This is a genomic window from Streptomyces sp. NEAU-174, from assembly GCF_052665095.1.
Map to the genome: position 1 here is coordinate 113,514 of NZ_JBQTCE010000007.1, position 226,410 is coordinate 339,923.

A 226,410-nucleotide genomic window follows, 5' to 3' on the forward strand; every position below is an offset into this window, starting at 1 on the left:
ATCCGGTGTGGGAGTCGGCCCTGGGCTCGGATGGCTCGATCATGGCTCGCCCCCGGCCCGCGCACCACGCGTTCCGCCGCTCACCAAGGTGCCAGGCAACAAAACGAGGGGGGAGCATAAGGGAAGGAATGGGACTCTTCGGTCGTCCGGTACCGTCCTGATCAGGCCTCCATGGCCCATGGCCGCCCCCGCATGGGCGCGATCACGGTGTGGCGTGGAGCACCAACAGCAGCAACCGGCACGGCGCCCAGGCTTCGGAGAGCGTGCAGGAATGGCGTGCGGGCACGAAGACCATCTCCCCGGCGCGCAGCCGCAGTTCGACTCCCCCGCCCTCGGGGTCCGCCGGGCCCGGGCCCTCGACGCGGCAGCGCGCTCCGCCGCTCAGCGGGAAGAGCAGGGCGTCGGCGCCGACGCGCCCGAGGGGGAGCGCCGTCCCGGCCGGCAGCAGCCGTTCGTACGCCTCGACGGGGTAGCCCATGACATGGCCCAGTTCGGCGGCCAGTCGGCGGGCGGGCGCACCGAGCGGAGCGGGCCGCCACTCCGTGTCCGCCACTTCCCCGCCGTACGTCCCGTCAAGGCTCGGCAGTACGGTGTGGGCGCGCTCGGGCCAGACCACCGCGGGGCCCCTGTCCTGGTACGTCGACAGGCACAGCGCCAGGTCACGGAGGAAGAGTTCCCAGTCGGTATCGGACACCCTTGCCCTTCGCTCTCGAATGGGCCGCCGGAGGTGTCGTCCTCGGAACCCCCCGCGCAGGCGGCTGCCCATCCTCGCCCGCCGACGCCCCGGGGTGCCAGTCCCGTACCGGCGGTCCCGTACCGGCGTGACAAACACATTCGGCCAGGACGGGTGGGGTCGCGGTGACGGACACTTTCCGCCAGAACGCATGAGGCCGCGACGGCGCACCACCGTCGCGGCTCCACCTCCCCGCCCACTGCCGGACGGGCGCCGATTACCGGGCGGCCTCGCCGACCCCGGTGTCCGGTGCGCTCTCGTCGTGGTCCAGCAGACCGGCGCGGGCGGCGAGGACTCCGGCCTGGAACCGGCTCACCGCACCGAGGGTGTCCATGATGTCGGCGACATGCTTGCGCGTGGTGCGCAGCGACATCCCCAGTCTGCGGCCGATCGCCTCGTCCTTGTAGCCCGCCGCGAGCAGGCGCAGGATCGTTCCGTCCAGCTCTTTCGCCACGGATTCCAGACCGTCGACGGCGGCGTCGGAGAAGGGCCGGGCATGGGCCCAGGCGTTCTCGAAGACCGAGCAGAGATAGCTCACGACGGACGGCTCGCGCACGATCACCGCCCCCAGGCTTCCGTCCCGGTCGGGGATGAACGCCAGGTCCCGGTCGAAGACGATCAGGCGGCCGAAGGGATCGTGGACGGTGCGGTATTCGGCGCCCAGGCCGGACATGACGGCCACGTACGCCTGGCTCGGCGCGTTGAACCTGGCCGTGTGGTTGTAGAGGGTGCGCATCCGCACCCCCCGGGCGAGCAACGCCGTGTCCCGGCTGATCGCCTCCTCCAGCACCTCCGGCGCCCGCCCGCCGCCGGGCTGGCTGCTCAGCACCTCCTCCTGGCACTCGTTGGAGGCGCGGTTCAAGGCGGCGCGGACCTCGTCCAGATGGCCGATCACCTCGATGCTCCCGGCGGTGTGCCGACGGCTGCCCTCGAGGAAGTGGGCCCGCAGTCGGCCGAACTCGACACGGATCTGGTCGAGTTGGCGCCGCCGCTCCTGGAGGGACTCCTGGATCGGGGCGGTGAGCGCGGCTGCGGCCAGGTCGGGGTCGACGGGTACCAGGAGCGCCGGGTCCTTCGAATGGGAGCGCAGCAGACCCAGTTCCTTCAGCCGGTCGACCGCCGCGTCAAGCTCTTCCCCGGGGATTTCCAGCTCGGATAATGTGCACAGGAATTTTCTGGTCACCTGCTGGAACCGCAGTATGCAGGAATACACCGCGACTTCGGTGTCGCTCACATAGGAGGAGCCGCAAGCGGCCCGCTGGAGGGGCAGCTTCACAGGCTCTCCCCTCGTCCGTCTCGTCCGTCGAGGGCTCTTTTCGAGAAGCCATCGGACGGGAATCCGACATCGGACAGCCGGTGTCTCTGCAACATTTCGCTTTCTTTTCTCTTCTCCCACTGGGTCCGGTCAGAAGCGCTCTGGTGTGACAGACGTCCATCGCCGCGGGCGGGTTCACTCGCGCCCCGCCCCGGTGTGCGAGGCCGTCCCCAGGAGTGCGGCCACGGCCGCCGTATGTCCGTCGAAGGCCAGCGTGACCGGTGCGTCGAGGACCTGCCATCCGGCCGTCTCGGGCATCGGCGCGGCCTCGGGCAGGGTCGCGGCGTCGCGCACCGGCAGCAGGGCGAAGACCTCGAGGGTGTCGCGGGTGGAGTGCACGTCGAAGAGGCGGACCCGCCCCGGATCGGCCGCCAGGCCGGTCTCCTCCCGCAGCTCCCGCACGGCGCCCTCCCGCCAGGTCTCCCCGACCTCCACATAGCCGCCGGGCAGCGCCAGCCGCCCCAGGGCGGGCTCGATGGCCCGGCGCACCACGACCACCCCGAGCCGGCCTGACAACGTTGCCACGGGCTGTAGGACCACCGCCGCGGGCAGTGGGTTGCGCCATTGGGTCTCACCGCAGCCGGAGCAGTCCCGCGGCCACCCGGCCTCCTCGGCGAAGGCGGTACCGCAGTAGGAACAGTGTGTGACGCGGCGTCCACGCGTGTACCCCATGAGCCTCCCACTCCGCTTCCTCGGCATGCGGCAGCAGGCAACATACAACAACCGGGCCGCCGCACCAGGGGGAATGCCCGTGACCGGCCCGGCTCCGCCCGGGCCCCGGCGGGCCCCGGGGACCGACGGCCCGGGGAAAGCTCCGGTCATCGCGCGGTCATTTCCCCAACCGCCGCCGCCGTTTTCACAGTTCCCGGCGAATTCCGTCCGATCCCTACAGTTGTCCGCGTGCTGAATCGACTTCTCCCCGCTTCGGGGCCGGGACGCGTGCTGGCCTTGGCGACCCTCTTCCTCACCATGGGACAGGGCGCCTTCATGACGTGTTCAGCGCTCTATTTCACCACGGTGGTCGGAATTTCCGTGCCCCAATTGGGACTCGGGCTGACCATTGCCGGAGCGGTGGGGCTGTTCGCCGGAGTTCCGCTGGGGCATATGGCCGACCGCCACGGCGGGCGCGAGACGGCGGCGCTGCTGATCGCCCTCAACGGGCTGGCGGCCGCCGGATATCTCGCCGTCGGTTCCTTCGCCCAATTCACCGTGTCGGCATGTCTGTTCGTGGTGCTGGAGCGCGGCGGCCGGGCGGCCCTCCAGACGGCCGTGGCGGGCACCCTGGGCGGGGCGGACCTGGTGGAGACCCGGGCCTATCTGCGCGCGATCACCAATGTGGGCGTGGCGGTGGGCGCCGGATTCGCGGGCATCGCGCTGCAATTGGACTCGCCCGCCGCGTTCCGTACCGTCCTGGTACTGGACGCCCTCTCCTTCCTGGTGGCCGCGGCCGTGCTGACCGCCCTGCCGAAGGTGGCGCCGGTGGCCGCCGCACCGGGCGGCGCCGGGCAGCCCCGGCTCGCCGTTCTGCGCGACCGGCCCTTCGCCCTGGTCACCGCTTTGAGCGCGGTGCTGTCCCTGCACGCGGTGCTGCTGGAGATCGTGGTGCCGCTGTGGATCGCCGGTCATACGGACGCGCCCCGCTGGATGGTGACGGCCCTGTTCCTGCTCAACACGGCGAACGTGGTGGCGTTCCAGGTGCGGATCGCCAAGCGGGTGTCCGAACTTCCGCTCGCCGTACGGGCCGTCCGGCAGGCCGGTTTCGTCCTGTGCGCCGCGTGTGTGCTGTTCGCGGCCTCGTCGGCGGACGGCGTGGCCACGGCCGTGGCCTTCCTGCTGCTGGCCGGCGCGGTGCATGTGTACGGGGAGATGGTGCTGTCGGCCGGTGCCTGGGTCATCGGGTTCGACCTCGCGCCATCGGACAAGCAGGGGCAGTACCAGGGGTTCTTCTTCTCCGGCTACGCGGCCTCCGCCATGATCGCGCCCACCTTTCTCACCGCCACCGTCCTCCAGGGCGGTGCCTTCGGCTGGCTGCTGCTCGGCGGCCTGTTCATCCTCGCCGGCCTGGCCATGAAGCCGGTCGTCGGCTGGGCCGAGCGCACCCGCGCCCCGCGGCTCGCCCACAGCGGCTGACCCCCCAAGGAGCACTGCGATGGAACATCGATCCGCCCTCTCCCCCGCCCGGCCCCCGGTGCGCGGCGCCGGGGACGGGCCCGCCCACGGCACCTTCCTGGCCGACCCGGCCGATCCGCACCTCGCACCGCGCGAGCGGCTGCTCGGGAATGGCGTCCCGCTGGCCGATGTCACCGGCCGCCCCCGGCCCGATCTGACGGCCGGGCCGCGTGACGCCCTCCACGCGGAGGTGTCCGAGCAGCTGTGGAGCCGTGGCCTGGCCGCGATCCAGCTCGACGAGCCCCTGACCGACGACCGGTTCACCGCGCTCGGCGCGTTCCTGGGCACGGCCATGCCCGAACGGGACCCGGCCGTCGCGCCGTACGTGGAGCGGGAGGTGATCCTCAACCTGCGCAGCGAGCACGCCCGCACCGACGACGTGTCCTTGCAGCCCTTCGCCGTCAACCACCTCTCGCTGCACACCGAGAGCAGTGGCGCCCCCGTCGACACCCAGCCGCGCTACATCGTGCTGATGTGCCTCGCCCCCGGGGACGCGGCGCAGGGCGCCAGGACGGTGCTCGTGCCGATGCGGGAGGTGGCGCGCCGGCTGTCCCCGGAGACGCTGGCCGTGCTCTCACGCACCCGGTACCGCGACCGCCCCGGCGTTCCCACGATCGCCCGGCGGGTCGGGGACCGCTGGGTGTTCTCCTTCCGCGACTTCCTCGCCGATGCGCTCCGGTGGTCGTACGAGGGGCCGGAGGAGGACGCCACCGCCGTGGGCGACGCGCTCCGCGAGCTGCTGGCGGCCATGTACGCGCCCGAGTACGCGCGGGGGCTCCAGTGGCGGCGCGGGCTGCTCGTCGTCATCGACAACACCTACTTCTTCCACGGGAGAACCAGCGGTTCGGCCACGCCCGAGGCGCGGCAGCGGCACCTCAAGCGCCTGCGCGTCGTGTAGGGCGCGTTTCGAAAGTCCCGCCCATGCCATCCGTTCACGCTCGCCCCCAGGGGCGGCCCACTCGGGGAAACGCATGAAACTCTTCGAATCCGTACCGTCTCCGCGTCCGTGTCACGCCCCGCCGGACGCGCGCGAGACCGCGGCGCGCCCACCGCGTCCCGGTGGCATCCGCGATGTCTTCACACCCGGTGTCGACCACCGTGTCCTGGAGGTCTACGCCCGGGCCCGCGACCCCCACGACCCGCTGGAGCTGCGGGACCTGTGGCTGGGACGGATCGAGCACGAGCTCGGTGGCAACGCCCTGCGCCCGGCGCTCGCCGAGACCTGGCGTGCCAGCAGGCCGCGCCGGTCCGTCGAGGCCGAGGAGGTGCTCTCCTCCCGCGCCACCGTCCGCTTCGTCAAGGAGCTGTTCAACTGGTTCTTCCGTGACGACCTCTACGGCGAGCTGCGGGACAGCGCCCGCTACATCCTCTCCAGCGGGTCGATCGACGAGGAGCGGTGGGGGCTGCCGCAGAGCCTGAAGGAGTGCGTCCGCTACGCCCTCGACCGGGACTGGTACGGCTACTCCGACTCACGCGGCCGGGTCCCGGCGCGCGAGGCGATCGCCGCGTACGAGAACGCCCGCGTCGAGGGGGCGCGCTACGGCACCGAGAACGTGGCCATCACCATGGGCGGCACCTTCGCCATCAGCACGCTCGCCGACTTCGTGCTGCACGGCGGCGCGCGGCCCACCGCACCGGCGCTGTGCGCGATCCCCAACTACCCGCCGCTGGTGGAGACGATAGCCCGCAGACACGATGTGCGGCTGGTGCCCCTGGCCTCCGAGGGCGGCCAGACCTCCCTCGAGCCGCTCATCGCCGCGCTCACCCCGGACACCCCGCTGGTGATGCTCCAGACGGTGGGCAATCCGACCGGCGCCGCCGTGGCCGAGGCCGATCTCGTCCGGCTGATCCGCGCCGCCTCGCCGTCCACGGTGATCGTGCTGGACGAGTGCCACGAGTGGCTCGGGGACTACGAGAAGCGGTCGGCGGACCGGGCGGCGCCCCAGGTGGTGCGGGTGTCCAGCCTCTCCAAGACCTGGTCGGCGCCGGGGCTGAAGGCCGGGTGGTTCCTGGCCGATCCGACGTTCATCGACGAGTACTACGAGTACGCGTCGTCCTCCTTCGGCGGCCCGCCCTCGTTCTTCTACACGGTCATCGAGGTGCTCGCCCGTCTGGAGCGGTGGCTCATCACGGGCGTCGAAACACCGGGTCCGGCCGAGGCCAAGGAGTTCGAGTCCTCGTACGACATCGACCTGGAACGGCTGCGGAACGCCTACCGCGGCTATCGCGTCGAGCGGCTGCGCCGGGCCGAGGATCTTACCGTCCTGCGGGACGCCGCCACCGTACGGCTGACGGAGATCCCCGGCCGGGTGCTTCCGCCGCGCTTCTCCATCAACACCGCGGTGGAGCTGCCCGGTTGGGACGACTCCTACCGGTGCTTCCGCGACGTCCTGCGGGAGACCGGCGTCTCGGTCTTCCCCGGGATCCTCACCTTCTGTCTCTCCGGCGGCGTCGTGCGCGTCACCACGTCCCGGCCGTGGGACGAGCTCGCCCCCGCCCTCGACCGGCTGCGCAGCCACGCCGCCCCCGGACACGGAGGCTGACCCATGGACGGATGGCTGACCGCGGGCGGCCGCAAGCTGGTCCTCGGCATGGTGCACCTGTCACCGCTGCCCGGCACCCCCTTCCACGAGGAGGGTTCCCTCGCCCGGATCCTCGACACCGCCGTGCGGTCCGCGCGGGCGCTGTACGAGGGCGGGGCGGACGGCTGCCTGATCCAGACCGTGGACCGGGTGTACACCGTCGACGAGGAGTCCGACCCGGCGCGCACGGTGGCGATGGGCCTGATCACGCGTGCGGTGGCCGAGGCGACCGGCGAACGGTTCCACATCGGTGTGCAGCTGATGCGCAACGCCCTCAAGGCGTCCCTGGCGGTGGCGAAGGTGGCGGGCGGCGACCACATCCGCGCGGGCGCCCTGGTGGGGCAGACCCTCACCGCGCACGGCATGGTGCGGGCCGATCCGCTGGCGGTGATGGACTACCGCCGCCGCATCGGCGCCGACGACGTCAGAATCATCGCCGAGATCGACTCGATGCACTTCCGGTGGCCCGACGGGCAGAAGTCCACGGCGGAGGTGGCGCGCGCGGCGAAGGCCGTCGGTGCCGACGCGGTGTCGCTGTGCCACCCGGACGAGGACACCGCGCTGGGGATGATCGCCTCGGTGCGCGAGGCCGTCCCCGGCCTGCCCGTGATCCTGGCCGGACACACCCGCCACGAGAACGCCGCACGGCTGATGGCCGCGGCGGACGGGGCGTTCGTGGGCACCTGCCTGGAGCGCGACGGCTGGGGCGGCGAGATCGACCGCGACCGGGTGGCGGAGTACGTGGACATCGTACGGAGGCTCGAGCGGTGACCGGCCGAAGCGATCCGAACCCGCGGGCCGGAGCCGGAATCCAGGCGCCACCGCCGCCCCTGGACCCCGCGGTGATGCTGCGTCAGACCGATGCCCTCGCCGGGGACCTCCGCGAGCGCACCGGGCCCTTCGACGAGCGGGTGCGTACCCTGCTGCCCGCGCGGTGGGCGGCGGTGGACACCGTCAGCATCGTGGGCGACGGCGACTCCTACCACGCCGCCTGCGCCGTGCGAATGGCCTTCACGACGCTGGCCGGGGTGGACTGCCGCCCGGTGAACGCGCTGCGGTTCGTGGAGTACGACCACCCTGGCAGCCGCCCCGCCGACCACCCCGGGCTCGGTGGTGGCCGCCCGCCGCGCAATGAACTCACGCTCGCGGTCTCCGCGTCGGGCCGTACCCCGCTCGTCGTGCGGTCGGCCGAAGGGGCCAGGGAGGGCGGGGCGCATGCCCTCGCGGTCACCGGAACGCCGGACAGCCCGGTGGCGCGGGCGGCCGATGACACCCTGCTGGTCGACCTGCCGGACACCGAGCGGTCGCCGGGTGTGCGCACCTACCAGGCCAGTGTGCTGGGCCTGCTGCTGATCGCCATACGTCTCGGCGTGTTGCGCGGCCGCCTCACCGGGCAGGAGGCGGACGCGCTGCGCGGCGAACTGACCGCGCTGGCCGGACCGGTCGAGGCGACCGCCGGGGCGGCCCGGTCCCGGTGCCCCGGGATCGCCGAGCGCATCGCCGACGCGGCCGTGCTGAGCGTGCTCGGCAGCGGCCCCTCCCACGGCACCGCGCTCTTCGCGGCCGCCAAGGTGATCGAGACCTCCGGCGTCTTCGCCACCGGGCAGGACCTGGAGGAGTGGTGCCATGTCGAGCGGTTCGCCCGGCCGCCCGGGGCGCCCGTGATCGTGGCGGCCGCGCCGGGGCGCACGTACGGGCACGCCGCCGAAGTGGCCGCGCGGGCGGCGGCGCTCGGACGGCGTGTCATCACCGTGGCGCCCGAGGACGACCCCGGCGTCACCCGGCTCGGCTGGGCCGCGCTGCCGGTGACCGGGCGCGTGCGCGAGGAGTTCTCGCCCCTGCTCTACCACGTGTTCGCCGCCCCTCTTGCCTGCCATCTGGCCCAACACCTGGGACGGGCGCCGTTCCTGGCCGACCTGCCCCGTCCGACCCCGACCACCCCCCGACACCGCGGAGAGACACCGTGACCCGGACCACGACGGAAGACCTGTCCACCGACCTGTCCACCCAGCAGATCATCTCCCTGCTGACGGAGGAGTTGCACGACCTCGACCCCGCCGAGCGCAAGGCGAAATCGCTCGAACTGCTCTCGGTCTTCGGCCGCGCCAAGGCCGACGCGCTGTCCGCCGAGGAGCGCCCCGAGGCGCCCGAGACCCCGCCCGGCCCGCTGCTGATCTGCGACTGGGCCGAGGATCTGGGCCTGGACGGCTCGACACAGCAACTCGGCATCACGGTCGAGCCCGGCCCGACGAAGGTGATGAAGACGGCCGCCGCCACCGGACACTCCCTGGTGTCCAGCGGACATGTGGGGGCCGACATCCTCCATGTCCCGGCGGGCAGCGGTTTCGCGCCCCACACCCACCCCGGGGACCATCTGCTGTTCGTGCTCGCGGGCACCGGGACGATCGCGGTGGCCGGTGAGATCGTACGGACCCGGCCCGGTCAGGTGTACATGGTCCAGGGGGCCGTCACCCACGCGGTGGGCGCGGTCACCGACCACATGATCCTCTCCGTGGGCGCGCCACACCGCCGCCTGGACAGCCCGGACCGGCAGGAGCTGACGGCGTACGCGGCGCTGCTGGGCGAGCTGGGGGAGATCACCTGCCGGCTGTGCGACATCCGGGCCACCAGCGGCGAGGAGCTCGCGGCGAAGGGCTGCACCCACTCCCCCCACCGGTTCGGGTGAGCGATGGGCTCGCCATCCCCCACCGGCGCGGTCTCCGCGCCACGCACCGACGCCGAACTGGCCCACACCTACCGTGGCATCCCCTCCGAGGACCGGCTGACCCCGCACCCCACCCTGGTGTCCTGGCTCGCGCACCACGCCGGGACCCGGGGCGGGGCCCCCTTCCTGACCACCGTGGCGGACGACGGTGAACTCACCACCCTCAGCTACGGCGAGGCCGACCGGCTGAGCCGGCGGCTGGCCCGATGGCTGCGCGCCGAGCTCCAGGTGGCGCCGGGACAGACCGTGGCGCCCGGACAGACCGTGGCCCTCGCCCCGGTCAACGACCCGGCCTCGATCGTGGCCGTCCTCGGGGTGCTGCGGGCGGGCTGCCCCCTGCTGCTGCTCGGCCCGCAGGACCCGGCCGACCGCCGACGGCAGCAGACCGAGGCCGTAGGGGCGCGGCTGGTGCTCCGGCCGCCGTCGGTGTCCGCCGAGGCGCTGCCGGAGGCGGTCGTCCTCCCCGATCCGCGGACCCTGGCGGAGCCGGAGGGCGACGCCGCGGAGCCGGAGCTCCACCCGGATCAGGACGCCCTGTTCTTCGCCACCTCGGGATCGACCGCGGCGTCCAAACTGGTGGCCCAGTCCCACTACAACGCGGCCGTGAACGCGGAGGCGCTCCGCCGCCACCACGGGCTGCGCCCCGGTGACCGGCTGCTGGGCTGCCTGCCCGTCCACCATGTCAACGGTCTGCACTTCACCGTCCTCGGCGTCCTGGCGGCCGGTGCCCATGTGCTGCTCGCGGACGGCTTCGACCCGCTGCGCCACCCCCGGCTGCTCCAGCGGTTCCGGCCGCGGATCGCCAGCGTGGTGCCCAGTGTGCTGGAGGCGCTGCTGGAGACGTGGCGGGCGCCCGAACTCCCTGCCGACTTCGGGTACTTCGTCTCGGCCGCCGCACCGCTGACCACCCGCACCGCACGGGCCGTACGGGACCGCTTCGGCGCCCGGGTGCTCCAGGGCTACGGGCTGACCGAGACGGTGAACTTCTCCACCACGCTCCCCGCCGAGCTGTCCGAGGACACCTACCGGCGGCTGATGCTCGACACCGACATCCCCACCATCGGCACGGCCCTGTTCGGCAACGAGGTGGCGGTGCTGACCCCGGAGGGCGAGCGGGCGGCCCCCGGGCAGGTGGGCGAGATCTGTGTGCGCGGCCACAATGTGATGTCCCGCTACGAGGCCAACGCGGCCGCGACCGACGAGGCGTTCGCGGGCGGCTGGTTCCACACCCAGGACCTGGGGATGGAGGTGGCCGACCCGGACCGCCCGGAGTCGTTCGTCGTCGTCACCGGACGCCGTAAGAACATCGCCAAGGTCGGGGGCGAGACCGTCTCCCTGGACGAGATGGACCGGGTGCTGCGCGCCGTGCCCCGGGTGCGGGACGCCGCGTGTGCCGCGCTTCCGCACCGCTTCCTGGGCGAGGAGATCGTGGCGGCGGTCGTGCCGGTGCCCGGCGCCGACGGCCCGCCCGATGTGCTGCCCGCGCTGGCCGCGGCGTTCCGGCCCGCGGTGCTGCCGCGCCGGATCGAGTTGTTCGACGCCATCCCGAGGACCCGCACCGGCAAGGTCCTCCGCCGGGAACTCGCCGACGGGCTGGCCGCCACGGCGCGGGACGGCGCCACCGGCCACCCGCGCCCGGCCCCCGCAACCTCCCCGCCCAGCCCCAGGAGTGCCCCATGAACACCGACTCCGGGATGACCTCCCGCGTCACGGACCTGCTGTGTGCGGTCCTCCAGATCGAGCCGCCGCCACCGGGGACCGATCTGATCGAGACCGGTCTGCTCGATTCCATCGGCTTCATGAATCTGTTCGTGGCGATGGAGAAGGAGTTCGGCATCGGTGTGACCGCCGCCGACCTGTCCCCGGACAGCTTCCGCACCGCCGAACGCATCGCCGCCTTCGTGGCCGCCAAGCAGGGCCCGGCCATCGCCAGGCAGGACCCCGCCATCGCCGAGCAGGGCCCCGCCGTCGCCGAGACGGTGCTGACCGACCCGCGCACCGGACACGAGCGACGGCGGATCGCGCTGAGTGGTGAGCCGGAGGTGGCGGCCGCGGTGGCCGAGTCCCGCGCCGCCGCGGCCTCCTGGGCCTCGCTAGCGCCCCGCGACCGGGCGCGGCGACTGCTCCGCTTCGCCGATCTGATCGAGGAGCGGTCCGCCGAGTACGCCGAGGCCGAGCGGGCGGGCACCGGCAAGCCCGCGGCCGAGGCGGCGGGCGAGGTGGAGAACTGCGCCGATCTGCTGCGCTTTTACGCGGGCGCGGTGCGCGCCGACATCTCGCCCGCGGGCGGACACTATCTGCCCGGCCGGGAGAGCTGGGTGCGATGGGAGCCGCTGGGCGTCATCGGGGTGATCGTCCCCTGGAACTACCCGCTGATGATGGCCGCGTGGCGCATCGGGCCCGCGCTGGCCACCGGCAACACGGTGGTCCTCAAGCCCGCGCTGACCACCCCGGACACCGCGCTGCTCCTGGCGCGGGACGCGGCGACGACCCTGGGCCCCGGTGTCCTGCTGACCGTGCCGGGCGACCGCGACACCGGCCGGCTGCTGGTGGAGAGCGACATCGACGCGGTGGCGTTCACCGGCAGCGAGGCGGGCGGCCGCGACATCGTCGCCCGGGCCGGTCTGCGCCGCGTCAGCCTGGAGCTCGGCGGCAACTGCCCGGCGCTGGTGCTGCCGGACGCCCCGCCGGATACCTATGAGGCGCTCGTACGGACCGCCACCTACAACGCCGGGCAGAGCTGCGCCGCCCCCGCCCGGGTCATCACCCTCCGGGAGAACTACCTGGAGACCGTCGAGGGGCTGGCCAAGGCGATGGCCGACCGCCGCGCGGGGGTCCATTTCGGTCCGCTCAACAACGCGGACCAGGCGGCCCGTTACGACCGGATCGTCGGCCGGAGCGCGGCGGGCATCGAGCACATCGCCCCGCTCGCCCCGCCCCCGGGCGAGGAGGGCGGCCACTGGCGGCCCGGCCGTGTCCTCGCCGATCTGCCGCCGGACGATCCCGCGGTGCTGGAGGAGGTGTTCGCGCCGGTGCTCACCGTGCAGGCGGCGGACGGCCACGCCGAGGCCCTGGCCCTGGCCAACTCGGTGCCGCAGGCCCTCGCCGCGAGCGTCTGGGGCAGCCGTACGGACGAGGTCCTGGAGCTGGCCGGAGGGATCAACGCCGGGGAGGTGTGGGTCAACTGCCATCTGGAGCAGACCGCGGAACTCCCCCACGGCGGACGCGGCAGTTCGGGACACGGCACGGACATGAGCGTGCTGGCGCTCACCGAGTACCAGCGCCCCAAGACCGTGACCGTACGCGTGGGCAGGAGCTGAGCGATGGCGGAGACCCGGCTCCTGGCCGAGGAGACGACGACGGCCGGGTGGCGGTGGGAGGTGAGCCGCGACCCCGTTGAGGCGCACACGCTGCTGTGCGCGTGCGACGCCCACCAGGCGGCCGCCTCCGGCACCCCCGCGCCCCGGCGCCGCCCGGAGACCACCGAGGCCCGGGTGCGATCCGGCTCGGTGCGGCTGCTGCGCCACGGCACGCGCGCCGCCGGGATGTTCACCCTCACCTGGGACCGGCCGTTCACCGTGGCCGATGGGGTGTATCCGCACGCGGACCGGCCGATCCACCTCTCCCGGCTGGCGGTGGCGCCCGAATGGCTCGCGGACGGGTCGCTGGTGGGGCTTCGGTGCGTACGCCACGCCATCGAGGAGGCGGCGCGTGCCGGTGCGGACGTACTGCGCTCGGAGGCCAATCCGGATCTGCGCCAGACCCGGTTACTGCTGGACATCCTGGGGTTCCGGCAGTACGGGCCCACGCTCGGCGAGGAGGGCGGCAGCCGCCGCGTCCACCTTCAGAAGACGCTCCGCACGACGGCTTCCGGCCCGGACCGGGAGGGCTGATGGGCGCGACGATCCGGCGGGAGAGGGTCGGCACCACCGCGGGCCACCGCGGCCAGGGGCCGACCGATGTGGACGCCTACACCCTGGACACCGGCGAGGGCCTGGCCGTGGTGGTGTGGACCTACGGGGCGCAGCTCGTGGAGGTCCTGGTCCCCGACCGGGACGGCCGCACCGGCAATGTGGTGGTGCGCCTCCCGGACCTCGACGGCTACCAGGACCGGGCGGCCAATCCGTATGTCGGCTCCACCGTGGGCCGTTACTGCCGGTGTGTGGCGGGCGGCCGGTTCCGGCTCGACGGGGTGGAACACCACCTCGACCGCAACGACGGCGACCACCACATCCACGGCGGGGCCCTCGGCTTCGACCGGTATGTGTGGCGGGCCGAGGCGGAGCGCGCGGACGGTGCGCTGTCGCTGCGGCTGCGCCTGGACAGCCCGGACGGCGACCAGGGCTACCCGGGCGCGCTGTCCGCCGAGGTCCGCTACCAGGTCTCCCGCGAGGGGACGCTGACCTTCGAATACCGGGCCACCACCACCGCCAGCACCATCGTGGGCCTCACCAACCACGCCTACTGGAACCTGGCCGGCGCCGGACGGATCGACGGCCATCTGCTCGCGCTCAACGCCACCCGCGCGGTGGTCTTCGACGACGAGCTGATCCCCCTCCCGGGGCCGCCGGCGGACCTCACCGGAGGCCCGCTGGACCACCGCGAGCCCAGGCCGATCGGCGACCGGCGGCTGGACAACTGCTTCGTCCTGGACGGCCCGGACTGGGCGGCGCGGCTGTACGACCCCGCCTCGGGGCGCGCCATGCGCGTGGTCACCGACCAGCCCGCGGTGGGGGTGTACTCGGCCGACGGCTTCGCGGGGCGGCGGCGCTCCGGCATCTGTCTGGAGGCCGGCCCGCTGCCGGACGCGCCCAACCGCGCCGACTACCCCCCGGTGCGGCTCGACCCCGGCGAGACCTACCGCCATCGCACCGTTCATCACTTCTCGGCCCACTGAGCCGACGCCCGCCCATCGGGCCCGATCCACAGGAGGTATCGCGTACATGGACCCACTCATGGCTTCCGTGGCGGAGGCCGTGCGGCGCCGCGCGGAGGCGCCGCCACCGGCCACCGCCCTGGACCCGGACGCCGAGCTGTCGTCCCTCGGGGTGAGCTCGCTCGGGGTGGCGGGACTCATCGTGGACCTGGAGGAGACCTTCACCTTCCGGTTCCCCGACGACGCGGTCAGCCCCGAGGTGTTCCGCACCATCCGCACCCTCACCGACACGGTCCGCACGCTGTGCGCACCGCAGGCCGGCTGACCATGCGGATCCACGGAGACGCCGTCCGGGTGGGCGTCCACTCGGGCCAGCAGTACCCGGCCTTCGCCGAGGCGCTGGAGCTGTGGCAGACGGCCGAGGAGCTCGGATACGACTGGGTGTCGCTCTTCGACCACTTCCGTCCGCCCATGGGCGGCCCGGCGGGCCCCTGCTTCGAGGGCATGTCGCTGCTCGCGGCGCTCGCCGCGCGCACCAGCCGGATCCGCTGCGCCGTGCTCGTCTCGGCGGTCACCTGGCGGCACCCGGCGCTGGCCGCCGCCACCGCGGCCACCATCGACCATGTCTCGGACGGGCGCCTTGAGTTCGGGATGGGCGCGGCCGGTGCGGATCTGGCCTACGACCAGTACGGCATCGACTTCCCCGGTGCCGGGACCCGGCTGGACATGCTGGACGAGGCATGCCAGGTGCTCCGGGCGCTGTGGACCGGCGGACCGGCCACCTTCGCGGGGAAACACTTCCGGCTGGCGGACGCCCATCTGGCGCCGCGCCCCCTCCAGCGGCGGCTGCCCCTGGTCATCGGTGGCGAGGGCGAGCGGCGGATGCTGCGGATCGTCGCGGAACACGCCGACATCTGGAACACCCTCGCCGGAACCCCGGACACCTACCGCCGCAAGGTCCGGAAGCTGGCCGAACACGCCGCCGCCGTGGGCCGCGACCCCGGGACCGTCCGCCAGTCGGTGACGTTCCGGGCGATCCTCGCCGAGGACGAGCGGCAGGCGCTGGAGCGCAAGGAGCGGCTGCTGGAGCGGGTGGGCCCCGATTCGCCGGTGTGGCCGGAGTATCTGGTCTTCGGCACGCCCGAGCAGTGCGTGCAGCGGCTGCGGCCCTATCTGGAGCTGGGCGTCCGCGACTTCCTGCTCGGCGCCCGCCCACCGGTCGACTGGCAGACCCTCGAACTCTTCGCCCGGCATGTCGCCCCGGCGCTGCGCGCCCACCCGGCCGGCTGAGCGACCGGCTCCCCATCCACCTTCCTTCACACCGCGGCCCACGGAGGCTCACCATGGCGAACTACTACTACAGCGACGGCTTCGCGGCCTTCTTCGACAGCCGGTACACGGGATGGGTGCACGCCTTCTCGCCCCGGCTCGCCGACCACCTGGACCGGCAGGGGCTGCCGGAGCGCTCGGTGATCGACCTGTGTTGCGGCACGGGCGTCACGGCGTCGGTCTTCCTCGCGGCGGGCTGGCGGGCCACCGGCGTGGACGGGTCGAGCGCCATGCTGGACATCGCGCGCAAGAAGCTCGCACCCGCCGTGGAGAACGACACACTCACGCTGGTCGAGGCCGACGCCCGGAGCTTCCGCGCCCCGCGCCGGGCCGCCGCCTGCGTGAGCCTGGACGGGGCGCTCAACCACCTGGGCTCGGTGGCGGAGCTGACCCAGTGCTTCACCTCGGTGTATGACGCGTTGCTCCCCGGCGGCGAGTTCGTCTTCGACCTCTACGCCGGATCCCACTTCCGCCACTGGAACAACGTCACCCTGACCGACGACGACGAGGCGGTCATCGTCAAGCGGGGCGTCTGGGACGACGGCACCCGGACCGGGATGCTGCGCGTCTCCGGTGTCTTCGGCACCGGGATGTCCGCCCAGCGGGTGGACCAGACGCTGCGCAGCTGGGAGTACGACGACGCCGAGGTGGCCGGGGCGCTGGAGGCGGCCGGCCTCGTCCCGGCCGAGCACGACTTCGAGCAGCGTTACGTCAAATGCGACTCGGGCTCGTGCTCCCTGACCCCCGTCCCCTGCCGCACCATCTACCGCGCCCGCAAGCCCCTCGAGCAGAAGTGATCGACCGCCGGCCCCCCCTCACCACCCAAGGAGCAGTGATGACGACAACACCGCACTTCACCCCCACTCCTACCGCCACTCGTACCGCCACTTGGAGCACCGACTCCCTGTTCAGTGCGTCCGTGGCCGTCTCCGCGCTGTCGGCCGCCGTGGAACTCGGGCTGCTCGACGACCTCAAGGACCGCGGCGAGATCCGGTTCGACGGCCGTCAGGAGGGCGCGGACCGGATCGACCCCGCCGTGCTCCGCGGCATCCTGCTGCCCCTGGAGTGGGCCGGGATCGTCGTGCTGGACGACCGGTCCGCCCGCCCGGGGCCGGGCTTCGACGCGGCCTACCTCGACCGCGGCTACTTCTACTGGCTGGCCGGTGGCAACGGCGAGCTGACGAGCCGGGCGCCGCAGGTCGCGCTGGAGCGCAACCGGCACGGCGAGTTCTACCACCGGGACATGCGGGCCGTCGCGGTGAGTTCCCGGATGATCGGCGATGTCGAGGTCGAGCTGCGCTTCGACAAGATCCTCGCCGACCAGCCGCCCCGCGCCGTGTGCGACCTGGGCTGCGGCTCCGGCCAGCGGCTCATCCGCATCGCGGGCAACCACTCCGGTGTGCGGGGCGTGGGAGTGGACATCGCGCCCGCGGCCGTGGAGCTGACCGGGGCCTCCGTGGCCGAGGCCGGTCTCGCGGACCGGATCTCGGTGCACCACGGCGATGTGCACGCGCTGCCCCAGCTGCCCGAGTTCGCCGGGATCGACGTGGTCACCTGCGTGTTCATGGGGCATGACTTCTGGCCGTACGACAAGTGTGTGACGGTGCTGCGCAGGATCCGCGAGGTCTTCCCCGATGTGGAGCGGTTCCTGCTGTGCGATGTGGTGCGCAGCGAGGTGGCGCCCGGGCCGCACACGCCCATCTTCACCCTGGGCTTCGAGTTCGCCCACGCGCTCATGGGCGTGACGCTGCCGACGCGTTCGGACTGGATGGCCGCGTTCGACGCCTCGGGCTGGGAGTGCGAGGCGGTCCAGGAGTTCAACCGGCCGCCCGGCGGTCTGCTCTTCGAGCTGCGCCCCAGCCGCTGACGCCTGCGGCGGGCCACGCGGCGGCTCACTCCGTAGAGCTGCGACGAAAGCGCCGCTCGCCTCCCGGAAGGGGGCGAGCGGCGCTTTCGTCCGTCGGGACGGGTCAGCCGATGTCAACGCCAGGCGCGGCCGGACACCCCGCTCAGATTCCAGCCGTCCGGCCGGTCGAGGTGGCGCAGCGCGGGCGGCATCTCGGCGCCGGTCGCGCGGACCATCAGACCGGGGAGGTACATATCGCGGGTGAACAGGCCCGTGGGCTCGTCGAGTTCGGCCCCGAGCGCGCGCAGCGCCGCCACCCGTACCGCGGACAGATCGCGGGTCCACATCAGCACCTCGGCGCCCGGCAGCCACGCAAGGGCGGCCTCCACCAGGTCCGCGAACACCTCGTCGGAGGTGGCCTCGCAGTCCACGATGGTCGTCGGGGTCTCGCCGTCGTCGGTGTCGACGCCCGAGCGGTGCCCGATGAGATAGCCCTCGACGGGTCCGTCACCGGCCACCAGATGGAAGTAGCGGGCCAGTGGGTTTGCGGCGCGCCAGCGGAAGTACGCGGCGTCCCGCACCGGACGCGGGCCTTCGCCGCCCGGCAGCCGGGCCACCAGCCCCGCCATCGCCTCCGCGGCCACGGCGGGCGCCGGACGCAGCGTCAGGCCGGACCTGGTCCCCCGGGTGGCGGGCAGCTCGTGCCACGGCCGGTCGGCCACCAGTGGCTTCTCCCGTTCGACCACCGCTTGCGCCCAGGGTCCGATCGGGCGCCAGCCGTTCATCAGCATGGCGGGGCCGGCCCCCTGGTCGCCGAAGTCCAGCAGCCAGGGCACCCCGTCGGCGCGCAGCCGCGCCACCACCTCGTCGGTGAGCATCCGGAACAGCGGACTGCCCTGGTGGCGGGGGGCGACCACGGTGTCGGTCAGACAGGGCAGCATGAACCGCTCCCCCGCCACCTCCCAGCACGCGCCGAAGACCCCCACCATGCCGACCAGTTCGTCCCCCTCGCGGGCGAGGGTGACGTAGCGGTCGTCGAGGTGGGGGTTGGTGGCGTACTTCCAGTCCATGTAGGCCAGATTGGCGCGGCGTCCGCCGCGCCACAGCGAGTCCTGGAAGTCCGCGATCTCCAGCCGGTCCCGGGCCGTGCAGCCCGTGAAGGAGAACTCGGTCACGCGCCGCCACCACCGCCGGGGACGGCCTCGTCGGCGGTGAAGCGCTGCTGGAGGGCGCGCAGGTCGGTCTTGCCGTTGGCGTTGACGGGCAGCGACTCCAGCGCGAGCCAGCGCGTGGGCAGCATGTACCCGGGCACCTTGCTCCCGAGGCGGGCCTTCACCTGTGCCGTGGTCAGCGAGACACCGGCGGTCAGGGCGTAGGCCGCGCAGATCAGCGGGGATCCGGTGCGGCTCGGCGCCGCCACCACGGCCGCGGCGGCGATCTCCGGCAGTGAGTGCAGCTCGGTCATCACCTCGTCCAGCTCCACGCGGTAGCCGTTGACCTTGACCTGGCGGTCGGCGCGGCCGTGGAAGCGCAGCAGCCCGTCCGCGTCCCGGCTGCCGAGGTCGCCGGTGCGGTACGCGCGCCGCCCAGAGCCGGGGGGAAGTTCGATGAACGAGGCCGCGGTGCGCTCGGGGTCGCGCCAGTAGCCCGGGCTGACCCCCGCGCCGCCGATCACCATCTCGCCCACCTCGCCGGGGGCGACCGGGCGCAGCTGGTCGTCGACGGGCTCCAGCCACTCGCCGGGGATGGCCCGGCCGACCGGAAGCGCCTCGTCGGGCAGCTCGGTCAGGGTGTAGTACGAACTGGCGATGGTGGTTTCGGTGGTGCCGTAGAAGCCGGTGAAGGTGACATGGGGCAGCCGCCGCATCCAGTACTCCACATCCGTGGGCGGGAACACCTCACCGCCCCACAACACCCGGCGCAAATGCGGGAAGTCGTCCTTCTCCACCACCTCGTGGCGTGCCATCGCGCTGAGCACGGACGGCACCGAGAGCCACTGGGTGAGCCGTGCGTCGCGGATGAACTGGGCCAGCGTGGTGGGCAGCAGACTCGCCTCCGGCGGCACCAGATGCAGCTCGGCGCCGCAGATCAGCGGCCCGTACACATCCCACAGCGAACCGTCGAAGTGCAGTTGGAGATGGCAGGAGATCCGGTCGTCCGACCTGAGCCCGAAGTGTTCGTTGGCCCAGGTCACGAAGTGGATGATGGCGGCGTGGGTGAGCGGTACGCCCTTGGGCTCACCCGCCGAGCCGGAGGTGAACAGCACATACGCCACCCCCGATGCGCCACCGGCCGGCTCCGGCACGGTCGTGGGCGCCGAGGCGACATCGGCCGCGGTGACGGTGGGAAGGGGGCCGGTGGCGTCCCCCTCGGGCAGGCACAGGCCCACCACCGCGCCGGGCGCCGTCGCGTCCGACACCTCGGTGGCCAGTGGGGTCCGCCGCCGGTCGGCGAGGATCCGGCACGGCCCGGTCTGGTTCACGATGGACACCAGCCGGTCCGCCGGCGACGCCGTGTCCAGTGGCACACAGACGCCACCGGCCTTGAGCACACCGAGCAGATACACCACCGCGTCCGGGCCCTTGGGCGCCAGTACGCACACTCGGTCGTCCGGGCGCAGCCCGCCGGTGCGCAGCGCGTGGGCCAGCTGACTGGACCGCTCGTCCAGCTCTCGATAGGTCAGCCGGGTCGGGCCGAACACGACCGCGTCCGCTTCCGGTGTTCGCGTGGCCTGTGCGCTCACAAGCCCTTCTAGACGGGTCATCCGTTCTCTCTTCCTGTGTCGGAGCCGGGTCGGAGCAGGGTCGGAGCAGGGTCGGAGCCGGGTCAGGGCCGGGTCAGAGCCTGTCGATGCGCACCCGGACCGCGGTGCCGTCGCCGATGACGCCCTCGTGACCGGCGTCCGCGAGGGGGCCGTACGTCAGGCGCTCGGCCAGGGTCTCGGCCTTCAGCAGCGCGTCATGGGCCCGGATCCGTGCCGCCACCGCGTCGGGCAGCTCGACGCTCAGCGCGATGCGGTCCGACACCTCGAGGCCGGCCGCGCGGCGCGCCTGCTGCACCACGCGCACCAGGTCGCGTGCCGCGCCCTCGGCCGCCAGTTCCTCGGTCACCTCGACATCGAGCACGATCAGCCCCGCTCCGCCGGGCAGCGCGGCGACGGCGCCCGGTCCGTCGGCGGCGAGCCGCAGCTCGTACTCACCGGCGAGCAGCTCCCGCCCCGCCGCCACGACGTTGCCGTCCTCGTCCGTGGTCCAGTCGTCGGTGGCGGCGGCGCGGATGACCTCCTGCACCGCCCCGCCGAGGCGGGGGCCGCACTTGCGGGGGTCGACGGTCAGCCGCATCCGGCCGTGGGCGGAGACATCGGTGGTGAGCCGGACGTCCTTGACGTTGAGCTGATCGCGGAGCAGCCCGGTGTAGGGCTCCAGCGCGGGGGCGTCGGGGTCGGCGATCACCAGCCGCGCCAGGGGCAGCCGCAGCCGCAGCCGGTGGCTCTTGCGCTGGCCGAGCGCGGTCGAGGCGACCTCGCGCACCCGGTCCATCACCCGCACCAGCTCCGGGTCGGACGGCAGCTCCTCCGCCGAGGGCCAGGTGGTCAGGTGCACCGACCGGCCACCGGTCAGCCCGCGCCAGATCCGCTCGGTGATGAGCGGCAGCAGCGGTGCCATCAGCCGGCACAGCGCTTCGAGCGCGGTGTGCAGGGTGTCCACGGCCGCGCGGTCTCCGGCGGTGAACCGGTCGCGGGAGCAGCGGATGTACCAGTTGGTCAGCACATCGAGGTGGTCCCGCAGCGCGGAGCAGGCGCGCGAGAGGTCGTAGTCGTCCATCGCGCGGGTGGCCGACTCGACCAGGTCACGGGTCTTGGCCAGCAGATAGCGGTCCAGCGGATGGCCGGCGTCCGTGCGGATCCGGCCCTCGGTGTCGCCCGCGTACAGGGTCAGGAAGTGCCAGGCGTTCCACAGCGGCAGCAGCACCTGGCGCAGGGCCTCCCTGCTGCCGGCCTCGGTGACCTCGAGGTCCCGGGCGCGCAGCAGAGGTGAGCTCATGAGGAACCAGCGCATGGCGTCGGAGCCGTCGCGGGCGAAGACGTCGTTGACATCGAGGTAGTTGTTGCGCGCCTTGGACATGGCCTGGCCGTCGTGGCCGAGCACCACACCGAGGACGGTGCAGTTGGCGAAGGCCGGGCGGTCGAACAGCGCGGTCGACATGACGTGCATGTTGTAGAACCAGCCGCGGGTCTGGGCGTAGTACTCGACCACGAAGTCGCCCGGGGAGTGGCGCTCGAACCACTCGGCGTTCTCGAAGGGGTAGTGCACCTGCGCGAACGGCATGGAGCCGGTCTCGAACCAGCAGTCCAGCACCTCGGGCACCCGCCGCATCACCGACCGGCCCGACGGGTCGTCGGGGTTGGGGCGGGTCAGCTCGTCGATGTACGGACGGTGCAGATCGCCCGGCCGTACGCCGAAGTCGCGCTCGATCTCGTCCAGCGAGCCGTACACATCGACCCGGGGGTGGGCCGGGTCGTCCGACACCCACACCGGGATGGGGGCGCCCCAGTAGCGGTTGCGGGAGATGTTCCAGTCCTTGGCGCCGCGCACCCAGTTGCCGAACTGGCCGTCGCGCACATGCTCGGGGGTCCAGCTGATCCGCTCGTTGAGTTCGAGCATCCGGGTGCGCAGCCGGGTGACGGCGACGAACCAGGTGGCGATGGCGTGTTGCAGCAGCTGTGTGCCGCAGCGCCAGCAGTGCGGCCGGGAGCGGGTGTGCGGCCGGCTGCTCAGCAGCGCGCCGCCCGTCTCCAGCAGGCGGAGCACGGTCTCGGTGGACTCCAGCACCGGGGCTCCGGCGCACGGTGGCACCTCGTCGGTGTAGCGGCCGGCGGAGTCGACCGGGTAGGTCCGGCCGATGCCCTCCTCGGTGGCGAGGGCGTGGTCCCGCTCGTCGAAACACGGGGTGACGGCCACCGCGCCGGTGCCCTCGCCGGTGTCCACGAAGCGCTCCGCCACCACGACATGGCTGTCGTCGTCGGCGGTGGTGGAGGCGGTGGCGGGGGCAGTGGCGGTCGCGGTGGCGGAGAAGTCGAACAGCGGTGTGTAGCGGCGGCCCGCCAGCTCGGCGCCACTGTGCCGGGCGACCACAGGGCCGCCACCCACCAGATCGGCGTGGGCGTCGAGCCGCTCGGCCGCCACCACCAGGCGCCGCCCGCCGCGCTCCACCACGGCGTACTCGGCCTCGGGGTGCACGGCCACCGCCGTGGCGCCCGGCAGCGCCCAGGGCTGCTCGGACTCCACCAGCAGCAGCTCGCCGCCGTCCAGCGGCACGCCCACGACCACGGTGGTGCCCGGCACCTCGCGGTGGGTGTCGCTGCCGTCGATACGGCCGCTGCTCTCGGCGTTGGCCAGCGGGGTCTCGCAGTGCGCGCAATACCAGGAAACCGAATGTCCCTGATAGATGAGCCCCTTGTCCCACATGGTCTTGAACGCCCACATGACGCTCTCCATGTAGTCCAGGTCATGGGTTTTGACGGATTCGTCGAAATCGACCCAGCGGGCCTGCCGATTGACGTAGTCGCGCCATTCGCCGGTATAGCGCATCACCGTCGTGCGGCACACCTCGTTGAACCGCTCGACGCCCATGCGCTCGATATCGGACTTGGCGGTGACGCCGAGTTGCTTTTCGGCGTCGAGTTCCGCGGGCAGCCCGTGCGAGGTCCAGCCGAAGCGCCGTTCGACCCTGCGGCCGCGCATGGTCTGATAGCGCGGCACCACGTCCTTCGCGTAACCGGCCAGCAGATGGCCGTAGTGCGGCAGGCCATTGGCGAACGGCGGCCCGTCGTAGAACACGAATTCTTCGGCGTCCTCGGCTTTCCGCGCCGCCACGGTCTCCTGGAAGATGTGGTTCTTCTCCCAGTAGTCCAGGACGTCGAGTTCGACCTCGGGAAAATGCGGTCTCGCGGGCACGCCATCGGCCCCGGCCATCGGATATGCCATCGCTCAGTAAACCTCGCAGGGTCGGCCCGCAGTGCAGTGAGGGCCGACTCTAACGAGGGGACGGGAAATGCCCGGTAATCGCGGAAACATCGGCATGCGCGCCGATGGCGCCCCGCGATTACCCGGCGATTTCCCTTCAGTGTGGCCGGGCCGGCTGGAACGGCAAGGTGCATGACGTGACAGCGGGTGACGCGTTACCCCATTGGGGGGACGTTGGGCCGCGGTCCGCCCGACAAAGGGGCACCATGCATGCGAAGCCGGTCATTCCCGGCCGCTCATCCCCAGCAAGGAGTTCCCATGCGTATGCGGACCGCCGCCCTGACCGCCCTGTCCACGCTCGCTCTCACCGCCGCGTCCCTCGCCGTCGGCGCGACCGGTGCCGTCGCGGAGGACGGCCCCGATGTCACCGTCGACAACACCAGCAGCACGACCACGACCTTCCCCGGCGTATGCGCCAGCAACCAGTTCTCCTTCGTCACCGTCCCGGTCAATCTGGTGGGCCAGTCGGACTCCAGCTCGTGCTGACCCCCCGCTCCACGAGCCCGTGAGGAGCGGTACCCCCGGCCGAGGCGGCCGGGGGTTTCCCATGCCGTAGGCTGGCCGGTGCAGCTGGTTCGCCCCGTCCGCCAGGCGGGACGCGTCGCAAGAGGGAACCCGGTGGGAATCCGGGACTGCCCCGCAGCGGTGAGCGGGAACGACCGCCGTCATACGCACTGGGTCCGGTGAGAGGACCTGGGAAGCGACGGCCAGTAGGTGTCCTCCTGAGGAGGGCGCGCCCGTGAGTCCGAAGACCTGCCATCTGCCCGCGTACGGACCACCCGTGCGCGGACATCCCGGTGACCTCGAGGGCGGGTCGGCGAACATGCACCAGGCGGACGACCGCGCGCCTGCCGCGCGACGTCGTGGCGTCCGGTCCGTCACCCTTCGCGCCCTCCTCCCGTCGCCGGGACCTCAGGGATCCATCTCGCGAAGGAGATCTCCGTGACCACCAAGTCCGCGGCCGCGGCGGCACGGGCCACCGTGTACGGCTACCCCCGCCAGGGCCCGAACCGGGAACTGAAGAAGGCGATCGAGGGCTACTGGAAGGGCCGCGTCACCGCCGACGCGCTGAGGGCCACCGCCGCCGAACTGCGCCGCGCCAACTGGCGCCGGCTGGCCGGGGCGGGCATCGACGAGGTCCCCACCGGCGACTTCTCGTACTACGACCATGTGCTGGACACCACCGTCATGGTCGGCGCCATCCCCGACCGCCACCGGGACGCGGTCGCCGCCGACCCGCTCGACGGGTACTTCGCGATGGCGCGGGGCACACAGGACGTGGCGCCGCTGGAGATGACCAAGTGGTTCGACACCAACTACCACTACCTGGTCCCCGAGCTGGGCCCGGACACGGTCTTCACCGCCGACTCCGCCAAGCAGGTCGCCGAGCTCAAGGAGGCCCTCGCCCTCGGACCGGCCGCGCGGCCGGTCCTCGTCGGCCCCGTCACCTACCTCCTGCTCGCCAAGCCCGCGCCCGGCGCGCCCGCGGACTTCGAGCCGCTCACCCTCCTGGACCGGCTGCTTCCGGTGTACGCCGAGGTCCTGGCCGATCTGCGAGCGGCCGGTGCCGAGTGGGCGCAGCTCGACGAGCCCGCTCTGGTCCAGGACCGCACCGCCGCGGAGCTGAACGCGGCCGCCCGCGCCTACCGCGACCTCGGCGCCCTCGCCGACCGCCCGAAGCTGCTGGTCGCCTCGTACTTCGACCGCCTCGGCGAGGCGCTGCCGGTGCTGGCCAAGGCCCCGGTCGAGGGGCTGGCGCTGGACTTCACGGAGGCCGCCGCGGCGAATCTGGACGCGCTGGCCGCCGTCGGCGGGGTGCCCCGCAAGCGGCTGGTCGCCGGTGTCGTCAACGGCCGCAACATCTGGGTCAACGACCTGGAGAAGTCCCTGGCCACGCTCGGCACTCTGCTGGGCCTGGCGGACCGGGTCGACGTGGCCGCCTCCTGCTCGCTGCTGCACGTCCCCCTCGACACGACGGCCGAGCGGGACATCGAACCGCAGATCCTGCGCTGGCTGGCCTTCGCCCGGCAGAAGACCGCGGAGATCGTCACCCTCGCCAGGGGCCTGGCCCGCGGCACCGGCGCGATCGCCGCCGAGCTGGCCGCGAACCGGGCCGATATCGCCTCCCGCGCGGGCTCCCCCATCACCCGCGACCCGGCCGTCCGCGCCCGCGCCGCCGCGGTCACCGAGGCCGACGCCCGCCGCTCCCAGCCGTACGCCGAGCGCACCGCGGCCCAGCGCGCCCACCTCCGGCTGCCGCTGCTGCCGACCACCACCATCGGCTCCTTCCCGCAGACCGGCGAACTGCGCACCGCCCGCGCCGACCTGCGCGCGGGCCGGATCGACACGGCCGGGTACGAGGAGCGCATCAGGGCCGAGATCCGGGAGGTGATCTCCTTCCAGGAGAAGACCGGCCTGGATGTGCTGGTGCACGGCGAGGCCGAGCGCAACGACATGGTCCAGTACTTCGCCGAACAGCTCACCGGCTACCTCGCCACCCAGCACGGCTGGGTCCAGTCCTACGGCACCCGTTACGTCCGCCCGCCGATCCTGGCCGGTGACATCGCGCGCCCCGAGCCGATGACGGTGCGCTGGACGGCGTACGCGCAGTCCCTCACCGACCGCCCGGTCAAGGGCATGCTCACCGGGCCGGTCACCATGCTCGCCTGGTCCTTCGTCCGCGACGACCAGCCCCGCGGCGAGACCGCCCGCCAGGTGGCGCTCGCCCTGCGCGACGAGGTGAACGACCTGGAGGCGGCCGGGACCTCGGTCATCCAGGTGGACGAGCCCGCGCTGCGCGAGACCCTGCCGCTGCGCACCGCGGACCGGCCCGCCTATCTGGCCTGGGCGACCGAGGCCTTCCGGCTCACCACCGGCGGCGTACGCCCCGGCACCCAGATCCACACCCATATGTGCTACGCCGAGTTCGGCGACATCGTCCAGGCGATCGACGACCTCGACGCCGATGTCATCAGCCTGGAGGCCGCCCGCTCCCATATGCAGGTGGCCCGCGAGCTCGCCGCCCACGGCTATCCGCGCGAGGCCGGGCCCGGGGTGTACGACATCCACTCGCCGCGGGTGCCCGGCGCGGAGGAGGCGGCCGAACTGCTGCGGACGGGACTCAAGGCCATCCCGGCCGAGCGGCTGTGGGTCAACCCCGACTGCGGGCTGAAGACCCGCGGCTGGCCGGAGACCCGCGCCTCACTGGAGAACCTGGTCACCGCGGCCCGTACGGTCCGAGGTGAGCTGCCCGCGTCCTGACCCGGACGCCCGGCCGGGGCCGGTGACGCGGAGCAGGTCCAGCTTGCCCGCGTCGCCGGTTCCGGTCGCCGCCGTGTAGGTGACCATGCGCAGATCCGCGCCGGGGACGATGAGCACATCGCAGTCGAGCAGGATGTCGCCGATCTCCGGATGCCGGATCGTCTTGCGGTCCGAGGTGTGCTGGGCGGCGGTCGCCCGGGTGGCCCAGTGACGGTCGAAGACCTCGGACTCCGCCCGGAGTTCCCGCACCAGACGGGCGAGCCGGGCGTCGGCGGGGTAGCGGGAGACGGCGTCCTTCAGGTCGGCCACGATCGAGGTTTCGAAGGTGTCGGTTCCGCGCTCGGGGCGGACGCGGAGCACGGGGTCGCGGGCGGCACCGGTGCCGAACAGGGCGCGGGCGAGGTTGCGTTCGGCGGCCGGGAGCACGGTGGGGTCGCCGTGCAGGGCGCTCCACATGGCGTTCCACCACACCAGGGTCCAGTCGGCGGTGAACACCCCGATCGGGACGTCGCCCAGGCGCGCCGCGAGCCGCTGGATGCCCGGGGGCACGTGGGAGCTGACCGTCCCGTCCCGCGGCGGCAGCAGCCCGGCGCTCCGGTACAGCTGGTCGCGTTCGGCGCGGGACAGCTGGAGCGCGCGGGCGAGGGCGCCCACGACCTGGTCCGAGGGGTGCTTCGCGCGTCCCTGCTCCAGCCGCAGGATGTAGTCGACGGAGAGCCCGGCCAGCTCGGCGAGCTCCTCGCGGCGCAGCCCCGGGGCGCGGCGGCTCGCCTTCGGGGTGAAGCCGGCGTCGGCAGGGGCGAGGCGGTCGCGCCAGGCGCGCAGCAGCGCGGCGAAGTCGGAGCGGGAGGTAGCCATGGGTGCATTCTCGCCGCGCGGCGCCGGATCAGCCTGGGTACTGCCGGTCCTAGTGACGGGGACGGCACTGGCCGGCGTGGGCGCGGGCGGCGAACGTGGAGCCGCCGCGCCCGGCCGGGCGCCATCGGCCGACCAGTGAAGGAGCCTTTTATGCCTGCTGCGCAGCACACCCTCGTGATGACGGGCGCGAGCCGCGGGATCGGGCGCGTCGCCGCGGAGCACATCGTGCGGCGGTCGCCCGGCGCGCACCTCCTCGTCGTGGCCCGCGCGTCCTCCGGCGCCCGGCTCGCCGAGGAGCTCGCCACGGGCGGGCACACGGTCTCGTACGTCCCGGCGGACCTCGGCTCGCTCCAGAGCGTCCGCTCCGCCGCCACCGAGATCCGCGACCGGCTGGAGCGCGGTGATCTGCCACCGCTGCGCGGCTTCGTGGGCAACGCGGGGACGCAGTACACCAACGCGCTGACCGAGTCCCCCGACGGATACGAGGCCACCTTCGCCGTCAACGTACTGGCCAACCACCTCTTCGTCCGGGTGCTCCAGGACCACTTCGCCGCGCCCGCCCGAATCGTGATCACCGTCAGCGACACCCACTTCGGGGACTTCAGGCACAACATGGGCATGGTGCCCGGCCCCGTCTGGAACTCCCCCGATGTCCTGGCCCGTCCGGGCGCCTTCGCCAAGCCGTCCGGCACGGCGGGCGGGCGCACCGCGTACTCGACGAGCAAGCTGGCCGCCATCCACCTCGTGCACGAGTACGCGCGGAGGCTTCCGGCCGGGATCGACGCCATCGCGTACAACCCCGGTTTCGTCCCCGGCACCGGTCTCGCCCGCAACGCCGGTCCGCTCTCCCGCTTCGCCATGCGGCGCGTGCTGCCGGTGATGGCCCTCACGCCGTTCGCCACCGGCCGCGGCGCTGCGGGCCGCCACCTCGCCGATGTCGTGCTGGGCACGACCGCGGCGCCGACCGGCTCCTACGTCGACCGCGCCCGGGTGGCGCGGTCGTCGGAGGAGTCCTACGACCCGGGGCGCGAGCGCGAACTGTGGGACGCCGTCGAGCGGTTCACCGTGGCATACGCGGCCTGAGCGGAGTGGCGGACCACCACATCGAGCACGGCTACGACCGTGGCCAGGAGGGCCGGGCCTCAGGCGTTCAGGTACGGGTAGTCGAGGTACCCCTTGTCGGTGCCGCCGTAGTAGGTCGTCTCGTCCGGTGTGTTGTACGGCCCGCCCGCGCGCAGCCGGGCCGGAAGGTCCGGGTTGGCGAGGAAGAGCGCCCCGAAGGAGAGCATGTCGGCCGTACCGTCCTCGATGAGCGCCAGCTCCTCCGCGCCGGTGAACCCGTCCGTCGCGGGGTTGAGGATGAGCGTTCCGGAGAACTCCTTGCGGAGGATGCCGGTCAGATCGCGGGAGTCCTCGACGATGTGCAGATACGCGGGGCCGGTCTCGTTCAGGCGGCGGATCAGCTGGACGTATGTGGCCTCGAGGTCGGGCTCCTCGATGCCGTTGTAACGGGTCCCGGGCGAGATCCGTATCCCGGTGCGCCGCGCCCCGATGGCCGCCGACACGGCCGCGACCACCTCGGCCGCGAACCGGATCCGGCCCTCGGTCGAACCACCCCACTCATCGGTGCGCAGATTGGAGCTGGGGGCAAGGAACTGGTGGATCAGGTAGCCGTAGGCGGCGTGCAGTTCGACCCCGTCGAACCCCGCCTCGACGGCGTTGCGTGCCGCCTGGGCGAAGTCCGCGATCGTCTCCCGCACCTCCTGGGAGGTCAGCTCGCGTGGGGTGGTGAAGTCCTTCATCCCGTCGACGGTGAACAGTCGGCCGGGTGCGGCGACGGCCGAGGGGGCGACCTGGACCAGCCCGTCCGGCAGCAGGCCGGGGTCGCCGACCCTGCCGACGTGCGAGATCTGGGCGAAGACCGTCCCGCCCGCGGCGTGCACCGCGTCGGTGACGCGGCGCCAGGCGGCGATCTGCTCGGCGCTGTGCAGCCCCGGGGTGTGGGGAAAGCCCTGGCCGACCACGGACGGCTGCGAACCCTCCGTGATGATCAGCCCGGCCGTGGCCCGCTGTGCGTAGTACGTGGCCATGGAGTCGGTGGCCGTATTGCCGGGCCCGAAGGCACGGGCACGGCCCATGGCGGGCATGACCAGGCGATTGCGGAGCCGCAGCCCGGCGAGGTCAATCGGATCGAAGGGTGTGGACACAACGACTCCCGGGGTCGGTGGGGCATGACGGTCGATGGGCACAACAGTCGGCAATGAGATCATTGGGCGGCCAATGATCTCGCGGCGAAGCCACCATAACCCATTCATTGGGTGGCCAATGATTGGTCGGCCACGATAGCCTTGCCACCATGACCACAGAGCCCCCGGACATTGACACGACGGAGGTCGAGCCCACCGGCGCCACGGAGGCCGGATACGGCGGCCACGTCAGTCAGACCCTGGCGCGGGTGTCCCGCCTGCACCGCCTCGCCGGGGGCAGGCTGCTGCGCCCGACCGGCCTCTGCTCCGGCCAGGAATTCCTGATGATGACCCTGTGGGACGCGGGGCCGGTCCGGCAGTCGGAGCTGGCGAGGGCGCTCGACCTGGACCCGTCGACGGTGACCCTGATGCTGCGGCGGCTGGAGCAGGGCGGGCATGTCACCCGGGCCCGCGATCCGCGGGACCGGCGCGTCATGCTGGTCCGGGCCTCGGAGCGGAGCTACGCCCTGCGGCCCAAGGTCGCGGAGACCTGGGCGCGGCTGGAGGAGCACATCCTGGACGGGCTCGACGACGGGGAGCGCGAGGCCTTCGCCAGGATCCTCATGAAGGTCGAGAAGAACCTCGCCGCGGAAGAAGCGGACGAAGCGGGAGAAGCGGAGGAGGCCGAAGAGCGCCCCTAGCTCAGGCGTGGCGTGTCCACGAGCCCAGCACCATCAGCGTCTTGGTTCCGGTGACCAGGCCGACGCGGCGCAGACCGTCGATGACCTGTTGCAGATGCTCGATGTCCCGCACCCGGACGTGCACGAGCGCGTCGGGGTCACCGGCGATGGTGAAGACGGCCTGCACCTCGGGAACCGTGTAGCAGGTGCGGACGATCTCCCCGACCGGTGTCGTACCGGTGTAGGACAGCTCCACGAACGCCTCGATGCCCCAGCCGAGCTTGGTGTGGTCGATCTGCACCGTGAAGCCCTTGATCACCCCGGTGTCCTTGAGCCGGTCCACCCGGCGCTTGACCGCGGCCACCGACAATCCCACCTCGGGTGCCATCTCGGAGAAGGTGCGCCGCCCGTCCTCGCGCAGCATGCGCAGCAACTGCCGGTCCACATCGTCGAACTCGGGCATCGGCCCTCCACTCCGCGCCACGCGCATCCGCACGACCCGCGCGACCCGTACAACGCGCGCAAACTCTTTTAGTCGGCATCGCGAATTTCCCCGGCAGTTTGCGTCTTCACCCGGATCGGCCGCAAGTTACTTGTGCTCCTCCGGTAGGTGTTGCTGTCCTTGAGCCGCACCCCAGACACGCCGAGGAGGCTCACGTGAGCACCGACCCCGCCGCGGTTTCGCCCGATGACCCCTACACGGCCCGCGGCGGCCGTGTGCTGATCTCCGGCATCCAGGCCCTGGTCCGGCTCACCCTCGAACAGCGCCGGCTGGACGAGGCGCGTGGCCTGGACACCCGCGCGTTCGTCTCCGGCTATCCGGGCTCACCGCTGGGCGGGGTCGATCTGGAGCTGGCCCGGGCACGCCGCTTCCTCGACCCCGCCGGTGTGGTGTTCCGGCCCGGGCTCAACGAGGAGCTGGCCGCCACCGCCGTGGCCGGGACGCAGCTGCTGGGGCAGGTGCCCGGACGCCGCCACGAGGCGGTGACCGGGTTCTGGTACGGCAAGAACCCCGGTCTCGACCGCGCGGCCGACGCGATGCGGCACGGGACGGTGGCCGGTACGGCGGCGCTGGGCGGCGCGGTGGCCTGGATCGGTGACGACCCCGGCAGCAAGTCCTCGACCGTGCCCAGCTCCTGCGAGCCGATGTGCCAGAGCCTGGCCATGCCCCTCCTCGCGCCCGGCTCCGTGCCCGAGATCCTCGAACTCGGACTGCACGCCGTGGCCCTGTCCCGCGCCACCGGCCTCTGGACCGGGCTGAAGATCGTCGCGGATATCGCGGACGCCTCGGCGATCGTCGACCTGGACGCGCTCCGGCCCGACATCCCCGCCCCGCCCGCCGCCCCGCGTGGCGCGCCGCCCACTCTGGTCGGCCCCGCGTCCGTGGACGCCGAGCACGACATGCTCACCCGCCGGCTGGACCTGGCGCGCGCCTACGCCCGCGAGGCGGGGCTGAACCGGATCACCTTCAGCGCCGCGCACGCCACCTTGGGCGTGGTGGCCTCCGGCACCTCGTACGCCGTGGTGCGGCGCGCCCTGGCCGACCTCGGCATCGGCGAGGCGGACATGGAGGCGCTCGGTATCCGGCTGATCCGGCTGGCGATGCCGTTCCCCCTCTGCGACGAGGACCTGGTGGCCATGACCGGCGATCTGGACCAGGTCCTGGTCGTCGAGGACAAGGTGCCCTTCCTCGAAGGGCACCTCAAGGCCGCCCTGTACGGCAGCGCCGACGCACCCGTGGTGGTCGGCCGCCGCGGCGAGAACGGCCGGCCGCTGCTCACCGCCCGCGGCACCCTCGGCGCCGAGGACGTGGCCAAGGCCCTGGCCCAGCGCATCGGCCAGGACCGGCTGCCGCGGACCGCGACCGCCCGGCTGGCCTCGCTGGCACCGCCGCCCGCGCCCCGGATCGCGCTGCCCACCGTCTCGGCGCGCACGCCCTACTTCTGCTCCGGCTGCCCGCACAACACCTCCACCCGCACCGCCGATGACACCCTCGTCGGCGCGGGCATCGGCTGCCACGCCATGATCGCCCTCGATGGCGCGGGCCGCGGCCACCAGATCGGGCTGACCCAGATGGGCGGCGAAGGCGCGCAGTGGATCGGCCTGGCCCCGTTCACCGACGACCGGCACTTCGTGCAGAACCTCGGTGACGGCACCTTCCACCACTCCGGCTCGCTCGCCATCCGCGCGGCGGTCGCCGCGGGCGTGACCATGACGTACAAGCTCCTTTACAACGACGCCGTCGCGATGACGGGCGGTCAGCGGCCGGAGGGGCGGCTGGACGTCCCGGCGCTGACCCGCTGGCTCGCCCTGGAGGGCGTACGGAGGATCGTGGTGACCACCGCGGCACCGGCCGACTACCGCGGCGTACGCCTCGACCCGATCGCCACGGTGCGCCACCGCGACGATCTGCCCGAGGCCGAGCAGGAGCTGGCCGCCACCGACGGCGTGACCGTGCTCATCCATGACGACCGCTGCGCCGCGGAGGAGCGCCGGCTGCGCAAGCGCGGTCAGCTGCCCACCCCCGCCGAGAAGGTGGTCATCAACGAGCGGGTCTGCGAGGGCTGCGGTGACTGCGGGGACGTGTCCACGTGTCTGTCGGTGCAGCCCGTGGACACCACCTTCGGCCGCAAGACCCGGATCCACCAGGCGTCCTGCAACTCCGACTTCAGCTGTCTGAAAGGCGACTGCCCCTCCTTCCTCCTCGTCGAGCCGAAGACGACGAAGGCGAAGGCGAAGGCGGAGGCGGCCAAGGAGGCGAAGGACAAGCAGGCCCATGCCATCCCCCAGCCGCCCGTGGCCCTGACCGCGCCCACCCCGGCGGTGGACGGGGAGAACACGCTGCTGCGGATGCCCGGCATCGGCGGCACCGGTGTCGTGACCGTCTCACAGATGCTCCAGCGGGCCGCCCATCTGGACGGCCGCTACGCGGCGGGACTGGAGCAGACGGGGCTGGCCCAGAAGGGCGGACCCGTCGTCAGCGACGTACGGATCTCCGCCACTCCGGTCACCGGTGCCGTGCGCGCCTCCCGCGCGACCGCCGACGTGCTCCTGGGCTTCGATCTGCTCGGTGCGGCCGCCGACGCCAATCTCCGCATCGCCCGCCCCGGCCACACCATCGCCGTCGTCAACTCCGCCATCGTCCCCACCGCGGCCATGGTGACCAACCGGGTCGTCGTACCCGGCTCCCCGGACGACGCCCTGGAGCGGATCGAGTCGGCCACCCGCCCCGGGGACAACCTCTACCTCGATGCGCAGAGCATGGCCGAGGCCCTGTTCGGCGATCACATGCCGACCAATATGCTCCTCGTCGGAGCCGCCTTCCAGCACGGCTGCCTCCCGCTGACGGAAGACGCCATCGAGGGCGCGATCCGTCTGGGCACGGCCGTGGAGAAGAACCTCGCGGCCTTCCGCTGGGGGCGCGCCGCCGCCCTCGACCCCGAGGCCGTACGGCGCGCCCTGGCCGCACCGGAACGGCCGGTCCTGGAGGTCACACCCGAGGCGCGCGCCGTCGCGGCCACCGCCGCCGGGCCCGGAACGCTCCAGGACACCGTCGCCCTGCGCGCCGCCGATCTGATCGCCTATCAGGACCGGGCCTACGCCGAGCGGTACGCCACCGAGGTGGAGCAGGTGGCCGCGACGGCCCGGCGGCGGGCCGGTGACGGGGCGGGCGAGCGCATCGCCGTCGCCTACGCCGAGGGGCTGCACAAGCTCATGGCCTACAAGGACGAGTACGAGGTGGCCCGGCTCCATCTGGACACCGTGGAACGGGCCAGGATCGCGGACGAGTTCGGTGCCGATGCCGACGTGTCCGTTCTGCTGCACCCTCCGGCGCTGCGCGCGCTGGGCATGAAGCGCAAGATCCGGCTCCGCCGCACGGCCCCCGCCCTCTTCTCGCTCCTCCGCGCCCTGCGGCGGCTGCGCGGCACCCGGCTGGACCTCTTCGGCTACGCCGAGGTCCGCCGCCAGGAGCGAGCGCTGATCGAGGAGTACCCCGCCCTGGTCCGCGACGCCCTGGCCCGTCTGACGCCCGGCAACGCCGCCGCCGTGGAGGATCTGGTGCGGCTCGTCGAGGCCGTCCGCGGCTACGAGGACATCAAGCTGGCCCGGGTCGAGGAGTTCCGCGCCACGGCCCGCGCGGCCCTGGACGATCTGACCGCCACCGCCGACGCCGCCGCGGCCGTCTCCGTCTGACCCCGGCCCCGCCCTCAGAGCCTGTGTCATATCCCCGGTCGGATCAGCGTGCGGCGTCTGGTGCGTGCGATCGCAAGGCGCCGGAGCGTCCTCGTGGCGGAGCCACGTGGGCGTTTCGGCAACGCGGCGAGCGTGCGTGCCAGGCGTCGCACGCCCGGCCGGGGATATGACACAGGCTCTCAGCACCTCTCCTCGCCCGTCCGCACCTCAGGAGCGCCCCTGATGCCCGTCGACCGTCTGCTTCCCACCCGTGAGGCCGAGGACCTGCTCGACCTCGTCCGCGAGATCGCCGACAAGGAGCTCGCCCCCAGAGTCGACGGGCACGAACGCGACGAGACCTACCCCGAGGGCCTGTTCCGCCTGCTGGGCGACGCCGGGCTGCTGGGCCTGCCCTACCCGGAGGAGTACGGCGGGGGCGGCCAGCCCTACGAGGTCTACCTCCAGGTCCTGGAGGAGCTGGCGGCGCGCTGGGCCGCCGTCGCCATCGCCACCAGCGTCCACACCCTCGCCGCCTTCCCCCTGCTCACATTCGGCACCACCGGGCAGCGCGAACGCTGGGCGGAGGACATCCTCGGCGGCCGGCTCATCGGCGGGTACAGCCTGTCCGAGCCCCAGGCCGGGTCCGACGCGGCGGCCCTGACCTGCCGCGCCGAGAAGGCCCCCGACGGCTACCGGATCAACGGCACCAAGGCGTGGATCACCCACGGCGGCAAGGCGGACTTCTACGCCCTGTTCGCCCGCACCGCCCCCGGCAGCGACGGCATCTCCTGCTTCTTCGCGCCCGGCCACACCGACGGCCTCACCTTCGGCCGGGCCGAGGAGAAGATGGGCCTGCACGCCATCCCCACCACCTCCGCCTTCTGGGACGACGCCCTCCTCGCCACCGACCGGCTCATCGGCGGCGAGGGCCAGGGGCTCCACATCGCCTTCCAGGCGCTGGACTCCGGCCGGCTGGGCGTCGCCGCCTGCGCCACCGGGCTCGCCCAGGCCGCCCTGGACGCCGCGGTCGGCTACGCCCATGAACGCACCGCCTTCGGCCGCAGGATCATCGACCATCAGGGGCTCGGCTTCCTGCTGGCCGACATGGCCGCCGCGGTCGACTCCGCGCGCGCCACCTATCTGGACGCGGCCCGCCGCCGCGACCAGGGGCGCCCGTACACCCGGCAGGCCAGCGTCGCCAAGCTGACGGCGACCGACGCCGCCATGAAGGTGACCACGGACGCCGTCCAGGTCTTCGGCGGCTACGGCTACACCCGCGACTTCCCCGTGGAGCGCTATATGCGCGAAGCCAAGATCATGCAGATCTTCGAGGGCACCAACCAGATCCAGCGGCTCATCATCAGCCGCCAACTCGCCCCCTGACCGGCCCCGCGACGGAATGTCGCACCCGGGGCACGCCGGGACACCGGTCATGATGACCACCATGAGATCGGTACGTGGAACGCGCGGGGCGCGAGCGCATCAGCCTGGACCGGGCCGTACGGCGGCGGTGATGGCGGTGCTGACCGCCCTGACCGTGGCCGGTTGCGGCGGTTCTGACACCACCGACGGGGCGCCCTCGCACCGTGGGAACCCGTCGGAGTCCCGTTCCGCACCGCCCTCGGGCGGCCCCTCCGGCGATCCCGGCGCCCCGTCGAAACCGTCGGAGCCGTCGCAGCCGGCGGCGGACGGGCGTGACGTCGGCGCCTGCGCGGACGGCAACTGCGAGATCGCGGTGTCCGAGCGGGTGACGGTCCGTTTCAAGGGCCCGGCCGGTCCGGCGACGCTGACCGTGGACGAGCTCGGCCCGAACAAGGTCACGTACACGGTGCAGTCGGGCGGCAACCGCTCCCGGGGCGGGGCGAGCGGCCCCGGCCAGGGGTGCCTCACCGTGCTGCGCGACCACGGCAGCAGCAATGTGTGCGGAAGGGTGAGCACCATGCGGCCGGCCGCTCAGCCCGGCTCGGTGGTGATCCTGATGGCGGCCGGGGAGGACGGTACGGCGACCCTGCGGATCGTGTCCAGGTGACCGGCCCCGGTGGTCAGCTCTCCACCGGCGGGCTTCCGGGGGAACGGGAGTGGCGGATGCCCGCCTCGTAGGTCTCCTTGAGGTGGTGGAGGGTGTCGTCGAAGTGGCGCGCCGCGTAGGTGGCGTAGAGGATGTCGATCAGCAGCAGCTGGCCCCACTTCGAGGTGACGGACTCCCCGTACAGCCCCTCCCCCGCGACGTTGGAGGTGAACAGCGGCACATCGCTGAGCTCCGCCAGCGGGCTGTCCTGGACGGAGGTGATGCCGATGGAGGTGGCCCCGGTCTGCCGGGCGAGCCGCATGGCGTCCACGATGGCGGTGGACTTGCCGGAGTCGCTGATGCCGATGAGCACATCCCGTGGCGTCAGGATGGTGGCCAGCATGACCTGCACGCTCTGGTCGCGGTAGAGCAGACACTTCTTCCCCGCGCGGGTGAACCGCATGACCCCCTCCTCCGCGGCGATGCTGGAGGAGCCCATGCAGCAGAACACCACCGCGTCCGCCTCGTGCAGCAGATCGACGGCCCGGCTGATGGCGTCGCCGCTGACCTGCTTGGCGGTCTGGGCCAGCGTCTGGCGGCTGCTGCGCTCGATCTTGCCCACGATGGCGGGGGGCTCGTCGCCGCGGAGGATGCCCTCGTAGACGAACTCCTCGTCCCGGCCGGCGGCGGCCGACCGGGTGGCGAAGGTGGCCTCGGCGAGGCTGACGCGGAGCGAGTGATAGCTGTCCATGCCCAGCTCGCGGACGAACCGGGACACCGTCGACTCGGCCACGCCGCACGCCGAGGCCAGCTGCGAAATGGTCATCGACTGCGCCTGCCGGGGGTGGGCCAGCAGATACTCGCCGATCTGGCGCAGGGCGCCCGGTAGGTAGGGCAGCTTGCTGGTGATGAGGTGCAGCACATTGCCGGCCTCATCCGCCGGGACAGCCATGACTCGCTCCGTGGTCTCAGGAAGGGGGGTTAAGTACCCGTAGCAGATTCTCCACGGCCGCGCGGGTTGCGCGCTCCACACTCTCCCCGGTGTACCCCCCGATATGGGGTGTGGAGATCACTCGCGGGTGGTGGAGCAGCTCCTGGGGCTCCGGCGGCTCCTGGTCGTACACATCGGTGGCGTACCCGATGAGCCGGCCGTCCTCGAGCGCGTCGAGGACCGCGCCGTCGTCCACCAGGCTCGCGCGGGCGGTGTTGACCAGATGGGCGCCGGGCCGCATGGCCGCGATGGCGGCCTTGTCGATCAGTGGCCGCCGCGCGGGCGGGCAGTGCAGGGTCACCGCGTCCGCGCCGGCCAGCAGTTCCTCCAGCGTGGTGTACGAGAAGTCCCCGGCGGGGGTGAACTCCGGGTCGGGGAACGCGTCGAAGGCGCGTACGGACATGCCGAGCCCGAGGCCGAGCCGGACCACCCTGCGGCCGATCTGCCCGCACCCCACGACCCCGAGGGTGCGCCCCGCCACCTCCCGGCCCTCGATCCGCCGCCACCGGCCGGCCTTGAGCGCCGTGTCCTGCGGCGGGATGTGGCGCAGCCCGGCGAGCATGAGGGCGATGGCGAGTTCGGCGACGCCCTGGGCGTTGGCCCCGGCCGCGGTCTCGACGGCCACCCCCCGCTCGGCGGCGGCGGTCAGGTCCACGGAGTCGACTCCGACGCCGTTGCGGCTGATGACCTTGAGGCCGGGGGCCGCGGCCAGCACCTCGCGGGTGATCGGCTCGACCCCGGCGAGATAGCCCACGCACGAGGGCAGGAACCGCAGCTGCTCCTCGCGGGTGGGCTGACGGCCGGGGGTGGGGAACAGCAGGTCGTAGCCCGCCGTCTCCAGGGCGGCCAGCGCGGGGTGGCCGCCCTGGGAGAGCGAGCGTGGCGTCACGGCGATCCGGTTCGTCACCGCGCCCACTTCGGGTTGTCCACGACCGCCGGGGCGCCGTCCCGCTCCACCACGATCTTGCGGAAGCCCTTGGACTCGATGGTGCCGTAGTCGTGTCCGGCGTGGCCGGGGAAGGCGAAGAAGGTGATCAGCGGCTCGTCGGGCGAGGTGTTGATGGAGCGGTGGGCGTACCGGCCGGGGACGTAGACGCCCTGGCCGGGGGTGAACTCCTGCCACTGCACATCGCCCTCGGGGTTCTCCATCATCATCAGGCCCCGGCCGCGCAGGCAGTAGTAGATCTCGGCGGTGTCGAGCACGGAGTGGAAGTGGCCCTTGGTCATGAAGTACTCGTCACCGACCTTGCCCGGGTAGGTGATGCTGGTGCCGTAGGCCACCTCCCCGGAGCTCTGGGGGACGCCCATGTCGAAGAACTCGTAGACCAGGACGTCCTCTTCGGCCAGGCGCTCCGCGGCCTCCTGGTCGGCGTACATCCCGGCCATGGCGGACATGCGGCGCTGGAGCGGCTTCCTGGTCCGGGAGAGCCCGGTGACGAGGCTGAAGTCGGTGACGACGGCGGGGCGGGGGGCGGTGGTGCTCATGCGTGCTCCTTGGTGACGTCGCGGGCGATGCGGGACAGCCGCTCGAAGACGGGGCCGTGGGTGGGGATGTCGAGGTGGAAGACCTCGGCGATGACACGGGTCCAGCCGTGGATGAAGTACAGCCAGCCGTCGACCACGCGCAGCCCGGAGGCGTCCCGCTGGGCCCGCGCCTGGTCCAGGAAGACCAGGTCGCCGCGGTAGTTGAAATCCCAGGCGATGGCGTCGGCGGGGAACCGGGCGGCGTCGGTGAGCGGGGATCCGGGCCGGTCCTTGCCGAGTCCGGTGGCGTTGACCACGACGGAGCCGGGGGAGAGTGTCCGCAGCTGTGCGTCGTTGTCGCCCGGCTCGGGGGCGAGCCGGTAGTCGATGGGGATGGTGAAGCCGAGGCGTTCGTGGACGGTGCGCATCTCGCGCAGCCGGGCCTCGCGGCGGCCCGTCACCACGATGCGGGAGGGGACGTCGCCACCGGCCGCCGCGCGGTTGTGGAGGTACAGGGTGAGGGCGAGCGAGGAGCCGCCCGCGCCGAGCAGCAGCAGCTCGCCCCCGGTGCGGGACCAGTAGCCGTCGGGCACGATGGCCTCCAGGGCCAGGCCGCTGGTGACGGGATCCATGGCGTGGCCCCACAGCTGGTCGCCGCGCTTGGAGACGCTGCTGACCTCGTCCAGCAGCTCGGTTTCGTGGCCGACGCCGTCGAACAGGTCGTGGGCGGCCTTGTAGAGGTTGAGCTTGTGGGTGGTGACCAGCGCGCCCAGCGAGTGGGGGTCGTGCTTGATGAAGTCGACCACCTCCCGGTAGTGCTCGGGGGTGTCGTCCAGCGGGAGGTCGATGCCCTCGATGACGGCGTCGAGGTTCAGCTCGCGCGCCCACGCCGGGAAGACCTTCATGATGGAGGACTTGGTGGTGGTGACGCCGATGAAGTACATCGTGGGGCGGGCGGCGGCGTGATACGTCCGCGGCATGTCAGTTCTCCTTCGAGAAGCCGTGCGGGGTCAAGGGCCGGGTCGGCGGGGCCGGGTCAGTGCTCCTCCCAGTCCCGGGCGCAGCCCACCGCCTTCTGCCAGCCCGCGTAGAGCCGGTCGGCCCGTGCCCGGTCCATGGCGCAGTCGAAGCGGCGCTCGAGCCGGAAGGTGCCGGACAGCTCGTCCCGGTCCTTCCAGAACCCGGTGGCGAGCCCGGCGAGGAAGGCCGCGCCACGGGCCGAGGACTCGATGACGGTGGGGCGCAGCACGGGGACGTCGAGGATGTCGGCCTGGAACTGCATGAGGAAGTTGTTGGCGGTGGCCCCGCCGTCGACCTTGATCTCCCGTGTGGTGAGGCCCGAGTCGGCCTCCATGCAGGTGATGACGTCGCGGATCTGGTAGGCGATGGACTCCAGCGTGGCCCGGATGATGTGCTTGCGGCTGGCGCCGCGGGTCAGTCCGAGGATGGCGCCCCGCGCGTACTGGTCCCAGTACGGGGCGGCGAGCCCCACGAAGGCCGGTACGACATAGACGCCGCCTGTGTCGGGGACGTTGAGGGCGGCGTGCTCGGTGTCCTCGGCGTCGTAGACGATCTGGAGCTCGTCGCGCAGCCACTGGATGGAGGCGGCGGCCACGAAGATCAGCCCTTCCAGGGCGTACTCGACACCGCCGTCCACGCCCCAGGCGATGGTGGTGAGCATGCCGCTGCCGCTGAAGACGGGGCTGTCGCCGGTGTTGAGGACCAGCGAGGCCCCGGTGCCGTACGTGGCCTTCACCGAGCCCGGGTCGAAGCACGCCTGGCCGAACAGCGCGCCCTGCTGGTCGCCGACGGCCGAGGCGACCGGGATCCGGGCGCCGAGCAGCACCGACTCCTCGGTGTGGCCGTAGACCTCGCTGGTGGGGCGCACGTCGGGGAGGATCGCGCGGGGGATGTCGAGCTCGTCGAGCAGCCGCTGGTCCCAGTCCAGCCGGGTGATGTCGAACAGCATGGTGCGCGAGGCGTTGGTGTAGTCGGTGACGTGTGCGGCGCCGCCGGTGAGGTTCCAGATCAGCCAGGAGTCGACGGTGCCGAAGGCGAGTTCGCCGCGCTCGGCGCGCTGCCGGGCGCCGGGCACGTTGTCGAGGATCCACTTCACCTTGGTGGCGGAGAAGTAGGCGTCGATGATCAGCCCGGTGGTCCGCTTGACGTGCTCCTCCAGGCCGCGGGCCTTGAGCTCCTCGCACAGCGCCGCGGTGCGGCGGTCCTGCCACACGATGGCGTGGTGCACGGGCTCTCCGGTGGCGCGGTCCCAGATCACCACGGTCTCGCGCTGGTTGGTGACACCGATGGCGGCGATGTCCTCGGAGCCGCACTCGGCCTGGGCCAGCACCTGCTTGGCGACGGTGACCTGGGTGTTCCAGATGTCCAGCGGGTTGTGCTCGACCCAGCCGGGCTGCGGATAGATCTGCGGGAACTCCTGGCTGACGCACGCGGCGATGTCGCCCGCCTTGTCGAAGAGGATGGCCCGGATGCTGGTGGTACCGGCGTCGAAGGCCATGACATAGCGGTGGGTCATGGGATCACCTGTCTTCCGCCGGGACCGCGGGGCCCGATGTGGTGGCGTGGGGGTCGCCGTCAAACGCGACCATGGCCTTCATCCCGGCCCCGGAGGCCGCGTAACCGAAGGCATCGTGGATCTTCTCCAGTGGGAACACCTCACTGACCAGTGGTGACAGATCGACGCGGCGCTCGCCGACCAGCCGCAGACAACGGCCGTAGTCGCCGTTGGTGGAGCCGGTCGTCCCGGTCAGGGTGAGGCCCTTGTAGTGCACGGCGTTGGTGTCGAGCGGGATGGTCCGCGCGGCGCCGAGGCCCGCGAAGTAGTTGAGCCGGCCGTGCGGGGCGAGCAGTTCGGCCGCCTGTGCCTGCACCTGGGGGTCGGACACGGCCGTGATGACCACGTCCGCGCCCCGGCCGCCGGTGTGCTCGCGCACCACCTCGGCCAGGTCCTGTTCGCGGACCCCGACACACACATCGGCGCCCAGCCGGGCGGCGAGGTCCAGACGGGGGCGGCCGCGGTTGGAGATGATCACCTTGCGGGCCCCGGCGAGCTTGCCGAGCAGCACATGGAACGCGCCGATGGGGCCCGCGCCGGTGATGACCACGACGTCCTCGTGGCCCACCCGCAGCCCGCGCTGCCCGCTGTAGCAGCAGGAGAACGGCTCCACCAGGGCCGCCTCGGCGTACGAGACACCGTCGGGGATCTCGAAGACGTTGCCGCGCTGGAGGGCGAAACCGGGCACCCGCAGCAGCTCCTGGAAGCCGCCGTCGATGCTGATGCCGAACGCCTCGTAGTCGGGGCACATGTTGTTGTAGCCGTGGCGGCACATGTCGCAGCGGCCACAGCCCACGTTCGGCGTGACGGTGACCCGCATGCCCGGGTGGAACGCGGACACCCGCGGCCCGACCGCCACCACGTCCCCCGCCACCTCGTGGCCCAGCACCCGGCGCTGCCCATCCGGGATCTTGAAGTGGCCGTGCTTGAAGATGCGCAGGTCGGTGCCGCAGATGGAGGCGGCCCGGACCCGCACCAGCAGGTCGTCGCCGACGACGGTGGGCTCGGCCACGTCCTCGACCGCCAGCTCCCCGGGCCGGCGCAGCACGGCGGCCCTCATGACGCACCTCCGACGACACCGGGCCGGATGAGCTCGGCCTGGGCCTGGTCGGCGACCGCGAAGACGACCTTGTTGTACCAGGTGCGGCGCTCCAGCATGTCGGCGAACATCGCCGGTGCCTCCTCCAGGCTCGGGGTGTGGCTGATGAGTGGCGCCACCTTCAGATCGCGGCCCAGGTGGTGGACCACCATGTCCCATTCGCTGCGCCCGGCCGGGGTGATCCTGGAGTTCCAGGTGCCGTAGACGCGCAGCTCACGGCGGAGGATCGAGGAGACCAGGGCGCGCGGCAGGGTGAGGTCACCGGAGATGTCGCCCAGGAGCATGACCTGGCCGAGCGGGGCCGCCGCGGTGATGGCCTGGACGAGGGTGGCGGGCAGACCGCTCGCCTCCACCGCGCAGTCCACGCCCCGGCCGCCGGCCAGCTCCCGGACCGTGTCCACCGTGTCACCGGCGGACGCGTCGATGACCGGGAAGCCGAGACCGGCCATGACGGCACGCTTGCGCTCGTCCACATCGGCCACGTACACCTCGCTGGCGCCCAGGATGCGCAGCCACTGGGCGGCCAGCGCCCCGATGGGCCCGGCCCCGATCACCAGCGCGGTGGCGTGGGCGGGCAGCTGGAACTTCAGCATGGCGTGCAGGGCGACCGCGGCGGGCTCCACCATGGCGGCGTGCACCAGCGGCACATCCCGCGCCACCGGCACCAGATTGGCCTCGGGCACATGGAGGAACTCGGCCATGGCGCCGTCGCGCCGCGACCCGTAGTAGTCGTAGCCGGAGCCGACGGCGTACTCGCCGATCTGGGTCATCGGATCCGCCGGGTCGGGCAGGAGGGGGAAGACCGCGGCGCGGTCCCCGGGGCGGAAGCGGCTTCCCTCCGGCGCCTCCTCGACCACGGCGGAGAACTCATGGCCCAGGACGAGCGGATAGTGGTACGCCTTCCCGCGGCCGAACCTCAGCACGTCCGAGCCGCAGACGCCCACACCGCCGACGCGGACGAGGACGGAGCGGTCGCCCACGGGCGCGGGGGCGGGGATGTCGGTGAGGGTGAGGACGCCCTCGGATTGCAGTACTGCTGCCTTCATCGCTCGGTCCGCCTCAGACTTCCATGCCATAGCGGTGTGCCTTGTGCGTCGGGTAGAGCGCGATCTGCGGGATGGTGACGTCGGGCGTGCGCGTGGCCACGTAGAGGGAGACCTCTGCGACGTTGTCGACGTCGATGCAGCTGGCGTGGATGCCCTCGGCGAGCTCCTTGTCGTCCAGCCAGCCGTCGAGGTAGGCGGGGATGTCGCCGTCGTACAGGCCCTTGTCGATGATCTCGGTCATCGGGGTCTTGACGTGGGACGGGTTGATCACCGTCACACCGATGTTCTTCTCCTTGCCCTCAAGGAGAATGTTCTTGCTGAATCCCATCATCCCGTGCTTGGAGGCGCGGTAGGGGCTGTGGCCGGGGCCGGATGCCAATCGGGCCGAGGACGATCCCATATTGATGACGCGCCCGCCGGTGGACTGCCGCTCCATGATGCGGAACGCCTCGCGGCAGCACAGGAAGACCGCGGTCAGATTGGGGCCGATGGTCTTGTTCCACTCCTCCAGCGTCACCTCGGTCACCGGGGGTGAGAGCGAGTCGCGGCCCGCGCTGTTGACGAGGAGGTCGACCTGGCCCCACTCCTCCATGGCGGTCCGGAAGAAGCCCTGGACCTGCTCCTCCTCGGTGACATCGGCCTCGATGCCCACGCAGACGCCGCCCTGGGACTGGATGGAGCCGACGACCTGCTGGAGCCGCTTGCCGTCGATGTCGACCAGGAGGACCTTGGCCCGGTTGGCCGCGAAGATCCGGCCGACGGCCTCGCCGATGCCGGAGGCGCCACCGGTGATGATGGCGACCTTGCCCTCCAGCGCGATGCCGGGGGCGGGTTCGTAGGTGGTGGTCATGCTGTCCCTTTGGGGTGGTGGGTGGGTGTTCGGAGGTGGTTCTTCGGGGGTCTTCAGGAGGTGGTCTTCGGGTGTTTCAGGAGGTGGCTCTCAGGAGGTGGCTGCCGCGGCGGCGATCTCGACCGCGCCGCGGGCGTTGCGCCCGATGGCCTCGTACTCCCCCTCGGCCAGCAGCGCGGCACTGGCGATCCAGGTGCCACCGCAAGCCGCCACATGCGGCCGGCTGAGATAGTCGGGGAGGTTGTCCGGCGTGAGGCCGCCGGTGGGCAGGAACGCCATCCCGTCGTACGGAGCCGCCATGGCGTCCAGCAGCCGCAGTCCGCCCGACGCCTCGGCCGGGAAGTACTTCACCAGTGGCAGCCCCCTGGCCACGGCCGCCTCGACACCGGTGGGGCTGTTGATGCCGGGGACGACGGGGATCTTCCGCTCCAGGCAGTGGTCCACGACGTCCGGGTTGAAGCCGGGCGCCACCACGAACTGCGCTCCCGCGTCGATGGCGTGGTCCACGGTCGTGCGGTCCAGGACCGTACCCGCGCCGACCAGCAGCTCGGGGTGGCGGGCCCGCAGGGTGGCGATCCCGTCCCGGGCGGCCGGGGTGCGGAAGGTGATCTCGGCGACCGGCAGCCCCGCCCCGAGCAGCGTCTCGCCGAGCGGGTCGGCGTGGCGCACGTGGGGCAGGGTGACGACCGGGACGATCCGGACGCGGCGCAGTGCGCCGAGGAGTTCGGTGGGGTTCATCGGTCCTCTTTCGCGGTGGGGTCGCCCGGGGTATCGCTCGGGGTGAGGACGTGGGCGTCGCCCACCCGCGGCACGGTCCAGGACAGTGGCGTGGCGCGGCGGCGCAGTGCGTCGCGGGCGTCCTCCGGGTCGACGGTGTTGAAGTCGAACAGCCCGAAGTGGTGGCAGAGCAGATGCGGGATCCCGGCCGCCTCGCACAGCTCGGCCGCCTCCCGGACGGTGAAGTTGCCGGGGACGCCGTTCTCGGTGCGGTGGCGGTCGCGCCCGTTCACGGGCAGCAGCGCCACGTCGGCGCGGAGCGACCGCAGCAGCTCGGACTGCCCGTCGTACGGGACGCAGTCGCCGGAGTGGTAGACGCGGACCCCGCCGACGGTGAGCACATAGCCGAGGAAGCGGTGGTCTCCGTTCTCGTCCTGTTCGAGGTGTTCATGGGCGGCGGGGACCGGTTCGACGGTGATCCCGCCGTCCAGTGCCACCCGCTCACCCGCGGTGGTCCCGGTCAGCCGGGTGGCGGGTACGCCACGCTCCAGGGCCCGCGCCCGCTCGGCGCGCGGGACGACGAAGCGCGGGTCGTTGTGCGGGAGCAGGGCCCGGATGGTGCCCGGGTCCATATGGTCGGTGTGACCGTGGGTGCACAGCACCGCGTCCACCCCACGGATGGCCTCCGGTGCCACCGGGGCGGGGTGCATCCGGCGGTGTGGGAAGAGCGTGCCGCGGTACTTCTCGGCGAGGGTGTCCGAGAGGTACGGGTCGATCAGGATCAGCCGGCCGCGGTGGCGCAGGGCGAATCCGGCCTGGCCGAGCCACCACAGCGTCACATCGTCCGGTCCTGCCTCCGGCGGGGCGGCGAAGGTGCCGGTGAGAGGGGTGCCGGAGACGGGGCGCACGGCGGGCCGTGTGATGTTCATGCGTGCTCCCGGTGGGTGGGGGTGGGGTCGCCGTGTGCGGTCATGGGGTGCCCGCCGGGGATCTGCCGTCGAGCTCCGCGGGGTCCAGCGCTCCGGTCATCAGGGCGACGGCGTCGGGCATCGAGATGTCGGAGGTGTTCACCAGGGCGACGCGCCGGCCCAGCCGCTGGACGTGGACGCGGTCGGCGACGTCGAAGACATGGGGCATGTCGTGGCTGATCAGAATGACCGGCACACCCCGGTCGCGGATCTCGCGGATGAGGTCGAGCACCCGCTGCGACTCCCGCACCCCGAGCGCCGCCGTCGGCTCGTCCATGATGATCACCCGGCTGCCGAAGCAGGCGGCGCGTGCCACGGCGACGCCCTGGCGCTGCCCGCCGGAGAGCGTCTCCACCGGCTGGGAGAAGTTCTGGATGGTCAGCAGGCCGAGGGAGGTGAGGAGTTCGCGGGTCTCCTCGCGCATTCCCTTCTTGTCCAGCAGTCGGAAGACCCTGCCGAGCGGGCCGGACCTGCGGCGCTCACGGCCGAGGAAGAGGTTGGCGGGAATGTCCCGGGAGGGCGCGACGGCCAGGTTCTGGTAGACGGTCTCCAGTCCGTGGTCCCGCGCGTCCAGGGGGTTGCGGAACCGCACCGGCTCCCCGAAGAGGCGGATCTCCCCGGCGTCGGGGACCTCCGCCCCGGAGAGGCACTTGATGAGCGTCGACTTGCCCGCGCCGTTGTCGCCGATGACGGCGAGGACCTCACCGGCGCGCAGCTCCACATCGGCCCCGCCGAGGGCGGTGACATGTCCGTAGCGCTTGACCAGGCCGCGCGCCTGGAGGGCGAGTACGTCGGTGGTCGTGTTCCGTCGATCGTTCCGGTGATTGTTCCGGTGATCGTTCCGGGGATTCATGCCGTCACCTTCCGGATCCACTGGTCGGCGGCGACGGCCACGATCACCAGGACACCCACGGTGAAGACCTGCCACAGGGCGTCCACTCCGGACAGGGCGAGTCCGCTGCTGAACACGCCCACGATGAGGGAGCCCAGCAGGGTGCCGAGGACATGGCCACGGCCGCCGAAGAGGCTGGTGCCGCCGATGACGACGGCGGTGATGGACTGGAGGTTGAGGTTCTCACCGGCCTGCGGGCTGACCGAGCCGATCCGCCCGATGAGGAACCACGCGGCGAGACCGCAGATCAGCCCCGCCACCACATACACGCTGAGCAGTACCCGCCCGGTGCGGATCCCGCTGAGGCGGGCCCCCTCGCGGTTGTCGCCCACCGCGTGCAGATGGGCGCCCCACGCGGTGCCCCGCAGCAGATAGGCCACGGCGGCGAAGCAGCCGATCATCAGCAGCGAGCTGTAGGTGACATCGGTGCCCAGGACATCGATGGAGCGGCCCGGCCAGCTCAGCAGGGGCGGCACATCCTGGGCCCGGATGGTCTCGCTCCGCGAGTAGAGGAGGGTGAGGGCGGAGAAGACGCTGAGGGTGCCGAGCGTGGCGATGAACGGCGGTATGCGGAACCGGGTGACCAGCACACCGTTGAGCCCGCCGCAGACACCGCCGATGACGACACCGAGCAGCAGGGCCAGGGGCACCGGCAGACCGTGGTCCACCGCCAGCTTGCCCATCACCACGGAGGCGAGCACGGTGATGGCCCCGACCGACAGATCGATGCCCGCGGTCAGCACGATCAGCGTCTGGGCGATGCCGACCATCCCGATGATCTGCACCTGCTGGACGATCAGCGAGATATTGAGCGGATCGCTGAACCGGGACCCCACCCACACGCTGAAGAACAGCGAGGCGAGGAGCAGCACGATGAGCGGGCCGAGCAGCGGCTTGGTGTGCAGGGCCGACTGTCCGCGGGCGAGCGCTCCGCGCGCCTGCGGCCGGGTGGTGGGAGGGTCTGCGGCGGGTGGGGGGACGGTGTCGTGCACCACGGTCAACTCCTGGAAACGGTGAGGGATATATGGGTGTGCCGGACGTCCGCCGGGGCCTGCCCCGAGCGGTGGCGGGGCTAGCCCCAGCAGTGGCGCAGGCCCCAGTCCGACTTCTGCGAATCCAGACCGGATACGGGGGTGTCCGTGATGAGGGAGACTCCGGTGTTGGTGAAGCCCTGTGCGGATGAGCCGGAGTCCTTGCCGCCGTCCTTGGCGTGCGCGGCCACGGCGGCCAGGCCCTCGGCCGCCATCTTCACGGGGAACTGCATCGAGGTGGCGCCGATGACACCGCCGGCCACGTTCTTGACGCCGGGACAGCCGCCGTCGACGGAGACGATGGTGATGTCCTTCTGCTTACCGGCCGCCTTGACGGCCTGATAGGCACCCGCGGCGGTGGGCTCGTTGATGGTGTAGACGAGGTTGATGGAGCCGTTCTTCTGGAGCAGCTTCTCCATGGCGTCGCGTCCGCCCTCCTCATTGGCGCCGGTCACCTCGTGGCCGACGATCCGGGAGTCGCGCTCGTCGCCGATCCGGTTCGGGTTCCGGACATCGATGCCGAAGCCCTCCAGAAAGCCCTGGTCCCGCAGGACGTCGACCTTGACCTGCTCGGAGCTGAGGTCCAGCAGGGCGACCTTCGGCCGCTTGCCGTGCATCCGCGCCTTGGCCCACTTGCCGATCATGCGGCCGGCCAGCCGGTTGTCGGTGGCGAACGTGGCGTCCACCGCGGATGCCGGTTCCGTCGGCGAGTCCAGGGCGACGACCATGACACCGGCCTTCCGCGCCCGCTCGATGGCGGGGATGATCGCGCCGGAGTCGGCCGGGGTGATCAGAATGCCCTTGGCGCCCGCGGCCACCAGGTTCTCGATGGCCTTGACCTGCGAGTCGTTGTCGGCCTGGCCCTTGCCGGCGAAGGTCCGCAGGTCCACGCCGAGCTGGCGGGCCTTCTTCTGGGCGCCCTCGCGCATCTTCACATAGAAGGGGTTGTCGTTGGTCTTGGTGACGAGGCCGACGATGGTCTTGTCGTCACCGTGGCCGCTGATGCCGCTCCCGCATGAGGTGAGCAGCAAGGTGAGACCGATTCCCGCGGACAAGGCCGCGAGCGCTCTGTGGCGCGGCATGACGCGATCTGCCATGAGTTTGCCTTTTCTCGACGTGCGGGGGGTGGCTTGGGGGAAGTGCGCCGCCCGCCGGGTGCCGGTTCGCGGCAGCGGGGACTGTCGGTGCCGACGCGTTCATCGGTCGGCTCGGCCCTGATCGGGCTGGAGATGGCCGGTGGGACGTGCTCAGCGGCTCGATCCACAACGTCGCAGAGGTTTCGAGCACTGTCAATGCATCTCGAAGAAATTTCCACGACATACGCCCGACATGAACCGCGCCCCGAAAATCGACGTAGAAATTTCTTCTAATGATCTTGACTATCGCAGAAACCACTACGAGGCTGGGAGGTGGCCCCCTTCTCGACGGAGTCGGCCACAACCCCCTTCCGGACCGCACGGCGCCCGGAAAGGAGTACGGAAATGACAGTGCACCCAGCGGGGGCGATCGCCACCGCATCCCCCTCACCACCCGACGGCCCGCCGCCGCGCCGGCGGACGGGTCCGCCCGATGTCCCCACCACCCCGCGCGGGCTGGCCCTGCGGCTGGCCACCGACCCGGCCGCCGTGGGCCGGGCCCGCCGTACCGCGGCGGGCGCGCTGCGCTGCTGGGGGGTGCCCGACACCGCCGCCGACGACATCGTCCTCATGGTGGACGAGCTGGTGACCAACGCGATCGAGCACACCGACGGGCCCGTGTGGCTGCGGCTGTGGCTGCGTCGCGGACGCTGTGTGATCTGCCAGGTCGGGGACGGCTGCCATGAGACGCCCCAGCCGCGCCCCAGCGACCCCGACGCCGAGAACGGCCGCGGGCTGCTCCTCGTCGCCGCGCTCGCCGATGCCCTCGGCACCCGCGTCACCACCACCGGAAAGATCACCTGGTTCCGGTGCCGGGTACGGGACGGCCGGCTCCCGGCACCCCGCACCACCCCCGACGTCGATTACTGACCAGTAGTCACTCTGTCCGCTGAGTGATATCTTTGCTCTCGTGGCACAAGATGGTGGTCTGGCTCTCGTCCGTAAGTCCGTTGAGGTCCTCGACCTGCTCGCGGCGAGAGGCGAGGCGACGGCCGCGCAGCTCGCGGAGGAGCTGGGTGAGCCCCGCAGCTCGGTATACCGACTGCTGTCCAGCCTCCAAGGCCTGGACATGGTGGAAGGCGGCAGCCGGCGCGGTACCTTCCGCCTGGGATTCCATCTGCTCAGCCTCGGCACCGCCGTGGTGGAGCGTTTCGACGAGCGGCGCTTCGCGCAGCCGGTGATGGAGCGCCTCCACGACGAGACCGGCGAGACGGTGTACCTGTGCGTCCAGCGCGGCCGCGAGGCGGTGTGCATCGAGCGGCTGGACGGCCGGCGGGTCCAGTCCCTCGCCCTGAAACTCGGCGGTGCGCTGCCGCTGCACGCCGGGGCGGCCTCCCGCGCCCTGCTGGCCTTCCAGGACCGCTCGGCCTGGTCGGACTACCTTGAGCAGGGGCCCTTGGAGCGGTTCACCCCGTCCACTCCGGTCACGGCGGACTCGCTGGTCCCGGTGCTGGAGCAGACCTCCGACAGTGGGATCTCGGTCAGCGACCAGGACGTGACAGTCGGTGTGGCCGCGCTCGGCGTCCCGATCCTGGACTACCGGGGGCAGGTGCGTGCCGCCCTGTCCATCAGCGGGGTCCGGGAGGCGATCCTCGGCACCGACCCGGCCGGTCTGCGCGAGCGTTTGGTCGAGGCCGGCCAGGAGATTTCGCGGGCGCTGGGCTGGAAGGCCGTCACCGGCGCCGTCGCCGACTTCGGCTGACGGAAGGGACCGACGGCCCAGGACACGGCGCCCGCCCCGGAGGAATCCCGGGGCGGGCATCTCGCGCCCACCGGCTCTGGACGAGCAGCGCGTCGGTTCTAGGCGAGGAGTGCTTCGCGGGCTTCTGCCTCGACTCCGGGGGCGTCCAGCCGGTAGTGCCCGTACAGATGGGTGGGCGGGCCGATGAGGCTGTACTGGTCCCGGATCCCGTGGCGGTGCAGCCGGACCGGTACGCCGTGTTCGCTGATCAGCTCGGCCACGGCGCCACCGAGGCCGCCGAGCACATTGTGCTCCTCCACCGTCATCAGCAGCCGGGAACCTCGCGCGGCCTTGAGCACCGCCTCCTCGTCCAGCGGTTTGACGGTGTGCATATCCAGCACCCCGACGCTGTACCCGTCCGCGGAGAGCGCCGCCGCGGCCCCCAGAGCGGGGTGGACCATCGAGCCGGTGGCGATGAGCGTGAGATCACTCCCGGTGCCGTGCTCGACCGCCTTCCCGATCTCCAAAGTGGTGCCGGCCGGGTAGACGTCCGGGTCCCGGCCGCGGCCGATGCGGAAGTAGACCGGGCCCGGATGGTCCACCGTGGCGCGCAGCGCCGCGGCCAGGGCCGCGGTGTCGGCCGGTGCCACCACGGTGAGTCCGGCGATGCTGCGGGTGATGGCCAGGTCCTCGGTGGCGTGGTGGGAGGTTCCGTAGAAGCCCAGGGTGATCCCGGCGTGGTGGCCGATCAGCCGGACCGGCAGGCGGGTGTAGGCGACGTCGGTGCGGATCTGCTCGCAGGCCAGCAGCGCCATGAAGGACGCGAAGGTGGCGACGTAGGGCCGCAGGCCGGTGGTGGCCAGGCCCGCCGCGGTGGACACCATGTGCTGCTCGGAGATCCCGAACTGGAGGTACTTGTCCGGGTGGCGGTCCTGGAAGCGCACCAGTCCGTTGGAGTACTTCAGGTCGGCGGTGCCCACGACCACCGGATGGCCCTCGTCTGCCAGGTCGGCCAGGGTGTCGCCGAGGGCCTTCAGGCCCGGGGCCTGTTCCAGCAGGCTCAGCAGATGCCAGGATTCGGGCTGGAGACCGGGTGCGACGCTCATCGTGTCCCCCGCAGCTCCGCCAGGGCGTTGGCCTCGTCCCGCTCGGCCAGCCAGCCCAGATGCCATCCGAACTCGGACTCCATATAGGAAATCCCCTTTCCCTTGACGGTGTTGGCGACGACCACGGCCGGACGGTCGCGGCCGGTGTCCTGCGCCAGCGAGCGCAGCAGAGGCAGCAGGGACGCGACGTCGTGCCCGTCGACCTCGTGCGTCTGCCATCCGAACGCCCGCCACTTCTCCAGCAGTGGCTCGATCCCGGTCACGCCGTCGATGCGGCCGTCGAGCGAGTGGTCGTTGCGGTCGACGATGGCCACCAGCCGCCCCAGACGGTGGTGTGCGGCGCCCAGGGCCGCCTCCCAGACCTGTCCCTCGTGCAGCTCTCCGTCGCCGAGCAGGACGAACGTGGTGTACGGGCGCCCCTGGAGACGGCCGCCCATCGCCATCCCGGTCCCGGCCGACAGGGCGTGGCCCAGCGACCCGGAACTGAAGTCGATCCCCGGAATGCGGGTCATGTCCGGGTGGTCACCGAAGGCGTTCCCCAGCCGGGTGTACTCGTCCAGCTCGGCCGCGTCGAAGAAGTCCCAGTCGGCCAGCAGCGGGTACAGCGTGGCCGCCGCATGCCCCTTGCCGAACAGGAACCGGTCACGGTCGGGCCAGTCCGGCTCCCCGCGCCGCAGCCGCATCACCCCGTAGTAGAGCGTGGCCAGGATCTCCGCGCAGGAGAAGCCGGACGCGTAATGGCCGGTCTTCGCGATCGAGATCAGCCGCACCGTCTCCAGACGGGCGAACAGCGCCCGTTCCTCGATGTGCTTGATGAGTTCGCTGTCCGCCGGCGCTACCGGCGTCTGTGCAGTCATTCGGTGTCTCTCCCAGTCGGTGAGCCCCGTTGGCGAGCCCAGTCGGCGAGTCCGCTGGCGGGCCCGATCGGCGGCACGGCCAAGTCCGGTCCGCACCACCATCGCCATCGGAAGTTACCATCCACTGGACAGTGCGTCCACGTCATGAGAATGTCTCCGTGGCCGCCGTCACACCACCACCGAGGTGGGCTTTCGTCGAAGCCAAGGAGATGCGATGCCCCTCCCCGACCAGTCCACGCCCGTGACCGAGGGAGTGTCGCGGGCCCCGGACACCCGCCAACGTCAGGTCCGTGTCACCGCGCCCCGGCAGGTCGCCCTCGTCGAGCGAGACCTCACCGGCCCCCCACCGGGTGAGGTCCGGGTCCGGGTCCGCGAAGTCGGCGTGTGCGGCAGCGATCTGAAGATGTGGTCCGGCGAGCACGCCGTGCTCAAGCCCCCACTGGCCCTCGGGCACGAGGCGTGGGGGATCGTCGAAGAACACGCCGCGGACCCCTATGCCACCGGGTCCGCACCGCTCACCCCCGGCACCCCCGTGGTCATCGTTCCCCCGAACGGCTGCGGCACCTGCCACAACTGCGCGCGGGGGCGCGAGCAGCTGTGTGCGCGGATGCGGTTCGTCGGCGGCCAGATCGACGGGGCCATGGCCCGGTTCCTGACCATCCCGCCGCACCACCTCCTGCCGATCGACCCCCGGGTGCCCGAGGAACTGCGGGTCCTGATCGAACCGCTGGCAGTGGCCGTGCACGCGGTCGGCCGGGCCCGCGTCGGCGCCGACGACCAGGCCCTGGTGATCGGTGCGGGTCCGATCGGCGTCTTCTGCGCGCTCGTGCTCGCCGCCCAGGGCATCGGCCGGGTGGTGGTGACCGACCGGGACCCGCTGCGGCTCGGCCTCGCCCGCCGGCTCGGGGTGCCGCACGTCGTGCGCACGACGGCCGCCCAACCGCTCCTCGCGGCCGGGGACCACATCCGTTCCGAAGGCGCGGATGTGGTGTTCGACTGCGTCGGCGCCCAGGCCACCACCACGCAGGCGCTGACGGCGACCTGCCGTGGCGGCCGCACCGTCCTGGTGGGCATCAGCCCCGCCGAGCTGACCGTCGGCGGAGTGGCACTCCAGCGCGGGGAACGCGAGCTCATCGGCGTCCAGATGTACCAGCGCGAGGACTTCCACCACGCGATGGACCTGCTGGCCGAAGGGCTCGTCCCGGCCGTCGACGGTCTCAAGCGCTCCCGGCCGCTCAGCCAGGCCGGGGAACTCCTCGACGAGCTCGCCCGGCGGCCGAGCCCCGTCCTCAAGGAGACCCTGCTCCCGGACTGAGAGACACCGGGTCGCGGGACCTCCGCTCGTCCCCTCCTCCCCCCGCCCCGAAGGACCCAGCCATGAATCCTCCCTCCGCCGTCACACCACCCTCCCCTCCCACCGCCGACACACCCAACATCCGCACCGTGGCCTGGGCGACCATGATCGGAACGGCCATCGAGTGGTACGACTTCTTCACCTACGGCATCGCCGCCGCCCTGGTCTTCAACACACTCTTCTTCCCCGCCGGCACCTCTCCGGTGGTGGGAACGCTCCTCGCGTTCAGCACCTATGCCGTGGGGTTCGCCGCCCGGCCCGTCGGCGGCGTGGTCTTCGCGCACTACGGGGACAAGATCGGCCGTAAGTCCATGCTGGTGCTCTCGCTGCTGCTCATGGGCGGCAGCACCTTCTGTATCGGGCTGCTTCCCGGCTTCCCCGCCTTGGGTGTCGCAGCCCCCCTGCTCCTGGTGGCCCTGCGGATCGTCCAGGGCTTCGGGGTGGGCGGCGAATGGGGCGCTGCGGCCCTGATGGCTGTCGAGCACGCACCGCCCAACCGGCGTGGCTTCTACGGCAGTTGGCCGCAGATGGGAGTTCCCGCCGGAATGCTCGTCGCCAACCTGGCCTTCTTCGCCCTGTCGGGCACCACGAGCGACCACGACTTCCAGGTGTGGGGCTGGCGCGTTCCCTTCCTCGCCTCCTCGGTACTCATCGCGGTCGGGCTCGTCATCCGGCTCCGGGTGAGCGAATCCCCGGTGTTCCGCGCGATGGAGCAGGCGGGCCGGATCGAACGACGGCCGGTGATCGCCGTGCTCCGCACCCAGCCTGCCAACGTCCTGCGCGCCGCGGGCATCAGGTTCGCCGAGAACAGCACCTTCTACATCCACACCACCTTCGTGCTCACCTACGGCACGACGGTGCTCAGCCTGGAACGCGACGACCTGCTCATCGGGGTGATCATTACGGCCGCCCTGGGCCTGATCAGCCTGCCCCTGTGGGGACGGCTGTCCGACCGGGTCGGACGCCGGCCCGTGGTGCTCTTCGGTTCGGCCCTGCTCGCCGCCCTGTCCTGGCCCTTCTTCTGGGCGCTCGACAGCGGATCGCTCCCGGTCATCTATCTCGTCACGATCCTGTGCATCAACGTCGGCAACCACGCGGTGTACGCACCGCAGTCCGCCTACTTCGCCGAGCTGTTCGAGCCCGAGGTCCGCTACAGCGGTGCCTCGATCGGCTCGCAGGCGGCCAGTGTCCTCGCCGGCGGCCTGTCCCCGCTGATCGCCACCGCCCTGCTGGAGGCGGGCGACGGCTACCACCTCATCGCCCTCTATATGACGGCGATGGCGCTGATCACCGTGTGCACGGCGCTGATCAGCCCCGACCCGTACCGCCAGTCCCTCAAGCGGTCCTCCACACCGGGTGGTCGCGATGCCCGGCCCACCGAACCCACCACGGAGATGTCCCATGGCTGACCCCACCGTTCTCATCACCGGCGCCGCACAGGGAATCGGGGCCGCCACGGCCCGGGTCCTCGCCGAGCGGGGCTGGCGCGTCGTCGTCGCCGACCTCAAGGGCGACGCCGCCCAGGACCAGGTCGCGGCCCTCGACGCGGCGTCCCCCGTGACAGGGGGGCACCTGGCAGTCGCCGTCGACGTCACCGACGAAGCCAGCGTCGCCGCGATGTACGACGACATCGCGACGCGTGCCGGTGGGCTCGACGCACTGGTCAACGGCGCGGGCGTCATCTTCCGGCAGGCGGCCCAGGACTTCGACAGCCGGCAGTGGGCCCATCAGCTCGCGGTCCACCTCACCGGCGCGATGCACTGCGCGCGCGGTGCCTACCCCCTGCTGGTCCGCAGCGGCCGGGCCAGTGTGGTCAACATCGGTTCCGTCGGGTCGACCTTCGGGCTCCCCGGCCGGCTCGGCTACGCCACCGCCAAGAGCGGAGTGCTGGGCCTCACCCGGACCCTGGCGGCCGAGTGGGGCGCGGTCGGCATCCGGGTCAACGCCGTGGCGCCGGGTTACGTGGCCACCGAAATGGTGCGCAGTGGCCTGGAGTCGGGGGCGCTCGACCGGGAGGCGCTGGTGCGGCGCACACCGATGCGCCGGTTGGCCGAGCCCGCCGAGATCGCCACCTCCATCGCCTTCCTGCTCTCCTCCGACGCCTCCTTCGTGCACGGTGCCACCCTCCGGGTCGACGGGGGCATCACGATCGACGGCACTTTCTGACCACCGACCCCCGAGGACATCCCATGAACAGCCACCCCTCCGGCCGGCTCGGGGACATGAGCGGGCGCACCGCCGTGGTCAGCGGAGCGAGCAGCGGCATCGGGCTCGCGATCCTGCGGCGCTTCCTCGAAGCGGGCGCGACCGTTCACGGTCTGGCCCGGCGTGGCCATCTGATCGAGGAACAGGCCCTGGACGCCGCGCCCGGGGCGGACCGCTTGCACCACCACAGTGTCGACGTCGGTGACCCCCAGGCGGTACGGGACTGGGCGCGGCGGGTGTCCGGTCCGGTGGACACCCTGGTGTGTGCCGCCGGAACCAACATTCCCGAGCGGCGCCTCGCCCAACTGACGCCTCCGGTCTGGGACTCCATGCTCGCCACCAATCTGAGCGGGACGTTCTACCTGCTGCACGCCCTGCTCCCCCGGCTCCGCGAGGCCCGCGGCGACGTGGTCGTCCTGTCGAGCGTGGCCGGGGCGTGGCCCGATCACACAGGTCCGGCCTATCAGGCCGCCAAGGCCGGGCTCCTGGGCCTCGCACGGGGAGCGGGCATGGACGAGTACGGCAACGGCATACGGGTGTGCACCATCCTGCCGGGCATAGTGAACACCCCGATCCTCGACGACCGGCCCGAGCCCCCGCCTCAGGAGCTGCGCGATCTGTTCGTTCAGCCACAGGACATCGCCGAAGCGTGTCTGGCGGCCATCACCCTCCCCAAGCGGGCCTGTGTCGCCGAAATGACCGTCGTGGCCTCGGCGTTGCAGTCCATGGGCAACACCCAGGCGGCCACTCCGGCACTGCCCCGGGCGGCTCCCGGGGAACCACGCTCCGCGGGGCGGCCCGGTCTGCCCTGAAACCGGAGCGCCCATACGGAACGCGGCTGACCTCGCCCGTCGAGGTCAGCCGCGTTCCGTATGGGCCGAGGCCCGCCCCGGCGGTCAGGGGTGGATGACCGCCTTGATGCAGCCGCGGTCGTCCCGGACGGCGTCGAGGGCGGCGCCGTACGAGTCCAGCCCGAACCGATGGGTGATCATGCCGTCGGTGCGCACCCGGCCCGTGCGCAGGACCCGCAGCGCGCGATCGAAGCTGAACGCCTGGGTGAAGGATCCGCGGATGGTCAGCTCCCGGCTGAAGATCTCGTGCGGGGAGAGCTCGACGCGCTCCCGCTCCCCGGCCATGCCGTAGAGGAAGACGGTTCCGCCGTCGCGGGTCAGCGGCAGACACTGCTCGATCACGGTGAGGGCGCCGGTCGCGTCGACGACGGTGTCGAAGCCGTCGGGCGCCAGGGCGCGCAGCGCCCCGACGGAGGCCGAGGAGTCGTCGCGGTCCATGACCACCGTCTCGTCGGCGCCGAACTCCCGGGCCAGCTTCAGCTTGGCCTCGGTCGGCGCCGCGACGGTCACCCGCCCCGCGCCGCTGCCCGCCAGCAGCTGCGCGAGCAGCAGGCCGGTGGTCCCGGCGCCGAAGAGGAGGACATCGCTGCCGGGCTGCGGGGCGAGTACGTCCATGCCGTGCACGGCGCACGCGACGGGCTCGGCGAAGGCCACCACGTCCAGGGGGATGTCATCGGCGGGGTGGCAGTGGGACGCGGGCACCACGATCATCTCGGCGAAGCCGCCCGGCCGGGTGACACCGTGGTCCCGCAGCCGGGTGCAGAAGGCCGGTCTGGCGCGGCGGCAGTTGGCGCACGAACCGCAGGAGACACGGTTGTTGAGGGCGACGCGCTGTCCGACGGCGAGCGCCGTCACCTCCTCCCCCAGCGACTCCACCTCGCCCACCACCTCGTGGCCGGGGGTGAGCGGATAGCGGGGGGAGAACTCGCCGCGGTGGAGATGGGCATCCGTGCCGCAGACTCCCGCCGAGCGCACCCGCAGACGTACCTCACCCGGGCCCGGCTCCGGATCCGGCAGGTCGGTGTAGCGGAACGCGTAGGGTCGGTCGTAGACGATGGCTTTCACGCCGTCTCCTTCGTTCGGGGCGCTTCGGCGCGGTTTCGTTCGGGCTGTCTCACTTGTGCTCGCGGGCCGGTCAGCCGACGCTCACCAGCACCTTCATCTGGTCCGGGCCACCGGCGGCCCGGAACGCCTCATCCGCTCGGTCCAGCGGGAAGGTGGCGGTGACGAACTCGTCGGCCGGTACGGCACCGGTCCCGAGAAGCGTCATCGCGGCGCGCATGTCCTCCCCGACGTACATCAGGGAGCCCCGCACGGCGATCTCGCGGTCCTGGACCAGGTCCAGCGGGACGTCCAACGGGCCCTGGGGCACCCCGACGACCATGACCGTGCCGCCCTTCTCGACGGAGCGCACGGCCTGGGTGACGGAGGCGGACACCGCCACGCAGTCGAACACCGCGTCCGCGCCGCCGCCGAGCCGCTCCCTGACCAGCTCCGGCAGGCCGGGGGTACCGGGCGCGAGCGCCACGTCCGCCCCGAGCCGCACCGCCCGGTCCCGCTTCGCCGCCACCGGATCGGTGACGATGACGGTCCGCGCGCCCGCCGCCCGCGCGGCCAGGGCGGTGAGCAGTCCGATCGGCCCGGCGCCGAGGACCAGCACACCGGCGCCGGTGAGGTCCCCGGCCTGGCGCACCGCGTGCACGGGGGTGGCCAGCGGCTCGACGAGCACGGCCTGCACATCGGTGAGCCCGTCGGGCACCCGGTGCAGCCGGTCGGCGCGGACGGTGAAGCCGTCCGCCATCGCCCCGGCCGTCTGGCAGCCGATGACCCGCAGTTCCCCGCAGATGTTGTAGCGGCCGGAGCGGCAGTGGCGGCAGGTCCCGCACACCAGATTGGGTTCGAGCAGCACCCGGTCCCCCTCGGCCACAGAGGAGACGCCGGGTCCGGTTTCGGCGACCACGCCGACGGCCTCGTGCCCCGGGTGGTACGGCCGGGAGATGAAGGGGTGTTCGCCGCGCAGGGCGTGGACGTCCGAGCCGCAGATGCCGGTCAGCAGGGTGCGCACCCGCGCCTCGCCGGCCGTGGGCCGTACCCGTGCCACCTCCTCCACGACGATGTCGCCGTCCGCGGTCACGGTCACCCGCCGGTCCATCGTGTCCCCTTCCACCGCCCTGTCCGGTGTCCTCGATGTGCCGCTCATCGGAGTGCGAAACCCCCGTCCATCAGCAGTTCCGTGCCCACGCAGTAGGCGGCCTCGTCGCCGAGCAGCCAGCCGATGGCGGCGGCGATCTCCTCCGGTTCCGCGAACCGTCCGGCGACCGTGCCCTCCTTCCAGCGCGGGTGCATATGGCGCTTGAGGTCGTTGAGCGGCGTGGCGACATAGCCGGGGGCGACGCTGTTGACCCGCACCCCGCGCGGGCCCCACTCGACGGCCAGGGAACGGGTCAGCGCGCTCACGGCGGCCTTTGAGGCGTTGTACGCGGACTGCTTCTGCGGGTGGTTGACGACATGTGTGCCGGACATCGAGGAGACCGTGACGATCCGGCCGCCCGCCCCGTCGAGCATCCGCCGGGCGGCCGCGGCGCAGCTGAGGAACGTGCCCTTCAGATTGACGCCGAGCACCCGGTCGAACTCGGCGGCGCTCATCCGCTCCGCGGGCACGTCGTCCTCGACCACACCGGCGGCGGCGACCAGGCCGTCGATCCGGCCGCCCTCGGTGACGACCGTGTCGATCGCGGCCGCCACGCTGTCCTCGTCGGTGACATCGCAGCGGATGGACCGTCCCACGGGGGACGCGGTGAGATCGAGGGCGTACACCTCGGCGCCCAGACCGGCCAGATGCGCGCAGGTGGCCCGTCCGATGCCCCCGGCGGCTCCGGTGACCGCCATCCGGGCACCCTGATACCAGGACATGATGTCTCCTTGGGTGGACTCCGCAGCGATAAGACGGCCTGTACGTACAGGATGTCAAGAGGACGGGCTGATGTCTTTGCCGCGAGGCGCTACGCTTGCGCCGTGGAACCCGGACGGATTGACCGCGATGCCGCACTGCCCTTCTACGCCCAGCTCAAGGAGCTGCTGCTGCCACAGCTCGGCAGCGTCTGGAAGGTGGGTGAGCGGCTGCCCGGCGAGGTGACCCTGTGCGAGCGGTACGGCGTCTCCCGGACCGTCGTGCGCCAGGCCCTCGACGAGCTCGAGGGCGAGGGCCGCATCGTGCGGCGCAAGGGGCAGGGCACCTTCGTGGCCGCCCGCAAGGTCGACGAGTCGCTCTTCCAGTCGATGACGGGCCTGTACGAGGATGTGGCCGCCCGCGGTGGAGCGCTGGTCAGCGCGGTGCGCCGGCTGGAGTTCGCCCCCGCGACGGCGGACGCCGCCCGTGAACTGGAGGTCGAGGAGGGCGCACCGCTGATCCATCTGGAGCGGCTGCGCTACGTCAACGACGAGCCATGGGCGCTGACCAGCACCTGGCTGCCGCACCGGGTGGCACCCGGACTGCTGGACGAGGATCTGACCCACCAGTCGCTCTACGCCCTGCTGGAGGGCAAGTACGGCGTCGGCCTCGACCACGGCAGGCGTGAGGTGGAGGCGGTGCCCGCCGCCCCTTCGGTGGCCGAGGCGCTCGGCGTGGACGCCCACGCCCCGGTGCTGCTGCTGCGCAGCACCGCCTGGGACCAGGAGGGCAGGCCGGTGGAGTACTTCACGGCCTACCACCGCGCGGACCGCAGCCGTTTCCAGGTGCATGTCCGCAGGCGGCGCCGGGCCGGAGCGCCACCGTCGATGCTGGTGAACGACAGCGCCGGCTGACACACGCCGCCACCTGGGCGGCGGACCCGATGTGACATCGGGTCCGCCGCCCTTTTCGCGGCCCCGCGGACCTGTCGCGCCACCGCTCATCGCTCTTGACATCCTGTACGTACAGGATGACAGTGACCTGCGCAACGTTCCAGGCCAGGCCCGGACACCAGGAACCCGGACACCAGGAAGCTGGGGAGAAACATCCGTGATCATCGCCCATGACCTCGGCACCACCGGGAACAAGGCATCCCTGCACACCGACGACGGCCGGCTGGTGACGGCGGTGACCGTGCGCTACGACACCGACTTCCGGGCCGGCGGCATCGCGGAGCAGGACCCCGAGTCCTGGTGGCGGGCCGTCTGCCGGGCCGGCCGCGAACTGCTCGCCCGGAGCGGGACGCCCCCGGAGCGGATCGGCGCCATCGGATTCAGCGGCCAGATGATGGGGGCGGTGCTGCTCGACCGGGCGCACCGGCCGGTGCGGCCCGCGATGATCTGGGCCGACCACCGCAGCACCGAGCAGGCCGGGACACTGGCCGCCCAACTCGGCGAGGAGCGCGCCTACCGGCTGCTGGGACACCGGATCCACGCCACGTACTCGCTGGCCAAGGTGATGTGGGTGCGCGACCACGAACCGCGCGCCTTCCGCCGGGTGGCCCATATGTGCCTGGCCAAGGACTACATCGTGCAGCGCCTGACCGGCACGCTCGTCACCGATCCCTCCGACGCCTCCAGCACCAACGCCTTCGACCAGCGGGCGGGCACCTGGTCGCGGGCCGTGCTCGACGCGGCGGCCATCGACCCCGGCCTGCTGCCCGACGTCGCGGAGTCCACCTCGGTCGTCGGCCGGGTCCGTGCGGGGGCCGCGGAGGAGGCCGGGGTGCCCGCCGGGGTCCCCGTGGTCATCGGCGGCGGGGACGGCCCCCTCGCGGCGCTCGGCGCCGGGGTGCTGACCCCCGAGGACGGCGCCTACACCTACCTCGGCTCCTCCTCGTGGATCTCGATGTCGGCCCGGCGGCCGCTGTACGACCCGGCCCGGCGCACCATGACGTTCAACCACGTCCTGCCCGGACACTACGTCCCGACGGCCACGATGCAGGCGGGCGGCGCCTCGCTGGAGTGGATCGCGCAGGTGCTGCGCCCGGACGGCGGGCCGGAGCGCATCGCCCGCACCCTGGCGCGGATCGACGACGCCGACACCACGGGGCTCTACTTCCTGCCCCATCTGCTCGGCGAGCGCTCACCCTACTGGAACGCCGACGCCCGGGGCGCCTTCGTCGGGCTCTCCCGGCACCACGGCCCGGCGCATCTGGCGAAGGCCGTCCTGGAGGGGGTCGCCTTCAACCTGGCGACCTGCGTCGGCGCCTTCCGCGAGGCCGGGCATCGGATCGACCGCGTCGACGCCATCGGCGGTGGCGCGGCGAGCGACCTCTGGCTGCGTGTGCTCGCCGACGTCTGGGGCGCCCGGATACGCCGCCGCAGCATCGTCGAGGAGGCCAACAGCCTCGGTGCGGCCGTCACCGCCGCCGTGGGCAGCGGCCTGGTCGACGGCTTCGAGGTGGCCCGTGAACTCTCGTATGTCCAGGCCGAGTTCACTCCGTCCGCCGATCGGCACCGCGACTACACCGCGCGCCACCGGGAGTTCCTGGACGCCTATCGCAGCCTGGAGCCCTGGTTCGCAAATTCTCATCCACTAGACAACTAGTCCGCACCGTGAGAATGTGCCGTGGCCACCTTCGTGACCGCCTCGCGGTGCCACGACGAACAGGAGCCTCATGCGCCCACCGGTGACGACCGTCCACGCCACCCCCGTCGCGAGCGGGTTCACCTTTCTCGAGGGCCCCCGATGGCGCGACGGCGAACTGTTCGCGTCCGACTTCTACAGCGGGCGCGTCCTCGCCTTCCGTCCGGGCCGCTCACCGGAGACCGGCCATGAGGTGCGCACGGTGTGCGAGGTGCCCGGCCGGCCGTCCGGGCTCGGATTCGCGCCCGATGGATCGCTGCTGGTCGTCTCGATGCTGGAGCGCGCCCTGCTGCGGTGGGACGGCCGGGCGCTCACCACCGTGGCGCGCTTCGGCCACCTCATCGAGGGCGTGGCCAACGACATGCTGGTCACCGAGTCCGGCTGGGCCCTCATCGGCAACTTCGGCAATACGGACGCCGAGCCCGGCTCCCTGCGCGAGACCGCCCTGGTGCGGGTCTCCCCCGACGGCCGGGCAGATCTCCAGGGCCATGGGCTCGTCTTCCCCAACGGCATGGTCCTCACCGCCGACCGGCGGCGGCTGCTGGTGGCGGAGACCTTCGCCGGACGCGTCTCCTCGTGGCAGGTGGCCTGGAGCGGCGACGGTGCGCCCACGCTCGGGGAGCGGCGGGTGTGGAAGCAGTTCGGCGGCCCGCCCGGCCACCTCGACATCGAGCGCGCCACCCGCGAGCTTCCCGTACTGCCCGACGGTCTGGCCATCGACGCCCACGACCGGGTCTGGGTCGCCTCCTCGATCGGACACGGCGCGCGGCTGCTCGCGCCGGACGGCACCCTCCTCGCCCGCGTCGAAACCGGCGGCCTCAGCCCCTACGCGGTCGCCGTCGGCGGTGCCGACCAGTCCGTTCTCCACCTCTGCTGCTCACCGCCGCTCGGCACCGTCGACCCCGCCGCCACCACCGAGTCGGTGCTGTACACGGCGGACATCTCGGCACTCCGCCGACCCGCGCCCCGCGCCTCCCGCGCCCCGCGAAACTCCCCACGAAGCGCCCCAGGCAACTCCCCAGGAAAGGAGACACCATGACGACCACCACCACGCCGACCACCACGGTCCGTGCGCTGCGGTTCGCCGCGAAGGAGAAGGTCACCGTCGTCGACGCACCGCTCCCCGAGCCCGGACCGGGCGAGCTGGTCCTCGACATGAAGGCGGCGGGCCTGTGCGGAAGCGATCTGCACTACTTCCACATGACACACGAGGAGATGCGGCACGCCACTCAGCCCCGCTCGCCCGAGATGACGCCCGGCCATGAGATCGCCGGTGTGGTCAAGGCGGTCGGCCCCGGTGTGAGCCACCCGCGGGTGGGCGACCGGGTCGCGGTGCAGCACTACTCCGGCTGCGGCCAGTGCGAAAGCTGTCGGCGCGGCTGGGACGTGCACTGCGAGCGCGGCGCGCGGGTGTACTCGCTCAACCGGCCCGGTGGCTGCCAGGACGAACTGGTCGTCACGGCCAAGGACTGCGTGGTGCTGCCGGACGAGGTGAGCTTCTCCGTCGGCGCGTTCCTCGCCTGCGGTGCCACCACCGCCTACCAGGCGCTGCTCCGCTCGGAGGTGAAGCCGGGCGAGACCGTGGTCGTCATCGGCGTGGGCCCGGTCGGTCTCGCCGTGCTCGCCTGGGCGAAGGCGTTCGGGCTGCGCGCCATCGGCACCGACCCGAGCCCCGAGCGCCGTGCCTTCGCCGAGCGCCTCGGCTACTCCGACGTCCACGATTCCGCGGGCTTCGACATCGAGGCCGTGGTACCCGGTGGCGCGAACGCCGTCATCGACACCTCCGGGAACGTCCACGGCCGCCGTACCGCCGTCGAGGCGGTGAAGACCTGGGGCACGGTGGTGTTCGTCGGGCTCGGCCCCGACTTCGCCATCGACCCGGTACCCGACCTGATCATGCGTCAGGTGACCCTGCGCGGGATGTTCGTCTTCAGCGTGCCGCTGATGATGGAGGCCGTGGCGGAGGCCGCCCGGCTCGGTGTGGACCTCGCTCCGATCATCACCAGCGTCTCCTCGATCGAGGAGGGCCCCGACGCCTTCGCGGACTTCGCCGCGGGCAGCGTCGGCAAGTCGGTCATCGGATGGGAGTGAGCATGGCGAGCGCGACCTCGGTCCGGCCCGTCGACGGCGGCGCGTGGACACTGGAGAACGACGCGGTCACGGTGGTGGTGAACCCGGCCCGGGGCACCGACATCCTCTCGCTGGTCTGGAGGGCCACCGGCGAGGAGATCCTGTGGCGCAGTCCGCACTGGATGGACCGGGTGCCGGCCGCCGACACGGCGGACGCGAGCGATGTGTCGTTCTTCGACAACTACGCGGGCGGCATACAGGAGTTGTTCCCGAACGCGGGGCCACCGACCACCGTGCGCGGCGCTCCGCTGCCGTTCCACGGTGAGGCGGCCCGCCGCTCATGGGCGGCCGAGGCCGTGGACACGGCGGACGGGACCGCGCTGCGCTGCGTCACCCGGCTCGCCCGCTACCCGTTCCGCATGACCAAGACCTTCTGGCTCGACGGCTCCGTACTGCGTTTCCGGAGCGAGGTGGAGAACCTCTCCACGCGGGCCCTGCCCTCGAACTGGGGCCTGCATCCCGCCTTCAACACCGCGACCGTGGCCCGCGCGGCCACCGTGTACGGCCCGTTCGAGGAGCTCACCGCGCATCCGGAGGAGTTCGGCGCCCGGCAGTGGATGACACCGGGTGAGAAGCGCCGGGTGCCCGCCGTGGCCCCGGGCGTGGGAGCCCTGGAACTCGCGCCGGGTGAGGGCCCGACGGCCGACCTCGGCTACGCCACCGTCACGGGCGGCTGGTTCGGGCTGCGCTCACCGGGGTGCGGGCTGGTGGCGACGATGAGCTGGCAGTCCGAGCTGTTCCCGGAGATCTGGGTGTGGCAGGAGTGCCACGCGCCCGGCGACTACCCCTGGTGGGGCACCGAGCACATCGTGGCGGTCGAACCGCACACCACCTCTCCGTTCATGCCGCTCGGCGAACGGCTGGAGCGCCCCGGCGTGCCCATCCTCGCCGGAGGATCCACGCTGAGCGCCGAGTTCACGCTCGGCGTCCACGCGATCGCCGACGACGAGGTGCCGGTCGATGTCGACGAACGGGGGGTACCGGTGCTGATCACCGTCCCGGACGAGGGAGAGGGCGTGGCATGAGCCGATTCACCGATCGCGTCGCGATCGTCACCGGGGCGGGGGCGGGCATCGGCCGGGCCGCGGCCGAGCGCATCGCGGGCGAGGGCGGCTCCGTGGCCGTCTTCGACATCTCGGCCGAGCGCGCCGAGGAGGCGGCGCGCTCGATCGCCGACGCCGGTGGCGCCGCCACCCCCTTCGCGGTGGACGTCTCCGACCCCGACCAGGTACGGAAGGCCGTGGACGAGGTGGTGGCCACGCTCGGCGTTCCGTTCTCGCTGGTGAACAGCGCGGGCATCCTGCGCATCTCGCCCGCCCTGGAGATGAGCGCGGACGACTTCGACACGGTGCTCGGCGTCAATCTGCGCGGGGTGTTCCTCATGGCCACCGCGGTCGCGCGGCACATGGTGGCGGCGAGGCGGCCGGGCCGTATCGTCAACGTCTCGTCGATCCACTCGGTGATCTCGCTGCGCGAGGCTGCCGCCTACGCCGCCTCCAAGGGCGGGATCGAGGCGCTCACCTTCACCCTCGCGGGAGAGTGGGCCGAGCACGGCATCACGGTCAACGCGGTGCGCCCGGGGGCCACGTGGTCCGCGCTGACCACGCCCCTCTACACGGACGACGTCGTGGCCTCGCTGAACCGGCGCATCCCGCTCGGCGCGGTGGCCCGCGCCGAGCAGGTGGCCGCGGCGATCGCCTATCTGGCCTCCGAGGACGCCTCGTACTCGACCGGGGCGACGCTCTCGGTCGACGGCGGCTACACCATCAACGGCGACATGCCGGACGCGGTCTACGAACGCGGTTGACCCCTCGCACGGGGCACATGGGCAGGGGCCGGAATCTCACGATTCCGGCCCCTGCCGTATGCGTGCGGTCCCGGCTCAGAACACGGAGTGCGGGTCGAGGAAGTCGTCCACGTTCTCGCAGTTGATGCCCGCGGCCTTGGTGTACCGCTGCTTCGCGATGTCCTTGGGCGCCACCTCGCCGGTGCCGATCCGCAGCGCGAGGTCGAAGGCGAGATCGGCGGCCAGCTTCGGCGAGTTCAGTCCGGTGGAGATGTACCGGCCGTCGCACCCGCCCGCCCTGATCTCCTGGAGCGCCTGCTTCTGCCCGTCCGCCGCCGCGGCGACCAGGGTCTTCTTGTTGCCCTTGTCGCGCAGGGTGCTGAGGGCTCCGAGCGTCATCGAGTCGTTGAGGCCCACGATCAGGTCCACGTTCCGGTGTGCGGCGAGGATCGACTCGGTGGCCGGTACCGCGGCGTCCTGGGAGTAGTTCGCGGGAGTCCTGGCCACGATGTGGTACTTGACGCCACCGGAGCGCAGGCCGTCAAGGAATCCCCGCTGGCGGTCGGGGCCGACGATCTCGTCGTCCGGGCCGCCGTTGAGGACGGCCAGGCTGATCGTCTTGCCGCGGTGGAACCGCTTGGCCGCGAGCCGGCCCGAGAGTTTGCCGATCGCGTAGTTGTCGGAGGAGACGGAGGTGACCCCGACCCCCTCGATACCGGTGTCGACGAAGACCAGCGGTACCTCTCCCGCCACGTCCTTCAGCTGTACCTTCTGTGTCTTCGGGCTCATCGCGTCGACCACGAGGACGTCGATGCCCTGCGCCACCAGGGTCTGGGCCTGGTTCAGCTGGGTGACGGCGTCCCCGTCGGCGTTCTGCACCTCCAGGTGGAAACCCCGCTTCCTGGCCTTCTTCCTGGCCGCGTCGACCATCGCCGCGAAGTAGGGCGCGTCCAGCTGGCGCTGGGAGAATCCGATCGTGACATCGGTGGGCTTCTTGGCCTCCCTGGGGCCGCCCGCGGACGCCTTCCCACCGATGGTCGTACAGCCGGCCAGGACCAGCGCCGCCGCGGACAGCGCGGCGAGCGGGCCCCGTCGCATGGTTGTCATGCAGATCTCCGTGTCGTGTCTGGTCATGTGCCGGGCTCAGGAGTGTGCGGTCCGCTGCCGGCGGCGCCGGGTGAACTGCACGGTGGTGAGCACCATCGCGAAGATGATCAGGGCCCCGCGGAAGGCGTCCTGGAGGAATGTGGAGACGTTCAGCAGCACCAGCAGGTTGGAGATCACACCGAAGATGAGCGTGCCCAGGAACGCGCCGAGCACCCGGCCGCGGCCGCCCACGAGGCTGGCTCCGCCGATGACCACCGCAGCGATCGAGTCGATCTCGTAGTTGTCCCCTCCGGTCGGAGTGGCCGCGCCGATACGGGCGGCGAGCAGGAAGCCCGCGAAGCCGACCAGCACACCGGCGATCACATACACCGTGATCATGGTGGCCCTCACCGGCACACCCGCGGCGTGGGCGGCCTCCTTGCTGCTGCCGAGCGCGTACACCCGGCGCCCGAACACGGTGCGGCGGGTCAGGAAGGCCATGGCCATCGCGAGCGCGATCCACACGATGCCGAGCACGGGGACGCCGCCGATCGCCGTCGTCGCGATGGTGCGGAAGTCCGCGGCGTGCGGGCTGATCGGCTGGCCCTCGGTGTAGGCGTAGACGAGCCCGCGGCCCAGCGCGAGCATGCCGAGGGTCACGATGAAGGCTTCGAGCCCGCGGTAGGCGATGAGATAGCCGTTGAAGACACCGATGGCGCCGCCCAGCACGATCGCCACCGCCACGGCGAGCAAGGTGTTCCCACCGCCGAAGAGACCGGCGGAGAGCACACCGGCGAGCCCGGCGACCGCGCCGACGGAGATGTCGATGCCACCGGTGAGCACGATGAGGAACTGTGCGAGGGTCACGATGCCGATCACCGAGACCTGGAGCAGCAGATTGGACACGTTGTACGAGGAGAAGAAGGCGTCGGAGGTGAGGCCCGCGAAGATCAGCAGCGCGATGAGGATGTAGAGCGGGTACTGCTCCTTCGCCCACTGCCCGGCCCGGCGCAGCGTCAGACCGTGGGCGGGCGCCGTCCCCTCGTCGTCCGCGGCTGGTGCGGCGGCCGTCCTGGTCGCGGTGTCGTGGCTCACTGGACTTCTCCTCCGAGGGCGGTACGGGTCAGGTCGTCGGTGGTGCTGGTCTTCGAGACGAACTCGCCGGCGATGACGCCGTCGCGCAGCACGAGCACCCGGTTGCACAGGGCCAGGGCCTCTTCGGCCTCGCTGGTGACGACCACGACCGCCTTGCGCCGCTCGATGAGGCCCCGCACGATCTGATAGATGTTCAGCCGGGCACCGACGTCGATGCCCTTGGTCGGTTCGTCCAGCACCACGACGTCGGGCTCGCTCTCGAGCGCCTTGGCGATGCACACCTTCTGCTGGTTGCCGCCGGAGAGCGAGCTGGTCAGCTGGTCGGCACCGCCCTTGATCCCGAAGTCGGAGACCAGCCGCGCCACCCGGCGGCGCTCCCGGCGGGTGTGCATCACCCCGCGGGTGGAGAACGCGCCCAGTGTGCTCAGCGTGAGGTTGGTGGCGTTGTCGAAGTCCTTGACGAACCCCTCGCGCCTGCGGTCCTCGCTGAGGTAGGCGATCCCCTGGCGCAGGGCGGCCCGCGGTGAGCGCGGGTTCACCTCGTGGCCGCGCACCCGCACGGTGCCGGTGTCCCGGTGCTGGTGGCCCGAGATCGACCGGGCGAGGGAGCTGCGCCCGCTGCCGACGAGTCCGTAGACGCCGACGATCTCGCCCTCCCGCACCGAGAAGGAGATGCCGGACGCCGAACCCGAGGACACATCGCGCACCTCCAGCAGGGTGGGGGCGTCCGCCTCGGCCACCGGCTCCGGCGGCTCGAGGGCCATGACGGCCTCGCCGATCATGAGCGTCATGATCTCGTCGGGTGTGGTGTCCGCGGTGTCGACCACATCGACGAGCGAGCCGTTGCGCATGACCGCGATGCGGTCGGCGAGCGCGAACACCTCCGGCATGCGGTGCGAGACGAAGACGACCGTGGCACCGGCCTCGCGCTCCTTGCGTACGAGCGCCTCGACGTCCTTGAAGTGCTCCTCGGTGGTGGAGGCGGTGGTCTCGTCCAGCAGCAGCACCCGGTGCTCGTTCACCTGGGAGCGGCTGAGCGCCACCATCTGGCGCGGGCCGGGGCCGAGCCGGCCGGCCGGCATGCCGAGGTCCACCTCGCGCATCCCGACCACGCCGAGGGCGGCGCGCGTGCGGTCCGCGCGGTCGCGCCCCCCGACGAGCTGCCACGGCCTGCGGCGGCCCGCCGCGCTGAGGCCGGTCAGCCAGACGTTCTCCTGGACGCTGAAGGTGTCGACGATGACCGGCTCCTGGTGCATGAGGAGCACTCCGGCGTCCAGGGCCGCGGAGGGTGTGGTGATCTCGCCGTCGTATCCGGCCACGATCACCCGCCCACTGGTGGGGCGCTCCTGACCGGCGAGCAGCTTGGTCAGCGTCGACTTGCCGGCGCCGTTCGCACCGCAGATGGCGAGCACCTCGCCCGGGTAGCCGCTCAGGGTGACATCGGAGACGGCGACGACACCCGGGTAGACCTTGCCGACCCCGTCCAGAGTGAAGGTGGCCGTCCTCGGCGGTGGTGACCCGGATACCGAGGACGCGGCCGCGCCCATCCTGCTCACGTCGAATGCTCCCTTGCGCTAGGCACGTCACTCCTCGTCGAGAAGGCCGATCACTGCCGCCCATGGCTCCACAGGCCCCGGGCTGCGACCTTTTTTCTCATGAGATGAACGCCGTGTCTACTGCATGGGACAAACGAATGCGACAATCTACCCCGCCGTACGACCCCCGACGACGGCGGGCGAGGGGAAGTGCGGCAGTACGTGATCGGTGAGTTCGGCCAGGACGTCCTCGACGGGGCGGTCGTTCGGCCGCAGGTTGAACGCGACATGCGCGACGCCGAGGGCGGACATCTTCTCCAGGTGCTCCACCAGCCCCTCCCGGCCGGTGCGCAGGCCGAGCCGGATGGTGGTGGCGGGGGCCGCGGGGTCGGGCAGCAGGTCGAGCATCATGGGGGTGAGATAGGGCTTGGGGCGGTCGGCGGTCAGCCGCCGCCACTGCTCCGTCTTCAGCCGGAGCGCCCCCAGGTCACGGGGGTAGTTGAGGCTCGCGTCCACGTGTTCCGCGATCCACTCCGGGCTCTGCTGGGCGTTGCCCGCGACCGCGATCGGGATGGTCCCGTCGATGGGCTTGGGCAGGACGTCGAGTCGCCGGTCGGGGGCGAGGCCGAGCTGGGGCAGCTCCAGCCCCTGGCCGGTGAGCGGGGTGGCCCAGGCGGTGCGCAGCACCTCGACGCCGGTGCGGAAGGTCTCGGCGCGGGTGGTGAACTCGACGCCGAAGAGCGGGTATTCGACGGGACGGTCACCACTGGCCAGGCCGAGGACGAAGCGCCCGCCGGACAGGGCGTCCACGGTGGCGGCCGCCTTGGCGACCAGAAGCGGCCGGCGCAGCGGCAGGACGACGGCCGCGGTGCCGAGCACCGCGCGTTCGGTGACCGCCGCGAGATGTCCCAGGTGGGTGAAGGTCTCGAACACCGACCCCGCGTCGCCGAAGTGCACCGGGTCGTACAGCGGGACGTCACGGACCCACAGGGCGGCGAATCCGGACCGGTCGGCGACGCGGGCCAGGTGGGCGTGTGCGTCGAGGGACGGCACGCCGAAGGGACGGCCCGCCTTCCGGTCGGCGGCCAGCCGGGACTGCCCCCAGTCGTTGTCCAGGGGGAGTTCCAGGCCGAGGGTGAGGCGGCCACCGGGGTGGGTCAGACGGTTCAGGGCAGTGGCAGTGGACATGATGCGAGGACGGCTTCCGGGAGAGGGGAAACGGGGCGGGAACGGGCCGCGCCGCCCCGGCCGGCTGATGAGCACGGCCGCGGCGGCGCGGTCGAGTGGGACGGTCCAGTGGCGCGGTGGCCGGGTCAGTTGAGGGTGTCGGGGTCCGGCCCGGTGCGCTGACCGCGGTCGAGAGCGCCGATCGCCTCGATGTCCTCGGGGGTGAGGGTGAAGTCGAAGACGTCGATGTTCTCCCGGATGCGGGCGGGGGTCACGGACTTGGGGATCACGACGTTCCCCAGCTGGAGGTGCCAGCGCAGGACCACCTGGGCGGGCGTCTTGCCGTGCCGCCGCGCTATCGCGGTGAGCGCGGGGTCCTGGAGAAGGGCGCCCTGGGCCAGCGGGCTCCACGCCTCGGTGGCGATGTTGTGCTGGGCGTGGAAGGCCCGCAGCTCCCCCTGCTGGAGGTAGGGGTGCAGCTCGACCTGGTTGATGACCGGGACCACACCGCTGTGGTCCAGCAGCCGTGCCAGATGGGCGGGCTGGAAGTTGGACACGCCGATGGCGCGGGTGCGGCCGTCGGCCAGCAGCTTCTCCAGGGCGCGCCAGGTGTCCAGGTAGAGGTCACGGGCCGGGGTGGGCCAGTGGATCAGGTAGAGGTCCACATAGTCGGTGCCCAGCTTGGCCAGGCTGGTGTCGAAGGCCGCGAGGGTGGAGTCGTACCCCTGGTCCGCGTTCCACAGCTTGGTGGTGAGGAACAGCTCCTCGCGGGGGACACCGGACTCGGCCAGGGCACGGCCGACACCGGCCTCGTTGCCGTAGATGGCCGCGGTGTCGATGGAGCGGTAACCGGCCTCGATGGCGGAGCGCACCGCGCCGGTGGTCTGTGCGTCCTCCACCTGGAAGACGCCGAAGCCCAGCTGCGGGATCTCGAGGCCGGTGTGGAGGGTGACGTTGGGTACGGAGGTCATGGTGTCCTTCGTCGGGTCGTGGGTGTTGCGGGGTTCTGGGGTCTCTGTGGCCCGGGAGCTCAGCCGAGCGTCGCGACCGCCGTGGTGGCGATCTCGTGGTCCTGCTCGGGAGCGCCGCCGCCCACGCCGAGCGCGCCGATCAGCCGGCCGTCGCGGTGGACCGGGACGCCACCGGCGATGAACAGCAGCGGGCGGTCGAGGGCGGTGGGCAGGGTGTGGAAGGCGCCTCCGGGCTGGACCGCGTCGACCAGGCCCGCGGTGGGGGCGTCCAGCTGGAGCGCGGTGAACGCCTTGCGGGTGCTGGTCTCCCCGGCGATCAGTACGGCCCGGTCGTCGCGCCGGAAGGCCAGCAGATGGCCACCGGCGTCGAGGACGCTGATGGCGGCCGCCACCCCGGCCGCCTCGGCGGCGGCGCGGGCGGCCTGGACCAGGGCCTCGGCGTCCGTGGTGGTCAGCGGGGCGACGGCGGTCTCGGGGGTGCTCATGGCGGGTCGGTCTCCTTGATGCCTTGATGGTGGTGGTGCTGTTCGGTGTTCGGTGTTCGGTACGAAGTGGCTCAGTGCCGGCCGGTGAACGCGTGGGCCGGTTCGGTGGTGGCGCCGTCGGGGCCGCGGCGGGTGTCACGGCGCTCCAGGGCGGCCGAGAGGACGGCGAGGACCAGGGCGGATCCGGCGAGGATGGCGCCGACCCAGTTGGGCGCGGTGTAGCCGAGTCCGGCCGAGATCACCAAGCCGCCGAGCCAGGCCGAGAGCGCGTTGCCCAGGTTGAAGGCGCCGATGTTGACGGCGGAGGCGAGGGTGGGGGCACCCGCCGAGTGGTCCAGCACCCGCTTCTGAAGCGGGGGCACGGTGGCGAAGCCCAGGGCGCCGACGAGGGCGATGGAGACGGCGGCCGCGATCTTGTTGTGGGCGGTGAAGGTGAACGCGGCCAGGACCAGCGCGAGGGCGCCCAGCGATACGTACAGCATCGGCATCAGGGCCCGGTCGGCGAACCGGCCGCCGAGGAGGTTGCCGCCGACCATGCCGAGCCCGAAGAGGACCAGCAGCCAGGTGACGGAGGAGTCCGCGAAGCCCGCGACCTCGGTCATCATCGGCGCGATGTAGGTGATGGCGGCGAAGACACCGCCGAAGCCGAGCACGGTCATCGCCATGGCCAGCAGCACCTGTGCGTTGCGGAAGGCCGCCAGCTCATGGATCAGGTGCACACCCTCCGGCTTGGGGATGTCGGGAACGAGCTTGGCGATGCCCGCCAGGCCGATCACGCCGAGCGCCGCGACGAGGAAGAAGGTGGTCCGCCACCCCAGTGACTGGCCGATCGAGGTGCCGAGCGGCACGCCGACGACATTGGCGATGGTCAGGCCGGTGAACATCATCGAGATGGCTCCGGCCTTCTTCTCGGGCGCGACCAGATCGGCCGCGACGACCGATCCGATGCCGAAGAACGCGCCGTGCGCGAAGGAGGCGACGATCCGCCCCGCGGCCATCACGCCGAAGGCGGGGGCGATCGCGGAGAGCAGATTGCCCACCACGAACAGCCCCATCAGCAGCATCAGCATGCGCTTGCGGGAGATCTTCGTACCGAGCGCGGTCATCAGCGGCGCGCCGACCATGACGCCGAGCGCGTAGCCGGTCACCAGGAATCCGGCGGTGGGGATGGACACATCGAAGTCCCCGGCGACCTCGGGCAGCAGCCCCATGATCACGAACTCGGTGGTTCCGATCCCAAAGGCCCCGATGGCGAGGGCCAGCAGTGCGATGGGCATGAAAGTTCACTCCAAGAGATTGCTACCGCCCTTTACGAGCATCCACAATACTTGCAGGCGCAGTAATTGCAAGCGCGCTATATTGCCCGTGCTGTGTATCACGCCATCGGCACCGCCGCGGACCCCGACCGGGCTCCGCCCACCCCGCTTCAGCCCGCCCCACCCCGCATCAGGAGGCATCCATGACCACACCGCCCGCGACCACACCCCCCATGACCGCACCGGATCTCGTCGCCACTCCCCTCGCCCAGAGCTGGTGCGCCCTGTCACTGCTGCACAGCAGGATCGAGACGCATCTCGAGGGGGCTCTCCACACCCGCCATGAGCTCAGCGCCCGCGAGTACGCGGTGCTTGACGTCCTGAGCCGGCAGCACGACGGGGACAACGGCCATCTCCAGATGAAGCAGGTGGCCGACGCGGTCGCCCTCAGCCAGAGCGCCACCACCCGGCTGGTCGCCCGGCTCGAGGACCGCGAACTGCTCTCCCGCTACCTGTGCCCCACCGACCGGCGCGGGATCTACACCAATGTCACCGAGGCCGGGCTGCTCCTGCTCGGCCAGGCCCGGCCGACGTACGAGGGCGCCCTGCGCGAGGCGCTCGACCTGGCGGCGCGGGACCCGCGGCTCACCACCCTGGTCACGGCCGTGGCCTCGTTGGAGGCGTCTCCCCTCGACGCCTCGTCACTCCGCATTCCGGGGTGTGAGCTCCCCGGCTGAGCTCACACCCCGGAGGCGAGGCCACCGGCCGGCGGCGCCGCACCCGGCTCCCGCTCGTCCGACAGCACGGTCTCGCGGAACGAGGCGACGACCGGCCGCAGATCGACGTGGTGCCAGACGGCCCAGAGCTGGACGGACGCCTCGTGCCAGGGCAGGGCGCGCACGGCCACGGCCTCCGTGGCACCGCGCACCATGCTCTTCTGCACCAGCGCCAGCCCGAGGCCGGAGGCGACCAGGCCGAGTGCCGTCAGGGGATCCGCGGCGTCGAGCCGGATGTCGGGGGTGAAGCCCGAGGACACGCACGAGGCGACGAACGTGTCCCGCCACGCCGGGTCGCCCGGCTCCTCGACCGCGATCCACGGCTGCCCGTCCAGATCCTTCGCCGAAACCGTCTCGCCCGCGGCCAGCGGATGACCCGCCGGAAGGACCAGCAGCAACGGGTCCTCCAGCAGCGGCGCGGCCCGCAGCACGGGGTCGTCGCGGTCCGGCGGCTCCCGCACCAGGGCGATGTCCAGGCTGCGCTGGCGCAACCCCTCGAACTGCTCGGCCGCGGCCATGCTGTACAGCGCGACATGGATGCCGGGGCTCTCCTCCTGGAGCCGGCGCAGCGCACCCGGGAGCACACCGGTGTGCATGGCGTCGGCCACGTACCCGATGCACAGGCCGCCCTCCTCGCCCCTGCCCAGCCGGCGGCCGAGGTTCTCCAGCCGGTCGGCATGGCGCAGCAGCGCCCGGGCCTCGCTGAGGAAGATCGCGCCATCGCGGGTGAGCCGGATGCGCTGCTGGCTGCGCTCGAACAGGGTCAGGCCGAGGTTCTTCTCCAGCTGAGCGATCTGCCGGCTGAGCGGGGACTGGGAGATGTGGAGCTGCTCGGCGGCGCGGCCGACGTGTTCGGTCTCGGCCACGGTGATGAAGTAGCGCAGTTGTCGCAGGTCGAGCATGTAAGACCTCTGAGGACTCAAGTGTATCCAAGAGAGTCTTGGACAGTCTGAAGTCCCGATCCTAACGTCGAAGGCGAACGAACGGCGGACCGGCCGAAGGCCATGGGTCCGTCCCTTCCCCCTCTCTCCGCGAGGACACTTCATGACCATCACGTCTCTGCTCCCGGGCCGCCTCGGACTGGGCACGGCCCCGCTGGGCAGCATGTTCCGCGACGTCTCCGACGAGGAGGCCGCCGCGACCGTCGACGCCGCCTGGGACCACGGCATCCGCTACTACGACACCGCCCCCTTCTACGGCGCGGGCCTGGCGGAGATACGGCTCGGCGACGCGCTCGCCGGGCGCCCTCGCGACAGCTACGTGCTCAGCACCAAGGTGGGCCGTGTCATCCTCGACGAGATCGAGGACCCCGCCGCCCGTGAACTCGGCGAGAAGGGCGGCCTGTTCGAGCACGGCCGCCCCAACAAGCTCGTGCACGACTGGACGGCCGACGCCACCAAGCGGTCCATCGAGGACAGCCTGCGGCGGCTGCGCACCGACCGGCTCGACATCGTCTGGGTCCATGACGTGGCCCAGGACTTCCACGGCGACGAGTGGCTCGCCGTCTACGAGAGTGCCCGCACCGGCGCCTTCCGCGTCCTCCAGCAGTTGCGCGACGAGGGCGTGATCAAGGCGTGGGGGCTCGGCGTCAACCGCGTCGAACCCATCGAGCTCACCCTCGACCTGGACGAGCCGAAGCCGGACGCCTTCCTGCTGGCCGGGCGCTACACGCTGCTGGACCACGACCGTGCCCTTCAGCGCCTGCTCCCCACGGCGGCCGACCAGGGCGTCAGCCTCGTCGTCGGCGGCCCCTACAGCTCCGGCGTGCTCGCGGGCGGCACCCACTTCGAATACCAGGACGCGCCCGCGCACATCATCGAGAGGGTGGCGCGCATCAAGGAGCTAGCCGAGCGGCACGGCGTCAGCGTCAAGGCCGCCGCCCTCCAGTTCTCCCTGGCCCACCCGGCGGCCGCCGCCGTGATCCCGGGCGCCACCCGGCCCAGCCGTATCGCCGAGGATGTCGCGGCTCTCGACGAGGCCGTCCCCGCGGCGTTCTGGACCGAGCTCCGCGAGGCCGGGCTGGTCTCCCCGCTCGCGCCCCTGCCCACCGCCTGACGATCCCCTTCCCCTCCCCCACCCGACAGGAGCATCTCCATGGCCTCCACCACCGCCACCCTCGACCTGTCCGTACCACCGGAGCGGGTGTGGCAGCTCATCGGCGGATTCGACGCGCTGCCCGACTGGCTGCCGTACATCTCCGAGAGCGTCGCCGCCGAGGGCGGCCGCGTACGCCGGCTGCGCAACGAGGAGGGCGGCGTGATCGTCGAGCGGCTCGTGGCCTTCGACGACGCGGCGCGCTCGTACAGCTACGCCATCCTGGAGGCGCCGTTCCCGGTGACCGACTACCTCTCCACGCTGCGCGTGCGCGAGGTCCCCGGCCGGTCCGACGCGTCGCGCGTCGAGTGGTCCGGGACGTTCACCCCCACCGGCGTCAGCGACGACGAAGCCGTCGCGCTCTTCCACGGCATCTACGCCGACGGGCTCGCCGCCCTGCGCAACGCCCTGGCGGACCGAGCCGCCTGACGGGCCGCCACGCAGGGCAGGCGGTGACGACTCCGACTCAAGCCCCCCCCTACGACAAATGAGCGGGTTTCCGACGCGCCGGGAACCCGCTCATCCCATTTCCCGTACGCCACGTCCTTGACGGCCTGAAACCAATTCGGATGGGCGGCCGGGCCCGTCGGAATGGGTTTCTGAACGGCAGCCGAGCGGCCACAGGTATTACTGCGGCGCGCCTTTCTCCACCATCGGGCAGGAGTTCGACGTCCGCCCATATCGCGAGCATGGCCGACCTGGCCCCGTTGCGCCCGTCGCCGGGATGGCCGCCGAGTTCGCCGATGCACGGACGACGCCGCTCCGCTCTTCCCCTTCGGCCCCTGGTGAAGCACCTGTCCCAGCCGGATCTCGGGCTCCTCCCAGCGAAAATCCAGCAAGTCGAAATTCCGTCAGCCATCAGGTCCACCCTTTTAGGACTTTACCCATACATTACCTTGCGAAAGAAACGAGAAACCGTTTCTTCAAACCTACGATCGCAAGCTATGACCGACGCTCCACGCGATAACTCCGCCACCCGTGCGCGCTGGCAGACCTGTCTCAAGCTGGCCCGCGAACTCCTCCTCATCGGACCGGACAAAACCGACCTCAAACTCGGCTATCTCCACACCCTCATCGACACGGGCAGCCTCGGCGTCACCCGCCACCCCCGCAAGAAGATCCTCATCATCGGCGCCGGTATCACCGGCCTGGTGGCCGGCCGGCTGCTCAAGGACGCGGGCCACGACGTCACCATCCTGGAGGCCAACACCGGCCGTGTCGGCGGGCGCATCAAGACCTTCCGCACCACCAAGCACCACCAGCCGTTCGCCGACGCCGCCCAGTACGCCGAGGCCGGCGCCATGCGGCTGCCCGACTTCCACCCGCTCGTCCTCGCCCTCGTCGACAAACTCGGGCTCGGCCGCCGCCTGTTCTACAACGTGGACGTCGACCCCATCACCGGCAGCGGCCCCGATGTCCCCGTCCCCCCGGTGACGTACACCTCCTTCACCGGCCGCACCTGGACCTACGGCGATGACAGCCCCGACTTCCGCGCGCCCGACAAGCGCGGCAACACCTGGATCCGCACCAACCGCGTCCAGGTGCGGCGCGCCGACTACAGCGCCGTCCCGGAGAAGATCAACGAGGGTTTCCACCTCACCGACGACGAGGTCCGCGCCCCCGCCGTGCAAATGGTCGACGATGCGCTGGAGAGCGTGCGGGACTACTACTCCGACGTCGTGGGCGGGAAGCGGGTCAACAAGCCGCTCGAGGAGTGGATCGAGGGCTGGGCCCGGGTCATCCATGACTTCGACGGCTATTCGATGGGCGGCTTCCTGCGCGACTACGCCGGGCTCAGCGACGAGGCCATCGAGGCGGTCGGAACGCTGGAGAACATGTCCTCGCGGCTCCATCTCTCGTTCTTCCACAGCTTCCTGAGCCACACCGACATCAGCCCCGGTGTGCGCTACTGGGAGATACCCGGCGGCAGCTGGCGACTCCCGGACGCCCTCCACCGGGACCTGCGCGACGAGGTGCGGTTCGGCCACCGCATGATCCGCCTGGAGTACTTCGACCCCAGCCGCGACTCCGCCCCCGAGGGCACCGGCGCCGTCGGACCTGGCGGATGGGGCGTGGCCGTGCGGACCGTGGCCGAGGACAACCCGGCGGGCCCCACCCGGCTGTGGACCGCCGACCTGGCCATCGTCACCATCCCGTTCTCCACCCTGCGCTTCGTGGAGATCGTCCCCTCGATGTCGTACAAGAAGCGCCGCGCCATCATCGAGACCCACTACGACTCGGCCACCAAGGTGCTGCTGGAGTTCAGCCACCGGTGGTGGGAGTTCACCGAGGACGACTGGCGCGAGGAGCTCGACAGCATCACACCGGGCCTCTACGAGTACTACCAGCGCGGTGGCGGGACCGGCGCCGACCCCGTGCCCGCGCTCGCCGAGGCGGGCCGCGACCTGCTCGGCGCGGCGGTCAAGGACAGCGGGGTCACCGAGGAGTTACGCCAGGTCAACAGCGTCATGCCGCTGCGCGGCCCGGCCGTACGACCCGCCACCCACTGCTTCGGTGGCGGCTCCGCCACCGACAACCCCAACCGGTTCGTCTACTACCCCTCGCACCCGGTCGAGGGCAGCACCGGCGGTGTGGTGCTCGCCTCGTACTCCTGGTCCGACGACGCCGCGCGCTGGGACTCCATGCGCGAGGCGGAGCGCTATGTCTACGCCCTGCGCAATCTCCAGGCCCTGCACGGGCGCCGTATCGAGGTGTTCTTCACCGGCCTGGGCGCCACCAAGAGCTGGGCCCGCGACCCGTACGCCTTCGGCGAGGCCGCCACGTACACCCCGCACCAGATGACCAGCTTCCATCTGGACGCCTCCCGCCCCGAGGGCCCGGTGCACTTCGCCGGGGAGCACACCTCGCTCAAACACGCCTGGATCGAGGGCGCCCTGGAGAGCGCGGTCCGCGCCGCCACCGCCGTCCACCAGGCGCCGCCCCTCACCACCCCGGGCCCGGACCAGGAGGGCGGTTCATGATCGCGATCACCCCCGAGTGCACGGTCGCCCGCTATCTGGCCCGCCGCCTGGCCGAGCTGGGCATCACCCATCTGTTCGGGGTGCCCGGCAACCACCTCGGCCCGTTCCTCACCGCCCTGCGGGCCGAGGGCGATGTCGAGTGGGTCGGCACCCCCACCGAGGGCGGCGCGGGCCAGGCCGCCGACTCCTACGCCCGTCTCCACGGCATCGGCGCGGCCGCGGTCACCTACAGCGTCGGCGCGTTCAACCTGCTCAACGCCTGCGGCGGGGCGTATGTGGAGCATGTCCCGCTCATCGCCGTCAACGCCTGCCCGCCGTACGAGCAGTGGCAGAACTACCGCGCCCTCGGCCTGCTCACCTCCCATATGAGCCCGCGCCGGGAGAGCAATCTGGACGCCTACCGGCAGGTCACCGTGGAGGCGCAGGTCATCTCCAACCCCGGCCTCGCCCCGGGCCAGATCGACGCCGCGCTCACCGCCTGTCTGTCCGAGCGCAGGCCGGTCTATCTGGAGGTGATGGAGGACCTGTGGGACGAGCCGTGTGCCGTGGCCGAGGAGCCGCTGCTGCGCCGCGAGCGGCCGTTCAGCGCGCGCAACCAGACCATGCTGGCGGGCGCCGTCGCCGCGATCCTCGCACTGGTCGAGGAGCACCCCGGCCCGGACGGCAGGCCCCGCCCGATCGTGTGGGCGGGCGAGGAGGTGGAGCGGTTCCGCCTCGACCGGCAGCTCGGCGATCTGATACAGGCCACCGGCGTGCCGTTCTGCACCACCGTGGGCGCCAAGGCCGTCCTCGACGAGCGGCTGCCGCAGTTCCACGGCGTCTACAACGGCAAGGCCAGCCATCCGGAGGTGCACTCCATCTTCAAGGACTGGGCCACCTGCCGGATCGGCCTCGGCACCTGGTCCACCTCGAAGAACCTCGGCGGTGAACTGTCCGTCGGCACGGACTGGGTGGTGGCCGCCCGGGGCGGTGTCAGCGTCGGCACCCAGTACTTCCCCGACGTCCAGCTCGCCCGGCTGCTACCCGCCCTCCAGGACGCGCTGGTGGCGCGCTTCGGCTCCGGTGGCCTGACCGCCGACTACTTCGCCGAGGCCCACGCCCACCACGGCGCGGCCGAGGACCGTCCCGCCTCCCTCGATGAGCACCGCGCCACCACGCTCCGCGCCGGCGGCTCGTCGTCCGGGTCCGGCGAACGGCTCACGTACGACGGGGTGTTCGACCGGATCAACCACTTCCTGGCCAAGGAGACCCGGGAGAGCTGGACGGTGGTCTCCGACGCCGCGTTCTCCCTCATCGGCTCGATGGACCTGACCCTGCCGGCGGGCGGCTTCCTGTCGCAGGTCAGCTGGCTGTCCATCGGCTGGTCCGTGGGCGCGGCCACCGGCGCGGCGCTCGCCCCCGAGCGCGGCCACGCCCGCCCGATGGTGTTCGTCGGCGACGGTGCCTTCCAGGAGACCTGCCAGGAGATCTCCACCCACACCAGGCTGGGGCTGCGGTCGGTGGTGTTCGTGATGGACAACGGACACTTCTACGGCATCGAGCAGATGCTGGTGCACCCGTCCTACTACGCGGACCGGGACGCCCACGGCGCCGATGACACCGATGGCGCGGACTTCTACAACGTCCTCCATCCGTGGCACTACGAGCGGCTGGCGGATGTCTTCTCCGGCAAGAAGACCCCGGCGCACGGGGTCGGCGTGGCGCACACCTCCGAGCTGGACGAGCTGCTGGCCCGCCTCACCGATCCGACCGACCCGGTCAACTCCGGACCACTGCTGGTCCGGGTCCGCCTGCACCGGCACGACTACCCGCGGGCGATGGCGTACAAAGTCAAAGGGGAGTAGGAGCATGTCGGAAATCATCAACGTGCTGATCGCGTTCGACGCGTACTCGATCGCCAAGCGCTATCCCGACGCGTCGAAGGACTACAACGAGCCGACGTATGTCGACCAGAGCCTGATCTACATGACGACGCGCCAGGACCGCGTCGTCGGCACCTCGGGGGCCGAGCTGAACTTCCGCGCCAACCCCAGGGACATCATCAGGTGGCGCGAGACCACACTGTCGCTCAATAGCGAGTACTGCGCCCTGCTGTACCGGTACGTGAGCGACGACCCCCTCATCAGCACACCGCAGGTCGTGATCGGCGACGGCACCTATCCGATCCCGAAGGACGGGGCCACCGACCGGCCGGACTTCGAGACACAGGACTACGAGGATCACTTCTGGGAGGCGGACGTCAAGAAGATCGGCGAGGTCACGTACCACTTCTCCTTCCAGCTCCTGGACAGCGACCAGCAACTGGTCGGGTACTTCCAGTGGGACCCGTTCATCACCATCGAGAAGCGTTCCTGACGGCCCTCCCCGCGGCCGGGCAGCGGCACATCCCGTAGGCGGCGCGGACCCCCGCACCGCCTACGGGGCGTATGTCACCAGTTGGCGGGCTCGGCGAGGCGGTAGGAGTTGGCGATGCGCGCCTGGTCGTGGAAGACGGAGAGCTCCGACGGGCCCGCGGGCGGGTTCTCGCGCCAGCCGGTGCAGTAGATCCCGGACGACCAGCGGACCGTCTTCGACGTCTTGGGCAGCACGGTGACCCCGGTCCTGCTGTACTTCTTCACACCGTTGACCCAGATCTCGATGGCGCCGTCGGTCGCGTGGAACTTGAGGCGGGTGACGATCCGGATCCACTTGCCGCGCAGATCGGTCACCTTGGCGACGTTGGCGCTGAAGCCGCCGGATCCGCCGATGCGCAGTTCGTCGTTCTGGATGAACATCAGCTCCCAGGGGCCCTCGGGATCCTCGGGCGACCACTGCTGGAAGGTGACGTTCTGGTTGTGGAACTGCCAGTTGGGGGCGATGTAGACGGCCTGGCCGTAGTAGCGGTCCTGGCCGACGGCCTGGGTGGACGCCTGCACGGTCTCGGAGTGGTAGCCACCGCCCTCGTTGATGTACGTCTGCTTGGCCTCGATGGCGTTGCCGCCCTTGTAGGCGGGGCTGGTGACATTGCGGATGACGCCTTGCTTCTGGGGCTTCTGCGGGTAGTTGGCCCACCCTTGGACGGTGCCCTCGTCCTGGAAGTAGACCCCGGCGGGCAGCGCCCGGACACCCGCGTCCCGCACAGGGTCGGCCCCCGCGGTGCCACCGCTGAGGGCGAGGCCGCCGACCAGTGCGCCGGTGACGCAGAGCAGTTGGATCCGTTTGCCGACCCGTTTCGCTAACATCCGATCAATCCTCTCGGGGAGATGTGATGCAGGTCTGAACTTTTCCCAGAAGCTAGCGCTCCAGGGGTGACGTGTCCACACCGAAGAGAGAGATAGATCCGATGACTCCTCTGCCCTAGCGCGCGTGGAAGATCTCCGCGGCGTGTGCCGCCGCGGGGGCGCTCAGCAGGGTGTGGAGCCGGTCGAAGAGTTCGCCCGCGGCCACGCCGTTCCACTCCGGTGGCAGCAGCTCCAGGGGGAGCCCCGGGTCGCGGTAGGGCATGCGGCGCCACTGGGTCAGCATCGGTACGTACGTCCGGAACGCCTCCAGCGGCTGCGGTTCGCGGTGCGTCACCGCGTCCAGCACGGGGCCGTACCGGTGCAGGAAGTCCGCGTACATGGCGGTGAGTTCATCGAGGTCCCACCAGGAGCGGACCTTCTGCCGCGGGTCCCCGAAGGCCACGTGGTCGCCGGTGAAGATGTCGACGTACGAGGACAGCTCCCGGCGTTCCAGGGTCCGTCGCGCCTCGTCCGCCAGGTGTCCTGGGGCGATCCAGACGCCTGACGCGGCGGTGCCGAAGCCCAGCCGGGTCAGGGCCGTCCGCAGGGCGTGCCGCTTCTCGCGCTCGGACTCGGGGACGGAGAACACCACGAGCACCCAGCCGTCCTCGCGGGACGCCCTGGCCCGCCGGAAGATGCGTACGTCGCCCTCGGCGAGCGTGTGCAGGGTGGAGTCGGCGAGCGAGTACCCGGCGACGCCCTCACGGCGCTCGCCGCGCAGCACCTCGCGGCGTTTCATCCGGGAGACCGAGGACCGCACGGCCCGGCTCTCCACGCCGAGGTCCGCCATGAGGCCGATCAGCGAGGCGACCGAGAGCCAGTTGTGCTCGCCCCGGGCGTAGAGGCCGTAGAGCGTGAGGATGAGCGGGGCGTGGCGGGACTCCCGTTCGCCCGCCACGGTGGTGGCCGGTGTCGTCTGCGCGGTCATTCCCGGCACCCTAACGTCTGGCGCGGCGATGGTGATCACCCGCTCCCGCCCGGGCGCGGCCCCCTCTTACGGACGCGCTTACGGGCGCGGCACCACCAGTCGTTCCTCCGGTATCACGGCCACACCCAGGATCTCGATCATGGCTTCGGGCTGCCACAGCGCCGTGCAGCCGATGCCCGCCATGGCCGGGTAGACCGGCCCGGCGAGCTCGCGCCAGACCTTGCCGATCTCCTTGCCGTGCGCCTGGTAGTCGGGGATGTCGGTGAGGTAGATCGTCACGCTCACCAGGTCCTCGGGCCGCCCGCCGGCCTCGCGCAGCGTGGTGAGCAGATTGCCGAACGCCTGCCGGAACTGCTCGACGATGCCGCCCGGAACGATCCGCATATGGGCGTCGAGGGCGGTTTGTCCTCCCAGGTGGAGGGTGTTTCCGGCGAGTGTTCCGTGTGAGTAGCCGCTGGGCTTCGGCAGATCGGGTGGGTTCACGGGGACGGGGGTCATGGCGCCTCCGGCTCGGTTGTGTTCCGTCCTGTCCCACGGCCGGGCAGGTGTATTGACTTTAGATGACGACCGTGAGAAACACGAGACATCGGATCCTGGTCCCCGACTGAACGGAGCCGACCCCATGGAGCCCGATCTGAGCAAGTACCGCCTCGAGGGCGACAATTCGATGTACCGGCTGCCGAGCGGCATCGTCGCCCCCGTGGTGACACGTGGCGGCCTCGAGAGCGCGAACACCGCCGACTCGGGCGGTGCCGTCCGGGTCTCGGGGGTGAGCATCCAGCACACCCCGGCCACCCGCCTGTGGTTCGGCAAGGTCAGCAACGAACCGGGCTATCGCTCGGTGACCCATCACCACGGCGAGGCCGAGACCGGTGGCTATGTCCTGTCCGGCCGGGCCCGCATCTACTTCGGCGAGGAGCTCCGGGACTACGTGGACATGGAGGAGGGCGACTGGGTCTTCGTACCGCCGTATCTGCCGCACGTGGAGTGCAACCTCTCCCGCACCAAGCCGCTGACCTGGATGACCACCCGGACACCGGAGAACATCGTGGTCAACCTGCCCGATGTCGCCGACACCGAGCTGCGCGACTGGCTGGACCGCCGATGACCCGCACGCCCGCCACCTCGGCGATCTTCACCGCCGCCGTCACCCTGAAGCCCACCCAGCCCGAACACTTCGACCTCGCCTTCACCGCCATCACCCAGCCCTGCCCCTGGCCCAAGGCGTACGGCGGCGATCTGGTGGCCCAGGCCGCGGCGGCGGCCATGCGGTCGGTGACCGACGGCAAGTCGCCGCACTCGATGCACAGCTACTTCCTGCGCCCCGCCGACATCGGCGCCGAGGTGCGCTACGAGGTGGAGGTGGTGCGCGACGGCCGCGGCTACAGCACCCGGCAGGTGCGCGGCTACCAGAACGGCAAGCCGCTCTACGTCTGCCTGGCCGGATTCGCCGCGGGCGAGGCCGGTGCGGACTTCCACACCGAGTTCGCCGAGGACGTGCCCGACCCGGAGGGCCTGCCCAGTTCGGCGGAGTACCTCGCCGAGCGTGCCGGCGGCTCGATGACCGAGGAGTCCAAGGCGTACTGGTCCGGCGGCCGCGGCTTCGACATGCGGCACGTCCCCGGCCCGGTCTATCTCACCGTCGAGGGAGAACGCCTTCCGCACCAGGCGGTCTGGCTCAGGCCCTTCGACCCGCTGCGCCCGGTCGACGGGCTGACCGACGCCCAGCGGGACCTGGCCGCCCTGGCGTATGTGTGCGACTACACGATCCTCGAACCCGTGCTGCGGGTGCTCGACCTGCCCTGGGCCAGACCCGGGCTGGTCACCGCGAGCCTCGACCACGCGATGTGGTTCCACCGCCCGGGGCCGGTGGACGGCTGGCTGCTCTACGTCCAGGAGGCCGTCGCCGCCGACGCGGGTCGGGGCCTGGGCACGGGGCGCTTCTTCACGCGCGATCACCGCCACCTGGCCACCGTGGTCCAGGAGGGCCTGATCCGTCCCACCTGACCCGCTGCCCTTCCCGGCGGGCTCCCGGAAGGACACTTCCGTGACTCTTCCCCTCTCCCCCTCGGCACACCTCGACACCTTCACCCGCGACCAGCTGCCCCCCGCACATCTGTGGCCGACTCTCGAGTTCACCACGCCGGAACTGCGCTACCCGGACCGGCTCAACGCGGCCACCGAGCTCATCGACACCCCCACCGCGCTGTTCGGCCCCGACCGCCCCGCCCTGCGCACCCCGACCGGCGAGGTGTGGACGTACGGCGAACTGCGCGTCCGCGCCCATCAGGTGGCCCAGGTGCTCACCGAGGACCTGGGTCTGGTGCCGGGGCAGCGGGTCCTGCTGCGCTCGCCCAACAACCCCTGGACCGTGGCCGCCTGGCTCGGCATCCTCAAGGCGGGTGGTGTGGTGGTGACCACGATGGCCGCCCTGCGCACCCGGGAGCTCGTCCCCGTGGCCGAGCGCACCCTGCCGTCGATCGCCCTGGTGGACCATCGGTTCGCCGATGACGTCCGTACGGTCCGGGACACCGCGCTGCCCGGTCTCAGGGTGGTGGAGTACGGCGGCAGCGGCCCGGCGGACCTGGTGGCCAGGGCCGCGGCCAAGTCCGGTGAGTTCACCGGCGTGGACACCGCCGCCGACGATGTGGCGCTGCTCGGCCCCACCTCCGGATCCACCGGCGCGCCCAAGATCACCATGCATTTCCACCGGGACATCCTGTCCATCGACAACACCTTCGGCCGCCACACCCTGGGCCTTGCCCCCGACGACCTGGTGGCCTGCACCGCGCCCCTGGCCTTCACCTTCGGCCTCGGCATGCTGGTCGTCTTCCCGCTGCGCGCCGGAGCCTGCGCCCTGCTGACCGAGTCCGCCACTCCCCCGCACCTCGCGGAGCTGGTGGCGCGGCACGGCGTGACCGCCCTGGCCACCGCGCCCACCGCCTACCGGGCGATCCTGCGCGAGGGGGCCGAGCGGCGGCTGGCCGGGCTGCGCATCGGCGTGTCCGCGGGCGAGCACATACCCCGCGCCACCTGGCAGGAGCTGCGGACACGCATAGGTCTGAGGATCGTCGACGGCATCGGCGCCACCGAGCTGCTGCACATCTTCATCTCCGCGGCCGGAGACGACATCCGGCCCGGCGCCACGGGCAAGGCGGTCCCCGGCTACCGCGCCACCATACTCGGCCCCGACGGCGCGGAACTCGGCCCCGGGGAGCCGGGCAGACTCGGTGTCATCGGCCCGGTCGGCTGCCGCTATCTGGGCGGCGAACGCCAGCGGGACTACGTGCTGGAGGGCTGGAACATCACCGGTGACATCTTCCACCGGGACGAGGACGGCTACTTCCACTACCACGCCCGCAGCGACAGCATGATCGTCTCCTCCGGGTACAACATCGGCGGCCCCGAGGTGGAGGCCGCCATCGACACCCACCCGGACGTCGTGGAATCCGCCGTGGTGGCCCGCCCCGACGCCGAGCGCGGCTCGATCGTGTGCGCCTTCGTGGTGCTGCGGGACGGTGTGCCCGGCGGCGCGGCCAAGGCGAAGGAGATCCAGGACCACGTCAAGCAGGTTCTGGCGCCCTACAAGTACCCGCGCGAGGTGCGGTTCCGGGACGCCCTGCCGCGCAACACCAGCGGCAAGCTACAGCGCTTCAAGCTGCTGCGCACGGTCGTCGAGGACGAGCCGGCCGCCGAGGCCGTCGCCGAGAACTGAGAGGAACACCCTTGAAAATCGCCATTGTCGGCGGCGGTCCCGGCGGGCTGTACTTCGCGGCCCTGATGAAACAGCTCGACCCCGCCCACGACATCACCGTCTGGGAACGCAACGCACCCGACGACACCTTCGGCTTCGGCGTCGTCTTCTCCGACGAGACCCTCGGTGGCATCGAGAACGCCGACACCACCATCGCCCGGGGCATGGCCCGGCGCTTCGCCCGCTGGACCGACATCGACATCCACTACCGGGGCGAGAGCCACACCGTCGGCGGCCAGGGCTTCGCCGCCATGGGCCGCAAGGAACTGCTCCACCTGCTCCAGGAACGCTGCCATGAACTCGGCGTCACCCTGCGCTTCTCCACCCCCGCCCCGGACACCGGGCAACTGCGCGCGTCGTACGACCTGGTGGTGGCGGCCGACGGAGTCAACTCCCAGGTACGGACCGCCCACGCGGAGGTCTTCCGCCCCTCCCTGGACCGTCGGCACAGCACGTACATGTGGCTCGGCACGGACCGGGTCTTCGAGGCGTTCCAGTTCTTCGTCAAGCAGACGGAATGGGGCGTCATGCAAGTGCACGGCTACCCCTACTCCACCACCGGCTCCACCTTCATCGTCGAAATGCACCAGGACGTCTGGCGGCGGGCCGGCTTCGACACCACCGAAGGAGCCGACCTCCCACCCGGCGCCTCCGACGAGCACGCCGTCGCCCGCGTCCGCGAGCTCTTCGCCGATGAACTCGACGGCCACCAGGTGTTCGCCAACAACTCCAAATGGCTGAACTTCACGACCGTACGCAACGAACGCTGGCACCACCGCAACCTCGTGCTCATCGGAGACGCCGCCCACACCGCCCACTTCTCCATCGGCTCGGGCACCAAACTGGCCATGGAGGACGCGCTCGCCCTCGCCGCCTGTCTGCACGAACACCCCGACACCGAGGGCGCGTTGACCGCCTACGAGACCGAGCGGCGCCCGGTCGTGGAGTCCACCCAGCGGGCCGCGCAGGCCTCACTGGAGTGGTTCGAGAACATCGGCATGTACGTCCACCAGGAACCCACCCAGTTCTGCTTCAACCTGCTGACCCGCTCCCGCCGCATCACCTACGACAACCTGCGCACCCGGGACCCGGAGTTCGCCGACCGCGTGGATGCCGCCTTCGCCACCGCACAAGGGCTGGGCAATACCGCACCGGCGATGTTCCAGCCGTACCGGCTGGGCGAGCTGGAGCTGAGGAACCGGGTGATCGTGTCCCCGATGGACATGTACTCCGCCATCGACGGCGTGCCCGGCGACTTCCACCTCGTCCACCTCGGCTCCAAGGCCATGGGCGGCGCCGGACTGGTGATGACCGAGATGGTGTGCGTCTCGCCCGAGGGCCGCATCACCCCCGGCTGCACCGGCCTGTGGAACGACGAGCAGCGCGATTCCTGGCGGCGGATCGTCTCCTTCGTCCATGAGCGGAGCACCGCCCGTATCGGCCTCCAGCTCGGCCACTCGGGCCGCAAGGGCTCGACCCGGCTGATGTGGGAGGGCATGGACGACCCGCTGCCGGAGGGCAACTGGGAGGTCGTCGGCCCGTCCCCGCTACCGTACGGCCCCGGCTCCGCCGTGCCGCGCGAGCTCACCCGCGCCGATATGGACCGGATCGCCGAGGACTTCGTGGCCGCCGCCCGCCGGGGCGCCGACGCCGGGTTCGATCTGCTCGAACTGCACTGCGCGCACGGCTACTTGCTGTCCTCCTTCCTCTCCCCGATCGCCAACCGCCGCACCGACGCGTACGGCGGCCCGCTGGAGCACCGGCTGCGTTTCCCGCTGGAGGTCTTCGACGCCGTACGGGAGGGATGGCCCGCGGAACGACCGATGATCGTGCGCATCTCCGCCACCGACTGGGTGCCGGACGGCAACACCGAGCACGACGCGGTGGAGATCGCCCGCGCGTTCATCGCCCATGGCGCGGACGCCATCGACGTCTCCTCCGGCCAGGTCACCAAGGACGAACGGCCCGCCTTCGGCCGCTCCTACCAGACCCCGTTCGCCGACCGGATCCGCCACGAGGTGGCCGCCGCCACCGGGGCCGCGGTCATCGCGGTGGGCGCGATCGCCTCCTACGACGACGTCAACTCGCTGCTCCTGGCGGGCCGCGCCGATCTGTGCGCCGTGGGCCGCACCCATCTGTACGACCCGCACTGGACCCTGCACGCCGCGGCCGAACAGGAGTACCGGGGCCCGGGCGCCACATGGCCCGTGCAGTTCGGCGCGGGCAGCCGCAAGCCCCCGGCCGCGCGCACCGACGCCATACGACCCCGGCTGTCACTGCTCCGGCCCGACACCGCCGACCAGGCCGTTCATCTGCGCTGGACGCCGCCGCGTGCTCCGGCTCCCGTCCCCTGAAGGTGTGGGAACCGGGTGTCAGCCCGTCGCCGCCGCCCGGTAGGGGCGGAAGAAGGCGCGCAGCTCCTCCGCGTAGAGCTCGGGCTCCTCGAACGGCGCGAAGTGTCCGCCGCGCGGGGGCTCTGTCACGCACACGAGGTTCGTGGTGCGCTCCAGCCACGCCCGCGGCGGGCGGACGACGTCGCCGCGGAAGAGCGAGAAGCCGGACGGCACCTCGACCCGGCGGGCGTGCTGCGCGGGCGGGATGGCGGCGTTGGCGCGGTACATGCGCATCGAGGAGCCGATCGTGCCCGTGAGCCAGTAGAGCGTGACGTTGGTGAGGATCTCGTCCTTGGTGTAGCTCCGCTCGATATCACCGTCGCAGTCGCTCCACGCCCGCAGCTTCTCGACGATCCACGCGGCGAGCCCGGCCGGTGAGTCGGTGAGCCCGAAGGCGGCGGTCTGGGGCTTCGTACTGTGCATGGCGGCGTAGGCGCCCTCGGCCGCGCTCCAGGCCGCGACGCTCTCGAACCAGGCGCGCTCCTCGGGCGTGAGGTCCGCCGGGTCGCCGGTGTAGCGCGGCAGGCCCCCGTCCGTGCGGTGCACGGCCACCACCCGGTCGGGGTGGTCGAGCGCGAGGTAGCGGCTCACATGGCTGCCGATGTCCCCGCCCGCCGCGCCGAACCGCTGATAGCCGAGGACGTCCATCAGCTCGGCCCACAGCCCGGCGACGGCGATGGAGTCGAGCGGCGGGCCGGTGGGCCGGTCGGAGTACCCGAAGCCCGGCACGTCGGGCACGACCACGTCGAACGCGTCGGCGGGGTCGGCGCCGTGCGCACCGGGGTCGGTGAGGTGCGGGATGACCTTCGTATAGCGCCAGAACGAGTCCGGCCAGCCGTGGCTGAGCACCAGCGGCAGGGCGGGCCCGGCCGGGGCGGCGGCCTTGACGTGTGCGAAGTGGATGCCGAGGCCGCCGAGCCGGACCCGGAACCGGGGCAGCCGGGCGAGCGCCGCCTCCTGCGCCGCCCAGTCGAACCCGTCCGCCCAGTAGGCGACGAGCTCACGGAGGTAGTCGAGGTCGGTCCCGAGCGCCCACCCGGCGTCCTCGGGCGCGTCCGGCCAGCGCGTCGCGCGCAGCCGCGCGCGGAGGTCCTCGAGGGCGGCGGGGTCGGCCCGCGGGGTGAACGGCTCGGGTGTTTCCGGCATGCCACTCACCCTACAAGCCGCCCATGTCAGCCGTCGGGGATGCCGACGGTGCCGAGGGCGGGCACGGGGGATGTGCCCCGTCGCCGATACTCCGGTCGTGGGGCACGATTCAGGTCGATCGGCGGCGGCGATACGCCTGCGTCTTCGCGCGGTTGCCGCACAGTTGTCGGGGGCGTCGCCCACGAGCAGGTCGTGCTCCCGCAGCCAGCGCTCCAGATCGCCGGGCGTGGCGAGTGCGTCGTGCCCCGTGAGGCGCCGCCCGTGCGCGACGAATCCCCGGCGGTCCTCGGTGTTGGCGAAGTGATGGAGCAGGGCGATGCCCGCCGGGAGGCCCTCGACATCCTCGGCCCTAGTCGGCGGCAGTATGACCGATGTCTCCGTAGACGCGCCGGTAGGCATCCTTCACCCGGATCCGATCGCCGTCGAACTCGAACATGTCACAGCCGTGCACCTCGTGGACCCGGCCATCGGCATCCGTACCGGTGTAGGACCACTGGGAGGCGCCCCGGTCCCCGGCGATGAACGCCACTCCGCCGGGCCGCGACTCGAGCCCCGCAACACATGGCGGGCTCATGGCTCGTCGCATACGAAACTCGGCCCGCACACGGATGGGGGCGTCCGCGGGAGGCCGTGCGTCCGGCGCAGGAAGCGGATGACCGGGTGACCCGGCTCGTGGGTGACCTCGGCCCGGACGCCGTAGACCCGCTTGATCAAGGACGGGGTCAGCACCTCTCCGGGCGTGCCTTCGGCCACGACACCTCCCTCGCGGAGGACGAGCAGCCGGTCGCAGTACATCGCGGCGAGGTTGAGGTCGTGGAGGGCGATCACGGTGGCGATCGGCAGGCCGACGACGAGGTCGAGCAGATCGAGCTGGTGCTGGATGTCGAGGTGGTTGGTCGGCTCGTCGAGCAGGAGCTCGCGCGGTTCCTGGGCGAGGGCCCGGGCGATCTGGGTGCGCTGGCGTTCGCCACCGGAGAGGGTGTGCCACGACTGACCGGCCCGGCCGGTCAGTCCGCTGCGCTCCAGGGCCGCGTCGACGGCCCGGGTGTCCGCCGCGTCGGCCGACGCCCAGGCGCGCCGGTGCGGGATACGGCCGAGGGCCACCACCTCGCGGACGGTCAGCTCGGTCTGGGTGTGGGCGTGCTGTTCCACGGTGGCGATACGGCGGGCCGTGGCGCGGCGGCCGACCTGTGGCAGGGCACGGCCGTCCAAGGGTGACCACTCCGGCGGAGGGGGCGAGGATCCCGGCGAGCAGCCGCAACAGGGTGGACTTCCCCGAGCCGTTGGGGCCGAGCAGGCCCACCGTCTCGCCGGGCCGCAGGGTGAGGGTGATGCCGTCCACGATCAGCCGGCCGTCGGTGCGGCGGCTGACGCGGTCCGCGCGGAGCCCGGACGCCGCTGCCCCGGTGGCGGGGGATCCCGGGCCGGGGGTTTCCGCGGTGGAGTCGGTCATGTCTTCCTCCGGCCGCGGTAGAGCACGGCGACGAAGGCCGGTACGCCGATGAGGGACGTCACCACGCCCACCGGGACCTCCTGGGGGTCGATGACGGTACGGGCGGCGGTGTCCACCCACACCAGGAAGATGGCCCCGGCCAGCGCGGTCACCGGCAGCAGACGGGCGTGGCCGGAGCCGGTGAGGGCGCGGGTGGCGTGCGGGAGGACCAGGCCGACGAAGCCGATGGCCCCGGCGGAGCTGACCAGGGTCGCGGTGAGCAGCGCGGTCGCGCACAGCAGGACGAGACGGGTGCGGGCCACCCGGACCCCGAGCGCCGCCGCGGCCTCCTCCCCGAAGGCGAACGCGTCCAGGGTGCGTGCGTGGCCGAGGCAGACCACGAGCACGGCGGCCAGGACGGCGGTGCACAGCAGCACATCGCCCCATCCGGCGCCGGTGAGCGAGCCGAGGAGCCAGAACAGCACGGCCCGGGTGGTGTCGGCGTCCGCCGAGGTGAGGACGATGAACGAGGTCAGCGCGGAGAACAGCTGCATGGCGGCCACTCCGGACAGCACCACGCGGTCGGTGCTGCCGCCGAGGCTGTGGCTGAGCACCAGGACCAGGCCGAACGACACCAGCGCACCGGTGAACGCGCCCGCCGACAGGGACACGGCCCCGCCGCCCACGCCGAGCACGACCACGGTGACGGCGCCCGTGGAGGCGCCAGAGGACACCCCGAGCACGAAGGGATCGGCCAGCGGATTGCGCAGCAGGGACTGCATCACGGCCCCGCAGAGGGCCAGACCCGCCCCGCACCCCGCGGCCAGCAACGTGCGCGGCATGCGCAGGTTCCACACGATGCCGTCCCGGAGCGGCGGCAAGGTGCTCTCCCCCAGGCCGAGATGGGCGGTGACCGCCGCCCATACGTCGGCCGTGGAGATGTCGGCCGGGCCGATCGTCACGGCGAAGGCGACCGACGCGAGCAGCGCGGCCAGCCCTCCGGCGAGCAGCGGCAGGATGCGCGTGCTCAGGTGGCCGGCGCTCACTTGGCGAGCCCGAGGTCGCGCAGCCCGGCGGCGACCTGTTCCACCCCTTCGACCGTACGGATGGACGGGTTCATGGCCTGCCCGCTCAGCAGGATGTACCGCTTCCTCTTCACCGCGGTGAGGTTGCGGGTGGCGGCGTTGGTCTCGAGGAAACGCATCTTGGCCTCGGCGGTCTCCGCGGTCTGCTGCCTGCGCGTGAGATCGCCGAGGACGATGACGTCCGGGTCGCGGTCGGCCACGGTCTCCCAGTTGATCTGCGGCCACTCGTCGTGGGTGTCGGAGAAGGCGTTCTCCGCCCCGACGGCCCGGGTGATGGCACCCGGCGCGCCACAGCAGCCGGCGAGGTAGGGCGACTGGGAGTTGGCGAACCAGTACATGAGGGAGACACCGGAGGCGTCCAGTCCCGCCGTGGCCTGGTGAGCGCGCTCCTTCAGCCGCGCGACGAGCCTCTCTCCGCGCTCCTCGACACCGAACGCGTGGGCCAGATCGCGTATCTCGCCGTAGACGACACCGAGGGTGAGTGGCTTGCCGCGGGAGCCGTCGCCACCGCTGTCGGTGTCCCTGCCCGCCGCGCAGTCGGACGGCGAGACATACGTGGGCACGCCCAGCTTCTCGAACTGCTCGCGGGTGGCCACACCGCCCCTGCCGAGGGTGGAGACGAACGAGGCGGTGACGATGTCGGGTTCGGCGTCCAGGGACTTCTCGAAGGACGGCGCGTTGTCCGCCAGGCGCTCCACCGTGGCGTTGGCCTTCTCCAGGCCCTTCATCACCGGGTCGGTCCAGGTGGCGGTGGCCGCCATGCGGTCGGCGAGCCCGAGCGAGAGCAGGATCTCCGTACTGCCCTGGTTGAGCGACAGGGCCCGCTTCGGGGCGGATTTCAACGTGACCTTGTGGCCGCAGTTGTCGATCGTGCGCGGATAGCCCGAACCGGCGGGCCTCCCGGCGTCCGCGCCGTCATGGCCGGAGCCACCGCACGCGGTGAGCAGCAGGGCGGGGGCGAGCAGGGACGCCGCGGTACGGCGGGCGGAGCGGAGCACGGGCAGCCTCGGTGGTCGGGGCTCGTACGCGGAGCCTGGCCTTTGGGTCGTCCTCCGCGCACCGGGCGCGGAGGTGCCAGCAGGTCTTCGGACTCGGGCTCGTCCGGACGGGGCCCCTTCCCGGTGCTCGTTCGCGACGGCCCCGCGGCCGTCACGGACTCCTCCCAGTGGTGTCGCCTGCCCCGCCCGTCCCCCTCACCGCTGCGCGTCAGCTCCGGATTCACACCGGATTCCCTGGCCTCGGATATGGCACGACTGGCTCCGACGAGCCTACCAAGAGCGCCGAACGCCCACGCCCCACGGTCAGTTCGGCTGCCGACGTGCCCGCTTCACCTCGCGGTCCACGGCCCAGGCGTCCCCGACCGGCCCGAGGTGGCCGAGCTTGTCGGGGTTGACCACCGTGCGAATGGTCTGGATCTGCCCGTCGAGCACATCGAGGACCAGGGTGTGGAGCACCTTGCCGTCCCGGTCGCGGAGGATCGCGCCGGGCTGGCCGTTGACCTCGCGCGGCTCCAACGACACATCGATCCGCAGCAGCCAGGGGAAGACACCGCCCAGCAGCCGCGCCACGTTCTCCGCGCCCATGACGGCCCTGGCCAGCTGCGGGGCCTTGCCGCCGCCGTCCCCGACCAGCCGCACATCGGCGGCCAGCAGCTTCCGCAGCCCGCCCACATCACCGTCCTTCAGCGCGTCGAAGAACCGCGTGGCCAGCTCCTGCCGCTCCCGCCCGTCCGCCGCGAACCGCGGCCGTCCGTCCCGCATATGGCGCCGCGCCCGTACCAGCAGCTGCCGGCACGCCGCCTCCGACCGCTCCACCGCCGTGGCGATCTCGTCGAACCCGAAGGCGAACACCTCCCGCAGCACGAACACCGCCCGCTCCAGCGGGCTGAGCCGCTCCAGGAGCAGCAGCGCCGCCATCGACACCGAGTCGGCCAGCTCCACCGCCCGGGCCGGATCCTGATACGGATCGCTGAGCAGCGGCTCGGGGAACCACGGGCCCACGTACTCCTCCCGTCGCACCCGCGCGGAGCGCAGCACATCGATCGAGACGCGTGTCACCGTGGCCGACAGATACGCTTTTGTCGACGTGGGCCGGGTGGCCGAGCCGTCGAAGCGCAGCCACGTTTCCTGCACCGCGTCCTCGGCCTCGCTCACACTGCCCAGGATCCGGTAGGCGATCGAGAACAGCAGCGGCCGCAGCTCCTCGAACTCCTCGACCTCGCTCACGCCGACTCCTCCGTTGCCGATACCGGTCAGTGGAACTGCCCGACCTGGTAATCGCCCGCCGGCTGCTGGGTGATGGCGTTCAGCCGGTTCGCCATGTTCATGAACGAGACCAGGATCACCAGGGCGGTGAGCTGCTCCTCGTCGTAGTGCTTGGCGGCGTTCGCCCATATCTCGTCGCTGACGCCACCGGCCGCGTCCGCGATCCGGGTCCCCGCTTCCGCCAGCTCCAGCGCGGCGCGCTCGGCGTCGGTGAAGACCGTGGCCTCCCGCCATGCCGCCACCAGGTGCAGCCGCACCGCGGTCTCACCGGCCGCGGCCGCCTCCTTGGTGTGCATGTCGAGGCAGACGGCGCAGCCGTTGATCTGGCTCACGCGCAGCGCCACCAGCTCCTGCGTGGCGGGCGGCAGCGGCGAGTCCTTGACCGCCTTGCCCGCCGCCATGATGGGCTTGAGGACCTTGCCCGCGGTCGGGCTGGCGGAGTAGTTCAGTCGCGCGTCCATGGTGTGCTCCTCCGTGGTTGTCAGTGGCTACACCCCTGAGACGAGATGGCCCCGCCCCCTGTGACATGGACGCATGTGACCTGCGTCTCCCCACCACCGGGCCCGCTGAGCCAAACAGTTGTACGCTACGGCTCGGTCCGATCAACGGAATGACCGATCAACGGAATACAACGGGGAGACAGAGTCATCGTGAGCGAGCGAACCGGCAGAATACGTTCCCCTCGCACCTACTCCGCCGTCTCGGGGCTGCTCACCGGGACGATCGCGCTGTACATCGCGCTTGTCGCCTTCGGCAACATCACCGACTTCGACACCAATCAGCAATTCGTCCGCCATGTCCTGGCGATGGACACCACGTTCAAGGACGACGACCTGATGTGGCGGGCCATCAAGTCCACCGCGCTCCAGGACACCGCCTACGTGGCCATCATCGTCTGGGAGAGCGTCGCCGCCCTCGTCCTCATCGCCGCGACGGCCATGTGGGGCGCGGGACTGCGCGGAGGCAGCGTCCACCGCGCCCGTCAGGCCAGCACCGTGGGGCTGTTGATGCTCATGCTGCTGTTCGGCGCCGGGTTCATCGCCATCGGCGGTGAGTGGTTCGCCATGTGGCAGTCCAAGACGTGGAACGGCCTGGAAGCTGCCACGCGCGTCTTCCTGATCTCCGGGATCGTACTGCTGCTCATTCACCTGCTCGCGGCCGAGCGGACCGAGCCCGGCGCCACGGACTGATCGGGACTCCACGGACTGATCGGGACTCCACCGGCTCGAAGGCGGCAGCGGACTCGCCGTTGCGGCGCGTCCTCGGCCGGTGGCGAGGTCCGGGTGTCGTCCTCGCCGCCGTCGGCCTCGTCCTGTCCACGCTGTCCACCGGATCGGCCAGTGCGCGGGCCGATCTGCGCGCCACCGACAAGGTCGCGTCGAGCCCGCGGAGCGCCAACGCACCGGCACCACCTTCTACTACCTCGGTGAGGGCGTGCGCGACGATGTGATCGCGACCATCAAGCCGCTCCCCCAGGGGCTGCGGATCGTGGCGGGCAACGCCAAGGCCACCGGGGTCGGCGACCCCACGTCCATCGCCCGCTGGTCGTGCCTGCACCACGGGGAGGTCAACCCCTCCAAGGACTTCGTGAACTGCCCGTCCGACTCGATGCTGGAGTCCTACCTCGACTTCCCCCAGTGCTGGAACGGGAAGGACCTGGACTCCCCCGACCACAAGAGCCACATGGCGTACCCGGTCGGTGGCCAGTGCCCGGCCCATGCGCGAACACCTCGACCAGGCGGCGAAGATCGCCCACTCCGAGCGCTCGGCCGGCGCCGATCCGGCCACCAAGAAGCTGGCCGCGAGCGTGGAGCGGACAGCGCACACCCGGCGCGCCCGCTTCCCCCGCCCCTTCGGCGGTCAGGCGGGTGGCAGAGCGGCGGCGGCCGATCCGGCGAGGTCGGTGGCCAGATCGCAGGGACGGCCCTTGCGGCCCGCCCCCTTGAGGACGAGGGCCACCCGCTCGGTGCCCTTCACCCGGTCCAGCCCGGTGTAGTCACGGTGGACCACCTCGACGCGGCAGCTCCCCGGGCCCTCGTACTCCGGCATGACAATGGCCTGGTGATCGCTGAGCCTGGTCGACCGAGCGTTCTTGTCGCTCGGCAGGTCGCCCTGGTCGAAGCGCAAGTCCACCTCGTACTCGCTGGTGGTGGACTTCCACTGGCAGTCCCAGCGGCCGAATCCGACGTCCGGCTCCTGGGCGTCGATACCGGGCACCTTCTCCAGCGTCTTGGCGTCCAGAAGCGTGCACGCGTCCTGGTGTGCCAGCGAATTGGACGGAAGGTCCGGGGAACGCCGGGGAATCTCACCGCGGTTGAGCACGTTGACCGCGAATCGCGTGGCGACATCGGCGGTGTCGCACAGCGGCTGTTTGACCTCCGCAGGCTGTCTCGCGACCGCGGTGACCCGAAGGCTGTTGCCGCGAGCGCCGTTCACCGCCAGGGCCCGCACGCACTCGTCGCCCTCGGCGGCGCGCTCCACGACGGTGACCCTGCCCTTGGTCTTCCTGGTCACGGCCTCGGGTAGCGAATCGGCGTCGAGTTCTACCCTGACGTCCACGACCTCCTCGTCGCGCTCCTTCAGGTTGACGTCGCAGCGGTTGAAGTTGCCCTGATCACGCTTCAGTTCGGCCACTTCGTACCGATCGAACACGGTGGTCTTCAGCAAGGCGCAGGGATCTGCCGTGCGGGGGTCGCCCATGAAGCCCGCGGCGGTCGCCGTTCCGCCCGGTGCCGGGGCGGCCTTGTCCCCGTCATCGCCCCCCAGGCTCATCACGGTGAAGGGAACGGCGATGGCCAGTGCCGTGACGGCGGCGGCGCCGGCCAGGAGCAAGGGGCGGCGCCGGACCAGCGTCGCCGTGCGGAGCGGCAGCCCTCCCGTCGCCGTCGGGGCCTCGCCGCGCGTCAGGACGTCCGTGTAGGGCGTGGTCGCCGGGGCCATCGGGAGGGTCGGGAACCGGTCCGGGGGGCCCGCGATGTCCGTGAGGGCGGTGAGCGCCTGGGCGGCCGTGGGCCGGGCCCCGGGGTCGCGCTGGAGCATCGCGGTGAGGATGGATCCGAGCGGTCCGACCTGGGGGCTGAGGGCCTCCATCCGGACCGCCCGCCCGGCGCCGCGCATCGGCGGGGTCCCCGTCACCAGCCAGTACAGGGTGGCGCCGAGCGAGAACACGTCGGACGCACGCTCGGGCGCTCCCCGGAACGCCTCGGGGGCGGCGAAGAACGGGGTGAGGCTGACCGGCCCGTTGGGCGTGATCGTCTCACTGCCGTCCACCCGGTACGCGGCGCCGAAGTCGGTCAGCTTGGCGACCCTGTCGGGGGTGATCACGATATTGCCGGGCTTGACGTCGCAGTGCACGATGCCCTTGTCGTGCAGGGCCGCCAGCGCGGCCGCGATCTGCGCCCCGATGTGCGCAGCGAGCTCGGGGGCCAGCTTCACCGGGACGTCCAGGCTGCCGCCGGTCACATGCTCCATCACCAGCCAGAACGTGGCGTTCCTGCCCTTGCCCGCGCGGACGGCGTCGTAGAGGGTGACCACGTTCGGATGGCTGAACTTCGCCAGAGCGCGGGCTTCGGCCAGCAACTCGTCGAAGTCGGCCTGGCTGTTGTCCTCGAGCAGGGCCCGCTTGAGGACGACGGACCGGCCCAGCTCCGTGTCGACGGCGAACCAGACCGCGCCTCTGCCTCCCTCGACGGGCCCCTTGGTGAGCCGGTACTTGCCGACCTTCTCCCCCCGCCGCACGACGACACTCCCCCCTACGAGACCGGAACCGCCGCTGTCCGCCGCTAGCGCACGTGGATCGAACTTACTGCGTACGCGGAAAGACACGCACCGTCTGCGGCGCGCGTGAGCGCGGTGTGGGGCTCGGCGCACGCCGGAGGCGCGTGGGACCTGGCCGGTTGAGAGGGGAATTCACCCACCACTCCAGAAATCTTCACCTTTGTGGAGGTTGCGGTGTTGCGGAAGCACATGCGACGGGGGCAGGCGCCACGGTCACATGCCTCAGGAGTGGGTGACCTTGAGGCCGGATATGTGGACCTCACCGTAGTTGTCGTCGTCGCAGGGGTCGGAGTTGCCGCAGTTGGCCTGCGTGTACGCCCCCGCCTTGAAGTAGTTGGTGTCGCCGTCCGAGGAGATCGTGGTCTCACGCCGCCCGTTGTAATAGGCGGTGATCTTCCCGTTCCGCGCCACGAACTTGGCCTCGAACTCGGTGCCCAGCTCATAGTCGTCGGTGACGAGGTGGTGGTGGGCGTCGTCGCCGTCGGTGATGTAGAGCTTGCTGCCTTCGAGGCGGAAGACCGTGACGTCGTCGTCCCCGCCGTGGACCTGGGCGCCGACCAGGTGCGGCTTCTCCTTGGGGAGCGCGGTGAACGCCTCCTTGACCACGAGGGTGTGGGTGCCCTCGGTGGTCGACCAGCTGGCCTCCTCCTCTCCGTCGTCCGTCATCTCCCGCAGCTCGGCGCGCGGGTAGTTGGAGCCGCCCGTCGTCACGCCGTTGACGGCGGACCGGAACCGGACCGCGTCGCAGTCCCCGGTGACCTGGAACCAGGGCTTGGCGGAGAAGGTGGCGAGATCGGGCTGGGTGATGTCGGTCGGGTCCTCGTCCTCGCCGGTGGGCAGGGTCAGCTTCCAGTTAGTCAGGTCGAGGACGTCGGCGGGGTACTCGCACTGGGCGGCCGGGGTGTGGTGGCGGGCGGGAGTGCCGGCCTGCGCCGGGAGCGCGAGGGCGGCCGTCGTGGCGGCCACGGTGATGCCGGCGAGGACGACGATACGCATGCACCTCATGGGGTGTTCCTTCCTGTTCGCTTGGCGACAGGAATCATTCGCCACCGCTTCCGGGACGGGTCCCGGAAACGGGCGGTCGCCGCGGAGCGGCTCGGGCTACGCCTCCGGCGCGGAATCGGGCCAGAGGGCGTCGTCCTCGATGAGGTCCAGATCGGGCGGTACCAGCGTCGTGGACTCCACCAGCCCCTTGAGCAGGTTGTGCAGCAGCCCGTTGTCGGCCGGGCGGCCCTGCGACTTGTCGTGCAGCACCGGGTATCTGAAGCCGGTGCCGTGCAGTCGGCGGCGTACGGCCTCGACCCGGTACTCGATCTTTCGCTCGTTCCAGCCCGCGTCCGGGCGGAGGTAGCCGAGCTGCTTGGCCGCCGTGGCGTACGTCAGGGGGCGCGGATCCTCCTCGTACAGCAGATACCGCTGGCCGAGGACGACGAGCAGCAGCCGTTCGTCGTCGTCGAGCGGCCAGATCTCCGGCCGGAGCGTCTCGGCGCGCCGCCGCGACACCGGCCCCTGGTCGTCGTGGCCCGCCACATAGAGCTCGACCAGGTGCTCACGGTAGCCGGAGCCCTTGACGAACAGCGGGGTGTACCCGGTGTCGAGCGGGATCGGCTCGGTGCTGAGGTGCATCATCGTGCCGCGCGGCAGCCGGACGAGCTGCCGCCCGGTGTTCCGCAGCCACCACTGCCCCTGGCGGTACGTCAGCTCGCCGTGGCGCCGGCTCACCCGGAGGTCGTCCACGCCGACGCCCAGATCCACATCCGGCTTCTCGCCCCGCCCGAAGCGGACCGTCAGCCCCGGCCGGGGCGGAGCGCTGAGGTCGCCGGTCACCGTGCGGGCGTGCAGCATGCCGGGCGTGCTGGGCGCGACTCCGCGCGCGAGGCTGGCGGAGAGGGGCATCGGCGGTCTCCTCGGTTCGGACGAATTCTCGGCACGCGCGCGGACACGCACACCCACCAGGGTCCGCGCCCTCCTCCGGGACCCGTCCCGGGGCGGGCCCGTCGACAGGAGGATGCCCCGTCACGCGGGGGCTCACCGGCCTACGACGGCACGCTCGCCCCCAGTCGTCGCGCCATGGCCTTCGCGCCGCCCAGGACCAGCTCGACGTAGTGTTCCTTCTCCGTGTCGCCCCAGCGCGGGGTGGGCACCGAGATGCTCATGGCCGCCACGCAGTTGCCGAGACGGTCGTACACGGGGGCGGCGACGCAGGCCGCGTGGTCGTTGGACTCGCAGTATTCCTCGGTCCAGCCTCGCTCGCGGGCCGTCTCGATTTCGGACAGCAGCCGCTCGCGGGTGGAGATGCTGCGGGAGGTCATCTGCTTCAGCGAGGTGTCGTCGGGGAACAGCTCATCGAGCTCCCGGGCCGAGAGGGCGCTCAGCAGGGCCTTTCCGCCCGCGGTGCAGGAGGCGGGCAGGCGGCTTCCCACCTGGGACACCAGCCGGACCGAGTACTTGCTGTCGATCCGCACGATGAACACCGCGAATCCGCCGTCGCGCACGACGACCTGGACCGTTTCGCCGCATGCCCGCGCCACCTCGCCGGCGCACTCCCGGCCCACGGTGGCGAGGTCGAGCCCGCGCTCGTAGCCGGCGCCCAGACGCAGGGCGCTGAGCCCTATCGCGACGCGTCCGGTCTCCTTGGAGATCGTCACATAGCCGCGGTCGGCCAGTGTGTTGACGAGTTCGTGCGTGGTGGCACGGGGCAGGCCGAGGTGTTGGGTGATCTCCGGAACCCGTAGCCCCTCGTCCTGGTCGATGAGCAGTTCCAGGATGTCCAGCCCCCGGCGAAGGGCCGGAGCGGTGAGACGCGCCACGATGGCCTCCCAGCACACGTTTCAGCGGAACACGTTTCCGCGGACGGTGTCCAAAATATCAGACGCCTATGTGGCGGCGTCCGCGTGGGGGTGAGCCGACTCGGGCAGCGGTTCGGTGTTGCGGCTGCTGAGACCGTCGAGGGAGATGCGCAGGAGGCGGCGCCACTGGCCGGGCCGACTGTCGTCGGCGGCCTGGACGGCCTGACTCAGGGAGGTGCTGAGCAGCACGAGGTCGGCGGTGGTGACGCCGTCGCGCAGAAGTCCGGCGTCCACACAGCGGATGCGCAGTTCGTCGATGAAGGCGTCGCGGTGCCGGGCGCACTCGCGCGCGGGGGCGCCGGTGGCGGTGTAGGTCTCGACGAGGGCGCGGTTGTGCGCCTGGTTGGCGAGGGCCTGCTCGAAGAAGCCGGTCAGGGCCTCCCAGGGGTCCTCGGTCGCGGCCGCGGCCTCATGGGCGGCGGTGAGCCAGGAGGTGAATTCCCGCTCCATGACGGTGGCGAGCAGGTCGTCCTTGGTCGGGAAGTGGCGGTAGAGCGTGCCCATGCCGACGCCGCTGCGCCGGGCGATCTCGCGGACGTCGACGGCGCAGCCCTGCTCGGCGAAGACCACACCGGCCGCCTCGATGATCGCGGCGCGGTTGCGCTCGGCGTCCGCGCGGCGAGCGCGCCTGGCGGGGGGCTGCGGGGGCGTGGACTGGTCGGCGCTGGTCACGGCATTCAGCGTACAGGCGGCTTTACGGAGCACTCGCTCCGGATACTGCGGAGCACGTGCTCCGGTTGTGTTACCTTCAACAGGAGCACCCGCTCCGGTTCGGCGGTGCGGGCTGGGACGCAAGCGCCCGCGGACCACGGGTCCGTCAGACGAGGAGACCTCTTTCATGGCAACGCTCGGCTTCATCGGCAGCGGCAACATCGGTACGAAACTGGCCCGGCTCGCGATCGCGGCGGGCATCGACGTCGTCCTGTCCAATTCCCGCGGGCCCGAGACCCTGGCCGACACGGTCGCCGAGCTCGGGGAGCGGGCCCGGGCCGCGACGCCCGAGGAGGCGGCCCGGGCGGGCGACTGGGTGGTGGTGAGCATCCCGCTGATCGCCTACCGCAAGCTCCCGGCCGCCGCGCTGGCGGGCAAGGTCGTGCTCGACACGATCAACTACTACCCGTTCCGCGACGGGGAGTTCGAGGAGCTCGACTCGGGCAAGATCACCACGAGCGAGCTCGTTCAACGGCACCTGGTCGGCGCGAAGCTCGTGAAGGCGTTCAACAACATCAACGACGGCCACATCCCGGCGCTCGCCCGCCCCACGGGGGCCGCCGACCGCAGCGCCCTGCCGATCGCCGGTGACGACCCGGAGGCGAGGGCGAGTGCCGCGGCTCTGATCGACCGGCTGGGCTTCGACACCGTCGACGCGGGCCCCCTGGCCGAGAGCTGGCGCTTCGAGCCGGACACCGCCGCCTATGTGACGCCCTACTTCACCGACATCGACGCGCTGAACGCCGCCAAGGCCAAGATGGTCGAGGAGATCAGGTCCGGCGGCGGGTTCCGGACCCGGCTCCCCGCGGACCCGGGCGCCCCACTGTCCGCGGACCGGCTGCGCGCCCTGCTGGCCGAGACGCCCCGCGTCCGCACCGCGGACCGCGTGCTGCGCTGACGCCCCCGCGCAGATAGGGCCCCCGCGCGCCTAGGGGCCGGGGCCACATACGCCCTGGCCCCGGCCCGTGGTGGTCAGTTGACGTCGAGGGCGATCCGGCCCAGCTCACCGAGGTCGGCCACCACTCGATCGCCCGCGCTGATCGCGGTCGGGGCGCACAGGGTGCCGCTCAGGACGATGTCCCCGGCTTCCAGTCGCCTGCCACCGCGCAGCAGATGCCGGGCGAGCCATGCCACCGCCTCGGCGGGGTCGCCCATGACGGCGGCCGCGCTCCCCGGCACCGTACGGGAGCCGATCGTCAGCGTGGCGGCGATCTTCGACAGCTCCACGGACGCGGGCGCGACCGAGGACCCCACCATCGCGCGAGCGGCGTTGGTGTTGTCGGCCACGAGCATGGGGAGCGTGCGCGCACCGCCACGCCACCGGCTGTCGACGATCTCGAAGGCCGGGGCCACGGCGGCGGTGGCGGCGCGGACGTCCCGCGCGGTCACCCGCGGACCGGGCAGCGCCTCGCCGAGGGTGAACGCGACCTCCACTTCCGCCAGCGGGGCGAACAGCCCGGCCGTGGCGAGGGGCTCGCCGTCCTCGAGCAGCCTGCTCGCGAGCAGATAACCGGCGGCGGGCTCATCGGCGCCGAAGGTCTCCCGCGCGGGCTGTGCCGTGAGGCCGACCTTGTAGCCGATCGCGCGCTCACCGGCCGCGACCGCCAGGTCATGGGTGGCGCTCTGGACGGCATAGGCCATCTCGAGGCCATCGAGCCGATCGGCCACGGCCGAGTCCACCGCGGCCGAGTCGGCCGCGGTGGCTCCGTCGCCCGCGCGCCACAGCCGTCGGCCCAGTTCCGCCACCAGTTCCCTGTTCATCGATCTCCCCTGCCACCAGGTCCGTTCATGAGCCGATCCGCGGTCACAGCTTAGGACCGGGAACGATCACCGCACGGCCGGTGGCCCCCTGCGCCAGCGCCGCGTACGCTTCGTTGACCGCCGACAGCTCGTACCGTTCACCGAGCAGCTTGTCGAGCGGCAGTCGGCCGGTCTTGAAGAGCTCGACCAGCTTGGGGATGTCGACCGGTGTGTTGGCCGAGCCGTACAGGCTGCCGATCAGCCGCTTCTCCTGCTGCACCAGGGGGTTGACGGGCACGGCCGCGGTGGCGCCCACCTTGCCGAGGCCGACGGCGACGGCGGTCCCGCCGGTGCCCACGACCTCGACCGCCTGGGCCAGGGTCTGGGGCGCGCCGACCGCGTCCAGCGACCAGGCCATCGGACGTGGCGAGATCCTGCTGAGCTCTTCGACGAGGCTGTGCGTACGGACGTTGACCGCATGGGTGGCGCCCAGCTCGAGTGCCTTCTCCAGCTTGGCGTCCACCGTGTCGACGGCGACGATCGGATCGGCGCCGACGAGGCGCAGCCCCATCACCGCGCTCAGCCCGACGCCACCGGCGCCGATGACCACGACGCCCTCCCCGGTGGCGTCCTTCATGACGTTCAGCGCCGCGCCGGCCCCGGTCACCACGGCACATCCGGTGATCGCCGCGATCTCCGGCGGAACGTCCGGATCGATCGCGAGGACGGACCGCTCGGAGACGACGCACTGCTCGGCGAAGCAGGAGACCCCCATGAGGTGGTGCAGCTTCTCGCCGTTCAGATTCAGCCGTGACGTCCCGTCGAGCAGACCGCCGGAGGCCGCCTGCACCCGGCCGAGCGAGCACAGGGCGGGGCGGCCGGTGGTGCAGAACTCGCAGTCGCCGCACCGCGGGCGCCACAACGTGATGACGGTGTCGCCGGGGCGGACCCGGGTCACCCCCTCCCCCACCCGCTCCACGACGCCCGTCCCCTCGTGCCCGAGCACCGCGGGCAGGCGGACGTCGAGGTCGCCGTTCATGTAGTGCAGATCGCTGTGGCACACCCCGGCGGCGAGCACACGGAGGGTGACCTCGCCCGGTCCGGGGGCGTCGAGTTCGACGTCCTCGACGGTCAACGGCACACCGGGCCGGTGCAGTACTGCTGCCTTCATGGAGCCACGCCTCACTCTGTCCGCCGCGTACGAAACTTCAGACGTTGTCTTACTGGTTGAGTATGTGAGCCCGTCTCGGCGGCCGTCAAGCGCGTTGACGGAGGCGTCGGCGCATGCGACTGTGTCTTGAGAATGAGATTACGTCTCATATTTAAGACATCTTGAGGGAGCACGTCTGATGACCGATCCGACAAACGCGCAGGTGCTGGCGCGGAAACTCGATGCCGCCGCGGGCGCGTTCGAGCGGTGGAGCCGCCTCCGGCCGGCCGGCCGCGCCCCGTTTCTCGAGGCCATCGCGTCCGCGCTCGAGGAGGCCGCGCCGAAGCTCGTGGCCATCGCGGACGAGGAGACGTCCCTCGGGGAGACCCGGCTGCGCAACGAGATGGTCCGTACGGTGTTCCAGCTGCGGCTCTTCGCCGAGACGGTGACGCGGGGCGAATACCTCGGGGCGACGATCGACCGCGCCGACCCCGCGTGGCCGATGGGCCCGCGGCCCGATCTGCGCCGGGTGCTCGAACCGCTCGGCCCGGTCCTCGTCTTCTCCGCGAGCAACTTCCCGTTCGCGTTCAGCGTGGCGGGCGGGGACACCGCCTCGGCGCTCGCGGCGGGCTGCCCGGTCGTGGTCAAGGCCCACTCCGGCCACCCCAGGCTCTCGGCCGCCACGGCGGAGGTGGTGCACCAGGCGCTACGGTCCGCCGGCGCGCCCGAGGGGCTCTTCGACGTGGTCTTCGGTACGGAGGCGGGCCGGGCCGCGATCGTGGATCCGCGGGTGAAGGCGGGCGCGTTCACCGGATCGACCGAGGCGGGCCGTGCGCTCTTCGACCTCGCGAGCGGCCGTCCGGAGCCCATCCCGTTCTTCGGTGAACTCGGCAGCGTCAACCCGGTGTTCGTGACGGAGGCCGCCGCCGAGCGGCGGGGCGCCGCGATCGTCTCGGAGTTCGTCGGGTCGTTCACCCTCGGCGCCGGGCAGTTCTGCACCAAGCCCGGCATCCTGCTGGTCCCGGCCTCGGCCAAGCTGGTGGACGAGTTGCCCGGCGCGGTCCCGGACACGCCGCTGACGTTGCTCAACGAGCGCATCCGGACCTCCTACGCGAGTACGCTGCGGACGTTGCGCGACACGGCCGGGGTGCGCGTCCTGGTGAGTGGCGACCACGACGGCGCCGATCCGTCGCCGACGGTGCTGTGCACGACCTCGGCCGAACTGCTCCGCGACCCGGAGGCGCTGATCCGGGAGGTGTTCGGGCCGACCGCGCTGGTGGTCGAGTACACGGACGAGAGCGAGCTGCTCGAGGTGGCCAAGGCCTTCGACGGCCAGCTCACCGCGTCCATCCAGGGCGAGGACGACGACACCGTCGCCGCGGAGCTGATCAGGCTGCTGGCCGCCAAGGCCGGGCGTGTGCTGTGGAACCAGTGGCCCACGGGTGTGTCGGTCACCTACGCCCAGCAGCACGGCGGCCCCTACCCGGCCACCACGGCACCGGCCACGACCTCGGTGGGGACCGAGGCCATCCACCGGTTCCTGCGGCCGGTCGCGTATCAGGGCGTGCCGCAGCACCTGCTGCCGCCCGCACTGCGCGACACGAACCCGCTGAGCATTCCCCAGCGGGTCTCCTGACACCGGCGCGGAGGGCCCGCCTCGCCCGGCGGGCCCTCTCCCGTTCCCGGGACTCTCACGGCGTACGGCCGCTCACGGCATCCGCACGTGATGCCGCGCGATGGCGTCGCTCGCCTTCAGCCCCAGCAGTTGCAGACTGCGCGAGTACTCCTCGCGCAGGATCGTGACGGCGCGCTCCACACCCCGCTCACCACCGGCCATCAGGCCGTACAGATACGCACGGCCGATCATGACCGCGTCCGCCCCGAGCGCCCGCGCCGCGAGGATGTCCTGGCCATGGGTGACGCCGCTGTCGAGGATCACCGTGGCGTCGGGGCCGAGCTCCTCGCGTATTTCGGGCAGCACCGTGAGGGTGGCCGGGGTGCGGTCGAGCTGCCGTCCGCCGTGGTTGGACACGACCACTCCGTCCGCGCCCGTCTCGACGGCGCGGCGCGCGTCGCGCGGGCTGAGGACCCCCTTGACCAGCAGCCGGTGCGGCCAGTTGGCGCGCAGCCACGCCAGATGGTCGTAGTTCAGCCTCGGTTCGAAGACCACGTCGGCCACCTTTACGGCGTCGATCACATCCGTCTCGCCGGTCATGCTGCGCAGCGACGCGAACGCGATCGGGGCCGTGGTCAGCTTGTTGAGCACCCAGGACGGGTAGCGGGCCATGCCGAACAGCGTGCGCAGGGTGAGCGACGGCGGGATGGTGAGGCCGTTGCGCATGTCCTTGGGGTGGCGGCCCGCCACGGGTGTGTCCACGGTGAGGACCACGGTGGTGAATCCGGCCGCGAGCGCGCGGTCGAGGAGTTCCGCGTTGAGGCGCTCGTCGCGGGTCAGATAGAGCTGGAACCAGTGCTCGCCGCCGGGAGCCGCCGCGGCGACGTCCTCGACGGTCGAGGTGCCCACGGTGGACAGCGTGTACGGCAGGCCGTGGCGGGCGGCCACGCGCGCGACCGCGGCCTCGCCCTCGTGGTGCATCATCCGGGTGTAGCCGGTCGGCGCGAAGATCAGCGGCATCGCGATCTCCCGGTCGAACACCTTCGTGGACAGGTCCGGATGGTCGACCGGCGACAGATACTCCGGCACGAGCTCGACCGCCGCGAAGGCCGCCCTGTTCCGCCGCGCGGTCAGCTCCGCGTCGGCCGCGCCGTCCACGTAGTCGAACACCGCGCGCGGTGTCGTACGCACCGCCACCTTACGGAGATCGCGGATGCTCAGCGCGGCCCCGAGCCGCCGCTCGACCGGGTTGAGGGTCGGCCGGCGCACGTGCAGAACCTCGCGGAGCTCGGACCACCGGGGTCGCTGCCGCGCCACGCGAGGCCGCTTCGGGGCGGCGGACGGCACTGGGGGCTGGGAGACGGTCACGGTCTTGCCTCTCGATGTACGGGTGTCAATGGCCGTTCGACCAGTGACGAGATATTGGACACTGTCCGAGAAATCGGAGTCTGACGCTCGACTTCGGCGTGCGTCAAGCCTTGACGCAGCACTCCCCCATGGGCACCATCTGGTTTGCATATAAGACAGCGTCTTAGATTTCAGACGGCGCAAGCCGAAAAGGAAAGGTGCCATGCAATTCGGTCTGGCAGGTAAAACCGCTCTCATCTGCGCATCCACGTCCGGCCTCGGCCGGGCGACCGCCCGGGCCCTGGCGGAGGAAGGGGTCAATGTCGTGGTCACCGGCCGGTCGGCCGAGCGCGCCAAGGAGGTGGCGGGCGAGCTCCCGGGCGCCGTCGGCGTGGGCTGTGACCTGGTCGCGGACGGCGGCGCCGAGCGGCTCCTCGCGGCCGCCCGCGAGGCCGTCGGCGACCTCGACATCCTCGTACTGAACGGGCCGGGCCCCGCGCCCGGACCGGCCCGCGCCACCGACACCGCCGGGGTCGCACAGGCCGTCGCCACGCTGGTCACCCCCCAGGAGATCCTGGTGCGGGGCACCCTGCCGGCCATGGTCGAGAAGGGCTGGGGCCGCATCCTGAGCATCAGCTCGACGAGTGTGCAGGCGCCGCTGCCGAACCTCTCGCTGTCCAACCTCGGGCGGGCGGCGCTCGCCGGATACCTCAAGACCCTCGCCGCCGAGGTGGCCGCACAGGGCGTGACGGTCAACTCCCTGCTGCCCGGACGCATCGCCACCCCGCGCGCCCGGCAGATCGACGAGGCCGCCGCCCAGCGCACCGGCCGGCCGCTGGACGAGATCGAGGCCGCGTCCAAGGCCACGATCCCGGCCGGGCGCTACGGCGAACCCGATGAGTTCGGCGCCGCCGCCGCGTTTCTGTGCAGCACCCAGGCCGCGTACATCACGGGCACCGCCCTCCGGTGTGACGGCGGCCTGGTGCCAACTCTCTGACCCCATCAGAGGGTTCACCCGACTCCCCAAGACGAGAGCAGCGCACCCGCATGAGCCATATCCCCGTCACCGACGCGGCGCCCGACGCCAGAGCCGAAGGACATCACCAGGCATCCCAGGCGGCCATCCGCAGAACGGCGCTGGCCGGAATGATCGGCACCACGATCGAGTGGTACGACTTCTACATCTACGGCCTCGCCGCGGCGCTGGTCTTCGGCACGGAGTTCTTCCCCGACTTCTCCCCGACGGCCGGCACCCTGGCCGCGTTCGGCACCTTCGCGGTCGGCTTCGTCGCCCGACCGCTCGGCGGAGTCATCTTCGGTCACTTCGGGGACCGCGTGGGGCGCAAGAACGCCCTCATGCTCACGCTGTTCCTGATGGGCGCGGCGACCGTCGTCGTCGGCCTGCTGCCGGGCTACCAGACCATCGGCCTCTGGGCGCCCGTCCTGCTGGTCACGCTGCGCTTCCTCCAGGGCTTCGCCGTCGGCGGCGAGTGGGGCGGCGCGGTGACGATGGTCGTGGAGTCCTCGCCACGCGACCGGCGGGGGTTCTACGGGAGTCTGCCGCAGATGGGGGTGCCGCTGGGTCTTGTGCTGTCGTCGACCGTGTTCGCGGCGGTCTCCACGCTGCCCGACGACGACCTCCTCGCCTGGGGCTGGCGCATCCCGTTCCTGCTCAGCGTCGTGCTGATCGCGGTCGGTCTCTTCCTCCGCTCGCGCATCACCGAGACCCAGACGTTCGCCCAGGTTAAGGCGTCGGGGCAGGCGCGCAAGATGCCGGCCACGGAGGCGTTCCGCCACCACTGGAAGGCGATCGCCCTCACGGTCGGCATGTATATCTCGGCCGGTGTCCCCTTCTACATCGTCTCGGTCTTCGTGCTGTCCTACGGCTCCTCCCAGCTCGAGCTGTCGCGGGGTGTGCTGCTGACCGGGATGCTCATCGCGGCGGTGGCCGAGGGGCTGGCGGTGCCCTGTTTCGGCGCGCTGTCGGACCGCTGGGGCCGGCGCCCCGTGTTCGTAGGCGCCGCTGGATTCGCGGCCGTGCTCGCCTTCCCGTTCTTCTGGCTGCTGGCCACCGGGCAGACCGGGCTCACCTGGCTGGCCATGCTGCTCGCGCTCGCCGTGGCACACGCGGGGATGTACGCGCCCACGGCGGCGATGTACGCGGAGCTGTTCCCCGCGGACGTCCGCTACACGGGTACCTCGATCGGCTACCAACTCGGCGGTGTGGTGGCGGGGTTCGTGCCGCTCGTGGCGGGCGCCCTGGTCAGCGCGGCCGACGGCGCCTCCTGGCCGATCGCCGCCATCTGGGCGGGCGCGGCACTCGTCGGGCTGGTGTGCGCGCTCGTCGTCCACGAGTCCCGGGGATGTGATCTGACGCCCGATCACGCCCCCACTCGCACCGAATCCTTCCCGACCCGTTGATCCATGGCCGCCGCCCGGCCCTCGGGCGGCGGCCGTCCCGACCGGAGGTGAAGCTCCATGACCGCGAAGACCGCGAAGACCGCGAAGACCGCGAACAAGGTCCACGTCCTGAGCTGCGGAGCGATGAGCTGCGATCTGACGTGGCTGCTGCTCAAGGCGGGCCGTACGATGCGCACGCGCACCGAGCACCAGCGGCCCCCGGAGTGGTACTCCTGCACCACCCACTGCGTCCTGGTGGAGACCCCCGAGGGGACGCTGCTGTGGGACACCAGCTGCCCCCGCGACTGGGAGACCCGCTGGGCCCCGACCGGCCTCCAGGAGTACTTCCCCTACGACCAGGTGAGCGACGAGGAGTACCTCGACGCGCGGCTCGGCCAGCTCGGTGTCCAGCCGCGGGACATCGACTATCTGGTCCTGTCCCATCTGCACTTCGACCACGCCGGGAACATCGGCATGTTCACCGGCACCGGCGCGCGGCTGGTGTGCCACGAGAGGGAGAAGGAGTTCGCCTTCGGCTTCGAGGGCGCCTTCAACGGTGCCCACCTCAAGACGGACTACGCGGCGGCCGACTTCGACACCGTCAGCGGCGACACCGAGATCCTGCCCGGTGTCACCCTCATCGAGGCCCCCGGGCACACCCCCGGCACCATGTCGATGAAGGTGGACCTGCCGGAGACCGGGACGATGCTGTTCACCTCGGACGCCGTCTACATGGGTGACTCCTACGGCCCGCCGGCCACCCCCGCCGCCATCGTCAACGACCTGACCGCCTGGTACGCCTCGGTGGAGAAGATCCGCGGCATCGCCGAGCGGTCGGACGCCACCGTCGTCTTCGGCCACGACGCCGAGCAGCTGCGCTCGATGCGGCTCGCCCCCGATGGCTTCTACGCTTGATCGTCCGGACCCGGGCGGCGCTCCGAGCCCGGCTCGCCGCGCCGCCGGGACCTACCCCGATCCCCAGGAGGGACGCGTATGAGCAGCACCGTTCCGGCCCGCCCCGAGTCCGTTTTCACCTACGGCGCCCCGGCGCTGAAGTTCGGGCCGGGAGCATCCGACGAGATCGGCTTCGACCTCTCCCAGCACGGGGCCCGCCGGGTCCTCGTGATCACCGACGCCGGGGTGGCCGCCACCGGCGCGCCACACCGCATCGCCGAACGGATGACCGCGTTCGGCGTCGAGGCCCATGTCTTCGACGGCGCGCATGTGGAACCCACCGACGTCAGCCTGCGGGAGGCGGTCGACCACGCGCGGGCGTCGGGCCCTTGGGACGCCTTCGTCGCGGTGGGCGGCGGCTCCAGCATCGACACCGCCAAGGCCGTCAACCTGCTCAGCACCAACCCCGGCACGCTGATGGACTACATCAACGCGCCCGTGGGCCGGGCGCTGGCGCCCGAGAACCCGCTCAAACCGCTGGTCGCGGTCCCCACCACCACCGGAACCGGCTCGGAGTCCACCACCATCTGCGTGCTCGACGTGCTGGAGCTGAGGGTGAAGACCGGCATCAGCCACGCCCGGCTGCGGCCCACGCTCGCGGTCATCGACCCGGACCTGACCTTCACCCTGCCCGCCGGGGTGACCGCCGCCAGCGGCATGGACATCCTGTGCCACGCGCTGGAGAGCTACACGGCCCGGCCATACGACACCTACCCGCGCAAACACCCCGAGCAGCGGGTGCCGTACTGCGGCGCCAATCCCATCTCCGACGCGTGGTCGGAACGGGCGCTGCACCTGCTCGCGCGGTCCTTCCGTACCGCGGTCCGCGACGGGGACGATCCCGAGGCGCGCTCGGACATGGCCCTGGCGGCCACCTTCGCCGGCCTCGGGTTCGGCAACGCGGGCGTACACATCCCGCACGCCAACGCCTACCCGATCGCCGGGCGGGTGAAGGACTTCCACCCCGCCGGCTACCCCGCGGACGAGCCGATGGTGCCGCACGGGATGGCCGTCTCGCTCACCGCGCCGGAGGCGTTCCGCTTCACCTTCAGCGCTCAGCCCGAACGCCATCTGCGGGCGGCGGAGCTCCTCGCCCCGGGGATGGCACGCCCCGCCGACGCGGCCGAGTATCTGCCCACCGCGATCCAGCGGTTGATGCGCGACATCGGGATGCCCGACGGCATCGGCGGTGTCGGCTACGACAAGGGCGACATCCCCGCACTGGTGGACGGCGCCATGAAGCAGCAGCGGCTGCTGGCCACCGCCCCGCGCGAGGTCACCGAGGACGACCTCGCCGGGATCTTCGACCGCTCGCTGTCGCTCTGGTGAGGAGGACCGATGGCCATCTATGAACTCGCCTGCGAGACCGGGCACCGCTTCGAGGTGATCCAGTCGTTCACGGCCCCGCTGCCGAGCTGCCCGGAGTGCGGGACCGCGACCCGCAAGATTCCCAGCAGCTTCGCCCTCGGCGGCACCGCCGCCGTGCCACCGCCGCCGGAGCGGATGCCACAGACCTGGAAGGGGACCTACCGGGGCGACCGCGACTACGTCACCGCCATGCGGCGCACCGCCGAGTCCCGGCAGAAGCTGGAGGAGAGGTACCCCGAACTCGCGGGCGACCGGCGGCCGGTCGTCGCCCACGAGGGCAGATACGAGGCGGCTCCGCTGCGCGCCGGGGACGCGCTGCCCGCGCCGTCCGAGGGAGCGGGACACGGCCACGCACACGGACACGGGCACGGCCACGCGCACGGACACGGCCACGCGCACGGGCACTCACACCAACAGGGCGGCTCTCACACATAAGGGCTACGGGGCGGCCGGTTGCCAGCCCAGCGCCGGGGCGAGCCTGGTGGCGATGTCGGTGAGGATCTGGACGTAGTCCTCGTGGTCGAAGGTGAAGGGCAGCGCGAACGCCACCTCCTCGACCTCCCGGAACGCGGCGTGCGAGGTGAGGCGTTCGGCGATGTCCCCGGAGGTGCCGACGAGATCGGGCGCGAACATCATGCGCGCCGGCCCCTGGGGCGTGGCGGTACGCGGCAGCCGCTGCTGGGCGTACCGCTCGTACTTCGCGCGCTGCTCGGGTGAGGCGGTGTCGGTGGGGATGACGACGAGCCCCTGGGAGACGCGGGCGCGGTCGCCGTCGGGGTGGTGGGCGCGGAAGGTCCGGATGTGCGAGAGCTGGATCTCGGCGAAGTCCTCGGACTCCTCCGCCTTCACCACACTGCTGGTGAGCAGGTTCATTCCGTGCTCACCGGCCCACTGGGCCGACCGCAGGCTGCCCCCGCCGTACCACATGCGGCGGCCGAGCCCCGGGGCGTGCGGCTGGACGCGGTCGGAGAACACCTCGAAGCCCTCGACACCGCTGAAGTCGGTGACCGGTTCGCCGCGTACGCAGTCCAGCAGCCGTCGCACCCGCTCGTGGCTGAAGTCCTCGGCGTCGGCGGTGTCGGGGTGGAGCGCGCCCTTGACCTGGTCGTAGTGGTGCGGCGGACCGGCACTGACCCCCGGGTTGAGACGGCCCCCGGACAGGATGTCGACCGTCGCCAGGTCCTCGGCCAGCCGCAGCGGATTCTCCCACCCCATGGGGATGACGGCCGTGCCCAGTTCGATGCGGCTGGTGCGCTGCGAGACCGCCGCCAGAACGGCCACCGGAGAGGAGATGCCGTATTGCAGATGGCGGTGGCGCACCCAGGCGCTGTCGAAACCCAGCCGCTCACCCAGTTCGATGATCTCGAGTGTCGACTCATGGCCCCGGCGGGGGTCGGCCGCGTCGAACAGCCCGATGGTCAAGAAGCCCAGCTTGCGCAGGGGTTTCGAGGTCAGCGGCACAGGATTCCTCCAGCGTCCGCGGCGTACTCCGCCGCACACCATTGCCGTTCCATTGTCGCGGAGCGATTCACCTGGACGGGGCGGCCTGGGCGGCCGGGATGGCTTGGGCGGACGGCGCGGTGGCGGCGCGGTGGGCGAGTTCCTGGCGTACGAGGGGGATCAGCCGGCGGCCGTAGTCGATGGCGTCGTCGAGCGGGTCGTAGCCACGGATGAGGAGGGTGGTGGCGCCGATGTCCACATAGTCCAGCAGCGCCCGGGCGACCGTCTCGGGGGTGCCGACGAGGGCGGTGGTGTTGCCGCCCGCGCCGGTCGCGGTGGCGGTGGGGGTCCACAGCGCCCGGTCGTGGCGGTCGGCCTTGGCGGCGGCCGCGAGGAGCCGCTGGGACCCGGCGTTCTGGGGTGCGTGCTCACCGTTCCGCTGATGGAAGAACGGGCGTCCGCCCCCGGCCCTGATGGTGTCCAGGACGCGGTGGGCCCGTTCCCAGGCCAGCTCCTCGGTGGCCGCCAGGATCGGGCGGAAGGACACGCTGATCCCGGGCGCCTCGGCACGTCCGGCGGCCGTCGCGGCGGCCCGTACGGAGGCGATCTGCTCGGCGGTCTCCGCGAGCGGTTCGCCCCACAGCGCGAAGGTGTCGGCGTGCTTGCCGCCCACCCGGTAGGCGGCCTCGGACGACCCGCCGAAGTACAGCGGGATACCGGTGGCCCGGTACGGCAGGACCTGGGAGGAGTAGTCCTCGAACCGGTAGTGGCGGCCCTCGTGGCTGAACGGCTCGTCGGAGGACCAGGCGCGCCGCAGGATGCCCAGATACTCGTCGGTTCGCTCGTAACGCTCCTCCTTGTCCAGGAAGTCGCCGTCCTTGCGCTGCTCCGCGCCGTTGCCACCGGTGATGGTGTGCACGGCCACGCGCCCGCCGGTGAACTGGTCGAGGGTGGCGAAGCTCCGTGCGGCGAGGGTGGGGGCGACGAAACCGGGGCGGTGGGCGATGAGCAGACCGATCCGCTCGGTGCGCGCCGCCACATGCGCGGCCACCTGGGTCCCGTCGGGCCGACGGGAGCTGTAGCCGATGAGGATCCGGTCGAAGCCCGCGTCCTCGTGGGCGCGGGCGAAGCGGGTGGTGTATTCCGGGTCGATCGCCGGACCGGTGGCGGGCCGGGTCTCGGAGACCTCCTGGGTCTCGATCATGCCGATGAACTCGACCGACGACGCGGGTGTTGGGGCGGAAGCGGGCATGGGTCAATTGCCTTTCGGGGCAGGCGAGTTGTACGCGAAAGGAACGGAACGCAACGTCCCGGGGGAGAGAGGAATTCCGGGCCGGTCCGGCGGCAGGAGGTGGTCAGCTACAGGTGCCGGGCCTCCGGGGGCGGTGCGACCGCCCGGTCAGCGACAGAGGGCGCTGGAGGTGCGCAGAAAGTCCACGTAGCGGCAGAGCACGCCCGGGTGCGTCGAATGCATACCCCAATGGTCGTGACCACAGGACCCGCTGTCAATGGACACCTTTTGGTGTCTCATCCGTACGACGAGTCAGCCGCCGGAGGGCTGGAGGTCCCCATGGACCTCGCGGGCCACTCGGGTCCCGCTTTCGATGGCGCCGTCGATGAACCCGGCCCAGATGTTCGCGTAGTCGCTGCTGGCGAAGTGCAGGACTCCGGTGTTCTCCTGCTGGGCGCGGTGATAGCGGGTGAGTTGATGGGGCTGCTGGATCAGCCAGGTCTCCTGGGAGTAGGGGTCGGCCATCCAGTCGTGGCCGCCGACCTCGAGCACCTCGAGATCATCGCGCCACACCTTCAGTGCCGCGTCGATGGCCCGCGGGTCGTTGACGTCGATCCGGGTCGCGTCCGGGCCGAAGGCGACCAGCACGGCGTCGTCCTCCCCGATGAACTCGGTGCGTACGACGGCGAGGGGGTGGGCCTGGGAGGAGTAGGCGAAGAAGGGCTTGATGGGGCCGCGGACCCGGATCCACGCCTTGGCGCCACGGGAGGCGGTCTTCTCCAGGCTGGGGCGGAGCTTGCCGTCCGGCAGCGCGGGGGTGATGTCGAGCTGGTGCAGGACGTTCTGCGGCACGGTGATCACCACACGCCGGGCGGTGACGGTGTGTCCGTCGCCGTAGGTGATCTCGGCGCCATGGGCGTCGTGGGTGAGGGAACGGACCGGTGCGGACAGGCGGATGTCGGCTTCCGCGTCGGCGGCGATGGCCGCCGTCAGGCTCCGGGTGCCGCCGGTGAGCCGGAAGATCGCGGATGCCTCGTGCATGAGGTGCCAGGACCCGGCGGTGGCGGCGGTCCAGCGCAGGGCGCTGGTATAGGCGCACTGGTCGAGCGGGGCGTTGAAGTGCCCGACCCACGCGGCCTCGTTGGCGTTCCGCTCGTCGACGGAAAGCTCGAGGTCGTCGAGCATCTCCTGGAGGTTGAACTGGTCGACGTCGGCCAGCCGGGGGACGGTCAGCGGCGCGTTCGGGCGGGGGATCCACTTCATGGTGTCTTCCAGCAGCCGGGTCATGCCCGGGTCGATGAGCCGCATGAAGTCGTCCAGGGTCCCGCGGCGCACCTGGTCCCCGGCAAGCCAGTAGGTCTCCTCCGAGCGGGGGCCGCGAGTGATCTCCAGGCCATAGCGGGTGATCTCCGCCCAGACGTGCGGCTGGACCCAGTGCACCCAGGTGCCGCCCATCTCCAGGTCCCGCCCCAGCCGGTGATCGGTCCAGGTCCGGCCGCCGATCCGGTCGCGGGCCTCGAGAACGACGACCTTCGCTCCCCTCCGGCCGAGTTCGCGAGCGGTGATCAGGCCGGCGACTCCGGCTCCGATGACGACGACGTCCGCCTGCCCGGGCACGTGGGTCCTCCATTCGTAGAGCTCCGACTCCGAGGCGCGTCCACAAAGTGAACGTGACGTTCATATCAGCGCGTACGGTTAGTGGGCCGCATCCGCCACCCCGCTGTCAAGGCCCCGTAGAGAGCTCGCTCGGCCGTGGCTCCCGGCTCCTCGCCGTGACGGCGTTCACTGCCTGAACAGGCCGACGGTACGGTGGAGGGAAAGGTCGCGCGCGGAGCGACTCCGCACGGCGATCGGCACGACGAAAGGGCCCCATGAGCGACGCGTCCGGACCGGCGGACATGACCAACAAGTCCCTGACCAAGGGCGTCCGGCTGCTCCGCGAGCTGGCGGCCCAGCCCCGGTCCGGAGCCACCGTCACCACCCTCGCCAAGGCGGCGGGGATCTCCCGGCCCACCGCCTTCCGCCTGCTGTACAGCCTCGAACAGAGCGGGCTCGTCGACCGCGTCGACAACAACTACATCCTGGGCTGGGAGCTGGCCCGGCTCGGCCGCTACGCGGACCCACACGCGGGCCTCGCCGCCCGCGCCCAGCCCCTGTTGCAGGAGCTGGCGGACCGGTTCAACGAGTCGGTGACCCTGTCGGTGCCGGACCTCAGGGGCGGGGTCGAGCTGATCGCCGAGGCCGCGGGCTCGCACGTGGTCGGCATCGTGCGGCGGAACATGGTCGGCGAGCACTACCCCCTGCACGCCAGCTCCACCGGCAAGGTCCTGCTCGCCGACATGCCCGTGGAGCAGGTGCTCGCGCTCCTGCCGGAGCGGCTGGAGCCCTACGCCTCGCGCACCATCACCGATCGCGCGACCCTGCTCAAGGATCTGGAGCAGGTCCGCGAGCAGGGCTACGGCGTCATCGACAACGAACTCGAGGAAGAGCTGCTGTCCCTGGCGCGCCCGATCCGCGACTCGTCCGGGACCCTGGTGGCGATCCTGGCCCTCGACGGGCCCCGGTACCGGTTCGGCCGGGACCGGATCCCCGAGGCCCTCCAGGAGATGCGGTCCATCGTCGACCGCCTGACCGAGGCGTTCTGGCAGGACTCGCCGTCCGCCTGAGCGCTCCGCCGGCGGTATCGCGATGCGTCGTCGGCCGACTGCGGCGCCGTCGTGGCCGGTCGCGCCCGCGCGGCGGAGCGGCATATCGACACAGCCCCGCGCCCCTTCGGGGCGCCGCCCGAACCGTACCTGTTGACACCGGCCCCCGCGAGACTTCAGCATGCTCAATATGAACGCCGCGTTCGGATACTGAACGCCAGAGCAACTCCACTCTCCTCATCTCAGGTGCTCTGCGGACCTCTCACCGCAGGAAGGCCCCGCCTCTCGCCCTGGAGCGCAGCATGAGCAGTCAGCCGCTGAAGTTCTTCGCCTTCGACGTCGCCGCTCCCGCCCATCTGACCGCGGGTTCCTGGCGCGACCCGGAGGACGAGGGCCGGCGCTACACCGACGTGGACTACTGGACCGCTACGGCTCGGATGCTGGAGGACGCCTGCTTCGACGGCATCTTCTTCGCCGACACCGTCGGATATCACGATGTTTACGGCGGGTCCCCCGACGCCGCGATGCGCGACGCCGCCCAGTTCCCGATCAACGACCCGGCCCTGATCGTCCCGGCGATGGCCGCGGTCACCCGCCACCTGGGCTTCGGCGTCACCGCGTCCCTGACGTACGAACAGCCGTACGCACTGGCCCGCAAGTTCAGCACGCTGGACCATCTGACGGCCGGCCGGGTCGGCTGGAACATCGTCACCTCCTACAGCGAATCGGCCGCGCGCAACCTCGGGCTCGGTACGCAGATCCCGCACGACAAGCGCTATGACATGGCGGACGAGTACCTGGAGGTCTGCTACAAGCTGTGGGAGAGCTCCTGGCAGGACGACGCGGTCATCCGCGACGCGGAGGCCGGTGCCTATCTCGATCCGCGGCGCATCCACCCCATCGGCCACAAGGGCACCTACTTCGAGGTCCCCGGCGTCCATCTGTGCCAGCCGTCACCGCAGCGGACACCCATGCTCTTCCAGGCCGGTGCCTCCTCGCGCGGCCTGCTCTTCGCCGCGCGGAACGCCGAGGCGGTCTTCGTGAACACGATGACGCCCGGGCTCACCCGGCACGGCGTCGACCGGATCCGGGCCGCGGTCGCGCGGGCCGGCCGCGATCCCAGGAGCGTGAAGGTCCTCGCGCTGATCACCGTGATCGTCGCGCCCACCGACGCACAGGCGCGGGAGAAGTACGAGCGCCACCTCGCGCACGTGAGCTACGAGGGCGCGCTGGCCCGGTTCGCGGGCTGGACCGGGATCGACCTGAGCACGCTCGACCCGGACATGCCGCTCCAGTACGCGGACGTGGACGGCTCGCGCTCCCTCGTGGAGATGTTCTCGAAGGCCGACCCCACCCGGACCTGGACCGCCCGGCAGATCGCGGAGTTCATCGGCATCGGCGGCACCGGCGCGGTCATCGTCGGCTCCCCGCGGACGGTCGCGGCCGAACTGCGCACCTGGCGGGACGAGGCGGACCTCGACGGATTCAACCTCAGCTACGCGACCAAGCCCGGCGGCTGGGAGGACTTCATCGAGCTGGCGCTCCCGGAGCTGCGGCGGCAGGGCCTGGCCCGCGACGCCTACGACGAGCGGGCCACCACCCTCCGCGAGAGCTTCTACGGCGCGGGCCGGCGCCGCACCCTGCCCGACCACCCGGCCTCCGGGCTCCGCGCCGCGCGGCACGAGGGCGCCCAACTGCCGGGCGCCGTAGGCGCATTGGCCTGACCCTTGGACGCATCGGCCCGGGCTCTCGGCGCATCGGCCCGGTCCGTCGGCGTACGGCAGCCGTTCTCATCCGTTCCACCGCATCGAAGGGAGCATCACCATGACCACCGCTACGCCCGCCACCCCCGGCCTCCGGATCGACCAGCTGGACTTCCGGCACGTCATGTCCCACCTGCCCACCGGTGTGGTGGCGGTGACCGGCGTGGACCCCACCTCGGCGCGGCCCGCCGGCCTGATCGTCGGCTCCTTCGCATCGCTTTCCCTCGAGCCTCCGCTGGTCGCCTTCAGCATCGCCCGCACCTCCGGCAGCTGGCCCAAGGTCCGCCGCGGCGGCCGGTTCAGCGCCAGCGTCCTCGCCGAGGGGCAGGACGCGGTGTGCCGGTCGCTGTCCCGTAAGAGCGGCGACAAGTTCGCCGATGTGCCCTGGCACCCCTCCCCCGACGGTGCCCCGCGCGTCAACGGCGCCGTCGCCTGGATCGACTGCGAACCGGAGCAGGAGCTCGACGGCGGCGACCACCTGATCGTCATCGCCCGCGTCCTGCGCATGTCCACCGGCCCCGGCGAGCCCCTGGTCTTCCACAAGGGCAGGCTCGGCGGCTACCGGGACACGGTCGTCGCCTGAGGCGCCTGGGGTGCGGCGCGTACGATCGAGCACTCTCGGTAATGTCGCGACAGGAGGCTTGAACGGGCATGGCGGAGCAGCGAGTTGTCATCGTGACGGGTGGGGGCACGGGCATCGGGGCGGCCAGCGCCCGTCTCTTGCGCGAGGCGGGCCACCACGTGGTCATATCCGGGCGGCGGCCCGAACCACTGCGGCGCATCGCGGAGGAGACCGGGGCGCTGGCCCATCCGTCCGACGTCGGCGACCCCGAGGCCGCCACCGGTCTCGTCCAGGCGGCGCTGGACTCCTACGGCCGGCTCGACGGGCTCGTGCTCAACGCGGGCATCGGGCGCAGCGGGGCCGTGGGGGACCTGTCGCTCCAGGACTGGGACGAGGTGATGCGCACCAACGTCACCGGCCCCATGCTGCTCCTGCGCGCGGCCATCCCCCAACTGCTCCGGACGCGCGGCGCGGTGGTCGCGGTCGCCTCGGTGGCCGCCCTGCGCAATGGCACCGGCAACGCCGCCTACGCGACGTCCAAGGCGGCGCTGCTGCAACTCTGCCGCTCCCTGGCCGTGGACTACGGGCGCCAGGGGCTGCGGGCCAACATCGTGTGCCCGAGCTGGGTGCACACCGAGATGGCAGACCGCCGCATGGCGCGTTTCGCCACGGAAGCGGGGCTGGCGGGCGGCGGCGTGGAGGCCGCCTACGAGGAGGCGACCCGGCTCCTGCCCATGGGCCGCCCGGGCGACCCGCGCGAGGTCGCGGAAGCGATCAGCTGGTTGCTCTCCCCCGCCGCGTCCTATGTCAACGGCGCGACGCTCACCGTCGACGGTGGCACGACGGCCCTGGACCCCGGCACCCTCGCCTTCGACTTCCGCGTCCAGCCACGCGGTGAAGCAGAGCGGTGACGGTCCGGCCGCCGGCCGACCGGGGGTGACGAGCCGGGCGGAGCGCTCGCCGTGCCGATCACCTGCGCGCCGCGGGTCTTGAGGCGGACACGCGCGCCCGGTGGCCTCCTGCCCGTCGACCGGGTCCTGAGGACCCCAGGCTACGCCACGACGAAAAAAATCGACGTGGTGTAGATTTTTGAGCGGAGAGGCCGAAACCTATGCGCGGCGCGGCTGCCGCGGCCAAGGGATGTGAACGGATATGAAGACCTTTCTGATCACCGGTGTGAGCAGTGGGCTCGGCCGGGCGTTCGCCGAGGGAGCGCTCGACGCGGGGCACACGGTGGTCGGCACCGTGCGCCGGGAAGCCGACCGGGGGCCGTTCGAGGCCCTGGCGCCGGGACGGGCCCACGCCCGTCGGCTGGATGTCACCGACGACGCGGCCGTGCGGGCCGTGGTCGACGAGGCGGAGGCGACCGTCGGTCCTCTCGATGTGGCCATCGCCAACGCCGGGTACGGCCTGGAGGGGATCTTCGAGGAGACACCGCTGTCGGCGGTCCGGGCGCAGTTCGAGACCAATGTGTTCGGGGCCGCGGCGACGCTTCAGGCCGTCCTCCCCCATATGCGCAAGCGCCGCGCGGGCCATCTGATGGCCGTGACCTCCATGGGCGGCCTGATGGCCGTGCCCGGGATGTCGGCCTACTGCGGCAGCAAGTTCGCACTGGAGGGCATGCTGGAGAGCATCCGTAAGGAGGTCACCGCGTTCGGCATCCATGTCACGGCCGTCGAACCCGGCTCGTTCCGTACGGACTGGGCCGGCCGGTCGATGACCCGCGCGGAACGCACCATCGCCGACTACGACGCGCTGTTCACGCCGATCCGCGACGCCCGGATAGCGGCCAGCGGCAACCAGCTCGGCGACCCGCGGAAGGCCGCCGAGGCGCTGCTGCACATCCTCGACGTCCCCGAGCCCCCCGCCCACCTGCTGCTGGGCTCTGACGCGCTGCGCCTGGTCGCGACGGCCCGGCAGGCGGTGGACGACGACATCCGCGGCTGGGAGCAGCTGTCGCGGACGACGGACTTCCCCGACGGGGCGCAGATCGCCGGCGCGTGAACCCACTGCCGGACACGTCCTGAGTCCTTGTCCGGCGGAAGTACAGTGCTCGCAGGAGCCGATCAGGGGAGATCACCGTGGGAAGGCGCAGTGCCGCCCCGAGAAAGGGAGACCTGCGCGAGCAGGCCCTCCTGGACGCCGCCGAGGCGCTGCTCGAGCACACCGGCCTCGAGGAGCTCACGGTCGAGGCGATCGCCAAAGGCGCCGGGATCTCACGCGGTTCCCTCTACTTCTACTTCGGCAACAAGCACGAGGTCCTCGCCGCCCTCGTCGAGCGCACCCTGCGCACCATCCGCGCCGAGGCCGACAGCACCGCGCAGGACGCGACGTCCCCACCCGGCGAAGTGATGGAACGGGCCGTCAAGGGCGTGGAGCGGGTCTGGCGGGAGCACGGCACCGTCATGCGGGCGGCCGTGGACTACTCCGCGCTGCACCCGGTGATCGGAACCGCCTGGAACGACACGGTCGAGGCCTTCGCCCGCACCATGACCCAGGTGCTGACACGGGCGGGGATCCCCGACGAGAGCGGCCCCGAGGGAGCCGCCGCGCTGGCCAACGCGCTGTGCTGGCTGACGGAACGGACCTTCTACCGCGCCGCCTGCTCCCCCGGGAAGGACTATCCCGCCGCGACCGCGACCACCGTCGCCATCTGGCGTCGAGTCATGGGCAGTTGACGCGACCGTGCACCCGGAGTGGCCGACGTCACCCCGCGCCCGGGCCGCCGTGACCAGCGGCGGCGCCAGAAGAACCGAACACGAACCAGAATTCGTGAATCCATTGGTTTGAGCTCCGTGGCCCTGGCTAGAAGAGTGAGTGACCAAGGTGCTTCGGAAGGCAGGCACACCTGGCGGGAGGCGCGCACCGCGCGCTGTGAGCCCCAGATGTGCCGTGTCGGGCCTCCCGCTCTGCTGGACAGCGAACCGAGCAGGGAGAGAAGAGGACCTTGATGAGCGCCACCAGTGCGGGCGCCCGCCGCCGCCACGACGACACTCCTGACACCGCGGCCGACTTCGAGCGGCTGGCCGCGATGCCCAAGGGCCCGGAGCGGGAGGCCCTGGCCGAGAAGCTGGTCGAGGCATGGCTGCCGATGGCCCACCGCCTCGCCCGCCGCTACCGCAACCGCGGGGAGAATCTGGAGGACCTGGAACAGGTCGCCGCCCTGGGCCTGGTCAAGGCCGTCGACCGTTACGACCCCCAGCGTGGAGGCGCCTTCCAGCCCTACGCCATCCCCACGATCGTCGGGGAACTCAAGCGGTACTTCCGCGACTGCGCCTGGGAACTCCACGTCCCCCGGCGGGTGCAGGAGCTGCGCAACCGGGTCCGCGCCACCATTCAGGACCTCGCCGCGACCGAGGGCACCGACGGCTCCCCCACCGTGGCCCAGGTCGCCCGGGCCGCCGAGATGAGCGAAGAGGACGTCCTCACCGGGATGGAGGCCATCGACAGCTTCCGGTCCCTGTCCCTGGACGCCGAACTCGCCGGCGCGGACGACGGCTACTCCCTGGCCGACACCCTCGGCCGGCCCGAGACCCGCTACGACACCGTCATCGCCCGGGAGTCGGTCAAGCCGTGCCTGAACCGACTCCCCGAGCGGGAACAGCACATCCTGTATCTGCGGTTCTTCCATGACATGACCCAGGCCGGCATCGCCGAGGAGCTGGGCATCTCCCAGATGCACGTCTCCCGCCTCATCTCCCGCAGCTGCGCCCGGATCCGCAACCAGGTCGAGGCCGAGCCCCCGTCCGACCGGATCCCGGTCCACGCGTAGCAACCCCCGCCCCCGTCCGGAGAAGAAGGAGCCTGCCATGCTCATGGCCCACCCCGCCGTGCTGACCGACCTCATCCAGCAGTACGAGACCCTCCACACCCTGCACGCCGAGAACGGCAGCCCCGAGGCGCGGCAGCGGCTCGCCGACGTCTCGTACACGCTGTGCGTGGTCACCGGCACCCGGGACATCGACGCCGCCCTGATCGCCGCCCGCCACCAGCTCCCCGGCGCCCTCCCCGAGGACGACTCCCTCGTCCCCAGCGCCTGAGGCGGGAGACCCGCGCGCCCTGGACACCGTCGGCCATCGGTGTCCGGGGCCCGCGGCACGCCCATCGACCGTCACGGAGCGGCCGTCCGTAGCGCTCCTCGGTGGAGCGGTCTCAGTCCGCCAGGGCCCTGCGGTAGACCGCGGGATCGACGTTGCCGCCCGACGCCACGAGCGCCACGACCTTGCCCCGGGCGTCCACCTTCCCGGACAGCAGGGCCGCCAGGGCCGCGGCGCCGCCCGGCTCGATCACGATCTTGAGGAGGCGGTGGGCCGTGGCCATGGCGGCCAGGGCCTCCTCGTCGGTGGCGGTCAGGCCGGTGACGTCGTGGTGGCGGAGGACGGCCAGCGGGCGGGCACCGGCCGCCGGGCCGGAGATGGCGTCCATGAGGCCGCCCGGCGGATGGGGGTTGGCGCATACTCGGCCGGTGGCGAGGGACCGGGCCATCTTGTCGAAGCCCGCCGGTTCGACGATGTGTTTCGCGAGGCCGGGAAGCGCGTCGTCGAGCGCGGTGAACACACCGGCGGCCAGCCCGCCGCCACTACAGTTCACCAGGACCGTGTCCGGGGCCAGGCCCAGCTCGCGCGCCTGCTCGGCGATCTCCAGGCCGACGGTGCCCTGCCCGGCCATGACGCGGGGGTCGTCGAAGGGCGGGATCAGGGTCATCCCGCGCTCCTCGATGATCTTCCGGGCGACCTCTTCCCGGTCCTCGGTCCGCGCGTCGTACAGGACCGTCTCGGCGCCCCACCAGCGGCAGTTGTCGACCTTGATACGGGGGGCGGTGCTCGGCATGACGATGACCGCGGGGCACCCGGCGAGCCGCGCCGCGGCGGCCACGCCCTGCCCGTGGTTGCCCGCGGAGTAGGCCACGATCCCGGCGCGGCGCGCGTCCTCGTCCAGGGCGAGCAGCGCGTTGAGCGCCCCGCGCACCTTGAACGAGCCGGTCAGCTGGAGACATTCGGCCTTGACCAGGACGCGGGCGCCCGCGAGGTCGTCCAGCATCGGGGAGTTGAGCAGCGGCGTGCGGACCACATGGCCGGTCAGGCGCCGTGCGGCCTCGTCGATGGCGTCGATGCCGAAGCCGGGCACGGCGGCGTCCACGGCGGCGTGGTTATGTGATTCGGACACAAGCGCGAATGTAGCCCATGGACGATTCCCCGTCTTCGAAATCCAGCGGGGCTCGGCGGTCCCGGAACGTCATGCCACGCCGCGCGGGGCGCGGCCGAAGTCGGTGGTCAGCCAGTGCTCGATGGACTCGTCGGGGAATGTGTGCGGCCGGTAGGTGCCCGCCACCCGGGAGATGTCGCTGATCCGGTCGAGGCGGAAGGTGCGCCAGTCGTCCCGGTCGACGTCGAATGCCACGAGGTACCAGTGTCCGGCGCGCAGGAAGTGGCGGTACGGCTCGACCAGCCGGGTGGAGGCGCGGCCGTGCTGGTCGGTGTAGTGGAAGCGGACCCTGCCGTCCTCCGCGACCGCGTCGGCGATCACCCCGACGGTCGCCGCCGAGACCACGGCGCCGGGCTGCTGGAGCACCTCGGTGGCCAGGTCGGTGGCGGCCGCACGGCGGCGCAGCGGGCGGGGCAGCACTTGGTCCAGCTTGAGCAGCGCGCTCGACGCGACCGCCTCCTCGGGGAGGAAGGCGCGGATCAGATGCAGCCCGGCCACCAGCGCGGTGATCTCGTCGGCGGTGAACAGCAGGGGCGGAATCCTGGTCCCGGGGCTCAGCCGATAGGTGCTGCCCGGTCCGGGGCGGGCCTCGACGGTGTATCCGAGACGGCGCAGCCGCTGGGCGTCGCGTCGCACGGTGCGGACGCTCGTGCCGAGCCGTTCGGCCAGCTCGGCGGCCGTCCACTCGCCCCCCGACTGCAACAGCGTCAGCATGGTCAAGGTCCTGATCGTCGGATCGAGCTCCATTCCCTCAGCCTTCCAGGAGAGGAGGACAGCTTCAGGCCGCCTTTCTTCCTAGGGTGCGGTCGAGTCATCGAGGAGAGGAAGCAACCATGCGGATCGCCGTCACCACCCCGACCGGAAACGTCGGCCGCCACGTCGTCGCCACACTGGTCCGTGCCGGGGTCCGGCCGCGTGTCCTGCTGCGCGACCCCGGGCGGCTGGCGCCCGAGGTCCGGGACGAGGTGGACGCGGTGCCGGTCGACCAGTACGACGCCGACGCGGTGGCGGCCGCCACCCGCGATGTGGACGCGCTGTTCTGGGTGAGCCCGACCAGCGGCCAGGGCGATCCCCTCGCCGAATACGCCCGCGCCACCGACAGCGTGGTGCGTGCCGTCACCGAGAACCGGATCGGCCGCGTGGTGTTCCAGAGCAGCGTCGGCGCCGAGAAGCGCCACGGCGCCGGTGACATCGACGGCCTGGCAGAGACCGAGATCGCTCTGGACGGTACGGGCGTCGACGTCACCCATCTGCGCTGCGGCTACTTCTTCACCAATCTCGAATTCGAGCTCGCGGCCCTGCGCTCCGGCACCCTCCAGGTGATCCTGCCGCTCGACCTGCCCATGGCGTGGGTGGCGCCGCGCGACATCGCCGAGGTCGCCGCCACCCGTCTGCTGTCCCCCGACTGGTCCGGCCGGTGCGTACAGGCCGTGCACGGGCCCGCCCACCTCACATGGCGGCAGGTCGGCGACATCCTCACCGCCGCCTCCGGCCGGCCGATCGCCGTCGAGCGCATCACCGACGACGCCATGCGGGCGCGACTGCGCCAGGCGGGGATGGTCGAGAGCCTGGTCGAGGCCGTGCTCGGGATGTCGACGGGCCTCCGCGAGGACTTCGTGCCCGAACAGCCCCGCACCCTCCGGACCACCACCCCGACCACCCTCGCCGCCTGGGCCTACGACCAGCTACGACACCGGATCGCCGACGACGTCTCGTAAGCGGGCCGCGTGTCGCCCCGGTGGTCACCCGGCCACCCGCTTTCTGTGAGTTTCTGTGAATCACCGGCGGGTCGGCCGCCGCGACCTGCCGGTTTCCCCCGTACCCGGCTTCCGGTTCTCACGCGACACCCAGACTCGTGCAGAGCTGTCCCAGAACAGCGGATCACTGTGATGCCACGCGCCACGACGACGTCGGGCGACCGCGACCAGGTCCACAGGGACAGAAGGAAGAGCGCTTCATGCCCAACAGCAGCATCGGCAGCGCCAACACCGACACGAGCACCAGCACCGGACCGCTCAGCGGGGAACGGCACACGAGGTGGAACAGACGGCTCATCGGCCAGGTGGCCATCCTGATTCTGGTGAACACCATGGTGGACACCGTCGTCACCGCACCGCTCCTCGTCCTTCCCGAGATGCTCGACCAATTCCGCACCGACCAGTCGGCGTGGATCGACGCCAGCTCGCTGCTGGCGGGGGCGATGTGGGCGCCACTGCTCGGGAAGAGCGCCGATATCCACGGCAAGCGCGGGGTGCTGGTGGGGACGTTGGTCACCGCTTTGGCGGGTGCCCTGGTGTGTCTCGTCGCTCCCAGTCTCTGGGTGTTCATCTTCGGCCGCCTGCTCCAGGGAGCGGCCGTGGGAGCCGTGTTCCTCACGGTCGCCCTCATCCGTGACATGTGCGCACCGGACATGGCGATGGTCGTCACGGGCGTGGTGACCTCCGGCTCCGCGCTCCTCAGCATCGTCATGCCCGCCCTCTTCGAGTTGACGGCCGCGGAGTTCGGCTGGCGGAGCGTGTTCGTGGCGTCGGCGGTCTTCGCGGCCATCGCGGCGTTCCTGGTGCACCGCCTCGTTCCCCCGTCCACGGTCAGGACACCGGGCAAGGTCGACATCGCCGGGGCCGTCCTCCTCGGTGGCGGGCTGGCGGCGGTGCTCAGCTATGTGAGCCTCGGGTCGGAGTTCGGCTGGTTCACCGTGGGGCCGCTCGCCCTGCTCATCGGTGGCGCCGCGGCACTGGCCCGGTGGTTCCTGGTGGCGAGCCGGATTCCCGAGCCCGTGATCGACATCAGAAACCTCGGCAGGCCACTGGTGCTCACGCTGCTCGTGGTCGTCTTCGGAACCGGCGCGTACCAGAGCATGCTCACGCTCTTCGGCCTGATCGCCAAGGTCTCGGCGGATCAGGGCCTCGGGTACGGTCTCGCCGCCCCGGGGGCGCTGGGCATGCTGTACGGCATACCGGCGATCGGCATCGTGCTCGGCGGCACCCTGGCGGGCGTGCTCAGCACCCGCGTCGGACCGGCCGTGGCGCTCGCGGGCGGAGTGGCGATCGGAACGGTGGGAACCGTCGGGATGTTCCTCGGGGACTCCGTGCTCCCTCTCGCGGTCGTCTGCTCCTTCCTGCTGAGCCTCACCGCGGGAACGCTCGTGACATCCGGCTTCAACATGGCGGCGACGCTCGCACCCCCGGAACGGCAGGGCGTGGTGTCCAGCATGGTCATGGTGATGGTGGCGACCGGGGCGGTGATCCTGAAGTTCGTGGGTTCGGCCGTACTCAAGTCCACCAACACGGTCGTGGCCGGAGAGACGCTGAACTCGGCGCTGGGCGTGCACGGTTACATCGCCATGGCCACCGGCGCGTTCATCGCCGCCGCCTTGGCCGTCGTCGTCCTCCTGCGCACGCAGCGGCGCCGCGCGCACACGTCGGTTCTGGAGTCATGATGATCGAAGTACGCGGACTGACCAAGCGCTACGGCAAGGTGGTGGCCGTCGACGACCTCACGTTCGCCGTCCGCCCGGGGGAAGTGACCGGCTTCCTCGGTCCCAACGGCGCGGGCAAGTCGACCACGCTCCGGATGATCCTGGGCCTGGACGCCGCCAGTTCGGGGACCGCCACCGTCGGCGGGCGCCCGTACTCCGCGCAACCGGCGCCGTTGCGAGCCGTCGGCGCGCTGCTGGACGCGGGCGCGGTGCTGCCCGGCCGGACGGCCCGCCACCATCTGCTGGCCCTCGCGGCCTGCAACGGCATCCCCCGCGGCCGAGTGGCGGAGGTCCTGGCGGAGGTGGGCCTTGAGAGCGTGGCGCGCCGCCGGGCCGGGACGTACTCGCTCGGCATGCGGCAGCGGCTCGGCATCGCGGCGGCGCTGCTGGGCGATCCCCCGGTACTCGTCTTCGACGAGCCGCTCAACGGACTCGACCCGGAGGGGATCGTCTGGATCCGCGGGCTGATGCGGCGGATGGCCGCCGAGGGGCGCGCGGTGCTGATGTCCAGCCACCTGATGAGCGAGATGGAGCTCACCGCCGACCACCTCATCGTCATCGGCCGCGGACGGCTGATCGCGGACACCCCCATGGCGGCGTTCATCGACGCGCACTCCGGCCGTGAGGTCCTGGTGCGCGGTCCGCGGGTGGAATCGCTGCGCCGGATGCTGTCACCGACGGCGGAGGTGCGCACGGACGGCGCGGACGGCCTGGTGGTGACCGGGATGGACGCGGCCGGGATCGGCGCACTGGCCGCGGCCGGTCAAGTGGAGCTGCATGAGCTGACGCCCCGGCAGCCGTCGCTGGAGCGGGCCTTCATGGACCTGACCCGCGATGCCCTGGAGTACCACACTGAGAAGGAGACGGACTCATGAGCGGGAGCACCGCGGACACCCGGGCGACGTTCCGCCACTCCCTGCACGCCGAGTGGATCAAGATCCGCACCATGCGGTCCACCGGCTACGTCATCCTCGGCACCCTGGCGTTCTGTACGGGTCTCGCCTCGCTCAACGGCCGTTCCGCCGGAGGCGACTACGCGACCATGACGGCCGCCGACCGGGCCGCCTTCGACCCGCTCGCCACCAGTCTGCGCGGCTACCTGCTGGCGCAGATCGCCCTCGGCCTGCTGGGCGGGCTGGTGATCACCTCCGAGTACGGCGCCCGCACGATCGTCGGCACGCTGACCGCCGTACCGCACCGGATCCGGGTGCTGGCCGCCAAAGCCGCGGTGCTGGTCGCGGTGGCGCTGCCGGTCGGGCTGGTGGTGTCCCTCTGCGGCTTTCTCGTGGGGCAGGCGGCGCTGGCGGGTGCGGACGCCCCGCACCTCGTCCTCTCCGATCCGCAGGCGCTGCGCGGCGTTCTGGGCGGCGGGCTCTATCTGACGCTCGCCGCGCTGTTCGGCCTTGCCATCGGCGCGGTGATCCGCAGCACGACGGCGACGGTGACGACCCTGTTCGGCGCGATGCTGATCGTGCAGGCGTTCGCACCCGCGTTGCCCGGGGCGTTCGGCGACCGGGTGGCGAAGTACTGGCCGCCGATCGCGGGCGGACAGATCATCACCGGCCACCGCGATCCGGCGCTGCTGGCCCCCTGGTCCGGGCTCGCCGTCATGGCAGGGTGTGTCGGGGCCCTGCTGACCGTGGCGTTCATCGTCTTCCGCCGACGCGACGCGTAACGGGCCGGGAGGCTGGAGTGCGGACGATCGGGCGAGGGCGGGACGGATGACGGCATCGGAACGGCTGCTGGTGGTGGAGGACGAGCCGACGCTGCGCGAGTTGCTCTCCGCGAGTCTGCGGCTTGCGGGCTTCGCGGTGGTCGCGGTCGCGACCGGCGAACAGGCGCTGGCCGCGGTGCGGGAGCGGCGTCCCGGCCTGATCGTGCTGGATGTGATGCTGCCCGACATCGACGGCTTCGAGGTCGTCCACCGGCTGCGCGGGCAGCATCCGCTCGCCGCGGCGGGCCATCCCCCGGTGCTGTTCCTCACCGCCCGCGACGCGCCCGAGGACCGGATCAGCGGACTCAGGGCGGGCGGTGACGACTACGTCACCAAGCCGTTCAACCTGGAGGAGCTGGTCCTGCGCATCCGGGCCATTCTGCGCCGCGTCAGCGGGCGGCAGTCCGACGGCCGGCTGGTCGCCGGCGATCTGGAGCTGGACCCCGACAGCCATCAGGTGACCCGGGGCGGGCGGCCGGTGCGGCTGTCCCCGACCGAGTTCAGCCTGCTGCGCGTGTTGATGGAGAACGCCGGGCAGGTGCTGTCGAAGTCCCAGCTCCTGGAGCTGGTCTGGCAGTACGACTTCGGGGGCGACGACAGCATCGTCGCCTCCTACATCAGCTATCTGCGGCGCAAGGTGGATCCGGGCGAGCCGAAGCTGATCCATACGGTGCGCGGCACCGGGTATGTGCTGCGGAGGCCGCCGCGGTGAGCGCCCGTCCCCTGCGCGGGCCGCGTGGCAGGCTCTCGCTGCGCGGGCTAGGTGGCAGGCTCTCGCCGCGCGGGCTGCGCGGCCGGCTCTCGCTGCGCGGTCGGCTGCTGGCCATCGCCCTGATGCTGCTCGTGGCCGCCCTGCTCGGCAGCAACGCCCTGGCCGTCGTCCTGCTCAAGCGCGACCTGGTGCATCAGCTGGACAACCGGCTCCGCACCGCCGCCACAGCCGCCGCGCGCCTCACCGACCCGTCCGACCCGGCGGGCGATCGGACATCCCGGGTGCGCGACACCGTGGAGCAGCAGCTGACCGGCGACGTCTATCTGGCCTCCCTCGGCCCGAACGGCCGCGTCCGGCAGGTCATCCGGCCCGCGGCACACAGTGCCCCCGCCCTGCCCCCGCTCGGCGCGACGGCGGTCGGCGAGCGCGGCCGTCGGCCCTTCGGGGCCCCGGCCGCCGACGGCGGCGAGACATGGCGGGTGATCGCCGTACCGCTCAACGCGCCGGGAGAACGGCGGAAGCAGGCCGAGGGCACCCACAGCGTGGTCGTCGCGGCCTCCCTCGCCCAGGTCAACGCGACGATCAGACAGCTCGGCACCCGGATGCTGCTCATCGACTCCCTGGTGCTGGCGCTGCTCGCCGGGGCCGGGTGGTTCGCCGTACGCGCCGGGCTGCGCCCGCTGCGCCGGGTCGAGGCCACCGCGGCGGCCATCGCCGACGGCGACCTGTCCAGCCGCGTCCCGGAGCTGGCCGCCGCCCGCACCGAACTCGGCCGGCTGGCCGGGGCGCTCAACGGCATGCTGGACCGGGTCGAGGAGAGCGACGCCGCGCGGGCGGCCGCCGCCGAGCGGATGCGCCGCTTCATCGCGGACGCCAGCCACGAACTGCGCACCCCGCTCTTCGGCATCAAGGGGTTCACCGAGCTGTACCGGATGGGCGGCATGCCCGAGCGCGCCGATGTCGACGCCGCGATGGGCCGTATCGAACGGGAGGCGGCGCGGCTGGTCCGGCTGGTCGAGGACCTGCTGCTGCTCGCCCGCCTCGACGAGTACGCCGCCGCCGCGGACCTCCCGCTGCATCCCACCCCCATGGATCTGCGCACCCTGGCCGCCGACGCCCTGCACGACCTGCGCGCGCTCGATCCACGGCGCCCGGTCACCCTCACCGGCCCCGGCGGCGGGCCGCCGGGTGGCGCGCCGGTGCTCGGCGACGAGGCGCGACTGCGCCAGGTGACCTCCAACCTCGTCGGCAACGCCGTGGCGCACACCCCGCCCGGCACTCCGGTCCGGATCGGCGTCGGCACGCGGGACGGTCTGGCGGTGCTGGAACTGCACGACGAGGGGCCGGGGATGTCCGAGGAGCAGGCCGCCCGCGCCTTCGACCGCTTCTACCGCGCGGATGACGCCCGCGGCCGCACCGACAGCGGAGGCGCGGGGCTCGGCCTCGCGATCGTCCACTCCCTGGTGACGGCGCACCACGGCCGGGTCGAAGTGCGTACGGCACCGGCCGAGGGCGCCACCTTCCGCATCCTGCTCCCCCTGGACGAGTGATCCAACGCCCCCAGCTCAGTGCACCTTCGTCAGCCCGCCGTCGATCGTGGCGAGCAGGGTCTCGTCGCACGCGGCCGGGGTGTCCGCGGCCCAGCACACATAGCCGTCGGGGCGGATGAGCAGGGCGGCGGCGCCCAGGTCGTCCGCGCAGGTGGCCCGGACGAGGTCGACGCGTGGCGGGAGCCGGAGGCCGTCCGGGACGGCTCCGGCCAGATCGAGCAGAACGGCGTGGCCCGAGCCGAACAGCGCCGACAACCGGGTGGCACCGTCCTCGGTGACCAGGTCGGCGTCCGGCACCCGCTGTCCGGTGAGGGGATGGTCGCCGGGCAGTTCGTAGCGCAGTGAGAGCCCGGATATCAGTCCCGCGAGGTGGCGGTTGGCGTCGGGCAGCCGCAGCAGGTCGATGAAGATGTCACGCAGGGCGGCCACGTCCTCGCTCGGGTTCGTGTCCGCCAGGACCCGCTGGGCCGACGTGTGGTGCAGGACCTGAGCTCCGACCGGGTGCCGTTCGGCGTGATAGCTGTCCAGGAGGCCGCTCGGCGCCCGGTCCTGGATGACCGCGGCCAGTTTCCAGCCGAGGTTGAACGCGTCCTGCATACCGAGGTTGAGCCCCTGGCCGCCCAGCGGCGGATGGATATGGGCGGCGTCGCCCGCGAACAGCACGCGGCCCACGCGGTACCGCTCCAGCTGTCGCGTGGCATCGCTGAAGCGCGAGGAGTTCTCCACGGCCCCCAGGGTGGTCTCCTCGCCGTACACCTCCCGCAGCGCGGTGGCGATCTCCTCATGGGTGACCGGGGCGTCGCGGACGGTGTCCACCTGGTCCGCGCGCCCGAAGGTGAAGCGGTAGAGGTCACCCTCGACCGGGATCAGCATGGCCCAGTAGTCGCCCACACGACGGGTCATGGTGCTGATGTGCCCCATCCGCTTCGGCACCAGCGAGGACACCGCGGTCAGCCGGACGTCGGTCAGCACCGCCTGATGGGTCCCGGCCCGCCCGGGAAACGGCAGCTCCAGCAGTTTCCGCACCGTGCTGTGGCCGCCGTCGCACGCCACCAGATAGCGCGCCCGCACCTCAAGACCGCCCGCCGTCACGGCCACGCCGTCCTCGTCCGGCTCGACCTTCGTGACGGCGGCGCCCCGCAGAACCCGGGCGCCCGCGGCGGTCACCCGCTCCTCGAGCACCTCCTCGATCTTCCACTGAGGGATGCCGATCACGCTGTTGTGCCCGGTCCGCCAGGGGGTGCAGTCCAAGGGCACGGGCAGCAGCGCGAAGTTCCCGCCCACCGGGGCACGCTGGATGGCCCGCCGCAGCATCGGCTCCAACAGCCCGCGCGACTCCAGCAGTTCGGCCGTACGGGGCTGGATCGCGCCGCCCTTCACCTGCTCGACGCGCTGGTCCAGCTTCTCCAGCACCAGGGTCTCGACCCCGGCCAGCGCCAGCTCGTACGCCAGCATCAGCCCGGTCGGCCCGGCGCCCGCGATGACGACGTCGGTCGTGCTCACCGTCGTCGTCTCAGTCTTCTCCGTGGACACGGTCACTCCTCCTCGATTTCTCGCCTCGGGCTATATGTATACCAGGTGCAGAAATCCCCTGAGGGCAATTGCTCTGCTACGGTGGTCGGCGTGGACGGCAAGCCAGGGCTACGGGAGCGGAAGAAGCAGCGGACCCACGCGGCGATCTCCGAGGCGGCGATCACGCTCTTCCTCGAACACGGCTTCAACCAGGTCTCGGTGGCCCAGGTGGCCGAGGCGGCCGAGGTGTCCAAGCGCACGCTCTTCGCCTACTTCCCGGCGAAGGAAGATCTCGTGGTGCACCGCCTCGCCGACCACGAGGCCGAAAGCGCCCGCGTCGTACGGGCCCGCCCGCCCCGCACCGCCCCGCTGACCGCACTGCGCGAGCACTTCCTCAAGGGCCTGCGCGAACGGGACCCGATCACCGGGCTCAACGACCATCCCCAGATCCTCAAACTCACCCGGATGATCCTCGACACACCCTCACTGGTGGCCCGGATGGAGCGGTTCAAGGCCGGTGCCGAGCGCGAGCTCGCGCGGGCGCTGCGGGAGACGGCGGACACCCCGGAGCTCACCGCGCGGCTGGCCGCCGTCCAAATCGTCGCCGTCCAGTGGTCACTGGCACAGGACAACACCCAACGCGTGACGTACGGGGAGCCGGCCGACGAGCGCTACGCGGGTGCGGTGGCCGACGCGGAGCACGCGTTCGCGCTGCTGGAGAACGGACTGCGGCAGCTGTCCCCGCGGAAGTGACTCCAGGCGCCCCGCACGGGCGCCTCCGGGGCGTCAGGTGCCGGGACGTGCCCGCCCAACGCGAGAGGGCCCCCGGAAACAGCTCCGCGGGCCCTCATGCGTCTCGGCGTGGTCAGTTCGAGGCGGCCGCCATCGCCCGGCTCTCCTCGGCCTTCGCGGGCTTGGGGTTCAGCAACCGCTCGGCGAGCTCGCCGAAGAGGAGGCCGAAGCCACCCCACAGGATCAGCTGCATGGCGAGGGCGGACAGCCGGAACCGCCACAGGACGGTGGCCGGGAAGTCCGCCGGGACCTCGTTGACGACGGGCAGGAAGGCGAACGCCAGCCCGATGACGACGGCGAAGGCGGCCACCGCGGCGACGGTGGCGTACCAGGTGCCCAGCCTCGGGGCGAGCCGCTTGCCGAGGATGGTGGCCGCGATCGCGAGGAGCACGCTGAGCACCATCATCAGGAAGTACAGCGTCGTCCGCTTGCCGATGGTGTCGCCGTTGCCGACGGCGGGCGGGTTGGCCGGGTACTTCAGGAACGGCACGACGTAGACCGCGAGCAGCGCGCAGCCGGACAGCAGCAGCGCGGTGGCCCGCGGGCCGAAGCGGCCGACGCGGCCGAGGGCGACGCAGTAGGCGAGGGCGGCGATACCGCCGAACGCGACCCCGTAGATCAGCACACCGGTGGCCAGACCGGCGGTGGACTGAAGACTGCGGGAGACGATCTCGACCTCGTGCTCATGCGCGGACGCGTGGGCCTCCTCGAAGCCGATCGCGCGGTCGACGTTCGGCTCGCCGAGGAAATAGGCGGCGATCAGGGCGAGCACACCGGCACCAAGACCGGCGAGCATGCCCCGCACCAACAGGTTTCTCACTGTTGCGGAGTTCATGGGGGTGCGGCGTCCCTCGCCTCCTCAGTGGCAGGGGAAGCCGAGCAGATGGCGGGCGTCATGCACCCACTCATGGACACCCGAGCCGGAGAGGACCGCGGTCGCGCCCTGCTCGGCGCCGACGAAGTACAGCAGGACCAGCATCAGGATGCCGAAGAAGACGGCCCACGGAGCTATCGCCTTCAGCGGCAACGTGGCGGGCAGTTCGGGGGTGGTGGCTGTCGGCTGCGCGACATGCTGCGCCATGGCAGTGGCCTCCTACGGGAGTTCGCGTCCCATCTCGGTGGTGCACAAGACGATGGCTGCGGGTCTGACTCACGGACGTCCCCTTCGGATACGTCCCGTTCACAGTGGCGCGACCGTGCCGGATTCCCACCGGCTTCCGTCAGACCATCGTCGATATCGCACCGACGGTACCGCGTGTGGGATGCCTGGCCAAGACCGGCCACCTGGTGAGACGCCGCCAGAACCCGCACGACCTCACTCGTCGCGGCCGTCATGGGGGCTGTTGGGCGGCAGGAAGTGACCGCGCAGACGGGTCAGCAGTTCGGAGGTCTCCAGCGCGCGCTCGCCCAACTGGGAGGCCACGGCCAGGGCCAGGGCGTCCACGACGGCCAGTGAGCCGAGGGTCTCGCGGGTGGCCCCGGAGGCGGAGAGGGTGGCCAGGAGGGTGACGGCCACCCGGTCGCCGAGCGCCGGGCCGAGGGCGTCCGTGATCAGGACGACCGGGGCGCCCACCTCCTCGGCGTGGTCGATGATGACCTCGATCTCCTTGAAGAGCCGGGCCGGGGCGAAGATCACCACGACGTCGTCCGCCGAGAGCGGCACCAGCGCGTCCGGCAGCCTGAAGCCCATGTCCGCCGTGTGACGGGCCTTGAGCCCCAGCCGGTTGAGCCTCAGCGCGAGGTACTCGGCGACGATGCCGGACGGGCCGGCGCCGAAGGTCATGACCTCCTCGGCGGGCAGCAGCCGCTCCACGGCCGCGGCGAAGGCGTCGGCGCGCAGACCGCGCCGGGTCTCGTGGATGACCTCGGCGGCGTCCTCGAAGACCCGGTCCAGCAGCTCCTCGGTGGATCCGGCCATGTGCTCGACGCGGCTGCGCAGCCGTGCGGAGGGCCGCATCAAGGTGGCGAGGGACCGGGCCACGGCGTGTTTGAGGCCGGTGAAGCCGCTGTAGCCGAGGGCCTTGGCGGTCCGGACCACCGTGGCGTCGCTGGTGCCGGTGAGCGCGCCGAGTTCACTCGCGGAGGAGAAGCCCACCTCCTGCGGATGCTCTCTGAGGAACGCCGCGACCTTCTGCTCGGCGGGCGCGAGCCGCGGCCAGGCGGCCGCCACCCGCTGCTGGAGCGGCGCGCCCTCCGGGATCTCCGCCATGTCCATGGGTTGCCCTCTCTCGACGTGCGTCCGTAGCGCTTGACGTGCGTCCGTAGCGCATCCTACGTTCCTCGCGTCGCATTCACGACAAGTTCGTAGCAGACACTACGGAGCCTTCCATGACCCCTTCCGCTGCCCCGACGCCCGGCCACCGGCCCCGGCCGGGGGCGGTCGACCGACCCCGGTGGCCGGGCGGCGCCCGCTGCGCCGTGCTGCTGAGCTTCGACGTGGACGGCCCGGCGCTGCTGGCCAACCTCGGCCACGCCCCCGACATCTGGCGCTCCCCGCGGCTGTTCTCGCTCGGCGCGTACGGCCCGCACCGGGGCACCCCCCGGATCCTGGACCTGCTGGAAGACTTCCGGATCCCCGCCACCTTCTTCGTCCCCGGCTGGACCGCCGAGAGCTGGCCCGACCTGCTGCGGACCATCGCGGACCGCGGCCATGAGCTGGGCCACCACGGCTATCTGCACGAGCTGTACTACTCCAGGACCATCGCCGAGCAGCGCGCGCTGATCGAGCGCAGCCAGGAGATCTTCCAGCGGGTGGCCGGCACCACGGCCGTGGGATTCCGCACGCCCTCCGGTGACTTCAGCGCCGACAGCCCCCAGCTGCTGTGCGATCTCGGCTTCTCCTACTCCAGCTCCATGCGCGGCGACGACCGCCCGTACCGCTGGCGGATCGACGGGCGCGACACCGACCTCATCGAGATCCCCGCGCAGTGGGAGCTGGACGACTTCCCCCAGTTCGCCTACAACGACGTCCCGGCGGAGCCGCGCGGCCAGGACCGGATCGCCGGCACCGAGCTCACCCTCGACAACTGGCGGCGGGAGTTCGACGGCTACTACCGCTACGGGCTCTGCTACGTCGTGATGATGCACCCGGAAGTCATGGGCAAGCCGAGCCGGGTGCTGCTGCTGCGCCGGCTCATCGAGCACATCCGCTCCCATGACGATGTGTGGTTCGCCACCGGGAGCCAGATCGCCCAGTGGTGGCGGACGCACCACTGAGACGCCAGGGACGAGACGGATGGAGAGCGCGGTGAAGAGCCCGGTGGAGAGCTCGGTGGAGAACGAGCAGGCGCGGCCCCGGCTGGAGGAGAACCCGCCCTGGCCGGACGGCGCCCGGTGCGCGGTCGTGGTGACGGTGAACCTCGACGCGGAGCTGTTCTGGCTGCGGCTGGACGAGTCCTGCCATGAGCGGCCCAAGACCCTGTCCATGGGCGAGTACGGTCCGAAGCGCGGCGCGCCCCGGATGCTCGACGCCCTCGACGCGGCCGGTGTCCGCGCCAGCTGGATGATCCCGGCGACGGTGGCCGAGCGCTACCCGGCGACGGTGCGGGACGTGGCCGCCCGCGGCCATGAGATCGGCTCCCGCGGCGACGGCCTGGAGGACTACGCGACCCTCGACGCCGAGGGGCAGCGGCGCGCCATCGAGCGTTCCGCGCGGGTGCTGGAGGACATCTCCGGGCGGCGGCCCACCGGCTTCCGGCCGCCCTCCGCGGAGATCGGCGACGACACCGCCGGGGTGCTGGGCGAACTGGGGTTCACCTGGACCTCCCTGGCCCGGGGCGACGACCGGCCGACCCTGCTGCACCCGGCCACCGGCCCCGGCGCCACCCCGCTGGTGGACGTTCCGGCCCACTGGGAGCTCAATGACTTCCCCCGCTTCATGTTCAACTACGGACCGGCCTACCCCGCCGGTCAGGTGCGGATCGCCGGATACCGGCAGACCCTGGACGACTGGTGCGCGGAGTTCGACGCGTACCACGGCTACGGGCTGTGCTGTGTGATCACCCTGGAGCCGTCCTGCATCGGCAAGCCGGGCCGGATCGGGGTGCTGGAGGAGTTCCTGGCGTATATGCGGCGGCGCCGGGACGTATGGTTCGCCACCGGCGCCGAGGTGGCGCGGTGGTGGCGCTCCCTGGACCGCCCGAACGACCCCGGCTCCTCGGAGGAGGTACGTCACCGCACCGACCCGCAACGCGCCGTGGCCGGCTGAGCGCGCCACACCACCGGCACGCCGCCGACCGCGCGTCGCCTGTCGCCGATGCCCCGGACATCCGGCCTACAGTCGTGGTATGCGCATCGTCTCCCTGCTGCCCGCCGCGACCGATATCGTCGCCGAACTCGGGCTCGCCGGGCAGCTGGCCGGCCGGACCCACGAATGCGACTGGCCGCCGGAAGCGGTGGCGGGCCTCCCCGTGGTGACCGCCACCGGCCTCGACCAGGACGCCCTCACCAGCCGGGAGATCTCCGACGCGGTCGGCGGCGCGACACACTCCGGGTCGTCGCTCTACACCCTCGACACCGAGGCGCTGGCGGCCCTGCGCCCCGATGTGGTGCTCACCCAGGACCTGTGCGAGGTGTGCGCCGTGTCGTACCGGAAGGTGAGCCGGGCCGTCCGGCTGCTGGACGCCCGCACCCGCGTCCTCAGCCTGGAGCCGCACACGCTCGACGACGTACTGGACTGTCTGGTGACGGTGGGTGAGCTGCTCGGCGTGCGCGAGCGCGCCGAGCGGCGCCGGGGCGACCTGCGCGACCGCCTCGAGGGCATCCGCCAGGCGGTGGCGGGCCGGGCCCGGCCCCGGGTCGTGGCGATCGAATGGCTCGACCCGCTGTGGCCCGCCGGACACTGGGTCCCCGACCAGATCGCCACCGCCGGAGGCGAACCGCTGCTCGCCGCCTCCGGGGCGCACACCACCCCGATGACCTGGGAGGCGGTGCGCGCCGCCCGGCCGGAGGTGGTCCTGGTCCTGCCGTGCGGCTTCCCGCCCGAGCGCACCCTGCGGGAGACACACCTGCTCACCCGCCTGCCGGGCTGGGCGGACCTGCCCGCCGTACGGGCCGGGAGGGTCTGGGTGCTGGACGGCCCGGCCTACTTCAACCGCCCCGGCCCGCGCGTGGTGCGCGGAGCCGAGGTGCTGGCCCACGTCCTGCACGGCGTACGAGCCGGGGACGAAGTGACACCGACCGAGGCACTCCCGCTCCCGGCCCGACCGTCATGACCGCCCGCGCCGACCGCCGAGACCTCCGCGGCCCGCCCGGCCGACAGGGCGCCGGGCGCCTCTGAGCTCGGAGCGCCCCGCTCGGGTGTCAGGCGTCCTGGCGCAGGAACAGTTCCACGACCGGTACCGCCACATCGGGGCGGACGACCGGCAGGGTCAGGGTCAGGGTGCCGGGTGGCTGGCCGCCGAGGCCGGTGTTCTGCGCCGTGATCGACGGGTCGATCTCGCGGTACTTGATCTCGGACGCGTCGTGCAGGAACTGCGCGTACTCGACCTTGCCCGCCAGGTCCGGGAGGTGGACATGGCCGAAGGGCCAGGTGAAGAGGTGCAGATAGAGGCGGTTGCCGCGCTGGGTGTAGCGGGTGTCGGCCGGGGCGCGGTAGCGGGAGGGGCCGGCGTCGTGGATGGAGCGCTGGTGGCGGGACATCCACGCCCCGATCCCCTCCAGCGTGGCGAGGGCGGTGGCGTCGAAGTCACCGCGTCCGGTCGGACCGACGTTCAGCAGCATGTTGCCGTTCTTCGAGACGCCGTCGACGAGCATCCGGACCAGCAGGTCGACCGGTTTCACATTGAGGTTGTCGCGGTCGTAGCCCCAGCTGCCGTTGAGGGTCTGGCACGCCTCCCACACCACCGGCCGCCCGTCGACCTCCATGGGCCTGTCGGGCTGGTACTGCTCGGGTGTGACGAGGTCGCCGGGGATGGCGAGCCGGTCGTTGACGATGATCTCGGGCTGGAGCCTGCGGGTGAGCGCGAGGAGTTCCTCCGAGCCCCACTCCTCCTTTCCCTTGCCGTTCCACACGTCGTGGTGGTCGTCGTCCTTGTACGAGAAGTCGTAGAAGAGGTAGTCGATGGTGCCGTAGCCGGTCAGCAGCTCCTCGACCTGACCGTGCAGATAGGCACGGTAACGGGCCATGTCGCGGCCCTCGTTGAGCCGCTTGATCTCCTCCGGCGGGTCGTCACGGCGCGGGTGGAGGCCGTCGATGACGAAGTCCGGGTGGTGCCAGTCGATGAGCGAGTGGTAGAAGCCCACGCGCAGTCCCTCGGCGCGCACGGCCTCGACGAACTCGGCGACGAGGTCCTTGCCGATCGGGGTGTTCATCGAGGTGTAGTCGGTGAGCTTGGAGTCCCACAGGCAGAAGCCGTCGTGGTGCTTGGTCGTGAGCACCATGTACTTCATTCCGGCGCGCTTGGCGGACCGCGCCCACTCACGGGGGTCGAAGAGGTCAGGTTCGAAGTGGCGGAAGTAGCGGTCGTAGTCCTCGTCCGTGATGCGTTCGCGGTTCTTCACCCACTCGTGGCGGGCGGGCAGGGCGTACAGGCCCCAGTGGATGAACATGCCGAAGCGGTCTTCGGTGAACCAGGCGGGGATGGCCATCGAGGGGGGTTCCTTTCCCGGAGAAGAGGAAGCGGGCGGGGGGTCAGCGGCCGCCCAGGCCGCTGGTGACGATGCCGCGCACGAGGTGTTTCTGGAGGAGGACGAGGATGATCACGGTCGGCAGCATCGAGATCACCGAGCACCATCACGCTGAGGAAGGTGCGCACGGTCCCGGCGCCGTCGACCCGGGCCGCGTACCTGACCGTCACTGTCGTGATCCGACCCCCGATGTGTCTCGCGCGACGATGCGCACATCGACGCCTCGTTCGCGCAGCCCGCGCACCTCCCCGGCCGGTACCGCGTCATCCACCACGACCAGGTCGAAGTCGGTGAGCGGAGCCAGCGCGTACAGGCCCTGGTTGGCGAACTTCGTATGGTCGACGAGGAGTACGCGGCGTGCCGCGGCGGCCATCATCGCCTGCTTGACCTGCACCGTCTCGGGTGACATGTGGTAGCAGCGGCCCGCGGTGACGGCGGTGGTGGACATGAACAGCACATCGGCGCGGAAGGCGGACACGCTCTGCGCGGTGTGCGGCCCCATGAACGCGTCGTACGCCGGGAAGTAGGTGCCGCCGAGCGCCACCAGCGCCGCCCCGGGCTCCTTGGCCAGAGCGGTGATGGCGGGCAGCGAGTTGGTGATCACCGTGATCGGTGTGTGGTGGGGCAGGTGCTGGGTCAGGCCCAGACAGGTGGTGGAGTCGTCGATCACCACGATCTGTCCGGGGGCCAGCTCCTCGGCGGCCGCCCGCGCCAGCCGCTGTTTGGTCTGCGTCATCGTCGCCATGCGCTCGCCGACACTGCCGTGGAACTGCGTGGACGGCAGACAGCTCGCACCGCCGCGCACCTTGCGCAGCCAGCCCTGCGCCTGGAGGGCGTCCAGGTCGCGGTGGATGGTCATCACACTGACGGCGAACTCGGCCGCCAGGTCCGAGGTGCGGACGAAGCCCTTGGTGGTGACCAGTTCACGCAGCCGGCGCCGCCGCTCCTCCTGCCCATCCGTACGGGTCATGGCCTGCGGCTCCTTGTCCCCCTCGCACCACCCGGGCGGACCGGCGTGAGACAACCTGATGTGAAACTCACGCGAAGGTAACACGCGGGCGGTACGTCGCCTCCCCCTGTGCAGGGGCGGTGGCCCAGGACATCGCACGGTGCCGTGGGCCGGTCGCGGGATAATCCCGCGCCCCGATTGACCTGGCTTCCCGGCGGCGATTCTCTGGGTTCGTCGGTGCGGAATCCCGCCGACGGCGTCGGTTCCTCGGAGCGGTGGCGATGCACTGGTACGCCGCTGCCCTGCCGTGGCGAAGGGGCAGGTGTTTCGGTCATGACGGTTCTCACCGTCGACGTCGGCACGTCGGTCATCAAGTCCGTCGTGTTCGACGCCGAGGGAAGGGAAGTGGCGGTCTCCCGCACCGGTACGGAGGTGCTGCGGCCCCACCCCGGGTGGGCAGAGCAGGACATGGACGCCGTGTGGCGCGGGGTCGTCTCCACCGTGCGCGGCGCCCTGGACCGGCTGGGGCCCGGCCATGACGCGGTGCGGCTGATCGCGTTCACGGCCCAGGGGGACGGCTGCTGGCTGGTCGACGGCGACGGCCGCCCCACCGGTCCTGCGGTCCTGTGGTCCGACGGGCGCGCCGGTGATCTGCTCGCGCGCTGGCAGGCCGAGGGCGTCCTGGCGGAGGCGTACCGCCGCAACGGCTCCCTGACCTGCGCGGGCATGCCCAACGCGGTGCTCACCTGGCTCGCCGAGCACGACCCGGCGCGTCTGGAGCGCTCGCACACCGCGCTGACCGCGGCGGGCTGGCTGTTCCTGAGGCTCACCGGCGTCACGGCGATCGACGCCTCCGACGCGTCGGCCCCCTTCCTCGACCACGCCACGGGCGCGTACGACCCCGCGATCGTGGACCTGTTCGGCCTGGGGTGGGCCCGTCGGCTGCTGCCGCGCGTCCTCGGACACGACGAGTGCGTGGCCGAGCTCACCCAGCACGCGGCAGCCGAACTGGGCCTCCCCACCGGCCTTCCCGTCGTGATGGCGCCCTACGACATCGCCGCCACCGCCCGCGGCGCCGGGGCCGTCGACCCCGGGCAGGCGTGCGCCATCCTCGGCACCACCCTGTGCACCGAGGTGGTGCGCCGGAGCGTGGACACCTCGGGCGAGCCGTGCGGCATCACCATCGCCTTCGGCCGCCACGACCGCCTGCTGCGCGCCCTTCCCACCCTCTCGGGCACCGAGGTGCTGGACTGGGCGTGCCGGACGCTGGCCGTCGAGAGCCCCGCCGCCCTGGGTGACCTCGCCGCCGCGTCCGCGCCCGGCGCCGCCGGGCTGGGCTTCCTCCCCTATCTCTCCCCCGCCGGGGAGCGCGCGCCGTTCCTCGACGGGCGGGCCCGCGGCACCTTCTGGGGGCTGTCGCTGGACCACACCCGCGCCGACCTGGCCCGTGCGGTCTTCGAGGGGCTGTCCCTCGTCGTACGGGACTGCCTGCGCGCCTCCGGAACCGAGGTGCGCGAGCTGCGGCTGTGCGGCGGAGGCGCGGGCAGCGACCGCTGGTGTCAGCTCATCGCCGACGCCACCGGCGTTCCGACGGCGCGCGGCACCGACACCGAGCTGGGCGCGAAGGGCGCCTTCCTCACCGGCCTGGCGCTCACCGGCGCCGAGCGGAGCATGGAGGAAGCCGCCGCCAAGTACGTTCATATGGGCGCCAGTTGGGCGCCGGACCCGGACCGGGCCGCGCTCTACGACGAGTTGGCCGCGGCACACCTGGCCTGGCGGGACGCGGCCCGGTCCCTGGGCTGGTCGCCGTCCCAGGGGCCGGACTCGTCGCCATCCCGGGAGCCGGGCCCCCACGGCCCCCACGACCCCCATCCGGAAACCTCGTATGTCTGACGCTCTCTCCCCCGACGCCGTCCATCTCGGCCTGGACCTCGGTACGCAGAGCGTGCGCGCGGTCGCCGTGGACGGCACCGGGAAGCCGCTCGCCGCGGCCTCCCGCCCCCTGACCGGCCGCCGTGACGGCGTACGGCACGAACAGGACCCCGAGCAGTGGTGGTCCGCCGCCGGTGCCGCCTGCCGCGAGGCCCTGAGCGGTATCGACGGCGGGCGGGTGCGGGGTGTGGCGGTGGACGCCACCTCCGGGACCGTCCTCCTCGCCGACCCGTCCGGAACGCCCCTCACCCCGGCCCTGATGTACGACGACGGGCGCGCCGCGGGCCACGCCGACCGCGTCAACACCGTCGGCGCGGCGGTCTGGGAGAGGCTCGGCTACCGCACCATGCAGCCGTCCTGGGCGCTGCCCAAACTCCTGTGGCTGCTCCAGCACACCGATGTCCCGCCGGGGGCCCGGCTGCTGCACCAGGCCGACCTGATCACCTGGCGGCTGGCCGGCCAACAGCTCCCCGCCGACGCCAGCCACGCCCTGAAGACCGGCTACGACCTGCTCGCCGACCGCTGGCCCGCTAAGGAGCTGGCCGCCCTGGGCGTCCCCGACGGCCTGCTGCCGGAGGTCGTACGGCCCGGCACGGTGATCGGCACGGTCTGCGCGCGGGCCGCCGCCGTCACCGGGATCCCCGTCGGCACCCCCATGGTCGCGGGGATGACCGACGGCTGCGCGGCCCAGATCGGGGCGGGCGCGCTCGGCCCTGGCGCCTGGAACTCGGTGCTGGGCACCACCCTCGTCCTCAAGGGCGCCAGCCCCCGTCCGGTGCGCGACCCCGCCGGGGTGGTCTACTGCCACCGCGGGCCCGGCGGCGGCTGGCTGCCCGGCGGCGCCTCCAGCAGTGGCGCGGGCGTGCTGACCCGCCGCTTCCCCGGCGGCGACCTCGACGCCCTCACCGAAGCGGCCGCCGCCACCGGCTCCACCGCGGTCGTCTACCCGCTCGTCGGCGAACGCGGCGAACGCTTCCCGTTCCGCGCGCCCGACGCGCACCCCTTCGTCCTGGGCGAACCCTCCGGCGCGGCCGAGGAGTTCCATGCCTGTCTGCTCGGCGTGGCCTGTGTGGAGCGGCTCTGCCTCGACCACCTGGATCACATCGGGGCTCCCGTGGCCGGCCCGCTGAGCCTGACCGGCGGCGGCGCCCGCAACCGCTACTGGTCGCGGCTGCGCGCCGACCTCCTCGGCCGGGGCGTGACCCTCCCCGAGCAGGCCGAGAGCGCGGTCGGCATGGCGGTGCTCGCCGCCACCGCCTCGGGCGTCACGCTGGAGCGTGCCGCCGCCGCCATGGTGCGCGGCGGAGTCGAGCTGCGCCCCGATCCCGCCCGCACCGCACGGCTGCTCCCCGTCTACCTCGGCTTCGTGGACGAACTGGTCCGCCGGGGCTGGCTGGAGCCGGAGGTGGCCGCCCACGCCCACAGAAAGGCCGACCAGTGACCGACTTCGTCCTCGTACGGCACGGGGAGACCGTGTGGCACGCGGAGAACCGCTACGCCGGCCGCACCGATGTGCCGCTGACCGAACACGGGCACCAGCAGGCCGCCGAGCTCGGCGCCTGGGCCGCGGGGCAGCGGCTGGACGCGGTGCTCAGCTCACCGCTGTCCCGCGCCCGGCTCACCGCCGAGCCCGCCGCGGCCGCGCTCGGCCTCACCCCGCGCGTCGACGAGCGGCTGTACGAGGTGGACTTCGGGCGCGGCGAGGGGCTGACCCGGGCGGAGATGCGGGAGCGGTTCCCGGCAGAGCTGGCCGCGTTCCTGGCCGATCCGGTCGCCCATCACCTGCCCGGCGGCGAGGACCCGGCGGCGGCCGCCGACCGTGCGATCGGCTGTCTGACGGACGTCGCCCGGGAGGCGCCCGAGGGACGCGTCCTGGTCGTCGCCCACTCCACCCTCGTCCGTCTCGTCCTGTGCCGGCTGCTCGGCATTCCGCTCGCCCGCTACCGCCAGGTGTTCCCCCGGCTGGAGAACGGCGCCCTGACCGAACTGCGCCTGCGGGACGGCCGGGCTTCGCTGCTGCGGCTCAACGCCCCGGCCCTGACCACCGACTGACCCCCTTCCCCCGGCGTGCACCGTGCCCACCGCCGTCCTCGCCGCCGGCGACCACTCGTGCTGCCCCGACTGCTCACCGCTCGCCCTGAACGGCATCCCTCACCTGGGTAAACTGTTGCTGCCCCGATACGCCCCGATCAGCAGCAGGAGGCCGGATGCCGCCGCAGGACACCTCCGCGACCGGGGCACCGGGGGAAGGGCGGGGGCGGGATGTGCCACCCGCCCGTCAGGCGCTCTCGGACAGTGTCTACGAGAACATCAAGGCCATGGTCATGGACCATGAGATCACCCCCGGGGCGCGCGTCAGCATCGAGGCCCTGTCCCGCACCCTCGGCGTCTCCCCGACCCCCATCCGGGAGGCGCTGGCCAGGCTGGAGGCGGACGGCCTGGTGGTGAAGCGGCCGCTGTCGGGGTACCGCACCACCGAGCTGCTGACCCGGCAGGGGCTCGAGGAGCTCTTCGAGATGCGGCAGCTGCTGGAGCCGAGGGCGGCCGCGCTGGCCGCGGTCAACGCCACTGAGGAGCAGCTCGACGCCATCGAGCGGATCGCGGAGGAGATGCACACCGACCCGGGGACGGCCGCCGGGCGCTACGCGGCCTACCGTGGCTTCGCCGCCCTCGACCAGCGCCTCCACGACGCGATCGCCCAGGCGTCCGGGCGGCCGCTGCTCGCGGACGCGGTGGAGCGGCTCCACTCCCATCTGCACATCTTCCGGCTGAGCAGCCAGCTCGGCGCGGATGACCCGACCCTCGCGGAGCACCAGCGCGTGGTGCACGCGATATTGCGCCGCAACGCCGACCGGGCGGCCGAGGCGATGGCGGAGCACCTCACCCGCAGCCTCCGGCGCCAGCTCAGCCGGGACGAGGAGTCCTGACCCGCGCCACGGGGGCCGGGGCCCGCGTGCGTCACGCCTCCACCGCCCGCGGGCGCACCGCCGACGTGGCGCGGTCGTGGATGATGCGGATGATCCGGCCGCTCATCCGCTCGTAGTCGCGGTCGTTGTCCACCTCGCCGCGGATCCGGTGGTCGGCCATCACCACCACCCGGTCCGCGAGCGTGATCATCTCCGCGAGGTCGCTGCTGATCAGCAGAATGGGCAGCCCATCGCGGGCCAGCTCCCAGATGAGTTCGTGGAAGGCGTGCTTGGTGCGCACATCGACACCCACCGTCGGCTCGTCCACGATGAGCAGCCGCGTCTCGGCCGCCAGCCACTTCGCCAGGCTCACCTTCTGCTGGTTGCCACCGGACAGCTCACCGGCGTGGCGGTCGAGCCCGGCGAAGCGGATGCCCAGACGTTCGACGAGGTCGTGCGCCACGTCCCGCTCCTCGCGCGCGGAGACGAAACCGAGCGCCTTCGCCAGCCGCTTCCACACCGTCACCGTGATGTTCCGGGCGATGGGCTGGTCCAGGAAGACCCCTTCCTCCTTGCGGTTCTCGGTGAGATAGCCGATGCCGAAGCGGTGCAGCGCCTGCCGGGGAGAGGCGATGCGCACCGGCTCGCCGTGCACCCGGATCTCGCCGCCGGTGACGCGGTCGAGGCCGAGCACCGCCTTGACCAGTTCGCTGCGCCCCGCGCCGACCAGCCCGTACAGCCCGACGATCTCGCCGGGCCGGACGTCCAGGCCGATGTCCCGGTGCCCGGCGGCGGTGGACACTCCGTCGAGCGAGAGCACCGGCGCCGCGGAGGTGTCCACCTCCCGGGGGCGCATCTCGGTCGCCGCGTGGGCGCGGCCCACCATGAGACCGACCACATCGTCCTGCGTGTGCCCGGCGAGTGGTGACGACTCGAGCACGGAGGCGCCGTCGCGCAGCACGGTGACGGTGTCGCAGATGGCGAACACCTCCTCCAGCTTGTGGCTGACGAAGACGACACACGTCCCCCGGGCCTTCAGCCTCCGCACGACCTCGAACAGGCGCTCCGCCTCGCGCGGGGAGAGGGAGGCGGTCGGCTCGTCGAGGAGCAGCACCCGGCTCTCGGTGTACAGGGCCTTGGCGATCTCCACCAACTGCTGCTGCGCCACGGACAGTTCACGGACCGGCCGGTCCGGGTCGAGGTCCAGGCCCAGCTCGCCGAGGCACCGCAGAGCGGGGTCGGTCATGGCCGCGCGGTCGATGAGACCGCGGTGTGCGGGAGGGCTCTGCAACGTGATGTTCTCGGCCACCGAGAAGCCCGGGATCAGATTGCGCTCCTGGTGCACCACGCCGATGCCGGTGCGGGTGGCCTCCAGTGGCGAGCGCGGACGCACCTCGCGTCCGCACCAGACGAGACGGCCGCCGTCGGGAGGGTGCACCCCGGTCAGGACCTTGATGAGGGTGGACTTTCCCGCGCCGTTCTCGCCGAGCAGCGCGTGGACGGACCCGGCGGTGAGCCGCAGTCCGACGCCGTCCAGGGCCCGTACACCGGGAAACACCTTGACGATGGCCTGGCATTCGAGAAGGACGTCGCTCATCCGGTACCTCCCGTGTGCGGCGACACGGCGGCGGGCCGCGCGTCGCCTCGTGGTGGTGCGGGCGGTGCGCTCCCGCGCGAGCCGCCCCTCCTGGCCACGTGGCTCTGGTGGATACGGCCGCCCACCACCGTGCCGAGCACGACCACGCCGATGAGGAAGTTCACCCAGCTCGGATCGAGCGAGAACTGCGCCCGTGCGGCGTCGATGAGCCGCATCACGAAGGCCGCGAGCACCGTGCCGAGCACCGCGACCGAGCCTCCGGTGAGCGCGACACCGCCGATGATGGGGGCCGCGAAGCTGGGCAGCAGCCAGTCGCCGCCGACACTGCGGTTGACTCCGGGCAGCGACGCCGTGGCGGTCAGGGCGGCCACGCCGATCAGGAGCCCCGACAGGGTGTGGGCGAGCACGATCTGCCGGTCGGTGGAGATGCCCGACAGCCTGGCCGCCAGCGGATTGCCACCCGCCGCCAGCAGCCGCCGCCCGGCCGTGGCGCGGTACAGGAAGGCGGCGAGCAGGGCCGCGGCGGCCAGCGCGGTGACGAACACCAGCGGCACGTTGAGCGGGGCCGCGCGGCCGAAGTCCCGCAGGGCGGCGGAGTATCCGTCGACGGTGCGGGTGCCGGTCAGCCCGTACTGCGCGCCCTGGAGGATCGTCATCGTCCCGAGGGTGACGATAAAGCCGTTGATCTTCGTCACCACGATGAACAGGCCCGTCACCAGGCCGATGGCCGTGGCCACCAGCACACCGGCCGCCACCGCGACCCCGGCGGGCATGCCCTGGTCCGCCATGAGGACGCCCATCAGACAGGCGGTGAAGCCACCGAGCGCGCCGACCGCGAGATTGAGCTGTCCGACGCACAGCGCCACCATCTGGGCCAGCCCGATGAGCACGGGAGTGGCCAGGTACCGCAGGAAGGTGCGTACCGAAGGGCCCTCGAAGAACGAGCCGGAGGAGGCCACGCCCAGGGCGAGGTAGCCGATGAGCACCACGCACAGCAGGGTCATCGTCGTGGAGCGGGAGAAGCGGCGCAGGGCCGCGGCACCCCGATCGCGGATCGTGTTCATGTGGAACGCACCACCTTGCGATGGGACACCACGGTGCGCACCCGGTCGGCCGAGAGGGCCAGGAGCAGAACGCAACCGAGGTAGATGTTCAGGCTCTCCAGACCCACCCCGAGCAGATCGAGGCCCTTGCGGATGACACCGACCAGGGACGTGCCCAGCAGCGCTCCCACGACGGACACGACGCCACCGGTGAGCAGGGTGCCACCGAGCACCGAGCCGAGGAACGACGGCAGCATGAAGTCGTCCCCGATCGAGGCGCGGAACGTGCCGGTGCCGACGGCGGCCATGAATCCGGCGAGCGCGGCGAGCAGCCCCGAGAGCGTGTGCGCCAGGATCACGCGGCGGCCGGTGGGAATGCCGGACAGCTCCGCCGCCGCGGGGTTGGCGCCGGTGAGCAGCAGCTCCCGGCCGATGCGGGTGGCGCCGTACAGGAAACCGAGGCCGAGCAGGGCCAGGACGGTGAACTGCGCCAGCTGCGGTATCACCGGGGATCCGCACACGGGCCCGACGCAGATGTCGGCGAGCGAGTACGAGCGCAGTTCGGCGAGCCCCGACGGCTTGGTGGTGAACGCGGCGTTCTCGGTCAGGGCCGAGTAGAGCAGGGAGACGAGTCCCAGCAGCGCGAAGTCCATCGCGAGGGTCACGACGAAGGAGCTCACCCCGGTACGGGTGATGATCCAGCCGGTCAGCGCGCCGATGGCGGCTCCGGCGCACAGACACAGCAGCAGGCCGAGCGGCAGTGGCAGGCCCAGCCGGTCGTAGCCGAGCCCCGCGAACAGCGCTCCGAAGGCGGCCATCCGTCCGACGGCCAGGTTCATATGTCCCACCGACAGGACGACCATCTGGGCGAGCGCCACCACGGTCAGCGTCGAGACGTCCCGGACCAGCGGGAACAGCACGAGCCGGGCGTCGAGGAAGGTCGGCCGCACCACCCCGAACAGGGCGCTGAGACCGACGACGAGCACCAGCAGGCCGAGCCGCTGGTTGACCCGGAACGGCAGCCGGTGCGCGGGGCGCGGCGGTGTGGCCCGGGCGGAGCGGGTGTCACTGCCCGGCGGGATGACGGGCGTCGTCATGCCACCCTCCGGTCGTCGATGGCGTCCACGTCCCAGTCGATGCCGATGCCCGGCACGTCGGGCGCCACGGCCATCCCGTCGCGCATCGTCAGCTCACCGCGGGTCACGGCCCGCAGCTGCGGGATGTGCTCGACGTAGCTGCCGTTGGGCACCGCGGCCACGAGGCTGACATGCAGTTCCATCAGGAAGTGCGGGCACACCACGACGTTGTGGCTCTCCGCGGTGTGGGCGACCTTGAGCCAGGGTGTGATCCCGCCGACCCGGGCGGCGTCGACCTGCACGACGGAGGCGGCGCCCGTCTCGAGGTAGGCGCGGAACTGCGGGGGCGCGTAGAGGGATTCGCCGACGGCGACGGGAATCCGGGTCGCGCGCGCCAGCCGGGCATGGCCGCTGATGTCGTCCGCCGGGAGCGGCTCCTCGAGCCAGTACGGGTCGTAGGGCTCCAGCGCGGCAGCCAAACGGAGGGCGGAGGACATCGTCTGCGACTGGTTGGCGTCCGTCATGATGTGCAGCGAGGGGCCGACGGCCTCGCGTACCGCGCGCAGCCGCTCGGCGTCCTCCGCGGGATGCGGCTTGCCCACCTTGATCTTGATACCGGCCCACCCGGCCTTCCTCGCCCGCAGCGCCCCCTTCACCAGGTCGTCGGTGGTCAGATGGAGCCAGCCGCCCTCGGTGTCGTAGACCGGAACCTCCTGGCGGTGGCCGCCGGCCAGCCGCCACAGCGGCTCGCCCGCGCGCTTGCAGCGCACGTCCCACAGCGCGGTGTCGACGGCGGCGAGCGCGAGCGAGGTGATGGCTCCGGTGGTGGTCGCGCGGGTCAGGGCGAACAGCCGCTGCCACAGCGCCTCGACGTTGCGCGCGTCCTGCCCGATGAGGGCGGGCAGCAGATGGTCCCGCAGCAGGGCCAGTACGGAGGTGCCGCCGGTGCCGATGGTGTAGGCGTAGCCGGTGCCCGCGCTGCCGTCGGCCGTGGTGAGGTCGACGAGTACCGTCTCCTGCTTGACGAAGGACTGCACCGCGTCGGTGCGGTCGGTCTCCACGGCGATGTCGGCCAGCTTGGCCGTGGCGGTCGTGATGATGCTCATCCGGTGATGTCCGCTTTCTGTGCTGCGGCGACTCTCTGTGGTGCTGCGCCGGCGGGGATCAGCCGCAGGCCAGGACGTCGTCGGCGAACCGCTTCTTCAGCTGGGCGGTCTTCGCCTTCCGCGCACGGTCGTAGGTCGTGAGGTTGTCCTTGGTGACGACGAACGAGCCCGAGTCGATGGACTGGCCGGGGCTGCGCATGGCGCACTGCTTGGTCTGGAGCAGTGCGAGGGCCCACGCCCCGACCTCGGCCTGCCCCACCGGGTTCTGCACGACGGTGGCGGTGACCGTGCCCTGCCTGATCGAGCTCAGGATCTTGGCGTCGTCGTCGATGGCCACGACCTTCGCCCGTGAACCGGAGCTCTTGACGGCGTCGGCGGCGGCGACAGCCGGGTTGTAGGCGGTGGAGACGATGCCCTGGATCTGCTTGCCCTTGGCCGTCAGCAGGTCGGACACCGCCTTCTGCGCGGTCTGGAGGTCCTTGTCGATGTCGGTGACGGTCTGGAGCATCTGCACCTTGCCGCCCGACTCCCTGACGGCCCTGGCCACGCCCCTGATCCGCAGCTGGGTGTTGGCGTCCACGTTGTTGCCCGTCAGATGGACGAGCCTGCCCTTGCCACCCATGGCGTCGATGGCGGCCCTGGCCGCCTTGTAGGCTGCGAGTTCGACGTCGGTGGAGAGACAGAAGTCGGCCTCGTTCTTCTTGGCCGCCGGGCAGGAGCCGAGCGAGGCCACGGCGAGGCCCTGCGCCTTCAGGTCGGCGAACGTGGTGTTGATGTCGGTCGGCGAGACCCCGAAGACACCGAACGCGTTGTAGCCGCGCGCGGCGAGCGTGGACAGCAGGTTGTTCTGCTTCTGCTGGTCCCACTCCGCGGTCTCGTCGAACCTCACCTCCCCGAGCCGGTAGGTCTTCTCGGCCTTGGCGCCGGCGGTCTTCCAGGGCTGGAAGTAGGGGTGGGCGCCGCCCGGGACGAGCGCGACCTTGGTGGCCGACCCGTCCGCGAGCACGGCCGAGCCGCCGCCCGCCCGCGCGGACGCGGGGGCCTGCCCGCCCGCCGGCTCGCCCGAGTTCTTGAGTGTGCAGGCCGCCGAGCCCGTGGCCAGCAACGCCACGGCGACGACTCCCGGCAGAAGAGATCCGGTCCGGAGACGCACCTCCTCACCCCCACGAATCAAATAGGAAATTGATGCCGCGATGGTGTGCCAGCCGAGCCGCCCCGTCAAGAGTCTCGACAAAACCCCCTGCAAGACGCCTGCGAGACGCCCGACAAACGCGAGATCCGGCGCCCCCGTGGGTCAGGCGCCGGATCTCGCTCCTCAGATTCCTATAGGAAATGGATGCGTTTCCCGGGTCCGAGCAGGAGTCCGCCGATCATCTGGTCACCGTCCACTTCTGGTTGGCGGCGCCGGCGCAGGTCCATATCTGGAGCCGCGTGCCGTTCGCCGAACTCCCGCCCGTGGCATCCAGACACTTATTGGCCTGCGGATTCACAATGTCACGCGCCGCCGGAACCGCCCACTGCTGCGCCGCACTCCCATTGCAATCCCACAACTGCACCAGAGTCCCGTCGGCCGTACCACCCGACGCCACATCCAGACACTTCCCCAACGCACGAATCGTGCCATCGGAACCAACCGACCACTGCTGCGCCGCAGTTCCATTGCAGTCATAGAGCTGCACCGCCGTGCCATTGGCGTTGTTGGCACCCGCCACGTCCACACACTTGCCACCGACACCGGTGATGGCACCGCCGCTCGGCTGTCCGCTGTCGGTGCTGACCCGGACGTAGTCGACCAGGAGCTGCTGGGGGAAGGAGGTGCTGCCGTCGGGGTCCCCGGGCCAGTAGCCGCCGACCGCGAGGTTGAGGATCACGAAGAAGGGCTTGTTGAACACCCACTGCCGGCCGCCGAGGTCGGCGGGGGTGCGCCGCTGGTACACGGTGCCGTCGACGGACCAGCTGATCGCGTTCGGGCTCCAGTCGACGGCGAAGGTGTGGTACGCGTCGGCGAACGCCTGGCCACCGGGCAGGGAGTATCCGGCGCCGATGCCACCGGAGCCCGAGTACCCGGGGCCGTGGAGGGTGCCGTGGACCGTGGAGGGCTCGAAGCCCACGTTCTCCATGATGTCGATCTCACCGGAGTTGGGCCAGCCGACCTGTCCGATGTCATTGCCCAGCATCCAGAACGCGGGCCACATGCCCTGCCCGCGCGGGATCTTCATCCGGGCCTCGACCCGGCCGTAGGTGGTGGTGAACTTGCCGGAGGTGTTCAGCCGGGCGGAGGTGTACTCACACCGTCCGTACCAGCACTGGTAGTTGCCCGGGTTCTCGCGGCGGGCGGTGATGACCAGGTGGCCCTGGCCGTCGAGGGCGGCGTTGCTGTTGCCCGCCGTGTAGTACTGCCGCTCGTGGTTGTTGACGTTGTCCCCCGTCTCGATCTGCCACTTGCCGCCGTTGACGGCGGAGCCGGCGGGCCCGTCGAACTCGTCGGAGAACGTGACGGCGGCCGCCGAGGCGGGTCTCGCGGTGGACTTCGCGGCGGGGCTCGCGGCGGAGGCCGAGGTGCCCTGTGCCAGTCCGGTGGACAGCGACACGAGGGCGAGGACCGAGACCAGGGACGTCAGCAGTCGCCGGGGGAAGCGCGGGGAGTCCATGACTCTCCCTTCCAGAAACAGGTGATGACAGGTGCGGAGAGGCATGAGGCGCATGCGAACCAGGTGGTTACGGCGCCGACCGGGTGCGTGAGCGAACTGAGCGGTACTTAGTTCATTACGTGAGTTAAGAAGTGAAGGAAAAGCCTGTCAAGGGTTTGGTATGGACCAGATATGCCAACAAGTCACCGCGCGGAGGGCCGTTCGCGGCCGACGGCCTCGGCGACACGACCGGCGAGTTCGGCCTTTGAAGGCAGGTCATTCATTGGTGCGGACCTATTGACGAGACACGTTCAACTCCCGAAATATATGGGCCCGAGAGTCCGGCCGTGACCTTCCGGCCGGACACCGCATGTCGCGGGCTGCGGCGGCGCCTGTCCGACGGACATGCCCACCGCCGGGGCCCGTCCGCGTGTCAGGAAGGCATCCCCCCACATGAATCACAGCGAAGACCTCTCCGCCCGGGACCGCGCGCGGCGCCGCCGCCGGCGGACCGTCCTGGCCGTGGCGGCGGCCCTCGCGGCCACCGCCGCGAGCACGACCGCGGCCGCCTGGGCCGACAACACCGGCCAGGACCGCGCCTCGGCATCCGCCGCGCCCGCCGCCGTGGCCCCCTACCTCTACAACGGATGGGGCAATCCCCCGGACCCGGGCGAGGTGATGGACGCCACCGGCGTCGGCTGGTTCACCCTCGCCTTCGTCCTCGACGCGGGCAACTGCGACCCGAAGTGGGACGGCAGCCGCCCGCTGGCAGGCGGGGCCGACGAGCAGACCGTGCAGGCCATACGGGCCAAGGGCGGCGATGTGGTGCCGTCCTTCGGTGGCGCGAGCGGCAACAAGCTGGAGCAGTCCTGCGCCGACGCGAAGGCACTCGCCGGGGCCTACCAGAAGGTCATCGACGCCTACGGTCTCAAGGCCATCGACATCGACATCGAGGGCGACGCCTACAACGACCCGGCCGTCCAGCAGAAGACGATCGACGCCCTGAAGCAGGTGAAGGCCGACAACCCGGGGCTGCTCACCTACGTCACCTTCCCCAGCGATCAGAACGGCCCCGACGACGGCATGATCCGCCGGGCCGCCGCATCCGACTTCGAGGCCGACAGCTGGACCATCATGCCGTTCGACTTCGGCGGCGAGGGCCAGAACATGGCCGAGCTGACCAAGCAGGCCACCGACGGGCTGAAGAACGCCGTCAAGGGCGCCTACGGCTACAGCGACGAGGACGCCTACCGGCACAGCGGCCTGTCCTCGATGAACGGCATCACCGACGTCAAGGAGACCGTCACCACGGACGACTTCGAGTCGATCCTGGGCTACGCCTCCGAGCACCACCTGTCGCGGCTCTCCTTCTGGTCCGTCAACCGCGACCGCCCCTGCCCCGGCGACTACCCGAACGACGACACCTGCTCCGGAGTCGCCCAGGAGCCCTGGCAGTTCACCGGGATATTCGCCCGGTACAAGGGCTGAGGGGGCACATCACCATGACGAACGACACCACCGGGACGAACGGCACCACCGTGTCGGACACCACCGGGGACACCACTCAGCCCGGACACCGCCGACGCCGTCGCGTCGCCCGTGCCACCGCCGCCTTCGCCGTGCTGGCCGGCGCCGTCGCCGCGGCGCTGACCGTACCGGCGGCGCACGGCGCGGACGCCGAGCCGGACCTGGGCCCGAATGTGCAGATCTTCGACCCGTCGATGTCCGCGCAGGAGATCCAGGGCAAGCTGGACTCGGTCTTCGGCGAGCAGGAGAAGAACCAGTTCGGCCAGGCCCGGCACGCCCTGCTGTTCAAGCCCGGCTCGTACGACGTCAAGGCCAATGTCGGCTTCTACACCCAGGTGGCGGGCCTCGGCCTGTCGCCCGACGACACCACCATCAACGGCCAGGTGCACGCCGAGGCCGACTGGTTCGACGGCAACGCCACGCAGAACTTCTGGCGCGACGCCGAGAACCTCGCCGTCAACCCGGACGGCGGCGCGGACCGCTGGGCCGTCTCGCAGGCCGCCCCGTACCGCCGGATGCATCTGAAGGGCGATCTCCAGCTGGACGACGGCGGCTGGTCCAGCGGCGGTCTGCTGGCGGACACCAAGGTCGACGGGCAGGTGAAGTCCGGATCGCAGCAGCAGTGGCTCTCCCGCAACACCGAATGGGGCAGTTGGACCGGCTCCAACTGGAACATGGTGTTCGTCGGCGCGCGGAACGCCCCGGCCGGGGACTTCCCCAACCCGCCGTACACCCGCGTCGACACGTCGCCCATCACCCGTGAGAAGCCGTTCCTGTACGTGGACGACGACGGCGCGTACAAGGTGTTCGTGCCGGAGGTGCGCAAGGGCTCGACGGGCACGTCCTGGTCCTCGGGGACGCCGAAGGGCACGTCGCTCCCGCTGAGCGACTTCTTCATCGCCAAGCCGGATGCCACGGCCGAGGAGATGAACGCGGCGCTCGACGCGGGCAAGCACCTGCTCATCACCCCAGGCGTCTACCACCTCGACGCGCCGCTGAAGGTGACCAAGCCCGACACCGTCGTCCTGGGCCTGGGGCTGGCCACGCTGGTTCCCGACAACGGGGTCTCGGCGATGAAGGTGGCCGACGTGGACGGCGTCAAGCTCGCGGGCCTGCTCATCGACGCCGGCACCGAGAACTCCGACACGCTGATGGAGGTCGGCCCCGAGGACTCGTCCGCGAACCACGCCGACAACCCCACCTCGCTGCACGACGTGTTCTTCCGGGTCGGCGGCGCGGGCGTGGGCAAGGCGTCCACCAGCCTGGTGGTCAACAGCTCGAACGTGATCGGCGACCATACGTGGATCTGGCGCGCCGACCACGGCGACGGCGTGGGCTGGGACTCCAACACGGCCGACCAGGGGCTCGTCGTCAACGGCGACGACGTGACCATGTACGGCCTGTTCGTCGAGCACTACCAGAAGCACCAGACGACCTGGAACGGCGAGGGCGGCCGTACGTACTTCTACCAGAACGAGATGCCCTACGACCCACCGGACCAGGGCGCCTGGATGAACGGCTCCACCAAGGGATACGCCGCCTACAAGGTCGCCGACTCGGTCAAACGCCATGAGGCGTGGGGCCTGGGCAGCTACTGCTTCTTCAACACCAACAAGTCCGTGGCCGCCGAGCACGCCTTCGAGGTTCCCCAGAGCCCCGATGTGACGTTCCACCACATGGTCACCGTCTCGCTCGGCGGCACCGGCACCATCAACCACGTCATCAATGGCACGGGAGGTCCCTCGGACGCGGGCAGCAACGTGGCGAACGTGACCGAGTACCCCTGATCCCGTAGCACGCTCCACCAGCTTCACCAGCTCCACCAGCTTCACCAGTTCGCCCGTGGGGCGCGGGTATGTCGCCCGCGCCCCACGGGCGGCCGAGCGCACGGACCGCATGTCGTCATGTCGTTGTCGGATTCACCCTCGTGAAGGGCGGACACTGATGAGCGTTTCCCGGCGAGCCCTGCTGACCACCGCGGCCGGTACCGCGGTGGCGGCCACTTCGATCGCTCCCCCGGCCCAGGCGGCGGAGGAGGTTCCCGGCCATGCCGCCACGCTCCGCACCCTCCGCGAGACGGCGGACTACGCGGTGGCGAAGCTGCGCGCGGTCGCACCGGGGGTGAGCGGCTTTCCGGTCGGTACAAAGTTCGAGAAGTGGACGTACTCCCAGAACGGCGACTGGGTCGGCGGGTTCTGGCCGGGGACGCTGTGGATGGCCTGGCTGCACAGCGGCGAGGAACGGTTCCGCACCCTGGCCCTCGCCTCCGCGGAGAAGCTCGCCCCCCGACAGAACGACACCGGCACCCACGACCTCGGATTTCTCTTCTATCCCTCGTGGGTCACCGCGTGGCGGCTCACCGGCCAGGACAGCTGGCGGGCGGGCGCGCTGCGGGCGGCCTCCTCGCTGATCCGGCGGTACAACCCGCGCGGCCGTTTCATCCGGGCCTGGGGAGCGCTGGACGAGCAGGCGAACGCGGGCCGGGTCATCATGGACACGATGATGAACCTGGATCTGCTGGCGTTCGCGAGCAGCCAGAGCGGGGACGGCGCGTACCTCGACATCGCCGTGGAGCACGCGAGAACCACCCAGCGGCACTTCCCCCGCCCGGACGGATCCACCCCGCACGTCTACGACTTCGACCCGTCCTCCGGCGCTCCCCTCGGCCCGGCCACCGTGCAGGGCTACAGCCCGGCCTCCTGCTGGTCGCGCGGACAGGCCTGGGGGATCTACGGCTTCACCACCATCCACCGCCGGACCGGCCACCGGGAATTCCTCACCACCGCGCGGAAACTCGCCGACTTCGCCCTTGGCGCGCTCACCCCGGACAACGTCCCCGTCTGGGACTACCTCGCGCCACAAGCGCCCCACGACATCAAGGACGCCTCCGCGGGCGCGGTCATGGCCTGCGGTCTGCTCGACCTGTCCAAGGCCACCGGCGAACCGCGCTACCGCGAGGCGGCGCTGCGGCTGCTCACCGCGCTCTCGCAGACCTGTCTGACCACCAAGTCGACGCGGGCCGAGGCGATCGTGGCGCGCTGCACCCGCAACCGCCCGAGCGAGGACGGCGTCGAGATCTCGCTCCCGTACGCCGACTACTACCTGCTCGAAGGCATCCTGCGGGTCCTGCGCCCCGACGACGTCGACCGGGCCATCGACCTGTCCACGGTCTGACGCCCACCTCGCGCCGCGCCGTCCTGACCGCCACCGCCGAAACCCCCGCCCGACGGATGGCGACCAGGGTGGCAGGCTTACGCCAGCGTCCATCCTCAGGTCGGCCCCGGCGGTGATGCAAAGCGATGCGTACCTTCTCGGCGCGGCTACGCCGGGCACTGCACTTCGACCCCAAGTGGCTGCATCTGCGGGCGACCGCCGTGACCATGGCCACCGTGCTCGGTACGTACGGCTGCGCGCTGCTCATCGAGCGCGCGGCCGGGCTGCACGTGGACAGCGTCATACAGGCCGTCGTGATCGCCTCCTCCCTCGGGCGGGTGCAGCGAGTCCTGGACCGGGCCGACCGGCTGATGGCGTGCGCCGTGCTGCCGTGCGCGGCGGCCGGCGGAGCGGAGCTGGCCACGCTGATCCAGCGCCATCCCACCGCGGGTGACGCCGTCTTCGTCCTGGCCATGGCCGGGGCGATCTGGTTGCGGCGGTTCGGAGCGCGCGCCACGCGGGCGGGCACTCTCCTCGTCCTGCCGCTGGTCGCCGTCCTGGTCCTGCCCGGTGGCACCGGGCCCGCGGGCGGGCACGAGCGCACCGGGTGGGCGGCGGTGCTGGCGCTGGTCGCGGTCGTCTGGGGGGCGCTGCTGACGTGGGCGGCGCGGCGCGCCCGGCTCATCCCCAGGCCACCGGCGGCCGAAGTGACCGCGGCAGCGGCCGGGCCACGGCGTGGCGGGGTACCGGCAAGCACCCGGATGGCGGCGCAGATGGCGGCCGCGCTGGCCGCGGCGTTCGCCGTGGGGCGGATGGTGTGGCCGGACCACTGGGCCTGGGTGGTCCTCACCGCGTTCCTGGTCGGCAGTGGTGCGCGAAGCCGCGCGGATGTGCTGGTGAAGGGGGTGGGCGGACGGTCGGCGCCGCGGTCGGCACGGTGGTGGCGGGCGCCCTCGCCGGATCGTTCGGGCCCCGCTCGGACGCCGTGGTGGTGCTGATCTTCGCGGTGCTGGCGGTGGCCACCTGGCTGCGGGAGCTGAGCTATGCGTACTGGGCGGGCTGTGTCACGGCCGTACTGTCGCTGCTCTACGACTGGTTCGGGCAGAGCCCGGGAGGCTTGCTGCACACCCGGCTGGCGGGGATCGCGGTCGGCGCGGTCATCGGCATCGCGGCGTCCTGGCTGGTGCTGCCGATCCGCACCTCCGCGGCGGTGCGGGCCCGCACCGCGGCCGCGCTGGCCGCCCTGACCGAACTGCTGGAAGCCGACTGGCACGACGGCCGGGCCGTACACCTGGCCCGGGCCCGCTTCAGCCACCGCGTCGGGCAACTGGCCGTGACCACCGCACCGCTGCGGATCCTGACCGCACCGCCTCTCCCCCGCGCGCTGTCCGTGCGGCGCCGGCGGGGCGTCGACGCGCTGCGTGCCGAGGCGGCCTTGCGGCACTGCGTCGAACCGGTCGGCGATCTCGCCACCGCCGCCACGTCCGCCGCGTCCACCGGGTCCGCCACCTCCGCCGTGTCCTCCACGTCCGCCACCTCCGCCTCCGCCGCGTCCGCCACCTCCGCGCCGGGCGCGCTCGCCGACGATCCGAGCCTGCGCGGGCGGCGCGGCGAGGTGGCGGCGCACACACTCGCCGTACGCCGCGCCATCGGCCGCCGCCCCGCGCCGCCCGGTGCCCCGGCCGCGGCTCCACCGGCGAAGACCCGCCCCACCGGACCTCAGGCGGCCGTGGCCTGGGAGGCTCTTGCCGCGATCGACGCCCAACTCGACGTGCTCACCGAGGTGTTCGGCCGCCCGCCGATCCCACCCGCGTCCCACCCGGCCGCGGCCACCGCCCGCCCATAACGCATACGGCCGACCAGCCGTGGAGCAAATGCCACGGCGACGCAACACTGAACGTGAAGATCCGCCGTCCGTTTTGGTCCGGACCATTGACACTAGTGGTCTAGTCCTGTTGTCTCATGGGCGCGCAACCTCCCCCATGCCTCCCGTCCATCCCTCCCCCTCACGTCAACTTCAGCTCCGCCTTCCCCCCACACACCAAGGAGCGGCCCCCATGAGCCTCCGTTTCCCCTTGAGCAAGAGGGTCCTGACCGGCGTGTGCGCCTCCGTCGCCGCGGCCGGGCTGCTCGCCACGGTCTCGACGACGACCGCCGACGCGGGTACCACCTCCGACGCGGGTACCACTTCCGCCACCACGAAGGCGGCACTCCCCGAGCACGCGCTCGTGGGCTATCTGCACTCGAGCTTCGCCAACGGCTCCGGATACACCCGGATGGCCGATGTCCCCGACAGCTGGGACATCATCGACCTGGCCTTCGGCGAGCCCACCTCCACCACCTCCGGCGACATCCGCTTCAGCCTCTGCCCCCAGAGCGAATGCCCGAACGTCGAGTCGGAGGACGAGTTCAAGGCCGCCATCAAGGCCAAGCAGGCCGCGGGCAAGAAGGTGCTGATATCCATCGGCGGGCAGAACGGCCAGGTGCAGCTCACCACCACCGCCGCCCGTGACAAGTTCGTCGAGTCGGTCGGGGCGATCATCGACAAGTACGGACTGGACGGCCTCGACATCGACTTCGAGGGTCACTCGCTCTCGCTGGACGACGGCGACACCGACTTCAAGAACCCGAAGACCCCCTCGATCGTCAATCTCATCGCGGCTGTGAAGTCGCTCAAGGCGAAGTACGGATCCGACTTCGTCCTCACGATGGCTCCGGAAACCTTCTTCGTCCAGTTGGGTTACCAGTACTACGGCTCGGGCCCCTCCGGCGGCCAGGACCCCCGCGCCGGGGCGTATCTGCCGGTCATCCACGCGCTGCGGGACGATCTCACCCTGCTGCACGTCCAGGACTACAACTCCGGACCGATCATGGGGCTGGACAACCAGTTCCACAACATGGGCAGCGCCGACTTCCACATCGCGATGACCGACATGCTGCTCACCGGCTTCCCCGTCGCGGGCAACACCGACAACGTCTTCCCCGCGCTGGACCCGTCCCAGGTGGCGATCGGCCTGCCCGCGAGCCCCAACGCGGGCAACGGCCACACCACGCCCGGTGATGTGACCAAGGCCCTCAACTGCCTGACGAAGAAGAGCGACTGCGGTGGCTATGAGCCCCACGGCAGCTGGCCCTCCCTCCGCGGGCTGATGGCCTGGTCGATCAACTGGGACGGCTTCAACGGCGGCGAGTTCTCGAAGAACTTCGAAAGCTACTACGGCAGTTGAGCGATCGCCCGGGTCATGGGCGCCGGTGGCGCCCATGACCGACCGGGGCTTGCCTTGGTGTGCGCTTCAACTCCTACCGTTCACCGGCATGGAGACCATGGCGCACAACAGAACGCTGGGCCGTAGCGGCATCGGCGTGAGCCCCCTCGGCTTCGGCTGCTGGGCCATCGGCGGTGAGTGGCAGTCCACCGACGGGCAGCCCCTGGGCTGGGGCAAGGTCGACGACGACGAGTCGGTGCGCGCGATCCGGCGCGCACTCGACCTCGGCGTCACCTTCTTCGACACCGCCGACGCGTACGGCACCGGCCACAGCGAACGCGTGCTCGGCCGTGCCCTCGGCAAGCACCGCGGCGATGTCGTCGTCGCCACGAAATGGGGCAATGTCTTCGACGAGCGGACCCGGATCCGCGAGGGCCAGGACGACTCCCCGGAGCATGTACGCCGCGCCCTGACGGCCTCGCTGCGACGCCTGAACACGGACCATATCGACCTGTACCAGCTCCACATCTCCGACGCCGATCCCGAGCGGGCCGCGCGACTGCGCGATGTCTGCGAGGAGTTGGTACGGGAGGGGCTCATTCGCGCGTACGCGTGGAGCACCGACGACCCCGGCCGAGCCGCCGTCTTCGCCGAGGGTCCGCACTGCGCGGCCGTCCAGCACCGGCTGAACATCCTCCAGGACGCGCCCGAACTCCTCGCGCTCTGCGCGGAGTCGGACCTCGCCAGCATCAACCGCAGCCCCCTCGCCATGGGGTTGCTCGCCGGTAAGCACACCGCCGGGCGCGCCCTGGACGACGGGGACATCCGCAACGCGCCGCCCGTTTGGCTGCCGGGGTTCATCGCGAACGCGGGCGCGGACCCGGTCTGGCTCCGCCGGGTAGATGCTCTGCGGTCCATCCTCACCAGCGAAGGCCGTACCCTCGCGCAGGGCGCCCTCGCCTGGATCTGGGCCCGCAGCCCGCGGACGATCCCGATCCCCGGCTTCCGTACGGTCGCCCAGGCCGAGGAGAACGCGGGCGCGATCGCGAAGGGGCCGCTCACGGCCGGGCAGATGGCCGAGGTCGACCGGATCCTTGGGCGGTGAGCGAAGGCGGCACGCTCAGCGGGTGCCGACCCACCGCTGAATCGCGGCGTCGAGCTCCTTGAGGGCGCCGTCGTCGGAGGTGGCGGTGCCGGACGCAGCGGTATCGGGCGTGGCGGTGTCGCGCGCGTCGGCCCAGACGATGACGCCGTCGGGTCGTACGAGCAGGCTGGGTGGCGAGGTGGCGGAGGCGGGGTCCGCCACGTACGCGATCCGGTGCGCCATCGGGCGTACGGCCTCGGCGAAGCGCCCGTCGGGCGAACGGTCGACGAGGACGAAACGGCCGTCGTGGGCGTGGTCGGCGAGCCGGTCGCCGGAGGACAGCGCGACATCCCCGGCGATCGAGCCGACCGGCTCCGCCGCCCCCTCGGCCACGTCATAGCGCTGTGTGATCCCCGACGTCAGCGCGACCACGCGGTTCATCACGCCCGGCGCGGTGAACAGCTCCCCGCCGACGACCTCGCGCAGCCGCGCGGTGTGTTCGTCGCCGCGCATCAGGGCGACCTGCGCCCGCGTCCAGTCGAGCACCCACGCCGCGATCGGATGGCGTTCGCTCTCGTAGGTGTCGAGCAGTCCGGCCGGAGCGTGTCCCCGCACGGTCGCGGCGAGCTTCCAGCCGAGGTTGACAGCGTCGCCGAGGCCGAGGTTCAGCCCCTGGCCGCTGAACGGCGCGTGCACATGCGCGGCATCGCCCGCGAGCAGCACCCGGCCGCGCCGGTAGGACTGAGCCTGCCGGGCGTTGTCGGACCAGCGGGTCGCACGGCCGCGCAGACCCTTGAGCGTCACATCGACGCCGGTGACCTCGCGTATGACCGCCTGGAGTTCGTCGAGCGTGACGGGGGCGTCGCGGTCCTGCGGCCGCGGGCCGAAGCGAGCGACGAGAATGCGCCCGGGGATCGGGCCGTAGGCGTAGATGCCGCGGGGTGTCCAGGTCCAGCCGCGGCTCAGCTCGCCGGGGTCGGCGAAGTCGGCCACCGCCTGGTACCCCACCAGCTGCGGATCGGTGCCGGTGAAACCGATGCCCAGCTGCCCGCGGATCGCGCTGCGGCCGCCGTCGGCCGCGACGACCCACCCGGCCGTCAGCTCGCCCGCGCTGGTCTCCACCACGACATCGGCGTCGTCGGTGAGGTCCGCTTCCCCGTGTCGCGTGCCACCCACACCAGGCACACCCACACCACGCACACCATGCACCTCGACACCTCGGCGCACCTCCACGCCGAGCCGGGCGCAGTGCTCCCCGAGCAGCGACTCGAGCTCGTACTGGGGCACAAGGACGCCGCCCGAGACCGCGGTGTGCGCGGCCAGCGCCGGATCACCCTGATCGACCAGCTCATCGCGGAACAGCATGCCCGCGAAATGCCCGGCGACCGGGAAGCGGCGCGCGCCCCGCGCATCCCGGTCCAACTGGCTGACGAGGGCGTTCCTCCGGCCGTGGCCTGCGAAGGCGCCGACGGACGCCAGCAGCCGCCGCTGTACGTCCTCCGCGGCCGGCAACAGCCCGCGCCGGTCGAGGATTTCCGCACTGGCGACATTGATCGACCCGGCCTTGATCGTCGGATCGGGCTCCCGGAGCCGCTCCAGGACCCTCACCCGTACGCCCTGGAGTGCCAGTTCACCGGCGAGGAAGAGGCCCGTGGGCCCGGCTCCGACGACGATCACATCGCTGCGCCGCATGACACGCTCCTTTTATCTTTACCCGGTAAGCTTACTCGGTAAAGGTAACGGGAAGGGCTAGCGTTGTCACATGCCGAATCGAGGGGACCGTGGCGGAGCGCAGACCCGGGCTCGCATCGCCTCCGTCGCAACCCAGCTGTTTCTGGAGCGCGGGTTCGACGACGTGACCATCAACGAGGTCGCCGCGGCCGCCGGAGTGTCGAAGGTGACGGTCTTCGCACACTTCGACCGCAAGGAGGACCTCCTGTTCGACCGCTTCCCGGAGGCCCTCGACACCGTGCGGACCGTACTCCGCGAGCGCGCGGATGACCTGGACCCCGTCGAAGCCATGCGCCGGGCCGCCCTCGCACTGGCCGCGGAACGCCATGTGCTGTCCGGGCTCGGGGAGGGTGTCGAGCCGTTCCTGCGCACCGTGATGGCGTCCCCCGCGCTGATCGCACGGCTTCGTCTCTTCGCGTCCGAGATGGAGGAGGCACTCGCGGCGGAACTCGACGCCGACACCCGCTTCTCCGGCGACAGCACGCTGACCGCGGCCCTGCTCGTCGCCGCGTACCGCACGGTCGCCGTCGACACGGTGAAGCGACGACTCGCCGGAGCGGACCTCGACGAGGTCGGTGCCGCGCATCGACGTCGTCTGACGCTCGCCTTCGACGCGCTGGCGGGTGGGTTGAACAGGGCGTGGCGGGCTGGGAGTTGAATGTCGGACATGGATGCTGAGGGCACACGGGACGCGCACGACACGCCGGACGCGGAGGACGCACAGGGCGCGGACGCGCACGACACGCCGGACGCGCAGGACACCGCCAAGAGGCTGCGGGCCATCACCGACGAGCTGTCGGACCGCTTCTACGAGCGCGCCGACGTGGTGCGGACGCTGGTGGTGACGCTGCTGGCCGGGCAGCACTCCTTGGTGCTCGGGCCGCCCGGGACGGCGAAGTCCGAGCTGGCCCGGGAGCTCACGGGCAGGGTCGAGGGCGCGGCCTACTGGGAGATCCTGCTGTCGAAGTTCACCGCGCCCACGCGGATGTTCGGCCCCATCGACGTGGCCGCGCTGGCCCGGGGCGAGTACCGCCAGGTCTACGACGGCCGCGCCACGACCGCGCACATCGCCTTCATCGACGAGATCTTCAAGTGCTCCACCGCGGCGCTCAACGAGACGCTGGGCTACCTCAACGAGCGGATCTACCACCCCGAGAACGGCGGCCCACCGATCCGCTGCCCGCTGATCGGGGCCATCACGGCGAGCAACGAACTGCCCGGCGGAGAGGACTCGGCCGCGATCTACGACCGGCTGCTGGTGCGGATCGAGGTCGGCTACCTGGAAGACCCCTCGAACTTCGCCGCGCTGGTCCGCTCCGCCGTCAGCCGCCCGGCGGCACCGCCACGGACGACGGTCGAGCTGACCGCCTTGCGGCACGCCGTGGCCGAGGCCGTCCCGGCCGTGGACGTCCCCGACGCGATCGTGGACGCGGTGTGCACGCTGCGGGCCGCCCTGCGCCGCAAGGAGCTCATCGCCTCCGACCGCCGCTGGCGGCAGGCGGTGGGCCTGCTCCAGGCGTCCGCGTACCTCGACGGCCGCCCGGCGGTCGCCGAGAGCGATCTGTCGGTGCTGACGCATGTGCTGTGGGACTCCCCCGCCGAACGCCCGACCGTCGAGCGCGAGGTGCTGCACCTGGTCAACCCCGACGCCAAGGAGGCGCTCGACCTGGCCGACGCCCTCGATGAGCTGGAGGCCCAACTGGACGCCATGGCCGGGCAGTCCCGCGAGGCGCTGAGCGAGTGGGTCATCAGACAGGCCCACAACAAGCTCGCCATGGCGGGGAAGCGGCTGGAGAAGCTGCGCCAGGACGCGGCGCGCGCCGGTCGCTCCACCGCCGCCATCGACCGGGTCACCGGCCGCCAGCGCGCCGTACGCGCCCGTGTGCTCACCGAGGCCCTCGGCGTGGACGCGAGCATGGTGCAGGCCCAGCTGTGAGCGGGCGCGACGCGCCCGCGCCCGGCGAACCGGCGAGCCGGGCCGGAACGTGGCCGGGCCGGTCCGCCGCCGCTCCCGTACGGCACACCGCGGCCGTGGTCGCGGACCGGTTCGACCACGTCACCTGGCGCGACATCTATGAGCAGTCGGCCGGGCTGCGCGAGGTGGCCGAGGAGCTCAACGGGCGCCACGACCACGCCGCCGACCTCCTCACCGATGTGTTCCTGGCCGCCTACAAGGTCGGGCCGCGGTTGCGCGAGCGCGCCGAGATGGCCCCCTCCCGGCTGGTGAACCACCAGGTCGTCTCGGCACTGGTGGAGTCACCGGAGTTCGCCGAGCTGCGCCGGGAGACGGCCGGCGACCCGTATGCCGCCGCCATGGCCGTGCTCGCCCAGGCCGCCGCGGTGCGCGGGATGCTGGAGCGCTCCCGGGCGGCCCAGGAGCGGGCCGAGCGGGCGAGCAGGGCCGAGCAGGACGCCGACGCCGCGGCGGCCGCCGCGGACGAGGCGCTCCAGCGGGCGGCGGACGAGACCGACGGGGACGGCACCGTGCCGGGCCCGGCCGCCGACGCCGTACGCCAGGCGATCGACGCCGCCGAGGCCGCCCAGGCCGCCGCGCGGCGCGCCGCCCAGCACGCCGAGCAGGCCCTCGCGGCGGCGGCCCCCGGCATCCGCGCCGCCGCGCGGAACGCGGCGAGCGAGGCCGCCGAGGCCGTACGGGAGGAGGCCGCGCTGATGCGGGCATGGGGCGTGGCCCCCGGCGAGCTCGAGCGGATGCCGTTCGACGAGCGCGCCCGGCTCGCCGAGCGGCTGCGCACCGGCCGCCTCGCCCGGTGGGCCGAACTGATCGGCCGCTTCCGGCAGATGGCCGCCGGCGAGCGCGCCCGCAAGATGGAGAACGCCACGGGTGAGCTGGTCGGCGTCACGCTCGGGAACGACCTGTCCCGTGTCATCCCCTCCGAGCTGGCGGGCCTCGGCCTGCCCGAGCTGCGCGCGGTGTTCGCCGCGCGCTACGCCGCCGGGGAGCTGATGCTCTACGACGCCCAGGGCGAGCAGACCACCGGCCAGGGCGCCATCGTCGCGTGCGTCGACACCTCGCACTCCATGTACGCGGCGGGGCCCGGAGGCGTCACCCGGGAGGCGTGGTCCAAGGCATGCGCCCTGGCCCTGCTGGACCAGGCCCGCCACGCGGGGCGTGACTTCGTCGGCATCCTGTTCTCGGCCGCCGACAAGCTCCAGGTCTTCCGCTTCCCCGCCGACGCGCCCCGGCCCGCCGGTATCGACCCGGTCCTCGACTTCGCGGAGACCTTCCTCGGCGGCGGCACCAGCTACCAGGCGCCGCTGACGGCGGCCGCCGGACTGCTGGAGGAGGAGTTCGACGCCGCCGCCCGCGCACGTGGCGACATCGTGATGATCACCGACGACGAATGCGGTGTCACCGAGGAGTGGATGCGCGGCTGGAAGGAGGCCAAACACCGGTTGGGGTTCCGGGTCTTCGGCGTGGCCATCGGCGCCCCGCGCGCCACCGAGACCGGCTCGGTCCTGGAGGCCCTGTGCGACAACCTCCGCTCCATCGAGGACCTCACCGACGTCCACGCGGCCGCCGACCTCTTCCGCGTGATCTGACCGCACCACCCACCGGCGGAACCCCTCCGCTGAGAACCGTGCGTCAGCCGTCCGCCGCGGGGTGGTCGGCCGATCGCGCGGCCCATGAAGCGAGGATGCGCAGCCGGTCGTGGCTGGGTGTGCCGGGCTCGGCGGTCAGGGTGATCAGCTGCTGGTCGGGGTCGTCGGCGCAGGTGAGGAAGGACCAGTCGAGGGTGAGCTCGCCTACGACCGGATGGTGCAGGACCTTCGTGCCGGTGCCCTGGACGGCGACGCGATGGGCGCCCCACCACCGGCGGAAGTCGGGGTCCTGAAGCGACAGCTCACCCACCAGTTTGGCCAGCCGTGGATCGTTCGGGTCCCGGGCGGCCGCCATGCGCAGCTGCGCCAGGCTGGTCCGCGCCACCCAGTCCCAGTCCGGGTACAGCGCCCTGATGGCCGGTTCGCGGAAGACCAGCCGTACGAAGTTGCGTTGTTCCACCGGGATGCGCGCGAAGTCGGTGAACAGCGCGGCGGCCATGGGGTTCCAGGCGAGGATGTCCGTGCGCCGGCCCAGGACGACGGCCGGCGTGGTGGCGAGGTCGTCCAGCAGCCGCCGCAGCTGTGGGTGGACCTTCTGCGCGGTGCGCCGACGGGGCCGGGCGGCGTCCCGGCCGGACAGTTCGAACAGGTAGGCACGCTCGCCGTCGTCGAGCCGGAGTACGCGCGCAAGGGTGTCCAGCACCGGTTCGGAAGCCTGGCGGCGGCCCTGCTCCAGACGCGTGTAGTAGTCGGGGCTGATCGACGCCAGCAAGGCCACCTCCTCCCGGCGCAGCCCCTTGACCCTGCGCCTGCCCGCCGAATCGGGCAGCCCGACCTGGGCCGGGCTCAGCTCCCTGCGGCGCGCCTTGAGGAAGGCGCCCAGTTCGCTGTGGTGCGGGTCGCTGCTGCTCATAGCCACAAGTCTGACAAACAACGAGGCCCGTGACAGGGGGCCTGGCGTGTCCCAGGACAGCGCTGTCCTGGGACGGAAGACGCCCCTTACCCACCTCCGTACCGCGTGCGAGCGTCGGTGACGTGGCCGGCGGACGGCCCCCACTCACCCCCACCCAGGAGCCACGGAACCATGAAGGCCAACGTCACCTTTCCCAGCGACCACCTCGCCATCGCCGGGATTCTCTTCACCCCCGACGACCACACCGGCGGCCGGTTGCCGGCCGTTGTCATCTCCCACCCGGGAGGCGGTGTGAAGGAACAGAGCCCGAGCGTCTACGCCGGGCGGCTGGCCGACGCGGGGTTCGCCGCGCTGGTCTTCGACGCCGCCTACCAGGGCGAGAGCGAGGGCGAGCCACGAGGTCTGGAGAACCCCTTCCAGCGAGCCGAGGACATCAAGTCCGCCGTGACCTACCTGACCACCCGTGACGACATCGACCCGGACCGTATCGGCGCATTGGGCATCTGCGCGTCCGGCGGTTACGTCCCCTACGCCGCGCAGACCGACCACCGCGTCAAGAGCGTCGCCACGGTCAGCGCCGTGGACCTCGGGTCGGTGTTCCGCGAGGGACTGGGCCGCACCCAGGACCCGGCGATCCTCCAGGCCCTGCTCGACCAGGCCGGCGCACTGCGCACCGCGGAGGCACACGGCGCGGCCCCCCGGCTGGAGGCATGGATCCCCGACAACGCCGAGGAGCTGCTGGAGACCGCCACCCGGCAGTTCCGGGAGACGTACGAGTTCTACCGGACCCCGCGCGGCCACCACCCGCGCGCGAACCAGGGATGGGTGCTGCGCTCCATCGACCTGATCGCCCAGTACGACTCGTACGCGATGATCCGGCTCATCTCGCCCCGCCCCCTGCTGATGATCGCCGGTTCGGAGGCGGAGACCGCCTACTTCAGCCGGGAAGCGATCGAGCGGGCGGCCGAGCCCAAGCGACTGGTCATCATCGACGGCGCCAGCCATATCGACCTGTACGACAGGGACGCATACGTCACCCCCGCCGTGGCCGAACTCACCGCGTTCTTCGCCAAGCACCTGGCCGGCTGACCGCCCCACCAGGACGACGTACGCGGCGCCGACGAGGGCTGGGGGCCGGCCGACGGCCCCGGCGGCCTGTTCGGCCCGCCGACCGTGCGCTCACCCGCATGGCTGACCGGGCGTCACGCCGCTATCTGAGCGTGCTCCGGGTCGGACAGCGCACCGCCGCCCGGCCCGCGCTCGATCAGCCCTCGTAGCTCCGGATGGCGGCGACCTTCTCCGCCGACGGGGAGGTCTCGTCGAAGCTCTGCGCGAGCCAGTCGTCGGTGAGCGCGCGGGCGAGCTCCAGGCCGATGACGCGCTGGCCGAAGCAGAGCACCTGGGCGTTGTTGCTGAGGACCGAGCGGCGCACGGAGTAGGTGTCGTGGGCGGTGACCGCGCGGATGCCGGGGACCTTGTTGGCGCTGATGGCCACGCCGAGGCCGGTGCCGCACACCAACAGGGCGCGGTCGGCGGCGCCTTCGGCCACGCGGCGGGCCGCTTCCACCGCGACATGCGGATAGGCGGTGTGCTCGTCGCTGCCTACGCCGACGTCGATGACCTCGGCGACCCGGGGGTCGGCCTGGAGATCCCGCTTGAGGGCTTCCTTGTAGTCGTAACCGGCGTCGTCGCAGCCGACGACGATCCGGAAGGCATGCGCGGTGGTCATACGGACTCGCTTCCTGTCGTCGCGCGGAGTGTGGTCACCGCGGTCAGCACCGCGGCGAGTGAGGTGGCCCCGGGGTCGGGGGTGCCGACGCTGCGGTCGGCGAGGGGGCGGGCGCGGCCCAGGCGGGGGCGCAGCCCGGCGGTGTTCTCGGCGGCCGTACGGGCTTCGGCCACGGCGGACGCGTACGCCTCGGAGACCGGGGCTCCGGTCCGCAGCCCCGCCGCGAAGGCGGTGGCGAACGGCGCGAGGGCGTCGACCAGGGTCTTGTCGCCCACTTCGGCCCCACCGAGCGAGGTCACCGCGGTGAGCGCGTCCGCTGCGGCGGACGCCAGCTCCTCGCGCTCCGGCGCCCGGTCGGCGGGCAGCGCCGCGCCGATGGCGCGCAGGCCCACGCCCCACAGCGCCCCCGAGGTGCCTCCGGCCTCCGCCGCCCAGGCGTCACCCGCGGCGGCCAGCACCGCCGCCGGGGCGAGCCGGTCGGTGTGCGCCTGCTCGGCGGCCGCCAGTGCCGCGTCGACGCCCTTGGACATGCCACGGCCGTGGTCGCCGTCGCCCGCCACCGCGTCCAGCCGGCCCAGGTCCTCCGCGTCCCGGTGCAGTACGTCGCGGGCGGCGCGCAGTGCGTGGACGGCCAGTTCGGCGACCTCGACCGCCGCGCCGGACGCCGTGGCGGCGGACCGCTCCGGGCGGCGCGGGGCCGCGGCGGGCCGTGCGGCGGCGTCGTCCAACGGGGGTTCCGGCGGCGCGGTCCGGCAGAAGGCCGGGGTGTCGGCCGGGGCGAGCCACAGCCGCTCCAACTCCTCGTCCAGCCAGCTCAGGGTCAGCGAGCAGCCGGCCATGTCGAGACTGGTGACGAGTTCGCCGACCTCGGGGCGTACGGGCGTGAGCCCCGCCTCGTCCAGCTGTCGGGCCACGGCGCCCCACAGCACGTACAGCTCCTCGTACTTCGTGGCGCCGAGACCGTTCAGGACGACCGCGACCCGCCCGCCGTCGCCCACCCCGGCGGGCCGGTCCGCGAGCAGCCCCGTCACCAGGGCGCGGGCCAGGTCCTCCGCGGTGCCCAGGGTGTCCTCGCTGACCCCCGGTTCGCCGTGAATGCCGAGGCCGAGGCCCAACCGGCCCTCGGGAACGGTGAACAGGGGCGCTTCGGCGCCGGGCAGGGTGCAGCCGTCGAAGGCCACGCCGAGGGTGCGGGTACGGGCGTTGGTGTGCTCGGCGACGCGCATGACCTCCTCCAGCGAGGCGCCTTCCTCGGCCGCCGCGGACGCGGTCTTGAAGACGACGAAGCCACCCGCGATGCCACGCCGCCGCGCCGTCTGGTCGGCGGGGGCCGAGGCGATGTCATCGGTGACGGCGAAGCAGCGGGCGGGAATCCCGTCGCCCTCCAACTGCCGTGCCGCCAGCCCGAAGTTCATCACGTCCCCCGCGTAGTTGCCGAAGAGGAAGAGGACACCGCCGCCCGCCTCCGCCGCCTCGGCGACCGAGCGGGCGCGGGCGGCCGACGGAGAGGTGAAGACATCGCCGATGACCGAGCCGTCGGCGAATCCGGGGCCGACGACACCGCAGAAGGCGGGGTAGTGGCCGGAGCCGCCGCCGGTGAGCACGGCCACCTTGCCCGCGCGGGCGGGGCGGGCGCGCACCACACCGCCGGGCACGGCCCGTACATGCCCGGGATGGGCGGCGGCGAAGCCCGTGATCATGTCGTCGGTGAACCGGGCGGGGTCGTTGAAGAGCCTGGTCATCGTGTGCTCCAGCCTTCGCGTGCGGTGTCGAGGGTCTGGCGGTAGGCGGCGTAGCCCTCGGCGTAGTGGTCGATCAGCCCGCGCTCGGCGGTGACGGTACGGAGGCGGGCGCGCCAGGCGCCGGGGTCGACCGGGGTGCCCAGGGAGCGCCAGGCGACATGGGCCGCGCCGCGGATGCCCACGGCGTCGTCGCAGACCTCCAGGTCGCCGCCGAGGACTCCGGCGAAGATGCGCGCCCACTCCCCGGAGCGCGCGCCACCGCCGCAGGCGGTGACGGTGCGGGTGACGCCGAGGGTTTCCATGCAGTGCCGGGCCGAGTAGGCGACGGCCTCGCACAGCGCCCGTACCAGGTCGGCGCGGCCGGCCAGCGGGGAGAGGCCGTCGAACCGGCCGCGGGCCCGCGGGTCGACGAAGGGCGCCCGCTCACCGCTGGTGGACAGGAACGGCAGGGCGGTGACGCCTGCCGCGCCGGGCGGGGACTGGACGAGCAGCGCGTCCAGCGCCTCGATCTTCACATCGAGCAGCTTCAGCAGCCAGTCCAGGCCCGCGGTGCCGATCATGGCGGGCATGACCCGCAGGAACCGGCTCTCGTACGGGGTGGCCAGCACCATCCCGGCCGGGTCCTCGGCGAGCGCCGGGCGCGGCTCGGTGTCCAGGACCTGGGCGGCGAGGGTGGTGCCGATGATGAGGTTGCCCTCGCCCGGTTCTGCGACCCCCGAGCCGAAGGCGCAGGCGGGGATGTCGAACGGGCCGGCGGAGACCGGCAGCCCCGCGGGCAGGCCCAGCCGCCGGGCGGCGCCGGGCAGCAGCCGGTGCAGGGTGCCGGGCGGCGCCGGGTCCGGCAGCAGCCGGCGGTGTGCGGAGAGCCCGCACAGTTCGAGCGCGGTCTCGTCGTACGTACGGGTGGCCACGTCGAGGAACGGCTGGGAGGCGTCGGAGACGTCGACGGTCACCGCGCCGGTCAGCCGTTGTACGACGGCGTCCACGCAGTACCCGGCGGTCTCGGCGGCCGCCAGCCGCTCCGGCTCGTGCTCGGCCAGATGCGCCAGCAGGGGCGCCGCGGAGCCGGGGAAGAGGCCGACGCCGGTGCGCCGGTGCAGGGCGTGCAGGGTGCCGTCGGCGGTCCACCGGTCGAGCCGGTCGGCGGCCCGGCCGTCCATCCAGGACAGCGCGCGGCCGACGGAGGCGCCCGAGGCGTCGCGCAGCCACAGGCCGTCGCCCTGGCCGGTGAGGGCCAGGGCCTCGACCGGTTCGTCGCCCAGCTGCGCGGCGTCGGCGAGCGCCGCCCGTACGACGGTCTCCACGGTGCCCACGACGTCGTCCAGGTCCTGCTCGACGCGGTGTCCGGGCAGGGTGTAGACCGTGCTGCGGGCCTCGTGCGCGGGGGTGGTCCGGCCGTCGCGGGAGATCAGCTGGGCCTTGGTGACCGAGGTGCCGATGTCGACTCCGACGATCATGGCCGGCTCCCGGTCAGCACCTCCGGATTGGCCACGTGCCGCAGCGGTTCGCCGCGCAGGAAGCGGGCGGCCTCACCGGCGGTGATCAGGGCGGCCCGGTCGGCGGTCTGCCGGGTGGCGCCCGCCAGGTGGGGTGTGGTGATGACGTTGGGGGCCTTGTGCAGCGGCCAGTCGGCCGGGGGCGGCTCGATGTCGTAGACGTCGAGGGCGAGCGCGCCGAGCCGGCCGGACTCCAGCAGGCCGGGCAGCGGGGCGTAGTCGAGCAGCTCGCCGCGGGCCGAGTTGACGAGGACGGCGCCCTCGGGCAGCAGCGCGAGGTTGCCGGCGTTGAGCAGATGCCGGGTCTCGGGGGTGACCCGGGCGTGCAGGCTCACCACGGAGCTGCGCCGCAGCAGATCCTCCAGGGCGGTGAGCTCGACGCCGTCGGCGTGTGCCCGCGCCTGGTCCGCGTACGGGTCGGAGACGAGGACGTGTGCGCCGAAGGCACGCAGCACCCGGGCCACGATCGAGCCGATGGCCCCGTATCCGACGAGGCCGACGGTGGCGCCGTCGAGCTCGAGACCCGCGTTCTCGTAGGCGTAGTAGTCGCCGCGCCAGACGCCCTCCTTGAGGGCCGCGTCGGCCTGGGTGATGCGGCGCATCGCGGCGAGGATCAGGCCGACGGCGAATTCGGCGGCCGCGGCGGCGTTGCGGCCCGGTGTGAGGGTGACGGGGATCCCGGCGGCGGTGGCCGCGGCCAGGTCGACGTTGACCGGGCCGCCGCGGGCCACGCCGATGAACTTCAGCGCGGGTGCCTCGCGGATGACACGGGCGGTGAAGGGCGCCATCTGGGTGAGGGCGACGCTCGCGTCACCGAGCGCCTCCAGCACCTGCTCCTCGGTGCCACTGGCCTCCTTGACCCCGCCGTTCCCCTGTGCGTCGGCCCCGACCGGCCCGAAGGGTTCATTGGGCCAGCGGGTGCGCAGCGTGCGGAAGGTCAGCCCGGCGGAGGGCAGGCTCTCGCTCAGGGCGGCGGAGAACAGCTCGGGGGCGATGAAGTCGTCGCCGGATACCAGGACCGTGGTCATGTCGGTCACTCCCCTCGGGGGTCGAGCCTGCTGAGCAGGAAGTCACGTACGGCATGGTGGTCCGAAGAACGGTAAGCGGCACCGGCCAGGGCGTCCTCGGCGGGTGGGTACTGCGGATTCGGGATGGCCACGACGGTCATCCCGGCGGCCGCGGCGGCGCGCAGTCCGTTGCTGGAGTCCTCCACCGCCAGACAGCGCTCCGGGGCCACGCCGAGTGCGCGCGCGGCGGCCAGATAGACGTCCGGGCTCGGCTTGCCGCGGTCCACCTCGGCGCTGGAGACGGTCGCCTTGAAGTGGTGGTCGACGCCGTGGTGGACGAGAACGGCGTCGATCACCCGGCGGGGCGCGGAGGAGGCGAGCGCCACGGGGGCGAGCTCGGCGGTGGCGGTGATCATCTCGCGGGCCCCGGGCAGCAGGTCGATGCGGCCGTCGGCCAGGGCCTGGACCATGCCGTCGACGACGGCCCGCTCGGTGCCGGCGGCGGCGTCACCCGCCCCGCAGAACCGGGTGAGGTAGGCGGCCCACTCGGGAGCGCTCATCCCCTGGACGTCGCGCGTCTGCTCCGGGCCCCAGGTGCGGCCGCGCTCGGCGGCGTAGGCGGCCCACAGCTCCTCCCACAGATGCTCGCTCTCGACGAGCACGCCGTCCATGTCGAAGACCACTGCGTCGGCCATGCGTACCCCTGATCTCCCGGCTGATGATGTCTGACTGGCGGGGCACGGGGATGCCCGTGCGCCCGGCGGGTCCCCCGGGTAGTGGCACCCGGCGGGTCCGTCACAGGGAAATTAACAGTAACAGCGTGAGTTGTCACTGGTTCTATGTGAGAAATAAACCCGGCAGGATGGAGGGCATGACTACTCCCCCGGCGTCGCGCGGTGCGCGGCAACAGCGGCAGCAGCTGATCGTCGACCACGTTCTGGCCCAGGGGGACGCCACGGTGTCCGAACTGGTCGAGCTGACCGGCGTCAGCCTGATGACGGTCCACCGCGACATCGCCGAACTGGCGGACCGCGGCATCCTGCGCAAGTACCACGGCGGCGTCTCCGCACAGCCCTCGATGGTCTTCGAGTCCAGTTCGGACTTCCGGCTGCACTCGCACACCGACGAGAAGCGGGCGCTGGCCCGCGCCGCCCTGCGGTTCGTGACCCCGGGGATGTCGGTGATGCTGGACGACTCGACCTCGGCGCTGGCCCTGGCGCGGCTGTTGCCCGAGGTGGGACCGCTGACCGTGGTGACCAACTACCGCCTGATCACGGAGGAGCTGAGAAGCGCCGAGGGCATCCGGCTGATCTGCGTGGGTGGCGAGTACTCGCGCACCCATGACTCATGGATCGGGCTGCCGGCGATGGACATGATCAGCGGCATCTCCGTCGATCTGAGCGTGCTCTCCACCTCCGGGATCGCCGCGGGCATGACCTTCCACCAGGAGCAGGAGATCGTCGGCATCAAGCGGGCGACCCGGCAGGCGGGCGCGACGAGCGTGCTGCTCATGGACCACAGCAAGGTGGGCCGTCGCGCCCTGCACCGGCTGGAGAGCGTGGACTCCTTCGACCATGTCCTGCTGACCGGCCCGGTGGACGAGGAGCTGCTCCGGGAGATGCGGGAGCTGACGGATGTGAGAGTCGTCGAGACCGAGTAGTTACCATCGGATCTCGTTATTCTTACCAGACCTCTTGATATTTCTCTCGGCTCGCTTGAGTATCTGCGGTCGTACTCCGTCATCCCCGCAGAGTGGAGGAAGCGATGCCTAAACCCTTGATCCTGGGCTATCTGGGCGTACTGCTGTTCATGATCGGCGACGGTGTCGAATCCGGCTTCATCGCTCCGTACATGGCCGATCACGGCGCGGCGACGGACGTACGCGCCGGGTACGTCATCACGGTCTACGGCATCGCCGTCATGCTGGCGTCGTGGTTCTCCGGCGCGCTCTGCCAGGTGTGGGGGCCGCGCCGGGTGATGTGGACGGGCCTGGCGATCTGGGCCGTCTTCGACGCCGCTTACCTGCTCTTCGCGCTGGGCACCGAGAACTACCCGATGATGCTGATCTTCTACGGCATCCGGGGCTTCGGCTATCCGCTCTTCGCGTTCGGCTTCCTCGTATGGATCACCAACACGGCGCCGAAGGCCCGGCTGGGCACCGCGGTGGGCTGGTTCTACTTCGCCTTCACGGGCGGTCTGCCCACCCTCGGCTCGCTGTGGTCCAGCCTGACGATCCCGGCGTTCGGCCGCCTCGGCACACTGTGGTCGGCGCTCGTCCTGATCCTCATCGGCGGCGCCATCGCCCTGGTCGGCGCCCGCAGGAGGCCCGGTGGCGACCGGATGGCACCGCCGGAGGTCACCACCGGCGAGAGCCTGCTCAACTCCGTCTCCATCATCTGGACCCATCCGCGCGTGCTGGTGGGCTGCCTGGTCCGGATCATCAACACGGCCCCGGAGTTCGGCATGCTGGTGTACCTGCCGCGGATCTTCTCCGACGACGTCGGCTTCGGCGAGGACAAGTGGCTCCAGCTGCTGGCGATCATCTACGGCACGAACATCTTCTTCAACCTGATCTTCGGCGTCCTCTCCGACCGCATCGGCTGGCGCACGACCATCGCCGGTTTCGGCGCGCTGGGCTGCGCGATCAGCGTCACGACGCTGTACTTCGTACCGACCTGGCTCGGCCCGGACTACTACTGGGTGGCGGTGCTCGCGGGCATGTTCTACGGCGCGACCCTCGCGGGATTCGTGCCCATCTCGGCCCTCATCCCGTCGATGGCGCCCGAGAACAAGGGCGGCTCCATGGCCCTGCTCAACCTGGGCGCGGGCGGCGCGGCCTTCGTCGGCCCGGCCATCGCCAGCCTCTTCCTCCCCGTCGTCGGCGCCGGCGGAGTCACGCTGATCTTCCTCGCCCTCTACCTGGTCGCACTCGTCCTGACCCTGACGCTGAAGCTGCCCGAGGAACGCGACGGCGGGCCGTCGGCCCCGAGCGCGGCGGAGGACGGCCGGCGGCCCCGAACCGACGCGGCCCCGACTACCTCCTCGCCCGCCACGTCCGCCTGAGCTTCGGGGTCCGGGGCCCCGCGCCGGCAGGCCGAACCATGAAGGTCGGCCTGCCGACGCGGGGCCTCTGCGCCTGGCTCCGGCGATGTCCGCGGTACGGGCTCGGATAGGCTGCTCGCGCGACTCGGTGAGGGGAGTTCGAGGGGACTTCGAGGGGGGTTCAGGGTGGTGGCACGGCCGTTGAGCATCGCGGTGGCGCAGCCGAGGTGCGCCGCTCATGACGTGGCGGCGAACGCGGTGGCCCACGCGGAGGCCGTTCGGGCGGCGGACGCGCGGGTGGTGGTCTTCCCCGAGATGTCGCTGACGGGATACGAACTGGACGCGACGCCGGTCGCCCCGGACGACGACCGGCTCGCCCCGATCGTCGCCGCGTGCGCCGAGACCGGGACGCTCGCCCTGGCCGGCGCGCCGGTGGCGGGTCCGCGTATCGGCATCCTGGCGTTGGACGCAGAGGGCGCACGGGTGGTCTACGGCAAGGTCCATCTGCACCGCAGTGAGGCCATCCACTTCGTGCCCGGGGAGCCCGCCGTGATCGATGTGGACGAGTGGCGGCTGGGGCTCGCCGTCTGCCGCGACACCGGTCTCCCCGAGCACGCCGCGAAGACGGCCGCGCTGGGGATCGACGGCTATGTGGCCGGCGTTGTCCACGCCGACCACGAGGCCGGGCTGCACGGCGAACGCGCCCGCCGGGTCGCCGCCGACCACGGTGTGTGGGCCGCCACGGCGGCCTTCGCGGGTCCGACCGGTGGCGGCTTCGACCGCACGTCCGGCCGTTCGGGCATCTGGTCGGCGGACGGGGAGCTGCTCGCCGAGACGGGCGCCGCGCCCGATGAGATCGCGCGGGCGGTCTTCGTCAAGTGAGCCCGGAAGCGCGGTTCACGGCAGGAGGCTCAAAGCTGGCGGAGCGGCCACGGGAATCGTCGCGTCAGAGCCGGAACGCCCTGGCCACCCGCTCGGTGAGAGCGTCTTCCGTCAGCGTGGTCTCGACGTCGATGGTGTGCAGTCGAAGGTGCTCGGCCTCCTCCCCGAGGCGCGTGGTGAACATGCGATCCCGTTCGGCGAGGTTGCGGCCGGCCCTCGCCGGATCGCTGGTCCTCCACACGAACCCCTCCCCCGGCACCGAGCGGCTCCGGATGGCGGCCTGGCGGAAGTCGGGTGTAGGAAGAAGCCAGACCGCGCGCCGAGGAGCGTCGAGCAGCGGCTTCACGAGGCGCGGGAGCAGCCGGAAGCCCTCGACGATGACGCCACGCTCCGGCGGCAGCCGGAGGAGGTCTTCGACGATCAGGCCGAAGCCCTCGCCCCGGAACCAGTGGAACGTCTCGAGCATGACCTCCGGAGACCGGTTCACCCATCGCTCGTCCATGTCCATGGCGATGAACTCATGCAGAAACGGGGCCTCCTCGGGGGTGGCCCGGTCGGCGTGGTCCCGCATCACATCGTCGGTCGCGTAGAGCCGCCACCCGTAGCGGTCGGCGAGCCGGCGGGCGACGGTCGACTTGCCCGCACCACTCCCGCCACCGATCCAGAAGACATGCCGCAGCCGCGCCGCGAGCTCCGCGTCGGCTGTCACTTCGTCATCCTGTCCGGGCCGCATAGACCTCCGATTGTCCAGCCTGTGTGACGCGAACGTCGACCTGGTCGTGAAGTCGTCGACACCGAGTGGCCCGTACCGGCTACGAAGATTGGTGAGGGGGCAGACATGGCGTTCAGCCAAGCCCCGGCACCGCGCCCGCGCAACGAGACATTCCGTTGTCGGACCGTACTACTACGGTGGCCACGTTCACACACCCGAACCACGGGGGAGGCAGGCGATGGGTGCGAGTGGCTGGGACTACCTGACCCCATATGAGGGCAGCGTCGAGGCGACATTGGTCGCGGTGCAGAGGCAGGTCCTGGCGAGCGGCGACTACATCTGGCCCTGGGAAACCCTCGCCGAGTACGGCGCCACGGCCGAGGAGCCCTTGCCGCGGCCGTCGTCGCTGGACGCGCTCAACGCGGCCAAGGAGACCGAGGAGTTCTGGGACGAGGGCACCCATACGATCCTCGACATCGATGAGGTCGTCCATACGGCCGAGGCACCCGACCCGTACAACCCCGACGACTCCGGGACGCTGCGACCGCTGCGGCACGAGCGCGTACGGCACCACTTCGGCACGGACCGGCCGACGCCCGCCCAGTTCGAGGAGCTGCTCGCCCGGAAACGGGGCGGGGTGCCGGACCCCGACGAGGTGCTGACCGGCGAGTGCCGGATGCGGTGGACCGGCTTGTACGTCGTCCTCTACACCGACGGCGAACCCAGCCACCTGGGAATCTTCGGCTACTCGGGGGACTGACCGGAAGGCAGCGCGGTGGGAGGCGTCGCGCCGCCGGAGCGAGACCGCGGGAGGGACACCCAGGAGCGTGGTCAGCTCCACGCCGAGACCGTTCGCCAGCGCGTGCAGCGTGGGGAGGCGTGCCGAGTGCTTCCGCCACCCTGCTTCCAGGCGCCTGAGCTGTCTGCGCGAAGGATGAGCGCAACTCGGTGGCGTTTGGCATGGAGATCAGGAAGGCTCACGTGCATGGTTTCGGTATTGCAGAACGTGGCGATTGACTGTGCGGATGCCTACGAGCTGGCTCGGTTCTGGAGCGGTGTGACCGGCCGTCCGCTACACCCGGAGGACAGACCGGGTGACCGGGAGACCCAGGTGCTGCTGGCGGAGGGACCAGTGCTGCACTTCAACCAGGTGCCCGAGGCCAAGACGATCAAGAACCGGATCCATCTGTGTCTGCGCCCTGAGACCTCGCGCGATCAGGAGGTGGACCGGCTGCTGGGCCTCGGTGCCACCTTTGTCACTGATCACCGGAATCCCGATGGTTCAGGCTGGGCAATCCTCGCTGATCCCGAAGGCAACGAATTCTGCGTTCTGCGCAGTGAGTCCGACCGAGCCGCCATGAATTCCTGACGCTCACGCGCCGTTCCGACCACGACCACCGCGAGCGCCGAGCTTCCGGCGGTCGCCGGGCGCCCTCGTTCAGTCGAGAAGCTTGGCCACCACCCGGTCGAGCGCCTGGATGTCCTCGAGCGGCAGGGCGAGCAGGGCGTCGGGCGGAGTGGTGAGGATCGCGATGGCGCGGGCGGCCATCGCCTGGCCGTCCTCGGTGAGATGGACCAGCTTGGACCGGCGGTCGGCCGGGTTGGTGATGCGTTCGGCGAGGCCGCGCCGTACGAGATCGTCGACGATGACGGAGGTGTAGGGCGGGTCGGCGCCCAGCCGCTCGGCCAGTTCGCGCAGGGTGATCGGACCGGCGGCAAGGCGGCGCAGCGCTCGGACGCGGCTGAAGCTCATGCCGAGGCTCTCCGCGACCGCCTTGCGGCGGTTGTAACGCTCCATCAGGAGCGTGTTCAGCCCCTGCCAGGCCCGGGCCGCCGTTCTGGTGGTCTCGTCGTCCCGCTCGTCCCGCTCGTGCGGCTCGTTGTCGTATGGGCGCTCCATCAGACGTTCACTGTCTCCTTGGTCTCCTCGGCGGCGAGCCGCTTCGCCGTGCGCTGAGCCGTTGCCCGAGCCCAGCGGCCGGAAGTGAGCGTACCCATGACCAGCACCGCGGCGCCGCAGCCGGCGATGATCCACCATGCCGTCCGTGCCGCGTCCGTGAAGGCCGCCGCATCGGCGTGCACTCCCCCGGCCATCAGAGCGCCGATGACGGCCACGCCGAGGGACTGCCCGGTCTGCCGGCTGGTGGAGGCCACCGCGGCCGCGACTCCGGCCTGCGCACGGGGCATCCCCGAGACGGCGGTGTTGGTGATGGGCGCGTTGACCAGCCCGAAGCCGGTGCCGAAGAGCAGATACGCGACGACCAGCACAGCCACCGGAAGGTGCTCGGAGTAGGTGAGCGCCTGGAGCACGGCGCTCGCGCACAACGCCGCCCCGGCGAGCAGCAGCGGAGTACGCGGCCCCCGCGAGGCCACCATGCGGCCGGACACGGGTGCGGTCAGCAGCGCCATGACCGCCATGGGCAGCATGAACAACCCGGCGTGCAGCGGGTCGAGCCGCCGCACATCCTGGAGGTACAGGGAGCTGATGAACAGGAAACCGCCCAGACCGGCGAACGCGGCCACCGCGATCACGGTGGCGCCCGAGAACGGCGCGGAACGGAAGAACCGCAGGTCGATCAGCGGGTCGGTGCGCCTCGGTTCGTACCACAGCAACCCCAGCAGCGCGCACAGCGCCGCGGCCGCGCACCCGGCGACCACCGGAGAGGTCCAGCCCAGGTTGGGCGACTCGATGATCGCGTACGTCAGCGCGACCAGCAGCCCGATGACGAGCACCTGCCCGACCGGGTCCACCCGGCGAGCCCGCGGCGCCCGCGACTCCGGCACATACCTGCGGGTCAGGAAGAGCGCGGCAAGTCCGATGGGCACATTGAGCCAGAAGATCGACCGCCACCCGGCCGACTCCACCAGCGCACCCCCGATGATCGGCCCGGCGGCCATGCTGATGCCCACGACGCCACTCCACACACCGATGGCGCGGGCGCGTTCCCGGGGGTCCGTGAAGGTGTTGCTGATGATCGACATGGCGACGGGGTTCAGCATCGAACCCCCGACCGCCTGAAGCATCCGCGCGACGACCAGCCAGCCGAGCCCAGGAGCCAGACTGCACAGCAGCGATGCCGCGGTGAAGATCACCAGCCCGGCCTGAAACGTGCGGCGCCGCCCCACCCGGTCGGCGGTCGAACCGGAGAGCATCAACAGGCTCGCCAGCACCAGCGTGTACGCGTCGACCGTCCATTGCAGCCCGGACACCGATGTGTGCAGGTCGCGCTGGATGGAGGGCAGGGCGACGTTCAGGATTGTGTTGTCGAGACTGACGATCAGCAGGCTCATGCAGCAGATGGCCAGCACGAGCCATCGTTGCCGAGGAGCGAGATCCGGCATGAAGAAGCCTCCGTTTAATTGTGTTGTCATAATCATTATACAGACACAACTAAACGCGCCGTCGTCGGTACGGAGCACGAGCACCCACCCGCCACGTCAGCACGAGCACCCACCGCGTCAGGAAGACGCGCGTACCACCAGGCGTGGCACGATCACCGTCTCTCCCGTCGCGGCGCCGGTCATCTGCGCGGCGACCTGCCGCACCGCGGCCCGGCCGAGGAGTTCCTTGTCGACGGTCAGGGTGGTCAGCGGCGGGTCCACGAGCCGGCTCAGCGTCAGCCCGTCGCATCCGACGAACGCGCAGTCCTCCGGCACCCGCACCCCGTGGTCGCGGGCGCGGCGCATGGCGCCGATGGCGATCAGGTCGTTGTAGGCGAGCACCGCCGTCGCCCCGAAGTCGTCGGCCAGCACGTCGTCCATGGCCGCCGCCCCGCCTTCGAGGGAGTTGGCCGCCGGGAACACCCAGCCCTCGTCGGCGGGCAGCCCGTGTTCGGCGGCGGCGGCGAGGAAGAGCGAGTGGCGGGTGCCGTGGCCGCCGGCGTCCGGGCGGCCGCGGTCGTCGAGCATCGCGATCCGCCGGTGGCCGCGCTCGACGAGATGGCCGACCGCATGCCGCATACCGGTGGCGAAGTCGATCCGCCCGCCGCTCACGCCCGGCGGCCGGTGCTCGTTGTCGAGCAGGACGAAGGGCATGCCGGAGCGGTGGATGAGCTCGATGGCGCCGGGGTCGAGCAGGAAGGCGACACACGCGTCCACGTGGTCCACCACGGTCCGCGCCACCGCGGTCTCGCGCTCCAGGGCGGACCCGGTGCTGTAGACGGCGACCTGCCAGCCGCACTCGTCGGCCGCCGCCAGCACACCGGAAACCACCTCGGGGAAGAAGGGGTTGAGCACATCCGCGATGACCAGGCCCAACGTGGTGAGGCGCGGGCCGACCATGCCACGGGCGAACCGGCTGGGCCGGTACCCCATCGACTGGGCCACCCGCAGCACCCGCTGCCGCGTGGCGGGGTCGATCTCCGGTTTGTCGTTGACCGCGCGGGAGACCGTCTGCCGGGACACCCCGGCCGAGCGCGCCACATCCTCGATGGTGATGCGGCGCGGCCTGGCGCTCATGGGCACGGGCCCCCTCTCCCGCCCCTCGGACGTGGGTCACGACGTGGCGCTCGGGACCGCTCACGGAGGTGATCCCCGAGGCGCGCCTCCCCGATCATCACCGCGGCGACGACGGGCGTCAACGGAACCCCACAGCCGAACACCCCAACCTCGCACACATATTGACACGGCGGCCGGGTGGGCCGGACAGTGCTCCGTGAACGCTCACGGGAACGTTCACGGAGGACAGGACATGCCCACGCCGAGGATCCCGCTCCGCCCCAGCCCCAGCCCCAGCCCCAGCCACATCCTTGCGACGCGTGCCGCACGCGCCGCCCGCGCCACCCGCTCCCGGTGGCGCGCGCTGTGCGCGGCGGTCGTACTCGCCCTGGCCATCGGCCTCCTGGCCACCCCCGCCCAGGCCGAGGTCCAGCACCCCCGGCAGGAGTGGCTGCGCCAGTCCACCGCCGGGCTCTTCCTGCACTGGGGCATGTTCACCCACCCCCAGCACCGCGACTGCGCCACCTGGGAGCGCGATGTCACCGAGGGCGGCTGGAACGCCGACTACTGGGTGGACGAGGCGCGCAAGCTCGGCGCCTCGTACATCGTGCTCGCGACCTTCCACAGCAGGCTGGGCTACGCCCGCCCCTGGCCCTCGAAGATCCCCGGCAGCTGTGCCACCGAGCGCGATCTGCTCGGCGAGCTCGTGGCCGCGGCCAAGGCCAAGGGCGTGCACATCATCCTCTACATGACCGACGACCCGCAGTGGCACAACGAGTCGGGCACCGAGACGCTGGATTCGGCCGCCTACTCGAAGTACAAGGGCCAACAGGTGGACCTCACCACGCGCCGTGGCTTCGGCATGTACAGCTACGACCTGTTCCTCGAGGTCATGGACAAGTACCCGGAGCTGTCGGGGTTCTGGATCGACAACGACAACGAGTACTGGGAGGAGAACGGTCTCTACGAGAAGATCCGCGAGCGCCGTCCGGACTGGCTGCTGAGCAACAACAACGAAGACACGCCGATCATGGACACGGTCAGCAATGAGCAGAAGACCGGTATGACCCCGGCGTACGACTACCCCGCCGCGGTGACCGTCCCCATGCCCCGGCTGACCGAGGCCGACTACAAGCTGCCGACCACCGGCGACTGGTGGTACGACGGCGGCGACCACGAGGTCGACGCCCGGCTCAGCACCGGCCGTTACATCACCAACGCGGGCTCCTCCATCAAGTCGCTCATGGCCGAGACACCGATGGTGAACGGCAAACTCCCGCCACAGCAGGAGGAGTTCAACGACTTCATGGGCAAGTGGGTCGAGCCCATCCGGGAGTCGGTGTACGGCGTCGAGGGCGGCGGCTACATGTACGGCGGTATGCGGCCCGGCTTCTGGAACGACGGCGCCCACGGCGTGGTCACCGTGGGCCGGGGCGAGAACGGCGACCGCACCCAATACGTACACGTGGTCACCCGGCCCCGGACCGACATGGTGCGGCTGGGCGACAACGGCTACACCGTGCGCCGGGTCACCGATCTGCGCACTGGCGAGCCGATGCGCTTCAGCCAGTCCGGTGGCCATCTGTCGATCCTGGGCATCCAGGACTGGGATCCGTACGACACCGTCTTCAAGGTCGAGACCGACGGCCGGCGGCCCCTGTATCCACAGTCGGATGTCGGCGCCACCGCCACGTCCGCGCGCACCGGCCACCCGGCGGCCGACCTCGCCGACGGCGACTACGAGACCTACTGGGACAGCGACGGCGAGCTGCCTGTCTCGGTCACCCTCGACCTCGGCGCGCGCAAGCACGCCACGGCGCTGGCGGTGAACCAGCGCGAGTGGTCCCCGACGCACGCCCGGTCGTCCTTCGGCCGCCCCGAGGACTCCGCGCGCATCAAGGACTACCGCGTCTACGCCAGTGGCGACGGCAAGCGCTGGACCCAGGTGCGCTCGGGCACCCTGCCCAGTGCGCGCGGGGTGCGCACCATCGACATCGGCGACCGGACCGCCCGCTATCTGAAGCTGGAGGTGCGCAGTCTGTGGGGTGGTCCGCAGGCGCCGGAGTTCTACGACCAGCTGCGCATCGACGAGATCCAGGTGGCGTACGGCCGCTCGAAGACCACCCGCACCGCGCTGCCGCTGGAGGCGGAGGCACGGCAGAACCGGCCGTCGGGCGCGGCCCACTCCGTGGCGTGCGGCGCCTGCTCGGGCGGCCGGCGCGTCGACGGCCTCGGCGGCGGACCGCGCAACTCCGTGACGTACCGCGACGTCCGCGCGCCCGAACAGGGCGACTACCGACTCCAGTTGGACCACACCACCCCGGCCGACGCCTCCCTGTCGGTGAGTGTCAACGGCGCGGCACCGGTCGAGGTGCCCGTGACGGCGGACAGCCCCGACGCGCCGGAGAGCACGGCGGTGTCCGTGCCGCTCGAGGCCGGTGCCAATACGGTGAAGGTGTTCAGCACCGCCCGCCGCGGCCCTGGTCTTGACCGGATCGCGGTGGCCCCGCTGCCCCCGGCCTCGTACACCCCCAAGACCACGCTCACCGTACGGCCCCACGGTCTGCAATGGGTCGGCCCCGGGCAACGGTCCCTCACCGTCACGGCCACGCTCCGGCTGGACGAGGACGAGCGGCTCGACAACGTCAGCCTCGCCCCCCGGCTGCCGGCCGGCTGGACCGCGGACGGCGGGCCGGTGACGGCCCGGTCGCTGCGGCTCGGCCAGACGGTGCGGGGCACCTGGACCGTCACCTCCCCGCCCGGCCAGGACGCCGGGTCGGCCGACATCCCCGTCACGGCTGACTACGCGCTGCTCGGCCGGCAGAAGTCGGTCTCGGACCAGGTCCGGGTGCGGCCACTGCCCGCCGGCCGGATGTGGGCCCGGGAGGCGGAGGACTCGGCCAACCAGTTCGGCAGCACGGGCATTACCAACTGCGGGCCCTGCTCCGGGGGTGAGAAGGTGCGCAACATCGGCGGCAGCGCGCAGGCGGCCATGGTGTTCCCCGATGTGGTCGTCCCCGACGGCGGCGAGCACACACTGCACCTCGACTACACGGTCAACGGCACCCGCTCGTTCCAGGTGAGCGTCAACGGCGGCCCGGCGGCCAAGGTCACGGTGACCGACACCGGGAACACCACGCCACGCACGACCACCCTCCCCGTCACGCTGAAGCCCGGCGCCAACACCATCAGGATCGCCAACGACACCGAGTCCGCGCCCGACCTGGACCGGATCTCCGTCAGCTAGAGCGTTGCCAAGGAGGCAGGCCATGCATCCGAGACCTTCCCGCCGCGCGGCGCTGCGCACCGGCGGTCTGCTGGCGGCGGGCGCGCTGCTCCCGGAGCAGGCGTACGCGGCCACCCCGAACACGGGCACGGCCACTCCGCACACCGGCGCGGCCGCCGCCTACACCGGGGCGTGGCGCGCGGTGCCGGGGATCCTGGCCCGGATCAGGCCGCCCGCCTTCCCCCGGCGTACGTTCAGGGTCACCGACTACGGCGCGGTCGGCGACGGGCGGACGATGAACACCGCGGCGTTCCGGGCCGCCATCGCCGCCTGCCACCGCGCGGGCGGCGGCCATGTCGTCGTCCCCGGGGGCCGCTTCCTCACCGGCGCGATCCATCTGCGCAGCCGAGTGGACCTGCATGTCACCGAGGGTGCCACCATCGCCTTCAGCCCCGATCCGCGCGACTTCCTGCCGGTGGTGCTCACCCGCTGGGAGGGCACCGAGGCCTACAACTACTCGCCCTTCATCTACGCGTACGGCGAGCGGGACGTGGCGGTCACCGGCCGCGGCACCCTCGACGGGCAGGCGCGGCTCGGGCCGTGGGAGAGCTGGTACCGCGACAGCGGACCGCAGGGGGCCGACCAGAAGCTGCTGCGCGAGATGGGCTCCACGGGGGTGCCGGTGGCGCGGCGCGTCTTCGGCGACGGCCACCATCTGCGGCCGAAGATGGTGCAGTTCTACCGCTGCCGCAATGTCCTGGTCAGCGGCCTGACCATCGTCGATCCGCCGATGTGGACCGTACATCCGGTGCTGTCGAGCAATGTCACCGTGCGGGATATCACCGTGGACAGCACGCTCTACAACACCGACGGCTGCGACCCCGAGTGCTGCTCCGATGTGCTCATCACCGGCTGCCGGTTCAACACCAACGACGACTGCGTGGCCGTCAAGTCCGGCCGGGACGAGGACGGCCACCGGGTCAACGTGCCGAGCAGGAACATCGTCGTGCGCGACTGCCGGTTCTCCGGCCGCTGGGGCGGGATGACGGTCGGCAGCGAGATGTCCGGCGGGGTGCGGGACATCTTCGCCGAGGACTGCGAGATCAACCCACCGGACTTCCCCGGCCGTTATCCCGTCAAGTACGCGCTGTACGTCAAGGCGAACAAGAAGCGCGGCGGCTCCATCGACGGTGTGCACGTCCGGAACTTCACCGGGCGGGGCGTGGAACGGGACATCGCCTTCGTGACCATGGACTACAACGGTGGCGAGGGCGGGACGCTGCCGGTGTCCGTGCGGAACATCCACCTGGACCGGATGGAGATCGACGGCGCCCGGACCGTGCTGCGGCTGGTGGGCCTGGAGACTGACCATCTGCGCGGTGTGCACCTCTCCCGCTCCACCTTCACCGGCATCCGCGACCCCGACAGCATCACCCACACGGACGACCTGACCTTCCGGCGGGTGTTCGTCAATGGCAAGGAGGTGCCCCAACCCTGAGGCGGCGCGGGCGTGCCGTACAACCCTGGGACCACACACGGCCGGCACATCCCTCCCAAGAGGGAGGGGAGTTGGGGACGCACGGCCGATGTTCCCCGGCGCACACCACCTGAATGATCGTTCCTGTCCCGATACGCGACCGGAAGGAACGATTTCGTGCGTAGACGAGGTCTCGCGCCGCTGTTGGCCATCGGTGTCACGGCAACGTTGGCTCCCGCGCTCGCCACCTCCACGGCGAGCGCGGCCCAGGTCGGCACCGCCCAGACCGATACCGCCCAGGCCGCCGCCCCGGCGTCCGCCACCGCGAGCGCCCTGGACCCGTACGTCAAGCAGAAGCCGAAGTGGCAGCGGTGCGAGGCCGACAAACCGGCGGAGTACCAGTGCGCGACGATCAAGGTGCCGCTGGACTACCGGGCTCCCGGCGGCAAGCGGATCGACATGGCCATATCCCGGATCAAGACCACCACACCGGACAAGCGGCACGGCGTTCTGCTCGCCAACCCCGGTGGCCCCGGCGGTCCGGGGCTCGACATGCCGTTACAGATGAAGGACATGCTGCCCGAGTCCGCACGGCAGAGTTACGACCTCATCGGCTTCGACCCGCGCGGGGTGGGCCGGTCCACGCCCGTCACCTGCGGCCTGACGACGGAGGAGGAGAACTGGCTGCGGCCGTACAAGGAGGCGACATTCGACAAGGACGTCGCCTGGGCGCGGGATGTCGCGCGCAAGTGCCGTGCGAAGTCGGGCGCCACGCTCAAGCACATCACCACGCGCAACACGGCGCGGGACATGGATCTGCTCCGGGCGGTCCTCGGTGAGAAGAAGCTCTCGTACTTCGGCTACTCGTACGGGACGTACCTCGGCGCCGTCTACACCCAGCTGTTCCCCAGCCGGGCCGACCGGGTGGTGGTGGACAGCGCGGTCGATCCGGCGCGCGCCTGGCGGAAGATGATCCAGTGGTGGGCGGAGGGTGCAGAGCCCGCGTTCGACCGGTGGACCGCATGGGCCGCCGCGCGTTCCGAGAAGTACGGCCTCGGCGACACGCCGAAGAAGGTCGACCGGACGTTCTGGGACCTGGTCCAGCGGGCGAACGAGAAGCCCATCGAGATGGACGGGGAGAAGTACACCGGCGACGACGTCCGGAGCATGATGCGCCGCGCGGTCTTCAGCGTGCGGGAGGGCACCGACCTGGTCGTGGAGCTGAAGAAGGCCGCGGCCGGCCGGCCCGCCTCCGCGGAGAAGCTCCCGGATCCGGCCGGAACGCCGGGCCTGGCCGCCCGTTCCGCCGATGTACCGAGTGACAACATGACCGCGAGCTTCTGGGCCGTGGTGTGCAACGACAACTCGGCCGCCTGGTCCCGCGACCCCGAGAGCTACCGGCGGGACGCCATCGAGGACAAGGGCCGCTATCCGCTCTACGGCGACTTCGCGTCCAGCATCAAGCCCTGTGCGTTCTGGGACAGGTCGGTCGAGCGGGCCACCGTCGTGAACAACAAGGTCGGCTCGCTGGTCGTGCAGAACGAGTGGGACTCCCAGACCCCGCTGCCGAGCGGTCAGGCCCTGCACGCCGATCTGAAGGGGTCGAGGATGCTGACGGTCCTCGGCGGCGAGGGCCACGGCGTCTACCCGAGCGGCAACGCGTGCACGGACGGCACGGTGGCGGACTACCTCACCACCGGCAAGCTGCCGGCGAAGGACGTGACCTGCGAGGCGGCGGGCGACGCGAACGGCGGCTCCCAGGGGGACCGGAAGCGGGACGCCCGTCCCGGGGCCCCGCTTCCGCAGCGCTCCCCGGACCGCTTCTGACGGCCGGCGTCTGACCCACAGGCGACGGGGCGGAACCTCCAGCGGGTTCCGCCCCGTCCGCGGCGGCGGAGCGCGGCCGACCGGGTAGGAACACCGCGCCCGCCGACAGGTCACTTCGCCTGGTCGAGCCGGACCGCGTCGGGACCGGCCGGGAAGCGCAGTTGGCCGGTGGTGTCGTGCACGGCTCGCCACACCGTCTCCGCCACGTCGCTCTCCTTGGTGAACACGTCCTGGCCCGCGAAGTCGCCCATGGCCTTCTTCGCGAACGCCGCGTAGGGCGCCGGGACCTGCTCCTCCAGCGGGACATCGTTCGTCAGCCTGGCCCCGAAGTTCGTCGTCAGACAGGCGCCCGGTTCGACCGTCTTCGCCCGCACGCCGAAGGGCGCGAGTTCGAGCGCGAGGGATGAGGTGAACCCCTCGACGGCCGTCTTGCTCGCCTTGTAGACGGCCGTGAGCGGCATGTGCCCCAGCACCACGCTGGAGGTCACATTGACCACCACGCCGGAGCCGCGCTCGCGGAACTGGGGCAGCACGGCCCGGGTCGTCGCCATCGCACCGAAGGTGTTGGTCTCGAACACCTCCCGCACATGGGCCATCGAGATGCCCTCGAACACGCCCATCGACGGGATGCCCGCGTTGTTGACCAGGGCGTCGACGGGCCCCGCCGCCTCGAACGCGGCGGCGATGCTCTCGGGCCTGGTCACGTCGAGCTCGACGACGCGGAGCCGGTCCGACTCGGGGAAGACGCCCGGCCGTGGCGTCCGCATGGTGGCGATGACGTTCCACCCCCGCTCGTGGAAGTGGCGGGCAATCTCCCGGCCGTACCCGGACGACGTACCAGTGATCAGAACGGTGTTCATGGTGTGGCCCCTGCGATGTGGTGGGATCCGCGGAGGATCAGGCGACTCCTGCTCCGCGGGACGGCTTGCACTCCCATTGCACCGCTCCGACCTGCGGAAACGATAGAACTATCCTCGCCCGCGCTTGCACGATCCTCCCGGTGGCCCGCCCCCGCTCAGGGCAGGACGCCCGCGGGAGTGCCCACGGTGTCCCGCAGCCGGGCCGCGTCCCGGCTCGGGGGTGCGCCGAACTGGCGGCGGTACTCCCGGCTGAACTGCGACGGGTTGTCATAGCCGACCCGCTGACCGACCCCGGTGACGTCGTTCGGGTGGGTGGCGAGCAGCAGCCGGGCCTCCTGGAGCCGGATCTGCTTCTGGAACTGGATGGGGCTCATCGCGGTCACCGCCTGGAAGTTGCGGTAGAAGGCGGAGACACTCATCCCGGACCGGCGCGCCACGTCCTCTACCCGGAACGGCTCCGCATAGTGCTCACGGATCCAGCGCACGGCCCGGGAGATATGGCTGAGGCCGCTGTCGGCCAAGCCGAGCTGCCGGACCGTCGCCCCCTGCTCGCCGGTGATCACGCGCCACAGGATCTCGCGTTTGACCAGCGGCGCCAGTACCGCCCGGTCGCGGGGCTCGTCGAGCAGGCGCAGCAGCCGGACCACCGCGTCCAGCAGCGCCGCCGGGGCCTCGCTGACGGCGATCCCCGAGGGAACGCCTCCGCCCGCCGGGGGCGTGTCTCCGGGACCGGCTCGCAACAGCAACTCGGCGACGGCGGACGGCTCCAGCGTGAGACCGAAGCCGAGGGCCGGCTGCTCGGGGTCGGCCTGGGTGAACTGCCCCGTGACGGGCAGGTCGACGGATGCCACCAGATACTGCCCGGGTCCGTAGGCGTAGACCCGGTCGCCCAGCGCGAGGCGTTTGCTGCCCTGGGCGATGACCGCGAGCACCATGCCGGACATGGCGGGCGCCGGCGGATCCGGCCGCTCGACCTTCGAGACGAGGACGCCGTCGATGGCGGTGGTCCAGTCGGGCCGGGCGTGCCGGGCCAGCAGGGTGCGGAGCTCGTCGAGGTACATGCGTCCATTGCAGCACCGCGACCTCCGTCAGCCGTGCACGTTAAGAACAGAACTCCCTGCTCAATGGTGTCGGCAGAACAGGTGTCCTTACCATCGCAACGCCTGGCGCGAGGGAGCGCCACCGAGGTCAGGAGCGTTGCTGTGCACAGCACGAGTCGGAACGTACCTTCCTCCCTTCCGCGAAACCTGACGCGTATGCGGCGCACCGTGGCGTCGGCCGTCGGCATCGCGGGCGTCGTCGCGGGGACGCTGGTCAGTGCCGGTCCGGCGCAGGCGGCCCAGCCGCGCCCCGCGCCGGTCGCGTGCCCGGCGAGCGTGGGCGACAAGGCCACGTGTTACACCGGCAAGGACGGCAACGGGGCGTACTACGCGATCGCCATTCCGAAGAAGTGGAACGGATCGCTGATCGTCCACTCCCACGGCGGTCCCGACCTGGGCGACGGGTCCGATCCCGAGCGGAGCGTCGGCGACCTGGACCGCTGGTCGGTGATGGTGTCCGAGGGCTACGCCTGGGCCGGTTCGTCGTATCGGCGCGGTGGCTACGGAACGCGCATGGCGGCCGCCGACACGGAGAATCTGCGCCGCCTGTTCGTGGCGGACTTCGGCAAGCCCGAACGGACCTATGTACACGGCCAGTCCTGGGGCGGAAACGTCGCCGCCAAGGTCGTGGAGACGTACGGCGGGAAGCACGGCCCCTACGACGGCGCCCTCCTCACCAGCGGTGTCCTGGGCGGCGGCTCCCGGGGCTACGACTACCGCGTCGATCTGCGCGTGGTCTACCAGTACTACTGCCGCAACCTGCCCCGCCCCGACGAGCCGCAGTACCCGCTGTGGCAGGGGCTGCGCCCCGGGTCGACCCTGACGACGGCCGGGCTGCGCGCCCGCCTCCAGGAGTGCACCGGCTACGCCTCCGCCCCCGGGAAACGCACCGCGTCGCAGCAGCGCAACCTCGACGACATCCTCGCCGTCACCCGCCTTCCGGAGCGGACCCTGGAGTCCCACCTGCGCTTCTCGGTGTTCACCTTCCGCGACATCGTGCACAGCCGGCTCGGCGACCGCAATCCGTTCGGCAACCAGGGCGTGTGGTACTCCGGTTCACACGACGACACGGCGCTGAACGCGGGCGTGGAGCGCTTCGCCGCCGCCCCCGACGCCCGGCGTGACCTCTCCTACGACAGCGATCTCACCGGGCGCGTCTCCATCCCGGTGCTGACGATGCACGCCATCGACGACCCCACGGCGTTCGTCGAGCACGAGTCGGCGTACCGGGCGACCGTCGATGGCGCGCACCGCGGGAAGAACGTCGTACAGACCTTCACCAGGGAGAGCGAACACAGCGAGCTGAGCAACGCCGAGTACGCCGATTCCATCGCCGCGCTCGACTCCTGGGCGCGCACCGGAAACAAGCCCACACCGCGGTCCATCGCGTCCGCGTGCGCCACGTTCGACCGCGTCTACGACACCGGGTGCTTCTACGACCCCGCCTTCCACCCCAAGCCCTACGCCTCCCGTGTCCGGCCCCGGCCGGGCGGACTGACCTGGCCGGCCATGACGTCCGCCCAGGAGCGGGCCTGGAGCCGGATCGACGGCGTGGGCATCGCTCCCTGAAACACCCGCCGCCGGACCGCGCAGGGCCCGTTCACCCCGATGCCGGGCCCGCCTCGACGGTGTGGTCGAAGACGAACATATGGCCCGGGTAGTGGGTGATGGCGTACGGGGCCCGGGTGGCAGGGAGGGCCAGTTGGGGTGTCACCCCGCAGGCCCAGAACACCGGGACGTCACCGTCCTCGACCACCGGGGAGGGGCCGAAGTCCGGCCGGGCCAGGTCGGCGATGCCGAGCGCGGCCGGGTCGCCGATGTGCACCGGCGCCCCGTGCCCGGCCGGATAGCGGGCGGTGATCTCCACGGCGCGCGCCACCAGCCGGGCCGGTATCGCGCGCATGCTGACCACCAGCGGTCCGGACAGCCGTCCGGCGGGGCGGGTGGCCACGTCGGTGACGTAGACGGGCGGCGCCGCGGACTCCGGGGCGTACCGGACCGGGACGCCCGCCGCGCGCAGCGGGCCCTCGAAGGTGTGGCTGCAACCGAGGAGGAAGCCGACCGCGTCCGGGCGCCAGTGGGCGGTGATGTCGGGTGGTTCGGCGGCCAGTTCGCCGTCGTGCCAGACGCGGTAGCGCGGCAGGTCCGTCCGCAGGTCGGCGACGGTCGTGCCGAGCCGCACCACCGGGTCGCCCGGCTCGGTGACGGCGAGAACGGGGCAGGGCGCGGGGTTGCGGGTGCAGTACAGCAGGAAGTCGAAGGCCAGGTCGCGCGGCACGATCACGAGGTTGGCCTGCTGGTACCCGTCCAGCAGACCGGCCGTGGGCCCGGTCCACCGGCCGTCCGCCACCAGGCGCCGCAGCGCCGCCGGGGTGGCGGGGACGTCCCCGGGAAGGCCGTCTCCCGAAGGGGCCGTCACGCCAGTTCCCCGTGGCTGGACTCGGTGACGGTGCGCAGCGTCAACAGAGCGATCACCACGGCCGCCATCAGCAGGAAGCCCGGGGCGAGCAGACTGCCGGTGGCCGAGATCAGCCAGGTGGACAGATAGGGGCTGAGCCCGCCGCCGACGATGGTGCCGATGTTGAAGCTGAACGAGAGCCCGGTGTACCGCACCCGGGTCGGGAACAGCTCGGCGTAGGTGGGGTACGTGACGGACTGGACGACCGGCATCGGCAGGGCCAGCACCACCATGGCCGCGACGGCGAGCGGGAAGCTGCCGAGACCCATGACCAGCATGGCGGGGACGACCAGGACCGCGTACCCGGCGAAGCCGACCGTGATGAGCCGCTTGCGGCCCCACCGGTCCGACAGCGCCCCGCACATCGGCATCAGGACGGCCACGAACAGGCTGATCCCACCCATGATCCAGAAGGTGGAGTCCTTGGGGTAGCCGAGGTCGGTGGTCAGGTAGATGTTCATGAAGATCAGGCCGACCCAGTAGCCGCAGTTGGAGCCGATGGCCAGCAGGGTGACCTTCAGCACCGGGCCGCGGTGGCGGGTGAACACCTCGGTCAGCGGCGCCTTGGCCGTCGCCCGCTCCGACTTCGCCGCGAGGAAGCTCTCGGAGTCCGCGAGCCGGTTGCGGGCGATCAGGGCGACGGCGATCAGGGGCAGCGAGAGCAGGAACGGTATCCGCCACCCCCAGGCTTCGAGCTGGCGCTCGCTCAGCACGGTCGTGGTGACGCCCGCGACCAGCGCCGCGGCCCCGCCGCCGAGTGCCACCCCGACCGGGGTGAAGGCCCCGAAGAAGCCGCGCCGCCCGGCCGGGGCCGACTCGGCGAGATACGTGGCCGAACCGGTCACCTCACCGCCCGCGAAGAACCCCTGCGCGAGCCGCACCAGCAGCAGGGCGACGGGCGCGGCCACGCCGACGGCCTCGGCCGTGGGCAGCAGCCCGACGGCCGCGGTGGCGCCGCCCATCCCGGTCACGGTGAGGATCAGTACGGGCTTGCGGCCCACCCGGTCCCCGAGCCGGCCGAGCACGATGCCGCCCAGCGGCCGCATCAGGAACGCGCTGCCGAACACCGCGAGCGTGGCCAGCAGGGCGGCGGTGGGGTCGTCCCCGGGAAAGAAGTGCGGGCCGATGACCACGGCCAGATAGCTGTAGACGCCGAACTCGTAGTACTCGATGGCCGTGCCGGCGGCCGCCGCCACCGCCGCCCGGCGTGGGCCGCCGCGCGCCGCGGTGGCGGCGGCGGCCGCGTCCCCGGTGTCTCCGGGTGCCGTTGAGGCCGTTGGTACGCTCGTCATGGGTTCCTCCGGGTCTGACCTGTCCTTTGGCCGGGATGTGCTGTCAGTGCCGCCGGTACGGCGCCGGGGGCCCGTACGGCGGTCATCCGCGGGACCAGTCCTCCCGCTGATGACCGTCGTCCTGCCGGGCCGGGCGCCGCCACGCGGATGGCGGGTCAGACGGCGAAGAGCTGTCCGAGGTCGGCGAACGCCTTGAACTCCAGCGCGTTGCCCGCCGGGTCGAGGAAGAACATCGTCCACTGCTCACCGGGCTCGCCCTGGAAGCGGACGTACGGCTCGATCACGAACTTGGTGCCCGCCGCGGTGAGCCGCTCGGCCAGCTTCTGGAACTCCGGCACCGGCAGCACCAGGCCGAAGTGCGGCACCGGCACCTGATGACCGTCGACCGGGTTGGTCCCGGCGACGCCGTCGCGCGGCGTTCCGGACGGGCCGTCGCCGACCTGGTGGGTGACGACCTGGTGGCCACCGAAGTTCCAGTCGATCCACTTGGTGTCCGAGCGGCCCTCGGCGAAGCCGAGCACCTTGCCGTAGAACTCCCGGGCGGCGTCGATGTCGTCCACCGGGATGGCCAGGTGGAAGGGGACGAGGGAGTCGGGCTGAGCGGTCATGTACCTATCTCCTTGAGGTGTTTCCGCGGGTCGCGGGTTGCGGGTTCAGTGGACGGGGGCGAGCCGGAGCTCGTCCCCGGGGAGGGTCTGGCCTACGAGATCGATGTCGGCGTCGGTGACCACCCCGATGACGGGGTAGCCGCCGGTGACCGGATGGTCGGCGAGGAAGACGATCGGCTCGCCCGACGGCGGCACCTGGATGGCGCCGCGCACCGTCCCCTCGCTGGGCAGGTCGACCGAGCCGATGGCCAACGGCGGCCCGGTCAGCCGCGCGCCCACCCGGTCGCACTCGGCGGAGACCCGCCAGGGCGTGGTGGTGAGCCGGTGCCGGTCAGCGGCGTCGAACAGCTCGTGCCGCGGGCCCCAGCGGAACCGGACGGTGGCCGGGCCGCCGCACGGGACGACGCTGAACGCCAGCTCCAGCGGGACCGCCGGAACCGGGCGCACCGGGCCGAGGCCGTACTCCGCCCCGGCGCGCACCGGGTCGGGGCCGAGCCCGGTGAGGGAGTCGCGCGAGGTCGACCCCAGCACCCGCTCCGCCTCGATCCCGCCGGAGACGGCGAGGTAGGTGCGGCAGCCCGCCCAGGGGCGGCCGACGGCGAGCACCGATCCGGCGCGGAGCCGCAGCCGCGGCGCGCCCTCGACCGGCACCCCGTCGACCGTCAGCGGCGCCGGGGCCCCGGTGACCGCCACATGGCGGGTGGTGGAGAGGGTGATCGCGAGGCCGCCGAGGGTGACCTCCAGGGCCGGGGTGTCCTCCGGGTTCCCGGCCAGCCTGTTGGCGAGCCGGAAGCTGCGCCGGTCGGCAGGACCGGAGGCGGGCACGCCCAGATGCGCCAGCCCCGGACGGCCCAGGTCCTGCACGCTGGCCGCCGGCCCCGCCGCGACGACCGTCAGGACGGCGGGCTCGGGGCCGGTGCCGGGGTCCGGTGACCGGTGCCGGGGGCGGACCCGGCGGCCCGGGGCGGCGGAGGTGACCGTCATGGCGCCACCACCTCGAAGACGATCCGGTCGCCGACCGCGAGCCGGTTGGGCGGTTCGGCCGTCACGTCCCACAGCCGGGTGGTGGTGACGCCGATCTGGTGCCAGCCGCCGGGGGTTCCGCCGGGGTAGACCACCGTCTGGTTCCCGGCGATGGCCACCACCCCGGCGGCCACTCGCGGGCGCGGGCTGGACAGCCGGGGCAGCCGGAGGCTCTCCGGTACGCCGTCCAGATACGCGAAGCCGGGCGCGAAGCCGAAGAAGCCGACCCGGTACTCCCCCGCGCTGTGCCTGCGGGCCACCTCTTCCGGGGCCAGGCCGAGGCGTTCGGCGACCCCGGGCAGATCGGGTCCGTCGTAGCGGACCGGGATCACGATCCGCCTGCCGGGCGGTGGTCCGGTGGGGTGGGCGCCGGGCCCGTCGAGCACGCTGCGCAGTCCGGCGGCGAGCTCGCCCATCCCGGCCGCGGTCTCCGCCACCACCAGCACGGTCCTGGCGGCGGGCACGACCTCCCGCAGCGCCGACGCCCAGGGCTGGGCGCGGATCGAGGTGGCGACCTCGGCGGGGTGCCGGTCCGCGCACTCGATCAGCCAGCCCCGGTCGCCGGCCCTCCGCAGAATCGTTTCGCCTGATGTGACGTTCACAGCCGTGACGTTCACCGACGTGACGTTCACAGGCGCGACGTTCACGGACGTCGCGTCCGCCGGGGTCACGGCCGCACCCCGACCCGGTCCGCGGCGGCACCGGGCGGGCCCACCGCGACACCTCCCGACGCCAGCGCCTCCCGTACGGCGGCGGCCAGCCCCACCGCGCCCGGGGTGTCGCTGTGCACGCACAGCGCGGCCAGCTCGCCGCCGTCCGGGGCGATCCGTACGACGCCGCCGCTCACCGAGACCACCGTCCCCGACTCCGCCATCCGCAGGGCGCGTTCGGCCGCCTCGGCCGGGTCGGTGATCAGGGCGCCGGGCGCGGACCTGGGCACCAGCAGCCCCTCGTCGGTGTAGCCGCGGTCGATGAACCCCTCGGCCAGCGGACGCACTCCGGCCTCCAGCGCCCGCTCCCAGACCGCGGTGCGCGGCTGGCACAGCAGCGGCAGCGTGCGGTCGTAGAGGGCGACGGCCTCGACGATCGCGGCCGCGTGCCCGGTGTGCCGGGCCGCCGCGTTGTAGAGCGCGCCATGGGCCTTCACATAGCCGACGCGCCCGCCCGCGAGCCGGGCGAACACCTCCAACGCGCCCATCTGGTACAGGAGTTCGTTGACCAGGGTGGCCGGTGGCACCTCGATGAAGCGGCGGCCGAAACCGGCCAGGTCGCGGTAGGACACCTGGGCCCCGATGGCCACGCCCCGGGCGGTGCTCGCCTCGCAGGTGCGGCGCAGGATGTCGGGGTCCCCGGCATGGAATCCGCAGGCCACGTTGGCCGCGGTGACCTGGTCCAGCAGCTCGCCCTCCTCGGCCGGCCCCCAGACCCCGAACCCCTCGCCCACATCGGTGTTGAGCGCGAGGGCGGTCACCGGGCCGACTCCGCCCAGTACGCCTGGAGGGCGCCGCTGCTGTTCTCCCAGGCCGTGTGGAGCCCTTTCTGACCGCCGTCGATATGCGCCGTGATCTGCCGGGCCAGCTCCTCCGCGTCCCCGTCGGCCAGCGCCCGGACCATCGCGGCGTGCTCATGGTGGACCCGGCCGTACGCGCAGGTGCCATGGACGTAGAACCGGGAGTACGGCTCCAGCCGGTGGTACATCTGCGAGATGATCTCGTAGCGCATGGGCAGCCGGGACAGCCGGTACATGTCCAGGTGGAACGCGAGGTTCGTCCGCGACCAGATATCGGCGCCGGACCCCGCGGCCCGCTCCATCGCGGTCGCCATCTCCTCGAACCGGCTGATGTCGCGCCGGGAGACCCGCTCGGTGACATGCTCGGCGAAACTCGGCTCGATGAGCCGCCGCAGGTTGTAGATCTCGTCGATCTCCTCGAGGTCCAGCACCGTGACGAACGTGCCGCGGCCCGGCGTCGAGCGCAGCAGACCCTCGCTCGCGAGGGTGCGCATGGCCTCCCGCAGCGGGATGCGGCTCACCCCGAAGCGGTCGGCGAGTTCGTCCTGGACCAGTCGGTGGCCCGGCGGATAGACGCCCTCGACGATCAGCCGGCGCAGCTCGTCGGTGAGGGCGTCGGCGCCTTGGGCATCACCGCGGCGGCCTCTGTCTTCTCGGCTCATATACTGTGTATACAGTGCATGCACCGGATGTGTGAAGGGGCGGACCACGGAAAGTCCGCCCCTCAGGTTCGCTCTCAGGTTCGCTCTCCGGGCCGGAGCCCCTCAGCCGCCCGTCAGGGCGCGGTCCAGGAGCGGGAGCAGCCGGTCCCAGTGGCGCCGCAGCGCCGAGGGGCTGAAGGCGTCGGTGTCGGCCATGGTGAAGCCGTGGATGGTGCCGGGGTAGATCTCGGTGGTGTAGTCGACACCCGCGGCGTCCAGTGCCTGGTTGAGCTCGCCGATGGCCTCGGGCGACATATCGCCTTCGGCGAGGCCGATGTGGGCGTGGGCGGTGAGGTCGGGGACGAGGCGGTGCGGGCTGTCGGGCGCGTCGGTCACCAGGAAGCCGGGGTGGAATCCGGCGACGGCGGCCACCTGACCGGGGTGGGCCGTCGCGGTGCGCATCGCCAGGGCGGCGCCTATGCAGTAGCCGATCACACCGACCGGTCCGGCGCCGACCTCGGGCCGGGCCGTGAGAAACCTCAGGTAGGCATCGGCGTCGCGCAGGATCCGTTCGGTGGTGTGCGCCATGATCAGGGGCATCAGTTGGCCGATGACCGCGGGCCGGACCTCCTCCCCGATGTGCTCGGGAAGTTCGATCACCGGTGCCGGTCCGTGCCGGTAGAGGAAGTTGGGGACGAGCACGTAGTACCCGTGCCCGGCCAGTTCGCGGGCCATCTCCCGCAGCACGGGCCGGATGCCGAAGGCGTCCGGGTACAGCAGCACCCCGGGGTGCCGCTCGCCACCCTCGGGGAAGGCGGCGAAGGCGTCGGCCTGACCGTCCGGGGTGGGAATCCGCAGTGTGGTGGTGGGCAAGGTGTTCCTTCCATGGAGTCCGCTCAACAAGCGTCTGTGGCACTGACGTTGCCTGACGTTGTCGGCGCGAGCGAACGTACATCGTCAGCCGGACTCACGCGACCACGCGGCCGGACCGGCTGGTCGACGAGGGCCTGGCCCGGGCCGCCGCCCACACGTGGACCACCACGCCCGGGCCTCCCGACCCCGGCGGGGTCCGGCGGGCTAGCGCGCGCTGGACGCGGGCGCGTTGAGGTCCCGGTGGACCGCGCGGGCGACGCCCTCGATGGTGGCGATGCCGTCGTCCATCGTGGCGTTGTCCTGCGAGAGCACCGTGATCGTGTAGTCGTGGTCGCCGCCGGTGAAGGCGCCGAGGCTGTGCACCCGCCAGCCGTTCGTGGCCCGCTCCAGCCAGCCGTTCTTCACATGCACCGTTGCGTCGTCCGGCGCGCCGGCCGGGGTCCCCCAGCGCTGCGAGGGGATGACCTCGCTCGTCAGCTTCAGGATGTAGCCGCGGGAGTCCTCGCTGAGCACCGGGTTCGCGTGGGTGACCAGGTTGAGGAGCTTTTCCTCGTCGTTGGCGGTGATCTGGGTGAGCCCCCAGTGCCCCTCGCCGTCGAGGACGGTGTCGGTCATCCCCGCGGCCTGGAGGAACCCGTTGATCTTGTCCGCGCCGAGCTGCTTCCACAGCGCCGTGGTGGCATCGTTGTCGGACTTCGTGATCATGGCGGTGGCGCGGTCCTTCTCCTCCTGCGTCAGGGCGCGGCCGTCCTTCTGCGCGTCCCACAGCAGCGTGCCGAGCACGGTGACCTTGACCGTGCTCGCGGAGTCGAACGTCCGGTCCGCGTCAAGAGTGCAGGTGGTGTTCGTGGTGCGGTCGTGGAGGCTGACCGCCGTCGTGGCGGTGGAGCCGTCCAGTGCCGCGTCGATGTCCTCGGAGAGCTTGTCGGCGAGCCCCGGCCGGTCCGAGGTGCAGATCGCCGCCTGCGGGGTGGCCGCGTGAGCCGACCCCACGGAGGCGATCGTCGGCACGAGTGCCCCCGCGGCCAGCGCCGCTCGTGACGCCAGCGTGGTCCGGGGAAGCCGGGATATTCGTCGGTGTCGCCCCATGGTGTGCCTGTCCATTCGCTCGTGGTGCGGTTCATGACGCGGGGGCTTCGCTCCGTCGCGAAGACATCCCGCTAGTCCAGCACTGGAGGACGAACAACCGGTGCACGAGGTTCAAAAATGTGTCCGAATCTCACAAGATCGCTCCACAACCGGCACAGCGCCACGGCGCCCTCGGTGATCGGCGAGCCGCCGGTCCGTCGCTCGGGGCGGGCCGCATCGTCGAGAATCGGAATAGTCGAGAATCGGAATTGAGACAGGGGCCGGGCCGGAACGGGAGAAGGCTGTGAGCGCACAGCGGATCGACTACCAGGCGGTGTTCGCCGTCACGCCCAGTCCTTATCTGGTGCTGACCCCCGACCTGGTGATCGTCGAGGTCAACGAGGCCTATCTGCGGGCCACGGGCCGGACCAGGGACGAGCTGATCGGCCACTACCTCTTCGAGGTCCACCCCGACAATCCGGCGGACCCGGACGCCGACGGGGTGCGCAATCTGGATGCCTCTCTCCAGCGGGTCCTGCGCACGAAGAAGGCGGACACGATGGCGGTGCAGAAGTACGACGTCCCCGTCTCCGGGCGGCCGGGAGTGTTCCGGGCCAAGTGGTGGTCGCCCATGAACACCCCCGTCCTCGGACCCGACGGAGAGGTGCGGTGGATCATCCACCGGGTGGAGGACATGACCGAGTTCGTGCTGACCCGCCCGCCGCGCCCGAGGCCGGACGCGGGCGGGGAACGCGAGGCGATGGAGTCCGAGCTGTATACGCGGGCGCAGGAACTCCAGCACCTCAACGAGGAACTCCGCGAGGCCCACGACCGGGAGCGCCGCACCGCCCTCACCCTCCAGGAGGCCATGCTGCACTCCCCGGACCTGGCCGGACACCGCGAAATCGCCGTGCGCTACATGCCCGCCGCCCGGTCGCTCAATGTGTGCGGCGACTGGTACGACGTGGTGGACCTGTCCCCGGACACCTTCACCGTCGCGGTCGGCGATGTGGTCGGCCACGGCCTGGAGGCCGCCGCCGTCATGGGGATGCTCCGCAGCGCCCTGTCCGCCGCCGTCCGCGCCATCAGCGAGCCCGGCAGAGCGATGGACGTCCTGAGCCTCTACGCCCGCAGCTTCGAGGGCGCGCTGGCCACGACCGCGGCCAAGGCCGTCGTCGACACCCGCCGGCAGCGCATCACCTACACCAGCGCCGGCCACCCGCCACCGGTCCTGGCCCGGCCGGACGGCACCGCCGACCTGCTCGACCAGGCCACCAACCCCCCGCTGGGCCTTGTCACCGACCACCTCCCCCGCCCGCAGGCCACGGTGTCCTACACCCCGGGTGACACCCTCGTGCTCTACACCGACGGACTCATCGAACGCCGTGACGAGGACATCGACGTCGGACTGCGCCGGCTCACCGACACCCTCGGCCGCCACACCTCGCTCAGCCCCGACCAGCTGGCCGACACCCTGCTCACCAGCCTCGGCGTGGCCGAGGGCGGACGCGACGACATCGCCCTGATCGTCGTCCGGCTGTGAGTCTGCCGGCTGTGAGTCCGTGACACCGGCCGTTTCTAGACTCGGCCCATGGAGATCACCGACAGCACCGCCCTCGGCCGCGACCTCGCCCCCACCGGAGTGCTCCGCGCCGCCATCAACCTCGGCAATCCCGTCCTCGCCCAGGGCAGTCCGGACGCGCCCGGCGGTGTCACCGTCGATCTCGCCCGTGAGCTGGCCCGGCGCCTCGGCCTGCCCGTGGAGTTCGTCTGCTTCGACGCGGCACGCACGTCCTACGAGGCCATGGCCACCGGCCACGCCGATCTGTGCTTCCTCGCCATAGAACCGGCCCGCGAGGCGGAGATCGCGTTCACCCCCGCGTATGTGCATATCGAGGGGGTGTACGCGGTCCCGGCCGGGTCCCCACTGCGCACACCGGAGGACGTGGACCGCCCGGGCATCCGTATCGGGGTGAAGCGGGGCTCCGCCTACGACCTGTATCTCACCCGCACCGTGCGCCACGCCACCGTGGTCCGGGGCCCGGAGGGCGTGGACGTCTTCCACACCGAGAAGCTGGAGGCCGCGGCGGGAATCCGGCAGCCGCTCACCGCGCACCTCGCCGAACGCCCCGAACTGCGCCTGGTCGAGCCCGCGTTCATGACCATCCGGCAGGCCGTAGGAACGACGAGAACACGGCGTCCGGAGACGGTGCGCTTCCTGAGCGAGACCGTGGCCCACCTGACGGCCTCCGGGTTCGTGGCCGAGGCGCTCAGCCGGTCCGGACAGAATCCCGCACTGGCCGCGCCGACGGAGCAATGACCGAAGCGGAGCGCCGTTCCTCTGGCACCGTTCGGTGCACCGCCACCCTTGTGGCATGCGGCGGTTCGGACGGGGACGGCGACAAGGCCGGGCCCACGAAGAACACCGGCTCCAGCGGCGCCGCCGAACCCGGCGGTGAGCGGACACCCGACGCCATGGCGAGCAGCGCCGGCGGTCGGCCCGTGGCCGGAAGCGCGCCCTCCGAAACGATCAACAAGCAGAATGACGTGGCCCAAAAATGCCCCGCACTCCTGCTCCACCCGACCCGCGGGGCTGCCCACCACCCACTTTCCCCATCCACGGAAGAAGTTCCATGACCGACACCGCATCCACCCGCCCCACCGCCGCCATCGCCCGCCTCGTCATACCCGCGGCCCTGGCCGCGGCGGTCGCCGTCCTCGTCGGCTACCTGATCTTCGACGCCGCCGGAGCCGACTTCGACGTCACCATGTCCGGCACCGAGAGCACCGTCACCGCGGTCCAGGCGTGCCTCGCGGCCTTCCTGGTGAGCCTGGTCGGCGGCACCGTCGCGCTGCTCATCGCGCGCCGCACGGCCCAGCCGACGCGTACCTTCGCCGCGATCGTGACCGTCGCCGTGGTGCTGTTACTCGCCGGGCCGCTGGTGGGCGCCGACCAGGCCCTGACCGTCGTGGCGCTCGAAGTGCTGCACCTGCTCGCGGCGGCAGCCGTACTCCTCGTCGTCCTGCCGCGCATCGACACGACCACGACCACCACCACGTCGACGGACGCCTGACCGCGTCGCGCCCGTGAGTGCCCCGCGACTCTGGGCTCATGCGTGCCGCCTCGCCGCACGCATGAGTTCAGGGTCGGGGCACGTGTTTCAAGCAAAACCGGCCGTGCCACCGCTTGCCCCGCCCTGACCCGGCCGCCGCGGCCCGAGGCGGGCGGTGACGTCGCGAACCCGAGCTCGAAGCGCGATGATCCCGTTTCGGCGGACGCTCGGTGACTTTTGGGACAACCCGCGGTCACGGAAACCTCAACAGGCCGCCGCACACACCTACTTCTTGGCATATGTTGGGCGCATGAGCGAACATGACCTGGAGCCCCGGCCTCCGTCCCCACTGGTGGAAAAGATAGACAGCGCGCTGGCAGTACTGATCCTCGTCGGTATCGCCGGCGGATCGTTCTGGCTGGCCTCGGGCCTCACCTCGTCCTACATGGTGCTCTTCAACTGACGCGCCCGCGCCCGGGCCGTGCCGCCCACCGGCCGGCCCGGGCGCGGGCGTCGGCGTCAGCCGGTGGTGAAGTAATGGCCGTCGTCGAGGTCGGCGATCAGGCCGGGGTGGACCGGCTCCCAGTCCAGCAGCCGCCTGGTGTCCGCGTTGGGCATGGTGATGTCCAACGTGCTGAACGGGAAGCCCGTGAAGTGGTCCGCGGCCCGTTCGGCCGGGATGCTCACGGCCGGGACGTTCAGATGGCGGCCGATGGTCTCGGCGATCTCGCGCACCGTGATGCCCTCTTCGGCCGCGGCGTACAGCTGCGAGCCGGCCGGGGCCTTCTCCAGCGCCAGCCGGTAGAGGCGGCCGACGTCCAGGGTGTGACCGGCGGGCCAGCGGTTGGTGCCGTCGCCGACGTAGCCGGACACGCCCGTGTCGCGGGCGATCTTGATCAGCATGGGGATGAAACCGGTCCTGTCCCGCGTGCTGTGTGTCACCGGCGGGATGGCGACGAGCACGGTCCGCACGCCACGTTCGGTGAAGTCGTTGATCAGGCGCCCGACGGCGGAGCGGGGGTTGGCGTCTATCGCCGCGTCGCGCAGCGGGTCGCCGGTGTGCGTGAGCCCGACGCCGATGAGGGTCTTGCCGGTGCCGGCCAGCGCGTCGCCGAGTGTCCGCACCACGGCCAGGTCGGCCGCCACCGCCTCGGCGAACTTCCCGGCGGGGATGGCGTCGTGGTTGAACGCGAGATGGACGACCGCGTCCGCGTCGGCCGCGGCCTCGCGCAGACCGTCCAGGTCGTCGAGGTCGCCGCGGCGCACCTCGGCGCCCAGGGCTTTGACGACGGCGGCCGAGGCGTCGGACCGGGCCAGGCCGACGACCTCGTGTCCGGCCCCGATCAGTTCGGGCACCACGGCCGATGCGATGTGGCCACTGGCACCGGTGACGAAAACACGCATGGGTAGCTCTCCTGGAGGGATGCTCCGCCCGGGCGGAGCGAAGTGATGTGACTTGGTACCGTCACTCTAGCCGAAGTGACGTTACCAAGTCACATCACTTATGCTGTGCGCATGGCTCGATGGGAACCGAACGCGCAGGAACGGCTGGTGCGCGCCGCACTGGAGCTCTTCACCGAGCAGGGCTACGACGCCACCACCGTCAACGAGATCGCCGATCGAGCCGGTCTGACCAAGACCACCTTCTTCCGGCACTTCCGCGACAAGCGGGAAGTGCTCTTCGCCGGCCAGGACACCCACACCCGGCTCCTCGCCGACGCGATCGCCGCGGCGCCCGGCCCGGCCACACCGCTCGAAGCGGTCCGCGCGGCCCTCGACGCCCTGACCGCCACCTTCACCGACGACCGCCGCGACGTCGGCGCCAGGCTCCGCCCGGTCATCGCCGGTCACACCGAACTACAGGAGCGCTCCGCCCTGAAGCGCGCCAAACTCGCCGAGGCCGTGACGGACGCGCTCCACCAGCGCGGCGTAGCGGAACCGACCGCGAGCCTCGCCGCCGAACTCGGCATCCGCGCCTTCTACGACGCCTTCGACCAGTGGGCCGATCCGGCGGGCAAGCAGACGCTCACCGAACTCACCCGCCACACTCTCGACGAACTCCGCGCCGCGCTGGTCGCACTCGGCTAGACCTCGTCCACCAGAGCCCGTCCACCCAGAGCAGCCCGTCCGCCCGGACCTCAGGTGGCGGTGGAGTCGGCCGTGCGCCGGGCATGGGCGTCGATCAGGGCGAGCGTGGCCTCGGGCCGTTCGATCTGGGGCAGGTGGCCGGCTCCGGGGATCACCTCGAAGCGGGCGTCGCCGAAGGCCGCGGCGTAGGCGGCGCCGTAGGCCGGTGTGACCACGCGGTCGCTCTCCCCCCACAGCAGGAGCGCCGGTGTGTCCACACGGCGCAGACGGCGCAGCAGTTTCGCGTCGTGCATATACGGCTCGCCCGCGAGCACGCGCATGGTGGCCATGTTGGCCTGCCGGATGGCGCGTTGGTCGGCCGGGATGTCGGCGGGGTCCACGTAGTAGCGGTCCGGGTCGTGCCAGGAGTGCTCCGCCACACCGCGGGCGTCCAGGGCGAAGAAGTCCGTGATCGGCTCGCCGGGGATGTCCACCCCGACCGCGTCGATCAGGACGAGGCCGCCGATGACACCCGCGGTGTCCCGCACCGCCATCTCGGCCGCGATCCAGCCGCCGAGCGAGGACCCGACGACCAGGGCGTCGCGCAGCCCGCGGTCGTGCAGGAGGTGCAGATAGGCCAGGGCCAGATCGTCCACGCCGGTCAGCCAGTCGGGGCGGGGCGTCCCCTCCCAGCCGGGGTGCACGGGCGCGAGCGTGTGCGCGGTGCGCGAGAGATGCGCGGCGATACCGGCGACCGTGGCGGGCCCGCCGCCTCCGTGCAGGACGAGCACCGGGCGGCCGGTGCCCGACTCGGAGAGGGTGAGGTCCAGTTCGTCGCACGCGGCCGCAGGAGCAAGGGAGTTCATGTCCGTTGTCATGGATCAGACTCTAACTAAGCTTCTTTAATTAAGCTAGTTTCATTGCGGGTAGACTTACGGCATGGATGCTGATGTGCAGGTTCTGGGGCGCGCGGTCAAGCAGGCGCAGTACCGACAGCACCGAGCGCTGGACAGCGCGCTGGGCGAGGTCGGTACGACGCTGGCGCAGTGGGACGCGCTGCGCGCCATCAGCGGCCGGCCCGGAGCCTCGGCACGCGAACTGGCCGCGGTGACGTTCCAGAGCGAGCAGGCGTTCGGGGCGCTCGTGGGCCGCCTGGCCGCCCAGGGGCTGGTGGAGCGCAGGCCGGGCCACGGACGCCGCATCGAACACCGCCTCACCCCCGCCGGCGAACAGACCCTGGCCGCCGGCCACCAGGTCAGCCAGAAGGTCCTGGCGGAGTGCTTCTCACCCCTCCCGGCCGCGGACCGGGCCACCCTGCTCGGCCTGCTGCGCCGGCTCAACGAGGAGGCCCCGCCCGCAACCGCCTGACGTCGCGGCCACCCTCATGCGCCCTGGCCGTAGAGCGCGGCGATGTCCTCGGAGCCGGCCCACCGGCTGTACGTGGGCTGCTGTGGCCACCCGTCGGGCGAGTCCTGCCATTCCTCCTGCCGCCCGTACGGCAACAGGTCGATCAGCGCGAAGGAGTGGCTGAGCTGCTCGGTGCCACGGCCGTTGGTGTGCCAGGTGCGGTAGACGGTGTCGCCGTCGCGCAGGAAGACATTGACGGCGAATCCGCCGCCGGGCGGGGCGCCGACGTCGGTACCGAACGGGCTGTTCGCCGTGGAGTACCAGGCCATCGCGTTCCCGACCCGCCGCTTGTAGGCGAGTGCCTCGTCGATCGGGCCCTGGGTGACGATGACGAACCGGGCGTCGTAGTTGCCCAGGAACTCCAGCCTGGTGAACTGCGAGGTGAACCCCGTGCAGCCCGGGCACTGCCACTTCTCGCCCGGGAACCACATGTGGTGGTAGACGATCAGCTGCCTCCTGCCGTCGAAGAGGTCCACCAGCCGAACCGGGCCGTCCTCGCCCTCGAGGGTGTAGTCGGGCATCTCGACCATCGGCAGGCGGCGGCGCTGGGCGGCGATCGCGTCGAGTTCCCGGGTCGCGGCCTTCTCCCGGACCCGCAGCGCTTCGAGCTCACGCCGCCAGGTGTCGGCGTCCACGACGGGCGGCACTGCGTTGGTGGTCATTCCGTGATCCCTTCCTGATCAGGTGTGGGGCGGGCGTTCTACAGATGCAGACCCCGCCCGGCCGCCGAACTCATCGGTGGCCGGCCACCCCGATCGGCGAGGCCCCGGCCACCGCCCGGGCGCGTTACGCTTTTTCAGAGTATCGACCGATATCGGTGGCTACGGAGGGGTATCGGGATGGTGCGTAGAGCCGGGGCCGATCCCGAGGCGAAGCGGATACCGGCCGGCTTCGCGGACGTGCCCGAGGCGCCCGCTCCGGCCCTCGCCCTCGTGAACTCCGACGGCACCATCCTGGCGTGGGGAGAGGGCTGCCGGCGGCTGCTCGGGCACCGCGCGGAGGACGTCGTGGGGCTGCCGGTGCGGGAGCTGCTGGAGACCCCCGTCGAAGCGGTGCGGTGGTCCCCGGCTCAAGGAGACCTGGGCAGGCATGGCGGCCGGCGGGCCGCCAACGCCGTCGTGAAGGTCAGGCACCGGGACGGCGAGCGCTTCCGGCTGACGGTGGAGACCATCGCGCTGACCGGCGCGGACGGCGAGAGCTGCTGGTTCGTGGCCATCACCGAGGCGCCGGATGGCGTGCCGACCGCCGATGCCGAAGCGGCGCTGCTGGACCGGTCGCCGCTGGCCGTGGCGGTGTGGGACGCCCGCGCACGGCTGTTGTGGTCGAACCGGGCCTGCCGGGAGATCGTGGGCCGCTCCGAGGTGGACCCGCCCACCCGGTCCACGCGGCGCGCCGTGCGCGGTTTCGACCGGACCGCCATCGAGCCGGTGATACGGCGGGTGCTGACCTCACGGGAGCCGGTCGGCGACCATGTGCTGCGCTGGGTGTCGCCGGAGCACGGCCGGGAGGTCGTCTTCTCCTCCTCGGTCTTTCCGCTCGCCCCCGAGCGCGGCGGCCCCCTGGCCGTGTGCACCGTCTCGTTGATCACCAAGAGCGGGGAGCGCGAGCGGCTGGCGCTGCTCGGCAGGGCGGCCAACCAGATCGGCACCACGCTCGATGTGATGACGACCGCGCAGGAACTCGCGGACATGGCCGTCCCCGCCCTCGCCGACTACGTCACGGTCGATCTGGCCGATGCCGTCCCGCTGGGCGGGGAGCCGCTGAAGCGGATGTCCGAGGCCCCCGCCGGCATCCCCGTCTTCCGCCGCGCGGGGCAGTCCTCCATCCACGGCGGTATGCCCGAGGCCGCCTTCCAGGTGGGGGATGTGGTGTACGTACCGCCCGGATCGCCGTTCCTCACCGCGCTGTACGGGGACGAGTCCTACTTCGAACCGGCCATGAGGACCGACCCGGGGACATGGCTCGACCGTGACCCCCAGCGCAGACAGCTCATCCATGACACCGGCATGCACTCGGTGATGATGATCCCGCTCAGGGCCCGCGGCACCATCCTCGGCATCGCCGTGTTCACGCGGACCGACAACGCCGTGCCCTTCACCCAGGACGATCTGCTGCTGGCGGAGGAGCTCTGCGTCCAGGCGGCGCTGAGCCTGGACAACGCCCGCCGCTACACACGGGAGCGGGCCGCCGCCCTCGCCCTCCAGCGCAGCCTCCTGCCGCAGGAGCTGTCGGGCGGCGCCGCGGTGGACCTGGCCGGCCGCTATCTGCCGTCGGACCGGCACGAGGGGGTGGGCGGGGACTGGATGGACGCCATCGAGCTGCCGGGCGACCGGATCGCCCTGGTCATCGGCGATGTCATCGGCCATGGCATCGACGCGGCCGCCGCCATGGGCAGGATGCGCACCGCGGTCCACACCCTGGCCGCCCTCGACCAGCACCCCGCGGAACTGCTCGACCACCTGGACAAGGTCACCGCCCGGCTCGCCGAGGCGGGCACCTGGTCCCCGGAGTACTCGTCGGTCACCGGCGGGACCTGCCTCTACGCCGTCTACGACCCGGCCACCCGCGTCTGCACCCTGGCGCGCGCCGGGCATCCGCCCCCGATGCTGGTGGCCCCCGACGGCCACGCCAGGATCGCCGACACACCGGTGGGCCCGCCGCTCGGCATCGGCACCGGGGCGTACGAATCCGTCGACCTGGAGCTCCCCGAGGGGAGTCTGCTCGCCTTCTTCACCGACGGGCTGGTGGAGACCCGGCAGGGCGACATCGACGCCGGTCTCGACCGGCTGCTCGCCGCGCTGCAACGCCCCTCGGCGAGCCTCGAGGAGCTGTGCGCCCGCGTCATCGCGAGGATGACCACGGACACTCCCCCGGAGGACGACATCGCGCTCCTCGTGGCCCGGACACACGCCGACAACGGCGGCCGGGCGGCCGCCCACGGGGAGCGCCGCGGACCGGCCGCCTGACGCACACCGCCCGTCACGGGATCGTGGCGGCGGCCACCTCCCGCAGCAGCCCCATCACGGCCTGGGCGCGGGCGGTCTGGGTCATGCCCTTCACCGAGGCGATCTTGACTTCGAGCGGGGGGCTGCCGTCCCGCAGCTCCAGTTCCGCGATCTCGCCGCCGCCGTAGGTCTGGCTGGTCGCCGGCCGCTGGTTCAGCACGGAGTATCCGAGCCCCCGGGCCACCAGGGAGCGCACCGTCTCATAGCTCCGGGTGCGGTAGCGGACATCGGGCGCGGTGCCGGTGGCGGCCACCAGCGAGCGGAAGTAGTCGCGGCTGTGCGGCAGGTCGAGCAGGACGAGGGGTTCCGCGGACAGTTCGGCCAGCTCCACGGTGCCCTGCCGGGCCAGGGGGTGATCGGCCGGGACGATGACGTAGGCCGGGGCCCGCGCGATGGTCTCGCCGCACAGGTCCGGCTCGGCCGACAGCCCGAGGCCGTAGGTGAGGGCGAAGTCGATGCGCCCCGCGCCCAGGGCCTCGATGAGCTGATCCGTCTCCGCCTCCACCACGTCGATCTCGATGCCCGGGTAGCGGCGGGTGCATTCGCTGAACAGCGGCGGCAGATAGTACGGCGCCAACGTCACGAAGCAGCCGACGGCCACCGGCCCGGAGACCGTCTCACCGTCTCCCCGGGCCTCCCGCTCGACCTCACGCGCGCGGGCCAGCAACTCCCGCGCGTGGCTCTGAAGCCGCTCCCCCGCGGGCGTCAGGGTCAGCCCCCGGCCCCTGCGGCGGATGAACAGCTGCACCCGCAGATCGCGCTCCAGGTTGTGGATGGCCGCGGACACGGCGGACTGGGCGATGTGGAGCGCCCCCGAGGCCTCGGTCATCGAACCGCGTTCGGCGGCGACGAGGAAGTAGCGGAGCTGGAGGAGGGTGAAACCCACCGGTGACGTCATACGTGGCCCTCGCGCCTGGTGATCGGTGTCCATTCCGGTGCCGACCCTATGCGGCGGCGGGTATCGACCCTGTGCAGCGGTGCCTACAGGGTGTCCGGCGGATCTTTCCCCTCCCCGCCCCTTCCCGTTACCAGGGACTCCGCCCCTGGACCCCGGGGTCTGGGGCGGAGCCCCAGTTTCGGGAAGGGGCGGGGAGGGGAGCAGCCCGCCGCAGGCGCCAAGATCGGCGCGTCGGCGATGTCCTCGGGGCGCAGCAGGGCGGACCCTTTGGTCTCCTTCAGGGACAGGGCGGCGACGAGGCCGCCGGCGGCGAACACCATCAGATAGGGGCCGGGCAGCAGGGTGGAGCCGGTCGCGGAGATGAGCACGGTCATCAGGTACGGCACCGTGCCGGCGAACAGGGCCGCGGTGAGGTTGTAGGCGATGGACAGGCCGCTCTGGCGGGTGCGGGTGGGGAAGATCTCCGCCGACCACACCGCGTAGGTGCCCAGGATCGCGGCGAGGATCACGCCGAGCAGCAGTCCAGCGATCCAGGTTCCGGCGAGCCCGGTCCGCATGAGGAGGAACGCGGGGGTGGCGGCGACCAGGAGGGCCGCGGTGGCGCCGACGAAGACCGGTTTGCGTCCCACGCGGTCGGACAGCAGCCCGAACACCGGGACCAGCACCAGCCCCAGCAGCGAGATCGCCGTGGACAGCAGGGCGGCGCTGCCGGCCGAGTGCCCCAGGTGGTCGGTCTCGTAGGTGACCAGGTACGTGAGCACCGCGTAGAAGGGCACGTGCATGGCCGCCATCAGGCCCGCCGCCTGGAGCAGCTGCCGCTTGTGGTGGCGGAGCAGCTCCCGTACGGGGGTGCGCGGCACGGCGTCGTTGGCCTCGAGCGTCCGGTACTCGGGGGTGTCCTCGATCTTGTTGCGGATGATGAAGCCGATGACGCCGAGCGGCGCGGAGATGAGGAAGGGGACGCGCCAGCCCCAGGAGGTCAGCTGGGCCTCGTCGAGCCCCGTCGACAGCAGCAGATAGACGAACGAACCGGCGAGGAAGCCCAGCAGGGAGCCGACCTCCAGCCAGCTCACTCCGAATCCGCGACGGCGCCGGGGGGAGCTCTCGGCGAGGAAGCTCGCCGCGCTGCCGAACTCGCCGCCCGCCGCGAATCCCTGGATCAGCCGCAGGATCACCAGGAGCACCGGGGCGCCGACCCCGATCGCGGCGTAGCCGGGCAGCAGACCGATGGTCAGGGTCGCGCCGGACATCATGAAGATGACCAGCGACAGTGTGCGCTTGCGGCCGATCCGGTCGCCGAGCGGCCCGAACACCATGGCACCGATGGGCCGGATGCCGAAGGACACGGCGAACACGCCGAACACGGCGAGCAGTCCGGTGGTGCCGTTCTCGTCCGGGAAGAACACGGTCGCGACCGTACCGGCGAGATAGGCGTAGGCGGCCCAGTCGAACCAGTGCACGAACACGCCGACGGCGCCCGCGGCAACGCTTCTGCGCAGGGCGACGGCGTCGGTGGCCACCTCGACCTCGGTCGTGGTGACGTCGGTGTGAGTGGTGGGCATTGCGCGCCTCCTTGGGGATGGGGTGGAAGAAGCCGGAGCTGTGCGGGTGCCGCCTCGGTCAGTGGCTCGCGTCTCGGTCCTGGCCCCGGTCCACACCGGTCCAGGCCAGCGCCGTCGCCCCGTCGAGCAGCGCCCGCTGGGCCATCCCGCCCACGCAGAACGCGGCGAACTCGTGCTGGTGGTTGGTGGCGGGCAGCGAGCCGATGCCGATGTAGGGGTGGATGGCGGGCACGACCTGCGAGACGTTGCCCATGTCGGTGGAGGCGCGGTTCATCCGGGCGGCCTGCCCGGGCGGCGCGAACTCCCGCCCCAGGGCGAGGGCGTTCGCGCGGTAGTGGCCGAGGGCGGTCTCGTCGTGACGGAACTCCGCGTACGGCTTGCTCTCCGGCTCGATCTCCAGCTCGCACCCGGTGGCGAGGGCGCCCGCCGCGAAGGCCCGCATGACCCGTGGTTCGAGCCCGGCCAGTTCGGCGAGGGTCTCCGCCCTGACGTACCAGCGGCCGGTGGCCCGCTCCGGGATGGCGTTCGGCGCGTCCCCGGCGTGGGTCACCACGCCGTGCACCCGGGCGGAGGACGGCAGTTGCTGGCGGAGCAGCCCGATGGCGACCTGGGCCACGGTGAAGGCGTCGGCCGCGTTGACCCCGGCCTCGGGGTAGGCCGCGGCGTGCGCGGATCTGCCGGTGTAGGAGATCTTGGAGTGGCTGACCGCGAACGGACGGGCCTCGGCGATGTCGACCGGCGCCGGGTGCGCCATCATCGCGAGGTCCACCCCGGCGAAGGCGCCCCGGTCGAGCATCTCGATCTTGCCGCCGCCGCCCTCCTCCGCCGGGGTGCCGTAGACCTCGACGGTGAGGCCCGCGTCGTCGGCGACGGCGGCCAGGCCCAGCGCGGCGCCGACCGAGCTCGCCGCGATGAGATTGTGCCCGCACGCGTGGCCGAGGCCGGGCAGCGCGTCGTACTCGGCGCACAGCGCGATCCGGACCGGTCCGCTGCCGAACCGGGCGTGGAAGGCCGTGTCCAGGCCCAGATAGGACGCGGTGACGTCGAATCCGGCGCGGTCCAGCGGCTCGGGTACGGCGGCCGCCGCCCGGTGTTCCTCCCAGGCGGTCTCCGGGTCGGCGTGCAGCCGCTCGGAGAGCCGGGTCAGCTCCTCGGCGTGCCGGTCGACCGCACGCCGGGCGGCCTCTTTCAGCGGCCCCGTCGTGCCCATGGCCGCCATCACCGATCGCCCGGCACGCCGTAGGAGGGGGCGGAGGCGGGATCGAGTCCCCGGCGCACGTAGTCGTCCCGCTGCGGCAGCCAGACGGCGAGGAGTTCGGCGAGCCGGTCAACGGGGTCGTCGGCCCAGTCCACGCGCAGATCGGTCACCCGCCAGTCCACGTCCGCGACGACCGCGAGGCCCGCGGAGTGCACCGGCCCCTCCTCGCCACCGGCCGCGACGGCCGCCTTCAGGGCGATGACCAGCCGCTCCTCCAGCTCCCCGGTGGCGGCGGAGTACGCGTCGAGGAGGACGCCGGGGATGTGCTCGCCGCACAGCATGTTGCCGGCCGCCACCGCGCCCTCGGCGGTGGCCGAGGCGTACCGGCCCAGGGTGTGCGACCCGCTGTGGGCGAACCCGGGCCCGGAGCGGCCCACCACGGTCAGCTGCCGGTAGGCGATGGACTTCGCGTTGCGCGCCGCGCCGGTGACACCGGCCAGGGCGCGTTCCGCGTCGCCGTGGTCCGCCAGCTCCGCCAGCAGACTGGTGCCGAGCGTGGGGTCGGTGATGTTCTGCGAAGCCGCCGCGCCGACCCCGGGCCGCAGATGGGCGACCCGGGCGGCGACCGCGGGACTGGACGAGCTGGCCACGATGCCGAACCGCTCGCCGTCGCGGACCACCAGGGAGAACGTCATGCCCGCACCTCCTCGGGGATCACCGCGACGGCGTCGATCTCGCACAGCCACTCCGGGCGCGCCAGGGCCGACACCACAAGGCCGGTGGAGATCGGGTGGACGCCCTTGGTCCAGCGGCCCACGGTGCGGTACACCGCCTCGCGGTAGCGCGGGTCGGTCAGATAGATGGTCAGCTTGACCAGGTGCTCCATCCGGCTGCCCGCCTCTTCGAGCAGCATCGCGATGTTCGCCATGGCCTGTTCGGCCTGCGCCCCGGCGTCGCCGATGCCCACCGACTCGCTGGTGTCGAGGTTCTGGCCGATCTGGCCCCGGACGTACACGGTGTTACCGGCGACGACGGCCTGACAGAGGTCGTTGTCGAGGTTCTGCTCGGGATACGTGTCGCGGGTGTTGAACGGGCGGATCCGGGTGTGCCCGCCGGCGACGATCGGGGCCTTGGCCGCCTTCGCCCGGCGGCCCTCGCTCGTGGAGGTCATCATCTGCTCCTCGTTGCTGCTCAGTTCTGCCAGGTGGTCGGCGTGGCGCCGGGCCGGTCGCCGGCGCCGTACGCGAGGTAGCCCCGCCGGGTCGTGATGTGGTCGGCCACGTAGCGGGCGTCGTGCCAGACGCCCCAGATGAAGCTCGATCCGCGGCGGGACAGCCAGGGCAGGCCCAGGAAGTAGACGCCGGGCTCGGACGACACGCCGCGCCGCTGGTCCGGCCGCCCGTGCTCGTCGAACGCGTCGACCTCGAGCCAGCTGTAGTCGGTGGCGAAGCCCGTCGCCCAGACGATCGAGGTGACCCCGGCCCCGGCCAGGTCGAGCTCCAGCCGGGGGTCGGCCACGCCCGCCGGGTCCGGGCCGAGGACGTGGGCCGCCGGCTCCTCGGGGAGGTCGAGCCCATTGCGCTCGACATACTCGTCGGCCGCCCGGAGGAGTTCGAGGTACTTGGCGTCGCCGAGAGCGATGTTGGTGGCGAGATCCGGCGCGAAGCGCAGCACACCGTCGTCGTAGGACGCGGTCAGGCCCACGAGTTCGATGCCGTCGGCGGCCAGGGCGCGGAAGTCCACGGTGTGGCCGCCGCGCGCGCCGCTCACCGCGATGGTGACGTGTTCGGCCCCCTGCGGAGGCGTCTCCGCGTCCCAGCGCCCGAGCACGCCGAGCCACCAGCAGAAGTCGCGTCCGCGGTACTCGCGGGCGGGACGGTCGTGCGGACCGACGGAGAGGAGGACCCGGCGGCCGGACCGGCGCAGCTCATCGGCGATCTGCACCCCCGAGGACCCGGCCCCGACCACGAGCACCGCGCCCTCGGGGAGCTGCCCCGGGTTGCGGTACGCGCTGGAGTGGAGCTGCGCGGGAACGGCGCCGTCCGGGACGATGGGCGGGATCACGGGCCGCTGGAACGGTCCGGTCGCGGCCACGACGAAACGCGCGTCGATGGGGCCCTCCGAGGTCTCGACCCGGAAGCCGGGCCGACCGGGGGGCTTGCGCACCGAGGTCACCTCGACACCGCACCGGATCGGGGCACCGATCTTCTCGGCGTACATGACGAAGTAGTCCGCGATCTGGTCCTTGGAGGCGAAGTCGTCGGGGTGGATGTCGGGGTCGACGTCGGAGAACTCCAGCCCCGGGAACCGGTCGTGCCACGCGGGCCCGTTCGCCACCAGGGAATCCCACCGCTCCGACCGCCACCGCTCGGCGATACGGTGCCGCTCCAGGACGATGTGCGGCACCCCGTGGGCCCCCAGGTGCTCGCTCATCGCCACACCCGCCTGGCCCGCCCCGACGACGACTACTTCGGTCTCTTCACTCAACGTCCAGCCTCCACTCAGGCGGTGGTCCATCCCGGTGTCGCGTTGACCGGGCCACCGCACGAGGGATCCTTGGACATGGCCGTAGTTCTGTCCAACAGATGTTTCCGTGGAAGGTGATCTGATTTATAGATTCAGAAATCTCGACTGAGCCCCTCGGGCCGTCGGCCACCCGGGCAAACATCGCGCGGATCTAGATCATCTTATCGAGTTAATGTCAATGGCTTCTCAGGGCCAACTAGGCGCACCAGCCGCTAGTGTTCCCGCGGATCTGGCCGGATTCCTGGACGTTTGCCCCCTTCCCCTTTCCCGGTGACACGCACGCACACCAGCCACCCCACCCCGCCGAGGAGCCACGCATGCCCGCCCCTGAGCCTTCCCCTCCGCTATCGCGTCTGCCTGCGGCCGCTTCCCGCTCCGGGGCGAACGCCGACGTCGCACGGATCCTGCGTGGTCCGAGCGGCCTCGGCACGGCAGGTCTGCGCCTGGCCCGGCGCGAGGAGCCGCCGACGCCACCAGCAACGCCGTCGGCGCCACCGACACCACTGACGCCGTCGGCGGCGGTTCCGGCGGAAGGCAACCCGATCCCGGGGCTCTATCACCACCCGGTGCAGGAGCCCGACCCCGGGCGGGTGGCGGAGGTCAGCCGCAGGATCAAGGAGTGGGCACTGGACGAGGTCGACCTGTACCCCGAGGAGTGGGAGGAGCAGTTCGACGGCTTCTCCGTGGGGCGCTATATGGTCGCCTGCCATCCGGACGCCCCCACCGTGGACCATCTGATGCTCGCCACACGCCTGATGGTGGCGGAGAACGCGGTGGACGACTGCTACTGCGAGGACCACGGCGGCTCGCCCATCGGCCTCGGCGGACGCCTTCTGCTGGCGCACACCGCCCTGGACGCCCTGCACACGACGCGGGAGTACCAACCGCGGTGGGCGGAGTCGCTCCACTCGGACGCGCCCCGGCGCGCCTACCGCTCCGCCATGGAGTACTTCGTCCAGGCGTCCAGCCCCTCCCAGGCCGACCGGTTCCGGCACGACATGGCCCGTCTGCACATGGGGTATCTCGCCGAGGCCGCCTGGGCGCAGACGGACCACGTCCCCGAGGTGTGGGAGTACCTGGCGATGCGCCAGTTCAACAACTTCCGCCCGTGCCCCACCATCACCGACAGCGTCGGCGGCTACGAACTACCGGCCGATCTGCACGCCCAGCCCGCCATGCAGCGGGTCATCGCGCTCGCCGGAAACGCCACCACCATCGTGAACGACCTGTACTCGTACACCAAGGAACTGGCCAGCCCTGGCCGACATCTGAACCTGCCCGTGGTGATCGCCGAACGCGAGGGCCTCTCCGACCGCGACGCCTATCTGAAGGCGGTCGAGGTCCACAACGACCTCATGCACGACTTCGAGGCCGAAGCCGCGGCCGTGGCCGTCGCCCTCCCCGGCCCGACCGCGCAGCGCTTTCTCCGGGGCGTGGCCGCGTGGGTCGACGGCAACCACTACTGGCACCAGACCAATACCTTCCGCTACAGCCTGCCCGATTTCTGGTAAGAAGAATGGAACCATCTGTGACCAGCACCGACCTCAGCGCCGACGTCGCCGCCGCCTCTTCCTCCAGCGCCGCCATGTTCATCCCCGCCCCGGCGACCCCCTACCAGGGGGACATCGCCCGCTACTGGGACCGCGAGGCCAGGCCCGTGAACCTGCGTCTCGGCGATGTCGACGGCCTTTACCACCACCACTACGGCATTGGAGACGTCGACCGCGGCGCCCTCGGGGACATCGGCGACAGCGCTTACGAGAAGAAGTTGATCGCCGAGCTCCACCGCCTGGAGTCGGCACAGGCCGAGCTCCTCCTGGACCACCTCGGCCCGATTGAACGTGACGACACGCTCGTTGACGCCGGCTGCGGCCGCGGCGGCTCGATGGTCATGGCCCACCAGCGCTTCGGGTGCCGGGTCGAGGGCGTCACCCTGTCGGCCAAGCAGGCCGACTTCGCCAACCAGCGCGCCCGCGAACTCGGCATCGAGGACCATGTCCACGCCCGCGTCTGCGACATGCTCGATACGCCCTTCGAGACCGGGCGGGCCGCGGCCTCGTGGAACAACGAGTCAAGCATGTACGTGGACTTGGAAGACCTCTTCGCCGAGCACTCCCGCATCCTCGCGACCGGCGGGCGCTATGTGACCATCACCGGCTGCTGGAACCCGCGTTACGGCCAGCCCTCGAAGTATGTCTCCCAGATCAACGCGCACTTCGAGTGCAACATCCACTCCCGCCGGGAATACCTGCGCGCCATGGCCGACAACCGCCTCGTACCGCAGGCCGTCATCGACCTCACCCCCGCGACCCTGCCGTACTGGGAGTTGCGGGCCACGTCCGCACTGGTCACGGGCATTGAGAAGGCGTTCATCAACTCCTACAAGGACGGTTCCTTCCAGTACCTGCTCATCGCGGCCGACCGCGTCTGACCGTCGGCCGCCGTCCCACGCCGTCCCGCGGCCTTCCCGCGGGCGGGGGCATGGGTCCGGAGGGCGCCCATGCCCCCGCCCGGTCCGCGGTCAGCCGCTGGAACCGCGGACCACGAGCTCGGGTTTCAGGACGACGTCATCGCTGCCGCCGTCGAGGAGGGCGAGTGATGCCTCGACCATGCGCTCGGCGGTCGAGCCCAGGGTGGTGAGCCCCGGCGCGGCGGTGTCGGAGATGTACGTACCGTCGAAGCTCGTGATCGCGTACTCGGCGGGCACGCGCTTACCGGCGTGCTGAAGCGCCGTCAGCAGGCCGAGCGCGACCGTGTCGGCGGTGCAGATGATCGCATCTGTGTCGCCGGGGTCCGCGAGCAGGAGCTTCGCCGCGTCCGTGCCGCTCGCCACCGTGAAGTTCGGCATTTCCAGCACCCGGTCGTCCGGCCCGGCGAGCGCGCGGAACGCGGCGGTGCGCTCGATGCTCGACGAGGAGTCCTCCTGGGCGTCGACCATCAGGATGCTGCGGCGGCCCCGCGCCCGCAGGTGCTCCACGAGCAGGCGGACCCCCGCCGCGTTGTCGAGCCGTACCGACGGCGCTTCGACGCCTCGTGCGCGGCGGTCGACCTGCACGACCCGGTTGGACCGCGCGAGTTCCGTGATCGCCGCGCCACTGCGTTCGAACGCCGCGGGCACCACGAGCACCGCGTCCACCAGCACCCGGTCCATGGCGCCGAGCTGGCGCTGCTCGGTCTCCGGGCTCTCGCCCGTGTCGATGGTCACCAGCCGCTTGCCCTCGAGGTCCAGGCGGCGCGAATACGCCGACACCAGCTCCGCGAAGTACGCGTTCGCGATCGCCGGAACGACAAGGGCCAGGGAATCCGTCGACTGAATCCGCAGCGCCCGCGCCGCCGCGTTCACCCGGTAGCCCAGTTCCTCACAGGCGTTCCGCACCCGCAGCGCCAGCTCCGGATCGACATTGCGCTGAACGCCGGACAGCACCCGGCTCGCCGTCGGCACCGACACCCCCGCGCGCAGTGCCACGTCCTTCAAGCCTATGCGCGCGCCCATCCTGATCTCCCCTGATTCCGGCCGGCCGATGCTATCAGGACGGTCTCGACGACCCATTGACTCGGCAGGGGCTGCCGTGCTTGGGTTCGGAAATGGTTTTCCCGGCGATGAGCGTACGCTACGACCGCCCGCCGCGGGCCCCGAGGGCCGGCGGTTTAGCGGCCCACCCCGCCGCTTAGCGCTCCGCCTCACCGCCGTACACGCCTCCCACCGCGGGCGCGACGGCGGTCACCGCGCACGGCGCACGTCTCACGTCTCACCCGGAGCCGCGTCGCCCCCGGACGCGGTCGACGCACCACCCGAGCGTGCACCCCCGAACGCGCACCCACGACTTCCCCGAGCCCGAAGCCCGAAGCCCGAAGCTCGGCCATCCGCTCCTCCCCACCTCGCCATACGTCGAAAGGCGCCCTTCCATGAGCAGTGAGGCTCAGCAAGGTCGTAGAGGCACGACCGTCGAATCGAACGGCGTCAATCCCGTTCCCGATGCCGAACGGCGCGGGAAGCCGCGGGGCCTGTTCGCCGTGTGGTTCGCCTGGAACATCTCGATCCTCGGCATCAGCTACGGCATCTTCGTCTTCGGCCTCGGCCTGAACGTCTGGCAGACGATCGTCGCCGGAACCGCCGGCTACCTCATTTCGGCCACTCTCGTCGGCATCCTCGCGGTCGGCGGACCCCGTACGGGACTGCCGACCCTCGCCCAGACGCGCTTCGCGTTCGGCATGAAGGGCAACAGGATCCCCGCGTTCTTCGCCTACCTGTCCAATATGGGCTGGAAGGTGACGATCGTCACCCTTGCCTCGACCACCGGTGCGAACCTGTTCGCGAAGCTGTGGCCGTCGGTGTTCGCCGACGCGGACGGGTCGAGCGCCACCTCCACGATCGTGCTGTGGTTCGTGCTCGTGCTCGCCCTGACGATGACGGTCTCCGTCCTCGGCCACGAGCTCATCATGAAGGTCGAGGTCTGGATCTCCTGGGTGACCGGCATCATGACAGTCGCGTTCCTCGGATTCATGGTGCCCGAGATCTCGTGGGCGCACCTCGGTGACACCCCCGCGGGCGGACCGCTGGTGTTCATCGGCGGCATCATCATGGCGATGACCCTCGTCGGCCTCGGCTTCCTCAACTACGGCGGGGACTTCGCCCGTTACCTCCCGCGCAACACCCCGGCGCGCGGCGTGATCGGCTGGACGGTCACCGGGCTCAGCCTGCCGGTCGTCATCCTCCTCGCCGTGGGCGCGCTGCTCGTCGGCGGGGATTCCAAGCTCGGTGCCGCCACGGCGTCCGACCCGATCGGGGCGCTCACCGCGCTCCTGCCGATGTGGTTCTTCGTTCCCTTCTCCGTCGTGATCGTCATCTCGCTCGTCTCGGCCGCCATCACCGGCATGTACAGCTCCGGCCTCGCGCTGATGGCCGTCGGCGTACCGCTGCGCCGCTCGGTGACGACCTCGATCAACGCGATCATCATCGCGGCGGGCGCCTTCTACCTGCTGTTCATCTCCACCTCGTTCCTCGCGACGTTCCAGTCGTTCCTGTCGCTCATCGCCGTGATGATGGGCACCATGGGCGGTATCCAGCTCATCGACTTCATCCGGCAGCGCCGCATGGGCTGGAACACCGACATGGCGAATCCGCGCGGCTACGGTGGCCGCGACGGGCGCTGGACGGCGATTCTCAGCCTGGTCACCGGAACCGTCGTCGGCCTCGGCCTCGTGACCAGCTCCGACCCGAACTTCGCGAAGATCACGGGATTCCTCCTCACCGAGAAGGGCCGCACCGGCGTGTTCGGATCGAGCGGGCTCGGCATCGTCATCGCCCTGGTGCTCGGCGCCGCGCTCTACGCGATCCTCACGTTCGGGCTCCGGCTGGACCCGAAGCCCGACTA

At 71.6% G+C, this 226,410-nt stretch carries 202 protein-coding genes, 4 pseudogenes and 3 riboswitches (1 of these 209 cut by a window edge); of the genes and pseudogenes, 104 read left to right on the top strand and 102 right to left on the bottom strand.

The genetic code is table 11. From position 1 onward, the window contains the following. Positions 1-202: 202 nt before the first annotated feature. The 3 genes from ACT2CW_RS21195 to ACT2CW_RS21205 form a co-directional block, all read right to left on the bottom strand. Positions 203-694 (bottom strand): hypothetical protein, encoded by a 492-nt coding sequence (locus ACT2CW_RS21195; RefSeq protein ID WP_445517811.1) that lies wholly within the window; start codon positions 692-694, stop codon positions 203-205. A gap of 256 nt (positions 695-950) precedes the next feature. Next, positions 951-2,009, bottom strand: coding sequence for a helix-turn-helix transcriptional regulator (locus tag ACT2CW_RS21200; RefSeq protein ID WP_445517812.1), 1,059 nt, complete (start codon positions 2,007-2,009; stop codon positions 951-953). Positions 2,010-2,183: 174 nt separating this feature from the next. Then, positions 2,184-2,720, bottom strand: a complete 537-nt coding sequence (locus ACT2CW_RS21205) for an NUDIX domain-containing protein (protein WP_445517813.1) — start codon at positions 2,718-2,720, stop codon at positions 2,184-2,186. Positions 2,721-2,948: 228 nt separating this feature from the next. Here ACT2CW_RS21205 and ACT2CW_RS21210 point away from each other — a divergent pair, with 228 nt between their 5' ends. The 14 genes from ACT2CW_RS21210 to ACT2CW_RS21275 all read left to right on the top strand — a co-directional run bounded on the left by ACT2CW_RS21210 (position 2,949) and on the right by ACT2CW_RS21275 (position 17,596). Then, positions 2,949-4,178, top strand: coding sequence for an MFS transporter (locus ACT2CW_RS21210; protein ID WP_445517814.1), 1,230 nt, complete (start codon positions 2,949-2,951; stop codon positions 4,176-4,178). A 19-nt stretch (positions 4,179-4,197) separates the two neighbouring features. Further along, complete coding sequence (locus ACT2CW_RS21215; RefSeq protein WP_445517815.1) at positions 4,198-5,115, top strand: TauD/TfdA family dioxygenase; 918 nt, start codon at positions 4,198-4,200, stop codon at positions 5,113-5,115. A gap of 73 nt (positions 5,116-5,188) precedes the next feature. Next, a complete protein-coding gene (locus ACT2CW_RS21220; protein ID WP_445517816.1) occupies positions 5,189-6,760 on the top strand; it encodes a pyridoxal phosphate-dependent aminotransferase in 1,572 nt (523 codons plus the stop codon). Between the two features lie 3 nt (positions 6,761-6,763). Beyond that, positions 6,764-7,570 carry a BtpA/SgcQ family protein gene (locus ACT2CW_RS21225; protein ID WP_445517817.1) on the top strand — a complete coding sequence of 269 codons (807 nt, stop codon included), beginning with the start codon at positions 6,764-6,766 and terminating at the stop codon, positions 7,568-7,570. After that, positions 7,567-8,766: an SIS domain-containing protein gene (locus ACT2CW_RS21230; protein ID WP_445517818.1), complete on the top strand. Its 1,200-nt coding sequence runs from the start codon at positions 7,567-7,569 to the stop codon at positions 8,764-8,766. Before ACT2CW_RS21225 ends, ACT2CW_RS21230 begins: the two co-directional genes overlap by 4 nt. Beyond that, entirely contained in the window at positions 8,763-9,485 is a 723-nt protein-coding gene (locus ACT2CW_RS21235; RefSeq protein ID WP_445517819.1) for a cupin domain-containing protein, read from the top strand. The genes ACT2CW_RS21230 and ACT2CW_RS21235 overlap by 4 nt, the downstream gene beginning before the upstream one ends. Positions 9,486-9,488: 3 nt before the next feature. After that, the gene (locus ACT2CW_RS21240; protein ID WP_445517820.1) at positions 9,489-11,204 is read left to right on the top strand and encodes a class I adenylate-forming enzyme family protein; all 1,716 of its coding nucleotides are present in this window, start codon (positions 9,489-9,491) and stop codon (positions 11,202-11,204) included. Further along, positions 11,201-12,844 (top strand): aldehyde dehydrogenase family protein, encoded by a 1,644-nt coding sequence (locus ACT2CW_RS21245; RefSeq protein ID WP_445517821.1) that lies wholly within the window; start codon positions 11,201-11,203, stop codon positions 12,842-12,844. Before ACT2CW_RS21240 ends, ACT2CW_RS21245 begins: the two co-directional genes overlap by 4 nt. Before the next feature lie 3 nt (positions 12,845-12,847). After that, complete coding sequence (locus ACT2CW_RS21250) at positions 12,848-13,417, top strand: hypothetical protein (RefSeq protein ID WP_445517822.1); 570 nt, start codon at positions 12,848-12,850, stop codon at positions 13,415-13,417. Then, positions 13,417-14,421: an aldose epimerase family protein gene (locus ACT2CW_RS21255; RefSeq protein ID WP_164424107.1), complete on the top strand. Its 1,005-nt coding sequence runs from the start codon at positions 13,417-13,419 to the stop codon at positions 14,419-14,421. The genes ACT2CW_RS21250 and ACT2CW_RS21255 overlap by 1 nt, the downstream gene beginning before the upstream one ends. 58 nt (positions 14,422-14,479) lie before the next feature. Then, on the top strand, positions 14,480-14,725 hold the full coding sequence (locus ACT2CW_RS21260; RefSeq protein WP_164424105.1) for a phosphopantetheine-binding protein: 246 nt from the start codon (positions 14,480-14,482) through the stop codon (positions 14,723-14,725). Next, entirely contained in the window at positions 14,704-15,690 is a 987-nt protein-coding gene (locus ACT2CW_RS21265) for an LLM class flavin-dependent oxidoreductase (protein WP_445517823.1), read from the top strand. Before ACT2CW_RS21260 ends, ACT2CW_RS21265 begins: the two co-directional genes overlap by 22 nt. A gap of 53 nt (positions 15,691-15,743) precedes the next feature. After that, positions 15,744-16,526 carry a class I SAM-dependent DNA methyltransferase gene (locus ACT2CW_RS21270; protein WP_445517824.1) on the top strand — a complete coding sequence of 261 codons (783 nt, stop codon included), beginning with the start codon at positions 15,744-15,746 and terminating at the stop codon, positions 16,524-16,526. 38 nt (positions 16,527-16,564) lie between these two features. Further along, a complete protein-coding gene (locus tag ACT2CW_RS21275; RefSeq protein WP_445517825.1) occupies positions 16,565-17,596 on the top strand; it encodes a class I SAM-dependent methyltransferase in 1,032 nt (343 codons plus the stop codon). 113 nt (positions 17,597-17,709) lie between these two features. On the opposite strand, the gene ACT2CW_RS21280 is transcribed toward ACT2CW_RS21275, so the two are convergent. The 3 genes from ACT2CW_RS21280 to ileS form a co-directional block, all read right to left on the bottom strand. Further along, on the bottom strand, positions 17,710-18,750 hold the full coding sequence (locus tag ACT2CW_RS21280) for a GNAT family N-acetyltransferase (RefSeq protein WP_445517826.1): 1,041 nt from the start codon (positions 18,748-18,750) through the stop codon (positions 17,710-17,712). After that, entirely contained in the window at positions 18,747-20,339 is a 1,593-nt protein-coding gene (locus ACT2CW_RS21285) for an amino acid adenylation domain-containing protein (RefSeq protein WP_445517827.1), read from the bottom strand. The genes ACT2CW_RS21280 and ACT2CW_RS21285 overlap by 4 nt, the downstream gene beginning before the upstream one ends. Before the next feature lie 73 nt (positions 20,340-20,412). Beyond that, positions 20,413-23,562, bottom strand: coding sequence for an isoleucine--tRNA ligase (gene ileS / locus ACT2CW_RS21290; RefSeq protein WP_445517828.1), 3,150 nt, complete (start codon positions 23,560-23,562; stop codon positions 20,413-20,415). Between the two features lie 297 nt (positions 23,563-23,859). Here ileS and ACT2CW_RS21295 point away from each other — a divergent pair, with 297 nt between their 5' ends. Beyond that, positions 23,860-24,087, top strand: a complete 228-nt coding sequence (locus tag ACT2CW_RS21295; protein WP_445517829.1) for a hypothetical protein — start codon at positions 23,860-23,862, stop codon at positions 24,085-24,087. Between the two features lie 68 nt (positions 24,088-24,155). After that, positions 24,156-24,376, top strand: a riboswitch (cobalamin riboswitch). 167 nt (positions 24,377-24,543) lie between these two features. Beyond that, complete coding sequence (gene metE / locus ACT2CW_RS21300; RefSeq protein WP_445517830.1) at positions 24,544-26,862, top strand: 5-methyltetrahydropteroyltriglutamate--homocysteine S-methyltransferase; 2,319 nt, start codon at positions 24,544-24,546, stop codon at positions 26,860-26,862. Here the strand turns inward: metE and ACT2CW_RS21305 are convergent. After that, positions 26,803-27,720: a helix-turn-helix transcriptional regulator gene (locus tag ACT2CW_RS21305; protein WP_445517831.1), complete on the bottom strand. Its 918-nt coding sequence runs from the start codon at positions 27,718-27,720 to the stop codon at positions 26,803-26,805. The genes metE and ACT2CW_RS21305 overlap by 60 nt on opposite strands. A 150-nt stretch (positions 27,721-27,870) precedes the next feature. On the opposite strand from ACT2CW_RS21305, the gene ACT2CW_RS21310 reads away from it, so the two are divergent. Continuing rightward, on the top strand, positions 27,871-28,803 hold the full coding sequence (locus ACT2CW_RS21310) for an SDR family NAD(P)-dependent oxidoreductase (RefSeq protein WP_445517832.1): 933 nt from the start codon (positions 27,871-27,873) through the stop codon (positions 28,801-28,803). A gap of 59 nt (positions 28,804-28,862) precedes the next feature. On the opposite strand, the gene ACT2CW_RS21315 is transcribed toward ACT2CW_RS21310, so the two are convergent. After that, entirely contained in the window at positions 28,863-29,927 is a 1,065-nt protein-coding gene (locus ACT2CW_RS21315) for an alkene reductase (RefSeq protein ID WP_445517833.1), read from the bottom strand. A gap of 149 nt (positions 29,928-30,076) precedes the next feature. Between ACT2CW_RS21315 and ACT2CW_RS21320 the strand changes: the two genes are divergently transcribed. Next, entirely contained in the window at positions 30,077-30,607 is a 531-nt protein-coding gene (locus ACT2CW_RS21320) for a MarR family winged helix-turn-helix transcriptional regulator (RefSeq protein ID WP_445517834.1), read from the top strand. 1 nt (position 30,608) lies between these two features. On the opposite strand, the gene ACT2CW_RS21325 is transcribed toward ACT2CW_RS21320, so the two are convergent. Beyond that, positions 30,609-31,049 carry an Lrp/AsnC family transcriptional regulator gene (locus ACT2CW_RS21325; RefSeq protein ID WP_037961940.1) on the bottom strand — a complete coding sequence of 147 codons (441 nt, stop codon included), beginning with the start codon at positions 31,047-31,049 and terminating at the stop codon, positions 30,609-30,611. A gap of 194 nt (positions 31,050-31,243) precedes the next feature. Between ACT2CW_RS21325 and ACT2CW_RS21330 the strand changes: the two genes are divergently transcribed. The 3 genes from ACT2CW_RS21330 to ACT2CW_RS21340 all read left to right on the top strand — a co-directional run bounded on the left by ACT2CW_RS21330 (position 31,244) and on the right by ACT2CW_RS21340 (position 36,788). Next, positions 31,244-34,780: an indolepyruvate ferredoxin oxidoreductase family protein gene (locus ACT2CW_RS21330; RefSeq protein WP_445517835.1), complete on the top strand. Its 3,537-nt coding sequence runs from the start codon at positions 31,244-31,246 to the stop codon at positions 34,778-34,780. 222 nt (positions 34,781-35,002) lie between these two features. Further along, positions 35,003-36,142, top strand: coding sequence for an acyl-CoA dehydrogenase family protein (locus tag ACT2CW_RS21335; RefSeq protein WP_445517836.1), 1,140 nt, complete (start codon positions 35,003-35,005; stop codon positions 36,140-36,142). A gap of 61 nt (positions 36,143-36,203) precedes the next feature. After that, positions 36,204-36,788, top strand: coding sequence for a hypothetical protein (locus tag ACT2CW_RS21340; protein ID WP_445517837.1), 585 nt, complete (start codon positions 36,204-36,206; stop codon positions 36,786-36,788). 13 nt (positions 36,789-36,801) lie between these two features. Here the strand turns inward: ACT2CW_RS21340 and ACT2CW_RS21345 are convergent, their stop codons facing one another. The 13 genes from ACT2CW_RS21345 to ACT2CW_RS21405 form a co-directional block, all read right to left on the bottom strand. Further along, complete coding sequence (locus ACT2CW_RS21345; RefSeq protein ID WP_164424077.1) at positions 36,802-37,719, bottom strand: MurR/RpiR family transcriptional regulator; 918 nt, start codon at positions 37,717-37,719, stop codon at positions 36,802-36,804. A gap of 16 nt (positions 37,720-37,735) precedes the next feature. Then, positions 37,736-38,665, bottom strand: coding sequence for a phosphoglycerate dehydrogenase (locus ACT2CW_RS21350; RefSeq protein WP_445517838.1), 930 nt, complete (start codon positions 38,663-38,665; stop codon positions 37,736-37,738). Beyond that, positions 38,662-39,243 (bottom strand): glucose-6-phosphate isomerase, encoded by a 582-nt coding sequence (locus ACT2CW_RS21355; protein ID WP_414080433.1) that lies wholly within the window; start codon positions 39,241-39,243, stop codon positions 38,662-38,664. The genes ACT2CW_RS21350 and ACT2CW_RS21355 overlap by 4 nt, the downstream gene beginning before the upstream one ends. Beyond that, the gene (locus tag ACT2CW_RS21360) at positions 39,240-40,202 is read right to left on the bottom strand and encodes a shikimate dehydrogenase (protein WP_445517839.1); all 963 of its coding nucleotides are present in this window, start codon (positions 40,200-40,202) and stop codon (positions 39,240-39,242) included. Before ACT2CW_RS21360 ends, ACT2CW_RS21355 begins: the two co-directional genes overlap by 4 nt. A gap of 56 nt (positions 40,203-40,258) precedes the next feature. Continuing rightward, the gene (gene glpK, locus ACT2CW_RS21365; protein ID WP_445517840.1) at positions 40,259-41,758 is read right to left on the bottom strand and encodes a glycerol kinase GlpK; all 1,500 of its coding nucleotides are present in this window, start codon (positions 41,756-41,758) and stop codon (positions 40,259-40,261) included. 4 nt (positions 41,759-41,762) lie between these two features. Continuing rightward, positions 41,763-42,857, bottom strand: coding sequence for an alcohol dehydrogenase catalytic domain-containing protein (locus ACT2CW_RS21370; protein ID WP_445517841.1), 1,095 nt, complete (start codon positions 42,855-42,857; stop codon positions 41,763-41,765). After that, the gene (locus tag ACT2CW_RS21375) at positions 42,854-43,942 is read right to left on the bottom strand and encodes a galactitol-1-phosphate 5-dehydrogenase (RefSeq protein ID WP_445517842.1); all 1,089 of its coding nucleotides are present in this window, start codon (positions 43,940-43,942) and stop codon (positions 42,854-42,856) included. Before ACT2CW_RS21375 ends, ACT2CW_RS21370 begins: the two co-directional genes overlap by 4 nt. 13 nt (positions 43,943-43,955) lie before the next feature. Then, entirely contained in the window at positions 43,956-44,792 is an 837-nt protein-coding gene (locus tag ACT2CW_RS21380) for an SDR family oxidoreductase (protein ID WP_164424063.1), read from the bottom strand. A gap of 90 nt (positions 44,793-44,882) precedes the next feature. Beyond that, entirely contained in the window at positions 44,883-45,530 is a 648-nt protein-coding gene (eda, locus tag ACT2CW_RS21385; RefSeq protein WP_445517843.1) for a bifunctional 4-hydroxy-2-oxoglutarate aldolase/2-dehydro-3-deoxy-phosphogluconate aldolase, read from the bottom strand. After that, on the bottom strand, positions 45,527-46,438 hold the full coding sequence (locus ACT2CW_RS21390) for an MBL fold metallo-hydrolase (protein ID WP_445517844.1): 912 nt from the start codon (positions 46,436-46,438) through the stop codon (positions 45,527-45,529). The genes eda and ACT2CW_RS21390 overlap by 4 nt, the downstream gene beginning before the upstream one ends. A 40-nt stretch (positions 46,439-46,478) precedes the next feature. Further along, entirely contained in the window at positions 46,479-47,330 is an 852-nt protein-coding gene (locus ACT2CW_RS21395) for an ATP-binding cassette domain-containing protein (protein ID WP_445517845.1), read from the bottom strand. Beyond that, on the bottom strand, positions 47,327-48,364 hold the full coding sequence (locus tag ACT2CW_RS21400; RefSeq protein ID WP_445517846.1) for an ABC transporter permease: 1,038 nt from the start codon (positions 48,362-48,364) through the stop codon (positions 47,327-47,329). The genes ACT2CW_RS21395 and ACT2CW_RS21400 overlap by 4 nt, the downstream gene beginning before the upstream one ends. 77 nt (positions 48,365-48,441) lie before the next feature. Next, the gene (locus ACT2CW_RS21405; RefSeq protein WP_445517847.1) at positions 48,442-49,497 is read right to left on the bottom strand and encodes a substrate-binding domain-containing protein; all 1,056 of its coding nucleotides are present in this window, start codon (positions 49,495-49,497) and stop codon (positions 48,442-48,444) included. 384 nt (positions 49,498-49,881) lie between these two features. On the opposite strand from ACT2CW_RS21405, the gene ACT2CW_RS21410 reads away from it, so the two are divergent. After that, the gene (locus ACT2CW_RS21410; protein ID WP_445517848.1) at positions 49,882-50,406 is read left to right on the top strand and encodes an ATP-binding protein; all 525 of its coding nucleotides are present in this window, start codon (positions 49,882-49,884) and stop codon (positions 50,404-50,406) included. Between the two features lie 40 nt (positions 50,407-50,446). Next, entirely contained in the window at positions 50,447-51,238 is a 792-nt protein-coding gene (locus ACT2CW_RS21415) for an IclR family transcriptional regulator (RefSeq protein WP_020873334.1), read from the top strand. Between the two features lie 98 nt (positions 51,239-51,336). Here ACT2CW_RS21415 and ACT2CW_RS21420 read toward each other — a convergent pair whose 3' ends face one another. Both ACT2CW_RS21420 and ACT2CW_RS21425 read right to left on the bottom strand, forming a co-directional pair. After that, positions 51,337-52,323: a transketolase family protein gene (locus ACT2CW_RS21420; protein WP_445517849.1), complete on the bottom strand. Its 987-nt coding sequence runs from the start codon at positions 52,321-52,323 to the stop codon at positions 51,337-51,339. Beyond that, entirely contained in the window at positions 52,320-53,180 is an 861-nt protein-coding gene (locus ACT2CW_RS21425) for a transketolase (RefSeq protein WP_445517850.1), read from the bottom strand. The genes ACT2CW_RS21420 and ACT2CW_RS21425 overlap by 4 nt, the downstream gene beginning before the upstream one ends. A 214-nt stretch (positions 53,181-53,394) precedes the next feature. Here ACT2CW_RS21425 and ACT2CW_RS21430 point away from each other — a divergent pair, with 214 nt between their 5' ends. The 4 genes from ACT2CW_RS21430 to ACT2CW_RS21445 all read left to right on the top strand — a co-directional run bounded on the left by ACT2CW_RS21430 (position 53,395) and on the right by ACT2CW_RS21445 (position 57,551). Next, positions 53,395-54,495 (top strand): zinc-dependent alcohol dehydrogenase, encoded by a 1,101-nt coding sequence (locus tag ACT2CW_RS21430; RefSeq protein ID WP_445517851.1) that lies wholly within the window; start codon positions 53,395-53,397, stop codon positions 54,493-54,495. A gap of 62 nt (positions 54,496-54,557) precedes the next feature. Beyond that, positions 54,558-55,943 (top strand): MFS transporter, encoded by a 1,386-nt coding sequence (locus ACT2CW_RS21435; RefSeq protein ID WP_445517852.1) that lies wholly within the window; start codon positions 54,558-54,560, stop codon positions 55,941-55,943. Continuing rightward, on the top strand, positions 55,936-56,700 hold the full coding sequence (locus ACT2CW_RS21440) for an SDR family NAD(P)-dependent oxidoreductase (protein ID WP_445517853.1): 765 nt from the start codon (positions 55,936-55,938) through the stop codon (positions 56,698-56,700). Before ACT2CW_RS21435 ends, ACT2CW_RS21440 begins: the two co-directional genes overlap by 8 nt. A gap of 23 nt (positions 56,701-56,723) precedes the next feature. After that, positions 56,724-57,551: an SDR family oxidoreductase gene (locus ACT2CW_RS21445; protein WP_432046669.1), complete on the top strand. Its 828-nt coding sequence runs from the start codon at positions 56,724-56,726 to the stop codon at positions 57,549-57,551. 84 nt (positions 57,552-57,635) lie between these two features. On the opposite strand, the gene ACT2CW_RS21450 is transcribed toward ACT2CW_RS21445, so the two are convergent. The 3 genes from ACT2CW_RS21450 to ACT2CW_RS21460 all read right to left on the bottom strand — a co-directional run bounded on the left by ACT2CW_RS21450 (position 57,636) and on the right by ACT2CW_RS21460 (position 60,503). Beyond that, positions 57,636-58,655 carry a zinc-dependent alcohol dehydrogenase family protein gene (locus ACT2CW_RS21450; RefSeq protein ID WP_445517854.1) on the bottom strand — a complete coding sequence of 340 codons (1,020 nt, stop codon included), beginning with the start codon at positions 58,653-58,655 and terminating at the stop codon, positions 57,636-57,638. 70 nt (positions 58,656-58,725) lie between these two features. Beyond that, positions 58,726-59,742, bottom strand: a complete 1,017-nt coding sequence (locus ACT2CW_RS21455; RefSeq protein ID WP_445517855.1) for a zinc-dependent alcohol dehydrogenase — start codon at positions 59,740-59,742, stop codon at positions 58,726-58,728. A gap of 44 nt (positions 59,743-59,786) precedes the next feature. Continuing rightward, positions 59,787-60,503: an SDR family NAD(P)-dependent oxidoreductase gene (locus ACT2CW_RS21460; protein ID WP_445517856.1), complete on the bottom strand. Its 717-nt coding sequence runs from the start codon at positions 60,501-60,503 to the stop codon at positions 59,787-59,789. A 102-nt stretch (positions 60,504-60,605) separates the two neighbouring features. On the opposite strand from ACT2CW_RS21460, the gene ACT2CW_RS21465 reads away from it, so the two are divergent. From ACT2CW_RS21465 to ACT2CW_RS21490, 6 genes are all read left to right on the top strand, one after another. Then, positions 60,606-61,394, top strand: a complete 789-nt coding sequence (locus ACT2CW_RS21465; RefSeq protein ID WP_445517857.1) for a GntR family transcriptional regulator — start codon at positions 60,606-60,608, stop codon at positions 61,392-61,394. A gap of 196 nt (positions 61,395-61,590) precedes the next feature. After that, the gene (gene xylB / locus ACT2CW_RS21470) at positions 61,591-63,090 is read left to right on the top strand and encodes a xylulokinase (RefSeq protein ID WP_445517858.1); all 1,500 of its coding nucleotides are present in this window, start codon (positions 61,591-61,593) and stop codon (positions 63,088-63,090) included. Between the two features lie 70 nt (positions 63,091-63,160). After that, complete coding sequence (locus ACT2CW_RS21475) at positions 63,161-64,168, top strand: SMP-30/gluconolactonase/LRE family protein (protein ID WP_432044921.1); 1,008 nt, start codon at positions 63,161-63,163, stop codon at positions 64,166-64,168. Further along, positions 64,165-65,220 (top strand): zinc-dependent alcohol dehydrogenase family protein, encoded by a 1,056-nt coding sequence (locus tag ACT2CW_RS21480; protein ID WP_432044920.1) that lies wholly within the window; start codon positions 64,165-64,167, stop codon positions 65,218-65,220. Before ACT2CW_RS21475 ends, ACT2CW_RS21480 begins: the two co-directional genes overlap by 4 nt. 2 nt (positions 65,221-65,222) lie before the next feature. After that, on the top strand, positions 65,223-66,284 hold the full coding sequence (locus ACT2CW_RS21485) for an aldose epimerase family protein (protein WP_445517859.1): 1,062 nt from the start codon (positions 65,223-65,225) through the stop codon (positions 66,282-66,284). Then, a complete protein-coding gene (locus ACT2CW_RS21490) occupies positions 66,281-67,066 on the top strand; it encodes an SDR family NAD(P)-dependent oxidoreductase (RefSeq protein WP_138912227.1) in 786 nt (261 codons plus the stop codon). Before ACT2CW_RS21485 ends, ACT2CW_RS21490 begins: the two co-directional genes overlap by 4 nt. A gap of 75 nt (positions 67,067-67,141) precedes the next feature. On the opposite strand, the gene ACT2CW_RS21495 is transcribed toward ACT2CW_RS21490, so the two are convergent. The 7 genes from ACT2CW_RS21495 to ACT2CW_RS21525 all read right to left on the bottom strand — a co-directional run bounded on the left by ACT2CW_RS21495 (position 67,142) and on the right by ACT2CW_RS21525 (position 74,661). After that, the gene (locus ACT2CW_RS21495) at positions 67,142-68,152 is read right to left on the bottom strand and encodes a substrate-binding domain-containing protein (RefSeq protein WP_445517860.1); all 1,011 of its coding nucleotides are present in this window, start codon (positions 68,150-68,152) and stop codon (positions 67,142-67,144) included. 36 nt (positions 68,153-68,188) lie between these two features. Further along, the gene (locus tag ACT2CW_RS21500; RefSeq protein ID WP_171072446.1) at positions 68,189-69,226 is read right to left on the bottom strand and encodes an ABC transporter permease; all 1,038 of its coding nucleotides are present in this window, start codon (positions 69,224-69,226) and stop codon (positions 68,189-68,191) included. Continuing rightward, positions 69,223-70,773: a sugar ABC transporter ATP-binding protein gene (locus ACT2CW_RS21505; RefSeq protein ID WP_445518119.1), complete on the bottom strand. Its 1,551-nt coding sequence runs from the start codon at positions 70,771-70,773 to the stop codon at positions 69,223-69,225. Before ACT2CW_RS21505 ends, ACT2CW_RS21500 begins: the two co-directional genes overlap by 4 nt. Before the next feature lie 156 nt (positions 70,774-70,929). Then, positions 70,930-71,949, bottom strand: a complete 1,020-nt coding sequence (locus ACT2CW_RS21510) for a TIGR03571 family LLM class oxidoreductase (protein ID WP_445517861.1) — start codon at positions 71,947-71,949, stop codon at positions 70,930-70,932. A 125-nt stretch (positions 71,950-72,074) separates the two neighbouring features. Further along, positions 72,075-72,899 (bottom strand): aldo/keto reductase, encoded by an 825-nt coding sequence (locus tag ACT2CW_RS21515; protein ID WP_445517862.1) that lies wholly within the window; start codon positions 72,897-72,899, stop codon positions 72,075-72,077. Positions 72,900-72,958: 59 nt separating this feature from the next. Then, positions 72,959-73,384: a GlcG/HbpS family heme-binding protein gene (locus ACT2CW_RS21520; RefSeq protein WP_164424017.1), complete on the bottom strand. Its 426-nt coding sequence runs from the start codon at positions 73,382-73,384 to the stop codon at positions 72,959-72,961. A 71-nt stretch (positions 73,385-73,455) separates the two neighbouring features. Next, positions 73,456-74,661: an MFS transporter gene (locus tag ACT2CW_RS21525; protein ID WP_445517863.1), complete on the bottom strand. Its 1,206-nt coding sequence runs from the start codon at positions 74,659-74,661 to the stop codon at positions 73,456-73,458. Positions 74,662-74,873: 212 nt separating this feature from the next. Between ACT2CW_RS21525 and ACT2CW_RS21530 the strand changes: the two genes are divergently transcribed. Next, positions 74,874-75,377: a MarR family winged helix-turn-helix transcriptional regulator gene (locus ACT2CW_RS21530; protein ID WP_164424303.1), complete on the top strand. Its 504-nt coding sequence runs from the start codon at positions 74,874-74,876 to the stop codon at positions 75,375-75,377. Positions 75,378-75,379: 2 nt separating this feature from the next. Here the strand turns inward: ACT2CW_RS21530 and ACT2CW_RS21535 are convergent, their stop codons facing one another. Next, complete coding sequence (locus ACT2CW_RS21535; protein ID WP_182467519.1) at positions 75,380-76,318, bottom strand: LysR substrate-binding domain-containing protein; 939 nt, start codon at positions 76,316-76,318, stop codon at positions 75,380-75,382. A gap of 142 nt (positions 76,319-76,460) precedes the next feature. Here ACT2CW_RS21535 and ACT2CW_RS21540 point away from each other — a divergent pair, with 142 nt between their 5' ends. From ACT2CW_RS21540 to ACT2CW_RS21560, 5 genes are all read left to right on the top strand, one after another. Continuing rightward, entirely contained in the window at positions 76,461-77,471 is a 1,011-nt protein-coding gene (locus ACT2CW_RS21540; RefSeq protein ID WP_445517864.1) for an aldo/keto reductase, read from the top strand. Between the two features lie 39 nt (positions 77,472-77,510). Beyond that, positions 77,511-77,939 (top strand): SRPBCC family protein, encoded by a 429-nt coding sequence (locus tag ACT2CW_RS21545; RefSeq protein ID WP_445517865.1) that lies wholly within the window; start codon positions 77,511-77,513, stop codon positions 77,937-77,939. A 515-nt stretch (positions 77,940-78,454) separates the two neighbouring features. Further along, positions 78,455-80,491, top strand: a complete 2,037-nt coding sequence (locus ACT2CW_RS21550; protein WP_445517866.1) for a flavin monoamine oxidase family protein — start codon at positions 78,455-78,457, stop codon at positions 80,489-80,491. Continuing rightward, a complete protein-coding gene (locus ACT2CW_RS21555; RefSeq protein ID WP_445517867.1) occupies positions 80,488-82,335 on the top strand; it encodes a thiamine pyrophosphate-binding protein in 1,848 nt (615 codons plus the stop codon). Before ACT2CW_RS21550 ends, ACT2CW_RS21555 begins: the two co-directional genes overlap by 4 nt. Positions 82,336-82,339: 4 nt before the next feature. After that, complete coding sequence (locus ACT2CW_RS21560; RefSeq protein WP_164424003.1) at positions 82,340-82,846, top strand: inclusion body family protein; 507 nt, start codon at positions 82,340-82,342, stop codon at positions 82,844-82,846. 74 nt (positions 82,847-82,920) lie between these two features. Here ACT2CW_RS21560 and ACT2CW_RS21565 read toward each other — a convergent pair whose 3' ends face one another. From ACT2CW_RS21565 to ACT2CW_RS21575, 3 genes are all read right to left on the bottom strand, one after another. Then, positions 82,921-83,712 (bottom strand): heparin lyase I family protein, encoded by a 792-nt coding sequence (locus tag ACT2CW_RS21565; RefSeq protein WP_445517868.1) that lies wholly within the window; start codon positions 83,710-83,712, stop codon positions 82,921-82,923. A 115-nt stretch (positions 83,713-83,827) separates the two neighbouring features. After that, entirely contained in the window at positions 83,828-84,679 is an 852-nt protein-coding gene (locus ACT2CW_RS21570; protein ID WP_445517869.1) for a PaaX family transcriptional regulator, read from the bottom strand. Positions 84,680-84,757: 78 nt separating this feature from the next. Further along, positions 84,758-85,177: a RidA family protein gene (locus ACT2CW_RS21575; protein WP_445517870.1), complete on the bottom strand. Its 420-nt coding sequence runs from the start codon at positions 85,175-85,177 to the stop codon at positions 84,758-84,760. A gap of 124 nt (positions 85,178-85,301) precedes the next feature. Between ACT2CW_RS21575 and ACT2CW_RS21580 the strand changes: the two genes are divergently transcribed. Genes ACT2CW_RS21580 through ACT2CW_RS21595 form a run of 4 tightly spaced genes read left to right on the top strand, consistent with a single transcriptional unit; the run spans position 85,302 to position 90,787 of the window. Next, positions 85,302-85,787 carry a cupin domain-containing protein gene (locus ACT2CW_RS21580; RefSeq protein WP_164422958.1) on the top strand — a complete coding sequence of 162 codons (486 nt, stop codon included), beginning with the start codon at positions 85,302-85,304 and terminating at the stop codon, positions 85,785-85,787. After that, the gene (locus tag ACT2CW_RS21585; RefSeq protein ID WP_445517871.1) at positions 85,784-86,686 is read left to right on the top strand and encodes an acyl-CoA thioesterase; all 903 of its coding nucleotides are present in this window, start codon (positions 85,784-85,786) and stop codon (positions 86,684-86,686) included. Before ACT2CW_RS21580 ends, ACT2CW_RS21585 begins: the two co-directional genes overlap by 4 nt. A gap of 40 nt (positions 86,687-86,726) precedes the next feature. Then, on the top strand, positions 86,727-88,394 hold the full coding sequence (locus tag ACT2CW_RS21590) for an AMP-binding protein (RefSeq protein WP_445517872.1): 1,668 nt from the start codon (positions 86,727-86,729) through the stop codon (positions 88,392-88,394). An 11-nt stretch (positions 88,395-88,405) separates the two neighbouring features. Then, complete coding sequence (locus ACT2CW_RS21595; RefSeq protein ID WP_445517873.1) at positions 88,406-90,787, top strand: bifunctional salicylyl-CoA 5-hydroxylase/oxidoreductase; 2,382 nt, start codon at positions 88,406-88,408, stop codon at positions 90,785-90,787. Between the two features lie 18 nt (positions 90,788-90,805). On the opposite strand, the gene ACT2CW_RS21600 is transcribed toward ACT2CW_RS21595, so the two are convergent. From ACT2CW_RS21600 to ACT2CW_RS21630, 7 genes and pseudogenes are all read right to left on the bottom strand, one after another. Beyond that, positions 90,806-91,972, bottom strand: a complete 1,167-nt coding sequence (locus ACT2CW_RS21600) for an epoxide hydrolase family protein (RefSeq protein WP_445517874.1) — start codon at positions 91,970-91,972, stop codon at positions 90,806-90,808. Between the two features lie 349 nt (positions 91,973-92,321). Continuing rightward, entirely contained in the window at positions 92,322-92,546 is a 225-nt protein-coding gene (locus ACT2CW_RS21605) for a hypothetical protein (protein ID WP_445517875.1), read from the bottom strand. Then, a pseudogene (locus ACT2CW_RS21610) lies at positions 92,543-93,425 on the bottom strand (ABC transporter ATP-binding protein). Before ACT2CW_RS21610 ends, ACT2CW_RS21605 begins: the two are co-directional and overlap by 4 nt. Continuing rightward, positions 93,422-94,435 carry a FecCD family ABC transporter permease gene (locus ACT2CW_RS21615; protein ID WP_445518120.1) on the bottom strand — a complete coding sequence of 338 codons (1,014 nt, stop codon included), beginning with the start codon at positions 94,433-94,435 and terminating at the stop codon, positions 93,422-93,424. The pseudogene ACT2CW_RS21610 and the gene ACT2CW_RS21615 overlap by 4 nt, the downstream one beginning before the upstream one ends. Positions 94,436-94,446: 11 nt before the next feature. Continuing rightward, positions 94,447-95,493: an ABC transporter substrate-binding protein gene (locus ACT2CW_RS21620; protein WP_445518121.1), complete on the bottom strand. Its 1,047-nt coding sequence runs from the start codon at positions 95,491-95,493 to the stop codon at positions 94,447-94,449. A 55-nt stretch (positions 95,494-95,548) separates the two neighbouring features. Beyond that, positions 95,549-95,762, bottom strand: a riboswitch (cobalamin riboswitch). A gap of 28 nt (positions 95,763-95,790) precedes the next feature. Beyond that, a complete protein-coding gene (locus ACT2CW_RS21625) occupies positions 95,791-96,714 on the bottom strand; it encodes an RNA polymerase sigma-70 factor (RefSeq protein WP_445517876.1) in 924 nt (307 codons plus the stop codon). 26 nt (positions 96,715-96,740) lie between these two features. After that, positions 96,741-97,214 carry a carboxymuconolactone decarboxylase family protein gene (locus ACT2CW_RS21630; RefSeq protein ID WP_445517877.1) on the bottom strand — a complete coding sequence of 158 codons (474 nt, stop codon included), beginning with the start codon at positions 97,212-97,214 and terminating at the stop codon, positions 96,741-96,743. A gap of 189 nt (positions 97,215-97,403) precedes the next feature. Between ACT2CW_RS21630 and ACT2CW_RS21635 the strand changes: the two genes are divergently transcribed. Together ACT2CW_RS21635 and ACT2CW_RS21640 are read left to right on the top strand one after the other, a co-directional pair. Further along, positions 97,404-97,943: a DUF2165 domain-containing protein gene (locus ACT2CW_RS21635; protein ID WP_325114564.1), complete on the top strand. Its 540-nt coding sequence runs from the start codon at positions 97,404-97,406 to the stop codon at positions 97,941-97,943. A 211-nt stretch (positions 97,944-98,154) separates the two neighbouring features. Beyond that, positions 98,155-98,490, top strand: a pseudogene (locus tag ACT2CW_RS21640) (DUF1996 domain-containing protein); the annotation flags it as partial. A 123-nt stretch (positions 98,491-98,613) separates the two neighbouring features. Here the strand turns inward: ACT2CW_RS21640 and ACT2CW_RS21645 are convergent. The 5 genes from ACT2CW_RS21645 to ACT2CW_RS21665 all read right to left on the bottom strand — a co-directional run bounded on the left by ACT2CW_RS21645 (position 98,614) and on the right by ACT2CW_RS21665 (position 104,051). Next, entirely contained in the window at positions 98,614-100,491 is a 1,878-nt protein-coding gene (locus tag ACT2CW_RS21645) for a serine/threonine-protein kinase (RefSeq protein WP_445517878.1), read from the bottom strand. A gap of 261 nt (positions 100,492-100,752) precedes the next feature. Continuing rightward, positions 100,753-101,535: a polysaccharide lyase family 7 protein gene (locus tag ACT2CW_RS21650; protein ID WP_445517879.1), complete on the bottom strand. Its 783-nt coding sequence runs from the start codon at positions 101,533-101,535 to the stop codon at positions 100,753-100,755. 96 nt (positions 101,536-101,631) lie between these two features. Next, positions 101,632-102,426 carry an FHA domain-containing protein gene (locus ACT2CW_RS21655; RefSeq protein ID WP_164423978.1) on the bottom strand — a complete coding sequence of 265 codons (795 nt, stop codon included), beginning with the start codon at positions 102,424-102,426 and terminating at the stop codon, positions 101,632-101,634. A 140-nt stretch (positions 102,427-102,566) separates the two neighbouring features. Beyond that, complete coding sequence (locus ACT2CW_RS21660; protein ID WP_164423976.1) at positions 102,567-103,340, bottom strand: IclR family transcriptional regulator; 774 nt, start codon at positions 103,338-103,340, stop codon at positions 102,567-102,569. Between the two features lie 66 nt (positions 103,341-103,406). Next, positions 103,407-104,051, bottom strand: coding sequence for a TetR/AcrR family transcriptional regulator (locus ACT2CW_RS21665; RefSeq protein ID WP_445517880.1), 645 nt, complete (start codon positions 104,049-104,051; stop codon positions 103,407-103,409). A gap of 166 nt (positions 104,052-104,217) precedes the next feature. On the opposite strand from ACT2CW_RS21665, the gene ACT2CW_RS21670 reads away from it, so the two are divergent. Then, on the top strand, positions 104,218-104,988 hold the full coding sequence (locus tag ACT2CW_RS21670) for an NADPH-dependent F420 reductase (protein ID WP_445517881.1): 771 nt from the start codon (positions 104,218-104,220) through the stop codon (positions 104,986-104,988). Positions 104,989-105,062: 74 nt separating this feature from the next. Here the strand turns inward: ACT2CW_RS21670 and ACT2CW_RS21675 are convergent, their stop codons facing one another. Beyond that, complete coding sequence (locus ACT2CW_RS21675; protein WP_445517882.1) at positions 105,063-105,851, bottom strand: 2-keto-4-pentenoate hydratase; 789 nt, start codon at positions 105,849-105,851, stop codon at positions 105,063-105,065. Between the two features lie 43 nt (positions 105,852-105,894). Next, positions 105,895-107,001 carry a zinc-binding dehydrogenase gene (locus ACT2CW_RS21680; protein ID WP_445517883.1) on the bottom strand — a complete coding sequence of 369 codons (1,107 nt, stop codon included), beginning with the start codon at positions 106,999-107,001 and terminating at the stop codon, positions 105,895-105,897. A 178-nt stretch (positions 107,002-107,179) separates the two neighbouring features. On the opposite strand from ACT2CW_RS21680, the gene ACT2CW_RS21685 reads away from it, so the two are divergent. Next, complete coding sequence (locus tag ACT2CW_RS21685; protein ID WP_445517884.1) at positions 107,180-108,616, top strand: aldehyde dehydrogenase (NADP(+)); 1,437 nt, start codon at positions 107,180-107,182, stop codon at positions 108,614-108,616. 72 nt (positions 108,617-108,688) lie between these two features. Here the strand turns inward: ACT2CW_RS21685 and ACT2CW_RS21690 are convergent, their stop codons facing one another. Next, positions 108,689-109,864 (bottom strand): alpha-hydroxy acid oxidase, encoded by a 1,176-nt coding sequence (locus tag ACT2CW_RS21690; protein WP_445517885.1) that lies wholly within the window; start codon positions 109,862-109,864, stop codon positions 108,689-108,691. 301 nt (positions 109,865-110,165) lie between these two features. On the opposite strand from ACT2CW_RS21690, the gene ACT2CW_RS21695 reads away from it, so the two are divergent. The 5 genes from ACT2CW_RS21695 (at position 110,166) to ACT2CW_RS21715 (ending at position 115,099) form a co-directional block, all read left to right on the top strand. Next, positions 110,166-110,939, top strand: coding sequence for an SDR family oxidoreductase (locus ACT2CW_RS21695; protein WP_182467543.1), 774 nt, complete (start codon positions 110,166-110,168; stop codon positions 110,937-110,939). 50 nt (positions 110,940-110,989) lie between these two features. Continuing rightward, entirely contained in the window at positions 110,990-112,363 is a 1,374-nt protein-coding gene (locus ACT2CW_RS21700) for an MFS transporter (RefSeq protein ID WP_445517886.1), read from the top strand. A gap of 57 nt (positions 112,364-112,420) precedes the next feature. Next, entirely contained in the window at positions 112,421-113,257 is an 837-nt protein-coding gene (locus ACT2CW_RS21705) for an N-acyl homoserine lactonase family protein (protein ID WP_445517887.1), read from the top strand. Between the two features lie 78 nt (positions 113,258-113,335). After that, positions 113,336-114,625, top strand: a complete 1,290-nt coding sequence (locus tag ACT2CW_RS21710) for a hydroxyacid-oxoacid transhydrogenase (protein ID WP_445517888.1) — start codon at positions 113,336-113,338, stop codon at positions 114,623-114,625. A 9-nt stretch (positions 114,626-114,634) separates the two neighbouring features. Continuing rightward, on the top strand, positions 114,635-115,099 hold the full coding sequence (locus ACT2CW_RS21715) for an FmdB family zinc ribbon protein (RefSeq protein ID WP_445517889.1): 465 nt from the start codon (positions 114,635-114,637) through the stop codon (positions 115,097-115,099). A 3-nt stretch (positions 115,100-115,102) separates the two neighbouring features. Here the strand turns inward: ACT2CW_RS21715 and ACT2CW_RS21720 are convergent, their stop codons facing one another. The 3 genes from ACT2CW_RS21720 to ACT2CW_RS21730 form a co-directional block, all read right to left on the bottom strand. After that, positions 115,103-116,125 carry an LLM class flavin-dependent oxidoreductase gene (locus tag ACT2CW_RS21720; protein ID WP_164423952.1) on the bottom strand — a complete coding sequence of 341 codons (1,023 nt, stop codon included), beginning with the start codon at positions 116,123-116,125 and terminating at the stop codon, positions 115,103-115,105. A 67-nt stretch (positions 116,126-116,192) separates the two neighbouring features. Then, positions 116,193-117,356, bottom strand: coding sequence for an LLM class flavin-dependent oxidoreductase (locus tag ACT2CW_RS21725; RefSeq protein ID WP_445517890.1), 1,164 nt, complete (start codon positions 117,354-117,356; stop codon positions 116,193-116,195). Between the two features lie 291 nt (positions 117,357-117,647). Continuing rightward, positions 117,648-118,952 (bottom strand): flavin monoamine oxidase family protein, encoded by a 1,305-nt coding sequence (locus ACT2CW_RS21730; RefSeq protein WP_445517891.1) that lies wholly within the window; start codon positions 118,950-118,952, stop codon positions 117,648-117,650. Positions 118,953-119,206: 254 nt separating this feature from the next. Between ACT2CW_RS21730 and ACT2CW_RS21735 the strand changes: the two genes are divergently transcribed. From ACT2CW_RS21735 to ACT2CW_RS21770, 8 genes are all read left to right on the top strand, one after another. Next, on the top strand, positions 119,207-120,001 hold the full coding sequence (locus tag ACT2CW_RS21735; protein WP_182467549.1) for an IclR family transcriptional regulator: 795 nt from the start codon (positions 119,207-119,209) through the stop codon (positions 119,999-120,001). A gap of 281 nt (positions 120,002-120,282) precedes the next feature. After that, entirely contained in the window at positions 120,283-121,704 is a 1,422-nt protein-coding gene (locus ACT2CW_RS21740; RefSeq protein WP_445517892.1) for an LLM class flavin-dependent oxidoreductase, read from the top strand. 100 nt (positions 121,705-121,804) lie between these two features. After that, a complete protein-coding gene (locus tag ACT2CW_RS21745; RefSeq protein ID WP_445517893.1) occupies positions 121,805-122,326 on the top strand; it encodes a flavin reductase family protein in 522 nt (173 codons plus the stop codon). Between the two features lie 68 nt (positions 122,327-122,394). Further along, positions 122,395-123,216: an SDR family NAD(P)-dependent oxidoreductase gene (locus tag ACT2CW_RS21750; RefSeq protein WP_445517894.1), complete on the top strand. Its 822-nt coding sequence runs from the start codon at positions 122,395-122,397 to the stop codon at positions 123,214-123,216. A gap of 241 nt (positions 123,217-123,457) precedes the next feature. Further along, positions 123,458-124,309, top strand: coding sequence for an oxidoreductase (locus ACT2CW_RS21755; RefSeq protein ID WP_445517895.1), 852 nt, complete (start codon positions 123,458-123,460; stop codon positions 124,307-124,309). 77 nt (positions 124,310-124,386) lie between these two features. Beyond that, complete coding sequence (locus tag ACT2CW_RS21760; RefSeq protein WP_164423936.1) at positions 124,387-124,983, top strand: TetR/AcrR family transcriptional regulator; 597 nt, start codon at positions 124,387-124,389, stop codon at positions 124,981-124,983. A gap of 272 nt (positions 124,984-125,255) precedes the next feature. After that, on the top strand, positions 125,256-126,077 hold the full coding sequence (locus tag ACT2CW_RS21765; RefSeq protein ID WP_445517896.1) for a SigB/SigF/SigG family RNA polymerase sigma factor: 822 nt from the start codon (positions 125,256-125,258) through the stop codon (positions 126,075-126,077). 37 nt (positions 126,078-126,114) lie between these two features. Beyond that, complete coding sequence (locus tag ACT2CW_RS21770; RefSeq protein ID WP_164423932.1) at positions 126,115-126,345, top strand: DUF5133 domain-containing protein; 231 nt, start codon at positions 126,115-126,117, stop codon at positions 126,343-126,345. Positions 126,346-126,457: 112 nt separating this feature from the next. Here the strand turns inward: ACT2CW_RS21770 and ACT2CW_RS21775 are convergent, their stop codons facing one another. After that, the gene (locus tag ACT2CW_RS21775) at positions 126,458-127,471 is read right to left on the bottom strand and encodes a threonine ammonia-lyase (protein WP_445517897.1); all 1,014 of its coding nucleotides are present in this window, start codon (positions 127,469-127,471) and stop codon (positions 126,458-126,460) included. A 69-nt stretch (positions 127,472-127,540) separates the two neighbouring features. Beyond that, on the bottom strand, positions 127,541-128,224 hold the full coding sequence (locus ACT2CW_RS21780) for a helix-turn-helix transcriptional regulator (RefSeq protein ID WP_445518122.1): 684 nt from the start codon (positions 128,222-128,224) through the stop codon (positions 127,541-127,543). A gap of 119 nt (positions 128,225-128,343) precedes the next feature. Between ACT2CW_RS21780 and ACT2CW_RS21785 the strand changes: the two genes are divergently transcribed. The 6 genes from ACT2CW_RS21785 (at position 128,344) to ACT2CW_RS21810 (ending at position 134,964) form a co-directional block, all read left to right on the top strand. Beyond that, a complete protein-coding gene (locus ACT2CW_RS21785; protein ID WP_445517898.1) occupies positions 128,344-129,228 on the top strand; it encodes an NAD(P)H-binding protein in 885 nt (294 codons plus the stop codon). A 239-nt stretch (positions 129,229-129,467) separates the two neighbouring features. Beyond that, positions 129,468-130,949, top strand: a complete 1,482-nt coding sequence (locus tag ACT2CW_RS21790; RefSeq protein ID WP_445517899.1) for an MFS transporter — start codon at positions 129,468-129,470, stop codon at positions 130,947-130,949. After that, entirely contained in the window at positions 130,949-131,863 is a 915-nt protein-coding gene (locus ACT2CW_RS21795) for an ABC transporter ATP-binding protein (RefSeq protein WP_445518123.1), read from the top strand. Before ACT2CW_RS21790 ends, ACT2CW_RS21795 begins: the two co-directional genes overlap by 1 nt. Beyond that, on the top strand, positions 131,860-132,663 hold the full coding sequence (locus tag ACT2CW_RS21800) for an ABC transporter permease (RefSeq protein ID WP_445517900.1): 804 nt from the start codon (positions 131,860-131,862) through the stop codon (positions 132,661-132,663). The genes ACT2CW_RS21795 and ACT2CW_RS21800 overlap by 4 nt, the downstream gene beginning before the upstream one ends. 46 nt (positions 132,664-132,709) lie before the next feature. Next, positions 132,710-133,414 carry a response regulator transcription factor gene (locus tag ACT2CW_RS21805; protein WP_182467561.1) on the top strand — a complete coding sequence of 235 codons (705 nt, stop codon included), beginning with the start codon at positions 132,710-132,712 and terminating at the stop codon, positions 133,412-133,414. A gap of 122 nt (positions 133,415-133,536) precedes the next feature. Further along, positions 133,537-134,964 (top strand): HAMP domain-containing sensor histidine kinase, encoded by a 1,428-nt coding sequence (locus ACT2CW_RS21810; RefSeq protein ID WP_445518124.1) that lies wholly within the window; start codon positions 133,537-133,539, stop codon positions 134,962-134,964. Between the two features lie 15 nt (positions 134,965-134,979). On the opposite strand, the gene ACT2CW_RS21815 is transcribed toward ACT2CW_RS21810, so the two are convergent. Then, complete coding sequence (locus tag ACT2CW_RS21815) at positions 134,980-136,497, bottom strand: FAD-dependent monooxygenase (protein WP_445517901.1); 1,518 nt, start codon at positions 136,495-136,497, stop codon at positions 134,980-134,982. A gap of 81 nt (positions 136,498-136,578) precedes the next feature. On the opposite strand from ACT2CW_RS21815, the gene ACT2CW_RS21820 reads away from it, so the two are divergent. Then, positions 136,579-137,229, top strand: a complete 651-nt coding sequence (locus tag ACT2CW_RS21820; RefSeq protein ID WP_164424284.1) for a TetR/AcrR family transcriptional regulator — start codon at positions 136,579-136,581, stop codon at positions 137,227-137,229. Positions 137,230-137,341: 112 nt separating this feature from the next. On the opposite strand, the gene ACT2CW_RS21825 is transcribed toward ACT2CW_RS21820, so the two are convergent. The 3 genes from ACT2CW_RS21825 to ACT2CW_RS21835 form a co-directional block, all read right to left on the bottom strand. After that, complete coding sequence (locus ACT2CW_RS21825) at positions 137,342-138,103, bottom strand: CbtA family protein (protein ID WP_164423922.1); 762 nt, start codon at positions 138,101-138,103, stop codon at positions 137,342-137,344. Positions 138,104-138,127: 24 nt separating this feature from the next. After that, positions 138,128-138,349, bottom strand: a complete 222-nt coding sequence (locus ACT2CW_RS21830; protein WP_445517902.1) for a CbtB domain-containing protein — start codon at positions 138,347-138,349, stop codon at positions 138,128-138,130. A gap of 37 nt (positions 138,350-138,386) precedes the next feature. After that, a riboswitch (cobalamin riboswitch) is annotated at positions 138,387-138,513 on the bottom strand. Between the two features lie 70 nt (positions 138,514-138,583). Further along, positions 138,584-139,483, bottom strand: a complete 900-nt coding sequence (locus ACT2CW_RS21835; protein ID WP_445517903.1) for a MurR/RpiR family transcriptional regulator — start codon at positions 139,481-139,483, stop codon at positions 138,584-138,586. A gap of 113 nt (positions 139,484-139,596) precedes the next feature. Between ACT2CW_RS21835 and ACT2CW_RS21840 the strand changes: the two genes are divergently transcribed. The 3 genes from ACT2CW_RS21840 to ACT2CW_RS21850 all read left to right on the top strand — a co-directional run bounded on the left by ACT2CW_RS21840 (position 139,597) and on the right by ACT2CW_RS21850 (position 142,481). Continuing rightward, a complete protein-coding gene (locus ACT2CW_RS21840; protein ID WP_164423920.1) occupies positions 139,597-140,484 on the top strand; it encodes a polysaccharide deacetylase family protein in 888 nt (295 codons plus the stop codon). A 19-nt stretch (positions 140,485-140,503) separates the two neighbouring features. Then, positions 140,504-141,475 carry a polysaccharide deacetylase family protein gene (locus tag ACT2CW_RS21845; protein WP_445517904.1) on the top strand — a complete coding sequence of 324 codons (972 nt, stop codon included), beginning with the start codon at positions 140,504-140,506 and terminating at the stop codon, positions 141,473-141,475. A 79-nt stretch (positions 141,476-141,554) separates the two neighbouring features. Then, positions 141,555-142,481 (top strand): cobalamin-binding protein, encoded by a 927-nt coding sequence (locus ACT2CW_RS21850; protein WP_445517905.1) that lies wholly within the window; start codon positions 141,555-141,557, stop codon positions 142,479-142,481. A gap of 88 nt (positions 142,482-142,569) precedes the next feature. On the opposite strand, the gene ACT2CW_RS21855 is transcribed toward ACT2CW_RS21850, so the two are convergent. Next, positions 142,570-143,856: an alpha-L-fucosidase gene (locus ACT2CW_RS21855; protein ID WP_445517906.1), complete on the bottom strand. Its 1,287-nt coding sequence runs from the start codon at positions 143,854-143,856 to the stop codon at positions 142,570-142,572. A 205-nt stretch (positions 143,857-144,061) separates the two neighbouring features. Then, positions 144,062-144,865 (bottom strand): DeoR/GlpR family DNA-binding transcription regulator, encoded by an 804-nt coding sequence (locus tag ACT2CW_RS21860; RefSeq protein ID WP_445517907.1) that lies wholly within the window; start codon positions 144,863-144,865, stop codon positions 144,062-144,064. A 312-nt stretch (positions 144,866-145,177) separates the two neighbouring features. Between ACT2CW_RS21860 and ACT2CW_RS21865 the strand changes: the two genes are divergently transcribed. From ACT2CW_RS21865 to ACT2CW_RS21880, 4 genes are all read left to right on the top strand, one after another. Further along, positions 145,178-146,737, top strand: coding sequence for an FGGY family carbohydrate kinase (locus ACT2CW_RS21865; protein ID WP_445517908.1), 1,560 nt, complete (start codon positions 145,178-145,180; stop codon positions 146,735-146,737). After that, positions 146,730-148,217 (top strand): FGGY-family carbohydrate kinase, encoded by a 1,488-nt coding sequence (locus tag ACT2CW_RS21870; protein WP_445517909.1) that lies wholly within the window; start codon positions 146,730-146,732, stop codon positions 148,215-148,217. Before ACT2CW_RS21865 ends, ACT2CW_RS21870 begins: the two co-directional genes overlap by 8 nt. Further along, positions 148,214-148,828, top strand: coding sequence for a histidine phosphatase family protein (locus tag ACT2CW_RS21875; protein WP_445517910.1), 615 nt, complete (start codon positions 148,214-148,216; stop codon positions 148,826-148,828). Before ACT2CW_RS21870 ends, ACT2CW_RS21875 begins: the two co-directional genes overlap by 4 nt. A gap of 155 nt (positions 148,829-148,983) precedes the next feature. Continuing rightward, on the top strand, positions 148,984-149,703 hold the full coding sequence (locus ACT2CW_RS21880; protein WP_445517911.1) for a GntR family transcriptional regulator: 720 nt from the start codon (positions 148,984-148,986) through the stop codon (positions 149,701-149,703). 31 nt (positions 149,704-149,734) lie between these two features. Here ACT2CW_RS21880 and ACT2CW_RS21885 read toward each other — a convergent pair whose 3' ends face one another. The 6 genes from ACT2CW_RS21885 to ACT2CW_RS21910 form a co-directional block, all read right to left on the bottom strand. Next, positions 149,735-151,279: a sugar ABC transporter ATP-binding protein gene (locus ACT2CW_RS21885; RefSeq protein WP_445517912.1), complete on the bottom strand. Its 1,545-nt coding sequence runs from the start codon at positions 151,277-151,279 to the stop codon at positions 149,735-149,737. Continuing rightward, the gene (locus ACT2CW_RS21890) at positions 151,276-152,343 is read right to left on the bottom strand and encodes an ABC transporter permease (RefSeq protein ID WP_445517913.1); all 1,068 of its coding nucleotides are present in this window, start codon (positions 152,341-152,343) and stop codon (positions 151,276-151,278) included. Before ACT2CW_RS21890 ends, ACT2CW_RS21885 begins: the two co-directional genes overlap by 4 nt. Further along, positions 152,340-153,419: an ABC transporter permease gene (locus ACT2CW_RS21895; protein ID WP_445517914.1), complete on the bottom strand. Its 1,080-nt coding sequence runs from the start codon at positions 153,417-153,419 to the stop codon at positions 152,340-152,342. Before ACT2CW_RS21895 ends, ACT2CW_RS21890 begins: the two co-directional genes overlap by 4 nt. Beyond that, complete coding sequence (locus tag ACT2CW_RS21900; protein WP_432044867.1) at positions 153,416-154,504, bottom strand: mandelate racemase/muconate lactonizing enzyme family protein; 1,089 nt, start codon at positions 154,502-154,504, stop codon at positions 153,416-153,418. Before ACT2CW_RS21900 ends, ACT2CW_RS21895 begins: the two co-directional genes overlap by 4 nt. A gap of 58 nt (positions 154,505-154,562) precedes the next feature. Beyond that, positions 154,563-155,657: a substrate-binding domain-containing protein gene (locus ACT2CW_RS21905; RefSeq protein WP_445517915.1), complete on the bottom strand. Its 1,095-nt coding sequence runs from the start codon at positions 155,655-155,657 to the stop codon at positions 154,563-154,565. Positions 155,658-155,874: 217 nt separating this feature from the next. Continuing rightward, a complete protein-coding gene (locus ACT2CW_RS21910) occupies positions 155,875-157,155 on the bottom strand; it encodes a ricin-type beta-trefoil lectin domain protein (RefSeq protein WP_445517916.1) in 1,281 nt (426 codons plus the stop codon). Positions 157,156-157,746: 591 nt separating this feature from the next. Between ACT2CW_RS21910 and ACT2CW_RS21915 the strand changes: the two are divergent. From ACT2CW_RS21915 to ACT2CW_RS21945, 7 genes and pseudogenes are all read left to right on the top strand, one after another. Next, a pseudogene (locus ACT2CW_RS21915) lies at positions 157,747-158,622 on the top strand (chitinase); the annotation flags it as partial. 14 nt (positions 158,623-158,636) lie between these two features. Next, complete coding sequence (locus ACT2CW_RS21920) at positions 158,637-160,448, top strand: coagulation factor 5/8 type domain-containing protein (protein WP_445517917.1); 1,812 nt, start codon at positions 158,637-158,639, stop codon at positions 160,446-160,448. A 157-nt stretch (positions 160,449-160,605) separates the two neighbouring features. Beyond that, positions 160,606-161,835: a glycoside hydrolase family 88 protein gene (locus tag ACT2CW_RS21925; RefSeq protein ID WP_445517918.1), complete on the top strand. Its 1,230-nt coding sequence runs from the start codon at positions 160,606-160,608 to the stop codon at positions 161,833-161,835. A 125-nt stretch (positions 161,836-161,960) separates the two neighbouring features. Then, the gene (locus ACT2CW_RS21930; RefSeq protein WP_445517919.1) at positions 161,961-162,812 is read left to right on the top strand and encodes a hypothetical protein; all 852 of its coding nucleotides are present in this window, start codon (positions 161,961-161,963) and stop codon (positions 162,810-162,812) included. Continuing rightward, the gene (locus tag ACT2CW_RS21935) at positions 162,752-163,660 is read left to right on the top strand and encodes an FUSC family protein (protein WP_445517920.1); all 909 of its coding nucleotides are present in this window, start codon (positions 162,752-162,754) and stop codon (positions 163,658-163,660) included. The genes ACT2CW_RS21930 and ACT2CW_RS21935 overlap by 61 nt, the downstream gene beginning before the upstream one ends. A 358-nt stretch (positions 163,661-164,018) precedes the next feature. After that, a pseudogene (locus tag ACT2CW_RS21940) lies at positions 164,019-165,041 on the top strand (chitinase); the annotation flags it as partial. A gap of 88 nt (positions 165,042-165,129) precedes the next feature. Next, positions 165,130-166,125: an aldo/keto reductase gene (locus ACT2CW_RS21945; RefSeq protein ID WP_445517921.1), complete on the top strand. Its 996-nt coding sequence runs from the start codon at positions 165,130-165,132 to the stop codon at positions 166,123-166,125. 15 nt (positions 166,126-166,140) lie between these two features. Here the strand turns inward: ACT2CW_RS21945 and ACT2CW_RS21950 are convergent, their stop codons facing one another. Beyond that, entirely contained in the window at positions 166,141-167,796 is a 1,656-nt protein-coding gene (locus ACT2CW_RS21950) for an FAD-dependent monooxygenase (RefSeq protein ID WP_445517922.1), read from the bottom strand. Between the two features lie 70 nt (positions 167,797-167,866). Between ACT2CW_RS21950 and ACT2CW_RS21955 the strand changes: the two genes are divergently transcribed. From ACT2CW_RS21955 to ACT2CW_RS21965, 3 genes are read left to right on the top strand one after another with little or no spacing between them, the layout of a single operon-like run. Further along, entirely contained in the window at positions 167,867-168,493 is a 627-nt protein-coding gene (locus ACT2CW_RS21955; RefSeq protein ID WP_445517923.1) for a TetR/AcrR family transcriptional regulator, read from the top strand. 9 nt (positions 168,494-168,502) lie between these two features. Beyond that, the gene (locus tag ACT2CW_RS21960) at positions 168,503-169,771 is read left to right on the top strand and encodes an AAA family ATPase (RefSeq protein ID WP_445517924.1); all 1,269 of its coding nucleotides are present in this window, start codon (positions 168,503-168,505) and stop codon (positions 169,769-169,771) included. Then, a complete protein-coding gene (locus tag ACT2CW_RS21965; RefSeq protein WP_445517925.1) occupies positions 169,768-171,396 on the top strand; it encodes a hypothetical protein in 1,629 nt (542 codons plus the stop codon). Before ACT2CW_RS21960 ends, ACT2CW_RS21965 begins: the two co-directional genes overlap by 4 nt. A 43-nt stretch (positions 171,397-171,439) precedes the next feature. On the opposite strand, the gene ACT2CW_RS21970 is transcribed toward ACT2CW_RS21965, so the two are convergent. Next, on the bottom strand, positions 171,440-172,309 hold the full coding sequence (locus ACT2CW_RS21970; protein ID WP_445517926.1) for a helix-turn-helix domain-containing protein: 870 nt from the start codon (positions 172,307-172,309) through the stop codon (positions 171,440-171,442). Positions 172,310-172,480: 171 nt separating this feature from the next. Here ACT2CW_RS21970 and ACT2CW_RS21975 point away from each other — a divergent pair, with 171 nt between their 5' ends. Beyond that, the gene (locus ACT2CW_RS21975) at positions 172,481-173,398 is read left to right on the top strand and encodes an alpha/beta hydrolase (protein WP_445517927.1); all 918 of its coding nucleotides are present in this window, start codon (positions 172,481-172,483) and stop codon (positions 173,396-173,398) included. A 175-nt stretch (positions 173,399-173,573) separates the two neighbouring features. On the opposite strand, the gene ACT2CW_RS21980 is transcribed toward ACT2CW_RS21975, so the two are convergent. From ACT2CW_RS21980 to ACT2CW_RS22000, 5 genes are read right to left on the bottom strand one after another with little or no spacing between them, the layout of a single operon-like run. Next, a complete protein-coding gene (locus ACT2CW_RS21980) occupies positions 173,574-174,038 on the bottom strand; it encodes a ribose-5-phosphate isomerase (protein WP_138912138.1) in 465 nt (154 codons plus the stop codon). Then, a complete protein-coding gene (locus ACT2CW_RS21985; RefSeq protein ID WP_445517928.1) occupies positions 174,035-175,780 on the bottom strand; it encodes a dihydroxyacetone kinase family protein in 1,746 nt (581 codons plus the stop codon). The genes ACT2CW_RS21980 and ACT2CW_RS21985 overlap by 4 nt, the downstream gene beginning before the upstream one ends. Continuing rightward, positions 175,777-177,237: an FGGY family carbohydrate kinase gene (locus tag ACT2CW_RS21990; protein WP_445517929.1), complete on the bottom strand. Its 1,461-nt coding sequence runs from the start codon at positions 177,235-177,237 to the stop codon at positions 175,777-175,779. The genes ACT2CW_RS21985 and ACT2CW_RS21990 overlap by 4 nt, the downstream gene beginning before the upstream one ends. After that, complete coding sequence (locus ACT2CW_RS21995; protein WP_445517930.1) at positions 177,234-178,304, bottom strand: 2-hydroxyacid dehydrogenase; 1,071 nt, start codon at positions 178,302-178,304, stop codon at positions 177,234-177,236. The genes ACT2CW_RS21990 and ACT2CW_RS21995 overlap by 4 nt, the downstream gene beginning before the upstream one ends. A 5-nt stretch (positions 178,305-178,309) precedes the next feature. Further along, entirely contained in the window at positions 178,310-178,978 is a 669-nt protein-coding gene (locus ACT2CW_RS22000) for an HAD family hydrolase (protein ID WP_182473703.1), read from the bottom strand. Between the two features lie 176 nt (positions 178,979-179,154). Here ACT2CW_RS22000 and ACT2CW_RS22005 point away from each other — a divergent pair, with 176 nt between their 5' ends. From ACT2CW_RS22005 to ACT2CW_RS22015, 3 genes are all read left to right on the top strand, one after another. Next, positions 179,155-179,943 (top strand): DeoR/GlpR family DNA-binding transcription regulator, encoded by a 789-nt coding sequence (locus ACT2CW_RS22005; RefSeq protein WP_164425573.1) that lies wholly within the window; start codon positions 179,155-179,157, stop codon positions 179,941-179,943. A 104-nt stretch (positions 179,944-180,047) separates the two neighbouring features. Continuing rightward, on the top strand, positions 180,048-181,346 hold the full coding sequence (locus ACT2CW_RS22010; protein WP_182473704.1) for an MFS transporter: 1,299 nt from the start codon (positions 180,048-180,050) through the stop codon (positions 181,344-181,346). Positions 181,347-181,526: 180 nt separating this feature from the next. Beyond that, the gene (locus ACT2CW_RS22015) at positions 181,527-182,207 is read left to right on the top strand and encodes a carbon-nitrogen hydrolase family protein (RefSeq protein WP_445517931.1); all 681 of its coding nucleotides are present in this window, start codon (positions 181,527-181,529) and stop codon (positions 182,205-182,207) included. Between the two features lie 64 nt (positions 182,208-182,271). Here the strand turns inward: ACT2CW_RS22015 and ACT2CW_RS22020 are convergent, their stop codons facing one another. Continuing rightward, complete coding sequence (locus ACT2CW_RS22020; protein ID WP_445517932.1) at positions 182,272-182,940, bottom strand: AAA family ATPase; 669 nt, start codon at positions 182,938-182,940, stop codon at positions 182,272-182,274. Between the two features lie 217 nt (positions 182,941-183,157). On the opposite strand from ACT2CW_RS22020, the gene ACT2CW_RS22025 reads away from it, so the two are divergent. Further along, positions 183,158-183,679: a hypothetical protein gene (locus ACT2CW_RS22025; RefSeq protein ID WP_445517933.1), complete on the top strand. Its 522-nt coding sequence runs from the start codon at positions 183,158-183,160 to the stop codon at positions 183,677-183,679. Between the two features lie 225 nt (positions 183,680-183,904). Continuing rightward, on the top strand, positions 183,905-184,288 hold the full coding sequence (locus tag ACT2CW_RS22030) for a VOC family protein (RefSeq protein WP_164425581.1): 384 nt from the start codon (positions 183,905-183,907) through the stop codon (positions 184,286-184,288). Between the two features lie 69 nt (positions 184,289-184,357). On the opposite strand, the gene ACT2CW_RS22035 is transcribed toward ACT2CW_RS22030, so the two are convergent. The 3 genes from ACT2CW_RS22035 to ACT2CW_RS22045 form a co-directional block, all read right to left on the bottom strand. Further along, entirely contained in the window at positions 184,358-184,819 is a 462-nt protein-coding gene (locus ACT2CW_RS22035; protein ID WP_445517934.1) for a MarR family winged helix-turn-helix transcriptional regulator, read from the bottom strand. Then, the gene (locus tag ACT2CW_RS22040) at positions 184,819-186,261 is read right to left on the bottom strand and encodes an MFS transporter (RefSeq protein ID WP_445517935.1); all 1,443 of its coding nucleotides are present in this window, start codon (positions 186,259-186,261) and stop codon (positions 184,819-184,821) included. Before ACT2CW_RS22040 ends, ACT2CW_RS22035 begins: the two co-directional genes overlap by 1 nt. A gap of 117 nt (positions 186,262-186,378) precedes the next feature. Further along, positions 186,379-187,377 carry a LacI family DNA-binding transcriptional regulator gene (locus ACT2CW_RS22045; RefSeq protein WP_445517936.1) on the bottom strand — a complete coding sequence of 333 codons (999 nt, stop codon included), beginning with the start codon at positions 187,375-187,377 and terminating at the stop codon, positions 186,379-186,381. A gap of 232 nt (positions 187,378-187,609) precedes the next feature. Here ACT2CW_RS22045 and ACT2CW_RS22050 point away from each other — a divergent pair, with 232 nt between their 5' ends. The 3 genes from ACT2CW_RS22050 to ACT2CW_RS22060 all read left to right on the top strand — a co-directional run bounded on the left by ACT2CW_RS22050 (position 187,610) and on the right by ACT2CW_RS22060 (position 193,886). Then, positions 187,610-190,603 carry an alpha-L-fucosidase gene (locus tag ACT2CW_RS22050; protein WP_445517937.1) on the top strand — a complete coding sequence of 998 codons (2,994 nt, stop codon included), beginning with the start codon at positions 187,610-187,612 and terminating at the stop codon, positions 190,601-190,603. A 22-nt stretch (positions 190,604-190,625) separates the two neighbouring features. Further along, positions 190,626-192,080 (top strand): glycoside hydrolase family 28 protein, encoded by a 1,455-nt coding sequence (locus ACT2CW_RS22055; RefSeq protein WP_445517938.1) that lies wholly within the window; start codon positions 190,626-190,628, stop codon positions 192,078-192,080. Between the two features lie 156 nt (positions 192,081-192,236). Beyond that, on the top strand, positions 192,237-193,886 hold the full coding sequence (locus ACT2CW_RS22060) for an alpha/beta hydrolase (RefSeq protein ID WP_445517939.1): 1,650 nt from the start codon (positions 192,237-192,239) through the stop codon (positions 193,884-193,886). 110 nt (positions 193,887-193,996) lie between these two features. Here ACT2CW_RS22060 and ACT2CW_RS22065 read toward each other — a convergent pair whose 3' ends face one another. Both ACT2CW_RS22065 and ACT2CW_RS22070 read right to left on the bottom strand, forming a co-directional pair. Next, a complete protein-coding gene (locus ACT2CW_RS22065) occupies positions 193,997-194,746 on the bottom strand; it encodes an SDR family oxidoreductase (protein WP_445517940.1) in 750 nt (249 codons plus the stop codon). Positions 194,747-194,901: 155 nt separating this feature from the next. Further along, the gene (locus ACT2CW_RS22070) at positions 194,902-195,807 is read right to left on the bottom strand and encodes an AraC family transcriptional regulator (RefSeq protein ID WP_445517941.1); all 906 of its coding nucleotides are present in this window, start codon (positions 195,805-195,807) and stop codon (positions 194,902-194,904) included. Between the two features lie 195 nt (positions 195,808-196,002). Here ACT2CW_RS22070 and ACT2CW_RS22075 point away from each other — a divergent pair, with 195 nt between their 5' ends. Continuing rightward, positions 196,003-197,415: a hypothetical protein gene (locus ACT2CW_RS22075; protein WP_445517942.1), complete on the top strand. Its 1,413-nt coding sequence runs from the start codon at positions 196,003-196,005 to the stop codon at positions 197,413-197,415. 31 nt (positions 197,416-197,446) lie between these two features. On the opposite strand, the gene ACT2CW_RS22080 is transcribed toward ACT2CW_RS22075, so the two are convergent. From ACT2CW_RS22080 to ACT2CW_RS22120, 9 genes are all read right to left on the bottom strand, one after another. Beyond that, positions 197,447-198,265 (bottom strand): putative hydro-lyase, encoded by an 819-nt coding sequence (locus tag ACT2CW_RS22080; RefSeq protein ID WP_445517943.1) that lies wholly within the window; start codon positions 198,263-198,265, stop codon positions 197,447-197,449. Beyond that, positions 198,262-199,596: an MFS transporter gene (locus tag ACT2CW_RS22085; protein ID WP_445517944.1), complete on the bottom strand. Its 1,335-nt coding sequence runs from the start codon at positions 199,594-199,596 to the stop codon at positions 198,262-198,264. The genes ACT2CW_RS22080 and ACT2CW_RS22085 overlap by 4 nt, the downstream gene beginning before the upstream one ends. 155 nt (positions 199,597-199,751) lie before the next feature. After that, complete coding sequence (locus tag ACT2CW_RS22090; RefSeq protein WP_445517945.1) at positions 199,752-200,204, bottom strand: VOC family protein; 453 nt, start codon at positions 200,202-200,204, stop codon at positions 199,752-199,754. A gap of 45 nt (positions 200,205-200,249) precedes the next feature. Continuing rightward, complete coding sequence (locus ACT2CW_RS22095; protein WP_445517946.1) at positions 200,250-201,188, bottom strand: 5-oxoprolinase subunit C family protein; 939 nt, start codon at positions 201,186-201,188, stop codon at positions 200,250-200,252. Next, entirely contained in the window at positions 201,185-201,829 is a 645-nt protein-coding gene (locus tag ACT2CW_RS22100; RefSeq protein WP_445517947.1) for a 5-oxoprolinase subunit B family protein, read from the bottom strand. Before ACT2CW_RS22100 ends, ACT2CW_RS22095 begins: the two co-directional genes overlap by 4 nt. Before the next feature lie 65 nt (positions 201,830-201,894). Continuing rightward, positions 201,895-202,698, bottom strand: coding sequence for a LamB/YcsF family protein (locus ACT2CW_RS22105; protein WP_445517948.1), 804 nt, complete (start codon positions 202,696-202,698; stop codon positions 201,895-201,897). Next, the gene (locus ACT2CW_RS22110) at positions 202,695-203,399 is read right to left on the bottom strand and encodes a GntR family transcriptional regulator (protein WP_445517949.1); all 705 of its coding nucleotides are present in this window, start codon (positions 203,397-203,399) and stop codon (positions 202,695-202,697) included. Before ACT2CW_RS22110 ends, ACT2CW_RS22105 begins: the two co-directional genes overlap by 4 nt. 102 nt (positions 203,400-203,501) lie before the next feature. Beyond that, positions 203,502-204,251: a dienelactone hydrolase family protein gene (locus tag ACT2CW_RS22115; protein ID WP_445517950.1), complete on the bottom strand. Its 750-nt coding sequence runs from the start codon at positions 204,249-204,251 to the stop codon at positions 203,502-203,504. Between the two features lie 204 nt (positions 204,252-204,455). After that, entirely contained in the window at positions 204,456-205,340 is an 885-nt protein-coding gene (locus ACT2CW_RS22120) for a serine hydrolase (protein ID WP_445518125.1), read from the bottom strand. 283 nt (positions 205,341-205,623) lie between these two features. Between ACT2CW_RS22120 and ACT2CW_RS22125 the strand changes: the two genes are divergently transcribed. The 4 genes from ACT2CW_RS22125 (at position 205,624) to ACT2CW_RS22140 (ending at position 208,835) form a co-directional block, all read left to right on the top strand. After that, complete coding sequence (locus ACT2CW_RS22125; RefSeq protein ID WP_445517951.1) at positions 205,624-206,862, top strand: PP2C family protein-serine/threonine phosphatase; 1,239 nt, start codon at positions 205,624-205,626, stop codon at positions 206,860-206,862. A 48-nt stretch (positions 206,863-206,910) separates the two neighbouring features. Then, a complete protein-coding gene (locus ACT2CW_RS22130) occupies positions 206,911-207,639 on the top strand; it encodes a transporter substrate-binding domain-containing protein (RefSeq protein WP_445517952.1) in 729 nt (242 codons plus the stop codon). A 313-nt stretch (positions 207,640-207,952) separates the two neighbouring features. Next, positions 207,953-208,393 carry a DUF6069 family protein gene (locus tag ACT2CW_RS22135; protein WP_164425616.1) on the top strand — a complete coding sequence of 147 codons (441 nt, stop codon included), beginning with the start codon at positions 207,953-207,955 and terminating at the stop codon, positions 208,391-208,393. 289 nt (positions 208,394-208,682) lie between these two features. Next, positions 208,683-208,835, top strand: a complete 153-nt coding sequence (locus tag ACT2CW_RS22140) for a hypothetical protein (RefSeq protein ID WP_166483172.1) — start codon at positions 208,683-208,685, stop codon at positions 208,833-208,835. A gap of 56 nt (positions 208,836-208,891) precedes the next feature. On the opposite strand, the gene ACT2CW_RS22145 is transcribed toward ACT2CW_RS22140, so the two are convergent. Next, a complete protein-coding gene (locus tag ACT2CW_RS22145; protein WP_445517953.1) occupies positions 208,892-209,776 on the bottom strand; it encodes an SDR family oxidoreductase in 885 nt (294 codons plus the stop codon). A 111-nt stretch (positions 209,777-209,887) separates the two neighbouring features. On the opposite strand from ACT2CW_RS22145, the gene ACT2CW_RS22150 reads away from it, so the two are divergent. Then, positions 209,888-210,460 (top strand): TetR/AcrR family transcriptional regulator, encoded by a 573-nt coding sequence (locus tag ACT2CW_RS22150; protein WP_445517954.1) that lies wholly within the window; start codon positions 209,888-209,890, stop codon positions 210,458-210,460. Positions 210,461-210,510: 50 nt separating this feature from the next. On the opposite strand, the gene ACT2CW_RS22155 is transcribed toward ACT2CW_RS22150, so the two are convergent. Then, the gene (locus ACT2CW_RS22155; RefSeq protein WP_445517955.1) at positions 210,511-211,317 is read right to left on the bottom strand and encodes an alpha/beta fold hydrolase; all 807 of its coding nucleotides are present in this window, start codon (positions 211,315-211,317) and stop codon (positions 210,511-210,513) included. A 61-nt stretch (positions 211,318-211,378) separates the two neighbouring features. On the opposite strand from ACT2CW_RS22155, the gene ACT2CW_RS22160 reads away from it, so the two are divergent. Then, a complete protein-coding gene (locus tag ACT2CW_RS22160) occupies positions 211,379-211,807 on the top strand; it encodes a MarR family winged helix-turn-helix transcriptional regulator (protein WP_414080341.1) in 429 nt (142 codons plus the stop codon). A 14-nt stretch (positions 211,808-211,821) separates the two neighbouring features. Here ACT2CW_RS22160 and ACT2CW_RS22165 read toward each other — a convergent pair whose 3' ends face one another. Beyond that, entirely contained in the window at positions 211,822-212,508 is a 687-nt protein-coding gene (locus ACT2CW_RS22165) for a DUF899 domain-containing protein (RefSeq protein ID WP_445517956.1), read from the bottom strand. Between the two features lie 177 nt (positions 212,509-212,685). Here ACT2CW_RS22165 and ACT2CW_RS22170 point away from each other — a divergent pair, with 177 nt between their 5' ends. Then, positions 212,686-214,812, top strand: coding sequence for a SpoIIE family protein phosphatase (locus ACT2CW_RS22170; RefSeq protein WP_445517957.1), 2,127 nt, complete (start codon positions 212,686-212,688; stop codon positions 214,810-214,812). A 13-nt stretch (positions 214,813-214,825) separates the two neighbouring features. On the opposite strand, the gene ACT2CW_RS22175 is transcribed toward ACT2CW_RS22170, so the two are convergent. The 6 genes from ACT2CW_RS22175 to ACT2CW_RS22200 form a co-directional block, all read right to left on the bottom strand. Beyond that, positions 214,826-215,749, bottom strand: a complete 924-nt coding sequence (locus ACT2CW_RS22175; protein ID WP_445517958.1) for a LysR family transcriptional regulator — start codon at positions 215,747-215,749, stop codon at positions 214,826-214,828. Between the two features lie 83 nt (positions 215,750-215,832). Next, positions 215,833-217,311: an MFS transporter gene (locus ACT2CW_RS22180; protein ID WP_445517959.1), complete on the bottom strand. Its 1,479-nt coding sequence runs from the start codon at positions 217,309-217,311 to the stop codon at positions 215,833-215,835. Positions 217,312-217,369: 58 nt separating this feature from the next. Further along, positions 217,370-218,521, bottom strand: a complete 1,152-nt coding sequence (locus tag ACT2CW_RS22185) for a M20 family metallopeptidase (protein WP_445517960.1) — start codon at positions 218,519-218,521, stop codon at positions 217,370-217,372. 8 nt (positions 218,522-218,529) lie between these two features. Further along, positions 218,530-219,204, bottom strand: coding sequence for a DUF1028 domain-containing protein (locus ACT2CW_RS22190; protein WP_414080336.1), 675 nt, complete (start codon positions 219,202-219,204; stop codon positions 218,530-218,532). Next, positions 219,201-219,683, bottom strand: a complete 483-nt coding sequence (locus tag ACT2CW_RS22195; protein ID WP_445517961.1) for a RidA family protein — start codon at positions 219,681-219,683, stop codon at positions 219,201-219,203. The genes ACT2CW_RS22190 and ACT2CW_RS22195 overlap by 4 nt, the downstream gene beginning before the upstream one ends. Before the next feature lie 17 nt (positions 219,684-219,700). Beyond that, positions 219,701-220,996, bottom strand: coding sequence for a flavin-containing monooxygenase (locus ACT2CW_RS22200; protein WP_445517962.1), 1,296 nt, complete (start codon positions 220,994-220,996; stop codon positions 219,701-219,703). Positions 220,997-221,250: 254 nt separating this feature from the next. On the opposite strand from ACT2CW_RS22200, the gene ACT2CW_RS22205 reads away from it, so the two are divergent. Both ACT2CW_RS22205 and ACT2CW_RS22210 read left to right on the top strand, forming a co-directional pair. Continuing rightward, entirely contained in the window at positions 221,251-222,546 is a 1,296-nt protein-coding gene (locus ACT2CW_RS22205) for a family 2 encapsulin nanocompartment cargo protein terpene cyclase (protein WP_445517963.1), read from the top strand. A 74-nt stretch (positions 222,547-222,620) separates the two neighbouring features. Continuing rightward, positions 222,621-223,466, top strand: coding sequence for a geranyl diphosphate 2-C-methyltransferase (locus ACT2CW_RS22210; protein WP_445518126.1), 846 nt, complete (start codon positions 222,621-222,623; stop codon positions 223,464-223,466). Positions 223,467-223,556: 90 nt separating this feature from the next. On the opposite strand, the gene ACT2CW_RS22215 is transcribed toward ACT2CW_RS22210, so the two are convergent. Continuing rightward, on the bottom strand, positions 223,557-224,528 hold the full coding sequence (locus ACT2CW_RS22215; protein ID WP_182473741.1) for a LacI family DNA-binding transcriptional regulator: 972 nt from the start codon (positions 224,526-224,528) through the stop codon (positions 223,557-223,559). Between the two features lie 413 nt (positions 224,529-224,941). Here ACT2CW_RS22215 and ACT2CW_RS22220 point away from each other — a divergent pair, with 413 nt between their 5' ends. Next, positions 224,942-226,410, top strand: partial view of a purine-cytosine permease family protein gene (locus ACT2CW_RS22220; RefSeq protein ID WP_445517964.1) — the 5' portion only. It continues 106 nt past the right edge of the window; only the first 1,469 of its 1,575 coding nucleotides appear in the window; it begins with the start codon at positions 224,942-224,944; the stop codon falls past the right edge of the window.

Excerpts from the sequence above, each read along its gene's own strand:
- ACT2CW_RS21305 (WP_445517831.1), bottom strand. The coding sequence starts at position 27,720 with ATGGCTACCTCCCGCTCCGACTTCGCCGCGCTGCTGCGCGCCTGGCGC.
- ACT2CW_RS22120 (WP_445518125.1), bottom strand. The coding sequence starts at position 205,340 with ATGGGGCGACACCGACGAATATCCCGGCTTCCCCGGACCACGCTGGCG.
- ACT2CW_RS21750 (WP_445517894.1), top strand. The coding sequence starts at position 122,395 with ATGGCGGAGCAGCGAGTTGTCATCGTGACGGGTGGGGGCACGGGCATC.
- ACT2CW_RS21705 (WP_445517887.1), top strand. The coding sequence starts at position 112,421 with ATGACCGCGAAGACCGCGAAGACCGCGAAGACCGCGAACAAGGTCCAC.
- ACT2CW_RS21255 (WP_164424107.1), top strand. The coding sequence starts at position 13,417 with ATGGGCGCGACGATCCGGCGGGAGAGGGTCGGCACCACCGCGGGCCAC.
- ACT2CW_RS22095 (WP_445517946.1), bottom strand. The coding sequence starts at position 201,188 with ATGACGGTCACCTCCGCCGCCCCGGGCCGCCGGGTCCGCCCCCGGCAC.
- ACT2CW_RS21670 (WP_445517881.1), top strand. The coding sequence starts at position 104,218 with ATGGCAACGCTCGGCTTCATCGGCAGCGGCAACATCGGTACGAAACTG.
- ACT2CW_RS21985 (WP_445517928.1), bottom strand. The coding sequence starts at position 175,780 with ATGACCAGGCTCTTCAACGACCCCGCCCGGTTCACCGACGACATGATC.
- ACT2CW_RS21405 (WP_445517847.1), bottom strand. The coding sequence starts at position 49,497 with ATGGCAGATCGCGTCATGCCGCGCCACAGAGCGCTCGCGGCCTTGTCC.
- ACT2CW_RS21340 (WP_445517837.1), top strand. The coding sequence starts at position 36,204 with ATGAGATCGGTACGTGGAACGCGCGGGGCGCGAGCGCATCAGCCTGGA.
- ACT2CW_RS21520 (WP_164424017.1), bottom strand. The coding sequence starts at position 73,384 with ATGAGCACCCCCGAGACCGCCGTCGCCCCGCTGACCACCACGGACGCC.
- ACT2CW_RS21990 (WP_445517929.1), bottom strand. The coding sequence starts at position 177,237 with ATGATCGTCGGAGTCGACATCGGCACCTCGGTCACCAAGGCCCAGCTG.
- ACT2CW_RS21780 (WP_445518122.1), bottom strand. The coding sequence starts at position 128,224 with ATGCTGACGCTGTTGCAGTCGGGGGGCGAGTGGACGGCCGCCGAGCTG.
- ACT2CW_RS21840 (WP_164423920.1), top strand. The coding sequence starts at position 139,597 with ATGACCCCTTCCGCTGCCCCGACGCCCGGCCACCGGCCCCGGCCGGGG.
- ACT2CW_RS21960 (WP_445517924.1), top strand. The coding sequence starts at position 168,503 with ATGGATGCTGAGGGCACACGGGACGCGCACGACACGCCGGACGCGGAG.
- ACT2CW_RS21250 (WP_445517822.1), top strand. The coding sequence starts at position 12,848 with ATGGCGGAGACCCGGCTCCTGGCCGAGGAGACGACGACGGCCGGGTGG.
- ACT2CW_RS22075 (WP_445517942.1), top strand. The coding sequence starts at position 196,003 with ATGCGGCGCACCGTGGCGTCGGCCGTCGGCATCGCGGGCGTCGTCGCG.
- ACT2CW_RS22040 (WP_445517935.1), bottom strand. The coding sequence starts at position 186,261 with ATGCCGGATCTCGCTCCTCGGCAACGATGGCTCGTGCTGGCCATCTGC.
- ACT2CW_RS21545 (WP_445517865.1), top strand. The coding sequence starts at position 77,511 with ATGGCCTCCACCACCGCCACCCTCGACCTGTCCGTACCACCGGAGCGG.
- ACT2CW_RS21505 (WP_445518119.1), bottom strand. The coding sequence starts at position 70,773 with ATGGGCGCGGCCGCGTCCTCGGTATCCGGGTCACCACCGCCGAGGACG.
- ACT2CW_RS21765 (WP_445517896.1), top strand. The coding sequence starts at position 125,256 with ATGAGCGCCACCAGTGCGGGCGCCCGCCGCCGCCACGACGACACTCCT.
- ACT2CW_RS21680 (WP_445517883.1), bottom strand. The coding sequence starts at position 107,001 with ATGAAGGCAGCAGTACTGCACCGGCCCGGTGTGCCGTTGACCGTCGAG.
- ACT2CW_RS21570 (WP_445517869.1), bottom strand. The coding sequence starts at position 84,679 with ATGACCGCGCAGACGACACCGGCCACCACCGTGGCGGGCGAACGGGAG.
- ACT2CW_RS21455 (WP_445517855.1), bottom strand. The coding sequence starts at position 59,742 with ATGGACCGGCGGGTGACCGTGACCGCGGACGGCGACATCGTCGTGGAG.
- ACT2CW_RS21835 (WP_445517903.1), bottom strand. The coding sequence starts at position 139,483 with ATGGACATGGCGGAGATCCCGGAGGGCGCGCCGCTCCAGCAGCGGGTG.
- ACT2CW_RS22170 (WP_445517957.1), top strand. The coding sequence starts at position 212,686 with ATGGTGCGTAGAGCCGGGGCCGATCCCGAGGCGAAGCGGATACCGGCC.
- ACT2CW_RS21800 (WP_445517900.1), top strand. The coding sequence starts at position 131,860 with ATGAGCGGGAGCACCGCGGACACCCGGGCGACGTTCCGCCACTCCCTG.
- ACT2CW_RS21445 (WP_432046669.1), top strand. The coding sequence starts at position 56,724 with ATGAACAGCCACCCCTCCGGCCGGCTCGGGGACATGAGCGGGCGCACC.
- ACT2CW_RS21925 (WP_445517918.1), top strand. The coding sequence starts at position 160,606 with ATGAGCGTTTCCCGGCGAGCCCTGCTGACCACCGCGGCCGGTACCGCG.
- ACT2CW_RS21725 (WP_445517890.1), bottom strand. The coding sequence starts at position 117,356 with ATGCCCGCTTCCGCCCCAACACCCGCGTCGTCGGTCGAGTTCATCGGC.
- ACT2CW_RS21885 (WP_445517912.1), bottom strand. The coding sequence starts at position 151,279 with ATGAGCGACGTCCTTCTCGAATGCCAGGCCATCGTCAAGGTGTTTCCC.
- ACT2CW_RS21715 (WP_445517889.1), top strand. The coding sequence starts at position 114,635 with ATGGCCATCTATGAACTCGCCTGCGAGACCGGGCACCGCTTCGAGGTG.
- ACT2CW_RS21845 (WP_445517904.1), top strand. The coding sequence starts at position 140,504 with ATGGAGAGCGCGGTGAAGAGCCCGGTGGAGAGCTCGGTGGAGAACGAG.
- ACT2CW_RS21950 (WP_445517922.1), bottom strand. The coding sequence starts at position 167,796 with ATGCGGCGCAGCGATGTGATCGTCGTCGGAGCCGGGCCCACGGGCCTC.
- ACT2CW_RS21870 (WP_445517909.1), top strand. The coding sequence starts at position 146,730 with ATGTCTGACGCTCTCTCCCCCGACGCCGTCCATCTCGGCCTGGACCTC.
- ACT2CW_RS21865 (WP_445517908.1), top strand. The coding sequence starts at position 145,178 with ATGACGGTTCTCACCGTCGACGTCGGCACGTCGGTCATCAAGTCCGTC.
- ACT2CW_RS22195 (WP_445517961.1), bottom strand. The coding sequence starts at position 219,683 with ATGATGACCTCCACGAGCGAGGGCCGCCGGGCGAAGGCGGCCAAGGCC.
- ACT2CW_RS21525 (WP_445517863.1), bottom strand. The coding sequence starts at position 74,661 with ATGCCCATCGCACTGCTGGCCCTCGCCATCGGGGCCTTTGGGATCGGA.
- ACT2CW_RS21710 (WP_445517888.1), top strand. The coding sequence starts at position 113,336 with ATGAGCAGCACCGTTCCGGCCCGCCCCGAGTCCGTTTTCACCTACGGC.
- ACT2CW_RS21475 (WP_432044921.1), top strand. The coding sequence starts at position 63,161 with ATGCGCCCACCGGTGACGACCGTCCACGCCACCCCCGTCGCGAGCGGG.
- ACT2CW_RS21805 (WP_182467561.1), top strand. The coding sequence starts at position 132,710 with ATGACGGCATCGGAACGGCTGCTGGTGGTGGAGGACGAGCCGACGCTG.
- ACT2CW_RS21630 (WP_445517877.1), bottom strand. The coding sequence starts at position 97,214 with ATGGACGCGCGACTGAACTACTCCGCCAGCCCGACCGCGGGCAAGGTC.
- ACT2CW_RS21325 (WP_037961940.1), bottom strand. The coding sequence starts at position 31,049 with ATGCCCGAGTTCGACGATGTGGACCGGCAGTTGCTGCGCATGCTGCGC.
- ACT2CW_RS22030 (WP_164425581.1), top strand. The coding sequence starts at position 183,905 with ATGGTTTCGGTATTGCAGAACGTGGCGATTGACTGTGCGGATGCCTAC.
- ACT2CW_RS21770 (WP_164423932.1), top strand. The coding sequence starts at position 126,115 with ATGCTCATGGCCCACCCCGCCGTGCTGACCGACCTCATCCAGCAGTAC.
- ACT2CW_RS21380 (WP_164424063.1), bottom strand. The coding sequence starts at position 44,792 with ATGACCACCACCTACGAACCCGCCCCCGGCATCGCGCTGGAGGGCAAG.
- ACT2CW_RS21295 (WP_445517829.1), top strand. The coding sequence starts at position 23,860 with ATGCGTATGCGGACCGCCGCCCTGACCGCCCTGTCCACGCTCGCTCTC.
- ileS (WP_445517828.1), bottom strand. The coding sequence starts at position 23,562 with ATGGCATATCCGATGGCCGGGGCCGATGGCGTGCCCGCGAGACCGCAT.
- ACT2CW_RS21900 (WP_432044867.1), bottom strand. The coding sequence starts at position 154,504 with ATGAGCATCATCACGACCGCCACGGCCAAGCTGGCCGACATCGCCGTG.
- ACT2CW_RS21510 (WP_445517861.1), bottom strand. The coding sequence starts at position 71,949 with ATGTCCACTGCCACTGCCCTGAACCGTCTGACCCACCCCGGTGGCCGC.
- ACT2CW_RS22145 (WP_445517953.1), bottom strand. The coding sequence starts at position 209,776 with ATGCGTGTTTTCGTCACCGGTGCCAGTGGCCACATCGCATCGGCCGTG.
- ACT2CW_RS22020 (WP_445517932.1), bottom strand. The coding sequence starts at position 182,940 with ATGCGGCCCGGACAGGATGACGAAGTGACAGCCGACGCGGAGCTCGCG.
- ACT2CW_RS21245 (WP_445517821.1), top strand. The coding sequence starts at position 11,201 with ATGAACACCGACTCCGGGATGACCTCCCGCGTCACGGACCTGCTGTGT.
- ACT2CW_RS21695 (WP_182467543.1), top strand. The coding sequence starts at position 110,166 with ATGCAATTCGGTCTGGCAGGTAAAACCGCTCTCATCTGCGCATCCACG.
- ACT2CW_RS21215 (WP_445517815.1), top strand. The coding sequence starts at position 4,198 with ATGGAACATCGATCCGCCCTCTCCCCCGCCCGGCCCCCGGTGCGCGGC.
- ACT2CW_RS22175 (WP_445517958.1), bottom strand. The coding sequence starts at position 215,749 with ATGACGTCACCGGTGGGTTTCACCCTCCTCCAGCTCCGCTACTTCCTC.
- ACT2CW_RS21795 (WP_445518123.1), top strand. The coding sequence starts at position 130,949 with ATGATCGAAGTACGCGGACTGACCAAGCGCTACGGCAAGGTGGTGGCC.
- ACT2CW_RS21735 (WP_182467549.1), top strand. The coding sequence starts at position 119,207 with ATGAGCGACGCGTCCGGACCGGCGGACATGACCAACAAGTCCCTGACC.
- ACT2CW_RS21565 (WP_445517868.1), bottom strand. The coding sequence starts at position 83,712 with ATGTTAGCGAAACGGGTCGGCAAACGGATCCAACTGCTCTGCGTCACC.
- ACT2CW_RS22010 (WP_182473704.1), top strand. The coding sequence starts at position 180,048 with ATGCCTAAACCCTTGATCCTGGGCTATCTGGGCGTACTGCTGTTCATG.
- ACT2CW_RS22090 (WP_445517945.1), bottom strand. The coding sequence starts at position 200,204 with ATGACCGCTCAGCCCGACTCCCTCGTCCCCTTCCACCTGGCCATCCCG.
- ACT2CW_RS21375 (WP_445517842.1), bottom strand. The coding sequence starts at position 43,942 with ATGAAGGCAGCAGTACTGCAATCCGAGGGCGTCCTCACCCTCACCGAC.
- ACT2CW_RS21480 (WP_432044920.1), top strand. The coding sequence starts at position 64,165 with ATGACGACCACCACCACGCCGACCACCACGGTCCGTGCGCTGCGGTTC.
- ACT2CW_RS22180 (WP_445517959.1), bottom strand. The coding sequence starts at position 217,311 with ATGCCCACCACTCACACCGACGTCACCACGACCGAGGTCGAGGTGGCC.
- ACT2CW_RS22045 (WP_445517936.1), bottom strand. The coding sequence starts at position 187,377 with ATGAGCGCCAGGCCGCGCCGCATCACCATCGAGGATGTGGCGCGCTCG.
- eda (WP_445517843.1), bottom strand. The coding sequence starts at position 45,530 with ATGAACCCCACCGAACTCCTCGGCGCACTGCGCCGCGTCCGGATCGTC.
- ACT2CW_RS21790 (WP_445517899.1), top strand. The coding sequence starts at position 129,468 with ATGCCCAACAGCAGCATCGGCAGCGCCAACACCGACACGAGCACCAGC.
- ACT2CW_RS21850 (WP_445517905.1), top strand. The coding sequence starts at position 141,555 with ATGCGCATCGTCTCCCTGCTGCCCGCCGCGACCGATATCGTCGCCGAA.
- ACT2CW_RS21890 (WP_445517913.1), bottom strand. The coding sequence starts at position 152,343 with ATGAACACGATCCGCGATCGGGGTGCCGCGGCCCTGCGCCGCTTCTCC.
- ACT2CW_RS21390 (WP_445517844.1), bottom strand. The coding sequence starts at position 46,438 with ATGAACATCACACGGCCCGCCGTGCGCCCCGTCTCCGGCACCCCTCTC.
- ACT2CW_RS21285 (WP_445517827.1), bottom strand. The coding sequence starts at position 20,339 with ATGACCCGTCTAGAAGGGCTTGTGAGCGCACAGGCCACGCGAACACCG.
- ACT2CW_RS21550 (WP_445517866.1), top strand. The coding sequence starts at position 78,455 with ATGACCGACGCTCCACGCGATAACTCCGCCACCCGTGCGCGCTGGCAG.
- ACT2CW_RS21945 (WP_445517921.1), top strand. The coding sequence starts at position 165,130 with ATGGAGACCATGGCGCACAACAGAACGCTGGGCCGTAGCGGCATCGGC.
- ACT2CW_RS21920 (WP_445517917.1), top strand. The coding sequence starts at position 158,637 with ATGACGAACGACACCACCGGGACGAACGGCACCACCGTGTCGGACACC.
- ACT2CW_RS21535 (WP_182467519.1), bottom strand. The coding sequence starts at position 76,318 with ATGCTCGACCTGCGACAACTGCGCTACTTCATCACCGTGGCCGAGACC.
- ACT2CW_RS22185 (WP_445517960.1), bottom strand. The coding sequence starts at position 218,521 with ATGGGCACGACGGGGCCGCTGAAAGAGGCCGCCCGGCGTGCGGTCGAC.
- ACT2CW_RS22155 (WP_445517955.1), bottom strand. The coding sequence starts at position 211,317 with ATGACAACGGACATGAACTCCCTTGCTCCTGCGGCCGCGTGCGACGAA.
- ACT2CW_RS21530 (WP_164424303.1), top strand. The coding sequence starts at position 74,874 with ATGACCGCACCGGATCTCGTCGCCACTCCCCTCGCCCAGAGCTGGTGC.
- ACT2CW_RS21435 (WP_445517852.1), top strand. The coding sequence starts at position 54,558 with ATGAATCCTCCCTCCGCCGTCACACCACCCTCCCCTCCCACCGCCGAC.
- ACT2CW_RS21895 (WP_445517914.1), bottom strand. The coding sequence starts at position 153,419 with ATGACGACGCCCGTCATCCCGCCGGGCAGTGACACCCGCTCCGCCCGG.
- ACT2CW_RS21740 (WP_445517892.1), top strand. The coding sequence starts at position 120,283 with ATGAGCAGTCAGCCGCTGAAGTTCTTCGCCTTCGACGTCGCCGCTCCC.
- ACT2CW_RS21220 (WP_445517816.1), top strand. The coding sequence starts at position 5,189 with ATGAAACTCTTCGAATCCGTACCGTCTCCGCGTCCGTGTCACGCCCCG.
- ACT2CW_RS22005 (WP_164425573.1), top strand. The coding sequence starts at position 179,155 with ATGACTACTCCCCCGGCGTCGCGCGGTGCGCGGCAACAGCGGCAGCAG.
- ACT2CW_RS21655 (WP_164423978.1), bottom strand. The coding sequence starts at position 102,426 with ATGCCCCTCTCCGCCAGCCTCGCGCGCGGAGTCGCGCCCAGCACGCCC.
- ACT2CW_RS22050 (WP_445517937.1), top strand. The coding sequence starts at position 187,610 with ATGCCCACGCCGAGGATCCCGCTCCGCCCCAGCCCCAGCCCCAGCCCC.
- ACT2CW_RS21685 (WP_445517884.1), top strand. The coding sequence starts at position 107,180 with ATGACCGATCCGACAAACGCGCAGGTGCTGGCGCGGAAACTCGATGCC.
- ACT2CW_RS22035 (WP_445517934.1), bottom strand. The coding sequence starts at position 184,819 with ATGGAGCGCCCATACGACAACGAGCCGCACGAGCGGGACGAGCGGGAC.
- ACT2CW_RS21270 (WP_445517824.1), top strand. The coding sequence starts at position 15,744 with ATGGCGAACTACTACTACAGCGACGGCTTCGCGGCCTTCTTCGACAGC.
- ACT2CW_RS22130 (WP_445517952.1), top strand. The coding sequence starts at position 206,911 with ATGGAGATCACCGACAGCACCGCCCTCGGCCGCGACCTCGCCCCCACC.
- ACT2CW_RS21395 (WP_445517845.1), bottom strand. The coding sequence starts at position 47,330 with ATGAATCCCCGGAACGATCACCGGAACAATCACCGGAACGATCGACGG.
- ACT2CW_RS21440 (WP_445517853.1), top strand. The coding sequence starts at position 55,936 with ATGGCTGACCCCACCGTTCTCATCACCGGCGCCGCACAGGGAATCGGG.
- ACT2CW_RS22135 (WP_164425616.1), top strand. The coding sequence starts at position 207,953 with ATGACCGACACCGCATCCACCCGCCCCACCGCCGCCATCGCCCGCCTC.
- ACT2CW_RS21600 (WP_445517874.1), bottom strand. The coding sequence starts at position 91,972 with ATGCCGGAAACACCCGAGCCGTTCACCCCGCGGGCCGACCCCGCCGCC.
- ACT2CW_RS21560 (WP_164424003.1), top strand. The coding sequence starts at position 82,340 with ATGTCGGAAATCATCAACGTGCTGATCGCGTTCGACGCGTACTCGATC.
- ACT2CW_RS21650 (WP_445517879.1), bottom strand. The coding sequence starts at position 101,535 with ATGAGGTGCATGCGTATCGTCGTCCTCGCCGGCATCACCGTGGCCGCC.
- ACT2CW_RS21975 (WP_445517927.1), top strand. The coding sequence starts at position 172,481 with ATGAAGGCCAACGTCACCTTTCCCAGCGACCACCTCGCCATCGCCGGG.
- ACT2CW_RS21320 (WP_445517834.1), top strand. The coding sequence starts at position 30,077 with ATGACCACAGAGCCCCCGGACATTGACACGACGGAGGTCGAGCCCACC.
- ACT2CW_RS21860 (WP_445517907.1), bottom strand. The coding sequence starts at position 144,865 with ATGACCCGTACGGATGGGCAGGAGGAGCGGCGGCGCCGGCTGCGTGAA.
- ACT2CW_RS21700 (WP_445517886.1), top strand. The coding sequence starts at position 110,990 with ATGAGCCATATCCCCGTCACCGACGCGGCGCCCGACGCCAGAGCCGAA.
- ACT2CW_RS21810 (WP_445518124.1), top strand. The coding sequence starts at position 133,537 with ATGCTGCTCGTGGCCGCCCTGCTCGGCAGCAACGCCCTGGCCGTCGTC.
- ACT2CW_RS22215 (WP_182473741.1), bottom strand. The coding sequence starts at position 224,528 with ATGGGCGCGCGCATAGGCTTGAAGGACGTGGCACTGCGCGCGGGGGTG.
- ACT2CW_RS21880 (WP_445517911.1), top strand. The coding sequence starts at position 148,984 with ATGCCGCCGCAGGACACCTCCGCGACCGGGGCACCGGGGGAAGGGCGG.
- ACT2CW_RS21825 (WP_164423922.1), bottom strand. The coding sequence starts at position 138,103 with ATGAACTCCGCAACAGTGAGAAACCTGTTGGTGCGGGGCATGCTCGCC.
- ACT2CW_RS21430 (WP_445517851.1), top strand. The coding sequence starts at position 53,395 with ATGCCCCTCCCCGACCAGTCCACGCCCGTGACCGAGGGAGTGTCGCGG.
- ACT2CW_RS21540 (WP_445517864.1), top strand. The coding sequence starts at position 76,461 with ATGACCATCACGTCTCTGCTCCCGGGCCGCCTCGGACTGGGCACGGCC.
- ACT2CW_RS22160 (WP_414080341.1), top strand. The coding sequence starts at position 211,379 with ATGGATGCTGATGTGCAGGTTCTGGGGCGCGCGGTCAAGCAGGCGCAG.
- glpK (WP_445517840.1), bottom strand. The coding sequence starts at position 41,758 with ATGACCCACCGCTATGTCATGGCCTTCGACGCCGGTACCACCAGCATC.
- ACT2CW_RS21755 (WP_445517895.1), top strand. The coding sequence starts at position 123,458 with ATGAAGACCTTTCTGATCACCGGTGTGAGCAGTGGGCTCGGCCGGGCG.
- ACT2CW_RS22210 (WP_445518126.1), top strand. The coding sequence starts at position 222,621 with ATGTTCATCCCCGCCCCGGCGACCCCCTACCAGGGGGACATCGCCCGC.
- ACT2CW_RS21970 (WP_445517926.1), bottom strand. The coding sequence starts at position 172,309 with ATGAGCAGCAGCGACCCGCACCACAGCGAACTGGGCGCCTTCCTCAAG.
- ACT2CW_RS21460 (WP_445517856.1), bottom strand. The coding sequence starts at position 60,503 with ATGTCCTGGTATCAGGGTGCCCGGATGGCGGTCACCGGAGCCGCCGGG.
- ACT2CW_RS22140 (WP_166483172.1), top strand. The coding sequence starts at position 208,683 with ATGAGCGAACATGACCTGGAGCCCCGGCCTCCGTCCCCACTGGTGGAA.
- ACT2CW_RS22025 (WP_445517933.1), top strand. The coding sequence starts at position 183,158 with ATGGGTGCGAGTGGCTGGGACTACCTGACCCCATATGAGGGCAGCGTC.
- ACT2CW_RS21205 (WP_445517813.1), bottom strand. The coding sequence starts at position 2,720 with ATGGGGTACACGCGTGGACGCCGCGTCACACACTGTTCCTACTGCGGT.
- ACT2CW_RS21980 (WP_138912138.1), bottom strand. The coding sequence starts at position 174,038 with ATGACCACCGCGCATGCCTTCCGGATCGTCGTCGGCTGCGACGACGCC.
- ACT2CW_RS22055 (WP_445517938.1), top strand. The coding sequence starts at position 190,626 with ATGCATCCGAGACCTTCCCGCCGCGCGGCGCTGCGCACCGGCGGTCTG.
- ACT2CW_RS22165 (WP_445517956.1), bottom strand. The coding sequence starts at position 212,508 with ATGACCACCAACGCAGTGCCGCCCGTCGTGGACGCCGACACCTGGCGG.
- ACT2CW_RS22150 (WP_445517954.1), top strand. The coding sequence starts at position 209,888 with ATGGCTCGATGGGAACCGAACGCGCAGGAACGGCTGGTGCGCGCCGCA.
- ACT2CW_RS21555 (WP_445517867.1), top strand. The coding sequence starts at position 80,488 with ATGATCGCGATCACCCCCGAGTGCACGGTCGCCCGCTATCTGGCCCGC.
- ACT2CW_RS21345 (WP_164424077.1), bottom strand. The coding sequence starts at position 37,719 with ATGGCTGTCCCGGCGGATGAGGCCGGCAATGTGCTGCACCTCATCACC.
- ACT2CW_RS21485 (WP_445517859.1), top strand. The coding sequence starts at position 65,223 with ATGGCGAGCGCGACCTCGGTCCGGCCCGTCGACGGCGGCGCGTGGACA.
- ACT2CW_RS21605 (WP_445517875.1), bottom strand. The coding sequence starts at position 92,546 with ATGAGCCCGCCATGTGTTGCGGGGCTCGAGTCGCGGCCCGGCGGAGTG.
- ACT2CW_RS21495 (WP_445517860.1), bottom strand. The coding sequence starts at position 68,152 with ATGACAACCATGCGACGGGGCCCGCTCGCCGCGCTGTCCGCGGCGGCG.
- ACT2CW_RS21955 (WP_445517923.1), top strand. The coding sequence starts at position 167,867 with ATGCCGAATCGAGGGGACCGTGGCGGAGCGCAGACCCGGGCTCGCATC.
- ACT2CW_RS21370 (WP_445517841.1), bottom strand. The coding sequence starts at position 42,857 with ATGAGGGCCGCCGTGCTGCGCCGGCCCGGGGAGCTGGCGGTCGAGGAC.
- ACT2CW_RS21830 (WP_445517902.1), bottom strand. The coding sequence starts at position 138,349 with ATGGCGCAGCATGTCGCGCAGCCGACAGCCACCACCCCCGAACTGCCC.
- ACT2CW_RS21310 (WP_445517832.1), top strand. The coding sequence starts at position 27,871 with ATGCCTGCTGCGCAGCACACCCTCGTGATGACGGGCGCGAGCCGCGGG.
- ACT2CW_RS21240 (WP_445517820.1), top strand. The coding sequence starts at position 9,489 with ATGGGCTCGCCATCCCCCACCGGCGCGGTCTCCGCGCCACGCACCGAC.
- ACT2CW_RS21420 (WP_445517849.1), bottom strand. The coding sequence starts at position 52,323 with ATGAGCGTCGCACCCGGTCTCCAGCCCGAATCCTGGCATCTGCTGAGC.
- ACT2CW_RS21575 (WP_445517870.1), bottom strand. The coding sequence starts at position 85,177 with ATGACCCCCGTCCCCGTGAACCCACCCGATCTGCCGAAGCCCAGCGGC.
- ACT2CW_RS22065 (WP_445517940.1), bottom strand. The coding sequence starts at position 194,746 with ATGAACACCGTTCTGATCACTGGTACGTCGTCCGGGTACGGCCGGGAG.
- ACT2CW_RS21425 (WP_445517850.1), bottom strand. The coding sequence starts at position 53,180 with ATGACTGCACAGACGCCGGTAGCGCCGGCGGACAGCGAACTCATCAAG.
- ACT2CW_RS21410 (WP_445517848.1), top strand. The coding sequence starts at position 49,882 with ATGACAGTGCACCCAGCGGGGGCGATCGCCACCGCATCCCCCTCACCA.
- ACT2CW_RS21335 (WP_445517836.1), top strand. The coding sequence starts at position 35,003 with ATGCCCGTCGACCGTCTGCTTCCCACCCGTGAGGCCGAGGACCTGCTC.
- ACT2CW_RS21675 (WP_445517882.1), bottom strand. The coding sequence starts at position 105,851 with ATGAACAGGGAACTGGTGGCGGAACTGGGCCGACGGCTGTGGCGCGCG.
- ACT2CW_RS21275 (WP_445517825.1), top strand. The coding sequence starts at position 16,565 with ATGACGACAACACCGCACTTCACCCCCACTCCTACCGCCACTCGTACC.
- ACT2CW_RS21515 (WP_445517862.1), bottom strand. The coding sequence starts at position 72,899 with ATGACCTCCGTACCCAACGTCACCCTCCACACCGGCCTCGAGATCCCG.
- ACT2CW_RS21910 (WP_445517916.1), bottom strand. The coding sequence starts at position 157,155 with ATGGACTCCCCGCGCTTCCCCCGGCGACTGCTGACGTCCCTGGTCTCG.
- ACT2CW_RS21785 (WP_445517898.1), top strand. The coding sequence starts at position 128,344 with ATGCGGATCGCCGTCACCACCCCGACCGGAAACGTCGGCCGCCACGTC.
- ACT2CW_RS21490 (WP_138912227.1), top strand. The coding sequence starts at position 66,281 with ATGAGCCGATTCACCGATCGCGTCGCGATCGTCACCGGGGCGGGGGCG.
- ACT2CW_RS21745 (WP_445517893.1), top strand. The coding sequence starts at position 121,805 with ATGACCACCGCTACGCCCGCCACCCCCGGCCTCCGGATCGACCAGCTG.
- ACT2CW_RS21225 (WP_445517817.1), top strand. The coding sequence starts at position 6,764 with ATGGACGGATGGCTGACCGCGGGCGGCCGCAAGCTGGTCCTCGGCATG.
- ACT2CW_RS21930 (WP_445517919.1), top strand. The coding sequence starts at position 161,961 with ATGCGTACCTTCTCGGCGCGGCTACGCCGGGCACTGCACTTCGACCCC.
- ACT2CW_RS22110 (WP_445517949.1), bottom strand. The coding sequence starts at position 203,399 with ATGAGCCGAGAAGACAGAGGCCGCCGCGGTGATGCCCAAGGCGCCGAC.
- ACT2CW_RS21580 (WP_164422958.1), top strand. The coding sequence starts at position 85,302 with ATGGAGCCCGATCTGAGCAAGTACCGCCTCGAGGGCGACAATTCGATG.
- ACT2CW_RS21260 (WP_164424105.1), top strand. The coding sequence starts at position 14,480 with ATGGCTTCCGTGGCGGAGGCCGTGCGGCGCCGCGCGGAGGCGCCGCCA.
- ACT2CW_RS22085 (WP_445517944.1), bottom strand. The coding sequence starts at position 199,596 with ATGACGAGCGTACCAACGGCCTCAACGGCACCCGGAGACACCGGGGAC.
- ACT2CW_RS22190 (WP_414080336.1), bottom strand. The coding sequence starts at position 219,204 with ATGACGTTCTCCCTGGTGGTCCGCGACGGCGAGCGGTTCGGCATCGTG.
- ACT2CW_RS21355 (WP_414080433.1), bottom strand. The coding sequence starts at position 39,243 with ATGAGCACCACCGCCCCCCGCCCCGCCGTCGTCACCGACTTCAGCCTC.
- ACT2CW_RS21585 (WP_445517871.1), top strand. The coding sequence starts at position 85,784 with ATGACCCGCACGCCCGCCACCTCGGCGATCTTCACCGCCGCCGTCACC.
- ACT2CW_RS21995 (WP_445517930.1), bottom strand. The coding sequence starts at position 178,304 with ATGACCACGGTCCTGGTATCCGGCGACGACTTCATCGCCCCCGAGCTG.
- ACT2CW_RS21360 (WP_445517839.1), bottom strand. The coding sequence starts at position 40,202 with ATGCCGCGGACGTATCACGCCGCCGCCCGCCCCACGATGTACTTCATC.
- ACT2CW_RS22000 (WP_182473703.1), bottom strand. The coding sequence starts at position 178,978 with ATGGCCGACGCAGTGGTCTTCGACATGGACGGCGTGCTCGTCGAGAGC.
- ACT2CW_RS22070 (WP_445517941.1), bottom strand. The coding sequence starts at position 195,807 with ATGTACCTCGACGAGCTCCGCACCCTGCTGGCCCGGCACGCCCGGCCC.
- ACT2CW_RS21855 (WP_445517906.1), bottom strand. The coding sequence starts at position 143,856 with ATGGCCATCCCCGCCTGGTTCACCGAAGACCGCTTCGGCATGTTCATC.